Consider the following 227,336-nt stretch of genomic DNA (forward strand, 5'->3'; position numbering starts at 1 on the left):
GCGACCGGCGGCAGCGGCACCTTGGCGGCACGTTCGAACGCGAGCACGGCGGAATCGGCTTCGGCCATCCGGTCGCGCACGGCGAGCCAGCGCGGCGATTCCGGCACGAGCTTGCGCAGCACGAAGAACAAAATCAACGGCATGCCGCCGATGAAGTACATCGCCTGCCAGCCGAAGCGCGGCACGATCCAGGCACCGAGCGCGCTCGACGCGAGCAGCCCGATCGGGAACACGATTTCGTACAGCAGAACGAAGCGTCCGCGGCCGTGCGCGCGGCTGATCTCGTTGATATAGGTCGCGGCCACCGGCAACTCACCGCCGAGGCCCAGGCCCTGGACGATACGCAGCGCGACGAACACCGCGAAGGTCGGCGCAAAACCGCACGCGAGACTGGTGATGCCGATAATGCCCGAGCTCAGCGCGATCGCCTTCACGCGTCCGCCGCGTTCCGCGTACCACGGAAACAGGAACGCGCCGATCAGTTGTCCCACGGCGCCCGAGCCAAGCAGGAAGCCGACGTCCCACGGCGTCAGATTCCATTTCGCGATCAGCAAGGGCAGCGTCGCCGCGATCGCGATGACGTCGAAGCCATCGAAGAACGTCGCGAGACCGATCAGTATGCGCGCCCGCACCTGCATCCGGTTCCTCGGCAAGCGCTCCAGACGCGCGATGATCGAGCCTTGCGTCACAGCGCCTGAAACACCGGCGCTGCTGCGGTCTCCTGTTGTGTTTTCGATGGTTCTCATGCCGAGGTGCCGTCCGTAGAAATGATTAGGCAAGCGCCGTGGAGGCGTCAGTCAGGGTGACAAGGTCGATGGTCCGGCCCTGGTTCATCCACTTGCGCGAAAGCTTCAGCTCACGCGGGGTGTTGATCGCGATCACGCCACGAATCGTGTTGTCTTCCAGATAGAACAGCGTTGCGCGTTTGCCGGGCAGATCACCGCGCACCGCGAGTTCCGCGTTGGCCGGAATGTCGCCGAGAATCTGCAGGTTCACGTCGTACTGATCGGACCAGAACCACGGAATATCCGCGTACGGTTCGAACGTGCCGAGCAAGGCCTTCGCCGTGGAGATCGCCTGGTTCTGCGCGTTGGCCCACGATTCGAGCCGCACGCGGCGCTTCAGCCACGCGCTCGGATGATTCGCGACGTCGCCGCACGCGAAGATGCGCGGGTCGTCGGTGGCGCCGAAGTGATCGACGACGATGCCATCCTCGACCTTCACGCCCGCCGCTTGTGCAATCGCCGTATGCGGTGCGAGACCGATGCCGGCCACCGCGAAATCGGCGTCGAGCGTCGAGCCGTCCTTAAACGTCGCGCGCAGCCGGTTCGCGTCGTTCGGATGATCTTCGAGCTTGACCAACGCCGCGTTCAGACGCACGTCCACGCCGTTCGCGCGATGCAGCTCCAGCAGGAAATCGGATACCAGCGGCGGCAGCGAGCGCACGCACAGACGCGGCGCGCCTTCCACCACGCACGCCTCGACGCCTAGCTTGCGCGCGGTCGCCGCGACTTCGAGACCGATCCAGCCGCCGCCGATCACGAGCACGCGCTTGCTTGAGCGCAGCCGTTCGCCGAGCGCGACCGCTTCGTCGAGCGTGCGCAGATAGGCGATATGCGAGGTCTTCACGAGCGCGTCGGGCAGACGGCGAGCCGCGCCGCCGGTCGAGATCACGAGGCGGTCGTACCGCACTTCGCGGCCCGACTTCGTGCGTACGATGCGCTGCTCGCGATCGATCGACGTCGCGCGATCCGGTTGCCATGCCTCGACGTTCAAGGCGTCGAAATCGTCGGGCTTCACGAGCCGCACCGTGTCGATGTCCGCGTCGCCGGCCAGCACGGCCTTCGACAGCGGCGGACGCTCGTACGGCAGATGCACTTCGTCGGCGATCATCACGAGGCGGCCGTCGAAGCCTTCCCGGCGCAATGTCTTCACGACCCAGCCGGCCGCCTGGCCGCCGCCGATCACGACGATCGTGCGCGGCGCCTCGAGCCCCGCATGCGCGGTCTGGGCCTTTTCCGCGGCAACGTCAGTCATTCTTGCGCTCCGTCATGAACTTGCCTTCCGGCGCCTTCGCGTCTTTCTGGCGCCGCGTGTTGCCGTCGATGCCGCCGTCGATCGCCCATTCGGCGAACACGGTCGGGCCCGGCTCGAAATCGCGTGGCTGCCAATCGGGCGTCAGCTGATCTTCGTCGGCGTAGTACTCGATCAGGCCGCCGGCCGGATTCTTGAAGTACCAGAAGTACGCCGACGACACCGGATGACGTCCCGGGCCGAGTTGCGTTTCCCAACCGCAGCGGCTGATGTGCATGCCGCCGCCGAACACTTCGTGGATGTCGCGCACGGTGAACGCGACGTGGTTCAGGCCGCGTTTGCCGTTCGGCAGCGCCAGCAGGAACAGGTCGTGATGGCCGCCGTGCGGCGCGCAGCGCATGAACGCGCCGCGGCCCGGATAACGGTCCGAGGTCTCGAAGCCGAGCAGTTCGTGATAGAACTTTTCCTGTTCGGCGAGCCTGTTCGTGAAGAACACGACGTGGCCCACTTCGACCGGCTCCGCGCGCTCATAGACCGGAGACGGCTGATCGACGCGCAGCGTCTGGCCCCACACGTTCGACGGCGAACCGTGCACGTCGACCGCCCACTTTCGCGTGACTTCGACGCGCACCGCCATGCCGTTCGGGTCGATGCAGCCAACCGCGTCGTCGGTTTCGTAGTGACCCGGCTGGCCGGCTAAGCGGCCCCGCAGCGCGTCGAGCTCCGCCTTCGTCGCGACGCCCCACGTCACTTCGCGCAAGGTCGGGCCTTCTTCGAACGCGGGCGGCAGCGACGCATCGTTCGCCTCGACGACGAGCACCGTGCAGCCGTTCAGCGTTTCGAAGCGCGCGTGGGTTTCGTCGTGGGCGGTCTCTGTCATACCCCAATCCGCGAAAAACTGCCGACAGGTGGCGAGATCCGTCACGCCGTAAATAATCTGTTCAATGCCGAGAATCGTCATAACGTGCCTCTTCGTCCCGCTTCAGTTCGCCCACGCCAACGGCGCGTCGTTCAAGCCCCAGTAGAGGCTCTTCTGTTGCATGTATTCGCGAATGCCGACACGGCCTTTTTCGCGTCCCATGCCGCTCTCCTTCCAGCCGCTGAACGGCGTGGAGATCGAGAACAGCTTGTAGGTGTTGATCCAGATGGTGCCGGCTTCGAGCCCGCGCGCGATCCGGTAGGCACGCTTGTAGTCGCGCGTCCAGATGCCGGCGGCGAGGCCGAACACGCTGTCGTTCGCTTCCTTCAGCAGCGACGCTTCGTCGTCGAACGGCATCGCGACGAGCACCGGGCCGAAGATTTCTTCCTGGCAGATGCGCGCGTCGTTGGTCAGGCCTTCGAGAATGGTCGGCTGGAAGTAGGTGCCGGCTTCACGGTTATCGCCGACCGGACGTTCGCCGCCGCACAGCAGACACCCACCCTCTTCTAGACCGAGCGCGACATAGCGTTCGATCGTCTCGCGATGCGCCTGCGTGATCAGCGGACCCATCTGCGTGTTCTCGCGCGACGGATCGCCGACGCGCAGCTTGCGCGCGCCTTCGACCAGACGCTGCATGAACGTGTCGTAGATCGAGCGCTGCACGAACAGGCGCGAACCCGCGATGCACGCCTCGCCCGACGAGCTGAAAATGCCGTACAGCACGCCGTTCACCGCATGATCGAGATCGGCGTCGTCGAACACGATGGTCGGCGACTTGCCGCCGAGTTCGAGCGACACCGGCATCAGCTTGTCCGCCGCGATGCGCGCGATGCCGCGGCCCACTTCGGTGCCGCCCGTAAACGACACCTTCTTCACGAGCGGATGGCGCACCAGCACGTCGCCGATCACCGAGCCCTTGCCCGGCAGCACGCTGACCACACCCTTCGGCACGCCCGCTTCCTCGCAGATGCGCGCGAGCGCGAGCGACACCAGCGGCGTGACTTCGGCGGGCTTCAGCACCACCGCATTGCCGCCCGCGAGCGCCGGCGCGAGCTTCTGCGCGTCGGACGCGATCGGCGAATTCCACGGCGTGATCGCCGCGACCACACCGATCGGCTCGTAGATGCTCATCGTCAGATAGTCGCCGCGTGACGGCGTGACGTCTTCATCGAGCGTTTCGAGGCAGGCCGCGAAATAGCGGAACGTGTTCGCCGCGCTCGCGACCAGCACGCGCGTCTCGCCGATCGGCTTGCCGTTGTCGCGGCGCTGCAGATTCGCGAGCGCTTCGTGGCGCGCCATGATCAGATCGGCGATGCGATACAGGATCAATGCGCGTTGATGCGGCTTCAGACCCGACCAGTTGGACTTGCGCCACGCCGCGTCGGCGGCTTCGATGGCTTCGCGCGCGTCGTCGGCGCTGGCCGTCGAGATTTCCATGTTGACCGACTGATCCGCCGGATACAGGCTTTTGTACGGGTTGCCGCGCCCCTGCCGCCATTCGCCGCCGATGAAAATATCGCCGTTGGGCACGAGGCTGGTATCGAAGTGAGTCATGTCGGTCGTTCCGGTTCTTTCAAGCCAGGGGCTTAACGGGTCTTAGATCACGCAGCGCGCCGCGCGATTGCGCAGTGCGCGGATCGCGCTATAGGCGGTCAGCGCGGACGTCTTCGGGTTGTCCGGCAGCGGCTTGCCGCTCATTTCGAGCGCCATCTCGCCGAACGCGCCCCGCGCGACGATGCGATGCACGTTGCGCGTCACGTTCGGATCGGCGATCAATCGCACTGTCGTGTTGTCGAGGCCGAGGCCCGCGAGCGCGATCGTCGCGGCGACGTTCGCGTTCTTCGGATAGAGCCGCGCGGCCTCGCGCGCGCTGCCCTCGAAAATCACTTTCTCTTCGGCGAGCGTGGCCAGATCGCAAACCGCTTCGGCCGGCGTGCCGAGCCAGCCGACCGGCGGCTTGCGGCCCGTGTACAGCACTTCGTCGAGACCGCCGAAGCGCGCCGCCGAGATCGCGTCGACACCGCCGATTGCGCCCGACAGCAGCGTGACCGTCGCGTCGCCTTGATCGGCCGCGGCCGCGAGCGCATCGAGCAGCCCGACATCGGACAGCGCGCCGATCGACGCGACCGCACAATCGGTGCCCGCCTTCAGCAACGGCACGACGTGAGCGACGAGCGCGCTGTGGCCCGCGCATTCGAGCGCGAACTGCGGCTTCGTGCTCAGCGCCGCCACCGACGACACCACGTCGACGCTCGCGCCCACCACTTCACGCACCGACGCCACATGACTTTCAGGCACGATCACATGCGACACGCGCACCGCCGGATCGGCGGCGACCGAGCGGTACACCGCCTGGCCGATCGCGCCGAAGCCGATCATCGCGATGTCGATGGGCGCGTGATGTCCCGCGTAGCCGGCCTCATGCATGTTGCGGCTCCTCTTTCTTGACCGGCGGGCCCGCGAACGCGGTGGCGAACGAGCCGACCGACAGCATGTCCACTTCGACCAGCACCGGGCCCGTCTTCGCCATGCCTTCGCGGATGATCGCGGCGGCGTCGTCGAGCGACTTGATGCGGTAGTGCGGGAGCTTCAGGCTTTCGCAGAACTGCGCGAAATCCGGCTGATGCAGTTGCACGTAGCAGCGGCGGCCGCCGTACTGCGCGTCCTGAATGTTGCGGATCACGCCGTAGCATTGGTCGTTCATCAGCACGATCATCACGTTGGCGTTTTCCTGCACGGCCGTCGCGAGTTCGCCGACGTTGACCATCAGGCCACCGTCGCCGCACAGAGCCACGGTCTTCGCCGCATTGCCCGCGAGCGCCGCGCCGATACCCATTTGCATACCCTGGCCGATGCCGCCGCCGAGCGCGTGCACGCCAGCGCGCGGCGTGAAGATCTTCAGCAGGCGGTTGCCCCACGTGCTGTTCGAGATCGTGACGTCGCGCACCCAGTTGTAGTCGCGGCCCACGGCTTCCTGCAGCGCGTCGACGAGACGCTTGTAGGGCCCAAGACCCTTGCTGACGTCGGCGACCGCGCTTTCGCGCGCGGCGGCCAGGTCTTGCGCGAACGCCGGATCGATCTTCAGCTTGCCTTCGAGCAGCGTCGCGAGTTCGTCGAGCACCGCGGCGGCGTCGCCGTGGATGAACATGTCGTTGCGATAGCCGCGGTTGTCGGCGAGCGCGTCGGCGTCGATGCGATACAGCGGCTGCGGCAGCGCGAGCTTGTACTTCAGCGTTTCATTGCCACGCAGACGCGAGCCGACCACGACGAGCGCGTCGCAGGTCTTGTAGAAGCTTTCGACCGCCGGGTGCACGTTGAACGCGCCGAGCGTTGCCGGGTGATCTTCGGGCAGCACGCCGCGACCCTGCACGCTGGTCACGACGCCAAAGCCGAGCGCGACCAGACGTTCGACCGCCGCGCGCGCGTGGCGCGTGCCGCCGCCCAGCCACAACAGCGGGCGCTTCGCCTTCGTCAGGTGCTGCGCGAGTTGCGCGACGCGGTCCTTGCAATGCGTGAGCGTACTCACGTGCGGGGCGCCGAGATCGCTCGGCCATTCGACTTCGGCGGCCTGGATGTCGATCGGAATCTCGACGCTGACCGGGCCGCTCGGCGCGGCTCGCGCGACGCGCACGGCTTCGCGGATCGTCGGCAACGCGGTTTCGACCGAGCGCACGCGGAACGCGGCCTTCGAGATCGATTGCAGCATCGACAGCTGATCCGGTGCCTCGTGGATGTACGCGAGGTCCTGATCGAGATAATCGGTTTCGATCTGGCCGGTCACGTGCAGCAGTGCCGTGCCCGCCGTCAGCGCTTCGACCATCGCGCCCGCCGCGTTGCCTGCCGCGGTGCCGGTGCTCGTGAAGGCGACGCCGAGGCCGCCGGAAACGCGCGCGAGGCCGTCAGCCATGTTCACCGCGCCGGCTTCGCCACGCGCGCCGACATAACGGATCTTGCCGCGCGTGTTGATTGCGTCGAGGATCGGCATGTTGTGGATCGAGATCACGCCGAAGGCGGCTTTTACGCCGCATTGCTCGAGAAAGGCGGCGATCAGTTCGCCAACGGTGGTTTTGTTAGACATGTCGTGCAACGCCTCCAGAAACATCGATGTGACTGCCAGTCGTGTACGACGACAGCGGGGTAGCCAGATAAAAGAGCGCCTGTGCGGCTTCTTCGGGACGGCCGAAGCGGCCGAGCGGGATGTTTTTCTTGCGCGCGAGTTCGCCGGTCCAGTCTTCCCAGCTCTGTCCGGGCTCGGCCTGAGTGGCATAACGGCGGCGCCATTGACCCGATTCGACGATGCCGATCAGGATCGAATTGACGCGCACGCGCTGCGGCGCCAATTCGACCGCGAGCGACTTCGTCAGGCTCAGCAGGCCCGCGCGCGCCGACGACGTCGCCACCATATGCGGCTCCGGCTGCAGCGCGAGCAGCGAGTTCACGTTGACGATCGCCGCGTTGCAGCCGGCGCCGGCCGTGTCGCGCAGCATCGGCAGGAACGCGCGGGTCGGGCGGATCACGCCGAAGTACTTGAGGTCGAGTTCCTCGCGCCAGGCCTCGTCGGTCGTATCGGCGAAGGTCGACACGCGGCCCTGGCCCGCGTTGTTCATCAGCATGTCGGTGCGGCCGAAGCGCTGCTGCACCGCCTGCGCGAACGCGTTGACTTCGTCGGCGTCGAGCACGTCGCAGCGCTGCGCGAGCAGTTGCGCGCCGGAATACTTCTTCGTGAGCGCGGCTTGCGCCTGTGCGAGCCGCTCGCTGTCGCGGCCGCAGATCGCGACCGAAGCGCCGGCGCGCAAAAACAGTTCGGCGGTTGCGAGGCCGATGCCGGACGAACCGCCCGTCACCACCGCTACCTGTCCGGTCAAGTCGATTTGGATCATCAGAGCCCCAGTGCCTTCATGTACTTGTTGCCGCTATTCGGCCCAGACTTCGGCCTGTAATTGAGCCGCTGCGACAGCTCGTCGGCCGCGCGGCGCACCTTGTCGACGAGACCGCCGTCGAGCAGCGATGCATCGATTTCGCGGCGCGGAATCGTCGTCGTGATCACCGCGACGATGCGGCGCGAGTCGTTACGCACCGGCGCGCTGACCACCGAAATGCCACGCTCGAACGAAGACTCGCTGATCGCGAAGCCGCGCCGCGCGTCGTCGCGAATCCGTTCGTACAGTTCGTCGACCGTGGCCGGCGTCTGCCTCGTGAAGCGCTCGAGTTCCGGCTCCGGATAGAGCTTCTTCAGTTCCTCGAACGTCAGATCGCCCATCAGCACCTGGCCATGGGTCGTCGCATGCGCGGGCAGGCGCGTGCCGACGTTGACCTTCACCGAACTGAAAATCGGCGCATGGCTTTGCGCCTTCGCGACGAACACGACGTCGCGTGCATCGCGAATCACGATGTGGCTCGTGAGGCCAGTCTCGTCGCGCAGCTTTTCGATGATCGGCAGACCGAGATCGGTCAGTTCGAGCGAGCTCAGATATTCGAAGCCGAGCCGCAGCACCGCGACGCCGAGGCGATAGTTGCGGTCCTTGTCGGCGCGTTCGAGAAAGCCGAGGAATTCGAGCGTCTGCAGCAGACGGAACACCGTCGTGCGTGGAATGCTCAGGCGCCGCGACAATTCCGGTGCGCCGAGCACCGGCTCGCGCGGCGAGAACTCCATCAGGATCTTCAAGCCGCGTTCGAGACCGGGCACACGGTAGCCCGAATCGCTGCTCGTTTCGTTGCCCTCTGCGGCGAGATCGCGCTCTGGGTCAAGTGTGTCGGGCGTCATGCTTTGGCTCCGCTTTGGCTCAGTGGGCTGTCGCTTACGCGGCAGAACGTATCGACGATCGCGGTGTACGCGGCGGGTGCTTCGATATAGCCGGCGTGTCCCGCGCGCGGCACGATCTGCAGACGGTTCCGCGCGGCCAGAGCGATCTTTTCGCAGGCCTCGGGCGTCGTGATCGTGTCTTCGGCGCCGACCGCGACGTTCACGCGACCGTCGTAGCGCGCGAGGTCGGCCGCGAGATCCGCGTTGGCGAGCAGGTGCGTGGCCTGCGCGTAGCCATGCGGCATCACTCGTGACATGTTCCAGCGGACCCATGCGCGTGCGTCGTCGCTCGCGTGGGCGGACAGCATGTTTGCGCTGCGCGTGTTGGCGAGACCCTGGGGCCCCAGTTCGTTCAGCATCGCGAGCCGTTGATCGCGTTTGGCGTCGCGCACCTCGGGCGCGGCCGCACCGTAGCCGCCCGCGGGCGACAGCAGCAACAGACCCGCCAGATAGCGGGGATGCGCGGCGGCAAACGCGCCGGCGACGATCGCGCCGAGCGAGTGCCCGACCAGCACGCAGCGTTCGATGCCGAGCGCGTCGAGCCATTCCTTCAGTACGACTGCGTAATCCTGCGCAACTGGCGAAGCTGCCGCGACCGGCGAGGAAGCGCCATACCCCGGCGCGTCCCAGGCCAGCACACGACGCGTCGCGCCGAGCGCGTCGAACTGCTGCACCCAAGAAGCCGCGCCCGAACCGATGCCGTGCAGCAACACGAGCGGCAGCGCGTCGTGGCCAGCGCGATCGACTTCGCGATAGCTGAGCACGCGTTGCGCGGCGAGGCTGCCTTGCTGCGCCGGATAGCGTGCGAGACGCGCTTCGAGCGCGGCAAGCTGTTCGGCGTTGCCGGACGGGACTGCGGACATGATTTCCTTCGCGGGTGAAGTGGAACGACGTGGACGGCGTGGCAGCGCGTTAGCCGCGCTTGATCTTCGCGAGCGGCGAATCCGGCGGATACGTCGGCGTAATCGGCTTCGGCGAACCGAGCATCACGCACATCAGCGCGTCTTCCTCGCCGATGTTGACTTCCGTGCGGTACACGCCGGGTGGCACCGAGATCAGGTCACGCTCGCCGAGCACCGCTTCCCACGTCTCACCGTCACGCTCGCAGATCACTTTCATCTTGCCGCGCAGCACGAAGAAGATTTCTTCGACGTCTGTATGAATATGGCTCGGGCCGATGTTGCCGGCCGGGATCACCATCGTCGAGAACGTGAAGTTGCCTGCGGGCACCGTGTTCATGTCCTTCGCGACGCCGGTACCGCCGGTACCGACATAGCGCATCTGCGCACGTCGATACTTCGGGTCGTAGTCGGCCTGGAACTTCAGCGCGTCCCAGTCGTAGCGACGCGTCTCCAGGCGTGCGACGCGGCTGTCCAGCCATTGCTGGAAGCTTGCGTCCGCGGGTTGGTCCCAGGATTTGCGTTCGTTGTCGGCGTCCGCCATCTCTTTCTCCTTTCGATTCGACAAGATCAATTCATCACGAAGCCGCCGTTGACCGGCAGCAGCTGGCCAGTCACAAAGCGAGCGGCATCGGACAACAGAAACAGCACCGGCCCGGTCACATCGTCGGGCACTTGTGCGCGCGTGAGCGCGCGGCCTTGCAGGTAGTACTGGTGACGCTCGGCGGGCACGTACGCGGTTGCCTCGACTTCGGTCAAGCCCGGCGCGATCGCGTTGACGGTCACGCCGTACGCGCCGAATTCGCGCGCGAGCGAGCGGGTCATCGAGATCACGGCGCCCTTGCTCGCCACATACGCGAGCAGTTTCGGCGCGCCCCACATCGCCGTGTCCGACGCGATGTTGACGACGGCGCCGCGGCCCGATTCGCGCAGATACGGCAGCGCGGCGGTGCTCATCAGCCAGGTGCCGCGCACGTTGACGTTCATCACGGCGTCCCACGTTTGAACGGACAGCTCGTCGGCGAACTTGCCGCCGGAATTCGTGATCGCCGCGTTGTTGATCAGCGCGTCGAGACCGCCGAGCTGTGCCGCGCCTTGCTCCGCGAACTGCTTGACGCTGGCCGGATCGGCGAGGTCGAGCGGCAGATAGGTCGTCGCGTGGCCCTGCTCGCGCAGCGATGCCCCGAGCGCGCGGCCTTCGTCGTGCAGCACGTCTCCGAACACGACCTGTGCACCAGCTTCGACGAGCGCACGGACGAACGCCGCGCCGAGACCGCGCGCGCCGCCCGTCACGAGGACGCGCCGGCCCTTGAGCGCTGCGAGTGCGTCGTTATGCATGGCTGTGACCGGCTTCGTTGGCGGCGGCCGTCGCGTTGGCCGCGCGATGCGTTCCGAGCGCGGCGAGATCCTGCTGTGCGCGTTGACGCAGCATGCGGCGCACACGCGTCATGCCGACGTCATGCTGATAGAGGAACTCGTGATCGCGCGCGTTCGGGGCGAGGCTTTCGAGGACGTAGCGGTCCTGCTCGAGCACGTCCCAGTGCAGACCTTCGAGGCGGTTGCGATACAGGAAGCGCCATGCGTCGCGCTGCCAGCCCTGCACCTTGCGGGTGCGCCAGAAGTAAACCTGGCAGTTGTCGCCATCGACCGGAACCGCGAAGCCGATGATGCCGAAGTTGCCGCCCGGTCCGAACTTCTTCTTGTACGGAATCGCGAGACGCATCCACAGCGCGCCGGTGTCACCGAGTTCGACCCAGTCGAAGTTCACGTCGCGCTGGCCGATCTTCTCGAAGATCAGACCGGTTTCGGTCTTGCGCACGCGCATCTCGGCCTGCTTGTCGCCTTCGGCCATCGAGTGCGACGTCGCGTGCAGATAGGCGCCGTGCATCGGGTCCATCACGTTGTCGATCGCGTACTGGTAATTGCACTTCCAGTTCGACATGCACAGGAAACTTGCGTATTCCTCGCCAACGAGTTCGTCAGGCAGCACTAGCGGCGCCGGTTCTTGGTGCGCGTCGTCCCCGAACCACAGGAAGATCGCGCCGGCGTGTTCTTCGGCCGGGTACGACTTCACGCAGGTCTTGCCTTCGAGCGGACAGCTCGACACGGCGGGCACGTTGATGACGGTGCCGCTGCCGTTCACTTCGACGCCGTGATACCAGCACGCGACGCGATCGCCGAGGTTCCAGCCGAGCGACAGACGCGCGCCGCGGTGCGGGCAGCGGTCTTCGAGTGCGTGGACTTTGCCCTCGCTATCGCGCCACAGCACGATCTGGTCGCCGAGACGCGTGACGCCGATCGGCGCGTTGCCGACCTGCCAGCTCGGCGCGACGGGATACCAGTAGTTGCGCAGGCCGCGGTCCAGATACGACTTGACCGGATCAGCCGTGCCTTCAGTTGTAGTGGGGGACGTCATGAAGAGACTCCAGTACGAATGCGGTGAAACGTGTTCGGAAAGGCGCGCCTAGTCGGCGAGCTGACGGAATTCGGCGGCCAGGCGCTCGGCGATCCACTGAGTGCCTTCCGGGGTGCGGAAACCGTCGCGGTTCAAGCCCTCGACGACCTCCTGCAGTTCTGTTGCGCCGGCTTCGAAAACGCGTTCGAGCGCATCGCCAAAGTCGTTTTCGTACTGGGTCGGCTCGGCCTTGCGGTTCTGCCAGACCATGTTGCTGCTCTCGCCCGGCTTCTCGATCACGCCCTTGCCTGCGACGTTGTTCGGTTGCGGCGCGAGCCACGGCTGCAGGAAGGGATTGAAATTCACGGCTACCTCTCGCATGTCATTCCACCTTGATCTGGATTTCTTCGCCTGCGAGACGTACCGAGTACATCTTCAGGTCGCGGCCGCCCGGCTCTTTCAGGCACTTGCCGGTCGGGATATGGAACACGGCTTCGTGCAGCGGACATTCGACGGTGTCGCCGTCGACGAAGCCCTGCGTCAGCAACGCGTACGCGTGGGGGCAGACGTTTTCCATCGCGTAGATCTCGTCGCCCACCTTGTAGATGCCGATCTCCGTGCCGTCGAGCTTGAACTCGAGCGGGGAGTCTTCGGACAGGTCACCGGCATGTCCGGCACAGCGCCATGGTTCGGTCATTTCTCACGTTCTCCTTGGACCTTTATGTTCCATATAAGGAACAGCAGTTCGTGTATGGTCGATTATAGGAGTCGGTCTACGCCGAGAAAATAAAAAAATGAGCTCTTAGGGGAAAACACCGACTGTCGTTTTTTGGCACACATCGGCGCGCCGTGCCGGGCGCACAACCTTTAACCACGCGGGCCTTTGCTAAGCATGGCCTAGCCGGAATCCCCGACGTGGGACGATCGGCAACAGCGGGTTTGTACTGATCTCAAAATTTATTTTGGATGATCTCAGCTTCACTATACTTTCCATAGGCGATACATGTGTTCATAGGTGGAACGCAGAAGTAAAGCCGATGTGGTTCTGGCGCAGAAACCAGAACGGAATTAACCCCAGAGAACAGATCAGGGACGGCGCATTCGGCGAGTGTCTACGTCGTTTGATCAGGAGGACCAACGGTGAAGCAAATCATTGCGGCCGGTTTGACGGCAGCTTGCATGACCACGGGCGCGTGGGCGCAGAGCAGCGTGACGCTATATGGCAGCCTCGATGCAGGTGTCGCGTACATCAGCAACGTGGGCGGCAGTTCGAAGTGGATTCAGGAACAGGGCAACATGCAGCCTGACCGTTGGGGCCTGAAGGGCGTCGAAGATCTGGGTAATGGCCTGAAGGCGGTGTTCCAGCTCGAAAACGGCTTCTATACGAACACGGGCGCGATGGCGAAAGCGGGCGTGCTGTTCAACCGTCAGGCTTACGTCGGTCTCGCTTCCGACCGGATCGGAACGCTGAGCTTCGGTCATCAGACGCCGTTCAGCTTCGACGTGCTCGGCCCGTTCAGCACCGGCTACCAGGCGGCGAGCTGGTACGCGTTCCACCCGGGCAACATCGACGCGCTCGCCAACACCGCGGTCGTGCCGTACGACAACTCGGCGAAATTCCGTTCGGCGTCGTTCGACGACTTCACCTTCGGCGCGATGATGGGCCTCGGCAATCAGACCAACTTCGCGATCGGCCGCTCGTATGGCTTTGCGGCGACGTACGCCAACGGCGGCTTCAAGGCAGGCGCAAGCTATTCGAACGAGAACAACCGCACGCCGTCTATCGTGACGACCGGCATCACGACCTTCCAGGGTCAGCCCGCCGCGACCTACACGGCCGACAACCTGCAGAACATGGGCCTGGGCCTGTCGTACCAGTTCGGCAGTGTGCTCGTACACGGCCTGTACACCCGCGTGAAGCTCGAAAGCGCCGGTCACTCGGACACCTATCAGAGCTACGACGCTGGCGCGAACTGGCAGGTCACGCCGTTCAACACGATCGCAGGCGGCGCCGCGACGACGACGCTGGCCGGCCATCGCTGGACGCAGTTCATGATCGGCAACGTCTATGCGCTGTCGAAGTCGACGCAGGTGTATATCAACGCGCTGTATCAGCGCGCGGGTTCGAACACCGACGCGGCGTTCTTCACCGCGGGCGTATCGAGCGGCCGCAATCAGGCGATCGTCCTGAGCGGCATCCATCACTCGTTCTGATGATTTTGACGACGTGACACGGCGAGTCCGGCTGTGCAATGCAGCAGGACTCGCCGACAGATATGAAATAAGTATTGGAAGTAGTAGCGCCGTGAAGTCAGCGCGCACTCAATGCGCGGCAACCGATCTGCGGCGTGCCTGCATCGCGGTCGGATCGTCCGGCCTCGGGCGATAGCTCAGGCGCTCGGACAGCTCCAACGCCGCCTGGCATACGGCGATGATCAGCGGCTCGCGCTCGGCGGTCTCGCCGATATCCGAACGCGGGATCGTCACCGTCAACGCGGCGGCGATCTTACCGCTCTGGTCACGCACCGGCGCGCTCACCACCGAAATCCCCCGCTCGAACGACGCCTCGCTGACCGCATAGCCAAGCGCCGCGCTCTCGCGCACCCGTCCATACAGTTCTTCGACGGTCGCCGGCGTGCGCTCGGTGAAGCGTTCGAGCTGCGGTTCCGGATACAGCTGGCGCAACTCTTCGAAGCTCAGATCGCCCATCAGCACCTGGCCATGCACCGTTGCATGCGCGGGCAGGCGCGTGCCGACGTGCACCTTGACTGAACTGTACATCGGCTCGTGCGTCTGCGCCTTCGCGACAAACACGACGTCGCGCTGATCGCGGATCAGCAGATGCGTGCTGAGCCCGGTCGCGTCGCGCAGGCGTTCGAGAATCGGCGTGCCGACGTCGGTCAGCTCGAGCGAGCTCAGATACTCGAAGCCGAGCCGCAGCACCGCGACGCTGAGCCGGAAATAGCGGTCGCCGTTGACGCGTTCGAGGAACCCGAGCGCCTCGAGCGTTTGTAATAAACGAAACGTGGTGGTGCGCGGGATGCCGATCCGCTTCGATAACTCCGGCGCGCCGAGCACCGGCTCGCGCGCGCTGAATTCGGCGAGGATGCGCAGGCCGCGTTCGAGGCCGGGCACCAGATATGTGGATCCGCCGGCGCTGTCGTCGTCGTTGGCGGAAGCGGACACGTCCGCGCTTTGCGCGTGCGACTGCGCCGGTTCGTGTTGTGCCGCGGAGGCTGCCGCCGCACGGGGTTTGGCCTGCCTGCGTCCCACTCCTGTCTGCTCTTCTTTTGCCATCTTGGCTGCCGTCTCTATGCGGTTCATCGGGTTCAATTCAGGATGATAGCGCGAAGCACGCGGCGAATCGGCCATGGGCGGTGCTATGCTTTGATCCGGTCCGGCGGCGCGGTGTATTCCAGCCGCTCGCTCGCGCCGCCCAAGCGTAGGAGGCCACGTCATGTCCAGCGCGGTCCAGATTCAGGTTGCCGACTCGCATCTTTATCCGGGCTGCGCGGTGCGCATCGCGAATCTTCCCGAGCCGGCCTGCGCGTCAAACGTCGCCGAGGCGCGCGTCGAATTCGCGGACGGTTCCGGTGCGCACGCCACCTGCCATCGGCGCGCACATGACGAACTCGAATTGACCGTCGAGCGTTATGCGACGCAAAAACGTCATCCGATCGACGCACGGCACTGGCTACTATTGGCCGTCGATGCCACGCATCACAGTTGGCGCGTCAAGCGTCGGCTGCCGTAAAGCCGCGAGGCCTGCCGCCCTCGGCGGACCCGTAACCGGTGTCGCGCGCGCCGCTTCGAGCGGCGCCGATGCGACCGTCACGTCTCCTTCGGAACTCACCGATGACCGACCACGATCCTCACCTGCCGCCGAAACTGGACAACCCCGATTCAATCGATAACACCAACGACGCCCCCGACGATCCCGAACGCCGGCGCGTACTGACCGGTCTCGCGGCGGTCGGCCTCGGCCTTGCGCTGACCGGCTGCAAAACAGGCGAGGGACTCGCTGGCAACGGGCCGCCGCGCAGCGCCGCCGACTTGCGGCTCGACGCTGCGCTGCACGATCAGGTGAAGAACATCGTGGTCATCTACGCGGAGAATCGCAGCTTCGCGAACCTGTACGGCAACTACCCGGGCGTCCAGCATCCGCTCGACGCGCTCACCGCCCAGCAATACGTCCAGCTCGACCGCGACGGCAAGACGCCGCTGCCGCGGCTGCCGGCCATCTGGGGCGGGCTCGTGCCGCAGGCGCAGGAAGTGGACGGCAAGCGCTACATGATCGGCGAAAAGGATCTCGATCATCTGCGCAACCGGCCGTTCCGCATCGTCGATGCGCACGGCGCGCCGCTGCCGACCGGCGTGATCACGCGCGACCTCATCCATCGCTTCTATCAGAACCAGATGCAGATCAACGCGGGGCGCAACAACCAGTTCGCCGCGTGGGGCGATTCCGGCGGCCTTGTGATGGGGCACTACCGCAATTCCGCCGACACGCTGCGTCTGTGGAATCTCGCGCAGCAGTACACGCTGTGCGACAACTTCTTCATGGCCGCCTTCGGCGGCTCCTGGCTGAACCATATCTTCCTGATCTCGGCGCAGGCGCCCTACTATCCGGACATCCACAACAGTCCGGCGAAGAAGATGGTGTCGGTCGTGGAAGGCGACGATCCGACCGGCACCCGTTTGAAGCTCGCGCCCAATTCGCCTGCGTCGGCGCTCGACGGTCCGCCGAAGTTCGTCAATGACGGCGCTTTCACCGCCGACGGCTACGCAGTCAACACGATGGCGCCGCCGTATCAGCCGAGCAGCGTGCGTCCGGCCGAAGGCGGCGACCCGGCTTTCGCGGATCCGTCGAACCCGCGGGTGATGCCGCCGCAGAATTACGCGACGATCGGCGACCGGCTGACCGGCAAGGGCATCGACTGGGCGTGGTACAGCGGCGCGTGGCAATTCGCGCTCGATCATCGCGATACGGGGTCGATGCCCGACTTCCAGTACCACCATCAGCCGTTTAACTACTTCGCCAATTACGCGCCGGGCACCGCCGCGCGCCGCCGCTATCTGCGCGACGGCGGCATGGGTAACGACGCGTCGACCAATCGCCTGATTGCCGACATCGACGCGGGACGTTTGCCGACCGTGACGTTCTATAAACCCCAGGGCGACCTGAACATGCACGCGGGCTATGCGGACGTCGCCTCGGGCGACCGCCACATCGCGACGCTGATCGAGCACATCCAGCGCGGCCCGCAATGGCAGAACACGGTCGTGATCGTCACCGTCGACGAGAACGGCGGTTGGTGGGACCACGTCGCGCCGCCGATCGGCGATCGCTGGGGTCCGGGTTCGCGCGTTCCCGCGCTCGTGATCTCGCCGCTGGCGAAGAAGGCTTATGTCGATCACACGGTGTACGACACGAACTCGATTCTGCGTTTCATTAACCGTGTGCATGGACTCGCGCCACTCGATGGCGTGGTCGCGCGCGACAAGGCATTCGCAAGCAACGGACTCGCGCCGCTCGGCGATCTGACCGCTTCGCTCGATCTCGCTTGAGCGCCTCTCGGCTGCGTTGATTTGTCGCGGCTCGCGGTCTGCATGTGGTCGTTACTGCATGCATATCGCGTACGCCGCGGCGCAGTAAGGATTCACCGTACCTCGCCACACCTTTTGGCGACCTGATTTTCCATTCGCACATCATGCCTTTGTCTTGCATAAAGCGCCGCGCCGCCTAGACTGATAAAGCGCTTCGCAATTTATGAACGGAACTGATATGCGACTGACCATCCTGATTAACGGTTCCGATCCCACCGTAAGCCATGATTACGCTGTGCTCTGGCTCGATACCGATGAACATCGGTGGTCGAGAGAAGCGCATCAAGGGATCGACCTGCCCCCATGGGGCGAACTGCGCGACGAAAACGGCGTGACCACGCTGTGCGCACCGAGCGCCGAGGCGCCGCTTTGTACGTTGCGCGGTCTGCACGTCGATCGCAAGGAGCGAGTGAGCGCCGCGCAAGGCGCCGCTGCATGGACCGCGCTGCAAACACGCAAGGCGACTAGCGGCTTCTGGCGTTTGCAGGCGGTGGATCGTCAAAAAGTGCGCGCTGAAAACAGCGTGTTCGGTAACTAAGTTCTGGCGCGATTCGTCGCGCTTCTCTTTTCCGGTCGAAACTTCCGACTCATTGCACGAGCACTGTTCGTACGCGTAAATCTGTTCGTGCGCAATCGAACATAACGTGCCGCGATATCGCAAAGCCTTAAGACATTCTTAAGATTGCGTCCGTAGATTCGGAAGTCCACGCATTCGGGTCGCTGCAAAGCGGCCCACTTTTTTGTCCGGCGCACGCCGCCTCTGCCGTTTCCAATTCCCTTCCTTCGATTCGCATTGTGCAGTCGCTCGATGCGGGCCACGACGCTATACTTGCGTCCCCGTTCATCGAACCACCGACCCATGAAGAAGTGGCTTGCCTGTCTGTTACTCGCCGTCGCCGCTCATGCGAGCGCGGCGCCTTCCTGCACCGGATTCACGCCGAATGCGCAATGGCCCGTCCCCACCAATCAGAAGATGGCGCCGAAAACGCGCCTGCTTTGTTATAGCGATTTCGCGGTGCTCCATTCGGGTATCACGCACGGTCCGCTGTGGTCTGCCGAGCATCTGACGCGTGAGCACATCGAAGAAGCGAAGGACATGGTGCGCACCAACAAGTTCTTCGAAGACGCGCGTCTGCCCGAAGGCGAAGGCGCGACACTCGCCGACTACAAACGCAGCGGCTTCGATCGCGGTCATATGAGTCCGGCGGGTAATCGGTGGAACGACGAGGCGATGGCGCAATCGTTCTCGCTCGCGAACATCGTGCCGCAAAATCGTCAGAATAACCAACGATTGTGGGCACGCATCGAAACTGCCGTGCGCAAGATCGCACTCGCCTACGACGACACGTACGTCGTCACCGGCCCGCTGTTCACCGGCCAGCAATTGCAGACGATCGGACCGACGCGCGTGTTCGTGCCCACCCAGTTGTACAAGGTCGTCTACGTGCCGTCGCGTCAACTGGCCTTCGCAGTCGTGGTTGATAATGTAGAGACCAACCGCTACGACATCCGCACGATTCACGAACTCGAAGCGATGTCGGGCATCCGCTTTCCGGGCATTCCGGACAACCTCAAGGACCAGCGGCCAGGAGGACTGAAAGGTGTTTAAGCCCTATTCGAACGATGACGGCCTGCTCAACATTCAAGGCGATGCGCTCACGCTCAGCAATGGCACGACGCGTGTCGTGCTCAACGGCACGCTCGAATTGACGCGCGATCAACGCGGACTGAAGGCGGCGCTCGCGTTGAAGGAAGCGCTCGATGCGATCGTCGCGAGCCTGCAGGCGCAGAAGGATTTACCGGCAAAGGTGCAGGACGAGCCGGATGCTAAACCGGGTATCGTGCAGAACCCGTTTCAATAACGGATTCGGCGGCGTTGCATTTGCGCAACTTCGCAGATCGTAAGTTTTACTGATGTCGGTCACGCAAACCTTTGCGTGACCGCTAGTTTTTCTAATCTCGCGCCAATAGAGCGGATCGCCCCCCTCTGTCACATAATGTACATAGAGAAACCTTAGCGTGCGAGGTTTCTTCACACATCGACTGGCGTCGCCATGCATGCTGCGTTCTCGAGATTTCGCCGTTCTTCCGCACAGGGTAATCCGCGCACTGCCGGAGACTTGTGCCAGGAAGTTCCATCCGTAGACGTTGAAGATCCCAACTCCGTGGTCATGGAGATCTTCTCGGCGCGCCGCGACATGCAGAGTCTCGCTGTCATCGACGACCACCGTCCCATCGGCCTGATCAACCGCGATATCTTCATGTCGCAAATGAGCAAGCCGTTCCATCGAGAGCTTTACGACAAGAAGAGTTGCATAGCGTTCATGGACAAGGAACCGCTCGTCGTCGACGCCGACGTGAGCATCGAAGCGCTGACCTTCAGGACTGTCGAGGCGGGAGAAAAAGCGCTGGTCGATGGTTTCATCGTGACACGTGACGGACTCTTCTCGGGTCTCGGCAGTGGTCTGCAGCTCATCAGTGCGGTCGCGGAAATGCAGGCGGAGAAGAACCGCCAGATCATGCAGAGTATCGAGTACGCCAGCGTGATACAGCGCGCCATGTTGCGTGCTTCCAGCGAGACCCTGTCGATGAAGCTGCGCGACGCGGCGATGGTCTGGGAACCTCGCGACGTCGTCGGCGGCGACTTCTATCATTTCGCGGCCTTTCCGAACGGCTGGTTTGGCGCTGTTGCCGATTGCACCGGCCATGGCGTACCGGGCGCCTTCATGACCTTGCTTGCTTCGGCGTCACTGTCGAAGGCGCTCGAACAGATCGGTCCGCGCGACCCCGCCGCGCTACTGGCGGCCGTCAATCAAAACGTCAAGGGCTTGCTTGGGCAAGTGAACAGTGCCGACGAAGGAACCCAATCCAACGACGGTCTGGATACCGCACTCTTCTGGTTCGACGCCACGGAGAGCGTGCTGCATTTTGCCGGCGCGAGGATCGCTCTGCACATCCTGTCACCCGATGCCGCGGAGTTCGAAACGATCGGCGCCGACCGCATGGGTGTCGGTTATGTGGACAGTCGCGCCGACTATGCGTGGAGCTTGCGCTCGATTCCGGTCACGGCGGGCAGCCTGCTGTTCATCTATACCGACGGCCTCGCCGATCAGATCGGCGGCCCGCGCAACATTTCTTTCGGCCGGCGCCGTGCGCTCGACCTGATACTCGAAAACCGCGCCGAAACTCCGGCGACGATTTGCGAGCGCGTCCGGCTCGCGCTCGCGGAGTGGCAAGGCAAGCAACCACGCCGTGACGACGTCACGCTTTTCTGTGCCCGTATTTAGCGAATTCCCAGAATGTCCCAACTACTAGAACAAGACAGCGCCTTTTTCGAACTCGCGCAGCGGCGCAACGTGCTCTTCTATCACAAGGGCTACTTCTCCCATAACATCGTCGCGTCGATGGGCGAAGTCGTGAAACTGCAGCTCGAAGTTGCCGGCGTCAGCGGTCCTACTCGCCGCAAACTCTTCTCGTCCTTTATCGAGCTGGCACAGAACATCGTTCATTACTCGTCGAACGCGCTGGAGCCCGGTGGCGAACGGGCAGGCGAGATACGCGAGGGCGCGGTGTGCATCTCCAGGCACGGCGAACATCACGTAATGTTGTGCGTCAATCCCATCGCGACCGCCGAAGTCGAGGACCTGCGAAGCAGGTTGGAGCCTCTGCGCAACATGTCACTTGAAGAAATCAAGCAAGCATACAAGGTTTCATTGCGCACCGATGCTCCGAAAGACAGCAAGGGCGCCGGGCTCGGCTTCCTGACGATGGCGCGCGATGCGAGCGCGCCGCTTGAATTCGCTTTTCATCCGCGTGCCGACGAACCGGGCACCACGCTGTTTTGCCTCATGGCCATCATCTGAGCAGGAAGGCACACGAACAATGGAAAACCTACACATCCCGGCGACGACGACGTCGCCCGAAGTCGATTTTCGCTTCGACCAACACGCGTTGTCGATCAGGGGAGAGTCTTACCCCGAAAACGCAGCCGCCTTTTACGCGCCGATCATCGAGCAGATGCGCAAATACCTCGCCGCGAACGCCGGGGCCGAGATCACCATCGACGTCGCGCTGACGTACTTCAATAGCTCGAGTACCAAAATGCTGTTCAGCATCTTCGACGCGCTCGATCAGGCGGCGGAATCGGGAAGCCGCGTGTCGATGAACTGGTATCGCGACGAGGAAGACGAGACCATTGCCGAATTCGGCGAAGAACTGAAAGCCGATTTCCGCGCGATCGAGTTCACCGATCGTCCCATTGCGCAGCAGGGAAAGTAAAGTGCGTTCGACCTCTTCCCTTGACGTGTCCTCGGGCGGCGCACCCGATCTGTTCCAGAACGAAAGCACCGCGCTGGCAAAGGCTCGGGCCATGCATTCGATCATCGATGCGGACCCCGCGGACTATCGCCAGTCGTTGGGCGAACTGATCGAGCACTTCCAGCGCCTGATGCGCGAGACACGGCGCCTGATCGGCCGCAGCGACCGGGCCGAACGCGAGATGCAGGCGCTGGCCCAGCAGTTGGCGTATCGCGCATCGCACGACGCGTTGACGGGCGTACTGAACCGCAGTGCCGTGATCGAACGGACCACCAAGGTCTTGCGCATCAGCAGCGCGGTGATGATCATCCTCGACATCGACGAATTCAAGCGGATCAACGACGACTACGGCCACCCCACCGGAGACGCGGTCATTTCGGGGGTCGTCGATTGTCTGCGCAGAATCGTCGGGGAACAAGGCTTCATCGGGCGAGTGGGCGGTGAGGAGTTCACCGTGCTGCTGCCCGGTCATGAACCGGCCAGCGGTGCCATTCTTGCCGAGCGCATGCGAGAAGCCATCGGTGACTCGCTGGTCGTTCCACCCGTCGAGCGCCGCATCACGGCCAGCTTTGGCGTCAGCATCAACGAGGTCGGAACCTGTTTCGACACCGCATATGGCCTCGCCGATGCGGCTCTGTACCGCGCCAAGCGAAGCGGGCGCAACCGCGTGGAATTTGCCGATCGATAGGCGGATAAGCAGACCCATCGCGCGCCGTTACAGGCAGATCCGCAGCGCCCTAAGGCAAGTCATGCAGCCACCTAAACATTCACTATCGCGGGCGGGTCGGTGTTCGCCCGCGCCGGGTTGACGGAAAGGGAAGGGCCTTGGGACAGGAAGCAACGCGCAAAGCCGGTACTGTCATAGCCGTACTTGCCATTCTCGCTGTCATTGCGACGAGTACCTTCCTCGCAATCCGCCAGAGCAGCGAGCAGGACAGTTCGCTTCGGACGATCCAGGCTTCCGGGCGGCTGCGCCACGACCTCGACCGGGTTCAGCAAGTCATGCTCGATGAGCATGCGACGCTCTACACCTCGATCGCAACGGTGCCGCTTTACAACCGCGCCGCTTATAGCTTTCCGATGCTGGAACTGCTCGCGTTGACGCGCGACGCGCGCGAGAGCTGCAGCGAGAATCAGGAATGCATATCGAGGCTGTCGGATCTGGACGACATGATCGGCAGACTTAGCGAGCTGAGCTTTGGTCTTGCGCGCAAGATCGCGGAACATCCCGGCAGTGTGGCAGTGGGCGACCCCAGACTCGAACAAATCGACGCCTATTTCTATAGCGTTCTCGGGCGGGTCGTCGACGTACGACTCGCGGCCGACGCCAAGGTCGCTTTAGTCGTCAGCAAATCCTCGTTGGATGGGAAGTGGTTTACGCGCATGCTGTTGAGCTGCGGCGTCGCTTCGGCCTTGTTGCTGCTTTCGCTGATTCACTGGAACGGGCGCATCGGAGCGCATCTTCGTCGTTCGCTCACAAGACTCGAGCATCAAGCCAGATACGACGCCCTGACCGATCTGCCCAACCGGGTGCTGCTCGGCGAACATCTTTCAGAGTCGCTCGTACGCGCGGCAGCGACAGGTCAGAACGTTTCCGTCCTGTTCCTCGATCTCGATCGTTTCAAGGACGTCAACGATTCGCTCGGACACCGCATTGGCGATTTGCTGCTACAGGCCGTGGCGCGAAGGCTTCAGCGTCTGCTGCGCGCGACGGATTTCGTCGCGCGCTACGGGGGCGATGAATTCGTCATCGTCGCGGAACGGGCCGACGCGAAGCAACTCACCGAAATGCTGGACACGCTCATTCACGAGATGAGCGAGCCGTATCGCATCGGCGAGCACGAGCTTTATCTCGAAGCAAGCATCGGCGTCAGTACTTTTCCACAAGACGGCGCCCAGCCGGAACTGCTCACGCGAAATGCCGATGCCGCGTTGTACGTGGCGAAATCGCGCGGGAGAAACGGCTATCAATTCTACGAACCGGAGCTGAGCCGGGCGGCCGCCGAGAAGTTGCGGCTCACGACGCGACTGCGGCGCGCGGCGAAAGCCAATGAGTTGTATCTGGCGTATCAGCCGCAAATCGACATGAAAACCGGATGCATCGTCGGTGCCGAGGCACTTTTGCGGTGGCACGACGACGAACTCGGTGAAGTTTCGCCGGCCGTCTTCATCCCGCTTGCCGAAGAAACCGGTCTGATCCAGAGCATCGGCACGTGGGTATTGCGGCAGGCGTGTCTGCAGGCGAGCGCATGGGTACGCTCGGGGCTTCCGCCCGTGGCGCATATCGGTCAATGTTTCGCCACTTCAACTCGAACGGGCAGACCTTCCAGGCGTAGTGCGCTCGGCACTCGACGATGCCCATTGGCCCGCCGAACTGCTGGAGCTCGAAGTCACCGAGGGCACGTTGATGCGCAACGCTGAAGAAGCGCAACGGGCTTTTCGCGAACTGCGCGAACTCGGTGTGTCCATCGCTATCGACGACTTCGGCACCGGTTATTCGAGCCTCAGCTATCTGAAACGCTTTAGCGTCGATCGCATCAAGATCGATCGCGCCTTCGTTTGCGAAATCGGCAGAGACAAGGAACTCGAAGCTCTGTCGCTTGCCATCATCGCGATTGCTGAAACGCTGAGCTTCGATGTCGTCGCTGAAGGGGTCGAGCTCGATGTCCAGCGCGAGTTTCTGGTCCGTCACGGATGCACGGTGGCCCAGGGTTTCCTGTTTAGCCCAGCGGTCTCGCCGGAGGCTTTAGCGCAATTGCTCGGCAAGACCGCGGTCGCGTCTTCATTGAGCGTGGCGCCTTTCCGGGGATTCGCTTGGTGAGTCGCAACATGTATCCGCGCTGACGCACTACTTACGTTTTGTCACCAGCGCGGCGTCAACTCCTGTATTCCGCCCTACGTTAAACCGGCAGCGCTGAAATGATTCAGCCGCGACAAACGAATCCACCGATTCAACCTGGAGTCACATCATGAAGACGCTTTTCGCCGCTGTTGCTTCCGCACTGCTCGTGTCGACCGCCTTTGCTCAAACGGCCGCACCGTCTGCCGCACAACCCGCGCAAACCACGCAGTTGCCAGCCACCGGCCAGGCGAATCTGAAGGCAAGCACCGCGGTACAAGCCGGCGCGACCGCAACGAAAGCGCCTGCCGAAGCCGCTACGCAAAAGCACGTGAAAAAGACTTCCGCCCATACGAAGAAGGCTCACAAGTCCACGGCCAAAAATGCCGTCGAAACGAGTGCCGCGAAGACTAAAACGGAGAGTGCGAAAGAGGCCAGCACTGCCCCGGCGAAAGCCGACGGCGCACAAGCCGACACGACCAAAACGCAATAACACGTGATCGGTTTCGGCGCTGACCGGCCATGCAGGTGCTGTTCAAATAGAAGTTGATCGAAGCCGGACTGTGCCGTTCTGGGAGGGCGAGTCTTATGACTCGCCTTTTTTTATGCCGCGTGTCATTCCCCGTCGTATCTTTTTGCCGACAAACGCGCGAATTTTTGCACCGTCTTTACTCGCGGCCGACTACTCTCGAATTGTTCCAATTCACCATCGCGTCGCACCAACGCCGCATCACATGGCTCTTACCCAATCGCTCGACAAGCTCTCGCCGCAACCTGCCAGCAAGCAGGTTCAACACAGCAACGTCATTGCGTTTCCGTCGGCGCGCGCGGCTCTACTCGTGACGCTGCCGCACGCTCACTTGCGCGCACTGCTTCATTCGCCGCTCGGCGTCTATGTAATCAACACCGAAACCGTGCGCGAAGAAGACCGCGTGCAACTCGACATCGCGCGCGAAGATCTCCACTTCACGTTGCACATGCTGCTCACCATGTTGCCCGCCGCGACGATCGGTCCATTGAAACGTCGCGTCAGCCATCCGAGCGCGCGTTAAATGCGCTCGACGAGAGACTGTTCACGCAGCTTGTCGGCATCGACGATTCGATCTCCGCATAACGCAGCTTCAACGCGCCCTGCGTCTCGAAGTGCTTGAGCACCTGATTGATCGTCTGCCGCGACAACGCGAGCATCATCGCCAGGTCTTCCTGCGGGACCTTCAGCACGTTGCGCAATGCGCCGGGTTCGCCATAGCCGCCCGCCATCAGCAACAGGCGCCGCGCGACACGCGGTGCGGCCGGCAATAGCGCGGCTTCCTCGATCGCCTCGAACGCCAGACGCAACTTGTGCGCGAGCAGCACCGCGATTATGCTGGCTTTGACACAGGAGCGGCACTGATGAGAACGCTGACGCAGCAACTGACGCAATACGCGGCCTACCATCGCGACCGGCGCAATATCGCCACGCACTTCGTCGGCATTCCGATGATCGTGCTCGCGCTCGCGGTGTTGCTGAGCCGCCCGTCGTTTGGCGCCGGGATGTTCCCGGTCACGTTGTCGCCGGCGTGGCTGCTGTTCGTGGCGGCGACCGTCTACTACCTCGCGCTCGACGTGCCGCTCGGCGTGCTGATGGCCTGTGTCTCGGCGCTCTGCGTCGCGTTCGGCAAGTGGATCGCCGCGCAAACGACGCTCGTGTGGCTCGCGACCGGCATTGGGCTGTTCGTGGTCGGCTGGGTGTTCCAGTTCGTCGGCCACGTGGCCTACGAACATCGCAAGCCGGCATTCGTCGACGACGTGATCGGCCTGTTGATCGGCCCGCTATTCGTGCTCGCCGAAGCGCTGTTCGGTGTCGGCTGGCGCCCCGAACTGCGCGATGCGATCGAGGCTGAGGTAGGCCCGACGCGCATCGCTGAGCGAGCGCCGTAGTTCAGTTCGACGCGAACCGAACGAAGCGCACGCTGTGCAGCGCGGTCAGCGCGACGGCGATCCAGATCGGCACATAGGTCGCGAGTTGCGCGACGCTCAGCGTTTCGCGCAGCAGCGCGATCGACACGAACACGAGCAGCACCGGCTCGACGTAGCCGAGAATGCCGAACAACGCGACCGGCAACAGTCGGCTCGCCTTCAGATACGAAGCGAGCGCGAGCGTGCTCAACGCACCGAGCCCCGGCAATAGCAGACACCACATTTCGGCGCGGCCGGCGATCGCTTGCAGCGAGCCGCCGCTGAGAATGCACACGGCGGCCACCGGCAGCAGCAACGCCATCTCGACGGTGAACATTGCAAGCGAATCCTGATTGATCTGACGACGCACCACGAAATAAGGCGGATAACCGAGCGCGACGACGAGCGTCGGCCACGAGAACGCACCCGTCACCCACAGTTCGTGAGCGACGCCAACCGCCGCGCACGCGACCGCGAGCCACTGCAACGCGTCGAGCCGCTCGCGATAGTGGAAGCGCCCGACCAGTACCATCGCGAGCGGCAGCAGGAAATAGCCGAGCGACACTTCGAGCATGCGCCCATGCAGCGGCGCCCACAGAAACAGCCACAGCTGTACGCCGAGCAGGCCCGCAGCCACGGCCATCGCGACACCGAGCTTCGGCTGCGTCATCATTTGAACAACGAGCGCGCGCAGAATCGGCAGGCGCTTGCGCACCGCGACGAGCAGCAGCGCGCCAGGCACGGTCCACACGATGCGCCACGCGAAGATGTCGAGGCCCGACAGCGGTTTGAGCAGCGTCGCGTAAGCGGACAATAATGCGAACATCGCCGACGCGCCGACCGACAATGCGATCCCGCGCCTGAAGTCGTTGTGATTCATTGCGCGGTCGGGGCTCGGTGTGACGCGTGGGCTTGCGGCGCGCGACGCAGGCTCGCGGCGTTCGTTGTCGTCATGAATCTGATGTCTCGTGAGCAGGCGGCCACGCGGGCAAAGCGGCAGACGCTGCGTTGTCGTTCTGAAGCGGCGGTGCAAAACCGTAGGAAAACGGGCATTCTAGACGGGTTATTCGCCAACGGGCTTGCGCTTTTTCGTCAGTCGGCTGCAATTAGTCGTGCGCGTCGCGCGTCGATGCACTAGAACATAACTTCGTGCGCCGCGGCCGGCGAAGCCATTTCCGGCTCGTCCTCGCCTCGCGCGAATCTTGCTACCCAAGTTTTGCACGCTGTGGCCGCACCACTCGCAACAACGACGTCCCCAGCGGCACGCAACGAGCAGCAACCACGAGCCGGGTCGGCGAATGCAGCCTCGAGCGCAGTCTGTCAGGCCGCCACGAATCACCGCCCGCGCATCTCGCCCACGGCATGCCTCAACTGCGTTTCGTCGCGCATGCCACCACCCGCCAGCAATCCCGCTCATCGAATGTGACTACTGGAGCCAGCATGACCCAGCCAGCCCTATCGCTCAGCAACTCGCCTTCCGAACTGCGTCGCGCCTTCGCCGCCGACGTGTACGCCGGCCTCACCCATACGCCGCAAAAAGAGCTGCCGTCGAAGTATCTGTACGACGAGGTCGGTTCCGCACTTTTTGAAGTGATTACCGTATTACCCGAATATGGCGTCACGCGCGCCGAAGAACGTCTGCTCGCGAAGCACGCGGCCGACATCGTCGAGCATTTGCCGCATGACGTCACGGTCGCCGAACTCGGCAGCGGCAGCGGCCGTAAAACGCGGCGCATTCTCGAGGCGCTGTGTAAAAAACGCCCTACTTCCTACTGCCCGATTGAAATTTCGCGCAGTGCGTTGCAGTTGTGCCGGCGCGAACTCGGTGACATCGAGCGGATTTCGATCGTCGGTTATGAGCGCGACTATCTGGCCGGTCTGGCCGAAGTGAGCCGGCAGCGCGCGCCCGGCGACCGCTTGCTCGTGCTGTTCCTCGGCAGCACGATCGGCAACTTCGGCAGGCTCGCGGCGACGCGTTTTCTGCGCGAGATCCGCAACATGCTCGCGCCCGGCGACGCGCTGCTGCTCGGCACCGATCTGATCAAACCGACGCCGGTGCTGGTCGCAGCCTACGACGACGCGATCGGCGTGACCGCGTCGTTCAATCTGAACCTGCTCGCGCGCGTCAACCGCGAACTCGACGGCGACTTTCCGCTCGATGAGTTCGAGCACGTCGCGCGCTTCAATCCGGACGCGCGCAGCATCGAGATGCATCTGCGCGCGAAGCGCGATATCACCGCTCACGTGCGCGCCGCAAAGCTGACGGTGTCGCTGACGGAAGGCGAGACGATCTGGACCGAAAGCAGCCACAAGTATCGCGCGGAAGAATTGCCCGCGATCGTCGATGGCGCCGGCTTCGTGTGCAGCCATCAATGGATCGAGGATGAGTGGGGATTCGCGGAGAGTTTGTTGGTGGCCCGGTAAGCGCTGACCACGCGGCCAATAACGGCCGATAAAGGCATAAACGAAAAAGCGGCGCGCCCTCCTCTGGACGGCGCGCCGCTTTTTTAACTCGCGCAGCTTGAGCTCAATGCTGCTCGAAGCGCTCGTAACGCCTGTCCGTCACGCGCTCCTCGCCGCTCACTTCGGTCACGCGCGCCGCCGGCGGTCCGTGACGCAGCCAAGACAACATCCTGTCGATCTGATTGGCCGGTCCCTGCAACATCGCCTCGACCGAACCGTCGTCGAGATTCGCGACCCATCCCTTGATGCCGAGCGCGTGCGCCTGGCGCACCGTCGCAAGGCGAAAACCAACGCCCTGCACGGTGCCGCGCACCCGCGCGTAATACGTTTCGATCCGCTCATCCAGATCCGGGGCCATGCCGCTACCTCCTTTTAATGCCTGACAATCTTTCAAGCCGGCATTCTAGTCGCGTCGCGGCGAGCGCGCTCGGCAACGCCCATCCTTTGCGCGCGCCACGTACAATCCGTCGACCGTCACGCCGGAAATGGAAACAGAATGACCGAACAGAATCGCGATCTCGTGCTCGTGACCGGCGCGTCCGGCTTCGTCGGATCGTCGGTGGCGCGCATCGCGCAGAGCAAGGGCTTTCGCGTACGCGTGCTGGTGCGCGCGACGAGTCCGCGCAAGAACGTCGAATCGCTCGACGCGGAAATCGTCGTCGGCGACATGCGCGACGAAGCATCGATGCGCAACGCGCTGCGCGGCGTGCGCTATCTGCTGCACGTGGCCGCCGATTATCGGCTGTGGGCGCCGGACCCCGGCGAGATCGAGCGCGCCAATCTCGAAGGCACCGAGGCGACGATGCGCGCGGCGTTGAAGGAAGGCGTGGAACGCATCGTATATACGAGCAGCGTCGCCACGCTGAAGGTGACGAGCTCCGGCCAGTCCGCCGACGAAACCTCGCCGCTTCGCGCCGACCAGGCGATCGGCGTCTACAAGCGCAGCAAGGTGCTCGCCGAGCGCGCGGTCGAGCGCATGATCGCCGAGGACGGTCTGCCCGCGGTGATCGTCAATCCATCGACGCCGATCGGCCCGCGCGACGTGAAACCGACGCCCACCGGGCGCATCATTCTGGAGGCGGCGCTCGGCAAGATTCCCGCATTCGTCGATACGGGGTTGAACCTCGTGCACGTCGACGACGTCGCCGCCGGTCATTTCCTTGCGCTCGAACGCGGCAAGATCGGCGAGCGCTATATTCTGGGCGGCGAAAATCTGCCGTTGCAGCAGATGCTCGCCGATATCGCGGCATTGACCGGCCGCAAGGCACCGACACTGAGCCTGCCGCGTTGGCCGTTGTATCCGCTCGCGATGGGCGCGGAAGCGGTCGCCAAATTCACGAAGCGCGAACCTTTCGTCACCGTCGACGGACTGAAGATGTCGAAGAACAAGATGTATTTCGCGTCGGCGAAGGCGGAACGCGAGCTGGGGTATCGGGCGCGGCCTTATCGCGAGGGGCTCGCCGATGCGCTCGAATGGTTCCGGCAGGCGGGGTATCTGAAGCGGTGATCAAGGGATAAGTGAACGGTCAAGTGAAGGGCTGAACAGCGGCCGTAAGCATTTTGTTACAAGTCCCGCGCCGGCGACGGGTCCAAGCCTGCGCGCAGCGGGTAAAATCGCGGGTCCTACCTGAGAAACCTCGCATGAACCTTCACGAACAGCTCGGCGCGCTGGAAATGGGCGTCGACCAGCTCATTCAGGCTGTCGTGGCCACGCAGGCCGAGAACACTCCCGAGACAAGCGCTGACGCTGCGGCATTGCCCGCGGCGGTGGAGCATGCCGCGCACGAAGCAGCGGCGCACGAAGCGGCGGCGCAAGCAGCAGCGGAACAGCCCGCGAGCACCGAAGCAAACGCAGAAACGCACGCCGAAGCGATCGATACGCCGGCCGCCCCGCAATTACAGCCGACGCTCGAAATCAACCGCCCCGCGCGCGACGAAATCACGATGACGATCGGCGATCAGACCGTCGCGCTACGCCCGGACCAGATCAGCCGGCTGATCGAGGAACTGTCGAACGCACGGGCCTCGATGACGCCGGAGCAGCCGCAAGGCATCCCGCCGGGCTGGCAATTCGTCTCGACGAAGAATCCGATGATGGCCGTGCAAAAGCAATCGAACGGCGACCGCTTGCTGGTGATGCGCCACACCGGCCACGGCTGGGTGCCGTTCACGTTCTCGCCGGACATCGTGATCCAGATGTACATGATGCTGACGAACGCGTGATGAAACGCGCTACGTAGAAAAAGCGGCCTGGAGCCGCTTTTTTTTTACGTCTGCCTTCTGCATCCGACGAGCGCATCGGCCATCGACAGACTTCAGCGCTCCTGCACTGGTGCCTGCACGCGCGCCTTCCACTGCCCACCCTTGCCACGCCAGTAGCGCACCGCCGATGCGAACGTTGCGCCGACATAGAACAGCGCCACGAGCGGCAGAAACGGCGCCCACAGCGGTGAGCGCCGGTAGTAGACGAGCATCGGCGCATAGGCGCAGCACATTGCCGCCCACGCGATCCAGGCCGGCCAGCCGAGCGGCCCGAGGATCAACGCCGCGACCGGCGGCAACAGATAGATGATCGCCATGCCGACGAGCGTGCCCGCGAGCAGTAGCGGCGAGTAGCGCAGCTGCGTGAACGCAGTGCGCGCGATCATGTTCCAGATGTCGCGCCAGCTATCGTAGGGACGCAGCGACACGCTCTTCGCCGCCACATCGAGCCGGATCGGATGACGGCCGGTGCCACGATGCTTGATGCGCGCGGCAAGACTGCAATCGTCGATCAGCTCGGCGCGAATCGACTCGATGCCGCCCGCTTCCTCGAGCGCCGCGCGGCGCACCAGCATGCAGCCGCCCGCCGCGGCCGCGGTGCGGTTGCGTGGATTGTTGACCCACGCGAACGGATACAGCTTCGCGAAGAAGAACACGAAGGCCGGAATCAGCGCCTTTTCCCAGAACGAATAGCAGCGCAGCCGGACCATCAGCGAGACGAGGTCGCGCTTTTCGGCATCCGCGCGCGCGACGAGCTGCGTCAACGCCTCGGCGGGGTGGCCGATGTCGGCATCGGTCAGCAACAGGAATTCGGCCGGCAGATCGAGCGTGCGCACCGCCTCGATGCCCTGCGACTGCGCCCACACCTTGCCGGACCAGCCTGGCGGCAACGGCTTCGCGCTCAGCACGGTGAGGCGCTCCGGACATTGCAGCCGCAGCGCTGCGGCACGCGCGGCGTCGGCGGTGCCGTCGGTGCTGTGATCGTCGACGACGATCACGTGGAACGCGCCTGCATAGTCCTGCTCGAGCAGCGACGTGACCGCCTCGGCGATCACATCGACTTCATTGCGCGCCGGTACGACGGCCGCGACGGCCGGCCATGCGTCGCGCGCCGCGATGGCCAGCGGCGCGGCGGGACGCGCGCGCCAGAAGCCGCCACGCGCGAACAGCAGCACGCACCAGATCAGCAGGGAAACACACGAAAGAACGAACAGGACCGCCGCCATTAAGCATTACCCTCGATTGAGCGCGCCGCCATGCCGACGCGTCTGGATAGTCGCATTTTCAGGGTGCGCGCCGCCACCACGCACCAGTCGAACAGATTGAGGACCGGGCGCGCGCGGAATACATCGTAATCCGCGCGCTCGATGCGCTCGAGAAACCGAAAGCCTGCATGCACCGCGCCACACAGCTCGATGCCGAGCCGCCCCGGCATGCGCAGCGCGAGCGGTGCGCCGCGGACCAGCGTGGCGCGCACGAACGCGATTTCATACGCCATCAGCGCGCGCCACGCATCGTCGACGACACCATCGGCAATCTGCGCCTCGGTCACGCCGAAGCGGCGCAAATCGGCTTGCGGCAGGTACACGTGCTGTCGTTGCCAGTCGGCGGCGACGTCGAGCCAGAAGCTGATCAGCTGCGACGCCGTGCAGATCGCGTCGGCGTCGGCAAGATTGTGCGGCGTCGCCGCGCCGACCAGACGCAGCAGCAGATGCCCGACCGGATGCGCCGAGCGGCGGCAATAGTCGACGAGCGCGGCGCGATCCGCATAGCGATTCGTATCGATGTCCTGCGCGCAGCCCTCGAGCAGATCGTAGAACGGTTCGAGCGGCAGCTCGTATTGCGCGATCACGCCAGCGAGCTTGCCGAACAACAGCGCATGCACGGGCGCGGCGCGCCGTTGCGCGATCGCGTCAAGCCCGGCGCGGAAATCGGCCAGCCGGGCATGCCGCTCGGCGGCGCTCCACTGGCCTTCGGCGGAGATATCGGCCGCAGTGCGCACGACCTGATAGATAATACCGACAGGCGCGCGTAGGGCCTTAGGCAGCAACACGCTCGCGATCGGAAAGTTTTCGTGCTGATCGACGTCCATCCAGCGAGCCTCGAAACCATTCTGTAATACAGCGCGATGTCCGCGCGGCAAGGATCGGTAGTTTAAGGGTTCCGCCGTGACGGTGCAGTGTGCGGTCATGGTCGGGCGCGTTACGAGGCAATCCCACGCTGACTCCTTACATCGTTGTAACGCTCGCCGCCCCGGTCGTCCGCACGGCCCAGCGGGTGCGGCAAGCGGCCAACACAGGGGCCGCAGCAAAAAGCAAAGTGGCCCCGATAGCGTTAGAATGCGCGTTTGGTTTTGCTGTACCGGCCGGTCGCCGGGGCTCAAGACGTCAACTAATCAAGATGAGCGCGGCGATAAAGTCAGTTTCACGACTTCTTCGAAACCCGCGTTAGTCGGAGTTCGCCAACTTATGCGAGTCATCCTTGCTCAGCCGCGCGGCTTTTGTGCGGGCGTTGTCCGCGCAATCGAAATCGTCGATCGTGCGTTACAGCAACACGGCGCGCCCGTGTATGTCCGCCACGAGATTGTCCATAACCGTCACGTGGTCGACAATCTGCGCCAGAAGGGCGCGCGTTTCGTCGAGGAACTCGATGAAGTGCCGCAAGGTGCCGTCGCGATATTCAGCGCGCATGGTGTTGCGCAAACCGTCGAACGTGATGCCGAAGCGCGCGGCCTCGACGTGCTCGACGCAACCTGCCCGCTCGTGACCAAGGTGCACGTACAAGGTCGTCAGTACGTGGCCGCCGGCCGCACGCTGATCCTGATCGGCCACGCCGGCCATCCAGAAGTGGAAGGCACGATCGGCCAGATCCCCGGCACGGTGATGCTCGTGCAGAGCGAGGCAGAAGTCGCGAAACTCGAGTTGCCGGTCGATGCGCCGCTCGCCTACGTGACGCAAACCACGTTGTCGGTCGACGACACGCGCGGCATCATCGACGCGCTGCTGCGCCGCTTTACCGACATGGTCGGTCCCGACACGCGCGACATCTGCTATGCAACGCAGAACCGCCAGGCGGCGGTGCGCGAATTGAGCAAAGAGGTCGATGTACTGCTGGTGGTCGGCGCGACCAACAGCTCGAACTCGAACCGGCTGCGCGAAATCGGCAGCGAGAGCGGCGTGGCGAGCTACCTCGTCGCCGACGGCTCTGAAGTGAAGCCGGAATGGTTCGCCAACGTGCACACGGTCGGCATCACGGCCGGCGCGTCGGCGCCCGAAGAAATGGTCGAAAACGTAATCGATGCGCTACGCGCATTGGGGCCCGTCGATGTCACGACGATGGCGGGCCGTGAAGAAAAAGTCGAATTCAAGTTGCCATCGAAACTGATGCAACCACTCGCTGCACGCGAAGTTTAAGGAGGACGCCTTGTCTATTCCGCTGCTACAGAAAGTCCGCGTCGGCGCATACATCATGCGCCAGCATCTCTCCGGCAACAAACGCTATCCGCTCGCCCTGATGCTGGAGCCGCTGTTTCGCTGCAATCTCGCCTGCAATGGCTGCGGCAAGATCGACTATCCGGATCCGATTCTGAACCAGCGTCTGTCGCTGGAAGAATGCCTGCAGGCCGTCGACGAATGCGGTGCGCCGGTCGTGTCGATCGCGGGTGGCGAGCCGCTGCTGCACAAGGAAATGCCGCAGATCGTCAAGGGCATCATGGCGCGCAAGAAGTTCGTGTACCTGTGCACGAACGCGCTGCTGATGGAAAAGAAGATGGACGACTACGAGCCGAATCCGTACTTCGTGTGGTCGGTTCATCTTGACGGCGACAAGGAAGCGCACGATCACTCGGTGTCGCAGGAAGGCGTGTACGAGAAGGCCGTGGCCGCGATCCGCGAAGCGAAGCGCCGCGGCTTCCGCGTGAATATCAACTGCACGCTGTTCAACGACGCGCAGCCGGAACGCGTGGCGAAGTTCTTCGACACGTTGGGCCCGATGGGCGTCGACGGCATCACGGTATCGCCGGGTTATGCGTATGAGCGCGCGCCGGATCAGCAGCACTTCCTGAACCGCGACAAGACCAAGCAGCTGTTCCGCGAAATCTTCAAGCGCGGCAACAACGGCAAGAACTGGTCGTTCAGCCAGTCGGCGATGTTCCTCGACTTCCTCGCGGGCAACCAGACCTACGAATGCACGCCGTGGGGCAACCCGGCGCGTACCGTGTTCGGCTGGCAAAAACCGTGCTATCTGGTCGGCGAAGGCTACGTGAAGACCTTCAAGGAACTGATGGAAACCACGGACTGGGACAAGTACGGCACCGGCAACTACGAGAAGTGCGCGGACTGCATGGTCCACTGCGGTTTCGAAGCGACGGCCGTGATGGACACGGTTGCGCATCCGCTGAAGGCGCTGAAGGTCAGCATGCGCGGCCCGAAAACCACGGGCGCGTTCGCGCAGGACATTCCGCTCGACAAGCAGCGTCCCGCCGAGTTCGTGTTCTCGCGTCACGTCGAGATCAAGCTCGAAGAAATCACGCGCGCCGGCAAGGGCAAGAAGGTGGAGACCGCGACGGCCGCGCACTGAGGCGTTCGACAGGAGAGCGGCCGCGCGCCGCCTCTGTATTGCGCCAGATCGTTAGCGCAAGCAACTCGAAAAAAAGCGCGGTGGCCAATCAAGGCCACCGCGCTTTGCTTTTACCGATTGAAACTTCTGTCGACCGACCCGCTTACGCGCCGCGCGCATTATGCGCGGTCAGGAATTTGATCAGCCCGTCGATGCCGCCTTTGGCGATCTGGTCGGCGAACTGCGTCTGATACACCTGGATCAGCCACGCGCCCATCATGTTGATGTCATAGATCTTCCAGCCCGACGGCCCCTTGGTGAGCCGGTAGTCGATCGCGTCATCGCCGCCGTTGCTGATCACGTGCGATTGCACGACGATGTCGGTCGCGCCGCCTTGCACGCTGACCGGCGCAAACTGGAACTTCACGTCCTGGTCGCGCAGTTGCGACAGCGATGCGGCATAGGTACGCGTGAGCAGCAGCGTAAACTGCTCGTACAGTTGCTTCTGCTGCTCCGGCGTCGCGGTCGCCCACGGCTTGCCTACCGCGATACGTGTGGTGCGCTGAAAGTCGGTGGCGGGCAGGAAGTGCGTCTGGACGACCTGGGTGATCTGCGCCATGTCGCCGCCGCGCGCCTGCGGGTCAGCCTTCATTGCAGCCACCGTGCCCTGGACTGCACTTTTTACCACCGCGTCGGGTGCGCTCTGCGCAAACGCCGCCGTGGATACCACGGCCGCAGCCACAAAAGCAGTCAGATATCGTTTCATACGCTTGTCATGACTCGAAAGAAGTAGCGCCGACGGGCCGCAGCCCCGCGGCTAAAGAGGGGTACACCAGTATAGCGGGGATTACGTTCCCATCCGGACGAAGCCGTCAGGAGCCGTACTTGCTACCGAAGTCGGGCTTGCTTGCCCGGGCTCTGTATACTTATGCACCTTCGTCAAAAACAACACCCGTGATAAGGCCACGTCCGCCTACATGCTGAAGTCATCTATCGTCCGTCTCGTCGCGTATTCGGTGCGTCATCCGCTGAGGATCATCGCGCTGTCGATCGTGCTCGCTGTCCTGAGCGGCATATACGTCGCGCATAACTTCAAGATCAACACGGACATCAGCCGTCTCGTCGAGACCGACAAGCAATGGGCGGCAGTCCAGAACGCGCTCGACGCCGCCTTCCCCGACCGTGGCGACACCGTGCTGGTGGTGGTCGAGGCGCGCGCGCCCGAATTCGCCGACGCCGCCGCCGACGCGCTGACCGCCGCGCTCAGAGCCGATCCGAAGGAGTTCACGTCGGTCTCGCAGCCCGCCGGCGGCCCCTTCTTCGAACACAACGGCCTGCTGTTTCTGTCCACCGACGAGGTGATGTCCACCACCTCGCAACTCGTGCAGTCGCGCCCGCTCGTCAATCAACTTGCGCATGATCCGAGCCTGACCGGTCTCGCCGGCACGCTGACTACGACCCTGCTGCTGCCGCTGCAACTCGGCCAGGTCAAACTCCCTGACATGAGCCGGCTGCTTGCGCAAAGCGCGAACACGCTCGATCGCGTGCTGGCCGGCCAGCCCGCCGCGTTCTCGTGGCGCGCTCTCGTCGATAAAAGCGCCGCCACCAATCCGGCGCGTTCGTTTGTCGTCGTGCATCCGGTCGTCAACTACGACGCGCTGGAGCCGGGCGCGAGCGCGTCGAGGGCGATTCGCGCAACCGCGGTCTCGCTGCATCTCCAGCAGCGCTACGGTGCGACGATCCGCCTGACCGGCGAGCAGCCACTCGCCGACGAGGAGTTCGCGTCAGTGGAGGACGGTGCGGTGCTGAACGGCATCGGCACTTTCATCGTCGTCCTGATCATTCTGTGGCTCGCGCTGCGCTCGGGCCGCATGATCGCGGCCGTGTTCATCACGCTGTTCGTCGGCCTCGCGATCACGGCCGCGCTCGGCCTGTTGATGGTCGGCGCGCTCAACATGATTTCGGTCGCGTTCATGGTGCTGTTCGTCGGGCTCGGCGTCGATTTCGGCGTGCAGTTCGGCGTCAAGTATCGCGAGGAGCGCAACCGCGACGACCGGCTGTCGGCCGCGCTGATGCACACCGCGCACAGCATCGGCGTGCCGCTCACGCTCGCGGCCGTGGCAGTCGCGCTGAGCTTCTTCTCGTTCCTGCCGACCGCTTATCGCGGCGTGTCGGAGCTTGGCCAGATCGCAGGCGTCGGCATGTTCGTCGCGTACTTCACCAACATGACCCTGCTGCCAGCGCTGCTGAAGCTCTTCAATCCGCCGGGCGAAGTCGCCTCGCCCGGTTTCAAGCAGCTCGAGCCCGTCGACGACTTCCTCGACCGCCATCGCAAGCCGGTGTTGATCGGCACGCTGCTCATCGTGATCGGCGCGACACCGCTGCTCACGCACCTGCGTTTCGACTTCAATCCGCTGCATCTGAAGGACCCGCACACCGAGTCGATGGCAACGTTGCTGTCGCTGAAGGATTCGCCCGAAGCCGCGGTGAACAACGTGCAGGCGCTGGCGCCGTCGCTTGCCGACGCCGACGCGATGGCCGAGCGACTGCGCAAGCTGCCGGAAGTGGGCCGCGTCAACACGTTGAGCACCTTCGTGCCGGCCGACCAGCAGCAGAAGATGATGCTGATCGCAAGCGCCGCGCAACAGCTGCTGCCGGCGCTGCAACAGCAGCCCGCGCCGCAAGCCACCGACGAGTTGCGCGTCGCCGCATTGAAGCGCGCGGCGAATCAGTTGTCGCTCGCGGCCGAGGACCATCCGGGCCCGGGCGCGGCGGATGCGCAGCACCTGTCCGCGACCTTGCAAAAGCTCGCCGCCGCCGACGCCGCCACGCGCGACCGCGCCGAAGTCGCGATGTCCGACACGCTGCGCATCGCCTTGAAGCAGCTTGAGAACCTTCTGCAGCCGACCGAAATAACCCAGCAGACCCTGCCGCCAGGCATCACCGCGATGTGGATCGGCAAGGGCGGTCATGCGCTCGTCGATATCGCGCCGAAGGTGCCGCCCGGCGTCGATCCAAACGACGATCAGATGCTCGCGCGCTTCGCGCACGCGGTGAAGAGGGCGGAGCCGGGCGCGATCGGCGGACCGATCTCGATCCTGCATTCGGCCAACACGATCATCAAGGCGTTCCTGGAGGCGGCCGTCTATGCGCTGCTGTCGATCGCCGTGCTGCTGTGGATCGCGCTGCGCCGTGTCGGCGACGTGCTGCGCACGCTGGTGCCGCTGCTGGTGTCGGCGATCGTCACGCTCGAACTGTGCGTGGTATTCGGCATGCCGCTGAACTTCGCGAACATCATCGCGCTGCCGCTGATGCTCGGCGTGGGCGTCGCGTTCAAGATCTACTTCGTGATGGCGTGGCGCCACGGCCAGACCGGCCTGTTGCAGTCGAGCCTCACGCATGCGGTGCTGTTCAGCGCCGCCACAACGGCCACCGCGTTTGGTAGCCTGTGGCTGTCGCACCATCCGGGCACGTCCAGCATGGGGAGGCTGCTCGTGCTTTCGCTGTTCTGCACGCTGATCGGAGCGGTGGTTTTCCAGCCGGTGCTGATGGGCAAGCCGCGTCAACGTCGCGGGAAGCAAAAAGGAATATAAGCATGAAGCTGCGTAACACCGCGCTGGCGCTCACCGCCGCGGGTCTCATTTCCGGCTGCGCGACCGCTCCGGATCGCAAGCCGGGCGATCCGTTCGAGCCGGTGAACCGGGTGATCTTCAACTTCAATGACGGAGTCGATCGCTATATCGCGGTGCCGGTCGCGAAGGGCTACCAGAAAGTGACGCCGCAGCCGCTGCGCACCGCCGTCAGCAATTTCTTTTCGAACCTCGGCGACCTCACCAACGCCGCAAACGCGCTGCTGCAACTGAAGATCACCGATGCGACCGAAGACATCATGCGCTTCGCGTTCAACTCGGTGTTTGGCATTGGCGGCCTGCTCGACTGGGCGACGCCGGCCGGTCTGCCCAAGCATCATCAGGACTTCGGTCTGACGCTCGGGCATTGGGGCATTCCGTCGGGTCCGTATCTGGTGCTGCCGCTGTTCGGGCCGAGCACGGTGCGCGACAGCATGGGGCTCGTCGTCGATGTGAAGTTCAATCCGCTGAACTATATCGAACCCGCGACCCGCAATCCGCTGTACGTGCTGCAGTTCGTGAGCACACGTGCGGATCTGCTCGGCGCGACCAGCCTTCTGGAGCAGGCTGCGCTCGACAAGTACTCGTTCGTGCGTGATGCCTATGTGCAGCAGCGCCTCGCGCGGCTGCGCGGCACGAGCAATAACCCTCCGCCGCTGCCGAACTACGACGATCAGGGCGATACGGGCCCGGCTGCCGCCCCAGCGGCAGGCGCGCCGGCGGGCGGCCTGCCGAATTACTCCGATCCGGGCGATGTGGGCGAGACGCCCAATGGCGCTTCGGGAGCGGGCGGCGCGGCCAAGGGCGCGCCCGGTGCGCTGCCGAATTACAACGATCCGGGTGAGTCCTCGCCGGCGCCCAATGGGGCTTCCGGTGGAGCGACCAACGCGCCCAGCGGGGATCTGCCGAACTACACCGATCCGGGTGACAGTGGCGCGGGCGCTACGCCAGCCGTGCCTGCTGAGCCGGCGTCGGCCCCGCAATAGCGCTCCAGGGGATCTGGGAACCGGCCGCCGGGCCGGCCGCCGTGCCCTGGCGCTTCAGTCCAGCGCTACAAGGCACAGCGGGGCGCCCTAGATGGGCGCCCCACGCTGAAGTACAGCCAAACGTCACCCTTCCTCGACGGCCCTGACGGGTGCCGTTTGCGGTACCGGCTTGGAGTTCGCGCGATAGTGAGCGAACTGCTCGTCCGCGGAACGGATACTCGTGCGGCCATGCAGCGCCGACGGAAAAAAGCCCGCTCGACAGCGGGCGGGCAGGTTGGGAACGTATTCCCTAATCCATCGGGTCATACTGGTGGAATCCCTGATAGCCGGTTGTGTCCTCTACCTTGGTTATCCGCCAATGCCCGTTTTCCTTTGCGACGAACACGACGAGATTCTGTTTTTCCGTTAACCCGAACGTCACTGGAATTACCGCCGTCCCGCCGAGCGCGATTGCCGGATGCAAAGTCATCGTTGTGAGCCATATTTGCGGATCGAGGTCTTGCACCCGCGTGAAGTAGTCCGCACCGCCCGGCAAGCGTTTGTGGCGATAGTCGTCCCGCAGATTATCGACCGTCGGTTTTGCCACATAGTTGTAAATGTGGCTATCCGTCAGTTGATAAACGCTGCCCTCCCGCTGCAAATACCAAGTGTAAAACGCCTTCACTGCGGCTTCTGGTGTATCCGGAGTCGCTGCGGTGGTTACACCCGGCTCGAGTACCAACGCAAGAGCCAGTGAGGCAAAAACGCGCAAAAGAAATTTACTCATTGTCAGTCGTGCCGAAATATTTTGTATGCAGGTTTGATGGTTCGATAGGCCTGACCCGGATAAAACCCATGCAATTGTCGAAATCCGATATCCATATCTGGCCGTCAAACATTGCCATGTGGCCGTATGGATGACCCGTAATGGCCTGAATAACTACCACGTCGCCGCGCTGCGGAGTGCCATCCACCTCGTGAAACCCCGCTCCCACGAGCGACGAGCCGTAATCTTTCGCGGACGCCGTATGCGTAATCCGCAGTCCTCCCGCTTCAATCGCACGCCTGGTGTACTCCGCGCATCGGCTCTGGCTCGATAGCCTAGCGTTAGCTTGCAGGTATCGTACCGCGCCGGTTTTGTCCCATGCCATTTTTATCAGGCTCCTTAAGAAGAGGAGCCTGATAACTATCGCCACTCGATGGGCAAGTCAATTATTAATACGGAATGTGACCAGAATTTACAATTAGATTCACCATTTTTATTATGGAGAATGCTATCCCAAAATAAAAACGGGCATTCATCGGCTAGAATTTTCCCTATTTAACCGGTGAACATTGTGAGCAATAACCGGTATTCATTCGGCCGCCTGGTGCTACCCGAGGACAGGCTGCCGTGATTGACACCAATATCTGGGACCGCCGTGCAGGCGGACCTGGTGCCGCTGACCCTACGCATGCGGGCAGAAGACGTGCGACTCGGAACATGGGACACCAAAGCCATTGAATCAGCGAACGCGCCGCCTCACTACAATTGATCGCCTCGGATTGGTCGTTCCACAGACCATGCTGGCATTCATCCATCGCCATCCGGAAGTGCTGACAAATAGGCCAGCGCGCCGGCACTACGCCTGTCTGGCGCTCCATCGAGCGGAATTGGTATGAATTGGATCGTCGATAAAGTGGCGCTTCTGCTCGCCGCTATCGCCTGTGCGGCGATCGCATGGGCGCTGATTCGCTACAGCGGCCAGTGGTTTCCGCTGCTACTGTTCATACTGGCATTTGCGGGGCTTTACGCAGATAACCAGCGGCTGCACAACCGCCTAAGGGACCTGGGCGAAGACTCGAGTCGCCGCTCCAGGGGTAGGTCACGCCCACGCTAGCGACTTGCTGCCGGCCCCAGACGCAGTCGGGATGGCTAACCGCCATCCCCGTCGCTCAACTGCTGACGCCCGCGATCCGCAGCGCGCCGCCCTTCCCCAAGGCCTCCCGCGCCTCGACCAGCGTAGTCCGCGCGGCGCGCGCATCGCCGGCGAGGCGCAGCAGCGCGCCGAGTTGCGACGGCTGCCGCAGCAATTCGCGCAGAATTGGCCCGAGGGCGGTGCTGCCGTCGTCGCGCAAACCAGCGGTCGCGGCCGGCGGCAGCGTGCGCCAGGCCGGATCGACGACTGCGCGACACACGGCGAACGGCAGACCGTGCGCGGCAGCGGTCGCGCCAGCGATGTGCGATTCCATATCCACCGCGAGCGCGCCGGTCGATTCGTGCAGCGCGCGTTTGTCTTCAGCAGTGATCAGCGGCGCGGCGACCGCCGCCATCGCGCCACGGCGCAGACGTCCCGCGAGCCCTTCGGCCGTCCTGACGTTGGTCACGGCGGCGGCAATCCGCTCCGCCCATTGCCGATCCGTGTCGATCCGCCCGAACGGCCCATGCACGGCATCCGCGATGATCAGCGCGCCCGGCTGCAGATCCGGCGCGAGCCCACCCGCCGTGCCGAAACTGACGATCCCCGCCGCGCCGCGAGCGACCGCGGCGTTCAGCGCGCGCTCGAGCAGATCGGCGCGCGCCGCGTACACGACTTCGACGCGCTCGCTGCCGTCGCCGCGCGCGATGCGCGCCTCGAACGCCATGCCCGTCACGACGATCACCGGCAAGCCGCTATCGCCCGTTCCCACGGACGGCGTCATCGACACGGACATCCGTCACATCCCGACCGTGACGCGCGTGAGCCCATTGCGCTTCAGATGACGGAAGCGCGCGAGCGCCCACAGCGGGAAGAATTTGCGATAGCCGTGGTAGCGCAGATAAAACACGCGCGGAAAGCCGGTCGCGGTAAACCGGGTTTCGTCCCACAGCCCATGCTCGCGCTGCTCACGCTGCAGATAGTCGATACCGCGCGCCACCGCCTCGTGATCGACCTCCCCCGCCGCCATCAGTCCGAGCAGCGCCCAGGCTGTCTGCGACGCGGTGCTCGGCGCACGCTCGTAGCCGCGATAGTCGAGCTTGTAGCTCTCGCCGCCCTCGCCCCAACCGCCGTCGTCGTTCTGGATCGACACGAGCCATTGCACCGCGCGCCGCATGCGCGGGTCGTCGCGTGACATGCCGGCCGCGTTCAGCGAGCACAGCGCGGTCCATGTGCCGTAGATGTAGTTCAGGCCCCAGCGGCCGTACCAGCTGCCGTCCGACTCCTGCTCCTGCAGCATGTAGTCGAACGCGCGCCGCGCCGGCTCGCTGCTTTGCGGCAGCTCGCCGATCTGCGCGAACATCGACAGACAGCGGCCCGACACGTCCGCGGTCGGCGGATCGAGCAGCGCGCCGTGGTCCGAGAACGGAATGTTGTTCAGGTAGTACTGCGTGTTTTCCGGTTCGAACGCGCCCCAGCCGCCGTCGCTGCTTTGCATGCCGACCACCCATTCGCGCGCGCGGGCAATTGCTTCGCGATCGACATCGGATTGCGTGAGCGCCGCCGAGCGGTGCATCGCCATCGCGACCACCGCGGTATCGTCGACATCCGGGAAATGCGCGTTGTTGTACTGGAACGCCCAGCCGCCCGGCCGCACGTTGGGGCGGCGCGAAATCCAGTCGCCGCGCACGTCGAGAATCTGCAGCGGACGCAGCCATGCGAGCCCGCGTTCGGCCGCCTGTTCGGCGCGCGCTTCGCCGGTTTCGAGCAAAGCGTGCGCCGCGAGCGACGTATCCCACACCGGCGACAGACACGGCTGGCAATACGCTTCGTCGTCCTTGATGACGAGCAGCTTGTCGAGAGATTTGCGAGCGATCGCGCGATGCGGATGATCGGCCGGATAGCCGAGCACGTCGTACATCATCACCGAGTTGGCCATCGCCGGGAAAATCGCGCCGAGGCCGTCCTCGCCGTTCAGCCGTTCGTCGACGAACGCGACCGCCGCGCGGATCGCGCGCTCGCGGGTCCCCTTCGGCAACAGCCCATCGACCGCGCGCAGCACCGAATCGACACAACGGAACAGGCCGAACCAGCCCGCGTGCTGATGCGGTGCGCGCTCGTTCATGCCGGTGTTCACCGGCGCGCCGCGGAACAGCTCGTCGATGCGCACCTTGCGCGGATTACGCGCGAGCGGCCGCTTGGCGTTGAGCACCAGCAGCGGCACGATCACCGTGCGCGCCCAGTACGACACCTTGGACAGATGGAATGGGAACCACACCGGCAGCAGCATGATCTCGACCGGCATCATCGGCACCGCGCGCCACGACACCACGCCAAAGAGGGCGAGCAGGATTCGCGTGAACACGTTCGCGTGTTCCGCGCCGCCGTGCGCGAGGATCGCGTCGCGCGCGCGCACCATGTGCTCGGCATCGACCGGGTCGCCGATCATCTTCAGCGCGAAGTACGCCTTCACACTCGCGCTGATGTCGAGCGCGCCGTCGGTGAAGAGCGGCCAGCCGCCGCTCGGCAACTGGATGCGGCGCAGATAACGCGCGATCTTCTGTTCGAGTTCGAGGTTCGGCGTTTCGCCGAGATAGTGGACCAGCAACACGTATTCGGCCGGAATCGTCGCGTCGGCTTCGAGTTCGTAGACCCAATGGCCGTCCGGCTGCTGCGCGGCCAGGATCGCATCGGTCGCGCGCGTGATCGATGCGTCGAGCGGGCTCGCGCCCCGCACGGGCGCCGGCGTTGCGGTTGCCAATGCGTCCGCCACGGCGGGCGCGTTGGCAACCACGGCAGCTTCGGCCAGGTCCGGCGCCGCATCGGCGGCTTCGGGCAGCGCCGCGTCGAGCGGCTGGGTGTGAGATAAGTCGTTCATCTGCGTTCCATCGGTTGATTCAGCAGCGTATCCGCGGCCTTCTGGCCGGAGCGGACCGCGCCTTCGAGCATCGCGGGCAGGCCGGTGGCCGTCCAGTCGCCCGCGAGCAGCAAATTGTTCCAGCGAGTGCGCGTGCCCGCCCGCAATGTCTCCTGCGCGGGCAGCGCGGCAAACGTCGCGCGCGATTCCATCACCACCTGCCAGCGCGGCAGCGGCGCGGCCGGCAGATTGACCGCCTGCGCGACCTCGGCCCAGACGGTCGCCGCCAGCACGTCATGCGGCGTGTCGAAGAGCCGCTCGGCGCCGTTGAGCGTCACCGACAGGCGGTCGTCGAACGCAAACAGCCATTCGGCCGTTCCGTTCAGCAGCGCGGTGATCTGCGGCAAGCCGAACGGCGGCTCGACCGCGAAATGCACGTTGAGCACGGCCGCGAAACGCGTCGGCGCGCGCAGGCCCGGCACGAGAGCCACCGCGGCTTCGGGCGGCAGCGCGAGAATCACCGCCTCGTTCGCGCCGAGCGCGATGCTCTCATCGTCGAAATGCAGCGTCTGCACACGGGCCGGGTCGGCCGCGAACGTGATGTCGCGCAGACGCGAACCGAGCCGGATCGTCGCGCCGCCATGTTGCAGCAGACGCAGCGCCGGATCGACGAACGCGCTGCCAAGACCATTACGCGCGACCAGCGGCCGGCACGCGAGCCCGCCCGCGAGCAGCGTTTCGCGCACGAGCGCGCCGGTCAGTTCGGCCGACGCGTCGCGCGGCTCCAGATTCAGCAGCACATGCAGCAGCGGCCGCAGCAGCCGTTCCCACAGCGGACCGTGACAGCGCATCGTCTGCGCGACGCTGCGGCCCGGTTTCGCAAACAGCAGCGGCACGAGCGACAGGTAATCGGTCGGGCTCGTGTTCGGCACGCGCGCGTGCGCATCGAAAATCCACCACGGCAAACTCCCCGGCGACAGACGCACGCTCCAGCGCGAACGCGTGGCCAGATCGACGAACGGATACTCGGGCTGCGTGGGGCCGACCAGTTCGTCGGCGGCGCCGATCGCGCGCACGTAGTTGAGCGTCGCGGCATTGGCCGACAGCACGATGTGATTGCCGCTGTCGAGCGTCGCACCAAGCTTCGCGTCGTAGTACGAACGGCAGCGGCCGCCCGCGTGATCCTGCGCTTCGTGCAGCACGACCCGCGCTCCGCGCCGCTGCAGTTGCACGGCGGCGGCGAGCCCGGCCACGCCCGCGCCGACCACGTGGACGACCTTCGGCATCAGCTCAGAAAAGCGCGTAACGCGCGACGATCCACAGCAGGCGCAGCTTCGGCTTGCGGACCTTCGTGCGCGGAACGTCGAAGCCCGCGCTCCAGCGCGCGCTCGAGCAGCACGCGATAGACGCCCGACATGATGCGCGGCGCGCGCACCTGAGCGCGGGGCTCGCGATCCATGATTGCGTCGGACGCGGCGAAGTGCTGCTTCGCGCGCTCGGCGAGCGTCGCGCAGACGCGCGGCAGCGTCGGATCGTCAGCGATCTGCCGCGGGTCCGTGGCCGCGATGCCTTCGCGCGCGAGCAGCTCGCGCGGTAGATAGCAGCGGTTGATGACGGCGTCTTCGTCGATATCGCGCAGGATGTTGGTGAGCTGCAGCGCGCGGCCGAGATGGTGCGCGAGCAGCCGGCCCGGCTCGTCACGCATCCCGAATATCCTCACCGACAGACGGCCGGCCGCGCTCGCGACGCGGTCGCAATAGAGGTCGAGCGTGGCGTCGTCGGGCGCGCAGATGTCGGCGGCGGCATCCATCGCCATGCCGTCGATCATTGCGTGAAAATCCTCGCGTTGCAGATGAAACGTGTGAATGTGCCGCGTCAGCGCGCGCAGCGACGCGCGCGGCTGGCCGGCGTAGCAAGCGTCGATCTCGGCGCGCCATTGCTCGAGCCCGGCCGCGCGCTCGGCGCGCGGCCGGTCGCTGTCGGCGATGTCGTCGACGGCGCGGCAGAAGGCGTAGACCTGGTACATCGCATCGCGCTGCGCCGCCGGCAAGATGCGCATCGCAAGATAAAACGAGCTGCCGGACGTGGCGGCAGCGGCGTCGGTTTCAGTATCGTCCACGACAAGATTGGAAACAGCCAAGACGATCTCCGCTGGAGGCGCCCGCTGAAAGGCGTTCAAAGAGGTTTTTATGCCGACCCGCAGGGCAGTGGGCCCGCGCGCGCGGACACGCGCGAAACATCCGGCTGGGCGGCCGGAAACGGCGAAAAGTATAGCAATCTTTGCCGGTGACCGCAGTTTCGCCGGTCAATAGGGGGACGGGAAGGAAGGCCGCCGGGCGCGGCGGCCTCGACCGCGCCGCCCCCGCTGGCGAATCAGGCTCCCGCGAGCCGGAACGCGACCGCGCAGTTGCGGCCCTGACGCTTTGCGCTATAGAGCGCCGCGTCGGCCTCGTTGATCAGCACGTCGTAGGCGGGCACCCCGGCGCGCGCCGTCGCGCCGCCGAGGCTCGCCGTGACCGGCACGCTGGTGCCGATCAGCTCCACCGGCGTTTCCTCGATCACGCGACGGATCTTCTCGGCCACCAGCATCGCGTCGTCGAGCGGCGTGCACGGCAGCAGCAGCGCGAACTCTTCGCCGCCGAAGCGCCCGAACGTGTCCTGTGCGCGCACCACGCCGGCGACGCGCTGCGCCATCACACGCAGCACCGTATCGCCGACGCCATGACCGAACTGGTCGTTGATCTTCTTGAAGTGATCGAGGTCGAACAGCAACATCGAGATGTCGCCGCCGTAGCGCTGCCAGCGCGTGAACTCGTCGCGCAGCCGCGTTTCGAAAAAGCGCCGGTTCGCGATGCCGGTCAGTCCGTCGCGATTCGCGTACTCCTGCAGCTTCGCAACTGCCTCCTCGCGTTCGCGCTGCACGATGCTCACATGCGTCACGTCGGAGATCGTCACGCACACGGCCACCACTTCACGACCGCGCATCAGTGGCATGAACGTGCAGTCCTGCTGCATGAAGTCGACCCCACCGGTGATCGGCCGGTCGTGATCGAACTTGAACAGATACGGGCGCTGCTCCCACGAGCTGAACGCAAAGCTGCCGAGCTGAAACACGCTCTCGATCTTGCGCGACAGCCACACGCGCGGCAGCTCCGGAAAGTTCTGGTAGATCGAGTGGCCGACCACCTGCTCCGCCGACAGGCCGCTATGGTCCTGCATGAAGCGATTCCACATCAGCACGTTCAGTTCACGGTCGAGCACGAAGATGCCAAAACCGACCCGCTCGACCACAAGGTCGCTCAACGATTCCACGGAGACGTTCATATACTGGACAGCAGCGCATCGAGCGCTTCGTTCATGTGACGGATTGATTCTTCGGCCATCAGCATCACCAGATGCGCGCGAAAACTCTGATGTTCGAGCGCGAAATTCACTTCGACGAGCAGCGCCACCTGCCATTGCAGCACGCCGGGCTGGAACACTTCGTCGAGCGTCAGCGTGTCGCCGAGCATGCCCGGCGCGGAAAACACCGGCGTGCGGCCGAGCTGGTCGAGTATCGACGACACGCAGGCGCCGGACAGCAGGTTCGCGACGTCGAGCATCAGTTCGCGCTCGCCGACCTCCTCGTAGCTCGAACGCGCGTACGGGTCGCGGACGAGCGAACACAGCTGCGCGATGCTGTCGCTGCGACAGATCACCAGCACCTCGCCCTTGATGTCCGAGCGAAAGCCCTGACGCACCGCGCTGACCGTGTCGTCGATATGGGTCATCTCGCGCAGCGTGCGCGCCGCGTCGCTCACCGCGACCATCCGCACGCGCGGCACCGACAGTTCGATGAACGAATCGAGCAGGCCCGCGAGCCGCGTCGCGGCCCGGCCCATCGCGAGATTGGCGATTTCCTGTAGCGCGTCGCGCTGGTCTTCGGTGAAGGCGGGCTCAGACATACAAGCCGTACTCCTTGAGGATGGGCAGGACCGCCTCCGGCGTCACCGGCTTGGCGATGAACGCGATCGCGCCGAGCTCGCGCACGCGCTGCTGGGCGAGCGGCTGCACGTCGGCGGAAACGACGATCACGAAGGTGTTGAGGTCCTCTTGCTGCAACGCTTCGAGGACCTGGTAGCCGGTCATGTCCGGCATCGTCAGGTCGAGGAACATCACCGATGCCTTGCCCTCGCGATATAGCGTGAGCGCCTCGTGCCCGTTCGTCGCGTAGGACACGTCGACTGCCCAGTCGGGCGGCAGTGCCTTCGTGAGCAACTTGCGGGCGAGCAGCGAATCGTCGGCGATCACAATGGGGAGCATGGCAACGGCGGGTCGGGCGGTTTGGGCGGGTCGGATAAAGGAATCGGCTGGTTCGTCTGCGCGCTTTCCGCGCCTGGTTGTGTGCGTATTTCGTTCGTCGCGACAGCGGAGGGCGGCACACCTTCGCGTGATGCCGACCGATGCGCGACCAGGTACAGTGGCGCCTGTCGAATTGCGATTGCCTTTGGCGAGAGGGGGCGCGAATGCAGCAGGACGCGTTTGGCTAACCTTGACGATCCGGCGCACAGAGGTGGCAACGGCCCTTTTTATCGTGACGAGGATTGTCGAAGTAAAGTCGCGCAAAAGCAACTCGCCAGAATCGCTGACGGTAACGATCTGTTTCTCTGCTAGGCGAATTTCAGAAATAGATCTATCGTCGGGGCCGACATTCTTTTATCTTTATCCTTTTGTGTACGTTTGCGCTTCCCGATTCGTCGCTGTTTTAAAGCCGCTCTTAAAGAACGGCCGGCACGGCGGACGCCCATCTCCAACGCGTTGCGGCAAATTATTCCGTCCTGCGTCTATGCTTGTTCTGAGGGCGGCATGGTGCCGGCAACGGCCCGATACGGGGCTGCCACATCCGAACGACTTTTCGCGTCAACGACAATGACATCAGACCGGGTCGACTCCGCCCGCGCGGGCCGTCTTTCGCGTCGTCCTGCCCGCGAGCAGGACGACGCGTCGTTTCCCACCGTGCCGGAACAGAATTTCCAGGTGCGTCGCATCACGCTGATCGCGCTGCTGGTCGCGGCGATCGTGCTGCCGTTCGTCTACGTCGCGGCGATGGCATTCGCCGATCTGCGCTCGCGCGAGGCCGACGCGAGCGATCTGGCGCTGCGCACGGTGCGGGTCGCCGAAGAACACGCGTTGAAGGTGTTCGACATGAACGAGACGCTGAACTCGCGCATCGTCGAACTGACCGACGGCCTCGACGACGACGGCATTCGCGCGCGCGAACACACGATTCACGACAAGTTGCGCACGATGGGCGGCGGCTATCCGCAGGTAGCCTCGGTGTCGATCTTCGGCCAGCAGGGCGCGCTGCTCGTGAGCAGCCGCCTGTATCCGTCGCCGGAAAATTCGGTCGGCCAGCGCGACGATTTCGTCGGCATCCGCGACGGCAACGTGCTGGAACGCGTGTCGAAAGTGATGACGGGACATGTGAGCGGCGAGCAGGTGTTCAACATGGGCGTCGAGCGCCAGGCGCCCAATGGCTCGTTCGCGGGCGTCGTGTCGATCGCGCTGCGGCCCAGCTATTTCGACGCGTTCTATCGCGAGTTGCTCGGCAGCAGCGACGCTACGCCGATCATCATGAGCCTCGTGCGCACCGACGGCGCGGTGCTCGCGCATTACCCGCGCGGCCCACGCGAGCCGACCGCGCTCGGGTCCGATTCGCCGTTCGCCGAAGCGGTCAGGCAGGGGCAGCGCTCCGGCGTCGTGCGGATGCGCTCGAGCTTCGCCGGCGGCAACCTGATCGTCGCCTTCCGGCACGTCGGTTCGTATCCGGTCTACGTGCTGTGCGGCTATCGCACGTCGGCGATCTGGGCCGCCTGGTACAAGCACCTGAGCGTGCTGGTCCTGTCGATGTTCACGCCGTCGATCGCGCTGTGGTGCGTGATCTGGCTGTCGCTGCGCCGCCTCGGCGCCGAAGAGGAAGCGTGGCAGCGTTGGCAGGCCGAGGCATCGATGCGCCGCTCGATCGAATCCGCGTACCGCCAGTCGCGCAAGATGGAAGCGCTCGGCAGGCTGGTCGGCAGCGTCGCGCACGACTTCAACAACCTGCTGATGATCCTGTCGGCCAACGTGCAGATCGTGCGACGGCGCGGCGTCGGCGAACTGGAGCGCGAACTGTCGGCGATGGAGCGCGCGCTGAAGAGCGGCCAGTCGCTGACGCGGCAGCTGCTCGGCGTCGCGCGCAAGCAGCCGCTGCGCACCGAGACGCTGTCGCTCGAACGCTGGCTGCCGTCGTGCCGCGAACTGCTGCGCGCGTCGCTCGGCGCGAAGGTGTCGCTGGTGATCAATAGCGGCGTCGATACCTGGCCGGTGCGCGTCGACGTCGCCGAGCTCGAGCTCGCGCTGATCAACGTCGCCGTCAATGCGCGCGATGCGATGGCCAACGGCGGACGCTTCACGGTGCGCGCGAGCAATGTCGTGTTCCGTCACGAGGACGGCTTTCCGCTGACCGGCGAGTTCGTGCAACTGTCGCTCGAGGACACCGGCGGCGGCATGGCGCCCGACGTGCTCGCGCGCGCGTTCGAGCCGCTTTTCACGACCAAGCCCAAAGGCATGGGCACGGGACTCGGGTTGCCGCAGGTCTTCGCGTTCTGCGAGGGCTCGGGCGGGCTCGCGGCAATCGACAGCGCGATCGGCGCGGGCACCTCGGTGCGGCTCTATCTGCCGCGCGCGTCGACCGAGCCGCACACGGCCGGGCCTGCAGAAGCGCTAGCGACCGAAAGCGGCGTGCCACAGGGCCTGCGCGTGCTGCTCGTCGAGGACAACGAAGAAGTCGCGGCCGGCACCGAGGCGCTGCTGCAGATGATGGGTCATCAGGTCACCTGCGTGTTCAACGCCGACACGGCGCTGCATGTACTCGACGACGCCCGGGCGAAGCGCGCGAGCACCGGCGAGCCGCTGCCGTTCGATCTGGTGCTGTCGGACATCCACATGCCCGGCAAGATGAACGGCATCGATCTGGCCGAAGCGGTGCTCAGGTTCGACCCACAGCTGCCGGTCATCCTCGTCACCGGCTACGCGGAAGAGCTCGACCGCGCGCGGCACGCGAACGTGCGCGTGCTGTCCAAGCCGTTCGATATCGGACTGCTGGAGCAACTGCTCGAAACGATCCAGCACGACGCCGTGCAAACGAACAACGATGCCGCCACGCATCCGGCCGATACCTGATGTCCACGCCGTGCCGGCGTCATTTACCGGGCCTTGTAAAAAGCGCGGCGCTTACACGCCGCGCTTTTTTCATCGTGAGCCCGCGTCATGCGTAGCACGCCGGGCAGCGCGGCTGGGCATGGGACGCGGCGGCGCCGCGCGGCGGTGCGGGGCATGAAGGTTGCTTGCCTGCACACGGCAAGGGGACGACGCCGCGTGCGTCGCCCTTTCCAGCAGAACATGTCGGGAGACAACCATGCAACATACCGTGATTGGTTTATTCGACACTTACATGCAGGCCGAAACCGCCCGCGACACGCTCGTGCAAACCGGCTTTGCGCGCGAGAAGATCGAGTTGCAGGCGAACGCCGAACCTTCGGTTGGCTCGGCCACCAGCGAAGTCGCCAACGCGGGCGTGCTCGCGAATATCGAGCGCTTTCTCGCCAGCCTGTTCTCGACCGGGCCGCGCCCATCGGACACCGCGCGTTATGCCGAGGCGATGCGGCGCGGCGCGGTGCTCGTGTGCGTCCACGCGGCGAGCGAGTCGCATGCGGAGCTGGCGCGCAATACGCTCGTACGGCTCGGCGCGACGGATATCGGCGACCGCCCGCCCGAGGCGGACACGCCGGCCGCCACCGACCGCGACCACTCGATACTCGATGAGCTGGGCATCGGCGCGGTGATGCCGGGAACGCCGCGCACGTCGACCGTAACGACCGAGGCGGGTGCGACGCCCGGGATGCGCGACGCCACTGCGACACCGGGTGCAGCGGGCGTGAGTTCGAGCAGCGGCGCAGCGGGTGCGGCGGCCATGACCGAATCAACCGGAATCGCCGGCGCGACGGGCGCCACTTCGGCGACCGGTACGACCGCACCCGACACCATGCCCCCTCCCGCCGCCCCGCGCCCTGATCCGCTGGCCGCCATGCCGCCGGCGGACATCGGCGCCGCCGCCAAGCCGTTCGCGCCGCCGCCGATCAGCGAACGGCCGATGAGCGATCCGGTCAACGAACCCGTCGTCGATCCGCTCGCCGGCGATGCGGGACGCCGCGCGATCGCCGCCGGCTCGGTACCAGGTTCGGGCGCGGTGATGCAACCGTCCGACATCGTCCCAGAAGGCGGGCAGCCGGGCACCGGTGCCGGCGCGCAGATGCCGAACGAATATCTGGAGTACGAAGAAGATTTCCGCGCGCACTACGACGAGCAGTACGCCGCCGCGAACGCGCGCTACGAAGACTATGTGCCGGCCTATCGCTACGGCACGGAGATCGCTCGCGACGCGCGATTCCGCAATCGTCCGTGGGATGAGATCGAGCCCCAAGCACGCCGCCATTGGGAAACCACGTCGCCGGACAGCACGTGGGAGCGCTTCAAGCTCGCGGTGCGTCACGGCTGGGAGCGGGCGACCGGCCATCACCACGTGTAGGCGATGCGCCGAGCGACACGAGCGCGGCCGCCTTACGCGGCGCGCGCTGTGTTCGCGTTGCTTCGGCGGATGGTCAGGACGCGGTCAACGGCGCTTAGGCTTGGCTACACCGCCCCGTGCCGCTTGATCCACGTGACGTAGCGGTCCATGAACGTCTGCAGGAACTTGCGCGTGCCGTCGTTGACGATCTCGCCTTTTTCGTTGATCACCGCTGGATCGTGCTTGATGAACACCTCGGGCTGCCCCATCGCCGCGACGTCGAGATAGGCGAGCACGTTGCGCAGATGCTGCTGAGCGAGCGCGCTACCGGTCGCACCGACCGAGGTGCCGAGCACCGCGCCGGGCTTGTTGGCCCACGAGTTGGTGCCCCACGGCCGCGAGCCCCAGTCGAGCGCGTTTTTCAGCACGCCCGGTATCGAGCGGTTGTATTCGGGCGTCACGAACAGCAGACCGTCCGCGGCTTGCACGCGCGCCTTGAGCTTCTTGCCGGCTTCGGGATAGTCGGCGTCGTAGTCCTGGGAGTACAGCGGCAAGGAGCCGATATCGATGTATTCGAAGGTGAAATCGGCTGGAGCGAGGGAAATCACCGCCTGAGCCAGCTGACGATTGAACGAATCCCGCCGCAGGCTGCCGACGACCACTGCAATGTGATAGGCCATGTTCGCTTCCTCAGGTAAGGCGCTCGACGCGCAGAGAGTACGAACTGTCCATCATAGGCAAAAGCCGCGCGAAACGCCCAGGCCCTGGCGGATTTGGCCAGCTCATAGCGGATCGGGAAGGATTCTTGCGGCACCTAACGGTGGATAACCTCGCGGCTCGAAAAGTTATCCACAGATTCGCTGAATAACCTTGTGGATAAGTGGAACTTTTGCCTTGCCAATCAAGCATGCCTTCGGGCCAGGGCGATCTGAGGCAAATGGGACACCATCGACATTCTGGAGGACCGGATCATGAGTCTCGACTATGCAGGAAAATCCCACGACGAAGCGGTCGCCGCGCGCAAGAAAGCGCGGCAGCGCGCGCAGGAGCCGGCGGGCGGCGAGATGGCCGTCGACGGCGTCGAAGCCGATGCCACGCATAGCTGCGGCGAGTTGTCGGAACAAGGCAAACAGGTGTGGCGCACGGGCGCCGGACTCGATGGCGGAGGGAAGGCGCCGAGCCGCTAGGACTCGCGGCTTGTCCGTCGGCCGTGGCTAGAAGGGGCCGCTTGACGCCGCCGTCTCCCCATGCAGGCCGAATGCTGAATGCTGGAATACGAAAGGGCGCCGTTGCCGGCGCCCTTTTCTCATGCTTCCTTGCTGCGTATTTCGACGTGCCGGTCAGTTGCCAAAAAATACGTTGCAGTACGACGCCGGGCCGTTGCAGGTCGAAGCCGGAGCGTCGGCGTGAGCGACACCCGAAGCCGCTGCGAACAGCGCGGCCGAAGCGATCAGGGCGGAGAAAATGCGTTTCATGGTGTGCGTCCTCGTTTGTGTGTGGGTTGCGCGATCTGATGCGATCGATGGCGTGAAGAATAGCGAGCGAGCCCGCGTCCACAAACAGCGAAGATGAGAAGACATTATTTTATAAATTGAAATAATCGCTATTGTGCGATGCGTTGAATTGGTGGTCGACTGCGACGCGTTGATCGGCCCGTATGGCGATCCAACAGCCTCGTCGCGCGCAGACTCGAAATATCATTTCTTGCAACAATTAATTTCCGGCGTCATAAGCGGCCGCGCCGCGCGACGAAGCTCCTCAGGCATCGATTGCCAAGGGGCATATGTTCAATACCGATTCGCTAGGGCAGGAGCGTGAGGGAGAATGGCGCACGCATCCGCAAACCGTGCGAGGACGACCATCCGCTCATGAATCACGACGTTTCAGGACGACACGCGCAGCGACGGAGCATGCCGTGACGCAGCCAGGCGCTCCCTCGCTGGACGATCCCATTTATCTCGCGCAATTGCGGCGTGACCTCATGCGCTTCGCCCGTCTGCAATTGCGCGACGCCGCGGCCGCCGAGGACGCCGTGCAGGAAGCGCTGACCGCCGCGTGGACTCAGGCCACGCGTTTCGCCGCGCAGTCGGAGCACAAGACCTGGGTGTTCGGCATCCTGCGCCATAAGCTCGTCGACACGCTGCGCGCGCGCCAACGCACGGTCAATCTGTCGGCGCTCGAAGCCGAACTCGACGGCGAGGCGCTGCTTGATCGCGAGCTCTTCAAGGACAACGGCCACTGGTCGCGCGAGACCAAACCGCGTCCGTGGCCGACACCCGAAACTGCATTGCGCCAGCAGCAATTCTGGACGCTGTTCGAGATGTGCCTCGAGCATTTGCCCGAGCACATTGGACGCGTGTTCATGATGCGGGAGTTTCTCGACCTCGACATCGCGGCGATCTGCGCCGAACTGCAGATCAACGCGAATCATTGCAGCGTGCTGATCTATCGCGCGCGGCTGCGGCTACGCACGTGCCTGAGCGAAAAAGGCCTATCCAGCGAGGATGCGAATGGGGAAATGTAAGGACATCACGCGGCTGCTATCCGATGCGCTCGACCGCTCCCTGTCGACTGGCGAATGGCTCGCGATCCGCCTGCATCTGCCGACCTGCAGCGGGTGCCGGAACTATCGCAAACAGATCCGCCTGCTGCGGGTCGCCGCGCATGTGGCGAGCGGAGCGGCGAACGTGGATGGAGAGGTGAGCGGCGACGAGTGATTTGCCGCTTTGCCACACCGCAGTTCAGCGCTCGCCGATCGGCACGTCGCGATAGCGTTCGAAAAAGCGGGCATGCGATGCTTCATCGATGCCGACAGGATGCGCATCGGCACGCGCCGGATGTTTGGCGAGTTGCGCGCGGGTGCGAATCGGCCGATGCGCGAAATTGCCGCCGCAATTCGGACACACGTTGCGCAGCCTCGTCAGCGCGCAGACCTCGCAGAACGTGCATTCGTAGGTGCAGATCATTGCGTCGGGCGCGTTCGGCGGAAGTGACTTGCCGCAGCCTTCGCAGGTTGGTCGCAATTGGAGCATGACGGTGGCTCCTGTTGTTGATGACGCGAGGCGCGGCTTGCTGCCTGGCGTCGCGTGAGGTTCTGCGCGCGTGTTCCGCTGTGCGCGCGTCAATACGCTGCCCAAATGGGTGAGGCTGTCGCGCCGTGCTCACGTCAACGCGCTCCACAGCACGAGCGTCAACGCGAGACCGACGACCGATACGATCGTCTGCAAGACCGACCACACCAGCACAGTCTGTTTAAGCTGGAGTCCGAAATATTCGCGGACCATCCAGAAGCCGGCGTCGTTCACATGGCAGAAGAACACCGAGCCGGCGCCGATCGCGAGCGCCATCAGCGAATTGTGCGTCGCGCCGAGGCCCGCGACGATGCCGGCCGTCGTCGTCGTGGCGACCGTCGCCGAGCCGGTGGCCTGACGCAGCGCGACGGCGATCAACCAGGCGAGCAAGATCAGCGGCATATGCGCCCCGACCGCGATCTTGCCGATCGTCGCGCTGATGCCCGCTGCGACGAGCGCCTGCTTCAGGCCGCCGCCCGCGCCGATCGTCAGCAACAGCGCGACGATCGGCGGCAGGCTTCTGCGCAGAATGCCCCCGACGCGCTCGCGCGCCATGCCGCGCGACCAGCCGAGCGCGACCACCGCGAACAGCACGGTGAGGCCCAGCGCGATCAGCGGCTCGCCAAGAAAATTCAGCGTATCGAAGAGCAACGTTTCGGGCTCGAGCAGCAGCTTCGCGACCGTGCGGCCGAGCATCAGAACGACGGGCAGCAGGATCGTGATCAGAGAGATCGCGAAGCCCGGCGGCTCGAAGCCGTTCTGCTCGGCGGTGAACAGCTTGCCCATTTCTTCAGGCTCGACGACGTGCATGCGTTTCGACAGCCAGATGCCATACAGCGGACCGGCGAGGACCACCGCGGGGAAGGGCCACGATCAGGCCGAGGCCCAACGTCAAACCGAGATAGGCGTGCAACGCGCTCACCGCGATCAGCGGACCCGGATGCGGCGGCAGCAGCGCATGCAGCGTCGTCATACCGGCGAGCGCGGGAATCGCGATGCGCAGAATCGGCTGCTGCGCGCGACGCGCCATGACGAAGATGATCGGCACCATCATCACGAGGCCGACTTCGAAGAACAGCGGCAGGCCGATGAGCAGCGCGACGACGGCCATCATCCACGGCAGCGTGCGCGGGGTCGAGTGCGCGAGGATCGTCGACACGAGCCGGTCGGCGGCGCCCGATTCGGCCATCAACGCACCGAGCATCGCGCCCAGCGCAATGATGATGCCGACGTCGCCGAGCAACGCGCCGGCGCCTTTGCTGAACGCGCTCGCGACTGCTTCGAGCGGCAGGCCGTGAAGCCCGCCGCGAAGGTGCCGACCATTATCGACAGGAACGGCGCGAGCTTCAGCACGCTGATGAAGATGATGATCAGTGCTAGTCCAAGCGCGCACGACAGGATCAGTTGGGTGTCGTGCGCGGCCCACGGTGTCAGTGTTGTCGTTACAGGCACGGCGGCTTTTTTCCTCTCTTCGTTTGCAGTCGATCGATGCAGCCGCGAGCTGGTGGTCGCGGGCGCTTGTTTTGCCGGTGGATGGTAGCGGGAGGGGATAGGTTGGGCTTTGGGCAATGCTTCGCGACTGCCGCATGATTTGCTTATGCGAATTTATCGGTTCGTCCAGGCCCGCAGACGAATTATCGTCAGAGCCAATCGGACCATCTTTTGGCGTCCGTTAAATTCTTTTTCGACGAGTATTCTCATGTCCCGTGATCCGCTGCTGACGCGCCGTACGTTTCTGGCCGGCGTAGGCGCGACGCTGGCCGCCGCCGCGTTGCCGGTCTTCTCCACCGCCGCATTTGCCGCCGACGAACATGCAAAAGAACTTCGCATCGGATATCAGAAAGCCGCGAGCACCCTGGTATTGCTGAAGGCGCACGGCACGCTCGAAAAGCGGCTTGCGCCATTTGGCATCACGGTCAAATGGACCGAGTTTCCGGCTGGGCCGCAATTGCTGGAAGGGCTGAACGTCGGCGCGATCGATTTAGGCTATGCGGGCGAAGCGCCGCCCGTGTTCGCGCAGGCCGCGGGTGCCAATTTCGTCTACACGGCGTATGAAATTCCGACGCCGCACGCCGAAGGCATCCTCGTGCACCCGGACGCGCCAATCAAAACCTTGGCCGATTTGAAGGGAAAGAAGATTGCGCTGAACAAGGGCTCGGATGTGCACTGGTTTGTCGTCGCCGCGTTGCAGAAGAACGGCGTGAAGTTCAGCGAGATCCAACCCGTGTATCTGCCGCCCGCCGATGCACGCGCGGCCTTCGAGCGCGGTGCGGTCGATGCGTGGGCGATCTGGGATCCGTTCCTCGAAGCCGCCAGGCGGCAAACGAACGCGCGGCAGCTCGCCGATGCCGAGGGTATCGTGAGTCACCACCAGTTCTTTCTGAGCGCGCGGCCCTTCGCGCAACAGAACGGCGACGTCCTTGCGATCGTGATCGATGAAGTCGGCAAGGAAGGGGAGTGGGTGCGCGGCCATTACAGCGAGGCCGCCGCCCAACTCGCGCCGATTCAAGGGCTCGACGCGAGCGTGATCGAATCAGGCTTGCGGCATTACGCGCATATCTACAAGCCCGTCGACGCGAACGTGCTTGCGGAACAACAGCGCATCGCGGATACGTTCACCGAACTGCATCTGATCCCGACGAAGATCGTGACCAAGGATGCCGCGCTGTCCGGCAAAGCGTAGCGCAGCAGTTCGAGTCCGCATTGCCCACATCGTTTTACTTCGACGGTCGCGCGATCAGGCGAAAAGCGCGGCGACATTTTCCGGCGGGCGGCCGATGACAGCCCGTCCGTTTCTGACGACGATCGGTCGTTGCAACAGAATCGGATGCTTCGCCAATGCTTCATAGAGCTGGGCGTCCGTCAGCGACGTGTCGGCAAGATTGAGCTCTTTATATTCGGCCTCGGTGTCGCGGATCATTTCGCGGACGGGACAGCCGAGTTGAGCATTGAGCTTCTCAAGCTCTGCGACGGTGAGTGGCTTCTTCAGATATTCGACGATTTCCGTCGCTTCGTTTGCGGAGTTGTAGGTGTTCGCGACGAGTTCGCAGGTGGTGCGAGATTTGGAGCAGCGCGGGTTGTGGTAGATGGTGATCATGGCTGGATTCGGGGGCTACGCCGTTGAAGGTTGCTGCGACGGTTAGAACGATTCGGGAATTTTAGCGGGTGACTTGATGACGTGGCGCGGGATGACTGCGCGGCATCCGCGTTGTTTGAACCATCGGCGAGGTGGGTCGGTTTATGCGCATAAACCGACGCTGCCTTCGAGGCGAGTGGGAATAGTTTAATACTGGCACCCTGAGTTCTAGTCGCACCTGAGATTTGCTCGCGCGGGCGCGATTCAAACGACAACCTATATCCCCCGCTGATGAGGCGCCGGATGCACGTTTGCCGCTTGCCGCCATGTCTGGGGAGAATCGGCGTCGGACGAATTCATGACGAATGGTCCCTCCGGGCCAATTGGCACGCGAACTTTATGCGCATAAAGTCTGGCACCTCTCACCCCTTTGGTCGCTCAGATGCGTGCGCTCCTTTTCTCTACACATCAGCCCGAGAATCGCGAACAGTCACCGACGACTGTGCACGCAGTGCGCGAGCACTCGTTACTTTCCCTTTGCCGCCGCCGGACAGCGATCAGCAACGCTTAAGCCCCAGTCCACGCTTGCCCTGATATCCCGCAAGACCCCGGACACGCGTCCGATGCCTCTTTATGCGCATAAACCCTTTGCCGAATGGCCAATTTCCGAACTGCGCTTACGCAAATCATTTGAAATCGCAATTCAACCAGGTAAAATCCATTTGCGTCTAAAAAGAGGAGGTGAAATTTGGCGGCAGAAATCATCGCGGTAACACAGCAGAAAGGCGGGGTCGGGAAGAGCACCATCGCGATGCATCTCGGCGCTGCATTTCACGAGAAAGGCAAACGCGTTCTCGTCGTCGACGCGGATGGCCAAAACACTCTGATTCACTGGGCCAGTGCTGCCTCCGACGGCGACATCGGTATTCCATTCGCCGTCGTCAACCTGTCCGAAGCAGGCAGCCAGATCCATCGCGAGATCAAGAAGTTCGTGGCTGACTACGACATCATCGTCGTCGACTGCCCGCCCTCCATCACCGAAAAAGTCTCGGGCGTCGTTCTGCTCGCGGCGAGCGTCGCGGTAATCCCAACTTCCTCGTCCCCAGCCGATTACTGGTCGAGCATCGGCCTCGTCAAGCTGGTCCAGCAAGCGCAGGTCATGAACGAAGACCTGCGAGCGGTGTTCCTGCTCAACAAGACTGAAGAGAAACGGATGCTGACGCGCGAACTGAAGCGCGCGCTCGAAGAACTCGGCTTCCCTCTCCTCAAGACCCAGATTCCCACGCGCGAAGCCTACAAGCAGGCAATGGCGTTAGGGCAAACGGTGCTTCAGATGAACGACCGCGGCGCGAAGCTCGCCGCGCTCGAAGTACGGGCGTGCGCCAACGAGATCGCCGCCTTGCTCCCGTGAATTTATGCGCATAAAGGACCCTGAATGAAACCGTCCCAGTTCGCCAAAGGCTTTCAAGCACGTCCTGACACGACCAGCAGCGAAAAGCGCACCGCGCTCGACCGGCTGAATGCGATCGACGGCCTGGTCAGAAACGAGGCGAAAACTCCCACGATCGCCGGGCGTCCGATTCCGGCCGTCTTGCCGTCGCGTCTGCAGGACGCGGAGATTCCTGATCCGGACAACGAATCGGCGGCCTACCGCGCCTGGAGGCTCGAACACGGCTATCGTCCCGGCCAGATCATCGAACTGGCGCTCAAGACGATCAAGCCGAGCCCGTTCAATCCACGGTACTTCTATGTGAAGTCGTCGATTGCGGAGCTTGCCGTCAATCTGGCGAAGCAGGGGCAGCAGCAGGCGATTCACGTCATTCCCGACTATGACAACCCTGGCACCTACTTCGTCAGTGACGGCGGCAGACGGGTGCGTGCGCTGAAAGAAGCGAACAAGGAGTCGGTGAAAGCGATCGTCATCGATCTGCCGATCGGCATCCAGAGCTACAAGCTCGGTTACGACCTCAACGTGCAGCGCGACTCGCAGACGGTGTTCGACAACGCGGTCGTGTGGCGACGCTTTCTCGACGAGCGGCATTTCCAGAGCCAGAAGGAACTGGCCGAACATCTCGGCCTCGACGAATCGACGGTCGCAGTCGCGCTGTCCATCGCCAAACTCCCGGAAACCGTGATGCAGGAGATGGTCGCGCGCCCTGACCGCTTCGGCTCGAACATGGCGTATCAGGTGGGCCGCTACCATTCGGCTCGCGGCGCGGAGGCGACACTGCGACTGATCAACCGGATCCTTTCCGACGATCTGAGCACACGCCAGGTCGCCGACATCGTCAAAGGCCGAGCGACCTCGCAGGAAAGCGTCAAACCGGCGGGCCGGCAGCGCTACGCGCAACGTCTGGAAATCAAGCTTGGTGGTGTGTCGGTCGGCGATCTGAAGTCGTATGGGGACGACCGGCTCGAGTTGCGCCTGAAAGGCCTCACGCGTGAAAAGCGCGACGACATCCTGCGGCAGATCGAGAAGATGCTGAAGTAAGACGTGAGGGCGGTGCGCATGCACCGCAGCCTGGATTTCAAAGGCAGTTATCGACCCATCAGGCCGCGCGCGACTGGCTCAGCGTAAAGGCGAGCAGGTCGCCGTCGGTCGGTTCGCCCCAGGTCCTGCGCGCGAGCCAGTCGAAGAACGCCGTTTCGACGATCTTCGAGTCGAGCCCGCGACGCCGCCAGTCGTCGCGCATGTGCGTGCCGAGCCCCGGCAATTCATCTTCCTCGAACGACTGTCGCGCGATATCGCGCTCCGACTCGCCCTGTTCGTTGTACAACTCGTAGGCCTGCTTGCGACGGTAAGCCGAGTATTCACCGAGCAGACGCGCCTTCAGATCGTCGGCCGGCGACGCCGCGGCCTTGCTGGTGCCGCCACCCGCGGGCAGCGCCTCGACCGGCGGCGCATAGCCTTTCTTCAACGCATCCTTGAACAGCGCCGGCGCACTGCGCACCGGCGGCAGTGACGTGCTGCGCATACGCTGCTCGGTCATCTGCAGCGCCGCGCGGATCCGGTTCTCCTCGCTGTCCGCATAAAGCGTCTGCGCCTCCTTGAGCGGAATGCCGATCTTCACCATCCGGTCGACCAGCGTGCTGTCGAACACGTTCGGATGTTCGTCGAGCGCGAGCATCGGCTGCTTGCGCTCGGTCACGCGGAACTGGATTTCAGCGACGCGCCGACCCTCGCGATGCTCGATCAGCTCGACAAAAATGTTCGTGACCGCGTTGACCTCGGCGATGGCCGGGCGCAGGTAGTCGCGCTTGAAATACTTGTACTCGCGCTTCGCCTCGTCGCCGGCTTCAGTGTCCGGCGTGCCCGACAGAATCGGCCGCCACCATTCCCAGGTCTCGCGCATCGTCAGGTGGCTGGGGTTGGTCAGGTAGCGCACGCAGATCTCGTAGAGTGCGAGGCCCGCGCTGCTGCGCAGCTGGCTCTGGAACTGCAGACTCAGCCGCGCATACTGAACCGGATCGAGCAGTTTCTTCTTGATCTTCGGCGCAAACGAAAACTCGACCCAGACGCGACGCGTGGTCGGATCTTCGAGAATTTCCGCGTCCGCGATCAGCGTCGAAATACCCCATTTGCGGCCAGGCTTCTGACTCGACGTGCCGGTGCTCCACTCGACCTGCACCGACACCATGCGGCGCAGATGCTCCTTGACGAGCGCGGTGTCATTGGAATCGAACGCGGAATTGGCGACGATGTCGGACAGCAGCGCCCGATAGGTGTCGCCCGACTCATCCGCTTGCTGGGCCACTGCGAGTAACACGTTAAAAAGCTTGCGCGTGAGCAGCGTGATCTTGCCGCTCTTGGGCTGGATCGCGATCGCCTCGACGGCTTTGCGCAGCTCAGCCGAGCTCGGGCTGACAACATCGGTCTTTTTCGCGCGCTTCGTGGCCATGCGTCGAGGTGAGGAGGGGATTCCGCGAGAGCATACCGGCTGTGGTGATACGCGTCTATAGCGCCCATCTCACCATTGCCGGTGAAGCGACTTTACGAAGCGCAACTCACCTCGAGCAACTCCCGAAAACCCTCACCTCGTGTGCGTGCCGCCAGGATCGGGCTCTCCTTGCCGGTCGCGGCGTCTGCGAATCCGGCTTGTTTCGCCGCGTGCGGCAACGGGGAGCATGTGATCCCGAATCTTCTCACCTCAAAAATTTTCGCGGATTTTTTCGAGAACCTCGTGTAAACGGATGGCGTCCGGGGCGGCTGATGACTTCGTCGTGCGGCCTCGCGATCGTTTCGTCGACCGTCGCGTGCTGCCGGCCGATGCACAGTCCCGGATCGATAGATGGAATGCCCGCACGATATTGGGCCCGCAACGCGGCGCGGGCCAGCGACGGGCGCCCCGTCAGCCCTGTTGTCGGTGCATCAAGCTTCCTATCGCCGGGCGCGCCATTCGACTGCTTGGTACCTCCGCTGACAATTCAGCCCTCACTACCGAGAACCTGCCGGAGTTAATCACCTGTTTCGACTTCGAGCCTGGTCCGAAGCCGCCGAAAAAGGGGAGATTCAACCACAGGCAAATCCTCACCGCTCCAATGCTCCCGAAAAACCTCACCGTAGCACCGCAGAACGGCACAACACGACACGCGCTCATGGCGCGCCAGTACCGCATTTCCCCAATGCAACCTCCTGAAAAGCGTCACCTTTGACCTTTACGGAGGCCCCGGCGCCCCCTCCCAAAGAACTCCTGAAAAGTCTCACCTTTGCTGGAGGACAGGAAAAAAATCAATGATTTCCGTGACTTGCGATAATCCCATCTAGCGCTCGAACCATCGGTGTTCCCGTAAAATCTCACCTTAAGCCAGTTTTTCGCACCGCAGCACTTTTCCTTGCGTCCCCGCGGACCTCCCGAAAAGACTCACCTTTGCAATCAGCGACCAGGTATACCTTCGCTCGCAAATTGCCATCCGCCGGGCATCTCCAGCCGATAGCCCGCGTTTTAGTCCCGAATCTCCTCACCTTAACGCGTAAAAGCCTATCCAGACCTTCCCGAAAAGCCTCACCTTTGACGGAATCGCCGGCCAAATCGGCTCCCGGATCTAGCTGATCAGCCAGTTCCCCGAATCCCCTCACCTTTCCAATCGCCAGCGTTTCCCGCCGACCAGTCTTTCGGGCGATCGATGCGTCGAATTCCATCCTGGCTCCCGTAAAACCTCACCTCAGCAGTATCGATGCTCAAAAAGAAAGCAAAACTGGACCCCGCGCCCCGAAAAATCTCACCTTCGTTTTCCGTTTTCTCCCGCTCCGGCTCACCAAAGCGGTTAACCACCCCAAAAAACCGGCAAAAAACCATGCTCGCGAGCCTCCCGAAAGCCCTCACCTTGCTCAGACCAAACCGAACAGACACTTTCGAGGGGTGTCGGGCGCTTCGCGGCTGCGAAGTCCCGCAAAACCTCACCTTTGCCCAAACCCCACGTATACGGCGGTTCCTGAACCCGCTCACGTTCCGTCCCGGAGCCGCTCACCGAGCTTCCCGAACCCCATCACTCGAGTTTCCCGCAGATCCTCACCAAGTCTCCCGCAAAGCTTCACCTTGCTCGCCGGAAAGCCCCGCCAGATAAGGGTTTGCCGAGTCGTTAACGTCTTTAACAAGGGTTCAAAGGTGTTTATTTTTATTACTCTCAAGCCTTACACCCGCGAGCCCCGTGAAACACAGGCCCAACACCCCGCAGCCATTGCCGATCCATCGTGAAACAGTGCGCGACCATGCGGAAATCAAACAAAATTCTTCTAATACAATGGCTTATTAGCTATTCTTCGTTTTGTTTCACGGAGAAAAACGGCAGGCGCGTGTTTACCATCGCAATCTGCACGCAAAAGCCCGTCGGTATACGCCAATCCGTTCGCCACCGATAAATCGGTAGCAAACACTACGTAAATTGTTATGATCCATCCAATTCGAGCCACATCGAGGTAAACATGAATCTGGATCAGGAGCGGCAAGCCATTCGCGACGAGCTTGAATCGATGCGTGCGCAGGGCGTGCGCCGCCAGGATCTGTCGCTGCATGCATGTAAACGGCTTTTTTTCGATCTCGGCATCCGGCCATCGATGGCGGCCGTTCGCGATCTCACGCACACCGGCAGCGCAAGCGACATCCCGAAGGACATCGATCATTTCTGGGAGCGCATCCGCAGCGTGTCGCGCGTCAAGGTCGGAGCGGGCGCGATACCAAAAGCACTGGAAGATCGCGCCGGCGAACTGCTGGGCGCGTTATTCGAAGAAGCGGTCGTGCAGGCCAAAGCGTCGCTCGATGGCGAACGTGAAGAGATCCGCGCGCAGATCAGCGCCGCCGATCTACGCGTACGCGAGGCGGAAATTCGTCGGGATGCGGCCGACGACGCCATCAGGCGCAGCGAAGCGCGCGCCGAAACCGCGTGGGAGCGGGTTCGCGCACTTGAAACCCAGTTATCGAGCGCGACTACGCACGGCAGCGTTCACCTCGAAGGCATGCAGGCAACCACGCGCCGGCTCGACCAGGAGAACGAGGCGCTGCGGCAACGGCTCGAAAACGAACAGACTGCCAATGCTGCGTTGCGGGACCGGATCGACGCGTTGCACGTCGAATTGCGGCAAAGCACGGAGCACTATGCACAGCAGATCAAGGATGCGGTGGCCGAGGCCGAGCGGCGCGTCAAGCCGATGCTAGTCGAACTCGACTCGCTGCGTAGCATGGCCGCGACGTATCAGTCCGGCGTGCGTGATGCGAGCCGCAAGGAATTCGAGTTCATTCAGCAGATTGCCGCCGCCAAGGCGCGCGCCGATCGGCTCGACGCGCAGCTGCGCGAGCAGTCGGACGAAGTCGACGCGCTGACGAAAGAAGTCGCCACCCTGCGTGGCCAGCAGGGCATCGATCCGGCCATCGCCGTACTGTTGTGCTCGCTGGTTACTGAGGGGCGGCTCACGAGCAAAGAGTTGAGCATGATCGGCACCGCGGCTGACGGCCACGTGACGCTGCCCGCGAGATGCCCGAAATGCGAGGAAGGTGAGCCGGAGCTGTCGCAGGTCGATCACCGTTTCGAACTGTTCTGCCCGGAATGCGAGCACTCTTCGGGCCTCGGCGAATCGAGGCTCGCGGCGGTGAAGCAGTTCCTGTCGAACGATGGCGCCACCGCGCCGTCGTCCCGCTCCGTCCACGCGATGCGTTAACCAGAGGCGGCCAATCCAACGGGAAAAACGTCAAAGGTGAGGAAATTCGGGACCTCAATGGTGGGGTTCTTCAGGGTTCGCCGGCTCCCGTTTTCCTCGTCAAACGCCCGTCACGGCGGGGCTCGGCCAACGGTGCCGCAGCAGGATCCGGCTCCTCTGTCGCGGGCGAATCCTGCTGATCAATCCAGGTTTGCCACGCGCGATATAGCCGGTTCGCGGACACCGCCTGCACGAAGCCGAGCCATTGACCGACCTGTTCGGCTTCTACCCCGCTTTCGAACAGGTCCGCCGCAAACGTGTTGCGCAAGGTCTGCGGACTCGCGCGCGATTGGCGCGACGTGGCAATCCCCGCTGCATCGACGAGCGCATCCACCGCGCGCAGCATCGTGGCCTTATGCATCGGCCTGCCCGACGGCGATGCGGGAAACACAAGCTTGCCGGCCAGTTGCGTCAGCCGGCGTTCGGCTAGCCAGGCGTCGAGAATCGCCGTTGCGAACGGCGCGAGTCGCGTGCGCCGCGTCAGCACTGGATTCGCGGACTCGATCGTGACCCACGGCGAGCCCTCTCTCACGCAACTAACCGTAAGCGCTCCCGCTTCGCCCGTCTTCAGTCCTGCGCCCAGAAACACCGCGATCAATGCGCGATCGCGTCGCTCTCTCCAGCGCTGCGCGGTCGACAACGCCGGCAACGGCGCGAACAGTCGCGCGATCAACGCAGTGCGTTCCGCATGCGTGAGAAACCCGGTCGGCTCATTGTCGCGCGCATTGCGCCACGCGGCTTCCCCGTCCTGAGCGATGAAACGAGCCGGGTTGGTCGACGCCGATTCGATCTCGCGCACGTGATCGAGCACGCGCTCGATAAGCCGCAAATAGCGGATCCGCTGCGTTCTGCGAATCTCGAGGCTGGCGACGAATTCGGCGATCGCGGGCGTGTCGACCGTCGCGAGGCTTTGTTGCCGCGCGCCGAGCCAATCGAGAAACTGACCCCACTGCGCCTGATAGACCAACGCCGAAGAGCGACGGAAGTGCTGCTTCGCGAGCCACGCATCGAACGCGACCTGCGGGTCGCGACGCCAGTCTTCGCGTTGCTGATCGAACAGATCGGTAGAGGGCGCGGGACGGGGAACGGGGTCGGACAGATGAGGAGGTGACATGGGCAATCCTTCCGTTAGTTGCACCGTTTGGTCCGCGTATTGTAGGCGCTGACCGCCGCGAGGCCGACCGCGAGGAATGGATGAGGATCCGAGCCATCCCGACGTGGTGCCGCCATTAGCCGCCCCACGCCCGGGCGCGCTTTAAGGGCGCATCGGCCGGCCGTGGCAGCGCCGCCCGGCGCGCCGCTTCCTCGTACGCATTGACGGCAAACGCAAAAACGGCCGGCAATGCGTTGGAGGTGCCGAAATCCACGCCGTCATCGGTTTCTGGATAAGGCAGATCGGACGGGCGCTGGAACAGCCCGAGCATCAGCGCGTCGTGCCGGCTGGCAAAACCGAGATCGGCCAGCGCCTCGGCTTCGATGGCATGGAGCAGACGCCACGTGAGCGGCACCTGCCTGACGATGTAGCGCGCGGCGATGCTGCGCACGATATGTTCGAGATCGCGCGCGGCGGTCTGGAAGCGCAGCGCGGCGAGAGTTTGATCGGTAGGGTCGGTTTTCAGGTTGTTCATTCTCGGCTCCAATCGACACCTGATACTGTACAAACATACAGTACCGGGCGCAACCTGGCCGAACGGCCTAACCGTGAATCACGACCAGCAGCGCTTTCGCCTCGCTCTTGCCGACGTTGCGGATCGCATGCGGAACATCCGCGACGTAGCGCGCGGTGTCCGCGACCTTGAGCCGCTTCGTCGCGCCGGCCGCCTCGATGTCGATCGAGCCGTGCAGCACGGTCAGATGCTCGCGCGTGCCTGGCTCGTGCGCGTTCGACACGAGGGCCCCGCCTGGCTGCAGCGTCAACTCGTACCACTCGAACTTGCCGGCCAGCTCGATCGGTCCCCACACACGCAACTGGTATTTCGCTTCGTGACCGCTTAGCGTAGGAATATCGCGCGGTCCGGAAACGGCGATTGCCTCAGGCGACTTCGGCGGCGCAAACAGCGAATCGAGACTTATGCCGAGCGCATTGGTCAGCCGCCATGCAACCGCGATCGTCGGATTGGCCTTGTCGCGCTCGATTTCCGAGAGCATCGATTTCGACACGCCGGCCGCGCGCGACAGATCGTCGAGCGTCATGCGCCGCTCGGCGCGCAGCCGTTGAATCTGTTCGCCGACGCGCGGCGGCGCCGCACTCGGCGGTAATGCCGCGCTGGCGGAGGTGGGCGCCGCATTGGACGCGGTGCGGCGTGTACCCGAACTTGCCATTTCCTGACCCATCGTTTAGAGTTGTTCGATATACCGGATTTTAGTTCGGAAAAACGAAAATATCCGATAAAGCTGACAACCGACTATAACAGGCCGCCCTTCCCGCACGCATGCGAATGCGGGCGCCATCACTCTCAGGAGTCCCGTTCATGCGTGACCAATACCTTGCCCATTTGCGCGGCACCCTCGACCAGATCCGCGCCGACGGCTTCTACAAGAGCGAGCGCGTGATCGCGAGTCCGCAGTCGGCCGACGTGCGTCTTGCCGACGGCAGCGACGTGCTGAACTTCTGCGCAAACAACTATCTCGGTCTCGCCGACGACACGCGGCTGATCGAAGCCGCCAAGCAAGGCCTCGACAGCGACGGCTTCGGGATGGCGTCGGTGCGCTTCATCTGCGGCACGCAAACCGTGCACAAGCAACTCGAAGCGGCGCTCGCCGCATTCCTGCAAACCGACGACTGCATTCTCTACTCGAGCTGCTTCGACGCGAACGGCGGCCTGTTCGAAACGCTGCTCGACGAAAACGACGCGATCATCAGCGACGAGCTGAATCACGCGAGCATCATCGACGGTGTGCGTCTGTCCAAGGCGAAGCGCTTTCGCTACAGGAACAACGACCTCGGCGATCTCGAAGCGCGCCTGCAGGAAGCCGATGCGGCGGGCGCGCGCTTCAAACTGATCGCGACCGACGGCGTGTTCTCGATGGACGGCATCATCGCGAACCTCGCCGGCATCTGCGATCTGGCCGACAGGTACGGCGCATTGGTCATGGTCGACGACTCGCACGCGGTCGGCTTCATCGGTGAACACGGTCGCGGCACGCCCGAGCATTGCGGAGTGATGGCGCGCGTCGACATCATTACCGGCACGCTCGGCAAGGCGCTCGGCGGCGCATCGGGCGGCTACGTCGCGGCGCGCAAGGAAGTCGTCGAACTGTTGCGGCAGCGCTCCCGCCCGTATCTGTTCTCGAACACGCTCACGCCGAGCATCGCGGCGGCGTCGCTGAAGGTACTCGAATTGCTCGCCAGCGATGAAGGGGCGTTGCTGCGCGCACGCGTGCGCGAAAACGGCGCGCATTTCCGCCGCGCGATGAGCGCGCTCGGCTTTACGCTCGTGCCGGGCGAACATCCGATCATTCCGGTGATGCTCGGCGACGCGCAACTCGCGGGAAAGATGGCCGATGCGCTGCTGAAGCAAGGCGTCTACGTGATCGGTTTTTCGTTCCCGGTGGTGCCGCGTGGCCGCGCGCGCATCCGCACGCAGATGAGCGCCGCGCACACGCCGGAGCAGATCGACCGTGCCGTCGAGGCGTTCGCGCGCGTCGGCCGCGAGCTCGGCGTCATCACCACGTGATCGCCGCGTGATTCGAATGGAGAAGCAGATGAAAGCATTGGCAAAACTCGAACGCGGACCGGGCCTCACGCTGACCGACGTGAAGAAGCCCGAAGTCGGTCATAACGACGTGATGATCCGCATCACGCGCACCGCGATTTGCGGCACCGACATTCATATCTGGAAGTGGGACGACTGGGCGCAGAAGACGATTCCGGTGCCGATGCACGTCGGCCATGAATACGTCGGCGAAATCGTCGAGATGGGGCAGGAAGTGCGCGGCTTTGCGATCGGCGATCGGGTGTCGGGCGAAGGACACATCACCTGCGGCTTCTGCCGCAACTGTCGCGCGGGCCGCCGGCATCTGTGCCGCAACACGATCGGCGTCGGCGTGAATCGCGAGGGCGCGTTCGCCGAATACCTGGTGATTCCGGCCTTCAACGCGTTCAAGATCCCGCCTGAAATCTCCGACGATCTCGCCGCGATCTTCGATCCGTTCGGCAACGCGACGCATACGGCGCTGTCGTTCAACCTCGTCGGCGAAGACGTGCTGATTACCGGCGCTGGGCCGATCGGCATCATGGCGGTCGCGATCGCCAGGCACGTCGGCGCGCGCAACGTCGTGATCACCGACGTCAACGACTATCGCCTCGAACTCGCGCGCAAGATGGGCGCGACGCGCGCGGTGAACGTGTCGCGCGAATCGTTGCGCGACGTGATGCACGATCTGCACATGACCGAGGGCTTCGACGTCGGACTCGAAATGTCGGGCGTGCCGAGTGCTTTTACGGGCATGCTCGAAGCGATGAACCACGGCGGCAAGATCGCGCTGCTCGGCATTCCACCCGCGCAAACCGCGATCGACTGGACCCAGGTGATCTTCAAAGGCCTTGAAATCAAGGGCATTTATGGGCGCGAGATGTTCGAGACCTGGTACAAGATGGTGGCGATGCTGCAAAGCGGCCTCGATCTGTCGCCGATCCTCACCCACCATTTCAAGGTCGACGACTATCAGGAAGCCTTCGCGACGATGCTCTCCGGCGAAAGCGGCAAGGTGATTCTCGACTGGACCTCTGCCTGAGTCGGCACCTCACCGTCTGAACGCTGACGCCCGCAGCGCGCTTACGCGCCTGCGGGCGTTTTCACGAACTCGGCCTGGATGCGCACGTGAATATCGTCGCCGACGGCCGGATACCAGGTAGACAGACCGAACTTCGCGCGGCTGAAATGACCGTCCGCGGAAAAGCCGAGCGTGTCTTTCTTCGTTAGCGGATCGGGCGCGAAGCCGTTGAACGTGACGTCGAGCGTGACCGGCTGCGTGACGCCGCGGATCGTCAGATCGCCGCTCAGCGTGCCGCGCGCTTCGCCGGTGCGCTCGAAACGCGTGCTCGCGAAGCGGATCTGCGGATAGCGCGCGACGTCGAGCATGCTGTCGCTTTTCACCATCTTGTCGAGCAGCGGCACGTTCGTGTCGATGCTCGCGGCGTCGATCGCGACCGACGCCGTGCTGCGGTCGAGGCCGCCGTCGTTCCAGTCGAGCTCCCCCTGCTTGCGATCGAAACGCATCGTAAAGCGCGTGTATTTGAGGTGATCGATATCGAACGTGATGCTCGTATGGTCCTGATCGATGTCGTAGCGTCCGGGCGGCACGCGCGCCTCGTTCTGACTGACCGAATGCGTGAGCACCTGGATCGGCGTGCAGGCCACCGCGCCCAGCAGCGTTGCGCCGAGCAGCGCGCGCACCCACGCGGTGCGAACGGAGGATGGTTTCATCGAAGCGATTCTGGTTGAGCGGTGATCAAGCGACTCCATCACGATAGCAGCAAGCGCACCCACAGCGCCGAAGCTCGAAGAAAAACTTGACGATGGAGAATGATCGTTCTACCTTTTCGTCCATGACACACGAAACGATTCCGACCGATCCAAACGACGCGGCCCAGTCCGGCACGGCGCGCGAGCGGCTGCTCGATGCCGCCGAGGCGCTCATCTACGCCGGCGGCATCCATGCAACCGGCGTCGATGCGATCGTGCGGCAGTCCGGCACCGCGCGCAAAAGCTTTTACACGCATTTCGAGTCGAAAGATGCGCTAATCGCGGCCGCGCTCGAACGGCGCGACGAGCGCTGGATGAACTGGTTTATCGCCGGCACGCAACGGCGCGGCAAGGGCGCGCGCAGACGCCTGCTCGGCATGTTCGACGTGCTGCGCGAGTGGTTCGCATCGGCGGATTTTCATGGCTGCGCGTTTCTGAACGCGGCCGGCGAGATCGAATCCGCCGACGATCCGATCCGCGTCGTCGCGCGCAAACACAAGGCACGGCTGCTCGGTTTCGTGCGTGCCGAATGCGTCGCGTTCGTCGTGGAAGCCGAAATCGATGCGCGTCGCGCGTCGCCGCTCGCGCGGCAATGGCTCGTGCTGCTCGACGGCGCGATCGCGGTGGCGCTCGTGAGCGGCGAAGCCGATGCGGCGCTCGACGCGCAGGCGGTTGGCAAGACCTTGCTCGATGCGGCAGTGAAACCCGCCGCAACCAAACGGCCGCCATCGCGGCGCACCACCACCTGACTGAGGAACCATCATGACCGATACGATCGAAGCCCGCCCGCCGCTGCCGCCATTCACTCGCGATACCGCGATCCAGAAAGTGCGCGCCGCGGAAGACGCGTGGAACAGCCGCGAACCCGAGCGCGTATCGCTCGCGTACACGACGGATAGCGTGTGGCGCAACCGCGCCGAATTCGTGCATGGCCGCGCGGAGATCGTCGGCTTTCTGCGCCGCAAGTGGGCGAAGGAGCTCGACTATCGGCTGATCAAGGAACTGTGGGCGTTCACCGACAACCGCATCGCGGTGCGCTTCGCGTACGAATGGCACGATGATTCGAACAACTGGTTCCGCTCGTATGGCAACGAGAACTGGGAGTTCAACGAGCATGGTCTGATGGCGCATCGTCACGCAAGCATCAATGACCTGCCGATCCGCGAAGCCGACCGCTTGTATCGCTGGCCGCTCGGCCGGCGGCCCGACGATCACCCCAGCCTGTCCGATCTCGGTCTGTAGACGTTCCCACCACATTCATCGCCGGCGGCGCACCTGATGCGCGTCGCGAACTTCTTCACCGCTTGTTCATCACGGCGCCATCGGTTCTCCGTTATGGTGGCGGTTCCGGCTGCGGGGGCACGTCGCGTGCCCGGCCGGCCGAGCGAGTCCTCAACATCGACCGCACGGCTTCAGATACAGTGCGCGACGGGCGGCACGCGGATCGCCAGAACACCATGACACCGGCGCTCGACCGGTGACGGAGAAGAAATGCACGTCAGGCAGATGAACAAGAATATCCGGCGCGCCGCGGTGGCGCTTTTCGCCAGCTTCGCGGCGCTCTCCGCGGCGCACGCGGGCAACTGGTGTGACGGCGGTGTATGGGTCGACGCGATGCTCGGCTCGTATCACATCAACCCCGATCCCGATACGCACTTCGAGCAGTTCAATCCCGGGCTTGGCGTCGAATGCTGGCTGAACAACCAGTGGGCGCTGACGGCCGGCGGCTTTCGCAACTCGCTGCGTCGGCCGTCCTACTACGGCGGCGGCGTGTGGGCGCCGGAGTTCGCGCATTGGGGAATCGTGCGGATCGCGGCGATCGGCGGGATCATCTCCGGCTATAACTATGGCAACTGGGGGCTTGGCAGCAATCACACGATCGGCCCGGTGGTCGCGCCGATCGTGATGCTCGAATACAAGCGCGTCGGCGCGAACTTCATCGTCATTCCGCCGATCCCATCGGACAATCTGCCCTTTACGATTGGTTTTCAGCTGAAGGTAAAGTTCTGACGGAGCCGTAAGCAACGTGAGCGATCGCCCCCAGGTGAGGTTTTTCGGGAGCCAAAGGCTTCCGTTCTACCCGGATTGAGCAATTGCCACGAGCGCGAGGTCTCGAATGCGGGGTCGACCTCCTGGAACTCCTCACCATGGCGCACAAAGCGTCGTTCTCTCGACTCCTGGAAATCCTCACCATCCTGGAAGACCTCACCTCAACAGGCGCGCTTCAACTTTTAGCCCTGCATTCGAGCGTGTTTTTCGCGCACTGGACGCCGACGCGCTCCGCGCTCGCTGGTCCGAAACGCAATCGTTCACCGCAACGCTGAAGCCAGCGAAGCACGCGCTGCGCACTTCGACGCACCTCATCCCCATCGCCGTTCCGACGCACACCGCGTGAGCCGTCGCGCATCCCGCCCACCGCTCCCGTAAACCCTCACCGTAGCGCCACCTCCTGGAATTCCTCACCATTCGCGCGTCGCTCGATCCGGGCCTCGCCCATGCACGCCATTCATATCGACCATTTTTGGCCCGAATTTGACCGCGTTTATCGCCGCTCATATCGTGCAGCCATGTCGTCCGGATGTGATTCGCCCCGCTGCGTAGAGCCATCGTCATGCGGGAACCTCAATCTTCGTTCTCCCTGAGCCATGAACTCTGACGCCGTGAATTCCGATCTGAGCGCCCCGCTCGCATCACGCCGATCCGCCGCCGCGACGAGCGGCGTACGACGCGCGGTCACGACCGCCGTGCTGGGTCAAATCCTCGAATGGTATGACTTCTTCCTGTATGGAACGGCCGCCGCGCTGGTATTCGGCAAGCTGTTCTTCCCCGTCGGCAGCGATCCGCTCACCGGCACCATCGCCGCGTTCGGCGGCTTCACGGTCGGCTTCATCGCGCGGCCGATCGGCGGTGTGCTGTGCGGACATCTCGGTGACCGCTACGGGCGCAAGCTCGTGACGATGCTGACGCTGTTCGCGATGGGCACGGCGACTATGTTGATGGGCGTGCTGCCCACCTACCAGCAGATCGGCCTCGCCGCGCCGGCGCTGCTCGTGTGTCTGCGCATCGTGCAGGGGCTCGCCGCGGGCGGCGAATGGAGCGGCAGCATCCTGCTGATCCATGAGAACGCGCCGCAATCGAAGCGCGGCGCGCTCGCCGCATGGAGTCCGTGCGGCGCGGCGCTCGGCTTCGTGCTGTCGACCGGTGCGTTCCTGCTGGTGCGGAACCTGTCGTCTGCCGATTTCCTGAGCTGGGGCTGGCGCATTCCGTTCCTCTGCAGCGCCGCACTCGTCGCACTGGGTTTGTGGATGCGCCGCTCGGTCGGCGAAAGCGCCGCGTTCGCTCGAGCGAAGGCAACGCGTCGCGACACCCGCATGCCGGTGATCGAAGTGTTGCGGCAATGTCCTCGCGAAGTGCTGACGATCTTCGGTTTGCGCTTCGGCGAAGGCGGTGCGTCGTACATCTTCTTCGCGTTCTCGATCGCGTATGGCCAGTTCCTCGGCATCAAATCGATCGCGTATGGCCAGTTCCTCGGCATCAAATCGAGTTGGATCCTCGGCGGCCTGACTCTTTCGATGCTGCTGATGATTCCGTTCTCGCTGTTCTTCGGCTACCTGACCGACAAGGTCGGACGCAAGCCCGTGTATCTCGCCGGCGCGATTGCGTTGGTGCTTGTCGCATGGCCGTACTTTGCGCTGCTCGGCTCCGGCGAATACTGGAAAGTGATCACGGCCCTCGTGCTGGCGAACAGCCTCACGCTCGGCATCCTCGAAGGCGCGCAGCCCGCGTTCATCAGCGAACTGTTGCCGGTACATCTGCGCTTCTCGGGGCTTGGCATCGGGCGCGAAATCTCCTCGGTGCTCGGCGGCGGCCTGTCGCCGATGATCGCCACGGCGCTGCTCGCGCACTATCGCAGCGCGACGCCGGTCGCTCTGTATCTCGGCGTGCTCGGTCTGATCACCGTCATCGCGACGCTGCTCGCCCGGGAGACCTATCCGAAAGCGATGCGCATCGAAGCGCATCGGGAAACCGAATGACATCGTTCACATCACTGAATCAAGAGGTAACGCGCATGCACGCCGTTCATACCGCCAGCGCCCGCGCTTGCACCGCCGACGCACCCATCATCGACACGCAGGAGGACTACCCTGAATACACGGGCCCGCTGTCGCTCGATGACCTGATCACCGAAGTCGAGCGTCGCCGCGACGAGTTCGATGCGGTTTCACACGTCCCGCGCGACATGATCGTGAAGATGAAGCGCGCGGGCATCTTCCGCGCGAGCACGCCGAAACGCTTCGGCGGCGACGCGCTGCCGCCGCCACAGTTTCTGGCGATGCTCGAACGCATCGCGATCGCCGATGGTTCGACCGCATGGGTCGCGGCCTTTGGCTCCGCGAACACGTATCTTGCGTCGCTGCCGGTCGAGACTCAGGCCCGCATCTACGCGTCCGGTCCGGACCAGGTTTTCGCGGGCGGCCTGTATCCCCTGCAACCGGCCGAGCGTGCGCCCGGCGGCTACGTCGTGTCGGGTCAATGGCGTTTCGCGAGCGGCTGCAAGGGCGCGGACTGGCTCGGCGTCGGCATCGGTGGCGCGCCGGGCAAGGTCGGCGACGCGAACGCGGGCAAGCCGTTCACGGCCGTGTTTCCGGCGAGCGAAGTCGAGATCGTCGACAACTGGAACGTGGTCGGCATGCAAGGCACCGGGAGCCACGATCTGCGCCTGAAAAACAGGTTCGTCGACGAGCAATGGACCTTCGTGCGCGGCGGTGCGCCGCTGATCGACGAGCCGCTCTACCGCTACCCCGCCGTCGCATATCAGGCACAGGTGCATGCGGCGGTGAACCTCGGGCTCGCGCGCGCGGCGCTCGACCTGCTGGCCGGTATGTCCGGCGTAACCAGAACGACGACCGGCGCGCCGCGTCTTGCCGACCGCGCGTACTATCGCTCGGGTCTCGCGCAGGCGGAAGCGAATCTGCGCAGCGCGCGCGCGTTCTTCTTCGAGTCGGCGCAAACTTCGTGGCGCACGGTCATGGCGGGCGACCCCGTGTCGCCCAGCGAGGCCAATCTGCTGCGGCTCTCCGCGACGCATGCCGCGCATACGTGCGCCGAGGTGGTCATGCAGGCGTACAAGATGGCTGGCATCGGCGCGATCTATCGCGAGAGCCGCATGCAGCGGATGGTGCGCGATTCGATCGTCGTCACGCAGCACGCGTTTCTCGGCGAAGGCACCTACGACGCGTCGGGCGCGCTGTTCGTCGGCATACCGCCGGTCACGCCCTATCCCTGAGCGACGTAGGAGCGACTGTCATGACGCACGACGAAACGCGCACGCACTTCCGCGACGCGATGGCTTGCCTCGGCGCGGCCGTCAACATCATCACGACCGATGGTCCGCGCGGGCGCTGCGGCATCACCGCGAGCGCGGTCTGTTCGGTGACCGATACGCCACCGACCATGCTGGTATGCATCAATCAATCGAGCTATGTGCATGACGTGATGCACGAAAACGCGAACCTGTGCATCAACATCCTTGGCGCGCACTGCCAGGACCTGGCGCGCGTGTTCGCGGGCATGACGGGTTGCACGATGGACGCGCGTTTCGATCAATGCGCGTGGCAGCCGGGAGCGCTCGGCGCTCCGGTGCTTGGCGACGCGCTCGCGAGCCTCGAAGGACAGATCGTCGACAGCAAGACGGTGGGCTCGCACTCGGTGATGTTCGTGCGGATCGAGCGGATCGCCACGCGCGATGACGGCGATGGCCTCGTCTACTTCGGCAGGCAGTTCCACCGGCTTGCGCGTGCCGGTGTCGCGGCTTGCGAGGCGGCATGACGATGCAGGTCTGTCTCTTTCTGATCGGCACGAGCGACGCGCGGCAATCGCTCACGGACCCGCGCGCGCTGCTGCGGGCCGCCACGCAAGTCGCGGGGTTGCGCAAGCTGATCGTGCACGAGCCGATCGCGGGACAGGTCGATGCGCGTATCGCGCCGGCGGCCGATGCGCCGTCGTGCGTGCTGCAGTGGTACTTCGACGAACTCGAGCCGCTCGAAGCCGCGCTCGAACCTGACGGCGCGATCGCCCACGCGTTGCATTCGGCCATGCGCGCCGAATTCAGCCCGCAAAGCTTCATGCAGCAGGTGATGGCCGTGCGCATCTTCGCGCCACCGCAGGCTGCGTCGGTCGAAGACAACGCGCAACGCTGCACCTATCTGGTCGCATACGAAGGCGTCGCGCAAGACTTCAACGCGTGGCTTACGCACTATCTGGCGCATCATCCGCCGTTGATGCTGCAATTGCCGGCGCTGCGCGAAATGGAGATCTACACGCGCATCGACAGCCGCAGCGGTTTGCCGTTTGCGCGCGCGAGCGCGATGCAACGCAACAAGGTCGTGTTCGACGATGCGAGCGCGCTCACCGATGCGCTCGCGTCGCCGGTGCGCGATGCGATGCGCCGCGACTTCCACGCGCTGCCGCCATACAGCGGGGCGACGCCGCATTTTGCAATGCGCAGCATCTACGGTAACCTCGCCGCATATTGACCGGCGCGTCGCGCGGCCAGCGACATGCCTTAGTTTGCGAGAGCTGCGCATGAACAAGCTGAATCCCGGCATCGCCGATCTGAATCTTCTACGCGTGTTCCTCGCGATCTGGGACCTGCGCAGTCTGACGGCGGCCGGCGATCGGCTCGGTCTCACGCAACCGGCGGTCAGTCATGCGCTGCGCCGCCTGCGCACTTTGTTCGAAGACCCGCTGTTTTCGCGCACGCCCAATGGCATGGTCCCCACCGATGCCGCGTACCGCCTCTATCCGCCGCTCGCGCAAGCGTTCGCGATCATCAACGAAGCCGTGCAGCAGCTGGCGAAGTTCGAGCCGTCGACCGCGCGACGGGTGTTTCGCGTGTCGATGTCGGACATGTCGGAGTTCTACTTCTTGCCCCCGCTCGCCGCGCTGCTCGATCGCGAAGCGCGCGGCATCCGCATCGAGGTTGCCAATGTGCCGGTCGAGTCGGTCAGCGCGGCGATGCGCGCCGGCGAAGTCGATCTCGCGCTCGGCTATGTGCCGGGTCTCGACGCGGGCTGCGTGAGCCGGACGCTGTTCGTCGACGAGCACGTGTGCGTGGTGCGCGCCGGTCATCCGCTGCGCAAGACGAGGCCGAGCCGCGAAGATCTGACCGCGCTACGCTACGTGTACGCGAGCACCAATGCGACCGGGCATCGGATGGTCGAGCAATGGCTCGACGAGCTGAACCTGAAGCGCGAGGTCGTGCTGCGGCTGCCGCATTTCGTCGTCGCGCCCGAGATCGTGATGAATACCGATCTTGCCGTGATCTTTCCGAAAAGCATCGCGAAGCGCTTCAACCGCGGCAAGGCGTTCCGGATTCTGCCGCTGCCGTTTCCGCTGCCGCCGATCGAAATCCAGGTGCACTGCCACTCGCAGTTCGCGGCGGACCCCGGCATCGCGTGGCTGCGCGAGACCATCCATACGATGTTTCATCAGCCGGCACGCTGAGCGCCCGTGAGCTTGCCCGCGGGTGCCCGGGCACGCCGGGCATATTAGCTGCACTGATACCCGCCCTGCTTTTCGGCTAATTTGACGCCACTATCTGTCGCCTCGACACTGCGTATCGTGCGAAGCCTTTTCTGAAAGGCCGCCATCCCCCCAATTCAAATGCGAGCAGACATGTCCTCCGTTCAATCCCCGATCGCGGCCGGGCGCGCCACAGAAGAGTCGGATCGCGCACTCAGGAAAATCATCATTGCGTCGGTGGCCGGCAACGCGATGGAGTGGTACGACTTTTTCGTGTACGGCACCGCGGCTGCGCTCGTGCTCGGGCAACTTTTCTTTCCCGCGCACGCGGACCCGTTGATCGGCACGATCGGGGCGTTTGCCGCGTTTGCGATCGGCTTCGTCGCGCGTCCGCTGGGCGGCATCGTGTTCGGGCATATCGGCGACCGCTATGGACGCCGCGCGTCGCTCGTCTGGACGCTGCTGATCATGGGCTTTGCGACCTTCGGCATCGGGCTGTTGCCAACCTACGAGCACGTCGGTCTGGCCGCCCCCGCGGCGCTCGTGGGCTTGCGCTTGCTGCAAGGCATCGCATCAGGTGGCGAATGGGGCGGCGGCGTGCTGATGATCAGCGAGAACGCTCCGCCCGAAAAACGCGGCTATTTCGCGGCGTGGAGTCAGCTCGGCGTGGGCGGCGGCTTCGTGCTGTCGGCGGGCGCGTTCCTCGCGGTGCAAGCGCTGCCGCACGATCAGTTCATGTCATGGGGATGGCGTCTGCCGTTTCTCGCGAGCATCGTGATTTTCGCGCTCGGCGTGTACATCCGTCACAACCTGCCGGAGAGCCGCGACTTCGAGAACGCGGAGAAAGCCGGCAAGACCGCGCATATGCCGGTGCTCGAAGCGATCAAGCGTCACCCGAAAGAGATCCTGATGGCGATGGGTCTGCGGGTCGCGGAAAACGGCGGCGCCTATATCTTTCTCGCGTTTTCGCTCGTGTACGGCAAGTTCGTCGGCATTTCGAATTCGGTGATGCTGACCGGCGTGATGCTCGCGATGGTGGTCGAAATGGGCGCGATGCTCGCGTGGGGCAAGCTGTCGGACCGCATCGGGCGCAAGCCGGTGTATATGATCGGCGCGGTGTCGCTCGTGGTGATGGCGTTTCCGTTCTTCTGGCTGCTCAACACGCAGTCCACGCCGCTGATCTGGCTCGCGCTTCTGCTCGGCACGGCCGTCTGCCACGGCGCGATGATCGGCACGCTGCCAGCGCTCGTCGGCGAACTGTTCAGCACCGAAGTCCGTTATTCCGGCGTGGCGCTCGGTCACGAAGTCGCGTCGATCTTCGCGGGCGGCCTGTCGCCGCTGATCGCGACCGCGCTGCTCGCGCACTACCAGGCCTACTGGCCGGTTGCCGTGTTCCTGATCGTGCTCGGTCTCGTTACCGTCGTCACGCTGAAGTTCACGCACGAAACGCGTCAGCCGTAATGCTTCGCCTGCCTAACGTGCAAGCCTAACGTGCAAGCCTAACGTGCAAGCCTAACGTGCAAGCCTAACGTGCAAGCCTTCGCGCGGTGACGTGTATCGCGCGAAGGCTTCGCTTTGGCCCGCGCAGTCTGAGGTAAAGGAGTGCGGTAACATGGCACTCCCCCACGACCCGGTCCTCATGTCAGCGCATGAAAGTCGACACCACCACCGTTCGTCTCGTCGTCGCGATGGTCGAAGAGGGCAGCATCTCGCGGGCGGCCAACCGGCTGGGGCTCGCGGTGGCGGCGGCGTCGCGGCGCGTGTCGGATCTCGAGGAGCAACTCGGCACGAAGCTCTTCAGGCGCGTACCGCACGGCGTGGAAATGACCGAGTCGGGTGGCAAGCTGCTCGGCTATCTGCAGCAGGTCGACACGCTGGTGGACCGGCTCGCGAGCGAGGCGCAGGCACTCGTGAGCGGGTTCGACGGACGCATCGTGATCGGCGCGCCGAAAGCCGTGATCATCGAGTTTCTCGCCGCGGATATCGCCGCGATCCGGAATGCCTATCCGGGCATCTCGCTGAAGATCGTCGAAGAGAACAGCCGCATCGTGCAGCAGATGTTGCGCGACAAGATGATCGACATCGGCATCTACGAAAAGAAGAGCGGCTTTCTCGATCTGCCGCAAATGCGCTATCGCGAGGACCGGTTGGTGCTCGTTTATAGCCGCGCACATTTCCATCTTGATCCGCAGCCGATCACGCTCGACGCCTTGCTCGAGCTTCCGCTCGTCGGCCTCGGCAAGGGCTCGGCAATCCTTGCCGCCGTGCAGCGCGCGTTTCACAGCCGCGGCCGCCGCTTCGATTGCGACTATCTGGTCAATGGTTTCGACACGATGCTCGCCGTCGTGCGCCACGGGCTCGGCGTGGGTCTGATGCCGCCCGACGTGCTGCGCAGCTTCCATCCCGAGGACGGCCTCGGCGTCGTCGAGCTCGCGGGTGACTGGCATCAACGTAGCTACGTACTGTCTTGTGTGGAAGGACATGCGCAGGCGCAGACGCTGCGCAACGTCGAAGCCGCGCTCACGGCCGGACGGCGCGTGGCCGGCCGCTGAAGCGCAGGCGCAGCACTTCCTGCGCTCGACGCCCTCGACTGCAAAGCTCCCCCTTCGTCTTTTGCGAAACCAGGTATGACCGCCGCATTCTTGCGGCGGCACCCTCGCGTGCGCGACAGTTGACGCACGCCAACACGGTGCTGCAACGGCCGGCCGCGCGACGCGCTTCGCGCGACAGCGGCCCGGCAGGAAAAACAGGAGACGACATGACGCAAAGCCACGCACAAACACCATCCAGCGACGACGCGGATACGGACAACCGGCCGTTGCCGCTGCAGGGCATCCGTGTGCTCGACGTCAGCCAGGTGATGGCCGGCCCGTTCGCCTGCATGATGCTCGCCGATCTCGGCGCGGACGTCATCAAGGTCGAACCCCTCGAAGGCGACCAGACGCGCGGCGCCATGGGCTTCAAGATGAAAGGCCCGGACAGCATGGGCTTTCTGAACATGAACCGCAACAAGCGCTCGGTCGCGCTGGACCTGAAGACCGACGAAGGGCGCGAGTTTTTCTACAAGCTGGCCAAGACCGCCGACGTGATCGTCGAGAACTATCGGCCCGGCGTGGTTCAGCGGCTGCGGATCGATTACGAGACGATCCGTGAAATCAACCCGAAGATCGTCTACGCGAGCATCTCGGGCTTCGGTCAGAGCGGCCCGTGGTCGCAGCGCCCCGGCTTCGACCTGATGGCGCAGGCCATGTCCGGCGTCATGAGCGTGACGGGCTACAAAGGCGGCAAGCCCGTGAAGGCCGGCGTGCCGGTGGCGGACATCGGCTGTGCGCTGTTCGCCGTGTACGGCGTGCTTTCCGCTTATATCGGCGCGCAGAAGACCGGGCAGGGGCAACACGTCGACGCGTCTCTGTTCGATTCGGCGATGGCCTTCTCGATCTGGGATATGTCGGATTACTGGGGAACGGGTGTCGAGCCGACGCCGCTTGGCACCAGCAACAAGATGAGCGCGCCGTATCAGGCCGTGAAGGCGCGCGACGGTTACTTCGTGATGGGCGCAACCAACCAGAAGCTGTGGTCGCGTCTTTGCGAACTGCTGGAGCGGACCGATCTGCTGACGAATCCCGAGTTCGAGACCGTTTCCCTGCGCCTGAAGAACCGCGAAGCGCTGATCGAATCGCTCGAGAAGTCGTTCGGCCAGCGCGACTGCGAGGCATGGATCGAGACGATGCTGGCCGCGGGCATTCCCGCCGGACCGATCCTGTCGTATCCGCAAGCCTTCAGCAGCGAACATGCGCAGTATCGCCGCATGTGCATGGAGATCGACCATCCGGTTGAAGGCAAGGTCAAGAACATCGGCTTTCCGGTCAAGATGCTCGGTACGCCGCAGCGCGTAAGACGCCATCCGCCGCGGCTGGGCGAGCACAACGACGAGCTTTACGCAGAGATCAACGGGGCCGCGAAATGAGCGAAGCGACGAGTGAGAAAGTCAGGCTCGAACGTCTGACGGAGTCGGTCGCGCAGATCGTGATCGACCGCCCCGAGCGGCACAACGCGATGTCGATTCCGATGTACGAGACCTTGCTGGCATTGATCGACCAATGCCGCGCGGACGAAACCGTAGGTTGCATCGTGCTACGCGGCGCGGGCGGCAAGTCCTTTATCTCGGGCACCGACATCGACTACTTCCGCGACTTTACGGCAGGCTCGCAGGGCGTCGAATACGAAGCGCTCGTCGAACAGGTGATCGACGCGGTCGAACGCATTGCGGTGCCCACCGTCGCCGCGATCGACGGTTGGGCCGTGGGTGGCGGACTCGCCATCGCTACCGCGTGTGACTTCCGCATCTGTGCGCAGGGCTCGCGCTTCGGCGCGCCGATCGCAAAGACGTTATCGAACACGCTGTCGTCACGCAATCTCGCGAGGCTCGTGGCGGCATTCGGCGTGCCGCGCGTGAAGAAGATGCTGCTGCTCTCCGATTTCCTCAGCGCCGCCGAAGCGCACGCGTGCGGCTATGTGTATGACGTCACGGCGAAGGAACAGGTCGGCAACGCGGCGTGCGCGCTCGCCGAGCGGCTCGTTGCGCTATCGCCCGTGACGCAGCATGCGGTCAAGGAGAGCTTGCGGCGCATCGTGATCGATCAAAGCCTCGCAGACGAGGATCTCGTCGAGCAGGTGTACGGCAGCCAGCGGTTCCGCGACGCCGTCGCGGCCTTCGGCTCGGGAACGCCGAAGGGCTGAGCGTCCCGGATCGCACGCGCAATCGCGTGGCTTCACCGCAAAAAAATAAATGACATCTGGAGGACGACACATGAAACGCATGTCGCTGAAGGCCACCACCACCGTGCTGGTGATGTTGTGCCTGATGTATTTCATCACCTATGTGGATCGCGTCAACATCAGTACGGCAGCGGGGCAGTTCAAGAGCGAGTTCGGCCTCAGCAATACGCAGCTCGGCATCATTTTTTCGGCATTCGCGTATCCGTACGTGATCTTCCAGTTTGTCGGCGGATGGGTCAGCGACCGCTTCGGCGCGCGCCGCACGCTGCTTGCATGTGCGGCAATCTGGGCCGTGGCGACCGCGCTGACCGGCATGGCGGGCGGTTTCGCTTCGCTGACCGCGGCGCGCCTGCTGCTGGGTCTCGGCGAAGGCGCGACGTTTCCGGCCTCGACCAGCGCGATGGCCTCGTGTATGGCGTTGACCGCGCTGTCGCTGGTTCCCGTCGTGCTGCTGCACGATCCGATGATTTCGCTGATCTTCCTTGCCGCGGCGATGTTCTTCAACGAAATGAACGTCGGCCCGATGTGGGCGGTTCCGATGGACGTCGCCTACGACCGCTCCGGCACGGCCAGCGGCATCATGAGCGGCACCGGCTTCACTGCGGCGATCGTGAGCCCAGTCATCGCCGGGTTGGTCGCCGACCGGTTGCACAGCTGGGATCTGACGTTCGTACTGTCGATCGGCGTGATGCTCTTCGGCATCGTGCTGAGCTTCTTCACGAAGCCGAACATACCGTTCTCGAATGACGCGACGCAGCCGCGCAGCGAATCGCAACGCAAGGAGGACGCGCTGTCGGGCGCTTGACACTTCAGCATAAAATAAATTGCATTGATGCAAGCACGGTTTTTTAATCTATTTTGCTTATCCGATGCGGGGCGCTAATCTCGGCATATCGTCCCCCCAGGAATACATCGGAAGGCAATCATGCAAGCTTCAACCCTGAAAGTCCGCGTCGATGCCTTGTGCGAAGAAGCGCACGGGGTCCGCTCGTTCAGCATTTCGCGGCTCGATGGGCTGCCGTTCGAGCGCTACGAACCCGGCGCCCATATCGACGTCACGAGTCCTTCGGGCGTCACGCGGCAATACTCGTTGTGCGGCGACCCGGAGTGTATCGAGTCGCAGATTTTCGCGGTGAAGAAGGAGGAGCAATCGCGCGGCGGCTCGCGCTCGCTTCATGAAGAGGTGAGCGTCGGCACCGAACTGTCGGTCGGCGCGCCGCGCAACCTTTTTCGTCTCGAAGAAAGCGCGGACGAGCACATCCTGATCGGCGCGGGCATCGGCATTACGCCGTTGCTGTCGATGGCTTATCGGCTCGCCGCGCGGCACGCGCGCTTCACGCTGCACTATTTCGCCCGCAGCGAGGCGCACGCGGCCTTCATGACGCTGCTCACGCGCGAGCCGTTCGCACGGCACGTGAAGCTGCATTTCGGCGTGCAGCCCGAGGAGCTGAAACCCGCGCTCGATGCGTGCCTGCTCGATGCAGGCACGAACGCGCATGTCTACACGTGCGGTCCCTCGCCGTTCATGGATTTTGTCGTAGCGAGCGCTCAGCAACGCTTGCCCCCGGAAGCGATTCATCTCGAACGCTTCAAGGCGGAACCGGCTCCCGTGGCCGAAGCATCGCTCGACAGCTTCGACGTGCAATTGGCGAGCAGCGGTCAGACGGTGCGAGTCGATGCGAACACGTCGATCGTCGATGCGCTCGCGTCGATCGGTATCGAGGTGGACACATCGTGCGGCGAAGGCGTGTGCGGCACCTGCATGGTGGATGTGGTCAGCGGCGAGCCCGAGCATCGCGATCACTGCCTGAGCAAGGCCGAGCGCGCGAGCAATAGCGTGATCTGCTGCTGTGTGTCGCGCTCGCGCACTCCCGTGCTCGTGCTCGACCTCTGATTCACCTGCGCGCAATCACATCTTCTCGAAGCCCGCGAGGATCTCGGTGATGAGGCCGCGCATCCACGCGATGCCTTCGTCTTCGTGGAAGTGCTCGTGCCAGTGCATCGTCACGGCGGCCTTCGGCAGCGGCACGGGCAGTGCATAGATCCGGAACGCGTCGCCGCGATTGAGGATATGCGCGAGCCGTTCGGGCAGCGTCGCGAACAGATCCGTCGCGGCCAGCACGCCAGGCACCGCGACGAAGTGCGGCAACGCGAACGCGATATTGCGGCCGACGCGTTGCGCGCGCAGCGCGTCGTCGAGCGCATGGTGGCTATGTTCGAGCGAGCGCACCTGAATGTGCGACGCGGCCAGAAACCGTTCGAGCTTCAGCGTGTCACCGCTCGGCAGGTCGCGGCGCTTGCGCGTCATGCACACATACGATTCCTCGAACAGCAGGCTATGCCGCGTGCGCGGCAGCAGCGACGGCAGATTGCCGATCGCGAAGTCCAACCGGCTCGAGCGCAGCGCCTCCTCGATCTCCTCCACCGGCAACGGCTCGACGACCAGCTTCACGCGCGGCGCGGACTTCTGCAGCGCCGCGCACAGCGCGGGCAGATAGGCCATTTCGCCCGCATCCGATAGCGACAGACGAAACGTGCGCGTGCTCGTCGCCGGGTCGAAACGCTCCGCGTAACGCAGCGCCTGACGCACGGTGTCGAGCGCGTGGCCGACGATTTCCGCGAGCTCGAGCGCGACGGGGGTCGGCTGCATACCCGCGCGCGTGCGGATAAAGAGCGGATCGTCGAACATCGTGCGCAGACGGCCGAGCGAGTAGCTGACCGCGGGCTGCGACAGCGCGAGGCGTTCGCCCGCTTTCGTCAGGCTGCGCTCCTCGACGATCGCCTGAAACACCCTCAGCAGATTGAGATCGACGTGGTCGATGGAGGTCATGGGGTCTCTTGTGATATCAGCCGAACTTATTCGGCAACCTGTTTTTAATCGATTTGACGCATGATCGTCGCAAAGCGAGACTGATGTCAACGAGAGGATGCGCTGATGTGTTGCACGCGACTCGTCGCGTCGATGTGCGTCTTCATTCCAACCACGCAACTGTTCCCCGCATACAATGAGTACGCCGACCTATCAAACCATCGACACCAGCGCCTTAGCCAGGCGCGCCGAGGCCGATCGCATCGCGCCTTCGCTGTACTACGATCCCGAGCTGTTCGAAGTCGAACTGGAGCGCATTTTCTACAAGACGTGGCTCTGGGTCGCGCATGACAGCGAGCTGCCGAAGCCCGGCGATTTCATCACGACGACGATCGGCCGGCAGCCGGTGATCGTCGTGCGCGACAAGAGCGGCGCGGTCAACGTGCTGCAAAACCGCTGCCGGCATCGCGGCGCGACCGTGTGCGAAGAGCACAAGGGCAATGCGAAGGGCTTCACGTGCCCGTATCACAGCTGGTCTTATGCGCTCGACGGCACGCTGCGCGCTCTGCCGTACGGCGATGGTTACGAAGGCGTATGCGAAAAGGGCGATCTGCCGCTGAAAAAGCTGCGAGTGGGCGTCTATCAGGGCCTCATTTTCGCCAGCTTCAACGAAACGATCGAACCGCTCGAAGACTTCCTCGGCGGCGCGAAGCCGTGGATCGACCTGTTCATGAAGCAGGGCGCGGGCTATCCGATCAAGGCCAACGGCGAGCACAAGTTCAAGTTCAAGGGCAACTGGAAGATCCAGCTCGAAAACACGACGGATCTGTACCACTTTCCGGTCGTGCACAAGTCGTGGATGAAGTCCATCGACGACGAAACCGCCGCCGCGATCACCAGCTTCATGACGAGCGACCAGGCGTTCTGCCGCTCGCTCGGCAACGGTCACAGCCTCGCGGTGCTGATGCCCGAGATCGTCGATCTGGACCGCGACGATGGCGCGCCGCTGCCCGAGCGCTTCAGCGAACTCGCCGCGCAACTCGCGCAAAAGCACCCGCCGGAAGAAGTGCGCCGCATCGTGCGCTCGCTGATGGGCGTCGGCTTCAACCTGAACCTGTTCCCGAATCTCGCGCTGTCGATGGCGTTCTTCCGTGTGCTGCGGCCGATTTCCGCCGAGGAAACGGAGATTCGCCACGTCGCGCTCGCGATGGACGGCGGTCCTGAAGAAGCGAACCGCGTGCGCCTGCGCATTCACGAGCACTTCCAGGGCCCCTTCGGCTTCGGCAGTCCCGACGACGCCGAAGCGTGGGAGCGCGTGCAGCGCGGCTCGCATGCGGGACCGGACGTACCGATCCTCGTCAATCGCGGTCTGAATCGCGAAACGACCGCCGCGAACGGCGAGAAAACCGCCCACGCAACCGATGAAACCGGCATGCGCGAAGCCTACAAGCAATGGCGCGCAATGATGGAGCAGGCATGATGGACGACAGAAACGCACTCTTTTCCCATCAGACCTTTGCGCGCGCGATCGAGTTCATCTGGCGCGAAGCCGAATTGCTCGATCGACGCGACTATCGCGAGTGGCTCGAGTTGTGGGACCCGGCGGGCCACTACGTGGTGCCGATCGATCCGAACACGACCGATTACGCGGCAACGCTGAACTACGCGTACGACGATCAGCACATGCGCGAGCTGCGCGTGCAGCGCATGACGTCGGGCTATTCGGCATCCGCGTCGGATGCCGCGCGCACGGTGCGCACGGTGTCGCGCTTCACGCTCGCGAGCGATAGCGCGGACGTGGTCGAAGTGAAGTCGTCGCAGATCATCATCGCGTACAAGCGCGGCACGTCGACGATCTTCGCGGCCGATCTGACGCACAAGATCAGCATGGCGAGCGGCGAGCCGCGTCTCGTCGAGAAAGTGATCCGCCTGATCGATTCCACCGATGCGCTGAGCGCGATCGGCTTCCTGCTCTGACCGGTCATCATGCCGACACTCGAAGGCTATCAACCGAACCAAGGAACGTTCCTATGAGCGACAACCGAAACCTGCCTTTGCGTGTGCTGTTCTGCTGCGGCGTCTCGCAGAACTTCTTCGACTTGCCGCGCGAACAGATCGGCGAAGTGTGGCAAGCGTACGGCAAGATGCTGAACGCGATCGAAGCGATGGAAAACGTGCGCGTGCTGGGCGTGATGGACGACGATCGGCTCGTGGTCGGCAACGCCGATGGCGCGCCGTGGACGTTCTACATCATGGCCGACGTCGCCGACTTCGATACCGCGGTGGCCGTGTGCAATCTGTATCGGACGACGCCGGTCGGCGACTACAACCTGTGGCGCTACGGCAAGATCGAGGCGCGCGTGGGCCGTGCGCTGACGGTGCCGCCAGCGGTCGCCAACCATGCGTGACGCGATGACCGATCCGGCTATCGACGCGCTGCTCGCGCGCGTCAAAGCGCTAGAAGCACAGAACGCGGTGCGTAAGACGATCGCGCGCTACATGGCGCTGTGCGATGTGCCCATGCGCGCGCTCGAAGGCGAGGCGCTCGCCGCGCTGTTCGCCGAAGACGCGATCTGGGAAGGCATCGGCCCGCAGTACGCGGACAAGTTCGGGCGTCTCGAAGGGCCGGCGCAGATCGTCGCGATGCTGCAGCGTTATCTGCCGCCCACGCCGCACTTCGCGAGCAATGTCCACTTTCTGACTGCGGAGCATATCGAGGCGAACGGCGACACGGCGAAGGGTCGCTGGATCATGTTGCAGGCTTCGGGTTATGTCGATGCGAAAGCGGAACTGATCGCGGCGCGCCTCGAAGTCGACTTCGTGCCCGCCACTCACGATGCGGGCGCGACATGGCTGATCCGCCATTTCCGTACCGAGCGTCTTTTCGATGCACCGTGGCAAGTCAACCCGGCCCAGGGAGTTTCGGCATGAGCGCATTTCTGCAGACATTCGATCTGAGCGCGGCGGACAACGCCGACGCGCCGACGATCGCGATCAAGGACAGCATCGACGTCGCCGGCTACGCGACGACAGCGGCAAGCCGCGCGCTTGCCGACGCACCGCTTGCATCGGAGCACGCCGAAGTCGTGCGGCGTTTGCTCGACGCCGGCTGGCGCGTCACTGGCAAGACCAACATGCACGAACTCGCGTTCGGCATGACCGGCATCAACGACTTTTCCGGCACGCCGGTCAATCCGCAGGACGCGGCACGCATTCCGGGCGGATCGTCGAGCGGGTCCGCGTCGGCGGTCGGGCAGAAGTTCGTGGACGCCGCGCTCGGTACCGACACCGGTGGCTCGGTCCGCGGTCCCGCCGCATGCTGCGGCGTTATCGGGCTGAAGCCGACGTTCGGCCGCGTGTCGCGGCACGGCGTGGCGCCGCGCGTCACGACACTCGACTGCGTTGGACCGTTTACGCGCGAGACGGACACGCTGATTCGCGTGATGACGGCGATCGATCCTTCGTTTCGCGCTGACGATGCGCGTCGAGACGTTTCGCAGTTGCGCATTGGCATGGTCGCAGTCGACGCGGATGACGACATCGCCAAAGCAATCGCCGACGCTGTCGGAAAGTCCGAACTCGCCATGCAAGCGATCGAACTCGCGTCGCTGAAGGACGCATTCACGGCCGGCCTCGCGGTGATCAACGCGGAGACATCGCGCGCATTCGGCCATCTGGTGGCAAGCGGCAAGCTCGGCGCCGATATCGAAGCGCGCCTGCGCGCGGCCGCGGCCACGAGCGCCGCCGATCTCGACGCGGCGGAACGCGTGCGCCGCACCTTCACCGACGAAGTGGACCGCGCGCTCGACCGGGTCGACGTACTCGTGCTGCCGACGCTGCCTGCATTGCCGATCACGCTCGAAGCGGCACGCGCCGGCACGTCGGTGATCGGCATGTCGTCGTTGATCCGGCCGTTCAACCTGAGCGGGCATCCGGCGCTGAGCCTGCCCGTTCCGATCGAACGCTCGACGCTGAAGGCGGGCCTGCAAATCATCGGTCGCAAGAACGACGACGAAACGGTGTGCGCGGTCGCCGCGCACCTCGAAGCGCGCCTCGGGCAATCCGCCTGAACGCAATCAAGGAGTCAGCAACATGTCGAACAGAATCGCGCTCGTGACGGGCGCCGAGCGCGGACTTGGCGCCGTTGTCGCGCGTCGTTTTCACGAAGCAGGCTACAGGGTTGCGCTGGCCGATATCGCGATCGAACCCGCGCAAGCGCTCGCGCATGAACTCAGCAGCGACGGCTCGAGCGCCTGCGCAATCCGGCTCGACGTCACGCGCAAGGCGGACTTCGAAGCGGCGCGCGACGCGTTGCTCGAACGTTGGGGCGGCGTGGACGCGCTCGTCAACAATGCGGGCGCCTCGAAGGTCGTGCCCGTGATGGACATTACCGCCGAGCAGTTCGATCAGTTGATCAACGTGAATCTGCGCAGCGTGCTGTTCGGCTGCCAGGTATTCGGGCAGTACTTCGCGCAGCGCGGCGTGGGCCGCATCGTCAATATCGCATCGCTGGCGGGGCAGAATGGCGGCTCGGCAACGGGCGCGCACTATGCGGCCGCGAAGGGCGGCGTACTGACGCTGACCAAGGTCTTCGCGCGCGATCTCGCCGCGCGCGGTGTGACAGTCAACGCGATCTCGCCGGGGCCGCTCGATTTGCCGATCGTTCACGAGAGCGTGGCGGCGGACAAGCTGGCAAAAGTGATCGAAGCGATACCGGTCGGCAAGCTCGGGGCCGCGTCGTATGTTGCCGATGTCGCGGTGATGCTCGCTTCCGGTGACGCTTATTTCGCCAATGGCGCGTGCTGGGACGTCAACGGAGGCCTGTACATGCGCTGATGCGTCTGCAAGGGCCGAGGCGGCCGGGTCATTCCGGCCGCTCGTCCAACGGGCTCAATACTTCGAGCACGCCGCGCACGAGGGTCGGAATCGACGAAGCGCCGAGCTTTTTCTTGATGCATCGCGCGATGCACGTCCACGGTTTTCACACTGATCGACAGGTCCGCCGCAATGACCTTGCTCGGCTTCCCCTCGATCAAACCGTGCAGCACTTCCTTCTCGCGCGACGTGAGCGAGTTGATCCGCTCACGCAGTTCGAGTTGGCGCATGTGTTTCGCGTGACGCTGGGACGCGAGTTTCATTGCGCGTTGAATGCGCTCGAGCATCTGCTGCGAGTTGTACGGCTTCTCGACGAAGTCGGCTCGGACTCGGTCATGTTCGTGAAGACCACGCAGATTCGCGTGCGCGCCGACGGCGACAGCCTGATTTACTTCGACCGGAATTTTCACCGGGTGCCGCGCGCGTGGAAGGGGCAATGAGTCATTTGAAGCGCTGCCGGCCAGCTCGGGCTCCGGCAGCGCTTAAGTTGTCGCTCCGGACATGGCTCCCGTAAAACCTCACCATTGCCCGGACCTCCTGGAACTCCTCACCATTCGCACTACTTCAGCAACGCCATCTGCACGACCTTGACGATCACGAGCGCGATCGCGAGCAGCAGATAGCCGCGCAGCACGCCCATCCATACGCGTTTGGCGAGCGTCAGACGCGGCGGCGGCAGTTCGTCGAGCGGCGGCATGCGCCACGTGTTGCGCGCGTCCTTCGCATAGACCGGAGCCGGCTCGGCCGCGGACTCGCCGCGCAGCTCGCGCATCCCGAAGCTCGCCACATACCCGACGACCGCGAGCAACGTGCCGCCCGCCAGTACTTCGATGATCGTTTCCGCCGCGATGTCCGGATAGATCACCGACGCGGTCAGGATGATCGACAGCATCACGAGCACCCAGATCACCGCGCCGGTAAACAGATTGAGCTTCTTCGAATTGGCCCACGGACCGAGCACCGCGCGATCGTTGCACAGCAGCAGCAGGAACACGGTCGCGCTCGGCAGCAGTACGCCGGCGAGCGTCTGCACCGCTTCGGTCAACAGACCGAGCGGGCTGCCTGGAATCAGCACCAATGCCGCGGCGGCCGCGACGATCGCGAAGTACACGACGTAGAAGCCCTTCGCATCCGACACGCTACGGTGCAGCGAATGGCGGATCTTGAACACGTCGCCGATCGCATAGGCGGTCGATAGCGACACAGCCGCCGCGCCGATCACGCACGCGTCGAACAGCGCGATCGCGAACAGCACGGCCGAGGTACGTCCCGCGTATCTCTCGAGACCGGCGATCACACCGCCCGCGTCCGTGAAGTTGCCGAACCCGGGCCGTCCGTCGAACAGCGCCGCGCTGAACGAGATCATCGCGACCGCGCCGATCAGTACGAACACGATGCCGATCCACAGGTCGGCTTTTTCGTAGTTCATGAAGCGCGGCGTGATGCGCTTGTCGACCACATAGCTCTGCTGGAAGAACAACTGCCACGGAGCAACCGTCGTGCCGACGATGCCGATTACGAGCAGCATCACGTCGGACAGCTTCGAGTGCGCGGGCCAGTTCGGAATGAAGAAGTCGCGCGCGATCTGGCCGACCGGCGGGTGAATCGACACGAGCACCGGCACGAGCAGCAGGCTCAACACGCACAGCGCGACCGCGAAACGCTCGAAGCGGCGGAAGTCGCCGGTGCTGACGGCGGCCATCGTCAGCGCCGCGGCGATGCACACGCCCGCGATCTTCGAGACGCCGAAGAAGTCGAGCACGAACGTGATGCCGATGAATTCCGTCACGATGGTTAGCGCGTTCAGCAGGAACAGATCGACGACGCTGAACGCGCCCCAGAACTTGCCGAAGCGCTCGAAAATAAGCCGCGCGTGGCCCACGCCCGTGACCGCACCGAGCCGCAACACCATCTCCTGATTGACGAACAGCACCGGCACCAGCAACAGCATGGTCCACAGCAACGTAGTGCCGTAGTTCTGGCCGGCCTGCGTGTAGATGCCGAATGCGCCCGCGTCGTTGTCGCCGACCATCACGATCAGACCGGGGCCGAGGATCGCGAGCAGCGTGCGCAGGCGCGCCCACCAGCTCGTGCGTGGCGCGATGTCATGGTGAGCGATCGTGCCGAGCGCGCCCTTGATATCGCCGACGTGTGCCGAATCGAGCACGGCGCTGCGCGCGGAGGAAATGTTCGTCGGAGTAGACATGTCGTTCTCTCCTGGTTGTATTTGTCGAAGGTCGGATCGCGAAACGCTATGCCACGCGCGACATCACGCGACGGCAGAAGGCGATGAACGGATGCGGTGCGTGCAGCACGAGCATGCCGTCGTAATGGGCGCGCGATTCCTGCACACGCGGGAACTGCGAAAGAAGGAGGCCGAATTGCATGAGGGATCTCCGGGCGCCGGTTTCGACGCGCTGGTGGAAAGCCAGCAGACACGGAGGCCGCGTATGTCCGGGCGCGGCGGTGGAGGTCTACTCGCTTTCCTCAGTTGATAGAACGGGGAAGCGGCATAAGGGATAACTGTCACTGTCGGGCATGGCGGCTCCTTGTCGGTGTGTAGCGGGGACTGCGTTCGAGCGTCTGAAGCGTTCGCTACGCACGCTCGCTACACACGTTCGCTACGCACGTGTTTATCCACGCGTTCGGCGCGCATTGCGTTGAACTGTTTGCGTTGACTGACAACGCGCGCGCAAACGCGACCGCAAGCGCAAGGCTCGCGATGCGACGCCGTATCGGCGCGGGAACGCGCGTGAACGCGGCGTTCCTGTCATGCGGATACGACGTTACTTTAGGTGCACGGGAAGAAACTGCGGCGCGCACCGTCTGCCAACTGGCAAGACGGCGGCTGATGAAGAGAGCGCGGACGTCCTGCCGGTCAGGCAGCGAATCTGTTCGAAAGTCGGCTACTGCAGGTGTCCAAGGCACGAGCCCCATCGGTGATGATTTTTGAATTCTAGGGTTCGCCTTCCGCCGAGGTCAACCTGTTTCTTAAGCAGAGCAAAAAAAATGTGCGGCGCGCGACGGTGGGCACTTTGAATGACATGCGGGTCGAGGCCGATATAGGGGGGAGGTCGAACAGGCGGCACCGATCCGTCCGGCCGATGCCACCACGCCGTGCTCACTGATTGGCGCGCCGTCGCTCGGTCAGCCGGTTATGCACGCTTCTGACGCCGCGAACCGATCGCGCGGCGTTGCCGGCTCGCGCGATTTGCGATTGCCGCGGCACGGTGCCGGTCAGCGTAACGATGCCGTGACGCGCTTCGACACGGATGTTCGCCGAATTGAGGTTCGTGGTGCGCGTGAAAGCGCGGCGGACGTCGCGGACGATTGCGCTGTCGGACCGGTTGTTGTTCCGGTTCGAAGCCGCTGGGACCGACTGGCTTTGCATCGACGCATCGTTCGGCATCTCGCGCGTCTGTGCGTTTGCACAGGTCGCGCAAGTCGCGATGGCCACCGCGAACAGTGCACCGAGGATTCTGCTCGCGCCGTTTGTTTTCATTCTTCCTCCTTTGCCGGTTTGTCAGGAACTGCCGTTCGAGCCGCGTGCTGCCAGCGGGGAAGAGGCGGCGCAACGCACTACCGCCTCGCGACGAGTCATCGACCGTCGGCCCCGATTATATTCTGCGGCGCACGCGCCGATACTGATAGGTGAGAAGATTCGGGAGCCGCCGAGGTGAGAATATGCGCACCTGTACGCGCACTTCAAAATTGAAGGTGAGGGAATTCGGGAGTCGCCCGGACGGCGCTACAAATTGCGAATGGTTTCCTCTGAAACTCATATCGCATTCCCAACGTTGCTTCCTTCTCGTCAGGTTCGTCGACGCGATGAAGAACGTCGTCGCGGTGCGTGGGGCTGAAGAACGTGCCGATCGAATGAACGTGGCGCGTGCATCGCGTCAAAGGTGAGGACTTTCGGGAGTCGCGCGCGGGCGGTTCTTTTGCAACTAACCGGCCGGGCCAGGAACCGCACAAACCGCGCGGCAAGAGGCTCGCGGGAATGCGCGCATTCATGCCTGTCAGCCATAGGTGAGGATATTCGGGAGCCGTCGATGCTGTATCGGGCGACGGCCCGTCGTGCTGACGTACAAAACGCGCTTCATGCAGTCGCCAATCATGGCATCCGTCGCGGTGACCGTGCGCCGGCTGTGTAACGTAAGTCGTTGAATGTCCAGGCGATCTGCCGCGTGCGCGGCCGGCATCGGCGAAGCGATCCGGCTGCGTTCGATCAAAGGTGAGGGATTTCGGGAGCGGTGTGTGAGCGCCGCAATGCGCTCGCTGAAATGCCTCCTCGAGTCCTCTTTTCACCTCAAAGGTGAGGCTTTTCGGGAGAAACGACGACGGTAGCTGACGCCGATCCGCCACTGCTCCGTGCTTGAGGTGAGGATTTTCGGGAGCGCAAATACCCGGCAGCAATAGCCCGTTCAGGCCGATTTCGCGATCTCGCGAATGTCCGCGACCGGCGTCTGCCCGAACGCATCGCTGAGCGCATAGTCGATCAGCTGCGCCGCGCATTGCTCGGGCGTCGACAGTTGGCCGTTGCGCTTCAGCTCGTCGAAGCGCTGGCGCATCGGGAACTGCTCTTCGCCGCTACCGCGAATTTGCGCCTGCATGTCCGTATCGATCACACCCGGCGCGAGGCTGCAGATGCGCAGCGCGCGATTCGCGTCGAGCGCGACGGCGCGCGCGTGATGATCGAGCGCGGCCTTGGTTGCGCAGTAGATGCTCCAGCCCGGATACGCGTTGCGCGCCGCGCCGCTCGAAATGTGCACGATGCGGCGGTCGGTTGCGTCGACGGCCGCGGCGGCGAGCGCGCTCGCGAGCATCAGCGGCGTCGCGACGTTCAGGCTCACCGCGTCCGCGACGCTCGCGGCGTCCTGTCCTTCGATGGGCCCGATCGGCTGCATCATGCCCGCGTTGTTGATCAGCAGCACCGTCTGCGCGCCGCGCACGAAGTTGCTCAGTGCGTCGGTGGCGATCCATTGCGCGACGCGTGCGGGCTCGGCCAGCGGCAACTCGATCTCTTCGAGCCGCGCGGCAAAGCGCGCCTTCAGCGCGGCATGCCGCGAGCGCGACATACCCAGCACCGTGACGTTGCGCGCGAGCAGTTGTTCGGCGAGCGCCGCGCCCAGGCCGCGCGTATGGCCGGTGACGATCGCGCGAATCGGAGAAGAGGAGGTCATGTCGTTCCTGGTGATCGTTGACGTGCAAAGTCGACGATTTTCTCACGCCGTATTCACACCGGGCGAAAGCGCTCGCGATACTGCATCGGCGTCACGCCAAGCCGCTTCGTAAACACGATGCGCATGCGGTCGGCGGTGCCGAAGCCGCAATCGTAGGCGATCGTCTTCAGCGCCGCGGCGCTGCTTTCGAGCAGCTTGCGTGCGGCATCCACGCGCGCGCGTTCGACGAATTCATGCGGCGTCACGCCGGTTTCCTGCACGAACACGCGCGCGAAGTTACGCGCGCTCATGCCCGCGACGTCGGGGAGCTGCTTGACGGTGAAGCTGTCATGGATACGCGCCATCACGTGCGCCTGCACTTTCGCGGCGGGCGAGGTGTCGTCGGCGGGCGCGGTCAGATAGGGGCTGAATTGCGACTGACCGCCTTGCCGCTGCGCGAACACGACGAGCCGCTTGGCGACCGCGAGCGCGGTATGCGGACCGTGATCCTCGGCCACCAGCGCGAGCGACAGATCGATGCCGGCCGTCACGCCCGCAGAGGTGACCAGCGGCCCGTCGCGCAGATAGATGCGATCGAAGTCGACCCGCGCGCGCGGAAACTGCGCGGCGAGTTGCGCGGCGTGCTGCCAGTGCGTCGTCACGTGGCGCCCATCGAGCAGGCCCGCGTGACCGAGCGCGAAAGCGCCGGTGCAGATCGAGCCGTAGCGGGCGCAACGTGTCGCGACGTTGGCGAGCCAGTCGAGCAGGCGCGCGTCCGGCACTTCGTTGCGCGGTAGCGCGGGGCCGCCGGCGACGAGCGCGAGATCGAACGGTTCGCGCGACTGCTCGAAGGTCGCGTCCGCCACCAGCGTCATCCCGTTCGATGCGCGCAGCGGCGCCGGGTCCGCGGCCAGCAGCTTGACCTCGTAGTGCCGCGTGGGCGCGACGAAGCGGTTCGCTTCGGAGAACACGTCGACGGGACCGGCGACGTCGAGTGCCTGCACTCCTGGGAAGATCGCGATCGCGACGGTGGGCATCGGACGACTTCCTTTGACGGGGAACGTGAAGGGCACGCCGCGGCAGTCAACGCTGTGCGTTTGGCAGTGTTCAACGGCTCGCGGCAATTGTTCGTGGCGCCGCGCTGGCCAATACTGGATCGGTCGGACGCGCGGTCTCACAGGCAGGCGACAGGCATCGACATCACGGCGCGGACCAGCATACCAAAACGCGCTCTGAAGCGGCGGCGCGCGTCCCGTTGATTACTTTCACATTCACGTTCGCATACGGAGGAGTACGCCGCATGACTACGACGATCGCAGGTATCCAGATTCCCGACAGCATGATGGCGCGTGAAGCCACCGAGCTCGTGCGCGACACGGAAACGGAGTTGCTGTATCACCATTCGCGGCGCGTGTTTCTGTTCGGCGCGCTGGCCGGGCAACGCAAGCAGCTGAAGTACGACCCCGAACTGCTGTACATCGGCGCGATGTTTCACGACATGGGTCTCGTCGCGCCATACAGCAGCGAGCAGGAGCGCTTCGAAGTCGACGGCGCGAATGCCGCGCGTGAATTTCTGCGGCGGCATCGGATCGGCGAGGACGACATCGAGCAGGTGTGGACCGCGATCGCGCTGCACACGACACCAGGCATTCCGCAGCATATGAAGCCGGTGATCGCGCTCGTCACTGCGGGTGTCGAAATGGACGTGCTCGGTCTCGCCTACGACGAATTTAGCGAGCAGCGGCGCGAGGAAGTCACGCATGCGCATCCGCGCGGCGCGCACTTCAAGGAAGGTATCATCGATGCGTTCGCGCACGGCACGATCCACAAGCCGCACACGACGTTCGGCAACGTGAAGGCCGACGTGCTCGCGCTGAAAGACCCGCATTATCATCGCGAGAATTTCTGCACGATGATTCTGGGTTCGGCGTGGAAGTCGTGAAGGGCTGCTTGCGGCAGACATGAGGTAGCGCGATAATGCATCGCTAATGCGATGCATGGAGAGAACGATGAAAAGCGCTACTTTCCCGTCGGTTCGGGTCAAGCCCGAGCTGCGGGCCGCGGCCGAGGACGTGCTGCAGGACGGCGAAAGCCTCTCCAGTTTCGTCGAGCAGGCGATCCGCGACAACATCGCGCGGCGCCTGAATGTGCGTGAATTCGTCGTGCGAGGGCTCGAGTCGCGTGCTGAAGCGAAGCAAAGCGGCGACTACGTATCGGCCGACGACGTGCTCGCCGGTCTTGAAACGCGGCTCCGCGAAGCAAAAACGAAGGCCCGCGCGAAGAAGCACCGATGACGTATCAGGTTCGTTTCACACGCGCAGCGGCGGCGGACCTGCAGAGACTGTACGATTTCATCCTCGAGCGGGACGACACGGATTTCCCGCTCGCCGAACGCGCGTTGCAAGCCATCCGCGATGGTATCGCCACGCTGCGTACGTCGCCGTTCACTTGCCGAAAGGTTGAGCGCGATACGCCGTTTTTGCGCGAGCTGCTGATCCCATTCGGTCGCGCGGGCTACGTCTCGCTGTTCGAAATCGACGACAGCCAAACCGTGACCGTGTTGGCGGTGCGCCATCAGCTAGAGGATGATTATCACTGACCGAACTTTCGTCGCCGCGCCATGGTCATCAAAAATCTTCTCCGCAAGCTCGACCTCACCACGTTGCAGCTTTTTCTCGCCGTCTTCGAAGAGGGCACGCTCACGCGCGCCGCCGAGCGCGAGGCGATCGCCGTGTCCGCCGCCAGCAAGCGGCTGGTCGAACTCGAACAGGCGGTCGGCGCGTCGCTATTCCAGCGCAACGCGCGCGGCATGACGCTGACGCCGGCCGGAGAAACGCTGTCGCATCACGCGCGCCGACGAACTGAACCTCGTGATGTCCGCGAGTTAGACGCATAACCGCGCGAACATGCGCATGAGCTGCGAGTCGTCGCTCGCGGCGTTCGACGACATCGTGCGTTGCGCGATGGCCGCGGGCGTGCGGCTCAACGCGACCGTGGCGACCGCGTTCGGCTGTCCGTTCGAAGGGCGCATCGACGAAGACCGCGTGATCGGCATCCTCGACGCGTATCGCGAGATGGGCATCGAGGGCATCACCGTCGCCGATATCACCGGTATGGCGAATCCGCGCCAGGTGGCGCGACTTGTCAGGCGCACGCTCGAGCGGCTGCCGGCCGCCGCGCTCACGCTGCACTTTCATAACACGCGCGGCCTCGGTCTCGCCAACGTGCTCGCCGCGTATGAAACCGGCGTGCGCCGTTTCGACGCGGCGCTCGGCGGGCTTGGCGGCTGCCCGTTCGCGCCGGGATCGTGAGCCCGGTGATGGTCGGACGTGTGAAGGATCTGACCGGCAGCACGACGCCGGCGCTGTATGTGATCGGCGCGATGAGCGTGGTGTGCGCGCTGATCGTGCTGTATGGGTTGCCGGAGTCGTTGCGCAGTCGTGAAACGACGCAGTGAAATCGAAGTTGGAGGGCGCGGCCGTTGGCTTGCATCGCGTGAGGTGCCGCGCCGCTGCCCGCTCCCGCATCCGCGCACGATAGGCCTGCCGTATCAAACACTTGGCAGGCCTGTGCGCAGGTTGTCCACAAGCTTGTTCCCAAATTATGTGGACAACTGGACTTCGAGGTCGGCGCGAGTGAAACGGCATCCTTACGAAGCCCACTCGCCAGTATCACGGACTCCGTAGCGACGCTCACTGCCTACGCGTGCACCGCGCGCGGATAGTTCTCACGCTTCAAGCACTTAAGCTCGCTGTGCGAAGGTTGTCCACAGGCTTGCCAACAATTTAGGTGGACAAGTTTTGTTGCCGACGAAGTGGCGAGGAGCGGGATTCGGCATCAGTTGTCCGCATCACGCCTTCAACCCGGAGGCCGAAGCGACCACCTCCTCCTGCACCTGCACCTGCAAAACCGCATCCCGCTTATCGAGCAGATGCTGCCGCAAAATCGCGCTGAGCTTCTTGCCGTCGCGAGCCTCGAGCGCCTTCAGCATTTCATCGTGATCGTGAATCGCGCGGTCCCACTTCGGCGTCTGATAGTTCGAGCGAAAGCGCAGCGCCTGCAGCCGCCGGTTGACCGACACATACGTCTGCCGCAGCGCCGAATTTCTCGCCGCTTCGTTGATCTTGTCGTGGATCGCCTGGTTGCGACTGTAGTAGCCCGGCAGATCGTTCTGCGCACGGCACGCCAGCATCGCGTAATGCAGCGCCTTGATCTCTGCGAGTTCGGCCGCGGTGATGCGCTCGGCCGCGAGTTCGCCGGAAAACGCTTCGAGGCCGCTCATTAGCTCGAAGGTCTCACGCACCTCCGCTTCCGACATCTTCGATACCGACGCGCCCCGGTTCGGCGAAATCTCGATCAGACCTTCGGCAGCCAGCACCTTCAGCGCCTCGCGCAGCGGCGTGCGCGAAATGCCGAGCGTTTCGCACAACTCCCGCTCGTTCAGCTTCTTGCCGGGCTCCAGCGCTCCCTCGACGATAAAGCGGCGGATGTGCTCCACCACCGTGTCGTGCAGGCGCTGACGCTCGACCTTCGGCATCAGCGGGGCAGCGGTCAGACCCGCGTCGAAATCCGAATTTTGCATACAAAAATCCTCAGCTTCACATGAACTGGATTTTATCGGAACCATATCAATTAGTTAATCCATGCGCACACGCGGGTAAACACGGGCCTTAAAGGCCAATTTTCGTCTTGGGAGCATCACGGTTCGTCTGATATAGTTTTTTGCATGCAAAATTCAATTGGAGGGGTCCGATGCTGAAGCTAGATTTTCATCCCGCTGGCCGTCATTTCCTGCAGATTCCGGGGCCGAGTCCCGTGCCGGATCGCATCCTTCGAGCGATGAGCTATCCGACCATCGACCATCGCGGACCCGAATTCGGCGAGCTGGGTCTCAAGGTGCTCGACGGCATCAAGAAGATTTTCAAGACGCAGCAGCCGGTCGTCATCTATCCGGCGTCCGGCACGGGCGCATGGGAAGCCGCATTGTCGAATACGCTGAGCCCCGGCGATCACGTGCTGATGTTCGAGACCGGCCACTTCGCGACGTTGTGGAAAAAAATGGCCGAGCAGCTCGGCCTGAAGCCCGAATTCCTGGGGCTGCCAGGCATCGAAGGCTGGCGGCGCGGCGTGCAGCCGCAGATGATCGAAGAGCGTCTGCGCGCGGACACGCAGCATGCGATCAAGGCGGTCTGCGTGGTGCACAACGAAACCTCGACCGGCGTCACGTCCGACATCGCCGCCGTGCGTCGCGCGATCGACGCCGCGAGCCATCCGGCGCTGCTGCTCGTCGATACGATCTCCGGTCTCGCGTGCGCTGATTATCGTCATGACGAATGGGGTGTCGACGTGACCGTGTCGGGCTCGCAAAAGGGCTTGATGCTGCCGCCGGGCATCAGCTTCAATGCGATCTCGCCGAAGGCGATGGCCGCCGGCCAGCACGCGAAGCTGCCGCGCAGCTTCTGGGACTGGACGGAAATCGTCGAGATGAACAAATCCGGCTACTGGCCGTACACGCCGAACACGAACCTGCTGTACGGGCTGCATGAAGCGATCGAAATGATTCTCGGCGAAGGGCTGGACAACGTGTTCGCACGCCACGAGCGGCTTGCCGAAGCGACGCGCCGCGCGGTGCGCGCGTGGGGGCTCGAAATCCAGTGTGCCGATCCCGCCGTCTATAGCCCGGTGCTGACGGGCGTGATGATGCCCGACGGCGTCGATGCCGATGCGGTGCGCAAGCTGATCTACGAACGCTTCGACATGTCGCTTGGTACGGGCCTCGGCAAAATGAAAGGCCGCATGTTCCGCATCGGCCATCTTGGCGATTGCAACGATCTGATGCTGCTCGCGACACTGGCTGGCTGCGAAATGGGTCTGCGGCTTGCTGGCGTGCCGCTCAAGGAAAGCGGCATGCCGGCTGCGATGGAGTGGCTGAGCCAGGCACCGAAGACGTCGGGATTGAAGGCCGCGGCTTGATTGTCGGGCGCAGGGAGCGCTTCCCTCATCGAGCCGCGCGCAGAACGCGGCCAGAACAACATGCAATGCGTCCATAGCGGCTCTCGCGGCCGACGGGCGACGACGCAGCGCGCCACTTCAGGCGCGCCGTCGACACATGCCATGGAGAGAGACGATGAAGCGGTTTCGTTTGACCAGTGCGACCAGTATCGTTCTAGTGATGCTCTGCATCATGTACTTCATCACGTACCTCGATCGCGTAAACGTCAGCACCGCGGCGGCGGGTTTCGGCAAGGAATTCAATCTCACGCATACGCAGGTCGGGCTCGTGTTCTCGGCCTTCGCGTATCCGTATCTGCTGTTTCAGGTGATCGGCGGCTGGGTCAGCGATCGCTTCGGCGCGCGACGCACGCTGCTGTTCTGCGGCGCCATCTGGGGGCTCGCGACGGTGTTCACGGGCTTCGCGGGCGGGCTCGCTTCGTTGCTTGCCGCGCGGCTCGTGCTCGGTTTCGGTGAAGGCGCGACGTTCCCGGCCGCGACGTCGGCGATGTCGCGCTGGGTCGCGAAAGAAAAGCGCGGCTTCGCGCAGGGCATCACGCACGCGGCGTCGCGAGTCGGCAACGCGGTCGCGCCGGCGCTCATCGTGATCGTGATGACCAACTGGGGCTGGCGCGAATCGTTCTTTATCTGCGGCGCGCTGAGTCTGGTGTGGGTGGTCACGTGGGCGCTCACGTTCACCGAGCATCCGAAAGATCATCCGCGCATCACGCTCGAGGAACTCGCGGTGCTGCCCACGCCGAAGCCGAAGGTCTCCGGCCTGCCGTGGGGCAAGCTGTTTCGCCGCATGACGCCGGTCACGATCGTCTACTTCTGCTACGGCTGGACGCTGTGGCTGTTCCTGAGCTGGATTCCGCTGTACTTCCTGCATAACCACCATCTGCAATTGAAGAAGTCGGCGATCTTCGCGTCGGTCGTGTTCTTCGCGGGCGTGATTGGCGACACGCTCGGCGGCATCGTCACCGATGCGATCTTCAAGCGCACCGGCAGCCTCAAACGCGCGCGCAGCTGGATGGTGTCGGTGTGCATGCTGTTCTGCCTGCTGTCGCTGATTCCTCTGATGTTCACGCATGACCTGACGTTGTCGATTGCCTGTCTCGCGTCGGGCTTCTTCTTCGCCGAGATGACGATCGGCCCGATGTGGGCGATCCCGATGGATATCGCGCCGGACTTCGCCGGCACCGCGAGCGGCATGATGAACACGGGCTCGGCGCTCGCCGCGATCATCTCGCCGGTGATGGGCGGCTTTCTGATCGACCGCTTTGGCAACTGGGATCTGCCGTTCGTGGGCAGCATGTTGCTGATGGGCATCGGCGTCGTGCTCGCGTTCCGCATGCAGCCCGAGAGCCGCTTCGAAGTTGGCGCGTCGGAGAAGGCGCACGTTTCCACCCGGATGGGCGTGTAAAACATGACTTCATCATTGAGTCAGCTGCTTGCCGATGCGCGTCGCAATCGCACGGTGCTCGATACATTGCCGCCGGAGCTGCTTCCTTCCGATGCCGACGCGGCCTACGCAATCCAGCACGAAATCTTGAGCGCGTGCGGCGCGCGAATCGGCGGCTGGAAGATCGGCGCGAAATCGGCGAGTGGACCGATTCAAGGCGCGCCATTGCCCGACACCGATCTGCACGCCGACGGCGCGCGTCTGTCGCGCGAAGGCTTCGCGCCGCTCGGGCTCGAACTCGAAGTCGCGTTCCGTTTCGGCCGGCGTTTCGAGCCGTCCACGAAACCGTACTGCGAGGACGAAGTGCTCGCGGGCATCGGCTCGATCGGCGCGACCATCGAGATCGTCGCGAGCCGCCATGCCGCGTGGCCCGCCATCGACAAACTCGCGCAGCTCGCGGACCTGCAAAATCACGGTGCGCTAATCGTCGGTGAATTCACACGGTATCGCGAGGATTTTCCGTTCGTCGCGCCGTCGCTGCGCTTCGCGTTCAACGCAGGCAATGTCGTCGAAACGACGCCCGCGAATCCGGCCGGCGATCCGCGGCGGCTGTTGACGTGGCTCGTCAATCACGCGAGTTCGCGCGGCATTGCGGTGACGCCGGAGATGGTGATCACCGCCGGTTCGTACACCGGCATGTTCTTTCCGCGCGAGGCGGGCGAGGTGAGCGGGCATATCGAAGGACTCGCGCCGGTGCATCTGACGCTGTACTAGGTAATTCGAGCTGCGCGGTTCAGGCGCGCTCCTCACAGGCCGACGAAATGACGAATCCCACTGCGGGCTTGCTCGTCAAGCCGATCCATCTGGTCCCGTTTGCCGCGCGCGCAACGAGTCCGCTCGCGCAGCATCTGCGCAAAGCGCTGCGCGGCGACGTGCTGTTCGATCTCGCCAGCCGCGGCCGCTACGCGACCGATGCGTCGATCTATCAGATCACGCCGGTCGGCGTCGTGGTGCCGCGCGATCAGGACGATCTGCGCATCGCGCTCGAGATCGCGCGCAGCGAGAAAGTACCGCTGCTCGCGCGCGGCGCGGGCACGAGCCAGTGTGGGCAGACGGTCGGCGAAGCGCTGGTGGTCGATACGAGCAAGTGGCTCAACAACATCGTCGCGTTCGATGCCGACGCGCGCACCGTGACGGTCGAGCCCGGCGTCGTGCTCGATCATCTGAACGCGTGGCTGAAGCCGCATGGACTGTGGTTCCCGGTCGATGTATCGACGGCTGCCCAGTGCACGATCGGCGGCATGGCCGGCAACAACTCGTGCGGCTCGCGCTCGATCGAGTACGGCAACATGGTGCACAACGTCGAGGCGATCGACGCGATTCTCGCCGACGGCAGCGAAGCGCGCTTCGCGTCGCTGCGCGAGCCGCCGCAAGGCGAGCGCTTGCAGCAGATCGTCGCGGGCGTCACGCGGATCGCGCAGCGCGAGCGTGACGAAATCATCGCGCGCGTGCCGAAGGTGCTGCGCCGCGTCGCGGGCTACAACATCGATCTGTTCGATTGCCAGAATCCGCGCGCCTATACCGATGACGGCAGCGCGAACCTCGCGCATCTGCTGGTCGGCTCGGAAGGCACGCTCGCATTCAGCCGGCAGATCACGTTGAAGCTCGCGCCGCTGCCCGCGCACAAGGCGCTTGGCGTGGTCAACTTTCCGACCTTCCGGCAGTCGATGGCGCTCACGCAGCACATCGTCAAGCTGAAGCCGGTCGCTGTCGAACTCGTCGATCGCACGATGATCGATCTGGCGTTGAGCAATCCCGCGTTTCGTCCGGTGATCGAGAAGGCGCTGGTCGGCGAGCCGCAGGCGATTCTGCTCGTCGAATTCGCGGGCGAGGATCGCGACGCGCAGCTCGCGTCGCTGAAGCAGCTCGCGGAGTTGATGGGCGAGTTGGGCCTGCCCGATGCGGTCGTCGAGATGCCGGACGCAAATGCGCAAAAAGCGCTGTGGGAAGTGCGCAAGGCTGGTCTCAACATCATGATGAGCATGAAGGGCGACGGCAAGCCGGTGTCCTTCATCGAAGATTGCGCGGTGCCGCTCGAACATCTGGCCGACTACACGAGCCGGCTGACCGACGTGTTTCATCGCCACGGCACCGAAGGCACGTGGTACGCGCATGCGAGCGTCGGTACGCTGCACGTGCGGCCGATTCTCGACATGCGCCGCGACGGCGCGACGAAGATGCGCGCGATCGCCGAGGAAGCGGCCGCGCTCGTGCGTGAGTACAAGGGCGCGTATTCCGGCGAGCATGGCGACGGACTATGCCGTGGCGAATGGGTCGCGTGGCAATACGGGCCGCGGCTCAACCAGGCGTTCAGCGAGATCAAGGCGCTGTTCGATCCGGACAACCGCTTCAATCCCGACAAGATCGTGCGTCCGCCGAAGATGGACGACGCGCGCAATTTCCGCTTTGCGCCGGGCTATCGCGAACAGCGCATCGAAACGGCGCTCGACTGGTCGACGTGGAACGTGAAGCGCGACCCGCTGACGGGAGAAGAAAGCGCGCCCGGCAGCGGCGACGATCTGAGCGGCGGCCTCGCGAAAGCGGTCGAGATGTGCAACAACAACGGCCACTGTCGCAAGTTCGACGCGGGCACGATGTGCCCGAGCTATCGCGTGACGAAGGACGAGCAACATTTGACGCGCGGGCGGGCCAACACGTTGCGGCTCGCGATTTCGGGGCAGCTCGGCGAAAGCGGGCTCGCGAGCGATGACGTGAAGGAAACCCTCGACCTGTGCGTATCGTGCAAGGGCTGCAAGCGCGATTGCCCGACCGGCGTCGATATGGCGAAGTTCAAGATCGAGGCGCGGGCGGCGCGTGTCAAGACGCATGGGGTGCGGCTGCGCGACAGGCTCGTCGCGTTCATGCCGCGCTATGCGGGCGCGGCGAGCCGCATGCCGAGGCTGCTGGCGCTCGCGGACAACGTGCCGGTGCTGTCGACGTGGTTCAAGCGCTCGGTCGGCTTCGCGACCGAGCGGAGTTTGCCGCGGTTCAAGAAGGCGTTTCTGGCCGATGCGGTGTCCGCGAAGCCTGCACGCAACGCTGCGCAGGCGTGCGCGCTGAAAGAAGTCCTGCTGTTCGTCGATACCTTCAACAATCACCTCGAGCCCGACAACGCGCGCGCCGCGCAACAGGTGCTCGAAGCGGCGGGCTACACGGTCCACTTCAATGCACGCCCGGGAGAGCGTCCCGTGTGTTGCGGCCGCACGTTTCTCGCGGCGGGTCTCGTCGACGAAGCGAAAGAGGAAGCGCGGCGCATGCTCGAGCTGTTCAGGCCGTTCGTCGAGCGTGGCGTGCCGGTGGTGGGGTTGGAGCCATCGTGTCTGCTGTCGTTGCGCGATGAATTCCTGCAGTACGGCTTCGGCGAAGAGGCGCAGCGCCTCGCGCAGCACGCGTTTCTATTCGAGGAATTCCTCGTGCGCGAAGAAAAGGCCGGACGATTGCAGCTCGAATTGAAGCCGCTGCCGATGCAGCAGGCACTCGTGCACGGCCACTGCCATCAGAAGGCGTTCGACGCATTCACGCCGGTGCAGACCGTGCTGAAGTGGATTCCCGAATTGAAGGTATCGACGGTCGAATCGTCGTGCTGCGGCATGGCCGGCAGCTTCGGCTATGAAGCGGAGCACTACGCGAGCTCGCAGGCGATGGCCGAGCTGTCGCTGCTACCCGCGGTGCGCAAGCTGGACGCGGCCACGCTGATGGTCGCCGACGGGACTAGCTGCCGGCATCAGATTCACGACGGCGCGGGCGTCGACGCGATCCACGTCGCGCGCGTGCTGGCGATGGCGCTGCGATGACGCGGAGCTAACCGCAAAGCGAAACTCAAACGCGAATCTCAAACACCGATGGCCTGCCGGAACCCACTCGGCGTCACCCCGACAGCCTCGCGAAACCGGTGACTAAAGTGACTCGCGTTTGCATAGCCACACTGCCCGGCGATCTGCGCGAGCGGCAACGTCGTCGTGCGCAGCAGCGTGCGCGCGCGATCGAGCCGCTGCCGCGCGATCCAGGCGGCGGGCGGCAACCCGAACGACTCGCGAAACATCCGCGCAAGATGAAACTCCGACAGCGCCGCGACACCCGACAACTCCCCGAGCGTCAACGGCTGCGCAAGATGAATGTCGATATAGTCGCGCAGGCGGCGCCGCGTCGCGGCCGACAGCCCGCCTTTCAGCGCCACGTTCGCGCGCCGTACGCCTTGGCCGCGCAATAGCAGGCTCAGCACTTCGTGCGCGGTCTCGTTGGTGCGCAGCAGACCGTCGGGACTTTCCCACTCCTCGTTGACGAGCGACTGACACAGACTCGCAATGCGCGGGTCCTCGAAATAGGTGCGATCGGCGAGCGTCAGTTCGCGCGGTTCGCGGTCGAGCTCCTGCACCGCGCGTCGCGTGAAGTGCTCGGGCAGGAAGTACAGATGCATGAAGTGCATGTGGCCGCGCACCCACCAGCGCGATTCGTGATCGCCGGGCAGTGCGCACAGCCGCGACGGCGCGCCGTAGTGGCCCGGCATTTTCTGGCGCTCGGTGCGATAGCCGCCGTCCAGATAGCACGACAGCGTGTGATGGCCGGGCCGTTCGTAGACGGTCTCGTCCTCCTTCGTGTCGCGCGTCCATAGCGCGATCGCGAGTCCGTCGCCGAGCCACGCGAAGCGGTCCAGATGCGCGTTCGCACTGGCCAGCGTGTGACAGACCGACTGGAGGCCAAAAGGCATGCCGGCGGTGGATATCACGGGGACGGACGGGGTGGGGTTCACGGCGGCGCGCGGAGGTTTTCCGGTGTACGGTGGTGGTTGAGCGGCCAGTATACGGCGCGTCCCGTCAGCCTGCGCATCGGCGCGAAAAAGTGCGCAATTTTGGACAATTGCGGGCGGCGGCGCGGTTCCATAGTCGGGCTTTCTTCCATGCTGCGCGTCATCGCAGTTCGTCATTGCAGTCTGAGGCCCGACCATGAATCTCCTCCTTTACGCCATCACCGTGCTGATCTGGGGCACCACGTGGATCGCAATCAAATGGCAACTCGGCGCGGTGCCGCCACCGGTATCGATTGCGTGGCGTTTCTGGATCGCCGCGCTGCTGATGTTCGCACTGGCGCGCATCATGCGCCGCCCGATCTGGCCGCCGCGCGACGCATGGCGCTACCTCGCCGCGCAGGGTCTCGCGCTGTTCTGCCTGAATTTCCTGTGCTTCTACTACGCCGAACAGCTCGTGCCGAGCGGGCTCGTCGCGGTGGTGTTCTCGACCGCGCCGCTGCTGAACTCGATCAACGGGCGGCTGTTCATGGGCCGGCCTCTGCAGCCGAGCGCGATTGCGGGTGCGTTGCTCGGGCTCGTCGGCATCGTCTGTCTGTTCGTGCAGCAGATGGCCGGGCATCTCGGCGACCACACCGCTTGGCTCGGGCTCGGCGTCGCGTTTCTCGGCACGCTGTGCTTCTCGGCCGGCAACCTGCTGTCGAGCCGCATGCAGTCGATGGGCCTGCATCCGTTCGCGACCAACAGCTGGGCGATGCTGATCGGTGCTGCCGTCCTGACGCTCGGTAGTCTGTTCGCCGGCTATTCGTTCGCGGTGGAACCGTCGGCGCGCTATCTCGGTGCGCTCGCGTATCTCGTGGTGTTCGGCTCGGTGATCGGCTTTACGGCGTACTTGATGCTCGTCGGCCGTATGGGCCCGGAGCGGGCCGCCTATTGCACGGTGCTGTTTCCGATCGTCGCGCTCGCGGCATCGACGCTGTTCGAGGGCTATCGGTGGTCAGCGCTCGCGGTGGTCGGTCTATTGCTCGTGGTGGCCGGCAATCTGGTGGCGTTCGATCTGACGCGGCGGATTTTCGAGCGTCGCCGGGCGGCGCGGACATGATGAGCGTCTCGCTCAAGGTGAGGATTTACAGGAGCAGAAAAAGCAACTGAATCTCTGATCGGTGAGTCTTTACGGGAACCGGTTTTTACCGGTTTCGTGAAGGAAAGATTGTGTCGGAAACATGATTCGATGCAAATCGAATGAATTGGATGAATCGGCATTCAATAATCATTTTTTCATCAATAAATTTACTATTTTTATATGAGAGGATAAAACGCCAAATCTGATGTGCGCGTCTCGCGCCTAGCAAGGACCGACTGCCGTGAAGCCTTTCTCCCGCCTTGGCTTGGCCGTGGTGTTAATCCACAGCCTGATCTCGCCGAATGTTTCCGCGCAATCCCAATTGAATTACACGACCTCATGGATCGGTAATAGTTTCGGATTTGGCGACGGCAAATGGATGCAGCAGGATATTCAGGCCATTAGCGTCGGCGCCAATGGCACCGTTTATACCAATGCGCCGTGGGACGAAAGCGGCAGTGAAATCGCCGCCTATCGCGCGGGCCACAAGCTCGCGGTGGCCGGTTCGACGCATGGCTGGGGCGCGGCCGGAGGCGACGCGGTGACGGTGAATCACACGTACCTGTACGCGGCGATGTCGATCGGCAACGAGAACAATGCGCTGGTCGGCGCCGACTATCCGCCGGCCAATCAGACCTGGTACGGCGTCACGCGACGCACGCTTGCGAATCTCGCGACCGGCGCGCCGTTTTCCGGCGGCATCGGCAATAGCGCGAACGCGACGAAGAACAGTTTCGTCGCGGTCGATACGGTGAAGACTGGCACCGACGCGAGCATTCGCGGCCTCGCCGCAACCGACAGCGAGCTCTACGTGGCCGACACGTACGGCAACCGGATCGCGGTGTACGACGCGCAGTCCATGCAGCCGCTGCGTTCGTGGAGCGTCGCGTCGCCGGCCCGCATCGCGATCGACACCGACTCGACGCTGTGGATCATCAGCGGCTTCGGCACAGGCAATCTGAGCATCCTGCACTACCGCGCCGACGGCACCGCGCTCGCCGGTCCATTGACACTGCCCGCCGGCACCGTGCCGAGCGACCTCACAGTGACGCCATCCGGCCAACTGCTGGTCGCCGACAACGGCGTTTCGCAGCAGATCCTCGTGTTCAACAAGGGCGCTGGCGGCCAGATGCAGGCGGGCGCGTCGATCGGCACGCGCAACGGCATTTTCCATCCCGTGCGCGGCGTGCCCGGCGATACGCGTTTCAACGGCATCACCGGCATCGGCGTCGACGCGGCCGGCAATCTGTACGTCGCGCAAAATGGCGAGGGACCGCGCGCGCTCGGCTCGGCATCCGTAGGGCAGGGCGCAGTGCTGGAGAGCTACGTGTACGGCACGCGCGTGCTCAACTGGCGGCTCTACGGTCTGAGCTTCGTCGATAGCGGCGCGTTCGACCCGGCCACGCCCGCTTCCATCTACACGGGCTCGAAGCGCTTCACGCTCGATTACAGGCAGCCGGTCGGCCACGAATGGTCATATGCGGCGTTCACGCTCGATCGCTTCGATTACCCCGACGATCCCGCCTTTCACGAGCCGCGCGGCGTGCGTGGCGAACCGATGGTGCGCAGATTCGATGGCCAGCGCTTTCTCTATACGCTCGATCCGGGCGCGCACTATCTGAACGTCTATCGCTTCGATGCCGCGCATGGCGAGATCGCGATACCGTCGGGGATGCTCGCGCAGAATCCGCTGCCCGGCGCATGGCCTGCCGCGCAACCGACGTACGGCGAATGGCTGTGGCGCGACAGCAATGGCAATGGCGCCGTCGACGCGAGCGAGATCAGCGGCAATCCGTCGACCGGCAGCACGGTCGGCGACGGCTTCTGGTGGGTCGACGAACCCGGCAACGTGTGGCTTGCCACGCCATTGAGCGGCGTGCGCGAGATGCCGCTGCAAGGTCTCGACTCCGCCGGCAATCCGATCTACACGTACGCGAGTGCGAAGATGTTCGCGATGCCCGCGCCATTCACGCGGCTCGCGCGGCTCGTCTACGTCGCAGCGACCGACACGATGTATCTGTCCGGTTTCACGAGTGCGATTCCGTGGGACCCGACGCACTGGAAGGAAGCGGGTCCGGTGCTGGCCCGCTACGACAACTGGAGCAGCGGCAACCCGACGCTGACATACACGGTCTCGCTGCCGTGGAACACGCAAAGCGATCCGCAGACCACCACGGTCGGCGTCGCGGTGGCGGGCAACTATATCTTCGTTGCCGAGCTGTACACCGATCGCATCGACGTCTACGACGCGCGCAACGGCACGGCGGTCGGTTACATGACGCCGGGCGCGAGCGTCGGCGGCACGAGCGGCTGGGTCGACGTGTATCTCGGCATCAGCGCGGTGCAGCGCGATAACGGCGAGTACGTGGTGCTGGTCGAAGACGACGCGCGCGCGAAGCTGCTGATATATCGCTGGACGCCTTGACGTGGATCGCTGTCGCGCCGAACACGAATAGACGGCGGCGCACGATCGGTATATAACAACTTTACCGATGCACTCAATGGAGCGATGTTCGATCATGACGCAAGACGTTTCTCCCAAGCCGCCCTCCGACGATCGTCCCGAGATCGAGCAGCTCGACGCGGCGCTCAGTCACGTCGATCAACAGGTGTCGTCAGGCGGCATTGCGTCGGGCGCCGCGAAAGGCATTGTGTACAGTCTGATCGAAACGCTCGGCGCGCTGGTCGGCGATCCCGATCTGCCGGAGCACGCGCGTTCGGGTTACGAGGGACTGCTGGAGGCCGCGCGCGAGTTGCGCGCGAAGTTGGACCGCTGAACACGCGGGTCCGCTCCGGCGCAGCCATCGTGCCGTCTGCTATACAAAAGCGCACTGTGTAACTCACCGTGTGCTTTTTTTCATGCTCTCTGAGGCTCACGCCCCGAGCGCCGCCTCTTCACCGCTCGTCTGCGCCAGCAACTGGTGAATCTGCGCGACCACGGCCGCGCCTTCGCCGACCGCCGCGGCCACGCGTTTCGTCGACCCGGCACGCGCATCGCCGATCGCATAGACTCCTTCGACCGTGGTCCCGAGATCGCACGCGGTGGCCGAGCCATGCGCGCTGATGCCGGTCAGCACGAAGCCTTTCGCGTCGAGCTGCACGCCGCAGGTGCGCAGCCATTCGGTGTTCGGGTCCGCGCCGGTGAACAGAAACAGATGCCGGGTGTCGAAGTGATCGACGCCGCCGGGCAGCGGCCGCTTCAGCGCGACCGACACGAGCCCGTCCTCATCGCCTTCGAGCCGGCCGACTTCCGAATTCGGATGCACGAACACGTTCGGCAGCGAGCGGATGCGGTCGATCAGATAGCGCGACATGGTCGCCTCGAAACCGCTGCGGCGGATCAGTACGTGAACCTTGGCCGCGTGCGTCGCCAGATAGACGATCGCCTGGCCGGCCGAATTGCCGCCGCCAACCAGCACGACCTCCTGGCGCTTGCACAGCTTCGCCTCGACCGGCGACGCCCAGTAGTAGACGCCGCGTCCGTCGAAGCGCTCGAGCCCGTCGAGCGCCGGGCGCCGGTACACGGCGCCGCTCGCGATCACGATCGCCTGCGCGCTGATGTGGCCGCCGCATTTCAGCTCGAGCCGATACGGCGACTGCCCGCAATGCAGCGCTTTCACGTTGACTGGGATCGCCACGTGCGCGCCGAACTTCTGCGCCTGCACGAACGCGCGGCCGGCGAGCGCCTGGCCCGAGATGCCGGTCGGAAAGCCGAGGTAGTTTTCGATGCGCGAGCTCGCGCCCGCCTGGCCGCCCGGCGCGCGGCTGTCGAGCACGATCACCGAAAGTCCTTCGGAGGCCGCGTACACCGCGGCGGCAAGTCCCGCCGGCCCCGCGCCGACGATCGCGACGTCGTACACGTACGTGTCGTCGAGATCGGGCAGCATACCTAAGCGAGTGGCAAGCTCCGGCATGCTCGGATGACGCAGCACCGAGCCGTCCGGGCAGATCACGAGCGGCAGGTCCTCGCGCTGCGCGGCGAACTGCTCGATCAGACGCAGCGCGTCTTCGTCGCGTTCGTCGATCACGGAATGCGGATGGCCGTTGCGCGACAGGAAGCCTTGCAGCGTCACGAGCCGTGCGTCGCTGCTATTGCCGATCAGGATTGGCCCGCCCGCGCCCTTTTCGATCAGCGACACGCGCCGCAGAATCAGCGCGCGCATGATGCGCTCGCCGAGTTCCGCTTCGGCGACGATCAGCGCGCGCAGGCGCTCGGGCGGAATCAGCAGCGCTTCGACGGGGCCGATCGCGAGGCCGTTCACGAGCGCGGGCTTGCCCGACAGTTGCCCGACCTCGGCCAGAAAATGTCCGGCGCCATGCTCGCCGATCAAGACTTCGCGGCCGATGCCGTCACGCTGATAGACCTTCACGCGTCCTTCGAGCAGCACGAACATGCCGGGCCCGGTGCGCCCGGTCTCGAACAGCAGTTCGCCGGACTTCCAGTGACCGACCTCGCCGAAGCGGCGCAGCCGGTCGATCTCCGCGCAACTGAGCTCCGGAAACATCTGGTGCATACGCGTCGATAGCGACGAAAACGGCGCGTCGGCGACGACCCCCTGCTGTCCTTCCACCTCTTGAATCGAAACGTCCTGAGTCGAAAGCATTGAACCGCTCCTTCGATATTCATTGCACGATTGAACGCGAGGCAACGCGATGCGCGCTCGCACGCCGGGACGAGCCGTGCCGCGCGCGTCAGGCGGACGATGCCGCCGCTGATTACGGCTAAACGGCTTTGGGCGCGATGTCGTCGACCGCGACTTCCGGCGGCGGCATCGCGGGCAGCGAGTCGACCGGCTTGCCCGAATCGCGCCAGGCTTCCATGCCGCCGCGCAGCGGCAGCACGTCGGAGAAGCCGGCTTCGTTGAGCTGCTTGGCCATCCATGCCGCGGAAATCTCGTTCGGGCAGGAGCAGTAGATCACGAGCTTCTGATCGTGCGCGTAGGTGGCGACGATGTCGTCGAGTTGCCGTTCATCGGCGAATTGCGCGCCGGGGATCACGAACGGATCGAGCTTGCGCTTCTCCTCCGAACGGATGTCGAACACGACCGGCGCCCGGTCAGCCGCGAACAGCTTCGCGAGTTCGTCGACCTCGATGCGCGCGGACGCGAGCTTCGCGATCAACTGACGGCGCCGGATCCACCGGTACACCGCATACAGCACCAGCAACGCGACGACGACGAGCGCCGCCGTGCGCCCGAGCCGCCCGGCAATCGCGAACAGCATGTCGATCTGCCGCGCGAACAGCGCGCCGATGATCAGCCCGGTGCCGGACCACAGCGCGGCGCCGACGCCGTCATAGGTGAGGAAGGTGCGGTAGCGCGTGCCCATCGCGCCGGCCATCGGGATCGACACGATCGACAGCCCCGGCACGAACTTCGCGAGCGCGAGCACGCGCACGCCCCAGCGGCCGAAGAAGCGCTCGGTCTTTTTTACGCAGGTGTCACGCGACAGCGACAGCCGGCAGATCGTCTTCAGCGTATTGCCCCCGTAGATGCGGCCCGCGACGTACCACGCGCTGTCCCCGATCAGCGTCGCGAAGATCGACAGCACGAGGACCGGCAGCAGTTGCGTGCCGACCGAGCCGGGGTGCATCGCGGCCATCGCGCCGAACAGCACGAGCGACGGCATGGCCGGCACCGGCAGCCCGAGCGCGGCGGCCAGCACATTGAGGAAGACGAGCGCCGGTCCATATTGCGCGACGAGGTCATGTAGCATCGGTTTAACATCCGCGGCCCTTGCGGGCGCAGCGCGGTAAGGAATGCAAAGGGCAATTCAAGGATTATGGACGTATTTTCGAGACGTGCAACCGGCCCGGAAATTGGCCCGTCTTCGGCTGCGATCAGGTCGCCCTATATGGCCGCATGCCTCGATACACAAGCGTGGCAACCGCTTGTGACAAGTTGCGGAAGGCCGGGTAAGCGCGCTCGACGAGACGCGAAGGCGCTTGCAAAAACCCGTAGGAAAGCGGGGATTGGCGGCGTGAACGGAACAAACGGAAGCACGGCGACGCGCGTAGGCGCGCCCAATGCGAATAATCCCGCGCTGACGCGTCGAAGCGCGACGCAACCGGCGCGAGAGGCTGCCGAGTCACGCGACGGTCACAGCCGCCGCGCGCCTGCTTCACTGACGATGATTGTGCTGCTCGCCCGGCAACTCGGCGCCATGCGCGCGGATCGCGGCGATCAGCTCCGCGGGCGTGATTTCGTAGCGCACTTCGCGATGTATGCCCGGCTTGCGCTCATCGACCTCGATCAGCAGGATGCCTTTGCCGTCTTCGGTCGATTCGAGGCGCAGCGAGCGAAGTTCGCGCGCCGTTGCGTCGTCGTATTCGGTGAGCAGGGCCATTGACCCGGAGGACCCGGTGATGCGCATCGAAGTTGTCCTTGTTGCGTTGGTGATGGAACCATTGTACGGGGCGGACGGCGTGCCGTCTGCCGCGTCGTCGTGCCGTGTCGCGTCTGCCTCTGTCTCGCCGGGGTTTTAGTCGAGTGTGACGCTGCCGCTAGCGGATTCGCGGTTGCGGAGCGAGCAACCAGTTTAACGCGACTCCTCGTCGCGACGAATGCATTTTTCATGCCCCACAGTGGCGCGACGTGCGTTCGGATTTTGTCATGCGGGTGACGCGGGGGCGGGCTAGGAAGCGTTCGGCGCGCGCAAAAAATAGCCCGTCCGGACAGGGACGGGCCGTTAAACGCCGTTGTTACTCGGGTCAGCCTGCCCTTGCAACATTGGGCGCTGACGACTCCATCCTCGTGCTTCGTTGGCCGACTGTCGAGGTGGGGGTAATGCGGATCTATCAGATCAAAGTACTGTTTTCCGGTTCGGCGTTCACACGAGGCCGGTCGCGTAATACACCGCGATCACGAAGAACACCGCGAGCGTCTTGATCACGGTGACCGCGAAGATGTCGCGATACGACTGCCGGTGCGTGAGACCCGTCACGGCGAGCAGCGTAATCACCGCGCCGTTGTGCGGTAGCGTATCCATGCCGCCGCTCGCCATCGCGACCACGCGATGCAGTACTTCGAGCGGAATATGCGCGGCTTCCGCACCCTTGACGAACGTATCCGACATCGCGGCGAGCGCAATGCTCATACCGCCCGATGCCGAACCCGTGATGCCCGCCAGCGTGCTGACCGACACCGCGGCGTTGACGAGCGGATTCGGAATGCTTTTCAGCGCGTTGCTGACGACGAGAAAGCCCGGCAGCGCCGCGATCACACCGCCGAAGCCATATTCCGACGCGGTGTTGAGCGACGCCAGCAGCGCGCCCGCCACTGCCGCCTTGGTGCCCACCGCGAAGCGCTGGCTGACGCGACTGAACGCCGTCACGACGACCATCACGATGCCGAGCAGCAGCGCGCCCAGCACGGCCCAAATCCCCACGAGAGCCTTGACGCTCGTTTCGACCGGTGCATGCAGCCCCGGCAGGATGTCCGGGGTGACCGTGAAGGACGGACCGTACCAGGTCGGAATCCAGCGCGTCAGCAGGAAGTTCGAGACGCCGACCACGACGAGCGGCGCGACCGCCAGCAGCGGATGCGGCAACTGCTTCGACTCGACGCGCTCCGGCTCGTTGACGAGGTCGGTGCCGTAACCCTCGCCGGTCGCCATCGCGGCGCGGCGGCGCCATTCCAGATACGACAGACCGACCACGATGATGAACAGCGCGCCGAGCACGCCGAGCGTCGGCGCGGCCCACGAGGTGGTCTTGAAGAACGTCGTCGGGATGATGTTCTGGATCTGCGGCGTGCCGGGCAGCGAGTCCATCGTGAACGAGAACGCGCCGAGCGCGATCGCGCCGGGCATCAGCCGCTTCGGAATGTTGCTCTGGCGATACAGCTCGGCCGCGAACGGATAGACCGCGAACACGACGACGAACAGCGACACGCCGCCGTAGGTGAGCAGCGCGCACACCGCGACGATCACCGCGTTAGCGCGCGAGCGGCCGATATAGCGGATCGCGGCCGCGACGATGGACTCCGAGAAGCCCGACAGCTCGATCACCTTGCCGAATACGGCGCCGAGCAGAAACACCGGGAAGTAGAGCTTCACGAAGCCGACCATCTTGTCCATGAAGATGCTCGTGAAGACCGGCGCGACGGCGGCGGGCTCGGTGAGCAGGACGGCGGCGAGCGCCGCGATCGGCGCGAACAGGATCACGCTGTAGCCGCGATACGCAGCGAACATCAGAAACGCCAGCGCGGCGATAACGATGAGAAAGGTCATTGAATCTCCATAGCCCGGTTGTTCTACATGTTTGCCGTCCCGATCGAGCGACGGCGCGGCGCGGTCGGAACGCAGGTTCCATGCCATGGCTGTCGTTTTGCTGCTGGCCCGCCGTGGCGCATGGCGCGGCCGCGCAGCGGCGGGCCGAGGCATCGTGGGCGGATTGTACCCAAGCGTCTCCGAAACGGGACTTCCATCCGGTGAAGAACACCTGAAACCAGGGTAAGTCATGATGCGTAAGGCCTATCGGGTGTCTCAATTTGGAGATAAATTCATCCACCGATTGAGATTGATGCAATCAAAACGATAAGCGGAGACAGCGACAGCATGTTGACCGACTGGACGGGCCTGCCCGCCACCTATGACGACGTGCTTCGTCGGGCGATGGATTCGCTGTTTCGCACGTTCGAAAACTTCAGCGAAGGCACCTTCATCGTCGATGGGCAGGCGCGCGTCGTCTGGATCAACAAGCGGTATGCGGCGCGCTTCGGCTTTGCTGACCCGCAGCAGGCGATCGGCCGGGATTGCGAAGCGGTGATTCCAAACAGTCTGATGCGCGAGGTCGTCAACACCGGCAAGCCGATCCTGCTCGACATCATGGAGACCGATCGCGAGCCGCTCGTCGTCACGCGCCTGCCGCTCAAGGACGATGCCGGGGTGACGATCGGCGCGGTCGGCTTTGCGCTGTTCGACGAGCTGAAAGCGCTGTCGCCCCTCTTTTCGCAGTACTCGCGGTTGCAGCAGGAGCTGATCGCGACGCGTCAGTCGCTCGCGCAGGCGCGCCGCGCGCGCTATACGTTCAGCAGCTTCGTCGGCACGAGCGCGGCGTCGCTCGAAGTGAAGCGCCAGGCGCGGCGCGCGGCGCAACTCGAAGCGCCGGTGCTGCTGCTGGGTGAAACCGGCACCGGCAAGGAGCTGCTCGCGCATGCGATTCACGGCGGCTCGGCGCGCGCGCACAAGCCGCTCGTCGGCGTCAACGTCGCGGCGATTCCCGACACGCTGCTCGAAGTCGAGTTCTTCGGCGCCGCACCCGGCGCGTACACCGGCGCGGATCGCAGGGGCCGGGTCGGCAAGTTCGAGCTCGCCAACGGCGGCACGCTGTTTCTCGACGAGATCGGCGATATGCCGCTGCCGTCGCAGGGCAAGCTGCTGCGCGTGCTGCAGGACAAGGAATTCGAGCCGCTCGGCTCGAATCGGATCGTGCGCGCGGATGTGCGGATCATCGCGGCGACATCGGCCGATTTGCCGGCGCTCGTCGCGGCCGGGCGTTTTCGCGCGGACCTGTTCTACCGGCTCAACGTGCTGACGATCCATGCGCCGGCGCTGCGCGAGCGTCCGTCCGACATCGAGGCGCTTGCCTACGCGATGCTCGAGGAGCTGGCCGCGCAGGCAGGCGGCGGCAGCCACTTCGAATTGCACGACGACGCGTTGCGCCTGCTGTGCGCGTACGACTGGCCCGGCAACGTGCGCGAACTGCGCAACACATTGGAGCGCGCCGTGATGCTGTCCGACAGCGAGCGCATCGATGCGCGTGTGCTCGCGCCGTTCATCGGCTCGGGGCAGGGCGGTGCGGTGGTACCGGCGCGGACCCCGTCTGTCGCGGCCGCCGGCGTGGACGTGGCCGCCACCGCCGAACCCACCTCGTGGAGCGACGCGATGGCCGCGTTCGAAAAGCGCTTTCTCTGCGACGCGTTGCGCGCGAACGGCGGCCGCGTCATTGACACGGCGAAACAGATCGGCATGGGCCGCGCGACGCTGTACAAGAAGATCGCCGCGCACGGCATCGACGTTTGACTCGCCGCGCCCGGCCAGCCGCGCCACGCCAACTGACGCAGCACGAGAGCAGCGTGGCACAATCGAGAGATCGAAAAACAAGACGTGACCGGGGTCTCCATGAAATGCCATTCCTTCTTCGCGCGCCGCTCGCGCGACATACTGGCCGTCGCCGCGATCGTCGCGCTTGGCGGTTGCAGCAGCAGCGCGCCGCTGTTCCTGCCGGACGGCCGTGCGACCACGCTCGTGCAATGCCCGGTCGGTTCCGACTTGTGCTCGCAACAGGCGGCCGCCAGTTGCAATGGCGCGTTCGACGTCGTGCGCCAGTCTAGCGAGGGCGGTACGTTGAGCCTGATCTACGCCTGCCGCGCGACTGCGAAGTAAGCTCCTGACGCCGTGCCGATGCAATGCCGGCGCGCGCGGCTGGCCGATCCGTTGGCGGCCTTCGGTTTTTTTCGCCTGTTCGCAGTTAATCCCTGCCAATTCCCGATACGCTCGCTGACCACGCTCGTGCCATTCCGGTTACCACATGGCCGTCATAAATTCATGCGTCTAATGTGTGCCCGATAAGCGGTTTGCATGCGAATTGGGATAAGTAAGCCGCATGCGGCATTTTTACAACGTTGAGTCACCGCGCACCGATTATCCTTTGCGCCCGGACCATGGTTTATCTTTACCTTCGGGGCGTCGAACGCAGTCAGTGCGGCAGGCAACGGAACGTGAAATTTGACGGCAGTATTCTTTTTTAAACCGTTAGGATTTAACCCGGCGAGCAGAAATTGCCGGTTTTTTCCGACGCAGAAGAAGTTCAGGAAGGTTTTTCCGCTACTGGCGGGCATTACTTTGGGCCGCGCGGGCCAACGCGGCTTCATGCTTTCGATTTTTTTGCTTCAACACTAATTCAATAGAATCCGGGGAAAGCAATGAATCATCAGCAACTCGAAAAAGACATCGAGCATCTCGAGCAGATAATTTCCCATATTTCCGCAGAAGACCGTATTCCTTTGTCTTACTGGCGTAACCGCCTTCAGCACGTTTCCGGCGCGGTTCTCGTACCGGCGCAGGCAACCCGCGTCAAACGCCTCGATGCCGCGCTTTGCGCATTGGAAAAACGGCAAAAAGCCTGAATGTCGTCATTGTGTCCGCCAATCGGGATCGGCAATTAGGAAAGCTGTCGTGTGCGCTTTCGCCGGACAGGTTCTATCTTTCGGTTTGATCGCCCAAAGCGACCTGGGCGCGCGCACGTTTCCTTTTACCGACACAGGATGTACATGCAGATAGCAGGACTTGCCGCGACCCGGCTCGCTACGCTGACCAACGCGATGCAGGGCTACGTGGAGCGGGGCGAAGTGGCGGGGGTGGTGTCGCTCGTATGGCGGCGCGGCGAAATCGGCTACTTCGAACCCGCAGGCCTACGCGACGAAGCCGCGCAATTGCCGATGGAGCGCGACACGCTGTTTCGCATCGCGTCGATGACGAAGCCGGTGACGAGCGCCGCGATCATGATGCTGATCGAGGCAGACCGCCTCGCGCTCGATGCGCCCATCTCGCGGTGGCTGCCCGAGCTTGCCGCGCCGCGCGTGCTGCGTGACCCGACCGGCCCGCTCGACCGGACCGATCCGGTACGCGCGCCGATTACGGTGCTCGACCTGCTCACGCATCGCGCGGGTTTCGCGTATCACTTCACGGCGACGGGTCCGCTCGCCGAAGCCTACGCAGCCGCGTTCAACGGCTTCGAGGCGAGCGGCGGCAACAGCGCGTGGCTCGCGCGCATCGCCGCGTTGCCGCTGATGTTCCAGCCCGGCTCGCGCTGGCACTACGGCGTGGCGACCGACGTGCTCGGCGTGCTGATAGAACGCGTGAGCGGCATGACTCTTGGGGAGTTTTTCCGCACGCGCATTTTCGCGCCTCTCGGCATGCGCGACACCGCGTTCTGGGTGCCCGACGCACAGCTTGCGCGCCTCGCCACCGCGTACAACATCGATCCCGGCACGCGGCGTCGTGTGGTCGAGGATCATGCGGCGGCGAGCCGCTGGGCCAATCCGCAACGCTTTCAGAGCGGCGGCGGCGGGTTGGTCTCGACCGCCGAGGATTATCTGCGATTCGCGCAACTGCTGCTCGGGCGCGGCCGCGTCGGCGGCACGCGGCTGCTGTCGCATCGCTCGGTCGACCTGATGCGCAGCAATTTCCTGAGCCGCGACCAGCGCCGCCTGCCTGCCTTCGGTCACGTGATCTGGGCGGCGCAAGGCTTCGGCCTCGGCCTGTCAATCGTCGATGATCCGGCGCAGCAATTGCCGCTCGGCTACCGCTCGCTCGGCTCGTTCGGTTGGCCCGGCGCGTACGGCACGAGCTGGTTCGCCGATCCGGTCGAGAACATGATCGGCCTGATGCTGATCCAGCGCCGCTCGATCGACCCCTTCCCGATGGCCATCGACTTCGAACGCCGCGTCTACGATGCGATCGACGATTGAGCGGGGCCGTCGCGCATGCGCTCGGCCGCGCGATTCACTATCCTGTGATTTATTCGTCTGATAGTGTCCGCCAACCATTCATCGCGATTCATCGCAGTGCGTCCAACCGAGGGGGGAACACCGGCATGGCCTCTTACAAACAGCTGACTGCGCAACTCGAAAAACTCCACAAGGAAGTCGCAGCCGCGCGCGAAAAAGAAGTCTCGCAAGCTATCGCCGATATCAAGCAGAAGATTGCCGAATACGACCTGACCGCCGAAGAACTCGGCTTGACGAGCGCCTCGCCGAAGCCGCGCCGCAAGTCGTCGACGACGACGTCCGTCGCCAAGTACCGCAATCCGAAGACCGGCGAAACCTGGAGCGGCCGTGGGCGCTCGCCGGCCTGGCTCGTCGGCAAAAATCGCGAGCGGTTTCTGATCGAAGGTTGAGCTTCGTCGTGGGTGCCGATGCGTCCGTGTTCTCTGAAGTGATGCGTGGTTTGATCCGTTCCGCACCGTTGCAGAGGTCCCGAAAACGCTCACCTTTGCGTGACGCCTGAACTTACACGGCGATATTTACCGATGCGTTCGAGCCTCGCGGGATGCTTCGGTGAGCCAGGCTTTGTCGCGCGACGCACCTCCGCGGGTGCGAATCGCCATCGTGCTGCACCGCCCCGCGCCGCTCGCCGTAAACCCGCGACAGCCTTTTCTGGCGGGCGTTTCCAGGCGTCGAGCCGGAACCCGTTTATAGCGGCGCGAAGCTTTATCGCCGTTTTCCCGCGCATCGCGTTGGTGGCGCCCGCGACCTGGCAGGTGCGTGCATGCGCTTCGCGATCCTCACCTTTGACCGCAAATCGATATTCGCCGCCGTAAGTCCCGAAAACGCTCACCTTTGCCAGAAGCATGCGCGGCGCGCCGACGCTCGCGCCGTCGCCCCGTCCGGCGCCGGAGCCCTTTCCCCCGGCCGTCGCGCCAGACGTGTATCATTCGCACCTCGCGCCGTTTTTGCGCCAGCGATTCCCGCATTGTCGAACGCTGGGTCGTGACCCGTTCGCCACCCGTTTTCGGACGCGGCGCGAGCGCCGGCCGATCCGGGCCCGCGCCCGATTCTCGCAGCTCGACGCCGCCGCGCCACGCGCGGCATACCGGCCGCCCACGGCCGCCGGGAACCGCCTGAACCCCTTTCCGTGACCGCCAGACCCGATGTCAGTCTCCGAACTCAAACGCCGCCGCACGTTCGCGGTCATTTCCCACCCGGACGCGGGTAAAACCACGCTCACCGAAAAACTGCTGCTGTTCTCGGGCGCGATCCAGATCGCCGGTACCGTGAAGGGCCGCAAGAGCAACCGCTACGCGACGTCCGACTGGATGGAAATCGAAAAGCAACGCGGCATTTCGGTCGCGAGCTCGGTGATGCAGTTCGAGTACGGCGATTGCGTGATCAACCTGCTCGACACGCCGGGCCACGAGGATTTCTCCGAGGACACCTACCGTGTGCTGACCGCGGTCGACGCCGCCGTGATGGTGATCGACGGCGCGAACGGCGTCGAAGCGCAGACGCTGAAGCTGCTGGAAGTCTGCCGCAGCCGCAAGACGCCGATCGTCACGTTCATCAACAAGCTCGACCGCGAAGTGCGCGAGCCGCTCGAACTGCTCGACGAGATCGAGCAGCACCTTGGCGTGGCGGCGGTGCCTTTCACATGGCCGATCGGCATGGGCAAGGATTTCCAGGGCGTCTACGACGTCCAGCGCGATCAGGTGCGGGTGTTCCGCGCCGGTCAGGACACGGCCGGCGGCGCGGTCGAAACGCTGCAGGCACTGAGCAACGAGGAAGGCGAGCGCCGTTTCGGCCACGCGTGGGTGCGTGCGAAGGAAGAAATCGATCTGATCAGCGGCGCGACGCCCGAGTTCGACCGTGAGCAGTTCCTCGCCGGCCAGCAGTCGCCGGTGCTGTTCGGTTCGGCGATCAACAACTTCGGCGTGAAGGAGATTCTCGACGCGCTGGTCGACCTCGCGCCGCCGCCGTCGATGCGCATGACCGTACAGCGTCCGGTGCAGCCGGAAGAGTCGAAGTTCACCGGCGTCGTGTTCAAGGTGCAGGCGAACATGGACCTCGCGCACCGCGACCGCGTCGCGTTCATCCGCGTGTGTTCGGGACGTTTCGAGCGCGGCATGGCGGTGAAGGTCACGCGCTCGAACAAGACGTTCCGGGCAAACAACGTGGTCACGTTCCTGTCGCAGCGTCGCGAGACGGTGAGCGAGGCGTATCCGGGCGACATCATCGGTATTCCGAACCACGGCACGCTGAGTCTCGGCGATACGCTGACCGAAGGCGAGCAGCTGCAGTTCGTCGGCCTGCCGTTCTTCGCGCCGGAAATTTTCCAGACCGTCGAAGTGGTCGATCCGATGCGCGCGAAGCAGCTCGGCGAAGCGCTGAAGCAGCTCGGCGAGGAAGGCGCGATCCAGGTGTTCCGTCCCGAAGCCGGCGGTCTGATGATTCTCGGCGCGGTCGGGCAGCTGCAGTTCGAAGTGGTGTCGCACCGTCTGTCGACGGAATACAAGGTCGTCGTGCGCATGGCGCCGGCGCGTTACCGGCTGTCGCGCTGGGTGACCTGCGACGATGCGGCCGAACTGCGCCGCTTCACCGACTCGTACTCGGCGCGGATCGCGCTCGATGCGTCCGATGCGCCGACCTATCTGGCCTCGCACGTATCGGAGATCGAAGTCGCGCAGAAGGCGTGGCCGAAGATCGTGTTCAACGAGTTGCGCGAGCACTCGGGGGCGCCGTTCAGAAAGGCGATGTAAAACCGCGAGTCCGCTGGTTTCGAAGCAAAAAAGCCGCGTCGTTCGACGCGGCTTTTTACTTTTCCGCCGCAACAACGTCCCGCGCCAGCGCGCGACTTCGCCTATGCTGACGGAACCACCCGCCTCGCCGCGAAGCCGGCTCCAATTCCTGTCCAACCGCATGGAGCGCCCGTGACCGTTCGCAACCTCGACGCCTTGTTTCGCCCGAAATCCGTCGCCGTGATCGGCGCGTCCGAGCGGCCGGGCAGCACCGGCGCGATGGTCTGGGCGCGTGTGCTGGAAGGCGGCTTCGACGGCCCGCTGTGGCCGGTCAATCCGAAGCACGCCACGCTCGGCGTCCACCCGGTGATTCCCGACGTCGGCGATCTGCCGCAGGCGCCCACCGTCGCGGTGATCTGCACGCCACCCGCGACGTGGCCCTCGCTGATCCATAAGCTCGGTGGCATGGGCACGCGCGCCGTAATCATCGTCGGCGAGGTGCGCAGCGATGAAGACCGGCTCGAACTGCGGCACGCGCTGTCGGCGGCGCGGCCGCATCTGTTGCGCATCGTCGGACCCGGCAGTCTCGGCGTGGTGTCGCCGGCGCTCGGCGCGCATCTGGGCGCGCCGTCATGCACGGTCAAGGCGGGCGGCGTCGCGTGGGTGTCGCAGTCGAATGCGCTGACCAACGCAGTGCTCGGCTGGGCACGAGCGCGCGGGCTCGGTTTTTCGCACGCGGTGGCGCTCGGAGCGGAGGCCGACGTCGATGCCGGCGACGTGCTCGATTACCTCGCGAGCGACCCCGGCACCCGCGCGATCCTGCTCGAACTCGACAGCGTGCGGGCGGCGCGCAAGTTCATGTCGGCCGCGCGCGCGGCGGCGCGCAACAAGCCGGTGCTCGCGCTGCGCTCCGGCCGCGACGATCCCGCCGACGGTCTCTACACAGCGGCGTTCCGGCGCGCGGGCCTCGTGCGCGTCGACGCGCTCGACGATCTGCTCGACGAAATCGAAACGCTCGGCGTCGGCCGCGTGGCGGCGGGCGCCAGCGCCACGCTGATCACTAGCGACCGCGGTCTCGCGACGCTCGCGCGCGATGCGTTCACCGCCGCCGGCGGCCTGCTCGCGCCGTGGCCGGCCGCGGCGTCGGACGCGCTGCGCGAGGCGCTGCCGCTCGCGGTCGGCGGCAATCCGCTGCTGCTCGGCGACGGCGCGCGTCCTGAGCACTTCGGCACCGCGCTGAAGCTGCTCGGCGAGTATCGCGAGACCGGCACCGCCGTCGTGGTGCACGCATCGACGCATGGCGCGCCCGTCGACGACGTCGCGCAGGCGCTGATCGAGCATCAGCGCTTTGCGTATCGCGGGCTGCTCGCGTGCTTTTTCGGCGGTGTCGATGCGACGAGGCGCGACGCGCTGCATGCGCAGGGCATCCCGGTGCACACGACGCCGCAGCGGCTCGCGCGCGCCTTCGCCCGTCTGGTCGATTACCGGCTGGGCCGCGAACTGCTGATGCAAACGCCGGAAGGCCTGCCTGCGCAGATTCCCGAGTCGATCGACGCCGCTCTGGCGCAGGCTCGCGAAGCGTTGGCGGCGGGCGCGAGCGAGCTGGCCGGGGCGGCGGCGGCGCGGTTTCTGTCGCGGTTCGGGTTGCGGGTGGAGGGTGCGCAAGGAGGGGGCGCCCACGCGTCGGGCTCCGATGCGCCGGGCGCCGATGCCGACGGCGCCGCAAAACCCATCGTCGACGTCGCCGTCGAACTGCACGACGACGACAACTTCGGCCCCGTGTTCCGCTTCGCCGCACCGCCGATCGACGGCGTTTCCAGCGGGTTGCACGTGTACGGCCTGCCGCCGCTCAATCCGATGCTCGCGCGCGACATCGTCACGCGTTCGCACTACGCGAGGCTGGTCGCGCCGGAGCCGACGCTCGCGGCGTTGACGGCGGTGTCGCAAGCGGTTTGCGACGTGCGCGAGATCGTCGGCCTGTCGTTGAAGCTCAGGGTCTACCGGGACCGCGTGACGGTGGTCGATCCCGTGTTGCGGCTCGGCGCGCAGCGCAGCCGTCTCGCGATCGTGCCGTATCCGCGCCGCTTCGAGGAAACGATCGACTGGCAGGGGATGCGTGTAACGGTGCGGCCGATTCGCCCCGAAGACGAAAACGCGCATCGCGAGTTCGTGCAGGCGATGACGCCGGAAGATTTGCGGCTGCGTTTTTTCGCTTCAGTCGGCGCGTTCGACCACTCGCAACTCGCGCGCATGACGCAGATCGACTATGACCGGGAAATGGCGCTGATCGCGACGGTCGACAACGAAGACGGCGTCGCGCAGACGCTCGGCGTGGTGCGTGCGGTGGCCGATCCCGACAACGAGACGGCCGAATTCGCGGTGACCGTGCGCTCGGATCAGAAAGGGCGGCGTCTCGGCCAGTTGCTGATGCAGCGGATCATCGCGTACGCGCGGGCGCGCGACACGCACTGGCTGATCGGTGAAGCGTTGCGCGAGAACACCGCGATGATCGCGCTCGCGAAGGCCAGCGGCTTCACGATCACGCGGACCGATGACCCCGGTGTGGTCGGCTTGCGGATGGCGCTCGACGAAACGGCGGGGGCGGACCCGAAGTCCGCCGCGCAGAACCAGCCGGCGCGTTGAGCGGCTGACGTCGCGAGCCGCTCAACGCATGGCTTCACCGCCTCACGCCGCCAGCTTCTGTGCCGCCTCATCGACCTGCGCGCGCGTGACCGACAGCTCGTCGAGCCATGCCTGCGCATACACGGCGCCGGTTTCGCGTTCGAGCCGCGCGATCGTCGCGGCGCAGCGGTTCGCGTCCTTCAGCGTCGAAATGAACGCTTTCACCGACTCACCGCCCTTGAACGCGTCGAACAGCGGCACGTGAATTTCGTCGGGCAGCGCACGGGTGGTCCATTGGTACGGCTTGCCGTTGAACGTCAGCGACGGCGGCAGTACGCGCTCCTTGCGCGCGGCCGGAATCAGGCCGTAGGTGCGCGCCGCTTCGCCGATCTGCTCGGGCGAAAACAGCTCGTCGGGCGTGATGTGGAACTGCTGGATGAAGGTCTCGATGCTTTGCATCGCGGCGGCGCGGTCGTCGCGGCGCTTCTGCGCGTGGGCGACGATGTCGCGCAGCTCGTCGGCTTCTTCGGCGGAGATCGTGAAGCTCGACTGCTTCTGCTGGAGTTCGGAAAAACGCTGGAATTCGGAATCGGTCAGAAGTTTGGCCATTGCTCAATCGATGCGCGCGCATGAGCCCGTCATGCGGCGTTATTTTGGAAGGGCCGCCATTCTAAACCATGTGCGCGTGCACGCCGCCGCGCAACTTACCGCGCAACTTACCTGTCACGCGGCCTGCTCGCGGAACATCGACAGCGCCTGCACCGTGTCGCGCAGCAGCGTGGTGGCCGCTTCGAGCGTCGGCGCGACGTATTCGTCGATCCGCCGCAGATACGGGCAGGTCAGCACCGCGCTCGCCTGTCCCGACGGCGCGAGTATCGGGAACGTCACGTCGGTGACGCCGAAGGTCTGCTGGCTGTCCTTCTGCCAGAAGCCCGCCGCGCGGATGCGCTCGCAGGCCTCCTCCAGCGCGTCGAGATCGAGCGTCACTTCGCCCTTCACCTTCGTGTGCTCCGCCAGCATCTGCTGGCGCTGCTCGACGCTCTGGAACGCGAGCATCACGCGCCCCGAACCGGTGTCGATCAGGCCGACCCGCGAACCGAGCCGCACTGACATGCCCCATGTGCCCGGTCCGTCGACTTGCGCAATCACCAGCAGGTTGCCGCGGTCGTAGACGACGAGGTGGCAAGACTGCTCGGCCGCGTCGGCGAAACGCTGCATCAGCGGCAGCGCTTCTGCGATCAGCCGGTTCATTGGCGGATGACGGTGCGCGAGCGCGAACAGCTTCAGGCTCAGCGAGTAGCGGTCGCCGGCCGCCGAGCGCACCACGTATTGGCGCGCGACGAGGCGTTCGAGCATCCGGTACATCTCGCTCGCGTTGCGGCCCAACTGCCGCGTGATTTCGGCGCGCGTGAGTCCTTCCTTCTGCTCGGACAGTAGCTCGAGAATGTCGAGGCCTTTATCCAGCGCGGGGGCGCGATAGCGGTCGTCGTCCTTGTCTTCGGCGTCCATCGTGAGGGTCCGGGAATTCCGTGTGGAGTTCTGATTATCTGGTGTGCGCGGGCGAGTGCGTAGCATTTCGCGAACTGGATGGCCTTTGTCCAGGGAAAACCCAGGCATCCGCGCCGCGTAGTTTTCTTGACTTGGAAAAATTCGAATATGAATAATACGTTTATTGGTGAATGAATGCACTTCCCAAGCGGTGCGCGGAGTGTGACCGCCGCACCCTCGCCGCCGCATGGTAAAAAGACCACAAATCTGGAGACACGCTCATGTCGGCATCGATCGTATCGAAAATCGGGCAGCGGCGCCGTATCGGCCGCGGCTCGTTGCAGGTGAGCGGACTGGGGCTCGGCACGGCGCCGCTCGGCGGCCTGTACCGCGACCTGTCCGACGAGGAGGCCCAAGCGACGATCGCCGCCGCCTGGGACGCGGGGGTGCGCTACTTCGACACCGCGCCGCACTACGGCAACACCAAGGCCGAGCATCGGCTCGGCGCCGCGCTGCGCCACTATCCGCGCGGCGAGTATGTGCTGTCGACCAAGGTCGGCCGCCGCTTCGTGCCGCGCACGTCGCCATTCGACGACCGCGAAGGCTGGCAGAATCCGCTGCCGTTCGAAGCGATCTACGACTACACGCACGACGGCATTCTGCGTTCGTTCGAGGACAGCCAGCAGCGCCTCGGCATCATCGATATCGACGTCCTGCTCGTGCATGACATCGGTCGCGTCACGCACGGCGACCAGCATCCGCACTACTGGCGGCAACTGACCGAAGGGGGCGGCTTCCGTGCGCTCGAGCGCCTGCGCTCGACGGGCGCAATCAAGGCGCTCGGCCTCGGCGTCAACGAGGGCGCGGTGATCCTCGACGCGATGGCCGAGTGCGATATCGATTGCGCGTTGCTCGCGGGCCGTTATACGCTGCTCGAGCAGACCACCCTCGACGACCTGCTGCCCGCCTGCGAGGCGCGCGGCGTCAGCATCCTGCTCGGCGGCGCGTTCAATTCGGGCATTCTGGCGCGGGGCGTCGAAGGCGATCTGAAGTTCAATTACGGCGCCGCGCCGCCCGAGGTGATCGAGCGCGTCGCGCGTCTGGAGGCGGTATGCCGCGCGCATGACGTGCCGCTCGCCGCCGCCGCGTTGCAGTTTCCGTATGCGCACCCGGCGGTCGCCACCGTGCTGACCGGCGCGCGTAGCGCCGACGAATTACGCGAGAACGTCGCGTCGTTCGAGCTGCCGATCCCCGCGGCCTTGTGGTCCGCACTGCGCGACGCGGGCCTGCTCGACCCCCGTGCGCCCGCGCCCGAGGACTGATCCGACCATGCCGATCGACGCTCACCAGCACTACTGGGACCCCGCGCGGGGTGACTACGAGTGGCTGACGCCGGAACTGAAAATCCTCTACCGGCCGTTCGGGCCTGATGATCTGAAGCCGTTGCGCGAACAGGCCGGCATCGAGCGGACCGTGGTCGTGCAGGCCGCGCCGACGCTCGACGAAACCCGCTACCTGCTCGACATCGCGCGGCACGAGCCGTCGATCGCGGGCGTGGTCGGCTGGGTGCCGCTGTTGTTGCCGAACGCGCCTGATCTGATCGAGGTGCTCGCGCGCGAGCCGAAGTTCAAGGGCGTGCGGCCGATGCTTCAGGATCTGCCCGACGACGGCTGGATCGCCAACCCCGATCTCGCGCCGGCGATCGAGGCGCTGATCGCGCACGATCTCGCGTTCGATGCGCTGATCTACGCGCGTCACGTGCAATACGTCGAGATCTTCGCGCAGCGTTTTCCGGCGCTGCGCATGGTGGTCGATCATGGCGCGAAGCCGCCGATCCGCTACGGCCAGGCGGGCTACCCGGTATGGCGCGACGCGATCACGCGGCTCGCCGCGCTGCCGCAGGTGCACTGCAAGCTGTCGGGTCTCGCGACCGAGGCCTCGCCCGGCTGGACCGAGGACACGCTGCGGCCCTACGTCGAGCATCTGCTGAACACGTTCGGTCCCGCGCGGCTGATGTGGGGCAGCGACTGGCCGGTGCTCGAACTGAACGGAGACTATTTGCTGTGGCATTCAGTGGCGACCACGCTCGTCGCGTCGTTGAGCGACGCCGAGCGCGACGCCGTGTTCGGCGAGAACGCCGCCGCGTTTTATCGGCTTTGATTTCGTTAGCAGCCCATTCAACTGGAGTCATAGATGACACAAAGACTGGCCGGCAAAACGGCCCTGATCACCGCAGCGGGACAAGGTATCGGTCTCGCCACCGCCGAACTGTTCGCGCGCGAAGGCGCGCGTGTGATCGCCACCGATATCCGCATCGACGGACTCGCCGGCAAGCCGCTCGAGGCGCGCAAGCTCGACGTGCTCGATGGCGCGGCGATCAAGGCGCTCGCCGCGGAAGTCGGCACGATCGACGTGCTGTTCAACTGCGCGGGCTTCGTACACTCGGGCAATATCCTCGAATGCAGCGAGGAGGACTGGGATTTCGCCTTCGACCTCAACGCGAAGGCCATGTACCGTATGATTCGCGCGTTCTTGCCGGCCATGCTGGAGAAGGGCGGCGGCTCGATCATCAACATGTCGTCGGCGGCGTCGAGCGTGAAGGGCGTGCCGAATCGCTTCGCGTACGGCGCGTCGAAGGCCGCGGTGGTCGGGCTGACGAAGTCCGTCGCTGCGGATTTCGTCACGCGTGGTGTACGCTGTAACGCGATTTGCCCGGGCACGGTGTCCTCGCCATCGCTCGAACAGCGAATCGCCGCGCAGGCTCAGGCGCAGGGCGCGTCGCTCGATGCGGTGCAGGCCGCCTTCGTCGCGCGTCAGCCGATGGGCCGCATCGGCAAGCCGGAGGAGATCGCCGCGCTCGCGCTGTATCTCGCGTCCGACGAGTCGTCGTTCACGACGGGCCAACTCCATGTAATCGACGGCGGATGGTCGAACTGATTCTGATTGACTGACGAACCGGACACTACTGAACGTAAAGGGAAGTGCAACGATGAAACTGCTTCGTTATGGGCCGAAAGGCCAGGAAAAGCCGGGCCTGCTCGACGCGCAAGGCAAGATTCGCGATTTGTCGAAGGTGGTGGGCGATATCGACGGCGCTGGGCTCGGCGATGAAAGTCTCGCGAAACTGCGCGCGCTCGATCCGGGAACGCTCCCGGTCGTCGAAGGTAATCCGCGCGTTGGACCGTGCGTCGGCAAGATCGGCAAGTTCATCTGCATCGGCCTGAACTATGCGGATCACGCGGCGGAATCGAATCTGCCGGTACCGGCGGAACCGGTCATTTTCAACAAGTGGACGAGCGCGATCAGCGGCCCGAACGACGACATCGAGATCCCGCGCGGTTCGAAGAAGACCGACTGGGAAGTGGAACTCGGCGTCGTGATCGGCAAGGCGGCGAAGTATGTCGACGAAGCAAACGCGCTCGAGCATGTGGCCGGCTACTGCGTCATCAACGACGTGTCGGAGCGCGAATGGCAGATCGAGCGCGGCGGCACGTGGGACAAGGGCAAGGGCTTCGATACGTTCGGCCCGATCGGCCCCTGGGTCGTCACGCGCGACGAAGTCGCCGATCCCCAGAACCTGAGCCTGTGGCTCGAAGTGGACGGCCATCGCTACCAGAACGGCAGCACGAAGACGATGATCTTCAGTGTCGCGAAGCTGGTGTCGTATGTGTCGCAGTGCATGAGCCTGCAGCCGGGCGACGTTATCTCGACCGGCACGCCGCCGGGCGTGGGCATGGGCGTGAAGCCGAACCCGGTGTTTCTGAAGCCGGGGCAGACGGTGCGTCTGGGTATCGAAGGGCTGGGCGAGCAGACGCAGAAGACTTACGCGGCGGAGTAACGCGCTTTCTCTTTCCGTCATATCGCCGTGAATGAAAGGCCGTTCCTGTTTCGAGCAGGAGCGGCTTTTTTCATGGCGTCCCGGCTTTAACTCCCCGCCTCCTGCTCCCCGTTCTCTCCAATCCGATTCACAGTCCCCTGCGCGACCGCCACCAGCTTCTCGCGGTTCCCCTCCATCACGAACACGCTGCACTGGCAGGTCGCCTGATGCCTGCCCGCATAGACTACACTGGCGCGCGCGATCAGCGTGCCCTTCACTGCCGGGCGCAGATAATTGATCTTGTACTCACCGGTCACGACTCTCGGACCCAGCGACAGCGCGCCAGCGAACGTCAACGCATTGTCGGCGAGATAGCTGATGACGCCGCCATGTACGAAGCCATGCTGCTGCCGCAGTTCGTCGCGAATCGGCAGACATAGGGTGAGCTCGTCGCTGCCGGCGTGCATCAGCTCCGCGCCTAGCAGCATGCTGAACGGCTGGGCGTGCAGTGCGCCGCGCGCCCGGTCGAGTAGGTCGGTCATCGTGGTTCCTTCGTGCAGGGTCTGGGTAGTGCATCGGTGCAACAAAACATCCGCGCGGCGCGTGCCATGCGGTCCCTACCCACTCTAGGAAGTGCCGCTGCGCTGCGCAAGGTGATTCGTCGCGACCAGCGGCGCATTGTTGCGCAAAGCAACCGCAATCGCGACGATCGACGATGAAACCTGCACGTAGAGCGCTTTTTGCGGGAATTGGCCTCAAGCCGCCAATCGGCCTGCCGTTAACCCTGATTTGCCTCCGTTATCCTTTGTTCCCAGGTGTCCACGATGTTCAGCAAGATCAAGGTCGCATCCGGCCTGCTATGTGTTCTGGCCGCGTTCTGCGTCTTCCAGCTCGTCACGGTAGGGTTGGGCTTCTGGTCACTGACGCGCACGCACGACGACGTCGGCGATCTGTCGAACATCGCGCTGAAGCAGGTCGACGCGGTCAACCAGACGACGCAGCGCCTGATGGACGCGCGCATCAACCTGTCGCGTGCCGGCACGCGCATGGTGCGCGGGGGCACCGAGCCCACGGACATCGTGCAGCACGCTCGCGAACAGCTCGCCGCCGCCGATCAGTCTTTCGCGGCCTTCATGAGCGCGCAGAAGACCAGCGACGAAAACAGCGCGCGCGCCGCCGCGCTCGCCGAACGCTACAAGACGCTGCATGGCGCGCTCGCGGAACTCGCGCAGTATCTCGCCTCGAACAACATCCAGGCCTTCCTCGATCAGCCGACGCAGTCGTTTCAGGACGCTTATCTGGCGGAAGTGCACAACTTCGGGCAATTCGGCGACGCCGCCAGCCGCGCGTCGCTCGATTCGATCGATGCGCGCGTGGCGGCGTTTCGCATCGTCAGCGTGGTGATTTTGCTCGTGCTCGTCGCCGGCACGCTCGCCGTCTATACGGCGCTGCGCCGCGGCGTCGTGGCACCGCTCGAGGAAGCGGGCCGCCACTTCGAGCGCATCGCCCAAGGCCGTCTCGATCAACCGATCGCCGCACGCGGCAGCAACGAAATCGGCCGTCTGTTCTCGGGCCTCGCGACGATGCAGGCAAGCGTCGCACGCACCGTCAAGAGCGTGCGCGAATCGGCCGACTCGATCCATCTTGGCGCCAACGAGATCGCGACCGGCAACGCCGATCTGTCGGCGCGCACCGAAAACCAGGCGGCATCGCTCGAGGAAACGGCATCGAGCATGGAGGAACTCACAGCGACCGTGCGCCAGAACGCCGATCATGCGCGCGAAGCCAATGCGCTCGCCGAGACCGCGCTTGACGCGACGTCGCGCGGCAGCGAAGTCGTCAATCAGGTGGTCGACAAGATGCGCGGCATCGCGCAGAGCTCCGACAAGATCGCCGAGATCATCTCTGTGATCGACGGCATCGCGTTCCAAACCAACATCCTCGCGCTGAATGCCGCCGTCGAGGCGGCGCGCGCGGGCGAGCAGGGCCGCGGCTTCGCGGTCGTGGCCGGCGAAGTGCGCGGCCTCGCGCAACGCAGCGCGCAGTCGGCGAAGGAAATCAAGACGCTGATCAGCGAATCGGTCGCGGAGATTCAGGGCGGCTCGACGCTCGTCGAGCGCGCCGGCGAAGCGATGAGTCATGTGTCGGCGTCGATCTCGCGCGTCACGCAGATGATGGCCGAAATCAGCGCGTCGTCGCTCGAGCAGAGCACCGGCATCGAGCAGGTGAATCAGGCGGTCGTGCAGATGGACGAGATGACGCAGCAGAACGCGGCGCTCGTCGAGCAGGCCGCGGCGGCGGCGGCTTCACTACATCAGCAAACCGAGCAATTGAAACAGGCCGTTTCCGTGTTCGAAATTTCTGAAAGTGTGTTGCGTACGCAACAGCGCGGAGCACTGTCCGTCGCAAACGCAGAATTCGCATTAACCGGAATGCATGCGCTTTAAAGCGGCGACGCTTGAAAACGGACGCAGAAATAGAAAATGGCCCGCGTAAAGCGAGCCATTTTGCATTAGACGCAAGCGCCTGTAGAGGCGCCTATCGTGACGTCCAAGTCTGTCTCAAAGTACCCGAAGGAACTTAGACCGGCTGGATGTTTGCAGCCTGCTTGCCCTTCGGGCCTTGCTTGACTTCGAACGACACTTTCTGGTTTTCCTGCAAGGACTTGAAGCCCGAAGACTGGATTTCCGAGAAGTGTGCAAACAGGTCTTCGCCGCCGTCGTCCGGGGTGATGAAGCCAAAGCCCTTTGCATCGTTAAACCACTTAACAGTACCTGTTGCCATTTTTGATCCAAATAAATGTTGTGTATTGCATCGCGACCGCGATCGCACCAATGCGAGAGCGAGCGCGAGGGGAGAGTTGTATCACGTCTTTATGACAGACGCCAATCAACCTGCGTCCGGGTATTCCCCGGTTTTGATGTTTTTTCGCGCTTTGAGAACGTCTGACGAGAACTTTTTTGCGCCAGGGTTTACCAGCAACATCAAATTTCTCTCGCGACCCGGCGGCGGACATTCGTCCGTGCGTGCCGCACTTTGTTGAGGCGATCAAGCGTGGAACTTCATCTATCACTGGCCAAATTCGGCTAAGTTCCCGCTCGAAATCCGGCGTCCACAGGCAGCGCCGCGTAGGCGGTGGCCAGATGATAAGGCGTCGTTGACGGCATATCCGTACGTGCAATTTCGCCGCTCGATGTCTTGCATTCGAACCAGCCGTGTTCATGCAAAAAGCATCGCTGAAAACGTGCGATCTGTTGCGGCAGCGCCGCGCGCACAACCGGATCGTCGTGACTGGCGAGCGCGCGCAGATATTCCGTCTGCGCCCAGATCCGCTGGGTCGCGTCGCTGACCTTGCCAGCCTCGTCGAGCGATGCGCACACGCCGCCGTTGTCCGGGTCCACACCATGCTGCTGCGCGAAGGTGAAGGCGCGCGCCAGCGCGTCGGTTAGCCCCGTGCCGTCGAGCAGCGCGCCCGCCTGCCTGACCAACCAGTACCACTCGAACTGATGTCCCGGCTCCAGGCGGTTGCCGCTCGCGCCGATCGGCAATTCGGCGATACAGCCGCTCGGCGCATGCACGAAGTGTCGCGCGACCGCGCCAGCGAGGCGGCGCAACGCGGCGCCGAAGACGTTGTCGCGCGTCGCCTCGCAGGCGGCGAGCCACGCTTCGGTCAGGTGCATCAGCGGATTCTGCAACGGCGTGGCGGTGACCTTCGAAAAGTCGAGGTTGAGCGCGGCGTTGAACAGATCGCCGTCGGCCGCGAAGTTCGACTGGATCAGCGCGGTCGTGCTGTGCACGAGCTTCAGCGCGTCGAGGTCGTCGGAGCGCCGCGCGTATTCCGCGCACGCGAACACGACGAACGCGTGCGTATAGAGGTCCTTGGTGGTGTCGAGCGGCAGGCCGAGCGCGTCGACGCTGTAGAACCATCCGCCGTGGTCGGCGTCCCGAAAGGTGCGGGTCAGCGAATCGAACAGCACGCGCGCGTGTTCCATGTCGCCCGCTTGTGCAAACGTGAACAGCTGCCGCGCGCATGCCATCGCCCGATAGCGTTGCGCGGGCAGCGGCTCGCCTCCGGTGGCGTCGAGCGCTTCGTAGGGCAGCTGCAACGCGTGATTGAAGCCGGGTCCGCGCCACATCGGCAGCACCACGTTCGCGAAGTGCTCGCGCAGCGCGGTCGCGGCGGTGGTCGTCGAAGCAGGGGGAGGGGGCGTGCTTGGCATCGTCGGTTGGTTCGGGCGCGCAACGCGCGCAGTGTGTCGAGGCAGCGTTCAGGGCGGCGGTTCAGGATTCCGCTCGCCGAGACTGCTGCGGTGTGCGGCCTAGCATAAAGCAAACGCCTCGCGCTGACAGCTTGGGTCAAGCATCCGAAATGCTCGACGCCGACGCGGGGCGACAGACGCATCAGGCGCGACAGATGCACGAGCCGCATGGAATGCGCAACGCGAGGCGCACTGAGCTGCCTCCGCCGCTCATTTCGGATAAGGAGGAACAACGATGCCCGGTAATCTCGAACTCATTTCCCGTCTCGTGCTGGCCGCGATGCTCGGCAGCGTGATCGGCTACGAGCGGGAGCGGTTGTCGTGGGCGGCGGGCTTGCGCACGCACATGTTGGTCTGCGTGGGCTCGGCGCTCATCATGATCGTGTCCGCGTAATTCGTGATGCTGCAAAGCGACGATGTGAACGAGTGCGACGAAGTGATCATCACGCTGCATCGCGTGTCGAATGCGGAATGCGGAATGCGAGTCGATCTGCGCTCGCCTTCGGCAATGAGAGGGCGTGCGGGAATTCCAGGGCGACGACGCGAGGTCGTGAAAGGCGCGAGGCGCGCGAAAGGGCGCAAATCGTCGGGGAATGGCTTCGGCACGGGCGGAGCGCCATGCGACAATGCTGGCTCTAAATATTCCAATGGCAATGACAAGCGGCATCCGGCGCCCCGTTCCTGGCGACGACCGCTTTTTCCTCTATGGCAGATTCCGTAGCATCCCCGCAGTCCATGCCCCCGCGCGTCGCTTCGAAGAAGCAGCGCCAGGGCGCCGTCTCCACCGAAACCGAAAACAAGCTGGCGCGCGCGGCGCGCTCGGCGCAACGCCTCGCGCAACTGAGCGGCGTCGCGCGCGACGACAGCACGCTCGACCTGTTCCCCGACGATCCGACCCGCGCGACGCTCGAGGCGATGAACATCGACGTCCGCCAAGGCACGCTGCACGGCTTCGAACTGCCGGACGTGGTGCTGCAGGCGGTCGGCGTATTCGATGAACACGGGTTGCTCGACAAAACTGCGCGCCGCGCACCGCGTGCGGCGAAGCTGGATGCGCCGATGCCGGTGAACGGGCAGTTGAGCGGGTTTGACGTCGAGCCGGTGATGGCGGTTGCGGATGCGTCTGCAAACAAGCCCGCAAACGAGCCCGCGAACGGCGCCCCCGACGGCTCAGCGCCGAACGCCGCAGCAAACACCGACCACAAGCCCGCGGCAACGTCGCGTGAGCCATCCGCGCCGCCCAGTTCGGCGATGGCCGCCGCGACCGTCGCGCGCAGCGTGACCGCGTTGCGCCAGGCGGCCGAAGCGGAGTCGGCTGCGACGGCGGGCGCGGGCAAGCCACAGCAGCGTTTCGCCGCGACGTTCGCGAAAGCCGCGACGGCATCGCGCGATGCCGCAGCGGCTACCGCCCCGGCTTCCCTTGCAACGTCCGCTGCGACCGACGGCAGTAGCATGAGCCAGTCCGCCGACGAGCCCGCGACGCGTACGCAATCCGCCTCGCCAGAGGCCGTGACCACGAAACAGGACGACAAGCTCTCCGCCACCGCGCTGCTGACGACACCCCGGTCCTCGTCCGCAGACAACCACGCCGGATTCGCCACTTCCTCGCGTGACGCGCGCCGCACCGACGCGGCCGCCGCCGCGCTACGCTCGGAGCCGGAACTCGACCGCGCGCGTGCCACCGCGTTCGCCGATACGGTCGATGCGCTCTATGGCGTGATCGCCGATCAACGCCGCGCCGCGACCGATCATTCGCGGCGCGTGAAATGGATGCTGTCGATCGTGGTCGGTGCGCTGCTGGTGACAGTGGCGATCGGCATCGCGCAGACGCTGCTGCTGATGCGCCTCACGCGCGAGACGACGGCGCAGCAACACCGCATCGAACAGATGATGCAGAACCAGCAAGCGGCGATGGTGAGCCTGCTCGACGTGCATACGGCGACAGCGAACGCCGCCTCGGCGCCCGCCGCCACGACCCCCACCGCAGCGCCCCCCGCCGCGCCCCTACAGCCCAGCGCGACGCCGACGCGCGCGAGGCACGCTCCCGCTTCGCACCGGCGGCCGCCGAGTCACTAAATCGGGGACGTTGTCGCGATGCAACGCCTCCCGGCCCAATGACATCGCGGCAACCCGCCGCAGCGAAAATTTGCTGCAGTGCACTAGCTTTTCTCTAGGGAAAACCCCTATAATCACAACTAAGGGAAAACCCTAGCAACGCAGTCACTAACCGGGAGTCGCCATGAGCTACATCTTTGCACTGTTCCAACAGGTCAGCGACCTCTTTGCGTCGCCCCATCTGCCGCTGGATTCGGACTACTCGTACGCAGCGCGCGCCCGTGAAGCAGAGCGTCTGCGCCGCGCGCAGGCCACGCTGTTCGGCATCAAGCTGACGGACTAAAAACCAGCCGCACCTCCCGAGCGCGCGACAACGCGCCGGGGCGCGCACCTCGAGTGCGCTTCTCATTGAGCCACTATTCGCGAAATGCGGATCGTGGCTTTTTGTTTTTCGGGGCTCTCTTGTCGCAATGCACCATTGCGCGACGAGACAGACGTACCAGCGCCAGGCCTCCAGTGTCTGTCCGACTCCTTGCGAATTATTTCGGGGCCGAAATGAATGTAACCGGCTTTCACGCTGATTCAGCGAGTCGAATGAAGGCATTGCCCGTAAACCTTTGTTGAATGAAGCGCGAAAGCGACACCGCGCTTCCATCAACAGGCCCCATCTATGAAATGCTCGCTTACAAGTGCTAACGTCTTCGCGCGATTCGGGCCGCTAAAGTGAGTCTCAAGCGTACGGCGTCTGGTTCGGCTCACAAGCGAAGCGAATCGCACGATCCGAGCAAACACGGACGCTGGCCTGGAATAAAACTTTGACGGGAGGTCATTATGAAAAACTTTGGCAAGGCATCGCGCTCGCTGATCGCAACGCTGCTCGCGGGCGGCGCACTCGTCGCGGCTGGTAGCGCATTCGCGCAAGACCGCGTGATCGTCGAACACGGTCCGGCACCAGTCGTGTACGGCCAACCGCATATGATGCCGGTGGGCGTGTCGATCAACATCGGCTGGCACGGCGATCGTTACTGGGACGGCCACCGCTACTGGGAGCACGACGAGTGGATGCGCCATCATCCGCACGACTACGATCCGCACCACCGCGGCGACGATCACCGCACCCCGCCCCCGCGCTACTAAAGCGCGCCTGATGGCGTCGCAACAGGCGGCGTAAGTCCACGAAGCCGGTCTTCCCTCGAGGGGAAGGCCGGCTTCGTCGCATTTGGGCGTGCGAGTCCGACCGTGGTATTGCGCGTGCTGCGCTATGCTTCGGGGCTTTCGGACCATTCGAGGGCGCGGACATGGGCGGACTCGACACGTTCGTCGACATCGCGTCGCATCTGATGCCGAAACTCGCGAAAGACGAGGACGTGATCGATCTGCTGCGCGCGCAGGTCGACGCGGGGCGTGTCGGCGTGCGCAGCGGCGCGGGGTTTCATGACTGGGATGAAGCGCGCATCGCGCGGGTAAAGGACGGGCGCAAGTGCGTGATCGGGCGCGGCTAGTGCGGTATAAATAGCCGTTCCGTGCCTGGTACTCCGCCGCTTTTCGCGCTAACTGCCACACGCGTCGCAAGCGAACCTAAATCAACTCCAAGCCAGCCCCAAGCCACTTCATGCCTCACTACTTCTACGACCCCGCCGCCGGTCACGGCCTCCCGCACGATCCTTTCAAGGCGATCGTCGCGCCGCGGCTGATCGGCTGGATTTCGTCGCGCGATGCCGAAGGCACGCTCAATCTCGCGCCATACAGCTTTTTCGGCGCGTTCGCGACCTTTCCGCCGATCATCGGTTTTAGCAGCGAGGGCCGCAAGGACAGCCTCGCCAACATCGAGGCGACCGGCGAATTCGTTTGGAATCTCGCCACCCGGCCGCTCGCGGAGCAGATGAACCGCTCGTCGGCGCCGGTCGCGCCGCACGTCGACGAGTTCGCATTGGCCGGGCTCACGCCGGCGCCGGGCCGCAACGTGGCGGTGCCGCACGTGGCCGAATCGCCGGCGGCGCTCGAATGCAAGCTGCTGCAGATCGTGCGTCTGCATGATGTCGACGGCAAGCCGATGGACAACTATCTGTCGCTCGGCCAGGTGGTCGGCGTGCATATCGACGGCGCGTATCTGAAGGACGGCCTGTTCGATACGCACGCCGCGCAGCCGATCATGCGCGCGGGTTATCGCGCCGACTATGCGCAGATCGGCGAGATGTTCCAGATGATCCGGCCAACGGCCTGAACTGGCCCTCAGCGGCTTCCGCTGAGTAGCGGATCGCTCAGGGTGTCACCGGCGGCGGCTTGCGTGGGGACTGCGCGGACGTTATTGCCGCGGAGTCACTGTTGCCGCTCCCGCCCACGGGCGCATCCACTTCAACCTCGACGACCGCAGCCGCGACCGGCGCGGCCGCCGTGACTTCCGCCGCAATCGCCGCGGGCACCGGCTGGATCGGGCGCGCACGCGAGCTGACGAGCACCGCGCGCGGTTCATTGTCGTAAATCACGGCCCGCACGCGCGGATAAATCTCCCGCTCCCAGCGACGTCCGCTGAACACGCCGTAGTGGCCGACGCCCGTTTGCACGTGATGCGTCTTCAGATACGGCCGCAGACGATCGCACATGTCCTGCGCGGCGAGCGTCTGACCGACCGCGCAGATATCGTCCTTTTCACCTTCCACGGTCAGCAATGCGGTGCGGCGAATCTTCGACGGCTCCACCAGACGCCCCTCGACTTCGAGCGCGCGTAACGGCAGCGCATGCTGCTGGAACACGGTGTCGACGGTCTCCAGATAGAAGTCGGCGGTCAGATCCATCGTCGCGAAGTACTCTTCGTAGAACGTGCGAATCGTGTCGGCTTTCTGCGGATCGCCCTTGCCGCGCTCGTAGTACATCGTTTCGAACGAGTCGGCGTGGCGGCTCGGATTCATCGCCATGAACGCGGCCAGCTGCACGAAACCCGGATACACGCGACGCTGCGCGCCGGCAAACCCGAACGGCACCGCGCTGATCAGATTGCGCTCGAACCACTCGATCGGCCGGCTCCTGGCCAGTTCGTTGACGCGCGTTGGATTGATGCGCGTGTCGATCGGGCCGGCCATCAGCGTCATGCTGGCCGGCTGCGCGGGATGGTCGTCGGCGGCCATCAGCGCGACGGCGGCGAGCGCCGCGACGGTCGGTTGACAGACCGCGAGCAGATGCGTGCCGGACCCGATCGCCGCGGTGAAGTCGATCACGTGGCGCACGAATTCGTCGAAGCCGAAGCGGCCTTCGCCGAGCGGCACATCGCGCGGGTTGTGCCAGTCGGTGATATAGACGTCGTGCTCGGTCAGCATCGTGCGCACGGTTGCGCGCAGCAGCGTCGCGAAGTGGCCCGACATTGGCGCGATCATCAGCACGCGCGGCTGCGGCGTTGAAAGCACGGCGTCCTTGCGAAAATGCAGCAGCGAGCAGAACGGCGTGCGCGCGACGACTTCCTCGACCACCGCGACCGGCTCGCCTTCGGTGACGACGCTATCGATGCCGAACGGCGGCCGCTTCGGCGTGAGTCCGCCGAGCATCAGAAGTTCGCACGTCGCGCGCAGCGAGCGTCCGTGCGGCGTAGCGGCGAATGCGGACCACGCATCGAGCGAACGGTTCGCCAGCGCCGCGCCGTGCCGCAACGGTAGCAGCAGGTCGGCGCAGGCCTGATAGGCAGGATAGGCGAACAGATTCATACTTTCACTCGAATGCGCCAGAAAGACAGGAACTCGAATAAAAGCAAGTGGTGCGCCAGGCGCTGGCGCGCGTTGCCCTGTATCGCGTCATATCTGCGTGGGTCGGCATATCACTTGCATGCGTAGGCGAAATGGGCCGGCCTTGCCGCGTTTTGGTGCGCGCGCGCACCGCGGCGTGCATGGGTGCAGGCACGCGCGGCGCGATGCCCGATCTGGAGGACACACGTATGGGAAATACTACGCTCACGATCAGCAGCAGGAATTATTCGTCGTGGTCGCTGCGCGGCTGGCTGCTGACGAAGTTCAGCGGCTTGCCGTTCGAAGAAATCGTGGTGCCGATCGACGACCCCGCGACGCGCGCCGAACTACTGCTGCTGTCGCCGTCGATTCTGGTGCCATGCCTCGTGCACGACGGCGTCAAGGTTTGGGACACGCTGTCGATCGCCGAATATCTGCACGAGCTGAAGCCGCAAGCCGCGCTGTTGCCGCACGAGATCCGCGCCCGCGCGCATTGCCGCTCTATCTGCGGCGAGATGCATTCGGGGTTTGCGTCGTTGCGTTCGGCGCTGCCGATGAATCTGAAGGCGCATTTCCCGGGCTTCAAGGTATGGGCGCGCGCGCAATCGGATATCGAGCGGATCGTGACGATCTGGCGTGAATGTCTGAAGGAGTACGGCGGCCCGTTCCTGTTCGGCGAGCGGACCGCCGCGGACGCGATGTACGCACCGGTGGTTACGCGTTTCGTGACCTATGACGTGCAACTCGATCCGGATATGGTCGAATACGGGCAGCGCATCATGGCGCTGCCCGAAATGCGCGAGTGGATCGCGCTCGCGCGTCAGGAGGTCGAGGAGATCGATGAACTGGACGTCGAGTTCTGAGCGCGGCGGCCGCCGTCCGCCGCCGTCCACATTAAGCAGATCCGTCAGCCGCGCTCGCCTTCGAGCTTGAACACGCTGACCAGCTGCGCGAGCCGCGCAGCTTGCTCGCGCAACTCGGCCGCCGCGGCTTGCGCATCGACGACGATCGTCGCATTCTGCTGCGTCGCCTCGCCGATCTGCGTGACCGCCAGGTTGACCTGCTCGATGCCGCCCGACTGCTCGCGCGACGCGACATTGATCTCGCTCATGATCGCGCGGACCTGACCGACCTGAGTGACGATTCCCTGCATCGTCGCGCTCGCTTCTTCGGCAATGCGAAAACCGCTGTCGACGTTCGCGCTCGACGCCGCGATCACCCCCTCGATCTCCTTCACCGCCGCCGCGCTGCGCTGCGCGAGCGCGCGCACTTCCGACGCGACGACCGCGAAGCCCTTGCCGTGCTCGCCCGCGCGCGCCGCTTCGACGGCCGCGTTCAACGCGAGGATGTTGGTCTGGAAGGCGATGCCCTCGATCACCGTCGTGATCTCGGCGATCTTCTGCGACGAGCGGCCGATCTCGCCCATCGTCGACACCACGCGCTCGACCGCGCGGCCGCCTTCGAGCGCGGCGTCGGCGGCGTGGGTGACGAGGGTGTTCGCTTCGGTCGCGTGATCGGCATTCTGCTGCACGGTCGACGTGATCTGCTCCATGCTCGCCGCGGTTTCTTCGAGGCTGCTCGCCTGGGTCGCGATGCGCATCGCGATGTCGCCGCTGCCGGTGGCGATCTTCTCGGTGCCCGCCGACATGTCGGCCGACGCGTTGCGCACCTGCGCGACGATGCGCGCGAGGCCTTCGCCGATGCCGTCGATCGCCAGCATCAGGCGGCCGATCTCGTCGGCGCGCGCGCGGCCGTGCTGCGCGACGCGCACGCTCAGATCGCCCGCGGCGAGACGCTCCGACGCACGCGCGGCTTCGTCGAGCGGACGGCTGACGAGCCGCCGCACCGCGACGAGGAACACGATCGCGAACAGGCCGACCAGCGAGAGGCCGAGCAGCAGGAAGGCGTTGCGGGCGCGCACGACCTCGGCCATCACTTCGTCGCGCGGCGCGACGCCGCCGACGAGCCACTGCCACTCCGGCACCGTGACGAACGACACGAACTTGTCGCGCGCGTCGCTCTCGCCGAGCGTCGAGTCGGCCGAGCGGTAGTCGAGCTCGCCCTGCTTCATGTCGAGCATGCGCTGATACGGCGCGTTGGCGTCGTCGGCTTTCTGGCCCGCGGCGGCCGGATGCACGAGCAGCTTGCCGCGCTCCGCGCCGCTCGACGCGTCGAGCACGAAGTAATAGCCGCTCGTGCCGATCTTCAGCGCGTGGATGCCGTCCTGGACCGACTGGATCTCCTTGTCCACGTCGACGCCGACGAACAGCGCGCCGATCACGCGGCCGCTCGCGTCGGCGATCGGCCGGTACTGCGTGATCATGCGCTTGCCGAACAGCATGGCGAGGCCGGTGTACGAGCGGTTCGCGAGCAGCGGCGCATACGCCGGCCCCTTGCGGTCGAGCAGCGTGCCGACCGCTCGGGTGCCGTCCTGCTTCTTCAGCGAGGTGGTCACGCGCACGAAGTCGTCGCCGCTGCGCGCAAACACGGTCGCGACCGCGCCGCTGCGTTCGAGGAACTGGTCGGGAATCGTGAAGTCGAGATTCAGCATCTTGCCGCCGGCCTTGAAAGTCGGCGTCGCGGTGCTCCCGATGTCGACTTTCTGCGTGTCGTCGAGCGAGAAGTCGGTGGGCAGGAAGCTCGCGAACAGCGCCATCGACCGATCGACTTCGGCCGACAGCGCCTTGTCGAACAGCTCGATCATCGCGGCGATCGAGCGGTCTTTTTCGGCGATGCGGGCGAGCACCTGGTCGCGCACCTGGTCGCCGGCGGCGCGCGCGAGCGCCCACGCGAACGTGCTGAAAATCAACGCGACCAGCACGCACGAGAGCACGGCAAGCCGCGCGCCGACGCTGGCGCGGCGCAAGAAGAGAGAGTTCATGGGCAGGCGCGAAAAGGGGACAGGCGACGCGCGGGGCGGGCATGGCCGCGAACGGCATCGATTTACTGGTTTACGGCTCGGGAGACGGCGGCTTTAGGGCGACTGAAAGCCGCCCGTAATGGGATGAAAGGGGCCACAACGGGCCCCCGAAAGAAGGACGAGGCGGAATGCGAAAGGTGTTGCTGCGTTGCTCAGCGCACCGGATCGACGGTTCGGCCGGGCGCGCTTCGCCACGTCCGCAGTAACAACGCATTGGTGACGACGCTGACGCTCGAAATCGCCATCGCCGCGCCCGCGAGCATCGGATTCAGCAAGCCGAACGCGGCCAGCGGAATGCCGATCAGGTTGTAGACGAATGCCCAGAACAGGTTCTGCTGGATCTTGCGCCACGTTCTGCGGGAGATGTCGATCGCGTCGGCGACGAGCGCCGGGTCGCCGCGCATCAGCGTGATGCCGGCGGCGTGCATGGCGACGTCGGTGCCGCTCGCCATCGCGATGCCGATGTCGGCCGCGGCGAGCGCGGGCGCGTCGTTGATGCCGTCGCCCGCCATTGCGACGATGCCGGCGTGGCGCATCTTCAGGTCGCGGATCACGCGGGCTTTGTCGTCGGGCAGCACCTCGGCGTGGAATTCGTCGATGCCGAGCGCCCGTGCGACGCTCGCCGCACTGCCGCGGTTGTCGCCAGTCACGAGCACGCTGCGGATGCCCATCTGCGCGAGCCGCGCGACGGCCGCGCGCGCGGTCGGCTTCACCGTGTCGCCGAACGCGATCAGCGCGAGCGCTTCGGGGGCGTGAGGCGCGCGCGTCATCAGCCACGACACCGTGTTGCCGGCCGCTTCGAGTTCCTGCGCGCGCGCGGCAAGCGCGCTCGGCAGCGCGATGTCGAGCTCGCGCAGCCAGCGCGTGCTGCCGAGGGCGAGCGTGCGGCCGTCGACGTCGGCTTCGACGCCCCGGCCAGCGACGGCGCGAGCGGCGGTGGCGCTTGGCCCGCCCTTGTGTTCGCCGGCCATTTGCCCGAGCTGAGCCTCGTGCGCGCGCATCACCGCTCGCGCGAGCGGATGATCGCTATGCCGCTGCACCGCCGCCGCGAGCGCGAGCGCTTGGTCGCGGCTCAAGCCGCCGATCGGCTCGAACGCCGTTACCGATGGTTGGCCGAGCGTCAGCGTGCCGGTTTTGTCGAACGCGACAATCGACACGCGATGCGCGATTTCCAGCGCTTCCGCGTCCTTGATCAGCACGCCGTGGCGCGCGGCGACGCCGGTGCCGGCCATGATCGCGGCGGGCGTCGCGAGGCCGAGCGCGCACGGGCAGGCGATCACCAACACCGCGACCGCGTTCAGGATCGCGGTTTGCGCGCCCGCGGCGGCGAGCAGCCAGCCGATCAGCGTCAGCGCGGCGAGCGCGAGAATCGTCGGCACGAAGACTTCGCTGACGCGGTCGACGAGCCGCTGGATCGGCGCCTTCTCGGCCTGCGCGCTTTCGACGAGCCGGATGATGCGCGCCAGTGTGGTCTCCGCGCCGATCGCGGTGGTCGTCACCACGAGCGCGCCTTCGCCGTTGATCGAGCCGGCCGTGACGGCGTCGCCGGTCTGTTTCGGCACCGGTAGGCTTTCGCCGGTGATCAGCGCTTCGTCGATATGCGTGCGGCCTTCGAGCACCGCGCCGTCGACCGGTACGCGCTCGCCCGGCCGCACGATCACGACGGTGCCGACCCGCACCTGCGCGAGCGGCACCTCGCGTTCGCCGGCGCCGTCGCGGATGCGCGCGCGTTCGGGGCGCAGCGCGTTGAGCGCGCGGATCGCGTCGGTGGTCTGGCGCTTGGCGCGCGCCTCGAGCCACTTGCCGAAGCGCACCAGCGTGATCACGACCGCCGATGCCTCGAAGTACAGATGCATCGTGTCGGCCGGATGCATCGCGAGTTCGTAGACGCTGATGCCGTACGCCGCCGATGTGCCGAGCGCGACCAGCAGGTCCATGTTGCCCGCGCCGGCGCGCACCGCGCGCCAGGCTGCGCGATAGAAGCGCGCGCCGAATATGAACTGCACGATCGACGCGAGCACGAATTGCAGCCAGGCTGGCAGCATCGCGTGGAGGCCGAACCATTCGCCGAACATCGGTGCGACGAGCGGCAGCGTCAGCAGCGCGGACGCAACGACGCTCGCGAGGTCGCGGCGGGTTTGAATCCGTTTGCGGTCGACGACGGGGGCGTGGGTCGTGTCGAGGATGTCGCTTTCGTCGCCGGTCGCGGCGATAGCTGCCGTTGTCTCGGCTGGAGCGGCTGCAGCGGGCGGCGCGCTCAACGTCGCTTCGTAGCCGGCTTTCCTGACGGCAGCGATCAGCGCGCCGCTATCGGCGGATGCGGTGCCTTGCGGATGAGCGGTGGCGGTTTCGGTCGCCAGATTGACCGACGCGCGCGCGACCCCAGGCACCTTCGCGAGCGCTTTTTCGACGCGCAACGCGCAGGCTGCGCAGCTCATGCCGCCAATCTCCAGTTCAATGGTTCCCGGCGTCGCGGCGGGTGTCGCGGTTTGCGTCGCGCTTGGCGCGGCAAGCTCGGCGTTCGCGACCGGCGTCGCTTCGTATCCGGCCTTGCGCACGGCATCGGCCAGTTGCTGAGGCCCGAGCGTCGCGTCGCTTTCCACGCGGGCGCGCTCGGTCGCGAGATTCACCGACGCGCGCGCCACTCCCGGCAGCCTGGTCAGTGCTTTTTCGACGCGGCTCGCGCACGACGCGCAAGTCATCCCGCCGATATCGAGTTCGACGACGCGCGTGGGCGAAGAAGAAGCGGCAGCGTCGGCGGCGCGCTGCGGGTTGGCAAGTGCGGTCATGGCAGGCGAGGCTCGTGGCGGCATTGGGCCGCATCGTGAATCCAGTATCGACCTTCCCATGACGGGAAGGTCAAGGCTGATTATGCGGCCGCCGTCAGAACGCCGGCGGCGCATCGAGCATCGCCTGTCCCACCGCCTTCTGTTGATCGCCGTCGCGCGCGAGCAGCGTTTGCGCGGCGCCGCGCCGGTCTTCGGCCGCCTTGTTCTGCCCGAGCTTCCATTTGCCGACGAGCCGCGTTACCTCGATCTCCATACCGACGATCGCGCCGAGCATCTGCGCGATGTAGTCGGCGGGCGCGTCGCCCATCTTCCATGGCACCGGCTCGCCGGCTTCCATCTCGCGCGTGAGTCGCGCGACGAGACCGCGCACGAACGATTCATCGTCATGCACCACGATCCTGCCATGTGCATGCACGACCATATAGTTGTAGGTCGGCACCTGCTTGTGCGTTTCGTGTTTGCTCGGATACCAGCTCGGGGAAATATAGGCGGCCGGCCCCTGGAAGATCACGAGCGCTTCGGGATGGGTCGCGGCTTCCTGCCAGACGGGGTTCGCCCGCGCGACGTGCGCGCGCAGCACCAGACGTGACGAATCCGCCGCATCCGCCTGCGCCTCGAACGGCAGATGATTCGCATCGAGCCCGTTGGGGCCGTGCGTAATCAGCGCGCCGAACGGGTGCTCGGCGATCAGGCGATGAAGAACCCCTGGACGGTTCTCTTCGAAATGGGCGGGCATGTACATTGAAGTATTCCGAATGCAGGAGGACGAAAGAGTGGAGGCGAACGGCCAGGCTGGCGGATCGACGAATGCGCGAATCAAAAAAGCATGGCGCGCTCGCGCGAGCCGTTGGCGCGGGAACATAATGTGACAGCGACGCCGATTGTCACATCGGTGACGCGCCTGCGCGCTGTCAGCCACAATTCCCTGCTTTGTGCTTGCCTGACTAGCAAGGATACGATACAACGCGATGTTGTCGGAATCGCAATCCGCGGACTCGCTGCGCAGTGTTTCGGGAGAACCGCGCATGCACCAGGCGCTGCACACCGGCATCCCCCATAGGACTGCACGTTCCGCACTCTGAACGAATGATAAAAAATCTCCGAGAACTGTTTTGGCTTCAACGAACCTGCGCGTCGCTCGCGGGTCTGGCACTGCTGGCCAGCTGTGCGTCGACCCCCATCGCGACGCAACAACGCACCGGCTGGATCAAGGACGAAGTCGCCGACTCCTACGTATTCGGCTATCCGCTCGTGCTGATGAGCGCCGCGCGCGATGCGGCGGTCGGCACCGAGCCGGGTCAGGCGCCGTTCAACACGCTGCGTCACGCGCAGGCGCTGCCGCCGATCGGCGCGACCAATCCGCCGCAGCCGAGCCTCGACACGCTCGACTCGACCGGCTGGCTCGACCTTGCCGCCGAGCCGGTGATCCTGGCGCTACCTGATTCGCATGGCCGTTATGTCGATGCGCGCGTGCTCGACATGTGGACCAACGTCGCGTGGTCGACCGGGCCGCAGTTCGCCGCGGGCACGGGCACCGTGAAGGGCTTGCGCGCGCAGACGATCGCGTTCGTCGCACCGGGCTGGAAGGGCGAGCTGCCGAAGGGCGCAAAGCGCGTCGAAGTGCCGACGCGCAACGCATGGATCAGCGTGCGCATCCAGTCGAACGGCGCGCACGATCTGAACGCGGTGCGCAAGCTGCAGCACGCGATCCGTCTGGAGCCGCTGAGCGTGTTCGTCGGCGACGCGGAGCCGGCGGTGCCGCCGCGCGGGTACGCAAGCGGCGTCGCGGGCCCGAGCGGCACGCCGGCGCAGCAGGTCGCCGCGCTCGACGCTAGCGGCTTCTTCGGCCGTCTCGCCGACGCGTTGCCTGACAATCCGCCGACACCGGCCGATCCGCATGCGCTCAAATTTCTCGCCGATCTCGGCGTGACGCCGGGCGATCCTGTGAAGCTGCCGAAGTCATCCGATGCGCTCGCGGCCGGTCTCGCCGACGGTCGCGATCGCGTCGCGACGCCGCCGTCGAATCTGCTGAGTGCGAACGGCTGGAGCTGGTTCGGCGATGCCGTCGGCAACTACGGTCCCGACTATGGATTGCGCGCGTATGCGGCGAGCACACAGTTGGGCCTCGGTACGAAGGACGACGAAGTACGCGCGTTCGTCACGCAGGACAGCGACGGCAACACGCTGAACGGCGCGAATCGCTATGTGATCCACTTCGCGGCGAACCAGCTGCCGCCGGTGCGCGGTTTCTGGACGATCACCGCGTATACGAAGGATGGCGCGCTGAGCGAGAACGCGCCGGCGCGGCTCGCGGTTGGCGATCGCAATGGCGCGCGCCGCAATCGCGATGGTTCGCTCGACGTGGTCGTGTCGTCGACGCGCAGCCGGACCGGTAACTGGCTGCCCGCACCGCGCGCGGACATGCAGCTGGTGCTACGCCTGTATGCGCCGAAGCCGCAAGCCACCGACGGCAGCTGGCAGCCGCCGCCGGTCGTGCGGCAATGATGTGAACGGCGCGCGGGCAAACCGCGCGCCGGCCGGTTTCGTTATCTGACGCTCGCGAAAATCTCGTTCGCGGGAAAGCCAGTCAGTCAGCAGCACGAATCGTCAAGGCGGGCCTGACATTCCTGTCTAACCATTGATTCACGCCTTATACTGCCGCTTGCGGGATCTCTGTTTTTCGCGGCGGGCTTGCCGCCGCATTCCTCCACATCGAGCATGGCAAGCCTCAATAAAGCATCGTTAGCCTTCTCCATACAGACCGTGCGCGCAGTCGCGCAGTCGCGCCGTACGCGACGGATTCTCGTCGGTCTGCTGATCTTCGTCGTCCTGTTCGGCCTGCTCGGTTTTTTCGCGGCGCCGCCGCTGATTCGCCACATCGCCAGCCAGCAACTGAGCAAGCAGCTCGACCGGCCGGCGTCGATCGGCCGCATCGCGCTCAATCCGTACACACTGCGTTTCGAGGCCGACAACGTGCATATCGGCGAGCGCGGCGGCGCGGGCGACTTCGTCGATATTTCGCGGCTCATCGTGAAGCCGTCGTGGAGTTCGCTGTTTCGCGGCGCGCCCATCGTCGACGAAGTGCAGGTCGATTCGCCGCGCTTTCATATCGTTCGCCTCGATGCGCAGCACTTCAATTTCAGCGACCTGATCGAGAAATTCGCGAATCAGCCGGCAAAACCGAATAGCAAGCCGACGCAGTTCTCCGTCTCCAACATTCGTGTCGAAAACGGCCAGATCAGGTTCGACGACCGGCTGCTCGGCACGAGCCACGTGATCGATCAATGGAAGCTGGGCATTCCGTTCATCGCGACGCTGCCGTCGAAGACCGATATCTTCGTCGAGCCGTTGCTGCGCGCGCGCATCGACGGCGACAGTCAGCTCGCGATCGACGGCAGGACCAAGCCGTTCGCGGCATCGCGCGAGTCGGAAGTGTCGCTGCGCTTCAGCGAGCTCGACGTGCCGAAGCTGGTGTCTTACGCGCCGTCGAAGCTGCCGGTGATCGTGCAGTCGGGCAAGCTGTCCACCGACCTGAAGCTGAACTTCGAGATGTCGAACGACACGCCGTCGCTGCGCGTCGCCGGCACCGTCGATCTGAACGACGTCAACGTGCAGGATCAGGGCAAGGCGCCGTTTTTCGCGGCGCGCGCCGTGCATGTGGCGGCGGCATCGCTCGAACCGTTGAAGAGCATCTATCACTTCGACGATATCCGCATCGACGCGCCGAGCGCGAGCCTCGCGCGCGACAAGGACGGCGTATTGAGCGTCGAGCATATGTTCGTGCCCGCGCCGGAAAAAACCACGGCAAAGGAAACCGCGGACGCGAATGCCAACGCCAAAACCACCGCCGCCGAAAAGGCGGCCCCGCCGTTCGACGTCGCGATCAAACGTTTCACACTCAACGACGGCACCGTGAACGTACACGACGAAGCCGTGTCGCATCCGGTAGAAGCCGGGCTGCAAAACCTCGCGGTTACGCTGACCGATTTCTCGACGCTCGCGTCGGCGCCAGCGCACTACACGCTGAACACGAACCTGAAGAACAACGGCGGTTCGCTCGCCGCCGATGGCACGGTCGGCCTCGCGGCGAAGACGGCGAGCGCGAAGCTCGATCTGAAGTCGCTGAAGCTGCCGCCGTTGCAGCCGTATCTGGATACCGCGACGTCCGCGCAGGTGCTCGACGGTGCGTTGTCCGCGACGACGAATATCGACGCGAACTGGGCGAAGTCGCCGATGGCGCTGACGGTCGCGGACACGCAGCTGGACATGCAGGCGGTGAAGCTCGCGGCGCGCGGCGGCAAGACGCCGGTGATCTCGCTCGCGCAGGGCAACGTGGTAGTCAAACAGGTCGACGTCGCGGCGCGCACGGCCGACGTGACGAGCGTAGACGTAACCGGTCTCGCGGTCGACGCGCAGCGCCTGAAGGACGGCACCATCAATCTGGATGCGCTCGCGAGGGCGCATCAACAGGCGACGGAGCGCACGGCGATCCACGCGGCGAAACAAGCGCAGGCCGAAGGCCCCGCATGGCGCTACAAGATCGCCGAATTGACGCTCAAAGACGCGACCGCCGATTTCACCGACAACACGACGCCGCAGCCGGTCAAGCTGAGCTTTACGCCGGTGCAGCTGAAGGTGCGGCAGATCAGCGACGACTTGGGCCGTCCGCTGCCGGTCGACCTGCAGGCGACGTTGAACAAGAAGGGCACGCTCGCCGTGAAGGGCGACGTGACCGCGACGCCGCTAAAGCTGGCCGTCAAGATCAACGCGAACCAGCTCGACGCGGCCGCGTTCGAGCCGTACTTCGGCAGCAAGCTGAACGCGACGCTCGCAAGCGCGCTGCTGAACGCGAACGGCGATCTCGCGGTCACCCAGGCTAAGTCGCTGAAAGCGAACTTTCGCGGCGACATGGCGCTCGTCGCCGTGCGCATGCTCGACAAGGTGACGTCGGACCCGTTCGCGGGCTGGGGCTCGCTCGCGCTGTCGAACCTGAAGGCCGATTACGACGAGCACGGCACCGTCGTCGACGCGGGCCGCGTGACGTTCTCGAAGTTCTATGGCCGTGTACTGCTCGACGCGCAAGGCAAGCTGAATCTGAAGGATGTGGTCGCGCACGAGGGCGGTACGACGCAGTCGCTGACGCGCGCGACAAGAGCGGCTCGCACCCGATTCCGCTGACACCCGAGGCGGTGTCTGAGGCAGTCGCGGCGTCGGCGCCGGTCGCGGCATCTGCTGCAACGCCCGGCAAGCCTGCCGCCACGGCCGTCGCCAGCGCCACGGCCGCGACGCCGCCAGCAAACCCGGTCAAGATGCACGTCGGGCAACTGGTGTTGCAGCAGGGCCGCGTGACCTATACCGACAACTTCGTCAAGCCGAACTACACGGCGAACCTTGTCGCCATTCAGGGCACGATCGGCGCGTTCGGTACGGAATCGACGACGCCCGCGCCGGTCGACGTGGCCGCGAAGCTCGCGGCCAACGGTCCGCTGACGATCCGCGGCACCATCAATCCGCTGATCGCGAAACCGGCGCTCGATCTGACCGCGAGCGCGCACGACATCGAGCTGACCAACCTGACGCCGTATTCGGCGAAATACGCGGGCTATCCGATCACGAAGGGCAAGCTCAACGTCGATTTGCATTACAAGCTCGAGAACGACCAGCTGAACGCGAACAACCACCTGTTCATCGATCAACTGACGTTCGGCGATCACATCGACAACGACACCGCGACCAAACTGCCGGTGCGTTTCGCGATCTCGCTGCTGAAGAACTCGCGCGGCGAGATCGACGTGAACCTGCCAGTGTCGGGCTCGTTGTCGAACCCCGAGTTCAGCATCGGCGGGCTGATCTGGCATGCGGTGCTCAATCTGCTCGAAAAGGCGGTGACCGCGCCGTTCTCGCTGATCGCGCACGCGTTCGGCGGCAATGGTGAGGACCTCGGTTACGTCGAATTCGAGGCCGGCTCGGCGACGCTCACCGATGCCGACAAGCAGAAACTCGACACGATCGTGAAGGCACTCACCGACAAGCCGTCGATCCGCATGGACCTGATCGGACGCGTCGATCCGAAGGTCGACGAGCCGGCGCTGCGCACGCAGTACGTCGATCAGATGGTCAAGCGGCAGAAGATCAAGGACGCGGTGGGTAATGGTGAGAGCGTCGATCCGTCGACGGTCACGGTCGATCAGAAAGAGTACGACAAATATCTGACCAAGGCCTACAAGTCCTCCGACTTCAAGAAGCCGCACAACTTCATCGGCATGACGAAGACGCTGCCCGACGACGACATGAAGAGCGCGCTCGCGGCCAACGCGCCGATCGACGACGCGAGCTTGCGGCAACTCGCGCAGCGGCGCGCGCAGAGTGTGCAGCAGTACCTGCAAGGCAAGGTCGACAGCAGCCGCGTGTTTATCGTCGCGCCGAAGATGAATGCCGACGACATCAAGGACAAGGGTGCGACGACGCGGGTCGATTTCGGCTTGAAGTGATGGAGGAGTCGCGGCGCGGCGCGGCGCGCGAGCCGTGGCGTTCGGCGAGCCGATAAAAAAAAGCCCGACCTGAGGTCGGGCTTCAAAGTCGGCTGCGCCCTCCACAGGACGCAGCCCCTGCAAAACAGCGAGGCTGTATGCGTTGCCGCGAGGCTTAAGCAGCCAGCAGCGAGCGCAGCACGAACGGCAGAATCCCGCCGTGCTTGTAGTAGTCGACTTCAATCGGCGTGTCGATACGCAGCAGCACCGGAACGCGCTTGTCGCCGTCCTTGCCGTGGATCACGAGCGTGACTTCCTGTTGCGGCTTGAAGTCGTCGCCGAGGCCTTCGATGTCGTACGTTTCTTCGCCGGTGATGCCGAGCGACTGCACGCTATCCGAGCCCTTGAACTGCAGCGGCAGAACGCCCATGCCGACCAGGTTCGAACGATGGATCCGCTCGAAGCTGCGTGCGACCACAGCCTTCACGCCCAGCAGTTGCGTGCCCTTGGCCGCCCAGTCGCGCGACGAGCCCGTGCCGTACTCTTCGCCCGCGAACACGACGGTCGGCGTATCGGCGGCGATGTACTTCATCGCTGCGTCATAGATGGACAGCTGTTCGCCGCTCGGCTGGTGAATCGTCAGGCCGCCTTCGATGCGCGAGCCATCCGCCTTCGCCGGGATCATCAGGTTCTTGATACGGACGTTTGCGAACGTGCCGCGCATCATCACGTCGTGGTTACCGCGCCGCGAGCCGTAGCTGTTGAAGTCGGCCTTTTGCACGCCGTTTTCCTTCAACCAGCGGCCTGCCGGCGAGTCTTCCTTGATCGAGCCTGCCGGGCTGATGTGGTCGGTCGTGACCGAGTCACCGAAGATGCCCAACGCGCGTGCGCCCTTGACCGGCGCGATGCTGGAAGCCGGCGTCATCGAGAAGTCCTTGCCGAAGAACGGCGGCTCGGCGATGTAGGTCGACTTCGGCCAGTCGTAGACCTGACCTTCTTCGCCCTCGATCTTGCTCCACAGATCGCCCTTCTTCGTGAGCTGCGAGTAGTTCTTGCGGAACGCGTCGGCATCCATCGCGTACTTCAGCAGCGCGTTGACTTCTTCGCTGGTCGGCCAGATGTCGCCGAGGTAGACGTCCTTGCCGCCCTTGCCCTTGCCGACCGGCTCGGTCATCAGGTCGCGCGTGATGTTGCCGGCGATCGCGTATGCCACGACGAGCGGCGGCGACGCGAGGAAGTTCGCGCGGATGTTCGGGTGGATACGCGCTTCGAAGTTACGGTTGCCCGACAGCACCGCTGCCGCGACGATGTCGTTCTTCGTGATCGCGTCGTTCAGTTCCGGCGTCAGGTCGCCCGCGTTACCGATACAGGTCGTGCAGCCGTAAGCGGCCAGCGTGAAGCCGAGCTTGTCGAGGTACTTCAGCAGGTCGGTCTTCGTCAGGTACTCGGTGACGATACGCGATCCCGGCGCCAGCGAGGTCTTGATGTGCGGCGCGACCGTCAGGCCAGCTTCGACAGCCTTCTTCGCAAGCAGACCGGCGGCCAGCAGCACGCTCGGGTTCGACGTGTTCGTGCACGACGTGATCGCGGCGATCAGCACGTCGCCGTTCTTGACGTCGACGCCGTTGCTCGTCGTGTATTGCGCGTCGAGATCGGCGGCCTTCTTCGCAAAGCCGTTTTCGGCGACCGGCTTCGAGAACAGGTCGGTGAAGGTCGACTTCACGTGGCCGATCTCGATGCGGTCCTGCGGACGCTTCGGGCCTGCCAGCGACGGCGCGACCGTCGCGAGATCCAGCGTGACGACCTTCGTGTAGTCGATGTCGCCTTCGCCCGGAATGCCGAACAGCTCCTGCGCCTTGAAGTAGTTTTCGAAAGCCGCGATTTCCGCGTCCGTGCGGCCCGTGCCGTGGAAGAAGTCGATGGTCTTTTCGTCGACCGGGAAGAAGCCCATCGTTGCGCCGTATTCCGGCGCCATGTTGCCGATCGTCGCACGGTCCGGCACCGACAGCGAGCGCGTGCCTTCGCCGAAGAACTCGACGAACTTGCCGACGACCTTCTCCTTACGCAGCAGTTCGGTGATCGTCAGCACGAGGTCGGTCGCAGTCACGCCTTCGATCAGCTTGCCCTTCAGGTGCACACCGACGACGTCCGGCGTCAGGAAATACACCGGCTGGCCGAGCATGCCTGCTTCGGCTTCGATACCGCCCACGCCCCAGCCGACCACGCCGATGCCGTTGATCATCGTCGTATGGCTGTCCGTGCCGACCAGCGAATCCGGGTAGTACACGGTGTCCGCGCCGTCGGCCTTCTTGTGCACGCCGCGCGCGAGGTACTCGAGGTTCACCTGGTGAACGATGCCGACGCCCGGCGGCACGACCTTGAACGTGTCGAACGCCTGCATGCCCCACTTCATGAACTGATAGCGCTCGTTGTTGCGCTGGAATTCCAGCTTCATGTTCAGGTCGAGCGCGTTCTTCTCGCGGAAGTGGTCGATCTGCACCGAGTGGTCGACGACCAGATCGACCGGCACCAGCGGCTCGATCGATTTCGGGTTCTTGCCGATGGCCTTCGCGACGCCGCGCATCGCGGCGATGTCGGCGAGCAGCGGCACACCGGTGAAGTCCTGCAGCACGACGCGTGACACGACGAACGGAATTTCGTCGACGCGCGCCGCGGTCGGCTTCCAGTTCGCGAGTTGCGTGACATGTTCTTCGGCGACTTTCTTGCCGTCGTAGTTGCGCAGCACCGATTCCAGCACGATACGGATCGAGACCGGCAGGCGGTCGATCTTGAGGTTCAGAGCCTTGCCGAGTTGCGGCAGGGAGTAGAACTTGCCTTTGCCGGAACCGCTGTCGAATTCCTTGAGCGTTTTGTGGAGGTTGTGGGCCATGGTGTTTTCCTTGGTTTGGATCGCGGAACTACAGTACTCAACCTAGATGACGTACAGATCGACGTATTCATTGACCGGCGTCGCTTCGAGCTTGGCCTGGTCGAGCGATACGTCGAGAATCGCCAGTTGTTGCTTGACCGGAAAGCGCCGCGCGAGGTTGGTCTTGAACTTCTCGACCAGCAACGGAATACCGTCTTCACGACGGCGCTTATGACCGATCGGGTATTCGACTACGACTTCACCGAACTTCGACCCGTCGTTGAATTCGATCGTCAGTGCGTTGGCGATCGACCGCTTCTCCGGGTCGTGATAGTCCTTCGTGAACTGTGGGTCTTCGACGCATTCCATCTTCGCGCGCAATGCATCGATACGCGAGTCCTGCGCGACTGAATCTTCGTAATCGGCAGCCGTCAGACGGCCGAAAATCAGCGGCACCGCGATCATGTACTGGATGCAATGATCACGGTCAGCCGGATTGTTTAGCGGACCCTTTTTATCGATGATGCGAATCGCCGCTTCGTGGGTGCGGATCGTGATGCGGCGAATGTCTTCGACGCGCCGGCCCTGCGCGGCGAGCTGCACATGCAGCGCGAGCGCGGCTTCCACGGCGGTTTGCGCGTGGAACTCGGCCGGAAACGAGATTTTGAACAGCACGTTTTCCATCACGTACGAGCCGTACGGACGCTGGAACTGGAACGCGTTGCCGTTGAACAGCACGTCGTAGAAGCCCCACGTTTTCGCGCTGAGCACCGACGGATAGCCCATCTCGCCGGTCTTCGAGATCAGCGCGAGGCGCACGGCGCGCGAGGTCGCGTCGCCGGCGGCCCACGATTTGCGCGAACCGGTGTTCGGCGCATGACGGTAGGTGCGCAGCGCCTGCCCATCGACGAGCGCCTGCGATACCGCGTTGATCAGCTCGTCGCGCGTAAGGCCGATCAGCTGGCCGACCACCGCGGTCGACGCTAGCTTGACGAGCAGCACATGATCGAGCCCGACCTTGTTGAACGAGTTCTCGAGCGCGATGCAGCCTTGAATTTCGTGCGCCTTGATCATGGCGATCAGGACGTCTTTCATCGTCAGCGGCGCTTTGCCGGCTGCGATGGCGGTGCGCGAGAGCCAGTCGGCCGTCGCGAGAATGCCACCGAGGTTATCGGACGGATGGCCCCATTCGGCGGCGAGCCAGGTGTCGTTGAAATCGAGCCAGCGGATCATCGCGCCGATGTTGAAGGCCGCCTGAACCGGGTCCAGCTGGAACGACGTGCCCGGCACCTTCGCGCCGTTGGGGACGATCGTGCCTGCCACGATCGGTCCCATCAGCTTGGTGCAGGCTGGGTAGGTAAGCGCCTCAAGTCCGCAACCGAGCGTGTCGATCAGGCAATGACGCGCGGTTTCCAGCGCGAGCGCGCTGTCGATCCGGTAATCCAGCACGTAGTCGACGATATCGGCCAGGACGGCGTCCGGGGCGGGTCGTACGTTGGAGATCGGGGCGGACATCGGGGGCTTCCCTGGCGGCGAAAATCAGTTGCCGGTCTTGTTGATCGCGTTCGATTGCGTTGCAGCCGGCGCGCCCTCTTCCATGGCGACCGTCTTGCACTCGTCGGCGAGACGCGAGCTGTCCTTGTCCTGGAACAGCATGGCCTTCGTCGGGATCACGACGAGGTCCATGCCGGATGCTGCGTCGTGGAAGCGGTCGGCGCCCGTCGTGGTCGCTTCGCGCGGCAGGTTGTAGTTCTTGTTCGCCCAGTGAACCGTGACGATCTGGTCACGCTTCATGTCGCCTTTCATTTCGAAAGCAAGGCCGTCCTTGCACGCCCACTTTTCAGCGCCTTCCGGGATCGGATCGACCTTCGCTTCCTTCGCCGGATTCGGCTTGCGCTTGATCAGGCGGCGCGGCTCCGGGCGCTTCGCGACGGCCTTGGTGGCCGGCTTCTTCGTGGTGGTGGCCGTGTCCGCAGCGGTGGCGTCAGTCGCGACGGTCAGCATCGTCGTGGACAGGGCGCCAATCATGGCGGCGATCATCAGCTTTTTCATGGAGAAAACCTTTCTATCAAAATCAGTTAAACAGTGCGCGGACGACCGGTCCGGCGGCCGCGCGGGTTGAACTGCACGCGCTGTGGAGCGCGCAGCGATCGCTATTTTCTCCTATTTAGCGGCACGTACTTTAAATTCTCGGGTCCGGTGTAATTCGCGCTCGGGCGGATGATCTTGTTGTCGACGCGCTGCTCGATGATGTGCGCGCTCCATCCTGCCGTACGCGAGATCACGAACAGCGGCGTGAACATCGCGGTCGGCACGCCCATCATGTGATACGACACCGCGCTGAACCAGTCGAGGTTCGGGAACATCTTCTTCGCGTCCCACATCACCGATTCGAGCCGTTCGGCGATCGAGAACAGTTTCGTGTTGCCCGCTTCCTTCGACAGCTTCTTCGCGACTTCCTTGATGATCTTGTTGCGCGGGTCCGAGATCGTGTAGACCGGATGGCCAAAGCCGATCACGACTTCCTTGTTCTCGACGCGGCGGCGGATGTCGGCTTCGGCTTCGTCAGGCGTCTGGTAGCGCGACTGGATTTCGAACGCGGCTTCATTGGCGCCGCCGTGTTTCGGGCCGCGCAGCGCGCCGATCGCGCCGGTGACCGCCGAGTACATGTCCGAGCCCGTGCCCGCGATCACGCGGCCGGTGAACGTCGACGCGTTGAACTCGTGCTCCGCGTACAGGTTCAGCGACACGTGCATCGCATCGACCCACGCCTTCGACGGCTCGACGCCATGCAGCAGATGCAGGAAATGCCCGCCGATCGAATCGTCGTCGGTTTCGACCTCGATGCGCTTGCCGTTGTGCGAGTAGTGATACCAGTACAGCAGCATCGAGCCGAGCGAGGCCATCAGTTTGTCGGCGATATCGCGCGCGCCGGGGAGATTGTGGTCATCCTTCTCGGGCAGCACGGTGCCGAGCACCGACACGCCGGTGCGCATCACGTCCATCGGATGCGCGGCGGCCGGAATCCATTCGAGCGCGGCCTTCACGTTGGCGGGCAGGCCTCGCATCGACTTCAGCTTCGTCTTGTACGCGGTCAGTTCGGCCTGGGTCGGCAGCTTGCCGTGGACCAGCAGATAAGCGATCTCCTCGAATTCGCACGCCTCGGCGATGTCGAGAATGTCATAGCCGCGATAGTGCAAATCGTTGCCGGTCTTGCCGACCGTGCACAGCGCGGTGTTGCCCGCAGTCACGCCCGACAGCGCGACGGATTTTTTCGGTTTGAAGCCGCTTTGCGTTTCGTTGCCGCCTGTTGCGCCAGCGGCTTGCGTCGTCTCGCTCATGTTCCGCCTTCTCCTGTGTGCCGGCTCATCGCTGCCGTTTGAAAAACGCGTCGCTTATGCCACCGACTGTCCGTTGGCGCCCACTTGCGCAAAAAGCGACGCCGCTTCTTGTGGAACAGCGCGGCCGGTGGTTTGCGCGCGGCGCAGCACCGACCAGTAATAGCGGTAGCTCGCACGGTCGTGCAGCGTATCGCCGTGACGCGTCGGGCCCCAATGCGCGGACTGCGCGGCGAGCAGGATTTCGGCGGCCGTCGCGATTTCTTCGTCGCGCGGCGCGAACGCGGCGACGATCGCCTCGATCTGCGCGGGGTGGATGCTCCACATGCGCGTGTAGCCGAACTCGTTGCGGGCGCGCTGTGCGTCGTTCGCGACAACGCTCATGTCGCGCACTTCGGTGCTGACGTTGTGCGACGGCACCTTGCCGAACGCATGGCAGGCCGCCGAAATCTCGAGCTTCGCGCGCCGCACGAGCGGATGATCGAATTGGCCCGGCGAGCGCATCGCGGTATCGGGGATCGCGCCGTCGTGCGCGGAGACGAAGTCCATCAGGCCGAAGCTCAGCGCCTCGACGCCCGGCAGCGCGGCGAGTTCGAACACACGCGTAAGCGCGCCGTGGGTTTCGACCAGCAACTGCACCGGCACCGGCTGCGCGAGGCCGAGCTCGCGCCGCGTCGCCTCGATGAACGCGATCATTTCGGCGGCATCGTGAACATTGCGGATTTTCGGCAGCGTGATGTAAGCGGGTGCTCGCTTTGCGGCGCGCAGAATGAGGCGTACGTCGTCGCGCCAGTGCGCGTGAGCGAAGTCGTGGATGCGCACGCCGACGCGGCCGAAGCGGTCACGCTCGCTGCCCAGTAGCGATGCGACCAGTTCCGCGTGCTCGGCCTCGCGGCCGACCTGCGCGCCGTCTTCGCAATCGAGCGTGATATCGAACACCGGGCCGAGTTGCTGCTGTAACGCGAGCGACTTCAGCATCAGCTTTTCGCTGCCCGCGTAGTGATCGCAGGCAGGCAGCACAGCGGGCGGCGCTTCGCCCTCAAACAGCACTTCGGCGGGTGTGAGAACGCGCATCTTCGGCGTGTGGGGCGTGGTGAAAATTAAGGATGTCGGATTCGGGCGTGCTCTGCGCGAGTGCCGTCGGGCAACGGCAAAGCACGTTCGAATCAGAGGCGAATGGCGATGATCGCACGGCCATTCACACGAAAAAAACCGGAACCCGCCGCGCTGAGGCTTCGGAGTTCCGGTTCATCGGCATCAGATAGCTTAGCCGAGCAGGTGCTGAACGCCGTCGCGCTCTTCCAGCAGCTCCTGCAGCGTGCCGTCCATCTTTTCGCGCGAGAACGCGTCGATTGCCAGACCTTCGACGCGCTTGTACTCGCCGTTTTCGCAGGTCACGGGCACGCCGTAGATGATGTCTTCAGGAATGCCGTACGAGCCGTCCGACGGGATGCCCATCGTGACCCACTTGCCGTTCGTGCCGAGCACCCAGTCACGCACGTGGTCGATCGCAGCGTTAGCCGCCGATGCCGCCGACGACAGGCCGCGCGCTTCGATGATCGCCGCGCCGCGCTTGCCGACGGTCGGGATGAACGTGTTGCGGTTCCATTCTTCGTCGTTGATCAGCTTGGTCAGGTCCTGACCTTCAGCCGTTGCAACGCGGAAGTCGGGGTACATGGTCGGCGAGTGGTTGCCCCACACTGCGAGCTTTTCGATCGACGCGACCGGCTTGCCCGACTTGGCGGCCAGTTGCGACAGCGCGCGGTTGTGGTCCAGACGGAGCATCGCGGTGAAGTTCTTCTTCGGCAGATCCGGCGCCGACTTCATGGCGATGTATGCGTTCGTGTTGGCCGGGTTGCCGACCACCAGAACCTTCACGTCGCGGCTGGCGACGTCGTTCAGCGCCTTGCCCTGAACCGTGAAGATTTCGGCGTTGGCCGACAGCAGATCCTTGCGCTCCATACCCTTCGAACGCGGACGCGCGCCGACCAGCAGTGCAATGTCGGCGTCCTTGAACGCGACCTTCGGGTCGTCCGTGATCACGACGCCCGACAGCAGCGGGAATGCGCAATCATCCAGTTCCATCACGACGCCTTTGACGGCGGCTTGCGCTTGCGGCAGATCGAGCAGTTGCAGGATCACCGGCTGGTCCTTGCCGAGCAGGTCGCCATTGGCGATGCGGAATAGCAGGGAGTAAGCGATTTGACCTGCGGCGCCGGTGACGGCAACGCGCTTTGCGGGCTTAGCCATTGAGAAATCTCCAGGACGATGCGTTAGACGCTAGGGAAAACGCCATTCTATATGCGCGTTCAGCGAAGCGTGATGAAACACGGCGGAATTCACTGTTCGCGTGCGGGCTCGGAATTGGCGAGACCGGGCGGCGCGTTACGGCAAGACCGCCGTGCCGGAAAGCTGTACTGCGGAGCGGGACGGGATGGCCCAGGGCTTACGCCGGGCCGGGGCCGCAACTGCACGGTGCGGGCTCCTGCAAACAGCGCGTTTCGGCAAGCGTCGGGCCAGCGGGTGCAACACGGAGACAGCGCGCGAATGCAACGGATGGCGGCGAATCGAAACCTGGACTGCGTAGGGGACGGCATGGTGCAGAGTGGCTGCCGGAGCGTCGCGGCGCTGCATCAAACAGCCGCCGCAAAATCCCGCAAACCCTTGCTCGACAAGGAGTGTAGGAGTCGAAACAGACAAAGTCAACAGTATCTTATGTCTTATATAAGACACATCTATCGCGGGGAAAACCCTAGACGTGTCCCAGCCCTTTATGATGAAATGCGCGCATGAATTCGAACCCGGCGAATCCTGTGAACCCGAATGGCCAAGGGGCCGCCGGCGAAGGCGTATCCGCTGTTTCCGCTGCCGCGTCGCCTACCTTCAGCCCCTTATATCAGCAGATCAAGGGCTTGATTACGCAGAGCCTCGAAAGCGGCGAATGGAAGCCGGGCGAGATCATTCCTAGTGAAGTCGAACTGGCCGCGCGTTTCAAGGTGAGTCAGGGTACGGTGCGCAAGGCGATCGACGAACTCGCCGCCGACAACCTGCTGGTGCGCCGCCAGGGCAAGGGCACCTTCGTTGCAACGCACAACGAAGAGCGCGCGCAGTTCCGTTTCCTGAGATTGCTCGCCGACGACGGCGCCGAGCATCCGCACGTGAGCCGTCTGCTCGAATGCCGGCGGCTGCGCGCATCGGCGGAAATCGCGCGGCAGCTCGATCTGAAGCCGGCCGATCCGGTCGTGCTGATCAAGCGTTTGCTGCAGTTCGACGGCGAAGTCACCGTGCTCGACGAAATCTGGCTGCCCGGCGTCGTGTTCCGCGGGCTCACGCTCGAGCGGCTGTCGGAGTACAAGGGTCCCCTCTACGCGATGTTCGAGACGGAATTCGGTACCCGCATGATTCGCGCGACGGAAAAAATCCGCGCGGTCGCGGCGGAGCCTTCCGTGGCGGACCTGCTGCATGTGCCGGCGGGTTTTCCGTTGCTGTCGGTCGAGCGCGTGTCCTATACCTATGGGGACCGGCCGGTCGAAGTCCGGCGAGGTTGGTATGTCACAACCGGGTATTACTATCAGAACGATCTGAGCTGAATCGGGCTGAAACGAGGCGCGGCGTCCCACACGCGTGCCAATCGGAAGGCGCTTTTAATGCGCGCGCCGCAAAGGACCCAGCGTGGTTTTCGCTGCAGCGCGATATAAAAAGGCGCTAAAATTGCGGATTAGTGTGACTACATAGTAGGGGTCTAGCATGGCAGAAGCCGTAAAAAAACCGAGGCCGGAATTCCGGAACATCGGTATTGGGCAAATACTGACGGCATACCGTCTCCCGCTGGCGGGGCGCGTGTCGATTCTGCATCGCGTGAGCGGTGCCTTGTTGTTTCTCTTCCTTCCGTTCCTGCTGTTCCTCTTCGATCAGAGCCTGACTTCCGAACTGAGCTTCGAAGTATTCAAAGGCTTCCTCTCCAACATCATCGTCAAGCTGATCACGCTGGTTCTCGCGTGGGCCTTCCTGTTCCACTTCTGCGCCGGCATCCGTCACCTCGTGATGGATACGAATCATGATGCCGTGTCGAAAGAGAAGGGCAAATCGACCTCCATCGTGGTGATCGTCGTGTCGTCGCTGCTTACCATCGCATTCGCGGCAAAACTGTTCGGAGCATTCTAAAAAATGTCAGCCAATAACCGAATCGGTTCGAAGCGTCTCGTCGTCGGCGCGCATTACGGTCTGCGCGACTGGCTCGCGCAACGCGTCACCGCGTGCGTGATGGCGGTGTACACGGTGATTCTGCTCGCGTGGTTCTTCCTCGCGCGCGACTTTTCGTACGACGGCTGGGCGTCGATCTTCGCGACGCAGTGGATGAAGCTCGCCACGTTCGTCACGCTTCTCTCGCTGTTCTACCACGCGTGGGTTGGTATCCGTGACATCTGGATGGATTACGTGAAGCCCGTTGGCACGCGTCTCGTCCTCCAGGTGCTGACGATCCTCTGGCTGCTCGCATGTGCGGGCTACGCTGCGCAGATTCTCTGGAGAGTATAAAAGCATGGTTGCAATCAAGAATTCTCTGCCGCGTCGCCGCTTCGACGTCGTCATCGTCGGCGCGGGCGGCTCGGGGATGCGCGCGTCGCTGCAACTCGCGCGTGCCGGTCTGTCGGTCTGCGTGCTGTCCAAGGTGTTTCCGACGCGTTCGCACACGGTCGCGGCCCAAGGCGGCATCGGCGCTTCGCTCGGCAACATGAGCGAAGACAACTGGCACTACCACTTCTACGACACGATCAAGGGCTCCGACTGGCTCGGCGACCAGGACGCGATCGAGTTCATGTGCCGTGAAGCACCGAACGCCGTCTACGAACTCGAACACTTCGGCATGCCGTTCGACCGTAACGCAGACGGCACGATCTATCAGCGCCCGTTCGGCGGGCACACCGCGAACTACGGCGAAAAGCCGGTGCAACGCGCCTGCGCGGCGGCTGACCGTACCGGTCACGCGCTGCTGCACACGCTGTACCAGCAGAACGTTGCTGCCAAGACGCAATTCTTCGTCGAATGGATGGCGCTGGACCTGATCCGCGACGCCGACGGCGACGTGCTCGGCGTGACCGCACTGGAAATGGAAACCGGCGACGTCTACATCCTCGAAGGCAAGACCACGCTGTTCGCCACGGGCGGCGCGGGCCGGATCTTCGCGGCATCGACCAACGCGTTCATCAACACCGGTGACGGCCTCGGCATGGCGGCCCGTTCGGGCATCGCGCTGCAGGACATGGAATTCTGGCAATTCCACCCGACCGGCGTGGCCGGCGCGGGCGTGCTGATCACCGAAGGCGTGCGCGGCGAAGGCGGTATTCTGCGTAACTCGAACGGCGAGCGTTTCATGGAACGCTACGCGCCGACGCTGAAGGATCTGGCGCCGCGCGACTTCGTTTCGCGTTCGATGGACCAGGAAATCAAGGAAGGCCGCGGCGTGGGTCCGAACAAGGATCACGTGCTGCTCGACCTGTCGCACATCGGTGCCGAGACGATCATGAAGCGTCTGCCGTCGATCCGCGAAATCGCGCTGAAGTTCGCGAACGTCGACTGTATCAAGGAGCCGATCCCGGTCGTGCCGACCATCCACTACCAGATGGGCGGTATTCCGACGAACATCAACGGCCAGGTCGTCGGGACGCCGCGCGGCCCCGAAGAAGTCGTCAACGGTTTCTACGCAGTGGGCGAATGCTCGTGCGTGTCGGTGCATGGCGCAAACCGCCTTGGCACGAACTCGCTGCTCGACCTCGTGGTGTTCGGCCGCGCTGCCGGCAACCACATCGTCAAGCACGTGAAGGAACTGAAGGAACACAAGCCGCTGCCGGCCGATGCAGCCGACTTCGCGCTGTCGCGTCTGGCGAAGCTGGACAACTCGTCGTCGGGCGAGTACGCACAGTCGGTCGCGAACGACATCCGCGGCACGATGCAGAAGCACGCTGGTGTGTTCCGTACCTCGGCTCTGCTGTCCGAAGGCGTCGAGGCCATCCGTGAAGTGGCGGCACGCGTCGACAACATCCATCTGAAGGACAAGTCGAAGGTGTTCAACACGGCTCGCATCGAAGCGCTCGAAGTGGCGAACCTGATCGAAGTGGCACGCGCCACGATGGTCTCCGCCGAAGCGCGCAAGGAAAGCCGCGGCGCGCACGCGCAGAACGACTTCGAACATCGCGACGACGAAAACTGGCTGCGCCATACGTTGTGGTTCAGCGAAGGCGATCGCCTCGACTACAAGCCGGTTCACATGAAGCCGCTGACCGTCGAATCGGTTCCGCCGAAAGCGCGTACCTTCTAAGGCACAAGTCAAAGGAATTCAGAGAAATGGCCAAGCGTACATTTGAAATTTACCGCTACGATCCGGACAAGGACGCCGCTCCGCGCATGCAGACGTACGAGATCGAAATCGACTCGCACGAACGCATGCTGCTCGACGCGCTCATCAAGCTGAAGGCGCTCGACGAAACCCTGTCGTTCCGTCGCTCGTGCCGCGAAGGCGTGTGCGGTTCGGACGCAATGAACATCAACGGCAAGAACGGCCTCGCGTGCCTGACGAACCTGAACGACCTGCCGCAGAAGATCGTGCTGCGTCCGCTGCCGGGCCTGCCCGTCGTGCGCGACCTGATCTGCGACTTCACGCAGTTCTTCAACCAGTATCACTCGATCAAGCCGTACCTGATCAACGATACGCCGCCGCCGGAAAAGGAACGTCTGCAGTCGCCGGAAGAACGCGACGAGCTCGACGGCCTGTACGAATGTATTCTGTGCGCGAGCTGCTCGACGTCGTGCCCGAGCTTCTGGTGGAATCCGGACAAGTTCGTCGGCCCGGCTGGTCTGCTGCAAGCCTACCGCTTCATCGCGGATAGCCGCGACGAGGCAACCGGCGAGCGTCTCGACAACCTGGAAGATCCGTACCGTCTGTTCCGTTGCCACACCATCATGAACTGCGTCGACGTTTGTCCGAAGGGCCTTAACCCTACCAAGGCAATCGGCAAGATCAAGGAATTGATGGTTCGCCGCGCTGTCTAGTATCAATGAGCTCCGCGCTCCCTGGCGCGCGCTGTCCCCGAGAGGGCGGTCAGTGCGCCCGGGCGCGGCGCGGGGTGTACCGACATGACCGAAACATCGCATCAGTCCGACCCCCTCCGCCGCGCGCGTCTTCGCTGGCGCGCACGGCGGGGCCTGCTGGAAAACGACCTGATTTTCGAGCGTTTTTTCAGCCGATATGAGCATGACCTCAGCGATGCCGACGTGGGCGCACTCACGCGCCTGCTCGAGCTGAGCGATAACGACCTGATGGACTTGCTGCTCGCGCGCAAGGAACCTGAAGGCGATCTGGCCGACCCGGACGTGGTCCGGGTTCTGGAGTTGCTGCGCAACGCTTGAGCGCCGCCAGTCCGTTGTTCCAGGCGTGCAATTATCGAAACCCTGTATCCATACTTCGATTGAGGATGTGCTATGACCCCGTCAGATGTTAAAGCCACGCTATCGTTCAGCGACAATTCGCCGAGCGTCGAAATGCCGATTTACAAGGGCACGATTGGCCCGGATGTGATCGACATTCGCAAACTGTACGGCCAGACCGGCAAATTCACGTACGACCCGGGCTTCATGTCGACGGCGGCGTGCAATTCGGCGATTACCTACATCGACGGCGACAAGGGCGAACTGCTCTACCGCGGCTACCCGATCGACAACCTCGCGCAAAACGCCGATTTCCTCGAAACCTGCTACCTGCTGCTGAACGGCGAGCTGCCGAACCAGAAGCAGAAGGTCGAATTCGTCGGCACCGTCACGAAGCACACGATGGTGCACGAGCAGATGCAGTTCTTCTTCCGCGGCTTCCGCCGCGACGCGCACCCGATGGCAATTCTGGTCGCCGCGGTCGGCGCGCTGTCCGCGTTCTATCACGACTCGCTCGACATCAATAACCCGCATCACCGCGAAGTGTCGGCGATCCGTATGATCGCGAAGCTGCCCACGCTGGTCGCGATGGCGTACAAGTACAGCATCGGCCAGCCGTTCGTGTATCCGAAGAACGACCTGTCGTACAGCGCGAACTTCATGCGCATGATGTTCTCGAACCCGTGCGAAGAGTACGAGGTCAACGACGTGCTGGTGCGCGCGCTCGACCGTATCCTGATCCTGCACGCTGACCACGAGCAGAACGCGTCGACGTCGACCGTGCGGCTCGCCGGTTCGTCGGGCGCGAATCCGTTCGCGTGTATCGCGGCGGGTATCGCGTGTCTGTGGGGCCCGGCGCACGGCGGCGCGAACGAAGCCGCGCTGACCATGCTGGAAGAAATCGGCTCGGTCGACAACATTTCTGAGTTCATCAAGCAGGTGAAGGACAAGAACTCGGGCGTGAAGCTGATGGGCTTCGGCCACCGCGTGTACAAGAACTACGACCCGCGCGCGAAGCTGATGCGCGAGACCTGCTACGAAGTGCTCGAAGAGCTGGGCCTGCACGACGATCCGCTGTTCAAGCTCGCGATGGAACTCGAAAAGATCGCGCTCGAAGACGAATACTTCGTGTCGCGCAAGCTGTACCCGAACGTCGACTTCTACTCGGGCATCGTGCAGCGCGCGCTGGGCATTCCGACGTCGATGTTCACGTGTATCTTCGCGATGGCACGCACGGTCGGCTGGATCGCGCAGTGGAACGAAATGATCGCCGATCCCGAGCAGAAGATTGGCCGTCCGCGTCAGCTGTTCATCGGCGAGACGCTGCGTGAAGCGAAGCCGATCGCACAGCGCTGATCGCTGATCGACCTCAATACGCGCGCTTCGCAGCGGCATTCGTGCCGTGCAAAAGCGCGAAATTGGAGTGAATAAAACGCCTCGACGGGTTTACCGTTGGGGCGTTTTCCGTTTCGGCGGCAGCTACGCGTCGCGCATGCGGCGCATTGGCGTCGCTGGGGCCAACGCTTGCCGGGTAACGACGATACAGGTATTGCCACTACCAGCCAACTCCATGTTTTTTATCGGTTTTTTCGTCGGCTGAGCAGCCCATCGCGGTGTGCAGCGTGGCATAATCAATCGACACAGTCAGCCCGCAGTCACTACTACTCCGCATACCATGGCACAGACTCTCTACGACAAATTGTGGAACACGCACGTGGTCCACACGGAAGACGACGGCACCACGATTCTCTACATCGACCGTCACCTGCTGCATGAAGTGACCAGCCCGCAGGCGTTCGAAGGCCTGAAGATGGCCGAGCGTCCGGTGTGGCGCATCAGCGCGAACCTGGCCGTGTCCGACCACAACGTGCCGACCACGGACCGCAGCCACGGCATCGCCGATCCGGTGTCGAAGCTGCAGGTCGACACGCTCGACGCCAACTGCGACGCCTTCGGCATCACACAGTTCAAGATGAACGACCTGCGTCAGGGCATCGTTCACATCATCGGGCCGGAACAGGGCGCCACGCTGCCGGGTATGACGATCGTCTGCGGCGACTCGCACACGTCCACGCACGGCGCGTTCGGCGCGCTCGCGCACGGCATCGGTACGTCGGAAGTCGAGCACGTGCTGGCCACGCAAACGCTGCTGCAGAAGAAGAGCAAGAACATGCTCGTGAAGGTCGAGGGCCAATTGCCGCGCGGCTGTACCGCGAAGGACATCGTGCTCGCGATCATCGGCAAGATCGGCACCGCGGGCGGCACCGGCTACGCGATCGAATTCGGCGGCTCGACGATCCGTTCGCTGACAATGGAAGGCCGCATGACGGTCTGCAACATGGCGATCGAAGCGGGCGCGCGCGCCGGCATGGTCGCCGTCGACGACACCACGGTCGAATACCTGAAAGGCCGTCCGTTCTCGCCGCAGGGCGTCGAGTGGGATCACGCGGTCGAGTACTGGAAGCAGTTCAAGTCGGACGACGGAGCGCATTTCGATCGCGTGGTCGAGTTGAACGCCGCCGAAATCGTGCCGCAGGTCACCTGGGGCACGTCGCCGGAAATGGTCACGCCGATCGACGGCCGCGTGCCGGATCCGGAGCGCGAAAAGGACCCGGTCAAGCGCGACGCGATGGAGCGCGCGCTCAAGTACATGGCGCTCGAGCCGAACGCGCCGATCGAGTCGATCAAGCCGGATAAAATCTTCATCGGGTCGTGCACCAACGCGCGCATCGAAGACATTCGCGCCGCGGCTTATGTCGTGAAGAAGCTCGGCCGTCGGGTCGCGCCGAACATCCGTCTGGCGATGGTCGTGCCGGGTTCGGGTCTCGTGAAGGCGCAGGCGGAGCGTGAAGGCCTCGACAAGGTCTTTACCGAGGCCGGTTTCGAATGGCGCGAGCCGGGCTGCTCGATGTGTCTGGCAATGAACGCCGACCGGCTCGAGCCGGGCGAGCGTTGCGCGTCCACGTCGAACCGCAATTTCGAAGGTCGTCAGGGCGCTGGTGGCCGCACGCACCTGGTGAGCCCCGCGATGGCCGCGGCTGCGGCCATCGAAGGGCATTTCGTCGACATTCGCAAGCTCGGATAAATCGCATGATGAAGAACATGAATCGCATCACTCTGTTGCGCCGCTTCGCACTCGGCACGTTCGCCGGGCTCCTGCTCGGTCTTGCCGGCTGCAACACGGTGCACGGATTCGGCCAGGACATGTCGCACCTCGGCAATTCGATCAGCAATCACGCTGAGAAATAAGCGGTTTTTGATTTTTGCCGGCGATACGGCGCGGGGGTTCCAGCCGCCAGTCGCATCGCCCGGTCCTGAACAGGCGCAAGCGTCATGGATAAATTCATCGTACACACCGGCGTCGTGGCGCCGCTCGATCGCGAGAACGTCGACACGGACGCGATCATTCCGAAGCAGTTCCTGAAGTCGATCAAGCGCACCGGTTTCGGTCCGAATGCGTTCGACGAATGGCGCTACCTCGACCACGGCGAACCGGGTCAAGACAACTCGAAGCGTCCGCTGAACCCGGATTTCGTGCTGAACCAGCCGCGCTACCAGGGCGCCTCGGTGCTGCTCGCGCGCAAGAATTTTGGCTGCGGCAGCTCGCGCGAACACGCGCCCTGGGCGTTGCAGCAATACGGCTTTCGCGCGCTGATCGCGCCGAGCTTCGCGGACATCTTCTACAACAACTGCTTCAAGAACGGCGTGCTGCCGATCGTGCTGACCGAACAGCAGGTCGATCATCTGTTCAACGAGACGTATGCGTTCAACGGCTTCGAGCTGACGATCGACCTCGAAGCGCAAGTCGTGCGCACGGCCGACGGCGGCACCGAATATCCGTTCGAAGTCGCTGCGTTCCGCAAGTATTGTCTGCTGAACGGTTTCGACGACATCGGCCTCACGCTGCGTCACGCGGACAAGATCCGCCAATTCGAAGCGGAGCGTCTCGCGAAGCAACCGTGGCTGAACCATCGCCTCGTCCGCTAAGCAAAACCGTGAGGGCGTTAGGGGCGTGAAGTCCGCGCGCCAATGTCGGTTTGCGCCAGAAAGATCCGAAAAAATCATCAAGGAATTCGCATGAAGATCGCAGTGTTGCCGGGCGACGGCATCGGTCCCGAAATCGTCAAGGAGGCCGTCAAGGTCCTGAACGTGCTCGGCGAGAAGTTCGAACTCGAAGAAGCGCCGGTCGGCGGCGCAGGCTACGAAGCGAAGGGCCACCCGCTGCCGGACTCGACGCTCGCGCTCGCGAAGGAAGCCGACGCGATCCTGTTCGGCGCGGTCGGCGACTGGAAGTACGACAAGCTCGAACGCGCGCTGCGCCCTGAGCAGGCGATTCTCGGTCTGCGCAAGCACCTGGAACTTTTCGCGAACTTCCGTCCGGCGATCTGCTACCCGCAACTGACGGGCGCGTCGTCGCTGAAGGAAGAGATCGTTTCGGGTCTCGACATCCTGATCGTGCGCGAACTGAACGGCGACATTTACTTCGGCGCGCCGCGCGGCGTGCGTACGTCGCCGGACGGCCTGTTCGCCGGCGCAAAGGAAGGCTTCGACACGATGCGCTATTCGGAACCCGAAGTGCGCCGCATCGCGCACGTCGCATTCCAGGCGGCGCAAAAGCGCGGCAAGAAGCTCACCTCGGTCGATAAAGCCAACGTGCTCGAAACGTCGCAGTTCTGGAAGGACGTGATGATCGACGTGTCGAAGGAATACGCGGACGTCGAACTGTCGCACATGTACGTCGACAACGCCGCGATGCAGCTCGTGAAGGCGCCGAAGTCGTTCGACGTGATCGTGACCGGCAACATGTTCGGCGACATCCTGTCCGACGAGGCGGCCATGCTGACCGGCTCGATCGGCATGCTGCCGTCGGCATCGCTCGACAAGAACAACAAGGGCTTGTACGAGCCGTCGCATGGCTCCGCGCCGGATATCGCCGGCAAGGGCGTGGCCAATCCGCTCGCCACGATCCTGTCGGCCGCGATGATGCTGCGCTATTCGCTGAACAAGGCGGAGCAGGCCGATCGCATCGAAACCGCGGTGAAGAAGGTGCTCGAACAGGGCTATCGCACCGGCGACATTCTCACGCCGGGTTGCAAGCAGATCGGCACCGCCGCGATGGGCGATGCCGTCGTGGCCGCGCTGTAAAACGCGTGTACCGCATGCGCTCGCAGAGCGAGGGCATGCGGTGGTCAGGTCAACGATACTGGCCTTTTAAAAACGCGAATCGGGCCTTGAAACAGGCCGATTTGCGCGTCATACGGCGAAGAACGCCCGCCGGTTTTCCGTTTTCGTGTATATTGTTTTGATGGCTCAGATCTCCCAAATCTCCTCGATTTCCAAAATGCACGGCACAACGGCCCGTGCGATCGAGTTCGCCATTACCGTCAAAACCATTACCCCGAAAACGATCACGAAGCGCTGATCGTCCGTCGTGCCCGCCCATCTTCCCCGCGCGGTCACTGCGGGCAAAGACGCGGGGAAGTTTCCATTCGAAGGGTATGAAGTCATGAACGTAGGTCTCGTAGGTTGGCGCGGCATGGTCGGCAGCGTCCTGATGCAACGTATGCAGCAGGAAGGCGATTTCGACTTGATCGAACCGGTGTTTTTCAGCACCAGCAACGCGGGCGGCAACGCGCCTTCGTTCGCCAAAAACGAGACCAGGCTCAAAGATGCGACAAGCATCGACGACCTGAAGAAGTGCGACGCGATCATTTCCTGCCAGGGCGGTGACTACACGAACGAAGTGTTCCCGAAGCTGCGCGCGGCGGGCTGGAACGGCTACTGGATCGACGCGGCATCGTCGCTGCGCATGAAGGACGACGCGGTCATCATTCTCGACCCGGTCAACCTCGACGTGATCAAGAACGCGCTCGTCAAAGGCCAGAAGAATTTCATCGGCGGTAACTGCACGGTCAGCCTGATGCTGATGGCATTGGGCGGCCTGTTCCGCGAAAACCTCGTCGACTGGATGACGGCCATGACTTATCAGGCCGCATCCGGCGCGGGCGCGCAGAACATGCGCGAATTGCTGTCGCAAATGGGCACGCTGCACGGCGCGGTGAAGAACGAACTGGCAGACCCGGCTTCGGCGATTCTCGACATCGACCGCCGCGTGCTCGAAGCGATGAACAGCGACAGCATGCCGACCGGCCACTTCGGCGTGCCGCTCGCGGGCTCGCTGATTCCGTGGATCGACAAGGATCTCGGCAACGGCATGTCGAAGGAAGAGTGGAAGGGCGGCGCGGAAACCAACAAGATCCTCGGCAAGCCGGCCATGGGCACGCCGGGTTCGATTCCCGTCGATGGTCTGTGCGTGCGGATCGGCGCAATGCGCTGCCATTCGCAAGCGCTCACGATCAAGCTGAACAAGGACGTGCCGCTCGACGAAGTGAACAGCATCCTCGCGTCGGGCAACGACTGGGTCAAGGTTGTGCCGAACGAACGCGAAGCGTCGATGCGCGATCTGTCCCCGGCGGTTGTCACCGGTACGCTGACGGTGCCGGTCGGCCGCGTGCGCAAGCTCGCGATGGGCGGCGAGTATCTGTCGGCCTTCACTGTCGGCGATCAGCTACTGTGGGGCGCGGCTGAACCGCTGCGTCGTATGCTTCGCATTGTGCTCGACAAGTAAAGTAAACTACGCGCTCACGACGCGTAGACAACTCAAGAAGCGTCGCGCTTGCGCGGCGCTTTTTCATTGTGTGCTCCGATCATCTTGTCTCTTTCCACTCGCAAAAAAGGCTGCGCGCTGACGCGCCCAGGAGTCCCGATGAACTTTCGACGCTCCGCTCTTCGGGCTATGTCCATTCGTCACGAGAAGGTGCGATTCAGCAGCCGTCCGGCGGCGATGGCCGCTTGTGCCACTTTCGCCCTTGCGCTGCTCGGCGGTGGCGCGGGCAATGCGCTTGCCGCGCCGGCCAGTGCCACGAGCGCGCCGGATGCCGCTTTCGCTGTCAGTTCCACTACCGCTGTCGTTGCTGTCGCTGCGGGCTCTCAGTACACCGTACACGCAGGGCAGTCGCTGAACGATGTCGCGATCGCTATTACGCAGTCGCATGACCGGGCGGTACTCGCGCGCGCTACGCACGCATTGTTCGACACGAATCCGGCCGCGTTCATGAATCACGATCCGAGCCGGATGCGTGTAGGAGCGGTGTTGATCGTGCCGGCGCTCGATGCGTCGGGGGCCTTGGCGGTTTCGTCGACTGGGGCCGCGGCAGGGGCGTCGGAGTCCACGGCGGCTGCGCCCGCTGCCGCGCCGACTGCCGCGCCGGCCGCGGCGGCTGCCGCCAGCACGGCGAGTGCAGTCGCGCAGGTCAACGCCGCCGCCGCGAGTGCGGCCAGCGCGGCGGCTCAAGCGACGACGCCAGCCGCATCCACGGTTTCCGGCGCGGCCAGCGCGGCGGCGGGCGGTGCGGTTTCGTCCGCGCCAGTGGCCGGTTCGGCGCCGGTGGCGACGAGTGGCACGCGGGAATGGGCCGGATCGATTCAACCGGCGGCGAGCGCGCCCGCCGGACAAGCGCCGTCGGCAGCGACCGCGGCCGCGCAGGCGGCTTCGCAGCCGCATCCGCAGGTGTCGAGTCTGCAGCAATTGCTGGCGCTGAAAAACCGCGTGCTGATGGAGTTGCAGAAGCACGGTATCGGCGGGGCGCCCGTCGCTTCAGGCCCAACGCCGACGAGCGCTGCGCAGCCGGCACCGGCAGGTTCCGCGGCGACCGTGGCCGCGGCGCCGGAGCATGCGAATGTGACGACGTCGCCGTCGAATGAAGGCGGCATCTCTCAGCGCGATTTGAGCATCGCGGCGGCCGTGGGCGCGGCACTGATCGTTCTGCTCGCTGCTCTGCGCATGGGTCGCCGCAAGCGCGATAAAGAGGCCGCGGCACGGGCTGCCCAGGCAACTGATGCGGAAATGGCGAGATCCGCGCGTGAGGCCGATTCGCGCAATGGCAGCGCGGCGGCGGGGCAGGCCGCGGTCACGGAAGGATCGGACGCGCAAGATCAAGAGGTTGCACGGCAGGCCGCAGCAGCAGAGCATGCGGCTGCGGAACGTGCGGCAGCCGAGCAAGCCGCAGCAGAAAGCGCGGCAGCCGAACGTGCAGCAGTCGAGCAAGCCGCAGCGGAAAGTGCAGCAGCCGAACAGACGGCAGCGGAGCGAGCCGCAGCAGAGCGAGCAGCGGCCGGAGAACACGCCGCGGCGGAACGCGCAGCAGCCGAACAAGCAGCAGCACGCGTCGCCGCCGAACTTGCGGAAGCGGAACGCATAGCAGCAGAACGCAGCGCATCCGAGCGCGCCGCAGAAGAACAGGCGGCACAGCAAGCAGGCACGCCCGAACCTACTGCACCGACGGCGCCACTCGCCAGCATCCCGCTACCCAGCCAAAGCGAACTGTCCAGCGATCCACCGGCGGTCGCACCCGCCCATGACGAGACGCTGCGCTCCGCCGCGACGGCCGCCAATCTCGCCGCCGCGGCAGAACTCGGCGCCGACGCGTTGCCGTTGGGACCGCTCGAACCGGTTGGCGCCGCGACGCAGGACGAGAACGCGCATCGCCTGCAATGGGACGAGGAACCCACAGAAAGTCCGACCGCAGAGAAAACAACAGGCACGACGACAACCCCGAGCCCAAGCGCCGCGGAACCGCCCTCGACAGCGTCGCACACCGCGACGGCCGAACCGCAGTCCCCCTTGAACGTTCCACCCCCAGTGATCGATTTCACGCAACATCAGATCGAACCGCGCGCCACTACGTCGTTCGGTCAGCCGTTCAGCGACATCCCCGTGCCGACGGAACGCGCGCCGTCCGCGCCGACCGAGTTCCCGCGCGAGGCCGTCGACGCGTTCGGCAGCCTCAACATGCCGCTGCCACCGCGCATCGACGTGCCCACCCTCGGCGAAGCGGAGCTTTCCACGTCGCTTTCGACGCAACCGGTCGCATCGCCCGACACGACCGCGCAGCAGGCCTTCGGCGTCCATGGCGCGGACGACGACGCCCCGCACATCGCCGACCAGATCGCCGCCGGCACAGCCGGCCACGGCGCCGTCGCGGGCCTCGGCGCGGCCGGCTTCGGCGCGCTGAAGCTCGACTTCGACCTCGAGTTGCCGCCGAGCCCGGCTCAGCCATTGCCGGCCTTCACACCGGCCGATCTCGGCCGCATCGCGCGCAACAAGCTGGAGTTGGCCTCCGAGTACATCGAGCTCGGCGATCTGGCGGGCGCCCGCGCGCTCATCAACGAAGTGATCGAAGCAAACGATCCAGCCACGCGCACCGAAGCCCGCGCGTTGCTTTCGACTCTCGCACCGCTGTCGTGAAGCGCATCGCATTAGGCGTGCAATACGACGGCGCCGCGTTCACTGGATGGCAGTCGCAGCCGCACGGCAACACGGTACAGGACGAGCTCGAACGGGCGCTGCGCGAATTCATGCGCAGGCCCGTGCAGACGGTGGTCGCCGGCCGCACCGACCGCGGTGTGCATGGCTTGGGTCAGGTCGTGCATTTCGACACCGACCTCGATCGTCTCGAGATCTCCTGGGTGCGCGGCCCGAACGCGTTTCTGCCGAAGACGATCGGCGTGCAATGGGCCAAGCCGATGCCCGACGATTTTCACGCGCGGTTTTCGGCATTCGAGCGGACCTATTACTACGTGCTGTACGTAAGTCCGGTTCGCTCGCCGATGCTCACGACGCGCGCCGGCTGGGTGCACACGCCACTCGACGTCGACGCGATGCGCTCGGCCGCCGAGCACCTGATCGGCGAGCATGACTTTTCGGCGTTTCGTTCGTCGCAATGCCAGTCGAAGACGCCGTTCAAGCACCTGTACCAGATCGACGTCAAACGACAGGGTAACTTCGTGCATTTCCGCTTCCGCGCGAACGCGTTCCTGCATCACATGGTGCGCAACGTCATGGGCTGTCTGATCGAAATCGGCAGCGGCCGCCGCCCGGCCGCGTGGATGGCCGACGTGCTCGCGAGCCGTAGCCGCGATTGCGCGGCGCCGACCTTCATGCCCGACGGCTTGTACCTCGCGCAAGTGGGCTATCCTGAGCAATTCGGCGTGCCCGACCCGGCGACGGGCAGCGTGCCGTGGAGCAGCGTATGGACCGAACAACCGGAAACATGAAAGCAGCAGAGAACCCCGCCATTCAGACCGACGCCACCGCCTTGCAAGGCGTGCCACATCGCACGCGCATCAAGCTGTGCGGACTGTCGAAACCCGTCGACATTGCACACGCGATCGACCTCGGCGCCGACGCGATCGGCCTCGTGTTCTATCCGCCGAGCCCGCGCTCGGTGAGCGTCGCGCAAGCGGTCGAACTCGTGCACGAGGTGCCGCCGTTCGTGTCGGTCGTCGGTCTGTTCGTCAACGCGACGGCGGAATGGATTCACGAAGTCGCGAGCAACGTGAACCTGACGCTGTTGCAGTTCCACGGCGACGAGACGCCTGAGCAGTGCGAGGCGCTCGCCGGCGTTGCGGGTTTGCCTTGGTTGCGCGCGTTGCGAGTTGCGGCGGATACTCGAGCGGCCGATTTGGTAAAATCGGCATTCAACTATTCAGCAGCTAGTGGTCTTCTATTCGACACCCATGTCGAAGGCTACGGCGGCGGTGGGAAGGTTTTCGATTGGTCACTTATTCCAGCAGAGCTCGCGCGTCGGGCCGTTTTGAGTGGTGGGTTGAACGCGCAAAACGTCAGTGATGCGATCCATCGCGTGCGCCCGTACGCGGTCGATGTCTCGAGCGGCATCGAAGTAGCGGGCGCCCGGGGCGTGAAGGATCACGCCCGGATGGCGGCGTTTGTACGCACGGTGCGCGCTGCGGACGCTGAATGATTCAGGCTCGCGGGCGCTTTCCGATGAAAGCCGCGAGCCATCCTGAGAAAAGTGATCACCATGTACAACTTGCCTGACGAAAGAGGCCACTTCGGCCAATTTGGTGGTGTGTTCGTCGCCGAAACGCTGTTTTCCGCACTCAACGAGTTGCGTGAAGCGTACGAGAAATATCAGAAAGACCCCGAGTTCGTCGCCGAATACGAGCGCGAATTGAAGTATTTCGTGGGTCGCCCGTCCCCGATTTATCACGCCCAGCGCTGGAGCGAATTGCTCGGCGGCGCGCAGCTTTATCTGAAGCGTGAAGACCTGAATCACACCGGCGCGCACAAGATCAACAACGTGATCGGCCAGGCGCTGCTCGCCAAGCGCATGGGCAAGCCGCGCGTGATCGCGGAAACCGGCGCCGGTCAGCACGGCGTGGCCACGGCGACAATCTGCGCGCGCTTCGGTATGGAGTGCGTGGTCTACATGGGCGCCGAGGACGTGCGCCGCCAGGCCGCGAACGTTTATCGCATGAAACTGCTCGGTGCGACGGTCGTGCCGGTCGAATCGGGGTCGCGCACGCTGAAGGACGCGCTGAACGAAGCGATGCGCGACTGGGTCACCAACGTCGAAAACACGTTCTACATCATCGGCACGGTTGCGGGTCCGCATCCGTACCCGATGATGGTGCGCGACTTCCAGCGAGTGATCGGCGACGAATGCCGCGTGCAGATGCCAGAACTCGCTGGCCGCCAGCCGGACGCCGTCATCGCGTGTGTTGGCGGCGGTTCGAATGCGATGGGGATCTTTTACCCGTATATCGACGATAGTTCCGTGCAGTTGATCGGCGTCGAAGCGGCCGGCGACGGCCTCGAAACGGGTCGTCACGCGGCATCGCTAATCGGCGGTAGTCCCGGCGTGTTGCACGGTAACCGCACGTATCTGCTGCAAGACGAAGACGGCCAGATCATCGAGACGCATTCGGTGTCGGCAGGCCTCGACTACCCGGGTGTCGGCCCCGAGCACGCGTGGCTAAAAGAGAGCAATCGCGCTCAATACGTAGGCATCACCGACGAAGAAGCCCTGAAGGCGTTCCACGATTGCTGCCGCATCGAGGGCATTATTCCTGCGCTGGAGTCGAGCCACGCGCTCGCTTACGCTACGAAACTCGCGCCGACCTTGTCGAAAGACAAGATTCTGCTGGTCAACCTGTCGGGCCGCGGCGACAAGGACATGCACACGGTCGCTGAGCGATCGGGTATCCAGTTCTGAGCCGCGACGATGCGCGACGAGTTCGACGAGCCGCAGCCGGCGATTGAATCCACGAATCCGGCCGCCGAAGTCCCGGCGGCCGCGGCATCCGCACCGCTGCTGGCGCAGGTGCCTGCGGGCATTCAGCTATTGAACCGCGATTTTCTAACCGATGTAGCGAACATTCCCGATGAGTCGATCGACCTGATCGTCTGTGATCCGCCTTATGGGTTGGGGAAGGACTATGGCAACGACTCGGACATGCGCACGGGCGAGGAATTTCTCGTCTGGACGCGCGGCTGGCTCGAGCTCGCTGTACCGAAGCTCAAGCCAACAGGGTCGCTCTATATCTTCTGCACCTGGCAATACGCGCCGGAAATCTTCAGTTTCCTGAAGACGAAACTCACGATGGTCAACGAAATCATCTGGGACCGGCGCGTGCCGAGTATGGGCGGCACCACGCGCCGCTTCACGTCAGTGCATGACAACATCGGTTTTTTCGCCGTGTCGAAGGACTACTTCTTCGATCTCGATCCCGTCCGCATCCCGTACGATGCAGTCACGAAGAAGGCGCGTTCGCGAAAGTTGTTCGAAGGAAGCAAGTGGTTGGAGCTTGGCTATAATCCGAAGGATGTCTGGTCGGTATCGCGTCTGCATCGGCAGCATGCCGAGCGCGTTGCGCACCCAACCCAGAAACCTCTGGAAATCGTCGAGCGGATGGTACTGTCCTGCTGCCCGAAGGGCGGCCGCGTGCTCGACCCATTCATGGGCAGCGGCACCACCGCAGTCGCTTGCGTCCGTCATCAGCGCGAATTCGTCGGCTATGAGATCAACGAGAGCTATTGTGCGATAGCGCGCGAGCGCGTCAGCGCCGCCGCTACGCCTGCTGCGCCCCGTCGGACCCGAGCCAGGCCAAAAGTGCAGCCGCCGACCGAAGTGCAGTGAAAAGCGCGAGATGCGCCGCTAAGTTCGCTGAAAAGCGCGCGGCAATGGGCGCGCAATAGCCCTAATTCGAGAGTACTTCCATGTCCCGTATCAAGAACACGTTTGCCGCGCTGTCCGCCCAAGGTAAGAAAGGCTTGATCCCGTTCATGACCGCTGGCGACCCGGACCCGGCTCGCACGGTCGAGTTCATGCACGCCCTCGCCGCCGGCGGCGCCGATGTGATCGAACTAGGCGTGCCGTTTTCCGACCCAATGGCAGACGGTCCTGTCATTCAGCAGTCGTCTGAACGCGCGCTCGCGAAGGGCGTGTCGCTACGCCATGTGCTGGCCGACGTCAAACGCTTCCGCGAAGCCGACGACAAAACCCCGGTCGTGCTGATGGGCTATGCGAATCCGATCGAGCGAATGGGCGCCGAGGCCTTCGCGAAAGCCGCGAAGGAAGCCGGTGTCGATGGCGTGCTGGTGGTCGACTATCCGCCTGAAGAGTGCGCAAACTTCGCGGAACAGATGCAATCTGCCGGGATCGATCCGATCTTTTTGCTCGCGCCGACTTCAACCGACGAACGTATCGCCGAAGTCGGCCGCATCGCTAGCGGCTACGTCTACTATGTGTCGCTGAAAGGGGTCACCGGCGCCGCAAATCTGGACGTTTCCAGCATCGCGAGTAAAATCCCGGCCATCAAGTCGCGCGTCCCCCTGCCGGTGGGCGTCGGTTTCGGCATTCGCGACGCGCAAACGGCGCGTGCGGTGGGCGAGGTGGCCGATGCCGTCGTGATCGGCAGCCGTATCGTTCAATTGCTCGAACAGGCAGCGCCCGACGCCGCTGCCGAGACGCTCACGCGTTTCGTTGCCGAGGTGCGCGAGGCGCTCGATAGCGTTGCGACTGCCCGATAACAGTTATTTTTTGTCGCGGTAACGTGAGCGGCGGGCTCGTCCCGCCGTTCGCGCGACTGCTGACCCAGAAGGATTCCCTATGAGCTGGCTCGATAAGCTGCTGCCGCCGAAAATCAAACAAACCGATCCGAAAAACCGCAAGGGAATTCCGGAAGGCCTGTGGATCAAGTGCCCGTCGTGCGAAGCCGTGCTGTATCGCAACGACGTCGAGGCCAATCTGCATGTTTGCCCCAAGTGCGACCATCACATGCGCATCGGCGCACGTGAGCGGCTCGACAGCCTGCTCGATCCGGAAGGCCGCTACGAAATCGGCCAGGAAATCGTTCCGGTCGACGCGCTGAAGTTCAAAGATAGCCGCAAGTACCCTGAGCGCATTAAAGAGGCGATGGACGAAACCGACGAGACCGACGCAATGGTCGTGATGGGCGGCGCGATTCACACGCTGCCGGTCGTCGTGGCGAACTTCGAGTTCTCGTTTATGGGCGGCTCGATGGGTTCGGTGGTCGGCGAGCGTTTCGCGCGCGGCGCGCAGAACGCGCTCGAACAGAAAGTGCCGTTCATCTGCTTCACCGCTTCGGGCGGCGCGCGGATGCAGGAAAGCTTGCTGTCGTTGATGCAGATGGCAAAGACCACCGCGATGCTCACGAAGCTGGCGGAAGCCCGGCTGCCATTCATCTCGGTGCTGACCGACCCGACGATGGGCGGCGTGTCCGCGAGTTTCGCATTCCTCGGCGACGTCGTGATCGCCGAACCGAAGGCGCTGATCGGCTTTGCTGGTCCGCGCGTGATCGAACAGACCGTGCGCGAGAAACTGCCGGAAGGCTTCCAACGCGCCGAGTTTCTGCTGCAAAAGGGCGCGATCGACATGATTGTCGATCGTCGCAAGCTGCGCGAAGAGATCGCGCAATTGCTGGCGCTGTTGAGCCATCAGCCGGCGGACGCGGTCGCGTAAAAGCCGGGCAGCACCGCATTTGCCGCTCTTTCGCCGCGCTGTCGAAGACGCGGTGGAGCCAGAGAAGCAATCAAAAAATAGCGCGCCGCGTGAGCAATCAAGCGGCGCGCTGTCATTTCCAGGATAATTACCGTCGCCTGCGATGCGGCAGCGGTCGAAGCCGAAGCTGGCGCGGCTCAAGGCGCGGGTTTGTGCGCATAAACCGCGCAACGGCCTACGCCCATGACCGGCGACCCGCGACCCTCGACCGCAACCGCCTGACCAGCACCCTTCGCAGCACTGCAGAACCGAACTACCGCGACTCACTCAAGATTCACCCGATGACGACATTCCCCACTCTCGACGCGTGGCTCACGCACCTTGAATCCGCGCATCCGGTCGGCATCGACATGGGTTTGGGCCGCATCTCCCAGGTACGCGATGCGATGCAGCTATCGTTTGCGTGCCCGATCATCACGGTGGGCGGCACGAACGGCAAAGGCTCGACCTGCGCGATTCTCGAAGCGATCCTGCTGCGCGCGGGCTATACGGTCGGCTGCCACACGTCGCCGCATCTGCTGTCGTTCAACGAGCGCGCGCGTATCAATGGGGCAATGGCAAGCGACGCAGATCTGCTGCCGCACTTCGAAGCCGTCGAGGCCGCGCGCCAGAGCCTCGCCAAACCGGTCACGCTGACCTACTTCGAATTCACGACGCTAGCGATCATGAGCCTGTTCGGGTCGCGCGGCCTCGACGCGGTGATTTTCGAAGTTGGCCTCGGTGGCCGTCTCGACGCGGTCAATATCCTCGATACCGACTGCGCGATCATCACGAGCATCGATATTGACCACACCGACTATCTCGGCGACACGCGCGAAAAAATCGCGTTCGAAAAAGCCGGTATCTTCCGTCCCGGCAAGCCCGCGATTTGCGCGGACCCGGTGCCGCCGCAATCGTTGATCGATCACGCGGAAAAGATCGGGGCGCAATTGTGGTTGTTCGGCCGCGATTTCCGTTACGAAGGCCAGGCCGGCAGCGAGCGACAGCAGTGGAGCTATGTCGGCCCGACGCTGCGGCGCTCGGCGCTCGCGTATCCATCGCTTCGCGGCGCGAATCAGCTGATCAACACGTCGGCGGCGCTGGCCGGGCTCGAAGCTTTGCGCGACCGTCTGCCGGTGTCCGCGCAGGACATCCGGCTCGGCATCGCCAACGTGGATCTTCCGGGCCGTTTCCAGGTACTGCCGGGCAAGCCGTCCATCGTGCTCGACGTCGGCCACAATCCGCATGCCGCCGCGGTGCTCGGGCAGAACCTCGGCAACATGGGCTTTTTCCCGTACACGTACGCGGTGTTCGGCGCGATGCGCGACAAGGACATCGCCGGCGTGCTAAGTCATCTGAAAGGCGAGATCGATCACTGGTGCGTGACCGATCTGCCGACCCCACGCGCCGCGTCCGCGCAAGAGCTGGAAACCGTGTTGCGCGAGCTGGGCGTGGAAGACGGCGCCGACAGCAGCGTCATGCATTACGCGACGCCGGCGCAGGCTTTCCAGGACGCGCTAAAACGTGCGTCAGAGAATGATAGAATCGTGGTTTTCGGCAGTTTCTATACGGTAGCGGGTGTGATGGCCTACCGGAAATCGCAGCAACACTGAGCGGGCACCAGGCTCGAACCAAGCGATTCATGGGAATTTTCTCGTTCGGCAAGAAAGACGACGCGCCCAGCCGGCGCGGCGCAAACACCAGTTCCAATCGGGCCACCCGGGGTGAACGCGTCGAGCGGCGCACCCGCCGCACCGAGCGCACCGTCGATGCAGATGCAATGCTGCTCGACCCCACGCTGCCGGAAAAGCAGCGCGCGCGCCGCCGGCTCGTCGGCGCAATCGCACTGGTTGTCGCGGCGGTGATCATCCTGCCGATGGTGTTGGACTCGCACCCCAAGCCCGTCACCGACGACATCTCGATCGACATTCCGAACCGGCCCGCGCCGAAGCTCTCCAGATCCACCGCCAACGAAGACGTGCAGGCCGGCGTCGCGCTGGACAATCCGCCGGCCGCCGACACGGGCGTGGCTGCGTCCGGCCTCGCGCCGGCAACGAGCGCGGCGACCACGGCGGCAGCCTCGGTCTTCGCCGCCAAATCGACGCAATCGACCGCAGCGAAACAAGGCGCGACCCCCTCCGCCGCAACTGGCGCTGTTACCGCCGCGACGCCGAAGCCCACCGCGAAGCCGCAAACGCAATCGCTCGCAGCCAACACCGCGCCTGCTGTCCCCGCCAAACAGACGAAGGCACCCGCCACCACACCGTCGGCGTCGACCGACGACGAAGCGAACACGGCCACCGCCAGCGCCGACGCGAACTCCGGCACGCCGGCTTCGCCGCCGGGCAACCGTTTCGCGGTGCAGCTCGGCGCCTTCTCGAACGAAGCGAACGCGCGCAATTGGGCCGCGAAGTTGAAAGCGGCAGGCGTGCCCACATATACGGAACATAGGAAGCAAGCCGACGGCTCGACGCTGACATTGCTGCGTGCAGGCCCGTTCGCCGACCGCGCCGCGGCCACCGCCGCTGTCGCGAAGGTCCGCGAGGCGGGCCTCGTGTCGGGCTCGAACGGCGGCAGAGCACAGTAAGCGAGCGATGTTCACTGAGCGAGCGATGTTCACTGCCTTCGACTACGCTGTAATGGCGGTGATCGGTTTGTCGGCGCTGCGAGGCGCCTGGCGCGGTTTGCTGTCGGAAGTGTTTGGTTTGATCGGCTGGGTCGCGGCGTTTTTCATCGCTTGCGAGTTCGTGGGCTACGTGGTCCCGTATATCCCGTCTACCTGGCCGGGCGGCGCGTTGACGCAGTGGCTGCTGGCTTTTGCGCTCGTGGTGATCGGCGTAGTGCTGGTCACGAGCGTAGTGAGCGCGCTGCTCAGCCGCCTCGTGCAGGTCACGGGACTGGGTGGTGCGGACCGCTCGCTCGGTTTGATGTTCGGCCTCGTGCGTGGGGTCGTTCTGGTGCTGATTCTGGTCGCCCTCGCAGGCTTGACCGAACTGCCCAAAGAGGAATTCTGGCGCAACGCGCTGCTTCGTCCGTATGCGGTTGCGGGCGTACGCGCAATGAAACCGCTGCTCCCCGAGGCGCTCGCCGCTTACGTCCATGTGGACGATTCGGGCGCCCCGAGCAATGCGCAACAGGACTCCGGCGCATACCGGCTGCCTTGACGTCGTAGCGCGTGCCGTCGCATGAAAGCGCGGGCGCGGTCGCAGGCACCGGTCGCCATCACGAATTTCCTACCTTTGAAGGACATGCCATGTGCGGCATCGTAGGCGTAGTTTCCCATTCCCCGGTCAACCAGCTGATCTATGACAGCCTGCTGCTTCTGCAGCATCGCGGTCAGGACGCCGCCGGCATCGCGACGGCGAACGGCAGCAATTTCCACATGCACAAGGCCAACGGCATGGTGCGCGACGTGTTCCGCACGCGCAACATGCGCAGCCTGCCGGGCACGACGGGCATCGGCCAGGTCCGTTACCCGACCGCCGGTTCGGCGTCGAGCGAAGAAGAAGCGCAGCCGTTCTACGTGAACGCGCCGTTCGGCATCATCCTCGCGCATAACGGCAACCTCACCAACTGGCAGCAGCTGAAAGATGAGATGTTCCGCATCGACCGCCGCCACGTGAACACCAATTCCGATACCGAAGTGCTGCTCAACGTGCTCGCGCACGAGCTGCAACTGTCGAGCTCGGGTCTGCAGCTCGATCCGGCCGCGCTGTTCAAGGCGGTGTCGGGTGTGCATCGGCGGGTGCGCGGCTCGTATGCGATCGTCGCGTTGATCGCTGGCTACGGCCTGCTTGGTCTCCGCGACCCGTTCGGCATCCGTCCGCTGTGCCTCGGCAAACGGGAAACGGCTGACGGCGTCGAGTGGATGCTGGCGTCGGAATCGGTGGCGATTGAAGGTGTCGGTTTCGAATTCGTGCGCGACGTGCAGCCGGGCGAGGCGATTTTCATCGACGCCGAAGGCCAGCTGCATTCGCAGCAATGCGCGACGACCACCAGCCTGAACCCCTGCATCTTCGAACTCGTGTATCTGGCGCGTCCGGATTCGGTGCTCGACGGCGTGCCGGTCTACAACGTGCGTCTGCGCATGGGCGACTACCTCGCCGAGAAGATCAGGCGCGAGCTGCCCGACGTCGCAATCGACGTGGTGATGCCGATTCCCGATTCGTCGCGCCCGGCCGCGATGCAGGTCGCGAAGAAGCTCGGCGTCGAGTATCGCGAGGGCTTCTTCAAGAACCGCTATGTAGGCCGTACCTTCATCATGCCGGGGCAGGCGGTGCGCAAGAAGTCGGTGCGCCAGAAGCTGAACGCGATGAACATCGAGTTCAAGGGCAAGAACGTGCTGATCGTCGACGACTCGATCGTGCGCGGCACGACGTCGCATGAAATCGTACAGATGGCGCGCGATGCGGGCGCGAACAAGGTGATTTTCGCGTCGGCGGCGCCGCCGGTGAAATTCCCGAACGTCTACGGCATCGATATGCCGACGCGTGGCGAACTGGTCGCGCACGGCCGCTCGGACGAGGAAGTTGCGCGCATGATCGGCGCGGATCACCTCGTGTATCAGGACGTCGATGCGCTGAAGCAGGCGGTGCGCGATATCAATCCGGCGCTGAAGGAGTTCGAGGCTTCGTGCTTCGACGGCAACTACGTGACCGGCGACATCACGACCGAATACCTCGACCGCATCGAAAGCGCGCGTCTCGCGCCGTCGTCGCAATCGGATCGCGATGCCGCGAGCGAAGCGATCGACGGTGGCGGCCCGGCGCGTTCGCAGCTGCATCTGCAACTGTCGGTGGGTTGAGCGTACACACCGCGCCCCGAGCGCATTAACATGTTGGCTTGCGTCGATTTGATCTCAGCTTGCGGACGCGGGGCAACCCGAAACAGCTAAAGCGAAGGGCGGAACGCGACAGTCGTCCGCCCTGGCTCCAGCCTCTCCCCGTACATGAAGCCCGCTTATGCCGACGCAAAAGCGGGCTTTTTTGTTGCTGCCTCATTTAGCCACGGAAGCAGCCACGGAAACCTGGAGACCAGAACCCACATGGACGACTTCCACGACTTTGACTTCGACACGCTGGCCGTTCGCTCGGGCACCGTGCGCAGCGATTTCAACGAGCACTCGGAAGCGATCTTCCTGACCTCGAGCTTCGTGTTCGCGAGCGCCGCGGACGCCGCCGAGCGCTTCAGGAATTCCGAGGACTATTTCACGTACTCGCGCTTCTCGAACCCGACCGTGTCGATGTTCCAGGACCGTCTGGCCGCGCTCGAAGGCGGCGAGGCCTGCATCGCGACGGCTTCGGGCATGGCCGCGATCATGTCGGTCGTGATGTCGACGTTGCAGACGGGCGATCACCTCGTCAGCTCGCGGGCGCTGTTCGGCTCGACGCTCGGCATGTTCTCGCAGATCTTCAGCAAGTTCGGCATTACGCGAATGCGCTGTTCGTCGTCGATACCTGCTTCTGCAGCCCGGCGTCGCAGCAGCCGCTGAAGCTCGGCGCGGACGTCGTCATGCATTCTGCGACCAGGTTCCTCGACGGCTAGGGCCGTGTGCTCGGCGGCGCGCTGGTCGGTTCGAAGAAAATCATCATGGAAAAGGTGTTTCCGTTCGTACGCAGCGCTGGCTCAACTCGCATCCGGCCGTCAATCGCGTGTTCTATCCGGGGCTCGAATTTGCGGTGGGGCTTGAAAACGCGGGCGATATCCGTGCGGATCTGCAATGTGGGCTCGAAAGCTGACAGGCAGGGCAAAACCTGTTCGCGGCATACAGGCTTCAAATGGCCTCAAAGGCCTCAAAGGCCTCAAAGGCCTCAAAGGCCTCAAAGCGCCTCCGCGCCACCTCCGCCGCGCTCAGTGCCGCAACGCGCGCCACTGCCCGGGCGCCAGCCCGAAACGCCGCGTGAACGCGTGCGTGTAAGCGCTCTGATCGCCGAAACCGATCTCGAGCGCGATATCGGTCAACGAAAGACGCGCTTCCGCAAGCAGCGTGATCGACGTGTCGAGCCGCAGCCGCTGCAAATAGCGATGCGGCGTCTCGCCGAACACATCGATAAACAGTTGATGAAAACGCCGCATGCCGAAGCCGCAGTGCGCGGCGAGGTCCGCGATCTTCAGCGGCTCGGACAGATGCGCGCGCAGCCAGCGGTCGATGCGCGCGAAATCGAGACGAACGCCTTCGCTCTGCACACCGGCAAGCGCCCCGGAATCGGCGACAAGCGCGGCGCCCAGGCGTGCCGCAGCATCCCAATGAAAGCGACGGTGACCGAAGGCATTACCTTGCGCTTCGCCCACGCTGCCCGCAGCATGCGCGGCAATCGCGTGCACGAGCTGTGCGAGCGATGGATCGACGGCCACGGCGCGCGCGCGCTCGAACAACCGCTCGGGCACCGCCAGCGACGCCGCAGGCAAATCGAGCACGAGCTGCCGGTTGGTGCCGACACCCGCATAATCGTGCCGCGCGCCGGCCGGGATCAGCCATGCGGAGCCGGCGTCGATCTGCTCGGCGACGCCGTCAACCGCCATCACCATTGCGCCGTCGAGCCCCAGCACGACCTGGTGGAAGTCGTGCACGTCCGACGCTTCGATCGCGCCATAGCAGCGCAGCGAAACGTTGGGGGCGGTGACGGCGGCGTGGCTCACGACAATACTCAGGCGTGGCTCAGACTTCGAGCAGTTCGACTTCGAACACGAGCGTCGCGTTCGGCGGAATCACCCCGCCCGCGCCGCGCACGCCGTAGCCGAGTTGCGGCGGAATGGTCAGCTTGCGCTTGCCGCCGACCTTCATGCCTTGCACGCCTTCGTCCCAACCCTTGATGACCATGCCGCCGTCCAGCACGAACGCGAACGGGTCATTGCGGTCCTTGCTCGAATCGAACTTCTGGCCGTCGGTCAGCCAGCCCGTGTAATGCACGGTCACGGTCTTGCCGGCCACGGCTTCGGCGCCGGTGCCTTCCACGAGATCTTCGTACTTCAGGCCGGATTCGGTCGTCACAGTCGACATGCGTTGCTCCTCAGATCAAAACGTAAAACCGACATTGTAGGCGCGTTGACGTCGATCGCCGAGTCTGGTCCGGTTCCGCGCATGGCATGCGGATTGCGTCCCGCGTCGCGATTCGGCCTCGACTGGCCGGTCCGAACGGGATGCCTATAATGAGGCTTCCCCCCATCATCCAGCGTTGCCTGAGAGGACTCGATCGTGACTACGTCACCCAACGGGACTGCTGGCGCCCAGCCGGCGTCGGCCGGCTTCGTCATCACCGAACGCAGCGCGCTGCTGCGCGCGGAAACCGCGTTGTTCATGCGCGATCACGTGCTGTCGCAGGTGTCGCACGACCTGCGCGGTCCGTTGAATGCGATTCATAGCTGGGCGTACGTGCTCGAGCGCAAGCTCGACGCGAACGATCCCAATTCGCAGCGCGCGATCACCGGCATTCGCAGCGGCGTCGATCAGCAGGTGAAGCTGCTCGAGACGATCGTCGATGCGACGCGCGCCGAAACGAAATCGCTCGCGCTCACGTATGAACCCTTTCCGCTGCATCCGCTGCTCGACGAAACCGTCGAGGAAGTCCGCGCCGGCCTCGCCCGCGCGCGCGGCGTCGAAGTGCGGCTCGACTCGCAGATCGCCACCGAGCAACTGAACGGAGACCGCGCTCGGCTCGCCGCCGCGGTGTGGCTGATGCTGACGTTCGCCGTCGAAGCGAGCGCGCGGGGCACCGAGGTCGCACTGGCCGCGCGCGCGGACAACGGCACATGGCATGCGAGCGTCACGTACGAGCCGAACGAGGCCGCGTTGAACGACGCCGCGCTGCCGCATGTGCTCGAAGCGTTCGCGCGCAAGCAGGCGGGCGAACCGCACGAGGCGAAGCGCATCGCGTGGGTGTTCGCGTTGTGCAAACGCGTCGCGGAGGCGCACGGCGGAAGCTTCGAGCAAAGCGATACGACGGAAGCGGACGGCGTCACCGCGACCCCCGCCACGCTCGTGCTGCGCGTGCCATTCAGCGCGGCGGGGCCGAAATGAGCGTCGCGCGCGAATGCGTTGGCGCACAATCAAGAATTCATCGAGCTTTCAGCCCCTATACTGACAACTTTTGTTGCCGGAGCCCGTCGCTTTGATCCAGGTTGTCGCTCTTATCGGTGCAATGTTTCTGGTTGCACTCAACGGCTTTTTCGTCGCCGCCGAATTCGGTCTGGTCAAACTGCGGCAGACCCGTGTGCAAAGCCTTGCCACCCAGCATGGCATGCGCGGGCGTCTGCTCGCGAAGGTGCACGGACAGCTCGACGCGTATCTGTCGGCGTGTCAGCTCGGCATCACGCTCGCGTCGCTCGGCCTCGGCTGGATCGGCGAACCGGCGTTCGCGCAACTGCTGATGCCGCTTTTCACCGTGATCGGCGTCGAGTCCGAGAAGCTGATGCATGGCATTTCACTGTTCTTCGCGTTTTCGTGTATTTCGTTCCTGCATATCGTGGTCGGCGAACTCGCGCCGAAGTCGCTCGCGATTCGCGAGGCGGAGAAAATTTCGCTGTGGACCGCGACGCCGCTGTACGGTTTCTACTGGGCCATGTACCCGGCCATCTGGCTGCTCAACACGAGCGCGAACGCGGTGCTGAAGGCCGCGGGGCTCGATACCGACCAGGGTCACGACTCGCGTTACTCGACCGAGGAACTCAAGCTGATCCTGCGCGGCCGCCGCGCGAACGTCGCGAGCGAACTCGGTGCGTCGACCGGCGCGTACAGCCAGGACGAATGGAACACGATCGCGCACTCGCTCGACTTCTCGCGAATGACCGTATCGGACCTGATGCGGCCGTCGCATGAAATGGTGTGCCTGCGACGCGATCTGCCGTTGCGCGACAACATGCAGGTGGTCGCGCGGCACCGCTTCAGCCGCTATCCGCTGTTCGAGGATGCATCCGGCGAACGCGTGGCCGGCATGATCCATCTGAAGGACCTGCTGCTCGCGCGCCAGGCGGGCAGCACGCTCGACGACCTGTCGCGCTACGTCCGCCCCGTGCAGTACGTGAAGCCGGACATGCCGGCGCTCGAACTGTTCCGGCGCTTTCGCAAGGGCGCGCCGCACTTCGCGCTGGTCGGCCACAAGAACGCGAAACCGATCGGCTTCCTGACGCTCGACAACCTGCTCGGCGCGCTGGTCGGGCAGATCCACGATGAATTCCGCCAGGGCGACGCCGACTGGACCCGCATGGACGACGGCACGCTGATGGGCAAGGGCAGCTTGCCGGTGGTGTCGCTCGAACGTGCTCTGGGTATCGACATCGATGAAGGCAAGGCCGAATCGGTGGGCGGGCTCGTGATCCAGGCGCTCAACGATCTGCCGAGCGAAGGGCAGCGCGTCGAGTTCGAAGACTTCGACGTCGTGGTCAAGAAGATGAAGGGACCGCGCATCGTGCTCGTGCGCGTGTATCCTAAGCTGTTCGACGACGAGGGCGGTTGAGGGTCGAGCCAAGCCGCAGCCTCAACCCTTTTTAGCCGCCTCAGCTTCGAGGCACCCCATCCTCAACCAACACCGCGACCGGCATCGCGGCGAGCGCGTCGCGCAGATATAGCAGCCCGTGATCGTCGACTTTCGGCGCGGCGGGGCTCAGCCAATCGAACAGCGCACGCGCCGACAGATCGGGCGGCATTTCGATGGCCGTATCCGCCCATTGCGCCGGCTCGACGAGCGGCAGACCAGCATCATCGCCAAGCAGTCGCGCGGCCAAACGACTGGCAATCACCACGGCCCACGCATTGCCATGCCGCCGCGCGAACGCGATCACACTCGACGCATGCGCGCCGCGCACCGTGAGCGGCAGATACGCGCCCTGACTCAGTAGCTCCGGCAGATGCGCGCGCAACGCCAGCACGCGCTGGATCACCGCGAGCTTTACGCGCCCGTCGCGCCAGTCCGCCAGAAATTCCGACGGCGGCGTTTGCGTCTGCGGCAGCCACGCCTCGCGTTTCGCGAAATCGACGGGCCGCCGATTGTCCGGATCGACGAGGCTGAAGTCCCACAGCTCGGTGCCTTGATAAAGATCAGGGATCCCAGGCGACGCGACGCGCAACACCGTCTGCTGCAGGCTGTTGAGCGCGCCCGCGCGACCAATGCGCTCGACGAACGCCGACAGCTCCTTCAGAAAGGCGTCGCGCCGCTGCGGCGCAAGGATGCCGAACAGGAATTCGCGGCAGCCGGCTTCGTAGGCTTCGTCGGGCGCAATCCAGCTGGTTTGCAGCTTCGCCTCGCGCAGAGCCTTCAACTGCCATTGCGCGACGCGCTCGGCCAGCTCCTTGACGCCGGCTTCGTCGTCGGCGCGCAGCGGCGGCGGCCAGCAGCCCACCAGCGTTTGATACAGCATCGCCTCGGCGGCGGGGCCGGGAGCCCATGCGTCGCTCTTGTCCTGGCTCACGCTGTTGATCGGCGTGCCGTCGAGCGCTCGACGCTGCGGCGCGTTCAACGTCGACCATGCACGCAACGTCGCGCCCCATTCGTCGGCGATCTCGCTGAGCACCGCGAGCCGCGCGCGCACATCTTCACCGCGCTTGTGATCGTGCGTGGCGGTCGCAAGCATCGCATGAGGAAAACGTTGCGCGCGCTCGAGATTGCCCGCATGAAACTGCTCCACCGACAGCGCGAACTCGCCCGGGTCCGAGCCGACTTCGTTGCGCGACAGCAGACGGCCGTAGCGATAGCACGCGGTGTCCTCGATCGCCTTGGCGGCCAGCGGCGCGGTCAGCTGCGAAAACAGCGTTTGCGCGCTGCGCCGGGACGAGCCCGCATGCGGCGGCGCTCCGCCGCCTTGCGCCTGCTGCTGCGACTGCGCGCCGGGCCGCGCGGGCGGGGCCTCTTCGGCGCTGCCGCCGAGCCACGCATTCACGCGCTCGAGCGCCGCATGGTCCGAGCGCGGCAGCGAAGCGCGCGCGCCCGCGAGCGCCTCCTCGAAATAGACGTTGTCGGCGGCGCTGCGCAGTCCGCCCAGCGGATACATGCGGTACACGGGGAAATGCACGACCAGTTCGGTCAGCACGCGGCGCAGCGCCGGGTACGTGAAGTCGCGCGTGCTCAGCGAATCGCGTGCGATCCGATGCAGCGCGCGCGCCGCGCGGTCCAGTTCCGCCGAGAAGTTTTCCGCGAGAATCTTGCGCCGCGCCGCGTGCGCTTCATCGGCGAAGCGCGCGCTGCGGCCGGTGAGCTCGGCCCACGTACCGGCGAGCGGGTCCGCGCCGGCCGGATCGTGCAGCAGCGCGCCGACGTCGTTCATGAAGTCGTAGCCCGTCGTGCCGTCGACGGGCCAGTCGTCGCGCAACCGCTCGCCACGGCCGAGAATCTTCTCCACCACCACATACGGCGCGGTGTCGCGCAACTCGCTGAGCCGTTGGCGCAAACGCTGGCAGTATTCGCGCGGCTCGGCGAGCCCGTCGATGTGATCGATCCGCAAGCCGTCGACGAGCCCTTCGCGATAGAGGCGAAAGATCAGCGCGTGCACCGCCTCGAACACCTCGGGCCGCTCGACGCGCACGCCGGCGAGCGTCGAGATGTCGAAGAAGCGCCGCCAGTTCACTTCGTCGGAGGCGGTGCGCCACCACGCGAGCCGGAAATGCTGCCGCTCGATCAGCCGATGCAGCCGGTCGCGCGTGACCGGATCTTCAGGCGCGTAAGTCTCCAGCACGAACTCGATCGCCGACTCGCCTTCGCGCGCGACGAACTCGCGCAGCGCGTCGCGCGCCTCGGCGGCGCGCGGCTGATCGGCGGGCTGCGTGGTGAGCCCCTGAAAGCGATTCGCGAGCGCGCTCAGATCGGCGCGGTCGGCGCCTTGCAGGATCGCCGCGTAATCGACCGGGCAGATCGGGAACACGTGCGGACCGTAGCCGATATGAAAGCGTCCGCTGTCGGCCGCGAAATGCAGCCCGATGCGGCCCGCCGCCAGTTCTTCGCCGTACGACGCGCCGAGCGTCGGCAGCAGCACCTTGCCGCGCAGCGCGGGATCGGGCGAATGCCAGTCGACGTCGAAATGACGCGCATACGCGCTGTGGCGGCCCCATTCGAGGATGTCGAGCCACCACGCGTTGCTCGACCCGCCGACGCCCATATGATTCGGCACCATGTCGACGATGAGCCCCATGTCGTGCGCGCGCAGCTTGTCGACGAGGTGCTTCAGGCCCGCCTCGCCGCCGTATTCGGCACTGACCTGGGTGTAGTCGACGGTGTCGTAGCCGTGCATCGAGCCGGGCTCGGCCGTCGTGATCGGCGACGCGTACAGGTGGCTGATGCCGAGCGCGGCGAAGTAGTCGATGTGCCGCGCGGCGTCGTCGAACGTGAAGCCTCGATGGAACTGGAGGCGCAGTGTGGAGCGTGGAACGGTCATGGCGTGTCAGGCTCCGCGGAGGTGTTGGATGAACGCGCGGCGGCGCGGCGCGCGCCGTCGACGGCCAGCAGGCGGTCGGTGAACACGGGGTCGTCGAACATCGCGTCGACGGGCAGCGTCATGCGGCGGCGCCAGTTCGGATGTTCGTCGATCGAGCCCGGCAGGTTCGGCTGCTCGTCGAGCGCGAGCAGGTCTTCGAGCGGAAACGTGACGAGCGGCCCGGGTGTCGCGGCGACGAATGCGAGCGCTTCGTCGACCGGCGCGTTGTCGGCGTCCGGCGGCGCGACCTCGGGCGCGGCCACGCCCGCTTGCTGGAACGCGCGCCACAAGTCGGCGCGCTGCTGCGCGCGCTCTTCGAGCGCCGCTTCCTCGGGATCGCGCCCGTCGGCGCGCGCCATCGTCTGGCCGATGCGGTTGCGCCACATGATGTCGCTGCCGCGCCACCAGCCGGCGACGGTCGGCAGATCGTGCGTGGTCGTCGTGCCGACCGCGTAGCGGTCCCAATCGGCCGGCGCCTTGAAGCCGTTGCCGTCGGCGGCGCTTTCGAACCACAGCACGCGAATCCCCTCGATGCCGTGCTCGTCGAGCCGCTCCCGAAACCCGGATGGCACGGTGCCGAGGTCCTCGCCGATCACGATCGAGCGATGCCGCCACGATTCGAGCGCGATCAGCCGCAGCAGGTCTTCGAACGGATAGCGCAGATACGCGCCATTGCGCGCGCTTTCGCCTTCGGGCACGAGCCACAGACGCCGCAAGCCGAGGATGTGATCGATGCGGATGCCGCCGGCATGCGCGAACGCCGCGCGCAGCATGTCGATGAACGCGGCGAAGCCTTGTGTGCGCATCGCGCGCGGCGAAAAGGTCGTGAGTCCCCACGACTGGCCGGCCTGGTTGAAGAGATCGGGCGGCGCGCCGACCGACACGCCCTGCAGCATGTCGTCGGGATAGGACCATGCATGACTGCCGGCGCTGTCGCAACCCACCGCGAGATCGGCGATCAGGCCGACCGCCATGCCGGCTTCGCGCGCGGTGTGCTGAGCGTGCAACAGCCCGCGCGATGCCAGCCACTGCAGGAACAGATGAAAGTCGACCTCGTCGCGATGCGCGGCGGCGAACGCCTCGACTTCGGGGCTGCGTGGGTCGCGCAACGCATCGGGCCAGTTGCGCCAATGGCCGTCGCCGCCTTGCGCGAGCTGCGCGGCCTGCAGCGCTTCGAAGCGCGCATGATCTTCGAGCGCGCGCCCCGCGCGTTCGCAGAAGCCGTGAAATTCGAGCGCCCGCGGCGAGTGCTGCGGGCGCTCGTTGGCGCTGAACTGCTTGTACAGCGCGCGCAAAACCGTGAGCTTCAGCGGGGTCGCGTGCGGCCAATCGATCAGAGGCAGCTCTTCATATTTGGACCACGCGTTGCCGGCCTGCGCCGATGCGCACGCGGACGCATCCGCGCCGAACACCGCGGCCGGATCGATATGCGTAACGTTGAGCCATAAACGCGACGACGGCGCGTACGGGCTGAAGCGCTCGGGCTGCGCGCTGAACATCGCGTGGGTCGGACTGACGGCGAGCGCGTGCGCGCCGCGCTGCGCGCCGTGCCGCGCAAGCTGCGCGAGCGCCGTGTAGTCGCCGATGCCGCCGTCGCCGGTGCGGCGCAAGCCATACAGTTGCGCGGCGATGCCCCACAGTGGCGGCGCGGGCGGCGCGGCTTCGCGTTCGCCTTCTCCGCCGCCGCCGTGCAGCGTGCGCCATGCGTCGGCGACGGTGTAGCAGCGCGGCGGCGCGACCGCGAGCGTCATGCGCTGGTCGTTGATCACGAGCGTGTGATAGCCGGTTTCGTCGATCGGCGCGAGCAGCGCTTCCTCGCCTTTCGGCGCGGTGAAGCGGCCGTCGATGATCGAGCCGCTCTCCAGCTCGATCCGGTAATGGCTGCCCGACCTGACCGCGGCCGCGGGCAGCGCGATGCCACGCCCGATCACCGCGGTCATCAGCGGCGGCAGCCTACGGCCCGATAGTTCGGCCTCCAGAGCAGCGGCGCTGTGGCGGATATCCGTGACGTTGCCGCACGGCAGACCCATGCGTTCGAGCAGCGTGCCAAGAGTCTTCTCCGGCACGTGCTGCGTATGATGGTGCGCGTCCTGCCACTCCACCTCGAAGCCTGCGCGGGTGGCGAGCGCGGCGAGCCTGTCGTTGGGGCGTCGGGTCGTCACGCGCGCTGCTCCTCGTGCGATGCGATGCGCGCATCGTGGCGGCTCGCGAATTCGTTGATGTCGCCGGTCAGCCAAGCGATGCACGCATGCGCGGGCAACACCCGCGCGTCGGCCTGTTCGCGCGCGCGCGGCGGTGTTTCGAAAATGATCTTGCCGTCGGGGATGGCGTCGAACGCGACGTTCTGCTGCGACAGATTCAGCGCGATCGACAGCGTCTCACCATCGCCGAGATTCCAGCGCGCGATCAGCGCGTTCGCGTCGCCGCCACCGGCATCGCGCAGCACGGTCGCGCCGCACGCCTTCGTATGTTTCAGGCGCGGCGTGATCAGCTTCGCGCGCACCGCGAGCGCGGACTTGTAGTAATGCATCCAGTCGAGCCGATCCGGCGTCGGCTGTACATCGGGCGCGGGTGGCGACGAGGCGGCGAAGGTCTGGGCATCGTTCGGATCGGGAATCTGCGCGCGGCGTTTCTCATCGCTGAACGCGGCAAAGCGCGCGAATTCACGGCGGCGCCCTTCGCGCACGGCGTCGGCGAGATCGCCGGTGTAATCGGTGAAAAACAGGAACGGTTGCGTCGAACCGTGCTCCTCGTCCATGAACAGCAGCGGAATTTGCGGCGACAGCAACAGCAACGCGGTCGCGGCGCGCAGCGCGTCATCCGAGGTCAGCTTGCGCAGACGTTCGCCGAACGCACGGTTGCCGATCTGATCGTGGTTCTGCAAAAACATCACGAACGACGTCGGCGGCAGATGCGCGCTCGCTTCGCCACGCGGCGCACCATCGTGCAGCGGCGACGGCTCGCCCTGATACGCGAAGCCTTCGGCCAGCACTCGCGCGAGCCGGCGAATCGGTTCGTTGGCATACGCGTGGTAATAGCCTTCGGTTTCGCCGGTCAGCAGCACGTGCAGCGTGTTGTGCGCGTCGTCGTTCCATTGCGCGTCGAAATGCGCGTCGAGCAGGCTCGCGCTGTTGTGCTCGTTTTCGACCACCAGATGCACCTGACGGCCCTGCTGCACGCGCGCGCGGATATGGTCCGACAACTCGCGCAGCCACCCGGGATTGTCGATCGCATGCGCCGCATCGAAGCGCAGTCCGTCGAAACGGTACTCGTTGATCCAGTAGACGGCGTTGTCGGTGAAGAAGTCGCTGACTTCGCTGCGCTCGAAGTCGATCGCGGGGCCCCACGGCGTGTTCACGCCTGCGCGGAAAAACGGCTCCGCGTAAGTATGCAGATAGTTGCCGTCCGGTCCGAAGTGGTTGTAGACGACGTCGAGAAACACCATCAGGCCCACACCATGCGCGGCGTCGATCAGCGCCTTCAGTTCGTCGGGGCGGCCGTATGCGGAGTCGGGCGCGTACGGCAACACGCCGTCGTAACCCCAGTTGCGACGACCGGGAAAGTCGTTCAACGGCATCAGTTCGATGGCGGTGACGCCGAGCGCGGCGAGCTCGGGCAGGCGCTTTTGCACGCCCGCATACCCGCCCACCGCACCGACGTGCAATTCGTACAGCACCGTTTCTTCCCAGGGCCGGCCGTGCCATTCGGTGTGTTCCCAATGGTAGGCGCGCGGATCGATGACCTCGCTCGGGCCGTGCACGTCCCGCGGCTGGAACCGCGAGGCCGGATCGGGCACCGCCTGCCCGTCGTCGAGCTGGAACCGATACAGCGTGCCCGCGCCGCTCTCCACGGTGGTCTCGAACCAGCCGTTGCCGGTCGGAGCCATGTCGTGCGTGCCTTGCGCGGGGCCGTTTTCGACGACCACCTGCACGCTGTTGCACGACGGTGCCCAAAAACGGAACCGCGTGCGCGGTCGCGGGCCGCTCGCGCCGATCAACTGCGCGCTGAACGGCAGGCAGTGCGCGTGATGATGCGTGTGAGGATCAATCGGACTTTCAGACATGTCTTCACCATTCGAATCTGCTAACGAGCCTGGACGGCAATGCGACGCAACGCAAGCAGGCATTGCGTCGCAACATTCTTGCCACCCCGGCTGCGGCGCGATTTGTCCACGCTCGAACGAGGTCGCCGCAGTGCATCGTTCATTGCGAACCAACATCGTTTGCGGTCTGCGCGCCCGGATCGGGCGGCAGCGCGGTCAACAGCCGCGGCCCGTGCTGCGCGCCAGCCACCCAGCCGGCTTGCCAATCCGCTTCACCGGTCGGTTGCGCGGCGAGTATCACGAGGCCGTGCGCGGCGACCTCGAGTTCGGCCGTCGCGAGCCGCTGCGGCGCGCGTTCCGGATCGGCCGTGTCTAACAGCACATGCCATTCCAGGTGCGGCGCGGGAGGCGCGAACTGCAGCGGTTCCTCGTGAGCGTTGAGCATCATTAACAATACTTCGGTTTCGCCATTCAGGCCCGGACCCGCGCGACGCAACGTGAACGCGCGTCCCTCCGGGTCCTGCCACGCTTCGATCGTCAGCGGATCGCCGTGTTCGTCGAACCAGCCGACGTCGAACAGGCCGGGCAGCACTTCGCGGTCGCCGAACAGAAAGCGCGTTTCACGTAGCAGCGGATGACGCTTGCGCAACCCGATCACGCGCGCGACGAACTCGGTCATGCGCTGACCTTCCGGCGAATCCGCGAGGTCCCAGTCGATCCAGGATAGGTCGTTATCCTGACAGTACGCATTGTTGTTGCCGCGCTGCGTGCGCAGCGCTTCGTCGCCGGCCAGCAGCATCGGCGTGCCGAGCGCGATCATCAGTGTCGCGATCAGCGAGCGCGACACCCGACGGCGGGTCGCGAGGATCGCGGGGTCGTCGGTCGCGCCTTCGAGACCCCAATTGCGGCTGCAATTCTCGTTGTGGCCGTCGTTGTTGTCTTCCAGGTTGGCTTCGTTGTGCTTCTGCTCGTACGCGGTGACATCGGCCAAGGTGAAGCCGTCATGCGACGTGACGAAGTTGATCGACGCCCACGGCTTGCGATGCCGCCGGTTGAACAGATCGGCCGACCCGGTCAGGCGCGCGGCGAGGTCGGGCCGCAGGCCGGCATCGCCACGCCAGAAACGTCGCACCGTGTCACGGAAACGGTCGTTCCATTCGCTGAATCCCGGCGGATGATTGCCGAGCTGATAGCCGCCAGGGCCGAGATCCCATGGCTCGGAAATCAGCTTGCGTTGCGATAGCACCGGGTCCTGGCGCAACGCGTCGAACAGGCCCGAGCCAGGATCGAAGCCGTGGCTTTCGCGCCCGAGCGTCACGCCGAGATCGAAACGGAAGCCGTCGATATTGAACGCGGTCGACCAGTAGCGCAGTGAATCCATCACCATCTGCAGCACGCGCGGATGCGGCAGATTGACCGTGTTGCCGCAGCCCGTGTCGTTGATATGGTGACGCTCGTCGCCGGGAATCAGCCGGTAATAGCTGGCATTGTCGAGGCCGCGCCATGAAATGGTCGGGCCCATCTCATTGCTTTCGCAAGTGTGGTTGTAGACCACGTCGAGAATCACCTCGATGCCGGCCGCGTGCAGCTGGCGTACGGCGATGCGCATTTCGTCGAGCCGGTGCGTGCTCAGATAGGTCGGCTCCGGCGCGAAGAACGCCGCCGTGTTGTAGCCCCAGTAATTGCGCAGGCCGCGCTCCACGAGGAAGCGGTCGTTCAGAAACGCGTGCACGGGCAGCAGCTCGACCGCGGTCACGCCGAGCTTCAGCAAATGCTCGATGAACTCCGGCGACGCGAGCGCCGCGAACGTGCCGCGTTCATGCTGGCGCAGGTCGGAGCGCAGCATCGACGCGCCGCGCAAGTGCGTTTCGTAGATCACGGTCTCGCCCCACGGCACGTCGGGCCGCCTGTCGTGCGACGAGTCGAACGCCTCGTCGATCACGACGCACTTGGGCATCGCGGGCGCGGAATCGCGCCGGTCGATCGAAAGGTCCGCGCGATTCGAATGCACGCGATAGCCGAACAGCGCGTCGGACCAGCGAAACTGCCCGACGAGCTTGCGCGCATACGGGTCGAGCAGCAGCTTGTGCGGATTGAAACGATGCCCGAAATGCGGCTGATACGGCCCATGCGCGCGAAAGCCGTACGCGGTGCCCGGATGCGCGTTCGGCAGATAGCCGTGCCAGATCTCGTCGGTGCATTCGGGCATGGTGAAGCGGCGAATCTCCTTGCGGCCGGTTGAATCGAACAGGCATAGCTCGATTTTCTGCGCATTGGCCGAGAACACCGCGAAGTTGACACCCAGCCCATCCCAGTTCGCGCCGAGCGGATACGGCGAGCCGGGCAGCAACCGCTCGGGCAACGCATGCGACATGATTTCCCTTTCCTGTTCTGATTGTCGAGCTGGAGCTCGGGTCTGACTGGGTCTTCATGCAACGGGCGCGCGGCGGCTGCCTGTGCGCCGCGCGCCCGGGTTACGGCACGTTTTCTCAGTCCGCGCGCAATACGATCGTCGCGAGCGGGGGCAAGATCAGCGCGGCGGAATGTGGCCTGCCGTGGCTCGATACATGGTCGGAATGAATCAGCCCGCCGTTGCCCGTGTTCGAGCCGCCGTACACGCCTGCATCGGTATTCAGCACTTCCACCCAGCGTCCGCCGCGCGGCATGCCGAGCCGATAGCCGAGCCGCGGCACCGGCGTCATGTTGCACACCACGACGAACTCCTGGCCCGCGCCGTCGGTGCGCCGATAGGCGAACACGCTGTTGCCGCTGTCGTCGCCGATCAACCATTCGAAGCCGCCCGGTTCGCTGTCGAGCAGATGCAGCGCGGGCTCGTTGCGATACAGATGGTTCAGGTCGCGCACCAGTAATTGCACGCCGTGGTGGTTCGAATCGTCGAGAAGATGCCAATGCGGCGAGCCGTCATGGTCGAACTCCGCCATCTGGCCGAATTCGCCGCCCATGAACAGCAGCTTCTTGCCCGGGTGCGTCCACATGAAACCGAAGTACGCGCGCAGATTAGCGAAACGCTGCCAGCGGTCGCCGGGCATCTTGCCGAGCAGCGAGCCCTTGCCGTGCACCACCTCGTCGTGCGAAAGCGGCAGCACGAAGCGTTCGGAATATGCGTACACCATGCCGAACGTCATGTTGTGGTGGTGATACTGGCGATACACCGGGTCTTCGTGCATGTAGTGCAGCGTGTCGTGCATCCAGCCCATGTTCCACTTGAAGTCGAAGCCGAGGCCGCCGTCCGCGAGGCGCGCGGTCACGCCTGGCCATGCGGTCGATTCCTCGGCGACCGTGATCGCGCCGGGCGCGCCCGGCACATAGCGGACTTCGTGATTCAACCGCTTCAGGAACGCGATCGATTCGAGATTCTCGCGGCCGCCATAGATGTTCGGCACCCACTCGCCGGCCGCTCGGGAGTAGTCGCGATACAGCATCGACGCGACCGCATCGACGCGCAGGCCGTCGACGTGATAGCGCTTCAACCACGCGAGCCCCGACGCGATCAGGAACGCGCTGACCTCGTTGCGGCCGAGGTTGTAGATCATCGTGTTCCAGTCCTGGTGATAGCCTTCGCGCGGATCGGCATGCTCGTAGAGCGGCGTGCCGTCGAAATCGATCAGGCCATGCGCGTCGTTCGGGAAATGCGCGGGCACCCAGTCGAGAATCACGCCGAGCCCTGCTTCGTGCGCGCGATCGACGAAACGCGCGAACTGCTCGGGCTTGCCGAAGCGCGCGGACGGCGCGAACTGCCCGAGCGGCTGATAGCCCCACGAACCGCCGAACGGATGCTCGGCGATCGGCAGAAATTCGAGGTGCGTGAAGCCCATGCTCTTCGCGTAGGGAATCAGCCGCTCGGCGAGCTCTTCCCAGACGAGACCACGCTGGCCTTCCTCGGCGACGCGCAGCCACGACTCCGCGTGCACTTCGTAGATCGTGATCGGCGTGCGCGCGGTCTGCTTGTCGGCGCGCGACTGGATCCACTCGTGATCGCTCCACGGAAACTGCTCGATCTCGTCGACGTGTGCGACGATCGATGCGGTGCCCGGCGGCTTTTCCGTCTGCATCGCGCACGGGTCGGCCTTCAGCGGCAGCGGATGGCCGTCGCGCGACAGCAGCTCGTACTTGTAGCGCGTGCCGGCGCCGACACGCGGCACGAACAGCTCCCACACGCCCGCCTGGTGACGCAGCCGCATCGGATGGCGGCGGCCGTCCCATGCATTGAAGTCGCCGACCACCGACACGCGCCGCGCATTCGGCGCCCACACCGCAAAGCGCACGCCCGGCACACCGTCGACGTCGACCGGCCGCGCGCCCAGACATTCGAGCACCGCGTACGGATCGCCGCGCGCGAGACGTTCGAGCGGCTCGTCGCCGAGCACCGGAGCAAACGAATAGGTATCCTCCACTTCCTGCACCACACCATGCCAGTCGATGCGCAAGCGATACGGCATCGCCGACGTGATGCGGCCCGCGAACAGGCCAGGGCGCAGTTGTTCGAGTTCGCCGAGCGTCGCGCCATCAGCGCGCGAAATCACGGTGACGTGCGCGGCGTTCGGCAGCAGCGCGCGCACGATCGGCCCCGCGTCCGTCTGATGCAGCCCGAGCTGCGAAAACGGATCGGGGTGACGCGCTTCGACGAGCGCGTCGATATCGACGGGTTGAAGGCCTGCGGCCGGATCATGCTCACTCATAGTCGCCCTCGGCCGGGTTAGGCGGCGTGGCCGCGCCAGGCGCCTGGGTTGACGGATCGTGGTGCGGCGGCCTGCCGGTGTCGCCGAGCAGCCGGCTCACGAGCGCCGCGAGGCCGCGCACCGGCAAGCCGAGCCACGCGGGTCGGTTGGCCGCTTCGTAGCGGATTTCGTAGGCGGCCTTCTCGATCAGGAACAGATCGAGCAGCGCCTCCTCGGATTCGGGCGCGACGAGCGGCGTCGGCGACTGCGCGGCGGCCGCGCGGTATTCGGCGAGGAACGCGCCAGTCGCGTGCGCGCGGAAGCGTTCGAACAGCGCGCGCTTGCGATCGGCGGTCTGTTGCGGCGCGCCTTCGGTGGTCGATTGCGCGGCTGCGCTCGCATACGAGAGCGAGCGCATCAGACCGGCCACGTCGCGCAACGGGCTCGATTTCTGGCGACGCTCGTCGAGCGAACGCGCGGGCTCGCCCTCGAAGTCGATCAGGTACGCGTCGCCGTGCGCGACCAGTACCTGGCCGAGATGGAAGTCGCCATGGATGCGGATGCGCAACGCGCCCGCGTCGCCCGGCACCAACTTGTCGACGGCCTCGACGAGCGCGGCGCGGCGATCGATCAGACTTTGCGCAAGCCCCTTCGTGTCCGCGTCGCTCATGCCCGCGATGCGCGGCGCGAGCAGATCCAGCGCGGCCGCGAGCATCGTCTGCGCCGCCTCGACCCATGCCTTCACCTGTTTGGCGTTGGCCGGTTCCGGCGCGAACGCGGGGTCGTCGCTCGGCGTGGCGAGCGCGACGTGCAACTCGCCGAGCCGGCGGCCGATGATGCCCGCGAGTTCGCCGTAACCGTCCAGCAGAATCGACTCGTTCGTGCGATCGGGTACGCTCTGCGTCTCGGTGTCGATCGCGATCGCGAGTTCGTCGACCGAGCGGCGCAGATAGTCGAGCGACCAGTTCCACGCATCGCCCTGATTGTCGATAAAGCCCTGCAGGATCGCCAGCGTATGCGGCACGCCCTCGGGATCGACGCGCACCACTTCGCCATACAGCGGTGCGGTGTTCGCATAGCCGAGCTGCGTCAGATAGCGGCTGATTTCCGCTTCCGGATGGATGCCGCTGACGAGCCGTCGCACCAGCTTCAGCACCGCGGCATCGGCGACGATCAGCGAGCTGTTGCTCTGTTCGGCCGCGAGCCAGCGAATCTCGGGCCGCTCGCCGAGAGCGTCGAGTTCGGCGAAGCGCTCAGTCGGCAGGAACTTGATCTCGCTTTTCTGCACGGTCGGCACGACCGCGCGCTCGCGCATCTTGCGCAGCACGTTGTGCGCGAAGATCGGCAGCGAGAACGCGTCGGTAAGATGGCCGACGTTGCGGCCCCGCCGCACGCGTGCAAGCGCCAGTTGCAGAAACAGCGGCGTGGTGGTTTCGCCGCCCCATGTGATCGCGATCGGCACAACGTAGCGCTCGGTGTGGTTGCCGACGTCTGCTTCGATTTCAGTGAACGCGAAGCCGCCGTTCGGGATCGTGGTCAGCGCGGCGAGCCGCACCGCGTGCATCTTCTGATCTTTCGACGCGAACCAGCGGCGCCGGCTCAGCCACGACGGCAGCACCTCGGATTCCAGCAGCCGCACGTTTTCGGGTGTCGGCCCGGACTGTCCTTCGCGGATCACGATCGTGACGAACTCGGGCAGCGGCTCGGAATGCGCCTGCGCCCATGTCGGACGCCCGCCGCCTTCGCACAGCATGAACCACAGGAAGCCGTAGGGCGGGAACGTCAGCAGATAGGTCAACTGGCCGATCGCGGGGAACACCGAATCGGCGGTCATCTCGATCGGCACGAAGCCTTTGAATTCTGACAGTTCGAGCTCGACCGCCTGCGGCGCGCGCGACAGATTCGCGACGCACAGGATCGGCGCCGCGCCGGGCATCTCGCGCAGATACGCGAGAATCTTGCGGTTTTCAGGCTTCAAAAAGCGGATCGTGCCGCGTCCGAAGGTCTGCTTCGCGCGCCGCGTCGCAAGCATGCGGCGGGTCCAGTTCAGCAGCGAATGCGGGTCGCGGCTCTGCGCTTCGACGTTGACCGCGTCGAAGCCGTACAGCGTACCCATCACGGGCGGCAGCACCAGTTGCTCAGGGTCGGCGCGTGAGAAGCCGCCGTTGCGATCCGACGACCACTGCATCGGCGTGCGCACGCCGTCGCGGTCGCCGAGGTGGATGTTGTCGCCCATGCCGAGTTCGTCGCCGTAGTAGATGACCGGCGTGCCGGGCATCGACAGCAGCAGCGAGTTGATCAGCTCGATGCGGCGGCGGTCGCGCTCCATCAGCGGCGCGAGACGGCGGCGAATGCCGAGATTCAAACGTGCGCGGCGATCGCTCGCATAGGTGTTCCACAAATAGTCACGCTCGGAATCGGTGACCATTTCGAGCGTCAGCTCGTCGTGATTGCGCAGGAAGATCGCCCACTGGTTCGATTCGGGGAGTTCCGGTGTCTGCTTCATGATGTCGGTGATCGGGAAGCGGTCTTCGCTCGCGATCGACATGTAGATGCGCGGCATCAGCGGGAAGTGGAACGCCATATGGCATTCGTCTTCGTTGCCGAAATACTCCTTCACGTCCTCGGGCCACTGGTTCGCCTCGGCGAGCAGCATCCGGTTCGGGTACTCGGCGTCGATGGTCGCGCGAATCCGCTTCAGGATCTCGTGCGTCTCAGGCAGGTTCTCGTTGTTGGTGCCTTCACGTTCGACGAGGTATGGCACCGCATCGAGCCGCAGCCCGTCGATGCCCATGTCGAGCCAGAAACGCATCACGTGCAGCACCTCTTTCAACACCGCCGGATTGTCGAAGTTCAGATCGGGCTGGTGCGAGTAGAAGCGGTGCCAGTAGTACGCGCCCGCAACCGGATCGTGCGTCCAGTTCGACGGCTCCGAGTCGATGAAGATGATGCGAGTCTCCGGGTACTTCTGATCGGTATCGGACCACACGTAGTAGTTGCGATAGTTCGAGCCGGGCTTCGCGCGCCGCGCGCGCTGGAACCACGGGTGCTGATCCGACGTGTGGTTGATGACGAGCTCGGTGATCACGCGGATGCCGCGCGCGTGCGCTTCCTGAATGAAGCGCCGCACGTCCGCGAGCTGACCGTAGTCGGGATGCACGTTGCGGTAGTCGGCGATGTCGTAGCCGTCGTCGCGGCGTGGCGACGGATAGAACGGCAGCAGCCAGATCGCGTTGACGCCGAGCTCGGCGATGTAGTCGAGCTTGGCCATCAGACCGGGGAAATCGCCGACGCCGTCGTTGTTCCCATCGAAGAACGACTTGATGTGCACCTGATAGATGATCGCGTCCTTGTACCACAGCGGATCGTCGCTGAGGGCCGCGGGTTTGCCGCGGCGGCGCGTGCGTACCTTCGCCGCGGTGCCGACGGCCACCGCCGTTTGCGCCTCGTGCGCGGTTTGGGCTGGATCGTCGCGCTTCATGTTCCACCTTCCATCCAGGTTGGGTTGACAGCGTCTGCGTGAGGAGCGCTGTCGGGATCGTGGTCGCTGTCCTCGGGGCGATCGGCGGGCAGGCCGCCTAGCGGCGCGATTCGCCAGATCGAGAAGGGTTGGCCCGAGCCGAGCCGCACGTGTTGCCAGCGTCCGTGCCATTCGAAGCGTGCGCCGGTCATCTGGTCGATCACTTCGAGCGTGGCGTGATCGTGTAGATGCCAGCGCTGGAACGTGTCCCACGACAACTCGATGTCCGCGCCCTGTTCGTTGAACGGATCGAGATTGATCGCGACGACGATCACGTTGTCGCGCGATTCGGTCGCTTTCTCGAAGCACAGGATGTGGTCGTTGTGCGCGGCGAGGAACGTGAGACCGAGATGTGTTTGCAGCGCCGGATTCGCGCGACGGATGCGGTTCAGTGCGGTGATCTCGCCGACGATATTGCCGGGCCGGTGCCAGTCCCACGCCCGCAACTGATACTTTTCGGAGTCCAGATACTCTTCGCTGTTCGGCAGCGCGGTGGCCTCGCACAGTTCGAAGCCGCTATACGCGCCCCACAGGCCGGCCAGGGTCGCGGCCAGCGCCGCGCGGATCAGAAAGCCCGTGCGTCCCTGCGATTGCAGATGGCGCGGGTTGATGTCCGGCGTATTGACGAAGAAGTTCGGCCGATAGAAATCGCGCGCGCCGGTCTGCGTGAGTTCGCCCATGTACTCGGTGAAATCGCGCTTCGACTCGCGCCACGTGAAGTACGTGTACGACTGCGAGAAGCCGATTTTGCCGAGCCGGTTCATCATGCGCGGCCGCGTGAAGGCTTCGGCGAGAAAGATCGTGTCGGGGTGGCGCGCACGCACGTCGGCGATCATCCATTCCCAGAACGGCAGCGGCTTGGTGTGCGGATTGTCGACGCGGAAGATGCGCACGCCCGCGTCGACCCAGAACAGGATCACGTCGCGCAATGCGAGCCACAGGCCGGGCTTGGCGTCGTGCGCGTAGAAGTCCGGGTTGACGATGTCCTGATACTTCTTCGGCGGATTCTCGGCGTAGCGCAGCGTGCCGTCAGGGCGCCACGCGAACCACGTCGGATGCTCCTTCAGCCACGGGTGATCGGGCGAGCACTGGATCGCGAAGTCGAGCGCGATCTCGAGGCCATGCGCATGCGCGGCGGCGAGCATCGCCTTGAAATCGTCGAGCGTGCCGAGTTGCGGATGCACGGCGGTGTGACCGCCCTCGGCGGCGCCGATCGCATAGGGACTGCCCACATCGCCCGGCTGCGTGGTCAGCGTGTTGTTGCGGCCTTTGCGGTTCGCGAGGCCGATCGGGTGGATCGGCGGGAAGTACAGCACGTCGAAGCCCATGTCGCGGATGCGCGGCAGCTTCGCGCTCACGTCCGCGAACGTGCCGTGGCGCGACTCGTCGTCGCTCATCGAGCGCGGGAAGATCTCGTACCAGCTCGCGAAATAGGCGGCCGTGCGTTCCGCGTCGATCTTGTAGATCACGGGGTCGCGGCTCAGAAACGGGCGATGGCGCGCGGCGGTCATTGCCTTCGCTGTGGCGGGCGCGAGAATCACTGCGAGCTTCTGTTCGGCGTCGGCCTTCTGGAAGTCGCGCACGATGTGTTCGAGCGGCTCCTTGTCGGCGCCTTCGGTCGTCTCGACTTCGGCGAGCACGAGCGCGAACAGATGCGCGGCTTCGTCGAGTTCTATCTCGACGGTCTGGTTCGCCTTCAGCTTCTTCTGGATGTGCTCGACGAGCGACGCGAACTCGTCGCGCCACGCGATCACGGTGAACTCGTAGCGGCCGATCCGCTCGAGCGGAATGCGCGCGCTCCACAAGTCGAGCCCGGCCGGCGGCGCGGGCGACATCAGTTCTTCGTGCCACGCGGTTTCGTCGGCCGCGCGCCACAGCACGGCAGCCGCGATCTTGTCGTGACCTTCGGCGAAGATCGCCGCGCGAATTTCCGCGCGCTCGCCGACGCTGCGCTTGGCCGCGAAGCGACCGTTCTCCACCGACGGCGACACGCTCTCGATCGCGACGCGCGGCGCTTCGATCGCGTCGAGCACTGTCTTGCGGCCGCTGCGCTTGCTGTTCGCCTTGTCGATCGGCGGCGCGAGGCAGATCGGCTGTTCCGCGAACGCGCGCAGCAGCCGCACCGCACCGGGCGCGAGCGCGAACGGCGCGAGTGCCGCGGGTTCGGTTCGGCCGCGCGCGTCGAGCGGCGCGAAGCGCGTAAAGCTGCCCGGCACGCCCGCGAGGAAGCGCGCGGGATCGACACGCACTGGCGCGCCGAGTTCGGGATTCACGACGATCAGGACTGCTTCGCTGGCGTCGCGCAGATCGGCTGCGTCGCCGCGCAGCAGAACCGCGGCCGAAGCGCCGGGGCCGCTCAGTGGGCGCAATTCACCGTTCGCGTGCAGTGTCGGCGTGTTGCGCGCGAAGTCGTTGGCCTGGGTGACGGCGGCGCTCAGATCGAAGCGGCGCGACTGCGCGGCGCGGGCGAACTGCGCGGCGTCGCCGCGCGTTTGCGACATCGGTTCGGCGATGCCGTATTCGAAGCCCATCGGCATCATCCAGCCGCTGCCCAATGCAACCGACGTGAACAGCGCGCGTCGATACGCCCGCTCGACGATCGCCGCATCATGCACGTCGCTCAGCTCGGCGGCGAGGCGCGTACCGTACGGCGCTTCGGGAAAGGCGATCGGCGCACCAACGCGCGCGAGCGCCGCATGCTCCTCGGCCATCCAGCTCGAACGGAAATCCCACCAGCGCACCGACGAAAACGCGCTGTCGAAGCCGGCTGCTTCGAGACCGGGCAGATCGCCGCGCGACAGGCCCGGCGTTGCCGCGAGAAAGCGCACGCGCGGATGCTTCGCGCGCACTTCATCGCCGAGGTACCGCCATACGGCAGCCGGCACGCGATGCGGCGAATCGAAACGGAAGCCGCCGACACCGGCCTCGGCGAGCGCGAGCAGTTGCTGGGTCCACCAGACGCTCAGCGAGGCACTCGTCGCGGGGTCGTCGAAATTCGCGTAGGCAACGTTGTCTTCGCGATGCACGTGGCGCGGATCGAGCCGTGCGAGCTCGGACTCACGCGCGTGAAACCAGTCCGAATGCTCGCTGTACAGCACGCCGTCGGCGGCCATGCGGTCGATCACGAGATCGACCAGCAGCGTCAGGTTGTTGCGGCGCGCGGCATCGGCGAGCATGCGTACGGCGTCGTGCACCGAATGCTGCGCCTCGAACACCGGATGCAGCCGAGCGTGATTGCCGACCACCTGGCCATGGCCGGCGTGGCCGGGCTCGAACAGCCCGCCGATCAACGCATGATCGAAGCCGAGCCCGGCCGCATGAGCGAACTGCGCGGGCCAGGCATCGAGGGGCCCGACGAGAAGAGAATGAAAAAAGTAAATCCGCGGCGCGTACCCGTTTGGAGATTCCATCGGTCGTTTCCAGAGTTGTCCTGCTGCGGTGTGGATGCACTTGGCATGCGATCACAGCGCTCATTGGGCTTCCCGAGCCGGATACCGCGCGATGCGTCAGCGGGGGCACGTACTGGTCAATGTAGTGCAAAGATCGTCGCGCCGCTGGCCAGTCGCGGGTGCTTTGACGCCAGACGCCGGTCTCGCGGGACTGGTCGTCACTCGTCGCGGAAAGGAGCAAACCGTGTGCCAACGCGGGCAGCCGGGCACCGCGCTAGCGCGGAAACGGGAGGTTACGGTGAGATGGCGGGTGCCGAAGGTGCGCGCGCGCACGGAGCGCGCGCAAAAATGCGGGCATTGTCACGCACGCCGCGGCTGGCCGGCATGTAAAACGGGGTGGTGTGGGGCGGGTTTTACACGGGCGGCCCCGCGTTGCCCGGAATGCGGTTCAAGCGGACGCGTGAAGCCTGGGTGCCGCTCGCGTGGCAGCCATGTGGCACGCGCGTGGCATTCGCATGAAATTCATCCGAACGCCGCGCAGCGGCCTTGTCACGAACCCAGCAGCCCCGCCGCGATGTTCACGCACAGGCCGAGCACCGCGACGTTGAAGTAGAACGACAGGACCGATTGGGCGAGCGTCGCGCGGCGAATTTCGCGTGAGCGCAACACGACATCGGAAGTCTGCGACGCGACCGCGATCGTGAACGAGTAGTACAGGAAGTCCCAGTAGTTCGGCAGCAAATGGTGATCGGGAAACTTCAACGCGGTCTCTTGCGAGTCCGTGTCGAAGTAGAGGCGCGCGTAGTGCAGCGTGAAGATCGTCGGAATCAGAAACCATGCGCCGATCAGCGTCAGACCGGTCAGCAGGTAGTGCCAGACGGTCGTTGCGCCGCCCGCGCCCTTGGCCGACGCGAGTTCGAGCACGATCGCGGCGACGCTCGCGATCGTCGCGACGCAGATGACGACCAGCACGACGCCCGCGTTTTCGTCGTCGCGCATCGCGTATGCGCGCACGCGGTGCTCGTCGGCAAAAGCCATATGCACCCAGATCATCAGCAGGTAGCTCCAGATGGCCGCGTCCCAGCCGATCAGTGTGCGGGCGATCGGACTCGTGTGACCGGGCACGAGGAACGCGACGACAATCCCGATCACGAGGCCGATCACCGTGCGGGGCCGATTGCGAAGAAGCTGCGGATAGTAGTTGATGGACATGGACTCGATGAACGACGAAGTGTAGGGCAGTCGGTGTCGCGGATTCTACGCGTGCAACGCGGACCGATTGTCGAATGGTGGGTCACAGGCTATAGTCTTTCGCGGCGGCCTTGCGCGCCGCTTTCAGTTGAAAGGCGATTGGTAGATAACGGCAGCAATCGTTGCGGTCATGCATGCAACACCGCACATGCGGCGCGCGTGAATCACGCGCACGGATACGAGACCGCTGAAGCGGCGTAAGACCAGGTTTGGGGAGGAGCAAACGAAGCGGCAGGCGAACGGCATCATGCCCTCGCCGCGCTGCTCGTCGAGAACGACTCATCATCTGGAGCCCCCATGACAGATGTTCCTGAGGATAACGATGCGCATCCCCACGTGACGCATTGGCAAGGAGCGAAGTCTTATCGCAATGCCACACGTTTCACCGGCTTGCCGCCGTCGTTTTCCGCTTCGCGCAGGGCCTGGGTGCTCGGCTCGTGCGCGACGGCCGCGGCGCTCGCGTTCGCCGGCGCGAGCCGTTCGCTGTCGTGGATCGCGCCCGCCTTCGCCGATACGCGGCCAGCCGGGGGCGGACTCGATGCCTTCCTCGCGGTTTCGCAACACCTCACCGGTCGTAGCAGTTTCGATACCGTGCTTGGCCAACGTGTCTACGATGCGCTGGCGCGTGCCGATAACCAGTTCGCGCAGAACGTCGCGGCGCTGAACACATGGCTGCAAGGCCACGGCGGCGTGCCGTCCGATACGGTCACGCAGGCGCTGCAGACCGACCAGCCCGCGCTCGCGAAAACGGTCGGCGCGATCATGCGCGCGTGGTACCTGGGCCTCGTCGGCGACATGCCGCACGTCCAGGTGATCGCGTATGAAAAGGCGCTGATGTTCGAGCCCGTGCAAGACGTGCTCACGATTCCCTCCTATTGCCGCGACGTGCCGTTCTACTGGACGCAGAAGCCGACGCCCGCGTGAGCCGCGTGAGCCGCGCGAGCCCGCGAGCGGGCCACGCCAGCAGCGCAACCAGCACGCCGGACCCGCAAGCGTCGCACGAACAAAGCCCGCAACAGGCAGGGCATCGAAGAGAGAAACGATGGCAAACACACAATCCGCCGATATCGTCGTGGTCGGCTCCGGCGTCGCCGGCAGTCTGGTTGCGCATCAGCTGGCGCTGGCGGGCGCGTCGGTGATCCTGCTCGAAGCGGGGCCGCGCATTCCGCGCTGGCAGATCGTCGAGAACTTCCGCAACTCGCCGGCCAAGTCCGACTTCGCGACGCCGTATCCGTCGACGCCTTACGCGCCGCATCCCGAGTACGCGCCCGCGAACAACTACCTGATCCAGAAGGGCGATTATCCGTACAACTCACAATACGTGCGGCTGGTTGGCGGCACGACCTGGCACTGGGCGGCCGCCGCGTGGCGGCTGCTGCCGTCGGACTTCCAGTTGCGCAAGCTGTATGGCGTCGGGCGCGACTGGCCGTATCCGTACGAAACGCTCGAGCCGTGGTACGTGGCCGCCGAAGTGCAGCTCGGCGTGTCCGGTCCCGATAGTTCGATCGATCTCGGTTCGCCGCGCTCGAAGCCCTATCCGATGCAGCAGCTGCCACTGTCGTACATGGATCAGCGGTTCAGCGACGTGCTCAACGCGCAGGGCTTCAAGGTCGTGCCCGAACCGGTCGCGCGCAACAGCCGTCCGTACGATGCGCGGCCCACCTGCTGCGGCAACAACAACTGCATGCCGATCTGCCCGATCGCGGCGATGTACAACGGCGTGATTCACGCGGAGAAGGCCGAGCAGGCCGGCGCGAAACTGATTCCCGAAGCGGTCGTGTATCGCATCGAAGCGGACGACAAAGGGCTCATCACCGCGGTCCACTACAAGGACCCGAACGGCAATGGCACACGCGTCACCGGCAAGCTGTTCGTGCTCGCGGCGAACGGCATCGAAACGCCGAAGCTGATGTTGATGTCGACCTCCGACAAATTCCCGCGCGGCGTCGGCAACAGCTCCGATCAGGTGGGCCGCAACCTGATGGACCATCCCGGCACCGGCGTCACGTTTCTCGCCAACGAACCGCTGTGGCCCGGCCGTGGCCCGATGGAGATGACCTCGATCGTCAACTTCCGCGACGGCGCGTTCCGCTCCGATCACGCGGCGAAGAAGCTGCATTTGTCGAACGGCGTGCCGACGATGGGGGTCACCGCCGACCTGCTGAAAAAAGGCCTGACCGGCGCCGAACTCGACCGGCAGATTCGCGACCGCGCGGCGCGCACGCTGAACATCAACAGCTTTCACGAACATCTGCCGGAGCCGCAGAACCGCATCGTGCCGTCGGCAGATCACAAGGACGCGCTCGGGATTCCTCAGCCCGAGATCTACTACTCGATCAACGACTACGTGAAGAAGAGCGCCGCCAATACGCACGAACTGTATGCGCAGATCGCGACGCTATTCGGCGGCACCGAGGTCTCGTTCGACGACAGCTTCGCGCCCAACAATCACATCATGGGCACGACGATCATGGGCAGCGATGCGGCGAGTTCGGTCGTCGACGCGGACTGCCGCACGCACGATCATTCGAACCTGTTCATCGCCAGTAGCGGCGTGATGCCCACCGCCGCGTCGGTGAACTGCACGCTGACGATCGCTGCACTGTCGCTGAAACTGGGCGACAAGCTGAAGCGCGAAATCTGAGCGCCGACCGGAGAGCCACAATGACGAAGAAGACCTGTCGCGCGCAGCCGGACCCTGTGCCGATGCACATCAACCAGCGCCGCCGCTTCGGCGGCGCGGCGCTCGCGGCCGCGTTTTCGCTGCTTGCGCTGTCGATAGCGTGGCACGAGTCGCACGGCCCGGACGCAGACTCGACCGACGAAATGCCGATCACCCAGGCGCGCGCCGACGACGCGGCGCAGGCTTCGGTCGGCGGCCCGGCCATGCTCGCCGGCAAGGCCGCGAATGGCGAACTCGTGAAGCGCGGCCAATACCTGACCCGTGCTGCCGATTGCGCGGCCTGCCATACGGCGGACAAGTCGCGCCCATTCGCGGGCGGCCTGCCGATCAGCACACCGTTCGGCACGATCGTGACGCCGAACATCACGCCCGATCCCGACACCGGCATCGGCCAATGGAGCGACGCCGATTTCATGCGCGCGATGCACGAAGGCATCGGCAAAGGCGGCGAGCGGCTCTATCCGGCGTTCCCATACACCGCCTACACACGCGTGACCGAACAGGACGTGCTCGCGATTCGCGCGTATCTGAACACGCTCGCGCCGATTCACTACACGCCGCCCTCGAACAGCCTCAAGTTCCCGTTCAATCAGCGCTGGCTAATGGTGTTCTGGAACCTGTTCAACTTCACCGAGGGGCGCTTCGTGCCGGACCCGAAACAGAGCCCCGAATGGAACCGAGGCGCGTATCTGGTCGAAGGGCTCGCGCATTGCGAGGAATGCCATACACCGCGCAATTTCATGCAGGGGCTGAAGTCGAGCGCGCGTTTCTCCGGTGCGGTGCAGGCCGGCTGGCATGCGTTCAATATCACGCCGGACAAGCTGAGCGGCGTCGGCGACTGGCGCGACGACGAACTCACGGCGTATCTGTCGACCGGCGCGGCGCCGAGCCGCGCAAACGCGGCCGGCCCGATGGGCGAAGTGGTCGCGAACAGCACGCAGTATCTGACGCCGGTGGATCTGCGCTCGATCGTCGTGTTCTTGCGCTCGGTGCCGGCCGTGAGCGGCGGCGACGCGCGTCCCCGTCATCAATGGGGCAAGCCGGCCAGCGACGTCACCGCCATGCGCGGCACCGCGATCACCGGCGTGAACGGCGCGCAGCTGTTCGTCGCCAATTGCGCGACCTGTCATGGCTGGACTGGGCAGGGCGTGGGCGCGAGCGCGCCGGGCGCGTATCCGTCGCTGATCCACAACTCGACGGTCGGCGCGAACGACGCGAACAATCTCGCGTTGGTCATTCTGCACGGCGTGAATCGCACGACCGCGCACGCGGACGTGCTGATGCCCGGGTTCGGCGGCCATCTCGACGACGAGCAGATCGCGGCGATCACCAACTACGTGACGAAACAGTTCGGCAATCCGCAGGCGACGATCGCGGCCGACCAGGTGGCGAAGCTGCGCACGCTGCAATAACGCGCGGGACGACTCGGGCGCGCGCCAGGAGTGACTCGCGCAAAGGTGCATTTCCGGTAACGCATACCGCAAATGTGGCGTTTCAGCGTCATTTTTGCGTCGTTCGATGTCTTTCTTGCTCGATGAAGCGTCCGGATACGATAGGCACCCCGCATACGCGTGCGCGTCGGCCGCATTATCATGGTGGAATGAATTCCACCCCCGCCAACTTCGTTCAGCATCACGACGCCAACGAGGCCGGCCGCGATTTCGTGGTCGGCGATCTGCACGGCTGCGTCGACGCTTTGCGCTACCTGCTGCGTCAGATCGCGTTCGATCCGACGTGCGACCGGCTGTTTTCGGTTGGCGATCTGGTCGATCGGGGCGAGCACTCGGAGCAGGCGCTCGCGCTGCTCGAGAAGCCGTGGTTCCATGCGGTGCTCGGCAATCACGAGGACGCGCTGTGCGCGGTCGCCGACGGCCGCTTGCGGCGGCAGTGGTGGTACGGCATCGGCGGCGCGTGGGCGGCCGACGTGCCCGACGAGCGTCTGCGCTATTACGCCGAGCATCTGCGCACGCTGCCGCTCGTGCGCGTGATCGGCAGCGGCAAGGCGCGCTTCAATGTTCTGCACGCCGAATTTTTCGGCTCCGACGCCGAGCTCGACGCGGGCAATTATTCGGCCGAAACGCGCCAGCAATTGCTGTGGGGTCGCGAGCTCGCGCTGGGCAACGGCGATCCGCTGCGGCAGCGCGGGCTGTCGCTGACCTATTGCGGCCATACGCCGGTGCGCGACATCACGCAGATCGGCTCGCAAGTGTTCATCGATACGGGCGCGTTCGGGCCGGACGGCACGTTGACGATCGTGCAGCCGCAGGCGTTGCGTCGTTGGTCGATCTCGGTCGAGGCCGCGCGCGCGGAAGGGGCGGCGGAATTGGCCTTGCCTTGAACGGCTGAAGTCCCCGCGCTGCTTCGCCGCTCTTCTGTCACCCGACCTGATTCAACTCGAACACCATATCGACGCTCCTGCCGTTCCAGTTGTATTCGAGGTATGCCGCGTGATGGCAGTCGCGCAGCAGCATCGTGCGGAACGCCGCGAGGCATTCGCCAGCGCTGTCGCGCACCGACGGATACACGATGCCCGGCGCGCCCGCCGCGTGTACCGCGCGCCCGAGCGCCTGTCCGGGAAGGTAGTCGTCGGGCGACAGCACGGCGGGATCGAACTCGGGGTCGCGACGCAAGTCGACCACGCTGCCTTGTGCGACTACCGTGTAGAGACGCATCTGTTGACGCATCGGCGGCTCGGCGGTCGCCTGGAGAAACTGACCCGTGTGATAACGTGTTTCCGCGATCGCCGTCGCGCGTGAACGCGCGCAATAGAACACGCCGTAGGTGCCGTCGGAAAAGCGGCTGCCGAGCGGATTCAGATGCGTGAGCGCGGCCATGATCGGCCCGTAGCCGGGCCCGAAACGGCGCTCCTCGCGCGGCACCAGATCGAGTTCGCCGATTTCGGTGCGCAGACGGTCGTTGGTCATCGCTTCGAGCGCGTACAGCGCGTCGAAATCCTCCGGCGATGCGACCCGATCGAACAGGTTGATGGCCGGAAAGCGCGTCGGAATCACGCGATACGCGGGCGACCAATCGAGCGCTGCGCTGGTCCAGCGGTCCTGCCATTGCGGTTGCGTCACGCCCAGCCGCCTCGCATTGCGTCGAGATACTGGCGCACGGCCACGAGATCGCTGATGTTGCCCGCCAGCATGCGGTCCAGCGCGCGTTTGCCGCCGAACGGCGGCGCGCTGTTGGGACGTTTGACCCAGGTGTCGGCGGCGCTCGGCTGCGGCAGCAGAATCTGCAGCGCCTTGTAGATGCCGAGCAGCAGCGACAATCGCTCCAGCGTGTCGTGGCTGAGGCGCGCGGTCTCGGGCGTCGCCCTCCACTTGAAGAACGTCGAGCGGCCCGGCTTGCCGAGCAGCACGATCTGCTCGTCGGCGCTCAGGTCCCAGTCGCGCGCGATGTTGAAGAACGCACGCAGACCGGCCGCGGACATCTGCGTCAGCGTGGGTTCCGAAAGCGATTGTCGCGGCGATGCCTCGGGCGAGGAAATTCGGGCAGCGTGAGTCATTGCGGGTAGGTCCCTATGTGTACTTTTTAATGATATTAGTCCAAAAGTGGATTTTAGCAAGAGAATATAATCCCGGCTCGTTTTGGCAGTCGTCGATCAGGAGAAGCAGCAGATGCGGGTTCGAGCAGTAGCAGCGGCGCTGGCCGTGTGGTGTGTGTCGGAGGTGGCGTTGGCTGCCGGTTATGGGGAAGTGTGGAATCCGCCGGAGGCGAGCGGGCATATCGCGAGCGGACACGTTACCCGGCAGGCGCATGCGCGGAAAAAACCCGAGGCGGTGAAAGTGAAGGCGGGCGCCAAGGGCGGAATCAAGACCAAAGCTGGTGCGCATGCGCGGCAGACGGCGAGCGCCCGGCACGCGGCAACCCATGTCGCGTCGGCCGGCGCGGCCCACGGCGGCAAACTCGCGGCGCATGGGAACGGCGAGAAACATCTCGTGGCGGGCGGGAACGTGAAAGGCGGTACGAAAGTCGCGGCGTCGGGCCCGAACCGGTCGCACGCCACCGTGACCGCGCAGACCGCGAAGCACGCGCAGCCACATGTGCAACTGGCGCACGCGAAGCCGGCTCAGGGCAAGGTCGTGCACGCCGATTTCGCGGCGGTTCACACCGCGCGTCCCCATGTGGACAAGGTCGCGGCGAAGCCCGCGATTTCCGGTGCGAATCTGATCAAACCGCCCGTGCGGACTTCGTCGGACGCATCCGCAAACGTTAGCGACATCGCGCCGATGGGCTCCGTGCCCAATCCGGCGACCGCCAGCAGCGGTTCGCTGCCGCCGATCATCCACTAAGGCTGCTTCGAGCGGCGCGGCGCGGTGTGGCATCGGTCGTGGCGTCACGCCGTGGCGAGGCCGTTTGCAAGCAGCCGCAGCGTTTCCGCCGAGCGGGCCTCGCGCACGCGCGAATGCAGCGTCACACGCGATTCCGGCAGCGCCGGCAGGCTGAGCCGCGCGCCGACGTCGATCAGACCGCGCGGCGCAACCCGACGCGCGAGCGGCGACACGGCGAGCCCAGCAGCCACAGCCGCGCCCACTGCCGCGACGCCACCACCCACAAACACCTCCTGCCAGGCGATCCCCGCCGCCGTCAGCGTGTGCAACGCGACCTCACGCACGTTGCACGGCGGGCTCAATAGCGCGAGCGCTAGCGGCTCACCGACTCGCGGCAGCCATGTCGGCGTCGCGAGCCAACCGAGCGGTTCGCTGAACAGCGTCTGCGCGTCATCGCGCGGCGGTTCGTCGGCGCCGTAGCGGACGATCGCCGCATCGAGCCGGCGTTCGTCGAACTGCGCGAGCAACGCCGCCGATGTGCCCATATGCAACTCGACCACGAGGCCCGGATCGTGTGCGTTGAGCCGGCCGAGCAGGTGCGGCAGATCGGAGCCCGCAACGTGCTCGCTGAGCCCGAGCACGAGCCGTCGCCGCTCCACCGATAGCGCGCCGAGCGCGCGCTCGTGCGCGTTCAGCAACTCGCGCGCGGCGCCGAGAAACGCGTGGCCGTCGGCGGACAGACGCACGATGCGCGGCGTGCGCTCCAGCAACTGCTTGCCCAGGTGCGCCTCCAGTCGCTTCAGCTTCAGGCTGACGGCCGATTGCGTGGTGTCGAGCGCGTCCGCGGCGCGCGTGAAGCTGCGCAGATCGGCGACCAGCACGAAGGCGCGCACCGCATCGAGATCGAGGACTTTCATTTCGGATGGAAATAGATGAAATAGACGGAGATATCTGTTTATTATGACGGGGCGCGCCTAAGCTGTGTTCAAGCCAACACCGCAAACAAGGAGCCCCATCATGCCGCTCACCCGGATCTCACTGCGCGCCGGCAAGCCGGCCGATTACCGCCAGGCGCTGAGCGCCGGCATCCAGCGCTCGCTGGTGGACACGTTCAACGTGCCGAAGGACGACATGTTCATGCTGATCACCGAGCACACGCCCGACAACATGATCTATGACCGGCAGTACCAGAATATCGAGCGCGGCGACGATCTCGTCGTGATCCAGCTGACCGTTAGCAACACGCGCTCGGTCGAGCAGAAGAAGGCGCTCTACCGGCGCATCGTCGATGAACTCGGGAAGTCGCCGGGCGTGCGGCCCGAGGATGTGTTCATCAATCTCGTCGAGGTCGAGAAGGAGAACTGGTCGTTTGGGAATGGGATTGCACAGTACGCAAGCCGTCCCGACTAGCGAAATGCGTCATCAAAGAGCGAACCACCGACCAAATTGCGACATTTCAACAAATATTGAAATATAACGGTGAAGTGGATATAGTGTCTATATAGTGTCTTTATGGACACGATCAATGCCGTACGCGCGCTCGGCGCGCTCGCTCACGAATCCCGTCTCGCGATCTTTCGCCAGCTCGTCGTTGCCGGCCCCGAAGGCATGGCGGCTGGCGAAATAGCGCAGCAGTTAGGCATTTCGCCTTCCGGCCTTTCATTCCACCTGAAAGACCTGACACACGCCGGACTGGTGAGTCCGCGACAGGAAGGGCGCTTCGTCATCTACACCGCAAACTTCGACGCGATGACGTCGCTGATCGGCTTCCTCACAGAGAACTGCTGCTCCGGTGCATCGTGCGCCGCGAGCGACCTTTCCAACTGCTGCCGAGACGAAACATGAAACGCATGCACATTCACGTGGCTGTGGACAATCTTGCCGACAGCATCCGCTTCTACAGCGCGATGTTTGGCAGCGTCGAGCCGACGGTCATCAAGAGCGATTACTGCAAGTGGGAGTTGAGCGACCCCGTCGTGAACTTCGCGATCTCGCAACGCGGGGCGAAACCTGGCGTCGATCACATTGGCATCCAGGTCGAAACCGATGAAGAACTGGCAGAGATGAACGCGCGCTTCGCCGCCGCTGAAGTTCCCGTGCAGCACCAGAGCGGCACGACATGCTGTTACGCGAAGTCGGACAAGGCGTGGACCGTCGATCCGCAAGGCGTGGCCTGGGAAACCTTCCTGACCCTCGAATCGGCTCCCATCTATGGGCAATCTCATACCCAGGCATTGGCAGCAAACGAATCCGCGGCAGCCTGCTGCGCTCCGTCCCAGACAAGCATTTCATTTCGGAGCCGCACGTGAGCGGCAAACCGTATTCCGTACTGATTCTCTGCACCGGCAACAGCGCACGCAGCATCATGGCCGAGGCGCTGTTCAACGTGCTCGGCAAAGCACAGTTTCGCGCGTACAGCGCGGGCAGCCATCCATCCGGCGCAGTCAATCCGTTCGCGATCGAGAAATGCGCGGCACTGGGCTACGACACCGCCAGGATGCGCAGTAAGAGCTGGGACGAGTTCGCAACGCCCGACGCGCCGCAGATGGACTTCGTCATTACCGTATGCGATCAGGCCGCGGGCGAGGTCTGCCCGATCTGGCCCGGCAAGCCGATCAGCGCACACTGGGGCTTTGAAGATCCCGCAGCCTGGCAGGGAACCGACGACGAGAAGCGCGAAGTTTTCGACAAGATCTATCGACAGATCATGAATCGCGTGAGCCAGTTCGTGAACCTGCCGCTGCACGCGCTCAACCACGACGCAATCCGGCGCGAAATGCGTGCCATTGGCGAGCGTCCGGCAGAGGAAACCAATGAGTCGCGCTGAGGCTCGTGCAGTAGCGCGCCCGGCTATCGGCTTCTTCGAGCGCTATCTGACGGTGTGGGTCGCGCTGTGCATCGTGGCAGGCGTGATACTCGGCCAGTTGTTGCCGGGCGCATTTCAGGCGCTCGGGCGCATGGAAGTCGCGCACGTCAACCTGCCCGTCGGCGTGCTGATCTGGGTGATGATCATCCCGATGCTCATCAAGATCGACTTCTCGGCGATGAAGCAGGTCGGCAGCCAATGGCGCGGCATCGGCGTGACGCTCGCGGTCAACTGGCTCGTCAAACCGTTCTCGATGGCCGTGTTGGGCTGGGTGTTCATTCGTCACGTGTTCAGGCCGTGGCTGCCCGTCGAGCAACTCGACAGCTACCTCGCAGGTCTCATCCTGCTCGCCGCCTCGCCGTGCACGGCAATGGTCTTCGTGTGGTCGCAGCTGTGCAAGGGCGACCCGTATTTCACTCTGTCGCAGGTCGCGCTGAACGACTCGATCATGGTCGTGGCGTTCGCGCCACTCGTCGCGTTGCTGCTCGGGCTGTCCGCGATTACAGTGCCTTGGGACACACTGATCGCTTCGGTTGGCCTTTACATAGTGATCCCGGTCATCCTCGCGCAACTGCTGCGCCAACGCTTTCTTCGAAAGGGGGAAGAGCATTTCCGTAGCGTCGTTGCCCGTCTCGGTCCCTGGTCCATCTGCGCCTTGCTCGTGACGCTGGTCCTGCTGTTTGCGTTTCAGGGTCAGCAGATCGTTGAGCAGCCGCTGGTGATCGCGATGCTCGCCGTGCCAATCCTCATTCAGGTGTTTCTGAACTCGGGACTGGCCTACCTGCTCAACCGCCAGTTGGGCGTCGCACATTGCGTCGCTGGCCCGTCGAGTCTGATTGGCGCAAGCAACTTCTTCGAACTCGCCGTGGCCACGGCAATCAGCCTGTTCGGTTTTCATTCGGGTGCCGCACTGGCGACGGTGGTTGGGGTTCTGATCGAGGTCCCCGTGATGCTGCTCGTCGTGGGGGTCGTGAACCGTTCGCAAGCATGGTACGAATCAGGGCAGCGGAACGCCGCGCCCAACTTGGGGAGAAACGGATCGTGACGAGTGATCTGCCGAACGTCAGCCCTATTCACCTCGATATACCGGACGTGGACAAGCTGGCACCCGTGACCATTTCAACGCATCCGCCACGCATCCTGCTGCTTTACGGGTCGCTGCGAGCAACGTCTTATAGCCGGCTGCTGACGCTCGAAGCCGAGTGCATCCTCCGTCATTTCGGAGCGCAAACGCGGGTATTCGACCCGCACGGCCTGCCGCTCGCCGATAGCGTCCCGGCAGATCATCCGAAGGTCGTCGAACTGCGCAAGCTGTCCGAGTGGTCGGAGGGGCAGGTTTGGTGCAGCCCGGAACGCCACGGCAATCTCACGGCCGTATTCAAGAATCAGATCGACCGGCTGCCGCTCGAAAGCGCGGGAATACGGCCGACCCAAGGGCGCACGCTGGCTGTGATGCAGGTGTGCGCCCGGCCTTGACCGATGGACACCTCCTGTTCCAAAGGATAGGTGTCCACGAAAGCGGGTCAACTCCAGAAACCGGAAAACGACCACCCCGAGCAACACGAAATACGCGAGCAGCGTCAGCCATCCTTGCCAGCGCAGGGGAAGGCCCCAACCCCAGCCATAGCGTTTGGCTGGGAACCAGTATTCACGAGAGGGTGACATCGCGCGGTCTCCTGGTTCGGGCGCTTGCTCATTGTCGACGATTCACGGTCGGTAAGTGCAAGCATTGCATCTTCCGCGCTGTATCACCCGGGACTATATTTCCTGGACCGGCTTTAACCCGAGTCCATCGACAGGAAACGTTCCATGCAACCCGCAAACCAGCAAAAAACCGTGCTTCTGATCGGCGCCTCGCGCGGCCTCGGCTTCGCGATGGTCGAGGAGTATCTGAAGCGCGGCTGGCGAGTCATCGCGACCGGCAGGCAAAATTCCACGACCAGGCTCCTTCAGCTTGCGACGGCGTCACATGACGCACTCGAAGTCGAAACGGTCGACATCGCGATGCCCGAACAGGTCGCCGCGTTGCGGGGCCGCCTCGAAGGACGTCCGATCGACCTGCTGTTCGTCAACGCCGGCGTCAAGAACGACGATAGTGAAACGATCGCGGATGTATCGACCGACGAATTCGTGCGCGTGATGGTGACGAACGCGTTGAGTCCGATGCGGGTCGTCGAGGCGCTGCAGGATCTCGTTCGGCCGACTGGCACGATCGGCGTGATGTCGTCGGGGCAGGGCAGCGTCGCCAACAACGAGAATGGCAACTACGAGGTCTATCGCGGCAGCAAGGCCGCGCTCAACATGTTCATGCGCAGCTTTGCCGCGCGTCATCGAAGCGATACCAGAACCCTGCTGCTGATGGCGCCCGGCTGGGTGCGAACCGACATGGGCGGGCCGGACGCGCGTCTGAGCATCGACGAAAGCATCCCGAACCTGGTCAGCACGATCGACGCTTACGAGGGCCGTGCCGGTTTGCATTACCTCGATTACCTCGGCAGAGTCGTGCCGTGGTGAACGGCAAGCGTAGGGGCCAGCGGCGGAAGAGCGCGTCGCTATAATGATTCGCCGCCCTGCCACGTACCCTCAATCACTCTCTGCCATGACCATCGAGCGCCCCGATCCTCCCCGCGATGCCCTCGAACTCGGCGGCTCCGTCTGGTTTCAGGCGGGCACGCAGACGCTCGGCGGCGCGGCCCGCATCGCGCTGCTTGCGGCGATTGGCGAGACCGGCTCGATCACGAGCGCGGCGAAGGCGGTCGGCATCAGCTACAAAGGCGCGTGGGATGCCATCGACACGATGAACAACCTCGCCGGCGAGCCGCTCGTCGTGCGTCTGACCGGCGGCAAGGGCGGCGGCGGCACGACGCTGACGCCGCGCGCGGTGAAGCTGATCGAGACGTTTCGCGCGGTCGAGCGCGAGCATCGGCGCTTTCTCGAACGCGCGGGCGCGGCGATTGGCGAAGGCTTCGCGACGGACTGGGACCTGATCGGCCGCATCGGCGTGAAGACGAGCGCGCGCAATCAGTTCTACGGCACGGTGTCGGCGATCGAGCGCGGCACCGTCAACGACGAAGTGTCGCTCGCGCTGCCCGGCGGCCACACGATCGTCGCCGTGCTCACGCAC

198 protein-coding genes and 14 pseudogenes (2 of these 212 cut by a window edge) are annotated in these 227,336 nt (G+C 64.5%); 129 read left to right on the top strand and 83 right to left on the bottom strand.

The genetic code is table 11. The features are described 5' to 3' along the window. The 14 genes in view from OKW39_RS35445 to OKW39_RS35510 are tightly spaced (at most 49 nt apart) and all read right to left on the bottom strand, a layout consistent with a single transcriptional unit that may run on beyond the window. Positions 1-746: the 5' portion of an MFS transporter gene (locus OKW39_RS35445; protein WP_429564762.1), read on the bottom strand. The gene continues 658 nt to the left of window position 1, outside the view; 746 of the gene's 1,404 nt are visible here — the first part of the coding sequence; its start codon is at positions 744-746; its stop codon lies beyond the left edge, outside the window. Between the two features lie 25 nt (positions 747-771). After that, on the bottom strand, positions 772-2,037 hold the full coding sequence (locus OKW39_RS35450; protein ID WP_184057786.1) for an NAD(P)/FAD-dependent oxidoreductase: 1,266 nt from the start codon (positions 2,035-2,037) through the stop codon (positions 772-774). After that, positions 2,030-2,995 carry a VOC family protein gene (locus OKW39_RS35455; protein ID WP_429564763.1) on the bottom strand — a complete coding sequence of 322 codons (966 nt, stop codon included), beginning with the start codon at positions 2,993-2,995 and terminating at the stop codon, positions 2,030-2,032. Before OKW39_RS35455 ends, OKW39_RS35450 begins: the two co-directional genes overlap by 8 nt. A gap of 21 nt (positions 2,996-3,016) precedes the next feature. Beyond that, complete coding sequence (locus tag OKW39_RS35460) at positions 3,017-4,507, bottom strand: aldehyde dehydrogenase (protein WP_184057782.1); 1,491 nt, start codon at positions 4,505-4,507, stop codon at positions 3,017-3,019. A gap of 42 nt (positions 4,508-4,549) precedes the next feature. After that, positions 4,550-5,380, bottom strand: coding sequence for an aspartate dehydrogenase (locus tag OKW39_RS35465; protein WP_090808039.1), 831 nt, complete (start codon positions 5,378-5,380; stop codon positions 4,550-4,552). Then, entirely contained in the window at positions 5,373-7,031 is a 1,659-nt protein-coding gene (locus OKW39_RS35470) for a thiamine pyrophosphate-binding protein (protein ID WP_429564764.1), read from the bottom strand. Before OKW39_RS35470 ends, OKW39_RS35465 begins: the two co-directional genes overlap by 8 nt. Further along, positions 7,024-7,833, bottom strand: a complete 810-nt coding sequence (locus OKW39_RS35475) for an SDR family oxidoreductase (RefSeq protein WP_090808043.1) — start codon at positions 7,831-7,833, stop codon at positions 7,024-7,026. Before OKW39_RS35475 ends, OKW39_RS35470 begins: the two co-directional genes overlap by 8 nt. Further along, a complete protein-coding gene (locus tag OKW39_RS35480) occupies positions 7,833-8,717 on the bottom strand; it encodes an IclR family transcriptional regulator (protein WP_429564765.1) in 885 nt (294 codons plus the stop codon). The genes OKW39_RS35475 and OKW39_RS35480 overlap by 1 nt, the downstream gene beginning before the upstream one ends. After that, complete coding sequence (locus tag OKW39_RS35485) at positions 8,714-9,619, bottom strand: alpha/beta fold hydrolase (protein ID WP_429564766.1); 906 nt, start codon at positions 9,617-9,619, stop codon at positions 8,714-8,716. The genes OKW39_RS35480 and OKW39_RS35485 overlap by 4 nt, the downstream gene beginning before the upstream one ends. Before the next feature lie 49 nt (positions 9,620-9,668). After that, positions 9,669-10,199, bottom strand: coding sequence for a cupin domain-containing protein (locus tag OKW39_RS35490; protein ID WP_090808049.1), 531 nt, complete (start codon positions 10,197-10,199; stop codon positions 9,669-9,671). Between the two features lie 26 nt (positions 10,200-10,225). Then, positions 10,226-10,993: an SDR family oxidoreductase gene (locus OKW39_RS35495; protein ID WP_429564767.1), complete on the bottom strand. Its 768-nt coding sequence runs from the start codon at positions 10,991-10,993 to the stop codon at positions 10,226-10,228. Next, positions 10,986-12,071, bottom strand: coding sequence for a Rieske 2Fe-2S domain-containing protein (locus OKW39_RS35500; RefSeq protein ID WP_429564768.1), 1,086 nt, complete (start codon positions 12,069-12,071; stop codon positions 10,986-10,988). The genes OKW39_RS35495 and OKW39_RS35500 overlap by 8 nt, the downstream gene beginning before the upstream one ends. Positions 12,072-12,119: 48 nt before the next feature. After that, positions 12,120-12,431: a recombinase-like helix-turn-helix domain-containing protein gene (locus OKW39_RS35505; RefSeq protein WP_429564769.1), complete on the bottom strand. Its 312-nt coding sequence runs from the start codon at positions 12,429-12,431 to the stop codon at positions 12,120-12,122. A 1-nt stretch (position 12,432) separates the two neighbouring features. Next, positions 12,433-12,747 (bottom strand): non-heme iron oxygenase ferredoxin subunit, encoded by a 315-nt coding sequence (locus tag OKW39_RS35510; RefSeq protein WP_090808057.1) that lies wholly within the window; start codon positions 12,745-12,747, stop codon positions 12,433-12,435. 443 nt (positions 12,748-13,190) lie between these two features. Here OKW39_RS35510 and OKW39_RS35515 point away from each other — a divergent pair, with 443 nt between their 5' ends. After that, positions 13,191-14,264 (top strand): porin, encoded by a 1,074-nt coding sequence (locus tag OKW39_RS35515; RefSeq protein ID WP_429564770.1) that lies wholly within the window; start codon positions 13,191-13,193, stop codon positions 14,262-14,264. Between the two features lie 108 nt (positions 14,265-14,372). Here the strand turns inward: OKW39_RS35515 and OKW39_RS35520 are convergent, their stop codons facing one another. After that, the gene (locus OKW39_RS35520; protein WP_429333189.1) at positions 14,373-15,347 is read right to left on the bottom strand and encodes an IclR family transcriptional regulator; all 975 of its coding nucleotides are present in this window, start codon (positions 15,345-15,347) and stop codon (positions 14,373-14,375) included. A 160-nt stretch (positions 15,348-15,507) separates the two neighbouring features. Here OKW39_RS35520 and OKW39_RS35525 point away from each other — a divergent pair, with 160 nt between their 5' ends. The 9 genes from OKW39_RS35525 (at position 15,508) to OKW39_RS35565 (ending at position 22,662) form a co-directional block, all read left to right on the top strand. Beyond that, positions 15,508-15,804 (top strand): hypothetical protein, encoded by a 297-nt coding sequence (locus OKW39_RS35525; RefSeq protein ID WP_090808061.1) that lies wholly within the window; start codon positions 15,508-15,510, stop codon positions 15,802-15,804. Positions 15,805-15,905: 101 nt separating this feature from the next. Continuing rightward, entirely contained in the window at positions 15,906-17,618 is a 1,713-nt protein-coding gene (locus OKW39_RS35530; protein ID WP_429564771.1) for an acid phosphatase, read from the top strand. A 217-nt stretch (positions 17,619-17,835) separates the two neighbouring features. Next, positions 17,836-18,195 carry a DUF3564 domain-containing protein gene (locus OKW39_RS35535; RefSeq protein ID WP_090808065.1) on the top strand — a complete coding sequence of 120 codons (360 nt, stop codon included), beginning with the start codon at positions 17,836-17,838 and terminating at the stop codon, positions 18,193-18,195. Between the two features lie 321 nt (positions 18,196-18,516). Continuing rightward, on the top strand, positions 18,517-19,266 hold the full coding sequence (locus tag OKW39_RS35540) for a DNA/RNA non-specific endonuclease (RefSeq protein WP_429564772.1): 750 nt from the start codon (positions 18,517-18,519) through the stop codon (positions 19,264-19,266). Then, positions 19,259-19,519 (top strand): hypothetical protein, encoded by a 261-nt coding sequence (locus OKW39_RS35545; protein WP_429564773.1) that lies wholly within the window; start codon positions 19,259-19,261, stop codon positions 19,517-19,519. The genes OKW39_RS35540 and OKW39_RS35545 overlap by 8 nt, the downstream gene beginning before the upstream one ends. A 192-nt stretch (positions 19,520-19,711) precedes the next feature. Then, a complete protein-coding gene (locus OKW39_RS35550) occupies positions 19,712-20,944 on the top strand; it encodes a SpoIIE family protein phosphatase (RefSeq protein WP_429564774.1) in 1,233 nt (410 codons plus the stop codon). Positions 20,945-20,956: 12 nt separating this feature from the next. Beyond that, positions 20,957-21,520, top strand: coding sequence for a SiaB family protein kinase (locus OKW39_RS35555; RefSeq protein WP_090808073.1), 564 nt, complete (start codon positions 20,957-20,959; stop codon positions 21,518-21,520). Positions 21,521-21,539: 19 nt separating this feature from the next. After that, positions 21,540-21,935 carry a DUF1987 domain-containing protein gene (locus OKW39_RS35560; RefSeq protein WP_090808074.1) on the top strand — a complete coding sequence of 132 codons (396 nt, stop codon included), beginning with the start codon at positions 21,540-21,542 and terminating at the stop codon, positions 21,933-21,935. A 1-nt stretch (position 21,936) separates the two neighbouring features. Then, the gene (locus tag OKW39_RS35565) at positions 21,937-22,662 is read left to right on the top strand and encodes a GGDEF domain-containing protein (protein WP_429565482.1); all 726 of its coding nucleotides are present in this window, start codon (positions 21,937-21,939) and stop codon (positions 22,660-22,662) included. 71 nt (positions 22,663-22,733) lie between these two features. On the opposite strand, the gene OKW39_RS35570 is transcribed toward OKW39_RS35565, so the two are convergent. Further along, the gene (locus OKW39_RS35570) at positions 22,734-22,991 is read right to left on the bottom strand and encodes a hypothetical protein (RefSeq protein ID WP_429564775.1); all 258 of its coding nucleotides are present in this window, start codon (positions 22,989-22,991) and stop codon (positions 22,734-22,736) included. A 366-nt stretch (positions 22,992-23,357) separates the two neighbouring features. Here OKW39_RS35570 and OKW39_RS35575 point away from each other — a divergent pair. From OKW39_RS35575 to OKW39_RS35590, 4 genes and pseudogenes are all read left to right on the top strand, one after another. Further along, a pseudogene (locus tag OKW39_RS35575) lies at positions 23,358-24,170 on the top strand (putative bifunctional diguanylate cyclase/phosphodiesterase); the annotation flags it as partial. 85 nt (positions 24,171-24,255) lie between these two features. Beyond that, entirely contained in the window at positions 24,256-24,795 is a 540-nt protein-coding gene (locus OKW39_RS35580) for an EAL domain-containing protein (protein ID WP_429565483.1), read from the top strand. A gap of 148 nt (positions 24,796-24,943) precedes the next feature. After that, positions 24,944-25,306 carry a hypothetical protein gene (locus OKW39_RS35585; protein ID WP_090808080.1) on the top strand — a complete coding sequence of 121 codons (363 nt, stop codon included), beginning with the start codon at positions 24,944-24,946 and terminating at the stop codon, positions 25,304-25,306. A 241-nt stretch (positions 25,307-25,547) separates the two neighbouring features. Continuing rightward, positions 25,548-25,865 carry a hypothetical protein gene (locus OKW39_RS35590; protein ID WP_429564776.1) on the top strand — a complete coding sequence of 106 codons (318 nt, stop codon included), beginning with the start codon at positions 25,548-25,550 and terminating at the stop codon, positions 25,863-25,865. Here OKW39_RS35590 and OKW39_RS35595 read toward each other — a convergent pair. Further along, positions 25,862-26,169 (bottom strand): annotated as a pseudogene (locus tag OKW39_RS35595) (Crp/Fnr family transcriptional regulator); the annotation flags it as partial. The gene OKW39_RS35590 and the pseudogene OKW39_RS35595 overlap by 4 nt on opposite strands. Before the next feature lie 36 nt (positions 26,170-26,205). On the opposite strand from OKW39_RS35595, the gene OKW39_RS35600 reads away from it, so the two are divergent. Next, positions 26,206-26,733: a DUF962 domain-containing protein gene (locus OKW39_RS35600; RefSeq protein WP_187612503.1), complete on the top strand. Its 528-nt coding sequence runs from the start codon at positions 26,206-26,208 to the stop codon at positions 26,731-26,733. A 1-nt stretch (position 26,734) separates the two neighbouring features. Here the strand turns inward: OKW39_RS35600 and rarD are convergent, their stop codons facing one another. Then, the gene (gene rarD / locus OKW39_RS35605; RefSeq protein WP_429333184.1) at positions 26,735-27,631 is read right to left on the bottom strand and encodes an EamA family transporter RarD; all 897 of its coding nucleotides are present in this window, start codon (positions 27,629-27,631) and stop codon (positions 26,735-26,737) included. A 560-nt stretch (positions 27,632-28,191) separates the two neighbouring features. Between rarD and egtD the strand changes: the two genes are divergently transcribed. Continuing rightward, positions 28,192-29,175 carry an L-histidine N(alpha)-methyltransferase gene (gene egtD, locus OKW39_RS35610; RefSeq protein ID WP_187630215.1) on the top strand — a complete coding sequence of 328 codons (984 nt, stop codon included), beginning with the start codon at positions 28,192-28,194 and terminating at the stop codon, positions 29,173-29,175. Positions 29,176-29,278: 103 nt separating this feature from the next. Here the strand turns inward: egtD and OKW39_RS35615 are convergent, their stop codons facing one another. After that, on the bottom strand, positions 29,279-29,572 hold the full coding sequence (locus OKW39_RS35615; RefSeq protein WP_090808088.1) for an acylphosphatase: 294 nt from the start codon (positions 29,570-29,572) through the stop codon (positions 29,279-29,281). A 138-nt stretch (positions 29,573-29,710) separates the two neighbouring features. On the opposite strand from OKW39_RS35615, the gene hpnA reads away from it, so the two are divergent. Beyond that, a complete protein-coding gene (gene hpnA, locus OKW39_RS35620) occupies positions 29,711-30,721 on the top strand; it encodes a hopanoid-associated sugar epimerase (RefSeq protein WP_429564777.1) in 1,011 nt (336 codons plus the stop codon). A gap of 134 nt (positions 30,722-30,855) precedes the next feature. Beyond that, positions 30,856-31,437 (top strand): hypothetical protein, encoded by a 582-nt coding sequence (locus OKW39_RS35625; protein WP_429333183.1) that lies wholly within the window; start codon positions 30,856-30,858, stop codon positions 31,435-31,437. A 92-nt stretch (positions 31,438-31,529) separates the two neighbouring features. Here the strand turns inward: OKW39_RS35625 and OKW39_RS35630 are convergent, their stop codons facing one another. Together OKW39_RS35630 and hpnC are read right to left on the bottom strand one after the other, a co-directional pair. Continuing rightward, on the bottom strand, positions 31,530-32,702 hold the full coding sequence (locus OKW39_RS35630) for a glycosyltransferase (protein ID WP_429564778.1): 1,173 nt from the start codon (positions 32,700-32,702) through the stop codon (positions 31,530-31,532). Beyond that, positions 32,702-33,568: a squalene synthase HpnC gene (gene hpnC, locus OKW39_RS35635; protein ID WP_429333182.1), complete on the bottom strand. Its 867-nt coding sequence runs from the start codon at positions 33,566-33,568 to the stop codon at positions 32,702-32,704. Before hpnC ends, OKW39_RS35630 begins: the two co-directional genes overlap by 1 nt. A gap of 376 nt (positions 33,569-33,944) precedes the next feature. On the opposite strand from hpnC, the gene ispH reads away from it, so the two are divergent. Beyond that, entirely contained in the window at positions 33,945-34,889 is a 945-nt protein-coding gene (gene ispH, locus OKW39_RS35640; protein WP_429333181.1) for a 4-hydroxy-3-methylbut-2-enyl diphosphate reductase, read from the top strand. 10 nt (positions 34,890-34,899) lie between these two features. After that, positions 34,900-36,054 (top strand): adenosyl-hopene transferase HpnH, encoded by a 1,155-nt coding sequence (gene hpnH / locus OKW39_RS35645; RefSeq protein WP_090808099.1) that lies wholly within the window; start codon positions 34,900-34,902, stop codon positions 36,052-36,054. A gap of 142 nt (positions 36,055-36,196) precedes the next feature. Here the strand turns inward: hpnH and OKW39_RS35650 are convergent, their stop codons facing one another. Then, entirely contained in the window at positions 36,197-36,799 is a 603-nt protein-coding gene (locus OKW39_RS35650; protein ID WP_184057725.1) for an MlaC/ttg2D family ABC transporter substrate-binding protein, read from the bottom strand. Between the two features lie 211 nt (positions 36,800-37,010). Between OKW39_RS35650 and OKW39_RS35655 the strand changes: the two genes are divergently transcribed. Together OKW39_RS35655 and OKW39_RS35660 are read left to right on the top strand one after the other, a co-directional pair. Then, a complete protein-coding gene (locus tag OKW39_RS35655) occupies positions 37,011-39,626 on the top strand; it encodes an MMPL family transporter (protein ID WP_429564779.1) in 2,616 nt (871 codons plus the stop codon). Between the two features lie 2 nt (positions 39,627-39,628). Beyond that, entirely contained in the window at positions 39,629-40,648 is a 1,020-nt protein-coding gene (locus OKW39_RS35660; RefSeq protein ID WP_187612498.1) for an MlaA family lipoprotein, read from the top strand. Between the two features lie 289 nt (positions 40,649-40,937). Here OKW39_RS35660 and OKW39_RS35665 read toward each other — a convergent pair whose 3' ends face one another. The 5 genes from OKW39_RS35665 to hpnE form a co-directional block, all read right to left on the bottom strand. Then, the gene (locus OKW39_RS35665; RefSeq protein WP_184052756.1) at positions 40,938-41,414 is read right to left on the bottom strand and encodes a DUF3828 domain-containing protein; all 477 of its coding nucleotides are present in this window, start codon (positions 41,412-41,414) and stop codon (positions 40,938-40,940) included. After that, positions 41,407-41,778: a CHAP domain-containing protein gene (locus OKW39_RS35670; RefSeq protein WP_429564780.1), complete on the bottom strand. Its 372-nt coding sequence runs from the start codon at positions 41,776-41,778 to the stop codon at positions 41,407-41,409. Before OKW39_RS35670 ends, OKW39_RS35665 begins: the two co-directional genes overlap by 8 nt. 784 nt (positions 41,779-42,562) lie before the next feature. Then, a complete protein-coding gene (locus OKW39_RS35675) occupies positions 42,563-43,321 on the bottom strand; it encodes a phosphorylase (protein ID WP_429564781.1) in 759 nt (252 codons plus the stop codon). Positions 43,322-43,324: 3 nt separating this feature from the next. Then, positions 43,325-45,403, bottom strand: a complete 2,079-nt coding sequence (gene shc / locus OKW39_RS35680) for a squalene--hopene cyclase (protein ID WP_429564782.1) — start codon at positions 45,401-45,403, stop codon at positions 43,325-43,327. Then, complete coding sequence (gene hpnE, locus OKW39_RS35685) at positions 45,400-46,668, bottom strand: hydroxysqualene dehydroxylase HpnE (RefSeq protein ID WP_429564783.1); 1,269 nt, start codon at positions 46,666-46,668, stop codon at positions 45,400-45,402. The genes shc and hpnE overlap by 4 nt, the downstream gene beginning before the upstream one ends. Between hpnE and OKW39_RS35690 the strand changes: the two genes are divergently transcribed. Then, positions 46,667-46,801, top strand: coding sequence for a hypothetical protein (locus tag OKW39_RS35690; RefSeq protein WP_429565484.1), 135 nt, complete (start codon positions 46,667-46,669; stop codon positions 46,799-46,801). The two genes, hpnE and OKW39_RS35690, sit on opposite strands and share 2 nt — an antisense overlap. Position 46,802: 1 nt before the next feature. On the opposite strand, the pseudogene hpnD reads toward OKW39_RS35690, so the two are convergent. The 4 genes and pseudogenes from hpnD to OKW39_RS35710 all read right to left on the bottom strand — a co-directional run. Then, positions 46,803-47,441: pseudogene (gene hpnD, locus OKW39_RS35695) on the bottom strand (presqualene diphosphate synthase HpnD); the annotation flags it as partial. Positions 47,442-47,755: 314 nt separating this feature from the next. Beyond that, positions 47,756-48,706, bottom strand: a complete 951-nt coding sequence (locus OKW39_RS35700) for a sensor domain-containing diguanylate cyclase (protein WP_090808118.1) — start codon at positions 48,704-48,706, stop codon at positions 47,756-47,758. After that, positions 48,703-49,326, bottom strand: a complete 624-nt coding sequence (locus OKW39_RS35705) for a chemotaxis protein CheC (protein WP_184031036.1) — start codon at positions 49,324-49,326, stop codon at positions 48,703-48,705. The genes OKW39_RS35700 and OKW39_RS35705 overlap by 4 nt, the downstream gene beginning before the upstream one ends. Beyond that, complete coding sequence (locus tag OKW39_RS35710; protein WP_429333150.1) at positions 49,319-49,684, bottom strand: response regulator; 366 nt, start codon at positions 49,682-49,684, stop codon at positions 49,319-49,321. The genes OKW39_RS35705 and OKW39_RS35710 overlap by 8 nt, the downstream gene beginning before the upstream one ends. Positions 49,685-50,290: 606 nt before the next feature. On the opposite strand from OKW39_RS35710, the gene OKW39_RS35715 reads away from it, so the two are divergent. Both OKW39_RS35715 and OKW39_RS35720 read left to right on the top strand, forming a co-directional pair. Beyond that, positions 50,291-52,585, top strand: a complete 2,295-nt coding sequence (locus OKW39_RS35715; RefSeq protein ID WP_429564784.1) for a response regulator — start codon at positions 50,291-50,293, stop codon at positions 52,583-52,585. A 235-nt stretch (positions 52,586-52,820) separates the two neighbouring features. Further along, on the top strand, positions 52,821-53,990 hold the full coding sequence (locus tag OKW39_RS35720; protein ID WP_429564785.1) for a hypothetical protein: 1,170 nt from the start codon (positions 52,821-52,823) through the stop codon (positions 53,988-53,990). 104 nt (positions 53,991-54,094) lie between these two features. Here OKW39_RS35720 and OKW39_RS35725 read toward each other — a convergent pair whose 3' ends face one another. Continuing rightward, entirely contained in the window at positions 54,095-54,649 is a 555-nt protein-coding gene (locus tag OKW39_RS35725) for an NADPH-dependent FMN reductase (protein WP_187612490.1), read from the bottom strand. A gap of 291 nt (positions 54,650-54,940) precedes the next feature. On the opposite strand from OKW39_RS35725, the gene OKW39_RS35730 reads away from it, so the two are divergent. After that, entirely contained in the window at positions 54,941-55,156 is a 216-nt protein-coding gene (locus tag OKW39_RS35730; RefSeq protein ID WP_013092833.1) for a hypothetical protein, read from the top strand. A gap of 153 nt (positions 55,157-55,309) precedes the next feature. On the opposite strand, the gene OKW39_RS35735 is transcribed toward OKW39_RS35730, so the two are convergent. Continuing rightward, positions 55,310-55,444, bottom strand: coding sequence for a hypothetical protein (locus tag OKW39_RS35735; RefSeq protein WP_018424013.1), 135 nt, complete (start codon positions 55,442-55,444; stop codon positions 55,310-55,312). Positions 55,445-55,884: 440 nt separating this feature from the next. Between OKW39_RS35735 and OKW39_RS35740 the strand changes: the two genes are divergently transcribed. After that, on the top strand, positions 55,885-56,493 hold the full coding sequence (locus OKW39_RS35740) for an RNA polymerase factor sigma-70 (protein WP_429564786.1): 609 nt from the start codon (positions 55,885-55,887) through the stop codon (positions 56,491-56,493). Further along, on the top strand, positions 56,474-56,686 hold the full coding sequence (locus OKW39_RS35745) for a zf-HC2 domain-containing protein (RefSeq protein WP_176078834.1): 213 nt from the start codon (positions 56,474-56,476) through the stop codon (positions 56,684-56,686). The genes OKW39_RS35740 and OKW39_RS35745 overlap by 20 nt, the downstream gene beginning before the upstream one ends. Before the next feature lie 24 nt (positions 56,687-56,710). Here the strand turns inward: OKW39_RS35745 and OKW39_RS35750 are convergent, their stop codons facing one another. Continuing rightward, entirely contained in the window at positions 56,711-57,001 is a 291-nt protein-coding gene (locus OKW39_RS35750; protein WP_429333145.1) for a DUF1272 domain-containing protein, read from the bottom strand. 129 nt (positions 57,002-57,130) lie between these two features. Further along, positions 57,131-58,492 (bottom strand): annotated as a pseudogene (locus OKW39_RS35755) (gluconate:H+ symporter). Positions 58,493-58,739: 247 nt separating this feature from the next. Between OKW39_RS35755 and OKW39_RS35760 the strand changes: the two are divergent. Further along, the gene (locus OKW39_RS35760; protein ID WP_429564787.1) at positions 58,740-59,723 is read left to right on the top strand and encodes a sulfonate ABC transporter substrate-binding protein; all 984 of its coding nucleotides are present in this window, start codon (positions 58,740-58,742) and stop codon (positions 59,721-59,723) included. Between the two features lie 54 nt (positions 59,724-59,777). On the opposite strand, the gene arsC is transcribed toward OKW39_RS35760, so the two are convergent. Continuing rightward, complete coding sequence (gene arsC, locus OKW39_RS35765; RefSeq protein ID WP_429349160.1) at positions 59,778-60,137, bottom strand: arsenate reductase (glutaredoxin); 360 nt, start codon at positions 60,135-60,137, stop codon at positions 59,778-59,780. A gap of 727 nt (positions 60,138-60,864) precedes the next feature. On the opposite strand from arsC, the gene parA reads away from it, so the two are divergent. Together parA and OKW39_RS35775 are read left to right on the top strand one after the other, a co-directional pair. Beyond that, positions 60,865-61,527 carry a ParA family partition ATPase gene (parA, locus tag OKW39_RS35770; RefSeq protein WP_013092840.1) on the top strand — a complete coding sequence of 221 codons (663 nt, stop codon included), beginning with the start codon at positions 60,865-60,867 and terminating at the stop codon, positions 61,525-61,527. 24 nt (positions 61,528-61,551) lie between these two features. After that, complete coding sequence (locus OKW39_RS35775; protein ID WP_187612486.1) at positions 61,552-62,607, top strand: ParB/RepB/Spo0J family partition protein; 1,056 nt, start codon at positions 61,552-61,554, stop codon at positions 62,605-62,607. 58 nt (positions 62,608-62,665) lie between these two features. On the opposite strand, the gene OKW39_RS35780 is transcribed toward OKW39_RS35775, so the two are convergent. After that, positions 62,666-64,015 (bottom strand): replication initiation protein, encoded by a 1,350-nt coding sequence (locus OKW39_RS35780; RefSeq protein WP_184057688.1) that lies wholly within the window; start codon positions 64,013-64,015, stop codon positions 62,666-62,668. A gap of 2,024 nt (positions 64,016-66,039) precedes the next feature. Between OKW39_RS35780 and OKW39_RS35785 the strand changes: the two genes are divergently transcribed. Then, positions 66,040-67,269 carry a DNA-binding protein gene (locus OKW39_RS35785; protein WP_429564788.1) on the top strand — a complete coding sequence of 410 codons (1,230 nt, stop codon included), beginning with the start codon at positions 66,040-66,042 and terminating at the stop codon, positions 67,267-67,269. A 70-nt stretch (positions 67,270-67,339) separates the two neighbouring features. Here the strand turns inward: OKW39_RS35785 and OKW39_RS35790 are convergent, their stop codons facing one another. From OKW39_RS35790 to OKW39_RS35800, 3 genes are all read right to left on the bottom strand, one after another. After that, positions 67,340-68,422, bottom strand: coding sequence for a tyrosine-type recombinase/integrase (locus OKW39_RS35790; protein ID WP_184031072.1), 1,083 nt, complete (start codon positions 68,420-68,422; stop codon positions 67,340-67,342). A gap of 115 nt (positions 68,423-68,537) precedes the next feature. Beyond that, positions 68,538-68,936 carry a DUF2471 family protein gene (locus OKW39_RS35795; protein WP_184073414.1) on the bottom strand — a complete coding sequence of 133 codons (399 nt, stop codon included), beginning with the start codon at positions 68,934-68,936 and terminating at the stop codon, positions 68,538-68,540. Positions 68,937-69,003: 67 nt separating this feature from the next. Beyond that, entirely contained in the window at positions 69,004-69,642 is a 639-nt protein-coding gene (locus tag OKW39_RS35800; RefSeq protein WP_429564789.1) for a helix-turn-helix domain-containing protein, read from the bottom strand. A 137-nt stretch (positions 69,643-69,779) separates the two neighbouring features. Here OKW39_RS35800 and OKW39_RS35805 point away from each other — a divergent pair, with 137 nt between their 5' ends. Continuing rightward, positions 69,780-70,985 (top strand): glycine C-acetyltransferase, encoded by a 1,206-nt coding sequence (locus tag OKW39_RS35805; protein ID WP_429564790.1) that lies wholly within the window; start codon positions 69,780-69,782, stop codon positions 70,983-70,985. Between the two features lie 28 nt (positions 70,986-71,013). After that, positions 71,014-72,045 (top strand): L-threonine 3-dehydrogenase, encoded by a 1,032-nt coding sequence (gene tdh / locus OKW39_RS35810; RefSeq protein ID WP_090810329.1) that lies wholly within the window; start codon positions 71,014-71,016, stop codon positions 72,043-72,045. A 41-nt stretch (positions 72,046-72,086) separates the two neighbouring features. Here tdh and OKW39_RS35815 read toward each other — a convergent pair whose 3' ends face one another. Next, positions 72,087-72,737 (bottom strand): YceI family protein, encoded by a 651-nt coding sequence (locus OKW39_RS35815; RefSeq protein ID WP_429333134.1) that lies wholly within the window; start codon positions 72,735-72,737, stop codon positions 72,087-72,089. Positions 72,738-72,859: 122 nt separating this feature from the next. Between OKW39_RS35815 and OKW39_RS35820 the strand changes: the two genes are divergently transcribed. From OKW39_RS35820 to OKW39_RS35890, 15 genes are all read left to right on the top strand, one after another. Continuing rightward, the gene (locus OKW39_RS35820; RefSeq protein WP_429564791.1) at positions 72,860-73,525 is read left to right on the top strand and encodes a TetR/AcrR family transcriptional regulator; all 666 of its coding nucleotides are present in this window, start codon (positions 72,860-72,862) and stop codon (positions 73,523-73,525) included. 13 nt (positions 73,526-73,538) lie between these two features. After that, positions 73,539-74,018 carry a DUF1348 family protein gene (locus tag OKW39_RS35825; protein WP_429564792.1) on the top strand — a complete coding sequence of 160 codons (480 nt, stop codon included), beginning with the start codon at positions 73,539-73,541 and terminating at the stop codon, positions 74,016-74,018. Between the two features lie 249 nt (positions 74,019-74,267). Next, positions 74,268-74,786 carry a hypothetical protein gene (locus OKW39_RS35830; protein WP_184031106.1) on the top strand — a complete coding sequence of 173 codons (519 nt, stop codon included), beginning with the start codon at positions 74,268-74,270 and terminating at the stop codon, positions 74,784-74,786. Between the two features lie 137 nt (positions 74,787-74,923). After that, a complete protein-coding gene (locus OKW39_RS35835) occupies positions 74,924-75,100 on the top strand; it encodes a hypothetical protein (protein ID WP_429564793.1) in 177 nt (58 codons plus the stop codon). Positions 75,101-75,421: 321 nt separating this feature from the next. Then, positions 75,422-76,810, top strand: coding sequence for an MFS transporter (locus OKW39_RS35840; protein ID WP_429564794.1), 1,389 nt, complete (start codon positions 75,422-75,424; stop codon positions 76,808-76,810). A gap of 35 nt (positions 76,811-76,845) precedes the next feature. Then, positions 76,846-78,063, top strand: a complete 1,218-nt coding sequence (locus tag OKW39_RS35845) for an acyl-CoA dehydrogenase family protein (protein ID WP_090810333.1) — start codon at positions 76,846-76,848, stop codon at positions 78,061-78,063. Positions 78,064-78,083: 20 nt separating this feature from the next. After that, on the top strand, positions 78,084-78,605 hold the full coding sequence (gene hpaC / locus OKW39_RS35850; protein WP_429564795.1) for a 4-hydroxyphenylacetate 3-monooxygenase, reductase component: 522 nt from the start codon (positions 78,084-78,086) through the stop codon (positions 78,603-78,605). 2 nt (positions 78,606-78,607) lie between these two features. Continuing rightward, entirely contained in the window at positions 78,608-79,312 is a 705-nt protein-coding gene (locus OKW39_RS35855) for an EthD family reductase (RefSeq protein WP_429565485.1), read from the top strand. Between the two features lie 49 nt (positions 79,313-79,361). Then, entirely contained in the window at positions 79,362-80,282 is a 921-nt protein-coding gene (locus tag OKW39_RS35860; RefSeq protein WP_429564796.1) for a LysR family transcriptional regulator, read from the top strand. Positions 80,283-80,453: 171 nt separating this feature from the next. Further along, positions 80,454-81,761: an MFS transporter gene (locus tag OKW39_RS35865; RefSeq protein ID WP_429564797.1), complete on the top strand. Its 1,308-nt coding sequence runs from the start codon at positions 80,454-80,456 to the stop codon at positions 81,759-81,761. Between the two features lie 188 nt (positions 81,762-81,949). Continuing rightward, positions 81,950-82,852: a LysR family transcriptional regulator gene (locus OKW39_RS35870; protein ID WP_429564798.1), complete on the top strand. Its 903-nt coding sequence runs from the start codon at positions 81,950-81,952 to the stop codon at positions 82,850-82,852. A 206-nt stretch (positions 82,853-83,058) separates the two neighbouring features. Continuing rightward, complete coding sequence (locus OKW39_RS35875; RefSeq protein ID WP_090810335.1) at positions 83,059-84,267, top strand: CaiB/BaiF CoA transferase family protein; 1,209 nt, start codon at positions 83,059-83,061, stop codon at positions 84,265-84,267. Next, complete coding sequence (locus OKW39_RS35880; RefSeq protein WP_187618495.1) at positions 84,264-85,040, top strand: enoyl-CoA hydratase; 777 nt, start codon at positions 84,264-84,266, stop codon at positions 85,038-85,040. The genes OKW39_RS35875 and OKW39_RS35880 overlap by 4 nt, the downstream gene beginning before the upstream one ends. A 70-nt stretch (positions 85,041-85,110) precedes the next feature. Next, positions 85,111-85,884 (top strand): MFS transporter, encoded by a 774-nt coding sequence (locus OKW39_RS35885; RefSeq protein WP_429564799.1) that lies wholly within the window; start codon positions 85,111-85,113, stop codon positions 85,882-85,884. A 120-nt stretch (positions 85,885-86,004) separates the two neighbouring features. Beyond that, a complete protein-coding gene (locus tag OKW39_RS35890; protein WP_429564800.1) occupies positions 86,005-86,973 on the top strand; it encodes a PDR/VanB family oxidoreductase in 969 nt (322 codons plus the stop codon). 15 nt (positions 86,974-86,988) lie between these two features. Here the strand turns inward: OKW39_RS35890 and OKW39_RS35895 are convergent, their stop codons facing one another. Next, positions 86,989-87,909, bottom strand: coding sequence for a LysR family transcriptional regulator (locus OKW39_RS35895; RefSeq protein WP_090808172.1), 921 nt, complete (start codon positions 87,907-87,909; stop codon positions 86,989-86,991). 175 nt (positions 87,910-88,084) lie between these two features. Here OKW39_RS35895 and OKW39_RS35900 point away from each other — a divergent pair, with 175 nt between their 5' ends. From OKW39_RS35900 to OKW39_RS35925, 6 genes are read left to right on the top strand one after another with little or no spacing between them, the layout of a single operon-like run. After that, positions 88,085-89,368: an aromatic ring-hydroxylating oxygenase subunit alpha gene (locus tag OKW39_RS35900; protein WP_429564801.1), complete on the top strand. Its 1,284-nt coding sequence runs from the start codon at positions 88,085-88,087 to the stop codon at positions 89,366-89,368. Next, positions 89,365-89,865: an aromatic-ring-hydroxylating dioxygenase subunit beta gene (locus OKW39_RS35905; RefSeq protein ID WP_026226450.1), complete on the top strand. Its 501-nt coding sequence runs from the start codon at positions 89,365-89,367 to the stop codon at positions 89,863-89,865. Before OKW39_RS35900 ends, OKW39_RS35905 begins: the two co-directional genes overlap by 4 nt. A gap of 53 nt (positions 89,866-89,918) precedes the next feature. Continuing rightward, positions 89,919-90,296, top strand: a complete 378-nt coding sequence (locus OKW39_RS35910) for a hypothetical protein (protein ID WP_184073051.1) — start codon at positions 89,919-89,921, stop codon at positions 90,294-90,296. Continuing rightward, positions 90,289-90,819: a nuclear transport factor 2 family protein gene (locus OKW39_RS35915; RefSeq protein ID WP_429564802.1), complete on the top strand. Its 531-nt coding sequence runs from the start codon at positions 90,289-90,291 to the stop codon at positions 90,817-90,819. Before OKW39_RS35910 ends, OKW39_RS35915 begins: the two co-directional genes overlap by 8 nt. After that, positions 90,816-91,958, top strand: a complete 1,143-nt coding sequence (locus tag OKW39_RS35920) for an amidase (protein ID WP_429564803.1) — start codon at positions 90,816-90,818, stop codon at positions 91,956-91,958. The genes OKW39_RS35915 and OKW39_RS35920 overlap by 4 nt, the downstream gene beginning before the upstream one ends. A gap of 22 nt (positions 91,959-91,980) precedes the next feature. Next, positions 91,981-92,724, top strand: coding sequence for an SDR family NAD(P)-dependent oxidoreductase (locus OKW39_RS35925; protein ID WP_429564804.1), 744 nt, complete (start codon positions 91,981-91,983; stop codon positions 92,722-92,724). 28 nt (positions 92,725-92,752) lie between these two features. On the opposite strand, the pseudogene OKW39_RS35930 reads toward OKW39_RS35925, so the two are convergent. Continuing rightward, positions 92,753-93,083: pseudogene (locus OKW39_RS35930) on the bottom strand (response regulator transcription factor); the annotation flags it as partial. Between OKW39_RS35930 and OKW39_RS35935 the strand changes: the two are divergent. After that, positions 93,075-93,203 (top strand): annotated as a pseudogene (locus OKW39_RS35935) (4-hydroxyphenylacetate 3-monooxygenase reductase subunit); the annotation flags it as partial. The pseudogenes OKW39_RS35930 and OKW39_RS35935 sit on opposite strands and share 9 nt — an antisense overlap. Positions 93,204-93,322: 119 nt before the next feature. Here the strand turns inward: OKW39_RS35935 and OKW39_RS35940 are convergent. From OKW39_RS35940 to OKW39_RS35960, 5 genes are all read right to left on the bottom strand, one after another. Continuing rightward, the gene (locus tag OKW39_RS35940; protein WP_429564805.1) at positions 93,323-94,969 is read right to left on the bottom strand and encodes an NRAMP family divalent metal transporter; all 1,647 of its coding nucleotides are present in this window, start codon (positions 94,967-94,969) and stop codon (positions 93,323-93,325) included. 46 nt (positions 94,970-95,015) lie between these two features. Beyond that, positions 95,016-95,150: a hypothetical protein gene (locus OKW39_RS35945; protein ID WP_018424053.1), complete on the bottom strand. Its 135-nt coding sequence runs from the start codon at positions 95,148-95,150 to the stop codon at positions 95,016-95,018. Between the two features lie 734 nt (positions 95,151-95,884). Then, complete coding sequence (locus OKW39_RS35950; protein WP_429333120.1) at positions 95,885-96,265, bottom strand: BON domain-containing protein; 381 nt, start codon at positions 96,263-96,265, stop codon at positions 95,885-95,887. A 922-nt stretch (positions 96,266-97,187) separates the two neighbouring features. Beyond that, positions 97,188-97,946 carry an SDR family oxidoreductase gene (locus tag OKW39_RS35955; RefSeq protein WP_090808185.1) on the bottom strand — a complete coding sequence of 253 codons (759 nt, stop codon included), beginning with the start codon at positions 97,944-97,946 and terminating at the stop codon, positions 97,188-97,190. Positions 97,947-97,999: 53 nt separating this feature from the next. Then, positions 98,000-98,962 carry a GlxA family transcriptional regulator gene (locus tag OKW39_RS35960; RefSeq protein WP_429564806.1) on the bottom strand — a complete coding sequence of 321 codons (963 nt, stop codon included), beginning with the start codon at positions 98,960-98,962 and terminating at the stop codon, positions 98,000-98,002. Positions 98,963-99,225: 263 nt separating this feature from the next. Here OKW39_RS35960 and OKW39_RS35965 point away from each other — a divergent pair, with 263 nt between their 5' ends. The 6 genes and pseudogenes from OKW39_RS35965 to OKW39_RS35990 form a co-directional block, all read left to right on the top strand. Continuing rightward, positions 99,226-99,867: an HD domain-containing protein gene (locus OKW39_RS35965; protein ID WP_429364807.1), complete on the top strand. Its 642-nt coding sequence runs from the start codon at positions 99,226-99,228 to the stop codon at positions 99,865-99,867. A 67-nt stretch (positions 99,868-99,934) separates the two neighbouring features. Beyond that, positions 99,935-100,219, top strand: a complete 285-nt coding sequence (locus OKW39_RS35970) for a YlcI/YnfO family protein (protein WP_090808191.1) — start codon at positions 99,935-99,937, stop codon at positions 100,217-100,219. After that, the gene (locus OKW39_RS35975) at positions 100,216-100,524 is read left to right on the top strand and encodes a type II toxin-antitoxin system RelE/ParE family toxin (protein WP_429564807.1); all 309 of its coding nucleotides are present in this window, start codon (positions 100,216-100,218) and stop codon (positions 100,522-100,524) included. Before OKW39_RS35970 ends, OKW39_RS35975 begins: the two co-directional genes overlap by 4 nt. A gap of 21 nt (positions 100,525-100,545) precedes the next feature. After that, positions 100,546-100,782 (top strand): annotated as a pseudogene (locus OKW39_RS35980) (LysR family transcriptional regulator); the annotation flags it as partial. After that, positions 100,775-101,233, top strand: a pseudogene (locus OKW39_RS35985) (hydroxymethylglutaryl-CoA lyase); the annotation flags it as partial. The pseudogenes OKW39_RS35980 and OKW39_RS35985, both read left to right, overlap by 8 nt. After that, positions 101,227-101,382 (top strand): annotated as a pseudogene (locus OKW39_RS35990) (MFS transporter); the annotation flags it as partial. The pseudogenes OKW39_RS35985 and OKW39_RS35990, both read left to right, overlap by 7 nt. A gap of 393 nt (positions 101,383-101,775) precedes the next feature. On the opposite strand, the gene OKW39_RS35995 reads toward OKW39_RS35990, so the two are convergent. After that, positions 101,776-102,507, bottom strand: a complete 732-nt coding sequence (locus OKW39_RS35995; protein ID WP_187612458.1) for a GntR family transcriptional regulator — start codon at positions 102,505-102,507, stop codon at positions 101,776-101,778. A 170-nt stretch (positions 102,508-102,677) separates the two neighbouring features. Here OKW39_RS35995 and OKW39_RS36000 point away from each other — a divergent pair, with 170 nt between their 5' ends. The 4 genes from OKW39_RS36000 to OKW39_RS36015 all read left to right on the top strand — a co-directional run bounded on the left by OKW39_RS36000 (position 102,678) and on the right by OKW39_RS36015 (position 109,172). Then, positions 102,678-103,898 carry a pyridoxal-phosphate-dependent aminotransferase family protein gene (locus tag OKW39_RS36000; protein ID WP_429364811.1) on the top strand — a complete coding sequence of 407 codons (1,221 nt, stop codon included), beginning with the start codon at positions 102,678-102,680 and terminating at the stop codon, positions 103,896-103,898. A gap of 154 nt (positions 103,899-104,052) precedes the next feature. Next, complete coding sequence (locus tag OKW39_RS36005) at positions 104,053-105,339, top strand: MFS transporter (protein ID WP_429564808.1); 1,287 nt, start codon at positions 104,053-104,055, stop codon at positions 105,337-105,339. Positions 105,340-105,342: 3 nt separating this feature from the next. Next, entirely contained in the window at positions 105,343-106,092 is a 750-nt protein-coding gene (locus OKW39_RS36010; RefSeq protein ID WP_429564809.1) for a 2-keto-4-pentenoate hydratase, read from the top strand. 47 nt (positions 106,093-106,139) lie between these two features. Continuing rightward, complete coding sequence (locus tag OKW39_RS36015) at positions 106,140-109,172, top strand: FAD-binding and (Fe-S)-binding domain-containing protein (RefSeq protein ID WP_429564810.1); 3,033 nt, start codon at positions 106,140-106,142, stop codon at positions 109,170-109,172. A gap of 38 nt (positions 109,173-109,210) precedes the next feature. Here the strand turns inward: OKW39_RS36015 and OKW39_RS36020 are convergent, their stop codons facing one another. After that, entirely contained in the window at positions 109,211-110,086 is an 876-nt protein-coding gene (locus OKW39_RS36020) for a helix-turn-helix domain-containing protein (protein WP_090808206.1), read from the bottom strand. Between the two features lie 235 nt (positions 110,087-110,321). Here OKW39_RS36020 and OKW39_RS36025 point away from each other — a divergent pair, with 235 nt between their 5' ends. From OKW39_RS36025 to OKW39_RS36035, 3 genes are all read left to right on the top strand, one after another. Continuing rightward, complete coding sequence (locus OKW39_RS36025) at positions 110,322-111,224, top strand: DMT family transporter (RefSeq protein WP_090808208.1); 903 nt, start codon at positions 110,322-110,324, stop codon at positions 111,222-111,224. A gap of 262 nt (positions 111,225-111,486) precedes the next feature. Continuing rightward, entirely contained in the window at positions 111,487-113,670 is a 2,184-nt protein-coding gene (locus OKW39_RS36030) for a hypothetical protein (RefSeq protein WP_429564811.1), read from the top strand. 94 nt (positions 113,671-113,764) lie between these two features. Continuing rightward, positions 113,765-114,022 carry a hypothetical protein gene (locus OKW39_RS36035; RefSeq protein ID WP_018424067.1) on the top strand — a complete coding sequence of 86 codons (258 nt, stop codon included), beginning with the start codon at positions 113,765-113,767 and terminating at the stop codon, positions 114,020-114,022. A gap of 96 nt (positions 114,023-114,118) precedes the next feature. On the opposite strand, the gene OKW39_RS36040 is transcribed toward OKW39_RS36035, so the two are convergent. The 4 genes from OKW39_RS36040 to OKW39_RS36055 all read right to left on the bottom strand — a co-directional run bounded on the left by OKW39_RS36040 (position 114,119) and on the right by OKW39_RS36055 (position 119,474). Then, on the bottom strand, positions 114,119-115,849 hold the full coding sequence (locus tag OKW39_RS36040; protein ID WP_429564812.1) for an FAD-dependent oxidoreductase: 1,731 nt from the start codon (positions 115,847-115,849) through the stop codon (positions 114,119-114,121). 118 nt (positions 115,850-115,967) lie between these two features. Next, positions 115,968-116,960, bottom strand: coding sequence for a DedA family protein/thiosulfate sulfurtransferase GlpE (locus tag OKW39_RS36045; RefSeq protein ID WP_090808214.1), 993 nt, complete (start codon positions 116,958-116,960; stop codon positions 115,968-115,970). Between the two features lie 405 nt (positions 116,961-117,365). Next, positions 117,366-117,617: a hypothetical protein gene (locus tag OKW39_RS36050; protein ID WP_008921056.1), complete on the bottom strand. Its 252-nt coding sequence runs from the start codon at positions 117,615-117,617 to the stop codon at positions 117,366-117,368. Between the two features lie 456 nt (positions 117,618-118,073). Next, positions 118,074-119,474, bottom strand: a complete 1,401-nt coding sequence (locus OKW39_RS36055; protein WP_090810341.1) for a GntP family permease — start codon at positions 119,472-119,474, stop codon at positions 118,074-118,076. A 327-nt stretch (positions 119,475-119,801) separates the two neighbouring features. Here OKW39_RS36055 and OKW39_RS36060 point away from each other — a divergent pair, with 327 nt between their 5' ends. From OKW39_RS36060 to OKW39_RS36090, 7 genes are all read left to right on the top strand, one after another. After that, on the top strand, positions 119,802-121,268 hold the full coding sequence (locus OKW39_RS36060) for a sigma-54 interaction domain-containing protein (RefSeq protein ID WP_429564813.1): 1,467 nt from the start codon (positions 119,802-119,804) through the stop codon (positions 121,266-121,268). A 99-nt stretch (positions 121,269-121,367) separates the two neighbouring features. After that, on the top strand, positions 121,368-121,631 hold the full coding sequence (locus OKW39_RS36065) for a hypothetical protein (RefSeq protein ID WP_090808219.1): 264 nt from the start codon (positions 121,368-121,370) through the stop codon (positions 121,629-121,631). 539 nt (positions 121,632-122,170) lie between these two features. Next, entirely contained in the window at positions 122,171-122,374 is a 204-nt protein-coding gene (locus OKW39_RS36070; RefSeq protein ID WP_090808221.1) for a hypothetical protein, read from the top strand. A 144-nt stretch (positions 122,375-122,518) separates the two neighbouring features. Next, complete coding sequence (locus OKW39_RS36075; protein WP_429564814.1) at positions 122,519-123,718, top strand: serine hydrolase domain-containing protein; 1,200 nt, start codon at positions 122,519-122,521, stop codon at positions 123,716-123,718. Between the two features lie 125 nt (positions 123,719-123,843). After that, the gene (locus OKW39_RS36080; RefSeq protein WP_184057608.1) at positions 123,844-124,146 is read left to right on the top strand and encodes an H-NS family nucleoid-associated regulatory protein; all 303 of its coding nucleotides are present in this window, start codon (positions 123,844-123,846) and stop codon (positions 124,144-124,146) included. 753 nt (positions 124,147-124,899) lie between these two features. Continuing rightward, a complete protein-coding gene (locus tag OKW39_RS36085) occupies positions 124,900-126,501 on the top strand; it encodes a peptide chain release factor 3 (RefSeq protein WP_090808225.1) in 1,602 nt (533 codons plus the stop codon). Between the two features lie 171 nt (positions 126,502-126,672). Beyond that, positions 126,673-129,123: a GNAT family N-acetyltransferase gene (locus OKW39_RS36090; protein ID WP_429564815.1), complete on the top strand. Its 2,451-nt coding sequence runs from the start codon at positions 126,673-126,675 to the stop codon at positions 129,121-129,123. 42 nt (positions 129,124-129,165) lie between these two features. On the opposite strand, the gene OKW39_RS36095 is transcribed toward OKW39_RS36090, so the two are convergent. Both OKW39_RS36095 and OKW39_RS36100 read right to left on the bottom strand, forming a co-directional pair. Further along, positions 129,166-129,711 carry a hypothetical protein gene (locus OKW39_RS36095; protein ID WP_429564816.1) on the bottom strand — a complete coding sequence of 182 codons (546 nt, stop codon included), beginning with the start codon at positions 129,709-129,711 and terminating at the stop codon, positions 129,166-129,168. A gap of 114 nt (positions 129,712-129,825) precedes the next feature. Further along, positions 129,826-130,611 (bottom strand): IclR family transcriptional regulator, encoded by a 786-nt coding sequence (locus OKW39_RS36100; RefSeq protein WP_090808230.1) that lies wholly within the window; start codon positions 130,609-130,611, stop codon positions 129,826-129,828. Between the two features lie 260 nt (positions 130,612-130,871). Here OKW39_RS36100 and OKW39_RS36105 point away from each other — a divergent pair, with 260 nt between their 5' ends. From OKW39_RS36105 to OKW39_RS36120, 4 genes are read left to right on the top strand one after another with little or no spacing between them, the layout of a single operon-like run. Further along, positions 130,872-131,912, top strand: coding sequence for an aldo/keto reductase (locus OKW39_RS36105; protein WP_429333105.1), 1,041 nt, complete (start codon positions 130,872-130,874; stop codon positions 131,910-131,912). A gap of 7 nt (positions 131,913-131,919) precedes the next feature. After that, positions 131,920-132,750 (top strand): amidohydrolase family protein, encoded by an 831-nt coding sequence (locus OKW39_RS36110; protein WP_184073095.1) that lies wholly within the window; start codon positions 131,920-131,922, stop codon positions 132,748-132,750. Between the two features lie 33 nt (positions 132,751-132,783). Then, complete coding sequence (locus OKW39_RS36115) at positions 132,784-133,527, top strand: SDR family oxidoreductase (protein ID WP_429364830.1); 744 nt, start codon at positions 132,784-132,786, stop codon at positions 133,525-133,527. A 52-nt stretch (positions 133,528-133,579) separates the two neighbouring features. Beyond that, complete coding sequence (locus tag OKW39_RS36120; RefSeq protein ID WP_429564817.1) at positions 133,580-134,428, top strand: ureidoglycolate lyase; 849 nt, start codon at positions 133,580-133,582, stop codon at positions 134,426-134,428. 86 nt (positions 134,429-134,514) lie between these two features. Here OKW39_RS36120 and OKW39_RS36125 read toward each other — a convergent pair whose 3' ends face one another. Then, positions 134,515-134,949: a PaaI family thioesterase gene (locus tag OKW39_RS36125; RefSeq protein ID WP_429564818.1), complete on the bottom strand. Its 435-nt coding sequence runs from the start codon at positions 134,947-134,949 to the stop codon at positions 134,515-134,517. Between the two features lie 282 nt (positions 134,950-135,231). Here OKW39_RS36125 and OKW39_RS36130 point away from each other — a divergent pair, with 282 nt between their 5' ends. Next, on the top strand, positions 135,232-136,854 hold the full coding sequence (locus tag OKW39_RS36130) for a methyl-accepting chemotaxis protein (RefSeq protein ID WP_429564819.1): 1,623 nt from the start codon (positions 135,232-135,234) through the stop codon (positions 136,852-136,854). A 133-nt stretch (positions 136,855-136,987) separates the two neighbouring features. Here the strand turns inward: OKW39_RS36130 and OKW39_RS36135 are convergent, their stop codons facing one another. Further along, entirely contained in the window at positions 136,988-137,191 is a 204-nt protein-coding gene (locus OKW39_RS36135) for a cold-shock protein (protein ID WP_018424088.1), read from the bottom strand. 302 nt (positions 137,192-137,493) lie between these two features. Continuing rightward, positions 137,494-138,627: an AGE family epimerase/isomerase gene (locus OKW39_RS36140; protein WP_429364838.1), complete on the bottom strand. Its 1,134-nt coding sequence runs from the start codon at positions 138,625-138,627 to the stop codon at positions 137,494-137,496. 274 nt (positions 138,628-138,901) lie between these two features. Between OKW39_RS36140 and OKW39_RS36145 the strand changes: the two are divergent. The 6 genes and pseudogenes from OKW39_RS36145 to OKW39_RS36170 form a co-directional block, all read left to right on the top strand. Further along, positions 138,902-139,057: pseudogene (locus OKW39_RS36145) on the top strand (MgtC/SapB family protein); the annotation flags it as partial. 314 nt (positions 139,058-139,371) lie between these two features. Continuing rightward, on the top strand, positions 139,372-140,742 hold the full coding sequence (locus OKW39_RS36150) for a hypothetical protein (protein WP_429333100.1): 1,371 nt from the start codon (positions 139,372-139,374) through the stop codon (positions 140,740-140,742). A 163-nt stretch (positions 140,743-140,905) separates the two neighbouring features. Beyond that, entirely contained in the window at positions 140,906-141,064 is a 159-nt protein-coding gene (locus OKW39_RS36155) for a hypothetical protein (RefSeq protein ID WP_167368734.1), read from the top strand. A gap of 488 nt (positions 141,065-141,552) precedes the next feature. Next, positions 141,553-141,858, top strand: coding sequence for a hypothetical protein (locus OKW39_RS36160; RefSeq protein ID WP_090808246.1), 306 nt, complete (start codon positions 141,553-141,555; stop codon positions 141,856-141,858). 128 nt (positions 141,859-141,986) lie between these two features. Continuing rightward, positions 141,987-142,223, top strand: a pseudogene (locus OKW39_RS36165) (3-hydroxyacyl-CoA dehydrogenase family protein); the annotation flags it as partial. A 110-nt stretch (positions 142,224-142,333) separates the two neighbouring features. Then, on the top strand, positions 142,334-142,945 hold the full coding sequence (locus OKW39_RS36170) for a flavin reductase family protein (RefSeq protein ID WP_429364844.1): 612 nt from the start codon (positions 142,334-142,336) through the stop codon (positions 142,943-142,945). A 37-nt stretch (positions 142,946-142,982) separates the two neighbouring features. Here OKW39_RS36170 and OKW39_RS36175 read toward each other — a convergent pair whose 3' ends face one another. After that, positions 142,983-144,416: a polyhydroxyalkanoate depolymerase gene (locus OKW39_RS36175; RefSeq protein ID WP_429364846.1), complete on the bottom strand. Its 1,434-nt coding sequence runs from the start codon at positions 144,414-144,416 to the stop codon at positions 142,983-142,985. A 227-nt stretch (positions 144,417-144,643) separates the two neighbouring features. Here OKW39_RS36175 and OKW39_RS36180 point away from each other — a divergent pair, with 227 nt between their 5' ends. Continuing rightward, complete coding sequence (locus OKW39_RS36180) at positions 144,644-145,297, top strand: glutathione S-transferase family protein (protein ID WP_090810346.1); 654 nt, start codon at positions 144,644-144,646, stop codon at positions 145,295-145,297. A gap of 44 nt (positions 145,298-145,341) precedes the next feature. Here OKW39_RS36180 and OKW39_RS36185 read toward each other — a convergent pair whose 3' ends face one another. From OKW39_RS36185 to OKW39_RS36195, 3 genes are all read right to left on the bottom strand, one after another. Beyond that, positions 145,342-147,315: a methyl-accepting chemotaxis protein gene (locus OKW39_RS36185; protein WP_429564820.1), complete on the bottom strand. Its 1,974-nt coding sequence runs from the start codon at positions 147,313-147,315 to the stop codon at positions 145,342-145,344. Between the two features lie 191 nt (positions 147,316-147,506). Then, positions 147,507-150,143, bottom strand: coding sequence for a heavy metal translocating P-type ATPase (locus tag OKW39_RS36190; protein WP_429564821.1), 2,637 nt, complete (start codon positions 150,141-150,143; stop codon positions 147,507-147,509). Positions 150,144-150,237: 94 nt separating this feature from the next. Beyond that, positions 150,238-150,885, bottom strand: coding sequence for an FMN-binding negative transcriptional regulator (locus OKW39_RS36195; protein ID WP_429333096.1), 648 nt, complete (start codon positions 150,883-150,885; stop codon positions 150,238-150,240). Positions 150,886-151,229: 344 nt separating this feature from the next. Here OKW39_RS36195 and OKW39_RS36200 point away from each other — a divergent pair, with 344 nt between their 5' ends. Further along, positions 151,230-152,648 carry a DUF1254 domain-containing protein gene (locus tag OKW39_RS36200; RefSeq protein WP_429564822.1) on the top strand — a complete coding sequence of 473 codons (1,419 nt, stop codon included), beginning with the start codon at positions 151,230-151,232 and terminating at the stop codon, positions 152,646-152,648. Between the two features lie 213 nt (positions 152,649-152,861). Beyond that, positions 152,862-156,634 (top strand): annotated as a pseudogene (locus tag OKW39_RS36205) (DUF748 domain-containing protein). A gap of 154 nt (positions 156,635-156,788) precedes the next feature. Here OKW39_RS36205 and acnA read toward each other — a convergent pair. From acnA to OKW39_RS36235, 6 genes are all read right to left on the bottom strand, one after another. Beyond that, positions 156,789-159,503, bottom strand: a complete 2,715-nt coding sequence (gene acnA / locus OKW39_RS36210; RefSeq protein ID WP_429333093.1) for an aconitate hydratase AcnA — start codon at positions 159,501-159,503, stop codon at positions 156,789-156,791. Positions 159,504-159,545: 42 nt separating this feature from the next. After that, positions 159,546-160,997, bottom strand: a complete 1,452-nt coding sequence (locus OKW39_RS36215) for a bifunctional 2-methylcitrate dehydratase/aconitate hydratase (protein ID WP_429564823.1) — start codon at positions 160,995-160,997, stop codon at positions 159,546-159,548. 24 nt (positions 160,998-161,021) lie between these two features. After that, positions 161,022-161,534, bottom strand: coding sequence for a hypothetical protein (locus OKW39_RS36220; RefSeq protein ID WP_429333091.1), 513 nt, complete (start codon positions 161,532-161,534; stop codon positions 161,022-161,024). 101 nt (positions 161,535-161,635) lie between these two features. After that, complete coding sequence (gene prpC / locus OKW39_RS36225; protein WP_090808268.1) at positions 161,636-162,823, bottom strand: bifunctional 2-methylcitrate synthase/citrate synthase; 1,188 nt, start codon at positions 162,821-162,823, stop codon at positions 161,636-161,638. Between the two features lie 54 nt (positions 162,824-162,877). After that, positions 162,878-163,894 (bottom strand): HpcH/HpaI aldolase/citrate lyase family protein, encoded by a 1,017-nt coding sequence (locus OKW39_RS36230; protein WP_429564824.1) that lies wholly within the window; start codon positions 163,892-163,894, stop codon positions 162,878-162,880. Positions 163,895-164,086: 192 nt separating this feature from the next. Continuing rightward, complete coding sequence (locus tag OKW39_RS36235) at positions 164,087-165,070, bottom strand: malate dehydrogenase (protein WP_090808272.1); 984 nt, start codon at positions 165,068-165,070, stop codon at positions 164,087-164,089. Between the two features lie 539 nt (positions 165,071-165,609). Here OKW39_RS36235 and OKW39_RS36240 point away from each other — a divergent pair. The 11 genes from OKW39_RS36240 to leuB all read left to right on the top strand — a co-directional run bounded on the left by OKW39_RS36240 (position 165,610) and on the right by leuB (position 175,387). Further along, the gene (locus OKW39_RS36240) at positions 165,610-166,410 is read left to right on the top strand and encodes a GntR family transcriptional regulator (RefSeq protein ID WP_184038002.1); all 801 of its coding nucleotides are present in this window, start codon (positions 165,610-165,612) and stop codon (positions 166,408-166,410) included. A gap of 157 nt (positions 166,411-166,567) precedes the next feature. Beyond that, the gene (sdhC, locus tag OKW39_RS36245) at positions 166,568-166,984 is read left to right on the top strand and encodes a succinate dehydrogenase, cytochrome b556 subunit (RefSeq protein ID WP_090808277.1); all 417 of its coding nucleotides are present in this window, start codon (positions 166,568-166,570) and stop codon (positions 166,982-166,984) included. A gap of 3 nt (positions 166,985-166,987) precedes the next feature. Further along, on the top strand, positions 166,988-167,356 hold the full coding sequence (gene sdhD, locus OKW39_RS36250) for a succinate dehydrogenase, hydrophobic membrane anchor protein (RefSeq protein ID WP_184038008.1): 369 nt from the start codon (positions 166,988-166,990) through the stop codon (positions 167,354-167,356). A 4-nt stretch (positions 167,357-167,360) separates the two neighbouring features. Beyond that, entirely contained in the window at positions 167,361-169,136 is a 1,776-nt protein-coding gene (gene sdhA / locus OKW39_RS36255; RefSeq protein ID WP_184057561.1) for a succinate dehydrogenase flavoprotein subunit, read from the top strand. Between the two features lie 26 nt (positions 169,137-169,162). Then, on the top strand, positions 169,163-169,867 hold the full coding sequence (locus tag OKW39_RS36260) for a succinate dehydrogenase iron-sulfur subunit (protein WP_090808286.1): 705 nt from the start codon (positions 169,163-169,165) through the stop codon (positions 169,865-169,867). A gap of 84 nt (positions 169,868-169,951) precedes the next feature. Continuing rightward, complete coding sequence (locus tag OKW39_RS36265) at positions 169,952-170,224, top strand: succinate dehydrogenase assembly factor 2 (protein WP_018424116.1); 273 nt, start codon at positions 169,952-169,954, stop codon at positions 170,222-170,224. A gap of 72 nt (positions 170,225-170,296) precedes the next feature. Further along, complete coding sequence (gltA, locus tag OKW39_RS36270) at positions 170,297-171,598, top strand: citrate synthase (protein WP_090808288.1); 1,302 nt, start codon at positions 170,297-170,299, stop codon at positions 171,596-171,598. Positions 171,599-171,917: 319 nt separating this feature from the next. Next, positions 171,918-173,327: a 3-isopropylmalate dehydratase large subunit gene (leuC, locus tag OKW39_RS36275; RefSeq protein ID WP_184036019.1), complete on the top strand. Its 1,410-nt coding sequence runs from the start codon at positions 171,918-171,920 to the stop codon at positions 173,325-173,327. Positions 173,328-173,332: 5 nt separating this feature from the next. Further along, positions 173,333-173,491 (top strand): entericidin A/B family lipoprotein, encoded by a 159-nt coding sequence (locus OKW39_RS36280; protein ID WP_018424119.1) that lies wholly within the window; start codon positions 173,333-173,335, stop codon positions 173,489-173,491. 84 nt (positions 173,492-173,575) lie between these two features. Continuing rightward, a complete protein-coding gene (gene leuD / locus OKW39_RS36285) occupies positions 173,576-174,229 on the top strand; it encodes a 3-isopropylmalate dehydratase small subunit (protein ID WP_090808294.1) in 654 nt (217 codons plus the stop codon). 90 nt (positions 174,230-174,319) lie between these two features. After that, positions 174,320-175,387, top strand: a complete 1,068-nt coding sequence (gene leuB / locus OKW39_RS36290) for a 3-isopropylmalate dehydrogenase (protein WP_090808296.1) — start codon at positions 174,320-174,322, stop codon at positions 175,385-175,387. A gap of 165 nt (positions 175,388-175,552) precedes the next feature. On the opposite strand, the gene OKW39_RS36295 is transcribed toward leuB, so the two are convergent. Next, positions 175,553-175,750, bottom strand: a complete 198-nt coding sequence (locus OKW39_RS36295; protein WP_429564825.1) for a hypothetical protein — start codon at positions 175,748-175,750, stop codon at positions 175,553-175,555. Between OKW39_RS36295 and asd the strand changes: the two genes are divergently transcribed. From asd to OKW39_RS36360, 13 genes and pseudogenes are all read left to right on the top strand, one after another. After that, complete coding sequence (gene asd / locus OKW39_RS36300; protein WP_090808298.1) at positions 175,749-176,870, top strand: aspartate-semialdehyde dehydrogenase; 1,122 nt, start codon at positions 175,749-175,751, stop codon at positions 176,868-176,870. The two genes, OKW39_RS36295 and asd, sit on opposite strands and share 2 nt — an antisense overlap. 138 nt (positions 176,871-177,008) lie before the next feature. Continuing rightward, positions 177,009-179,549 (top strand): FimV/HubP family polar landmark protein, encoded by a 2,541-nt coding sequence (locus tag OKW39_RS36305; RefSeq protein ID WP_429564826.1) that lies wholly within the window; start codon positions 177,009-177,011, stop codon positions 179,547-179,549. Next, a complete protein-coding gene (gene truA / locus OKW39_RS36310) occupies positions 179,546-180,358 on the top strand; it encodes a tRNA pseudouridine(38-40) synthase TruA (RefSeq protein ID WP_429333083.1) in 813 nt (270 codons plus the stop codon). The genes OKW39_RS36305 and truA overlap by 4 nt, the downstream gene beginning before the upstream one ends. Continuing rightward, complete coding sequence (locus tag OKW39_RS36315) at positions 180,355-181,065, top strand: phosphoribosylanthranilate isomerase (RefSeq protein ID WP_429565486.1); 711 nt, start codon at positions 180,355-180,357, stop codon at positions 181,063-181,065. Before truA ends, OKW39_RS36315 begins: the two co-directional genes overlap by 4 nt. Before the next feature lie 60 nt (positions 181,066-181,125). Then, a complete protein-coding gene (gene trpB / locus OKW39_RS36320; RefSeq protein ID WP_090808306.1) occupies positions 181,126-182,319 on the top strand; it encodes a tryptophan synthase subunit beta in 1,194 nt (397 codons plus the stop codon). 9 nt (positions 182,320-182,328) lie between these two features. After that, on the top strand, positions 182,329-183,243 hold the full coding sequence (locus tag OKW39_RS36325; protein ID WP_429333082.1) for a DNA-methyltransferase: 915 nt from the start codon (positions 182,329-182,331) through the stop codon (positions 183,241-183,243). Positions 183,244-183,323: 80 nt separating this feature from the next. Further along, positions 183,324-184,136, top strand: coding sequence for a tryptophan synthase subunit alpha (gene trpA, locus OKW39_RS36330; RefSeq protein WP_184036040.1), 813 nt, complete (start codon positions 183,324-183,326; stop codon positions 184,134-184,136). Positions 184,137-184,215: 79 nt separating this feature from the next. After that, on the top strand, positions 184,216-185,088 hold the full coding sequence (gene accD / locus OKW39_RS36335; RefSeq protein ID WP_090808311.1) for an acetyl-CoA carboxylase, carboxyltransferase subunit beta: 873 nt from the start codon (positions 184,216-184,218) through the stop codon (positions 185,086-185,088). A 320-nt stretch (positions 185,089-185,408) separates the two neighbouring features. Beyond that, complete coding sequence (gene folC, locus OKW39_RS36340; RefSeq protein ID WP_429564827.1) at positions 185,409-186,719, top strand: bifunctional tetrahydrofolate synthase/dihydrofolate synthase; 1,311 nt, start codon at positions 185,409-185,411, stop codon at positions 186,717-186,719. Between the two features lie 29 nt (positions 186,720-186,748). Continuing rightward, positions 186,749-187,693: an SPOR domain-containing protein gene (locus OKW39_RS36345; protein WP_429564828.1), complete on the top strand. Its 945-nt coding sequence runs from the start codon at positions 186,749-186,751 to the stop codon at positions 187,691-187,693. A 25-nt stretch (positions 187,694-187,718) separates the two neighbouring features. Continuing rightward, positions 187,719-188,270 carry a CvpA family protein gene (locus OKW39_RS36350; protein WP_429333079.1) on the top strand — a complete coding sequence of 184 codons (552 nt, stop codon included), beginning with the start codon at positions 187,719-187,721 and terminating at the stop codon, positions 188,268-188,270. 89 nt (positions 188,271-188,359) lie between these two features. Continuing rightward, positions 188,360-189,910, top strand: a complete 1,551-nt coding sequence (gene purF, locus OKW39_RS36355; protein WP_090810350.1) for an amidophosphoribosyltransferase — start codon at positions 188,360-188,362, stop codon at positions 189,908-189,910. 240 nt (positions 189,911-190,150) lie between these two features. Continuing rightward, positions 190,151-190,650, top strand: a pseudogene (locus OKW39_RS36360) (PLP-dependent transferase). A gap of 306 nt (positions 190,651-190,956) precedes the next feature. Here the strand turns inward: OKW39_RS36360 and OKW39_RS36365 are convergent. Further along, positions 190,957-191,745: a helix-turn-helix domain-containing protein gene (locus tag OKW39_RS36365; protein WP_429564829.1), complete on the bottom strand. Its 789-nt coding sequence runs from the start codon at positions 191,743-191,745 to the stop codon at positions 190,957-190,959. A 19-nt stretch (positions 191,746-191,764) separates the two neighbouring features. Then, a complete protein-coding gene (locus OKW39_RS36370; RefSeq protein WP_090808322.1) occupies positions 191,765-192,106 on the bottom strand; it encodes an FKBP-type peptidyl-prolyl cis-trans isomerase in 342 nt (113 codons plus the stop codon). Positions 192,107-192,301: 195 nt separating this feature from the next. On the opposite strand from OKW39_RS36370, the gene OKW39_RS36375 reads away from it, so the two are divergent. Both OKW39_RS36375 and OKW39_RS36380 read left to right on the top strand, forming a co-directional pair. Continuing rightward, positions 192,302-193,123: a sensor histidine kinase gene (locus OKW39_RS36375; RefSeq protein WP_090808324.1), complete on the top strand. Its 822-nt coding sequence runs from the start codon at positions 192,302-192,304 to the stop codon at positions 193,121-193,123. A gap of 91 nt (positions 193,124-193,214) precedes the next feature. Further along, positions 193,215-194,558 carry a hemolysin family protein gene (locus OKW39_RS36380; protein WP_090810353.1) on the top strand — a complete coding sequence of 448 codons (1,344 nt, stop codon included), beginning with the start codon at positions 193,215-193,217 and terminating at the stop codon, positions 194,556-194,558. Positions 194,559-194,598: 40 nt separating this feature from the next. On the opposite strand, the gene treY is transcribed toward OKW39_RS36380, so the two are convergent. The 8 genes from treY to OKW39_RS36420 form a co-directional block, all read right to left on the bottom strand. Beyond that, the gene (gene treY / locus OKW39_RS36385) at positions 194,599-197,466 is read right to left on the bottom strand and encodes a malto-oligosyltrehalose synthase (RefSeq protein ID WP_429564830.1); all 2,868 of its coding nucleotides are present in this window, start codon (positions 197,464-197,466) and stop codon (positions 194,599-194,601) included. Next, complete coding sequence (gene malQ, locus OKW39_RS36390; RefSeq protein WP_429564831.1) at positions 197,463-199,667, bottom strand: 4-alpha-glucanotransferase; 2,205 nt, start codon at positions 199,665-199,667, stop codon at positions 197,463-197,465. The genes treY and malQ overlap by 4 nt, the downstream gene beginning before the upstream one ends. Continuing rightward, positions 199,664-201,568: a malto-oligosyltrehalose trehalohydrolase gene (gene treZ, locus OKW39_RS36395; protein ID WP_429564832.1), complete on the bottom strand. Its 1,905-nt coding sequence runs from the start codon at positions 201,566-201,568 to the stop codon at positions 199,664-199,666. Before treZ ends, malQ begins: the two co-directional genes overlap by 4 nt. 139 nt (positions 201,569-201,707) lie before the next feature. Continuing rightward, complete coding sequence (glgX, locus tag OKW39_RS36400) at positions 201,708-203,921, bottom strand: glycogen debranching protein GlgX (RefSeq protein WP_429564833.1); 2,214 nt, start codon at positions 203,919-203,921, stop codon at positions 201,708-201,710. A gap of 115 nt (positions 203,922-204,036) precedes the next feature. Next, the gene (gene glgB / locus OKW39_RS36405) at positions 204,037-206,247 is read right to left on the bottom strand and encodes a 1,4-alpha-glucan branching protein GlgB (RefSeq protein ID WP_429564834.1); all 2,211 of its coding nucleotides are present in this window, start codon (positions 206,245-206,247) and stop codon (positions 204,037-204,039) included. Beyond that, positions 206,240-209,707: a maltose alpha-D-glucosyltransferase gene (treS, locus tag OKW39_RS36410; protein ID WP_429564835.1), complete on the bottom strand. Its 3,468-nt coding sequence runs from the start codon at positions 209,705-209,707 to the stop codon at positions 206,240-206,242. Before treS ends, glgB begins: the two co-directional genes overlap by 8 nt. Next, on the bottom strand, positions 209,704-213,156 hold the full coding sequence (locus OKW39_RS36415; protein WP_429564836.1) for a maltotransferase domain-containing protein: 3,453 nt from the start codon (positions 213,154-213,156) through the stop codon (positions 209,704-209,706). The genes treS and OKW39_RS36415 overlap by 4 nt, the downstream gene beginning before the upstream one ends. A 528-nt stretch (positions 213,157-213,684) precedes the next feature. Continuing rightward, positions 213,685-214,347, bottom strand: a complete 663-nt coding sequence (locus OKW39_RS36420) for a DUF1345 domain-containing protein (protein WP_429364884.1) — start codon at positions 214,345-214,347, stop codon at positions 213,685-213,687. A 336-nt stretch (positions 214,348-214,683) separates the two neighbouring features. On the opposite strand from OKW39_RS36420, the gene OKW39_RS36425 reads away from it, so the two are divergent. From OKW39_RS36425 to OKW39_RS36440, 4 genes are all read left to right on the top strand, one after another. Next, positions 214,684-215,310, top strand: coding sequence for a sugar dehydrogenase complex small subunit (locus OKW39_RS36425; RefSeq protein ID WP_429564837.1), 627 nt, complete (start codon positions 214,684-214,686; stop codon positions 215,308-215,310). A 118-nt stretch (positions 215,311-215,428) separates the two neighbouring features. Beyond that, complete coding sequence (locus tag OKW39_RS36430) at positions 215,429-217,030, top strand: GMC family oxidoreductase (protein WP_429564838.1); 1,602 nt, start codon at positions 215,429-215,431, stop codon at positions 217,028-217,030. Positions 217,031-217,050: 20 nt separating this feature from the next. Next, positions 217,051-218,481 carry a cytochrome c gene (locus OKW39_RS36435; protein WP_429564839.1) on the top strand — a complete coding sequence of 477 codons (1,431 nt, stop codon included), beginning with the start codon at positions 217,051-217,053 and terminating at the stop codon, positions 218,479-218,481. A 188-nt stretch (positions 218,482-218,669) separates the two neighbouring features. After that, positions 218,670-219,407: a metallophosphoesterase gene (locus OKW39_RS36440; protein ID WP_409259238.1), complete on the top strand. Its 738-nt coding sequence runs from the start codon at positions 218,670-218,672 to the stop codon at positions 219,405-219,407. A gap of 37 nt (positions 219,408-219,444) precedes the next feature. Here the strand turns inward: OKW39_RS36440 and OKW39_RS36445 are convergent, their stop codons facing one another. Both OKW39_RS36445 and OKW39_RS36450 read right to left on the bottom strand, forming a co-directional pair. Further along, positions 219,445-220,146, bottom strand: a complete 702-nt coding sequence (locus tag OKW39_RS36445) for an RES family NAD+ phosphorylase (protein ID WP_429564840.1) — start codon at positions 220,144-220,146, stop codon at positions 219,445-219,447. Continuing rightward, the gene (locus OKW39_RS36450) at positions 220,143-220,505 is read right to left on the bottom strand and encodes an MbcA/ParS/Xre antitoxin family protein (RefSeq protein WP_018424156.1); all 363 of its coding nucleotides are present in this window, start codon (positions 220,503-220,505) and stop codon (positions 220,143-220,145) included. Before OKW39_RS36450 ends, OKW39_RS36445 begins: the two co-directional genes overlap by 4 nt. A gap of 187 nt (positions 220,506-220,692) precedes the next feature. Between OKW39_RS36450 and OKW39_RS36455 the strand changes: the two genes are divergently transcribed. Then, entirely contained in the window at positions 220,693-221,367 is a 675-nt protein-coding gene (locus tag OKW39_RS36455; protein ID WP_187612182.1) for a hypothetical protein, read from the top strand. A 44-nt stretch (positions 221,368-221,411) separates the two neighbouring features. On the opposite strand, the gene OKW39_RS36460 is transcribed toward OKW39_RS36455, so the two are convergent. Then, positions 221,412-222,263 carry a LysR family transcriptional regulator gene (locus OKW39_RS36460; protein WP_187612181.1) on the bottom strand — a complete coding sequence of 284 codons (852 nt, stop codon included), beginning with the start codon at positions 222,261-222,263 and terminating at the stop codon, positions 221,412-221,414. Between the two features lie 100 nt (positions 222,264-222,363). Here OKW39_RS36460 and OKW39_RS36465 point away from each other — a divergent pair, with 100 nt between their 5' ends. From OKW39_RS36465 to OKW39_RS36500, 8 genes and pseudogenes are all read left to right on the top strand, one after another. Next, positions 222,364-222,756, top strand: coding sequence for a tautomerase family protein (locus tag OKW39_RS36465; RefSeq protein ID WP_184057500.1), 393 nt, complete (start codon positions 222,364-222,366; stop codon positions 222,754-222,756). Between the two features lie 102 nt (positions 222,757-222,858). Beyond that, entirely contained in the window at positions 222,859-223,191 is a 333-nt protein-coding gene (locus OKW39_RS36470; RefSeq protein ID WP_018424160.1) for an ArsR/SmtB family transcription factor, read from the top strand. After that, complete coding sequence (locus tag OKW39_RS36475) at positions 223,188-223,655, top strand: ArsI/CadI family heavy metal resistance metalloenzyme (protein ID WP_429564841.1); 468 nt, start codon at positions 223,188-223,190, stop codon at positions 223,653-223,655. The genes OKW39_RS36470 and OKW39_RS36475 overlap by 4 nt, the downstream gene beginning before the upstream one ends. After that, positions 223,652-224,173 carry an arsenate reductase ArsC gene (locus OKW39_RS36480; protein WP_090808361.1) on the top strand — a complete coding sequence of 174 codons (522 nt, stop codon included), beginning with the start codon at positions 223,652-223,654 and terminating at the stop codon, positions 224,171-224,173. The genes OKW39_RS36475 and OKW39_RS36480 overlap by 4 nt, the downstream gene beginning before the upstream one ends. Beyond that, on the top strand, positions 224,160-225,257 hold the full coding sequence (arsB, locus tag OKW39_RS36485) for an ACR3 family arsenite efflux transporter (RefSeq protein ID WP_429564842.1): 1,098 nt from the start codon (positions 224,160-224,162) through the stop codon (positions 225,255-225,257). The genes OKW39_RS36480 and arsB overlap by 14 nt, the downstream gene beginning before the upstream one ends. Further along, positions 225,254-225,676 (top strand): annotated as a pseudogene (locus OKW39_RS36490) (NAD(P)H-dependent oxidoreductase); the annotation flags it as partial. The gene arsB and the pseudogene OKW39_RS36490, both read left to right, overlap by 4 nt. 345 nt (positions 225,677-226,021) lie before the next feature. Then, on the top strand, positions 226,022-226,726 hold the full coding sequence (locus tag OKW39_RS36495) for an SDR family NAD(P)-dependent oxidoreductase (RefSeq protein ID WP_429364900.1): 705 nt from the start codon (positions 226,022-226,024) through the stop codon (positions 226,724-226,726). Between the two features lie 85 nt (positions 226,727-226,811). Next, positions 226,812-227,336, top strand: the 5' portion of a protein-coding gene (locus OKW39_RS36500; protein ID WP_429364901.1) for a TOBE domain-containing protein. 321 nt of this gene lie beyond the right edge of the window; 525 of the gene's 846 nt are visible here — the first part of the coding sequence; its start codon is at positions 226,812-226,814; its stop codon lies beyond the right edge, outside the window.

It is taken from the genome of Paraburkholderia sp. MM6662-R1, from assembly GCF_050436245.1.
In the GTDB taxonomy this organism is placed as follows: domain Bacteria; phylum Pseudomonadota; class Gammaproteobacteria; order Burkholderiales; family Burkholderiaceae; genus Paraburkholderia; species Paraburkholderia tuberum.

Excerpts from the sequence above, each read along its gene's own strand:
- OKW39_RS36415 (WP_429564836.1), bottom strand. The coding sequence starts at position 213,156 with ATGGAATCTCCAAACGGGTACGCGCCGCGGATTTACTTTTTTCATTCT.
- OKW39_RS35950 (WP_429333120.1), bottom strand. The coding sequence starts at position 96,265 with ATGAAAACAAACGGCGCGAGCAGAATCCTCGGTGCACTGTTCGCGGTG.
- OKW39_RS36160 (WP_090808246.1), top strand. The coding sequence starts at position 141,553 with ATGAAAAACTTTGGCAAGGCATCGCGCTCGCTGATCGCAACGCTGCTC.
- OKW39_RS35485 (WP_429564766.1), bottom strand. The coding sequence starts at position 9,619 with ATGTCCGCAGTCCCGTCCGGCAACGCCGAACAGCTTGCCGCGCTCGAA.
- OKW39_RS35650 (WP_184057725.1), bottom strand. The coding sequence starts at position 36,799 with ATGAAACGATATCTGACTGCTTTTGTGGCTGCGGCCGTGGTATCCACG.
- OKW39_RS36170 (WP_429364844.1), top strand. The coding sequence starts at position 142,334 with ATGCCTCACTACTTCTACGACCCCGCCGCCGGTCACGGCCTCCCGCAC.
- OKW39_RS35460 (WP_184057782.1), bottom strand. The coding sequence starts at position 4,507 with ATGACTCACTTCGATACCAGCCTCGTGCCCAACGGCGATATTTTCATC.
- OKW39_RS35590 (WP_429564776.1), top strand. The coding sequence starts at position 25,548 with ATGGCTCTTACCCAATCGCTCGACAAGCTCTCGCCGCAACCTGCCAGC.
- OKW39_RS36305 (WP_429564826.1), top strand. The coding sequence starts at position 177,009 with ATGAACTTTCGACGCTCCGCTCTTCGGGCTATGTCCATTCGTCACGAG.
- tdh (WP_090810329.1), top strand. The coding sequence starts at position 71,014 with ATGAAAGCATTGGCAAAACTCGAACGCGGACCGGGCCTCACGCTGACC.
- OKW39_RS35660 (WP_187612498.1), top strand. The coding sequence starts at position 39,629 with ATGAAGCTGCGTAACACCGCGCTGGCGCTCACCGCCGCGGGTCTCATT.
- OKW39_RS35805 (WP_429564790.1), top strand. The coding sequence starts at position 69,780 with ATGCGTGACCAATACCTTGCCCATTTGCGCGGCACCCTCGACCAGATC.
- OKW39_RS35865 (WP_429564797.1), top strand. The coding sequence starts at position 80,454 with ATGTCCTCCGTTCAATCCCCGATCGCGGCCGGGCGCGCCACAGAAGAG.
- OKW39_RS35835 (WP_429564793.1), top strand. The coding sequence starts at position 74,924 with ATGGCGCACAAAGCGTCGTTCTCTCGACTCCTGGAAATCCTCACCATC.
- OKW39_RS36125 (WP_429564818.1), bottom strand. The coding sequence starts at position 134,949 with ATGACCGACCTACTCGACCGGGCGCGCGGCGCACTGCACGCCCAGCCG.
- leuD (WP_090808294.1), top strand. The coding sequence starts at position 173,576 with ATGGATAAATTCATCGTACACACCGGCGTCGTGGCGCCGCTCGATCGC.
- OKW39_RS35470 (WP_429564764.1), bottom strand. The coding sequence starts at position 7,031 with ATGTCTAACAAAACCACCGTTGGCGAACTGATCGCCGCCTTTCTCGAG.
- OKW39_RS36190 (WP_429564821.1), bottom strand. The coding sequence starts at position 150,143 with ATGACCGCACTTGCCAACCCGCAGCGCGCCGCCGACGCTGCCGCTTCT.
- OKW39_RS36010 (WP_429564809.1), top strand. The coding sequence starts at position 105,343 with ATGACTTCATCATTGAGTCAGCTGCTTGCCGATGCGCGTCGCAATCGC.
- OKW39_RS35785 (WP_429564788.1), top strand. The coding sequence starts at position 66,040 with ATGAATCTGGATCAGGAGCGGCAAGCCATTCGCGACGAGCTTGAATCG.
- hpnA (WP_429564777.1), top strand. The coding sequence starts at position 29,711 with ATGACCGAACAGAATCGCGATCTCGTGCTCGTGACCGGCGCGTCCGGC.
- leuC (WP_184036019.1), top strand. The coding sequence starts at position 171,918 with ATGGCACAGACTCTCTACGACAAATTGTGGAACACGCACGTGGTCCAC.
- OKW39_RS36130 (WP_429564819.1), top strand. The coding sequence starts at position 135,232 with ATGTTCAGCAAGATCAAGGTCGCATCCGGCCTGCTATGTGTTCTGGCC.
- OKW39_RS36265 (WP_018424116.1), top strand. The coding sequence starts at position 169,952 with ATGACCGAAACATCGCATCAGTCCGACCCCCTCCGCCGCGCGCGTCTT.
- OKW39_RS35945 (WP_018424053.1), bottom strand. The coding sequence starts at position 95,150 with ATGCAATTCGGCCTCCTTCTTTCGCAGTTCCCGCGTGTGCAGGAATCG.
- OKW39_RS35625 (WP_429333183.1), top strand. The coding sequence starts at position 30,856 with ATGAACCTTCACGAACAGCTCGGCGCGCTGGAAATGGGCGTCGACCAG.
- purF (WP_090810350.1), top strand. The coding sequence starts at position 188,360 with ATGTGCGGCATCGTAGGCGTAGTTTCCCATTCCCCGGTCAACCAGCTG.
- OKW39_RS35855 (WP_429565485.1), top strand. The coding sequence starts at position 78,608 with ATGCAGGTCTGTCTCTTTCTGATCGGCACGAGCGACGCGCGGCAATCG.
- OKW39_RS36065 (WP_090808219.1), top strand. The coding sequence starts at position 121,368 with ATGAAATGCCATTCCTTCTTCGCGCGCCGCTCGCGCGACATACTGGCC.
- folC (WP_429564827.1), top strand. The coding sequence starts at position 185,409 with ATGACGACATTCCCCACTCTCGACGCGTGGCTCACGCACCTTGAATCC.
- treZ (WP_429564832.1), bottom strand. The coding sequence starts at position 201,568 with ATGTCTGAAAGTCCGATTGATCCTCACACGCATCATCACGCGCACTGC.
- OKW39_RS36230 (WP_429564824.1), bottom strand. The coding sequence starts at position 163,894 with ATGCGCGTTCTCACACCCGCCGAAGTGCTGTTTGAGGGCGAAGCGCCG.
- OKW39_RS36240 (WP_184038002.1), top strand. The coding sequence starts at position 165,610 with ATGAATTCGAACCCGGCGAATCCTGTGAACCCGAATGGCCAAGGGGCC.
- OKW39_RS35675 (WP_429564781.1), bottom strand. The coding sequence starts at position 43,321 with ATGTCCGTGTCGATGACGCCGTCCGTGGGAACGGGCGATAGCGGCTTG.
- OKW39_RS35780 (WP_184057688.1), bottom strand. The coding sequence starts at position 64,015 with ATGGCCACGAAGCGCGCGAAAAAGACCGATGTTGTCAGCCCGAGCTCG.
- trpB (WP_090808306.1), top strand. The coding sequence starts at position 181,126 with ATGTACAACTTGCCTGACGAAAGAGGCCACTTCGGCCAATTTGGTGGT.
- OKW39_RS36195 (WP_429333096.1), bottom strand. The coding sequence starts at position 150,885 with ATGTACATGCCCGCCCATTTCGAAGAGAACCGTCCAGGGGTTCTTCAT.
- OKW39_RS36005 (WP_429564808.1), top strand. The coding sequence starts at position 104,053 with ATGAAGCGGTTTCGTTTGACCAGTGCGACCAGTATCGTTCTAGTGATG.
- hpnE (WP_429564783.1), bottom strand. The coding sequence starts at position 46,668 with ATGCCGAAGGTCGTCCACGTGGTCGGCGCGGGCGTGGCCGGGCTCGCC.
- gltA (WP_090808288.1), top strand. The coding sequence starts at position 170,297 with ATGACCCCGTCAGATGTTAAAGCCACGCTATCGTTCAGCGACAATTCG.
- OKW39_RS35665 (WP_184052756.1), bottom strand. The coding sequence starts at position 41,414 with ATGAGTAAATTTCTTTTGCGCGTTTTTGCCTCACTGGCTCTTGCGTTG.
- trpA (WP_184036040.1), top strand. The coding sequence starts at position 183,324 with ATGTCCCGTATCAAGAACACGTTTGCCGCGCTGTCCGCCCAAGGTAAG.
- OKW39_RS35795 (WP_184073414.1), bottom strand. The coding sequence starts at position 68,936 with ATGAACAACCTGAAAACCGACCCTACCGATCAAACTCTCGCCGCGCTG.
- OKW39_RS36000 (WP_429364811.1), top strand. The coding sequence starts at position 102,678 with ATGCTGAAGCTAGATTTTCATCCCGCTGGCCGTCATTTCCTGCAGATT.
- OKW39_RS36060 (WP_429564813.1), top strand. The coding sequence starts at position 119,802 with ATGTTGACCGACTGGACGGGCCTGCCCGCCACCTATGACGACGTGCTT.
- OKW39_RS35960 (WP_429564806.1), bottom strand. The coding sequence starts at position 98,962 with ATGCCCACCGTCGCGATCGCGATCTTCCCAGGAGTGCAGGCACTCGAC.
- OKW39_RS35735 (WP_018424013.1), bottom strand. The coding sequence starts at position 55,444 with ATGAAACGCATTTTCTCCGCCCTGATCGCTTCGGCCGCGCTGTTCGCA.
- rarD (WP_429333184.1), bottom strand. The coding sequence starts at position 27,631 with ATGAATCACAACGACTTCAGGCGCGGGATCGCATTGTCGGTCGGCGCG.
- OKW39_RS35955 (WP_090808185.1), bottom strand. The coding sequence starts at position 97,946 with ATGACCTCCTCTTCTCCGATTCGCGCGATCGTCACCGGCCATACGCGC.
- OKW39_RS36495 (WP_429364900.1), top strand. The coding sequence starts at position 226,022 with ATGCAACCCGCAAACCAGCAAAAAACCGTGCTTCTGATCGGCGCCTCG.
- OKW39_RS36070 (WP_090808221.1), top strand. The coding sequence starts at position 122,171 with ATGAATCATCAGCAACTCGAAAAAGACATCGAGCATCTCGAGCAGATA.
- OKW39_RS35530 (WP_429564771.1), top strand. The coding sequence starts at position 15,906 with ATGACCGACCACGATCCTCACCTGCCGCCGAAACTGGACAACCCCGAT.
- OKW39_RS35885 (WP_429564799.1), top strand. The coding sequence starts at position 85,111 with ATGAAACGCATGTCGCTGAAGGCCACCACCACCGTGCTGGTGATGTTG.
- OKW39_RS35480 (WP_429564765.1), bottom strand. The coding sequence starts at position 8,717 with ATGACGCCCGACACACTTGACCCAGAGCGCGATCTCGCCGCAGAGGGC.
- OKW39_RS35775 (WP_187612486.1), top strand. The coding sequence starts at position 61,552 with ATGAAACCGTCCCAGTTCGCCAAAGGCTTTCAAGCACGTCCTGACACG.
- glgX (WP_429564833.1), bottom strand. The coding sequence starts at position 203,921 with ATGTCGCATGCGTTGCCCGAGCGGTTGCTGCCCGGCTCGCCGTATCCG.
- OKW39_RS36095 (WP_429564816.1), bottom strand. The coding sequence starts at position 129,711 with ATGGCCAAACTTCTGACCGATTCCGAATTCCAGCGTTTTTCCGAACTC.
- OKW39_RS36235 (WP_090808272.1), bottom strand. The coding sequence starts at position 165,070 with ATGGCTAAGCCCGCAAAGCGCGTTGCCGTCACCGGCGCCGCAGGTCAA.
- OKW39_RS36475 (WP_429564841.1), top strand. The coding sequence starts at position 223,188 with ATGAAACGCATGCACATTCACGTGGCTGTGGACAATCTTGCCGACAGC.
- OKW39_RS35540 (WP_429564772.1), top strand. The coding sequence starts at position 18,517 with ATGAAGAAGTGGCTTGCCTGTCTGTTACTCGCCGTCGCCGCTCATGCG.
- OKW39_RS35760 (WP_429564787.1), top strand. The coding sequence starts at position 58,740 with ATGTCCCGTGATCCGCTGCTGACGCGCCGTACGTTTCTGGCCGGCGTA.
- OKW39_RS35790 (WP_184031072.1), bottom strand. The coding sequence starts at position 68,422 with ATGTCACCTCCTCATCTGTCCGACCCCGTTCCCCGTCCCGCGCCCTCT.
- OKW39_RS36435 (WP_429564839.1), top strand. The coding sequence starts at position 217,051 with ATGACGAAGAAGACCTGTCGCGCGCAGCCGGACCCTGTGCCGATGCAC.
- OKW39_RS36440 (WP_409259238.1), top strand. The coding sequence starts at position 218,670 with ATGAATTCCACCCCCGCCAACTTCGTTCAGCATCACGACGCCAACGAG.
- OKW39_RS36080 (WP_184057608.1), top strand. The coding sequence starts at position 123,844 with ATGGCCTCTTACAAACAGCTGACTGCGCAACTCGAAAAACTCCACAAG.
- OKW39_RS35465 (WP_090808039.1), bottom strand. The coding sequence starts at position 5,380 with ATGCATGAGGCCGGCTACGCGGGACATCACGCGCCCATCGACATCGCG.
- OKW39_RS35970 (WP_090808191.1), top strand. The coding sequence starts at position 99,935 with ATGAAAAGCGCTACTTTCCCGTCGGTTCGGGTCAAGCCCGAGCTGCGG.
- OKW39_RS35750 (WP_429333145.1), bottom strand. The coding sequence starts at position 57,001 with ATGCTCCAATTGCGACCAACCTGCGAAGGCTGCGGCAAGTCACTTCCG.
- hpnC (WP_429333182.1), bottom strand. The coding sequence starts at position 33,568 with ATGGACGTCGATCAGCACGAAAACTTTCCGATCGCGAGCGTGTTGCTG.
- OKW39_RS35890 (WP_429564800.1), top strand. The coding sequence starts at position 86,005 with ATGCAAGCTTCAACCCTGAAAGTCCGCGTCGATGCCTTGTGCGAAGAA.
- OKW39_RS35535 (WP_090808065.1), top strand. The coding sequence starts at position 17,836 with ATGCGACTGACCATCCTGATTAACGGTTCCGATCCCACCGTAAGCCAT.
- OKW39_RS35525 (WP_090808061.1), top strand. The coding sequence starts at position 15,508 with ATGTCCAGCGCGGTCCAGATTCAGGTTGCCGACTCGCATCTTTATCCG.
- OKW39_RS35615 (WP_090808088.1), bottom strand. The coding sequence starts at position 29,572 with ATGGCCCCGGATCTGGATGAGCGGATCGAAACGTATTACGCGCGGGTG.
- treS (WP_429564835.1), bottom strand. The coding sequence starts at position 209,707 with ATGAAGCGCGACGATCCAGCCCAAACCGCGCACGAGGCGCAAACGGCG.
- OKW39_RS36350 (WP_429333079.1), top strand. The coding sequence starts at position 187,719 with ATGTTCACTGCCTTCGACTACGCTGTAATGGCGGTGATCGGTTTGTCG.
- OKW39_RS35455 (WP_429564763.1), bottom strand. The coding sequence starts at position 2,995 with ATGACGATTCTCGGCATTGAACAGATTATTTACGGCGTGACGGATCTC.
- OKW39_RS36430 (WP_429564838.1), top strand. The coding sequence starts at position 215,429 with ATGGCAAACACACAATCCGCCGATATCGTCGTGGTCGGCTCCGGCGTC.
- accD (WP_090808311.1), top strand. The coding sequence starts at position 184,216 with ATGAGCTGGCTCGATAAGCTGCTGCCGCCGAAAATCAAACAAACCGAT.
- OKW39_RS35710 (WP_429333150.1), bottom strand. The coding sequence starts at position 49,684 with ATGCTCCCCATTGTGATCGCCGACGATTCGCTGCTCGCCCGCAAGTTG.
- OKW39_RS35925 (WP_429564804.1), top strand. The coding sequence starts at position 91,981 with ATGTCGAACAGAATCGCGCTCGTGACGGGCGCCGAGCGCGGACTTGGC.
- OKW39_RS35570 (WP_429564775.1), bottom strand. The coding sequence starts at position 22,991 with ATGCTCATCGAGCATGACTTGCTGAACCCGGTCGAGGTCGTGGCGCAG.
- OKW39_RS36120 (WP_429564817.1), top strand. The coding sequence starts at position 133,580 with ATGAAACTGCTTCGTTATGGGCCGAAAGGCCAGGAAAAGCCGGGCCTG.
- egtD (WP_187630215.1), top strand. The coding sequence starts at position 28,192 with ATGACCCAGCCAGCCCTATCGCTCAGCAACTCGCCTTCCGAACTGCGT.
- OKW39_RS35600 (WP_187612503.1), top strand. The coding sequence starts at position 26,206 with ATGAGAACGCTGACGCAGCAACTGACGCAATACGCGGCCTACCATCGC.
- OKW39_RS35825 (WP_429564792.1), top strand. The coding sequence starts at position 73,539 with ATGACCGATACGATCGAAGCCCGCCCGCCGCTGCCGCCATTCACTCGC.
- OKW39_RS35705 (WP_184031036.1), bottom strand. The coding sequence starts at position 49,326 with ATGTCTGAGCCCGCCTTCACCGAAGACCAGCGCGACGCGCTACAGGAA.
- OKW39_RS36180 (WP_090810346.1), top strand. The coding sequence starts at position 144,644 with ATGGGAAATACTACGCTCACGATCAGCAGCAGGAATTATTCGTCGTGG.
- OKW39_RS35700 (WP_090808118.1), bottom strand. The coding sequence starts at position 48,706 with ATGAACGTCTCCGTGGAATCGTTGAGCGACCTTGTGGTCGAGCGGGTC.
- shc (WP_429564782.1), bottom strand. The coding sequence starts at position 45,403 with ATGAACGACTTATCTCACACCCAGCCGCTCGACGCGGCGCTGCCCGAA.
- OKW39_RS35495 (WP_429564767.1), bottom strand. The coding sequence starts at position 10,993 with ATGCATAACGACGCACTCGCAGCGCTCAAGGGCCGGCGCGTCCTCGTG.
- treY (WP_429564830.1), bottom strand. The coding sequence starts at position 197,466 with ATGACCGTTCCACGCTCCACACTGCGCCTCCAGTTCCATCGAGGCTTC.
- OKW39_RS36100 (WP_090808230.1), bottom strand. The coding sequence starts at position 130,611 with ATGGACGCCGAAGACAAGGACGACGACCGCTATCGCGCCCCCGCGCTG.
- OKW39_RS35860 (WP_429564796.1), top strand. The coding sequence starts at position 79,362 with ATGAACAAGCTGAATCCCGGCATCGCCGATCTGAATCTTCTACGCGTG.
- OKW39_RS35655 (WP_429564779.1), top strand. The coding sequence starts at position 37,011 with ATGCTGAAGTCATCTATCGTCCGTCTCGTCGCGTATTCGGTGCGTCAT.
- OKW39_RS35915 (WP_429564802.1), top strand. The coding sequence starts at position 90,289 with ATGCGTGACGCGATGACCGATCCGGCTATCGACGCGCTGCTCGCGCGC.
- OKW39_RS35490 (WP_090808049.1), bottom strand. The coding sequence starts at position 10,199 with ATGGCGGACGCCGACAACGAACGCAAATCCTGGGACCAACCCGCGGAC.
- OKW39_RS35720 (WP_429564785.1), top strand. The coding sequence starts at position 52,821 with ATGCAACATACCGTGATTGGTTTATTCGACACTTACATGCAGGCCGAA.
- asd (WP_090808298.1), top strand. The coding sequence starts at position 175,749 with ATGAACGTAGGTCTCGTAGGTTGGCGCGGCATGGTCGGCAGCGTCCTG.
- OKW39_RS35520 (WP_429333189.1), bottom strand. The coding sequence starts at position 15,347 with ATGGCAAAAGAAGAGCAGACAGGAGTGGGACGCAGGCAGGCCAAACCC.
- OKW39_RS36045 (WP_090808214.1), bottom strand. The coding sequence starts at position 116,960 with ATGCTACATGACCTCGTCGCGCAATATGGACCGGCGCTCGTCTTCCTC.
- OKW39_RS35585 (WP_090808080.1), top strand. The coding sequence starts at position 24,944 with ATGAAGACGCTTTTCGCCGCTGTTGCTTCCGCACTGCTCGTGTCGACC.
- OKW39_RS36110 (WP_184073095.1), top strand. The coding sequence starts at position 131,920 with ATGCCGATCGACGCTCACCAGCACTACTGGGACCCCGCGCGGGGTGAC.
- OKW39_RS35840 (WP_429564794.1), top strand. The coding sequence starts at position 75,422 with ATGAACTCTGACGCCGTGAATTCCGATCTGAGCGCCCCGCTCGCATCA.
- OKW39_RS36370 (WP_090808322.1), bottom strand. The coding sequence starts at position 192,106 with ATGTCGACTGTGACGACCGAATCCGGCCTGAAGTACGAAGATCTCGTG.
- OKW39_RS36315 (WP_429565486.1), top strand. The coding sequence starts at position 180,355 with ATGAAAGCAGCAGAGAACCCCGCCATTCAGACCGACGCCACCGCCTTG.
- arsB (WP_429564842.1), top strand. The coding sequence starts at position 224,160 with ATGAGTCGCGCTGAGGCTCGTGCAGTAGCGCGCCCGGCTATCGGCTTC.
- sdhD (WP_184038008.1), top strand. The coding sequence starts at position 166,988 with ATGTCAGCCAATAACCGAATCGGTTCGAAGCGTCTCGTCGTCGGCGCG.
- OKW39_RS36035 (WP_018424067.1), top strand. The coding sequence starts at position 113,765 with ATGACGCAAGACGTTTCTCCCAAGCCGCCCTCCGACGATCGTCCCGAG.
- OKW39_RS36420 (WP_429364884.1), bottom strand. The coding sequence starts at position 214,347 with ATGTCCATCAACTACTATCCGCAGCTTCTTCGCAATCGGCCCCGCACG.
- OKW39_RS36040 (WP_429564812.1), bottom strand. The coding sequence starts at position 115,849 with ATGCTTTCGACTCAGGACGTTTCGATTCAAGAGGTGGAAGGACAGCAG.
- OKW39_RS35550 (WP_429564774.1), top strand. The coding sequence starts at position 19,712 with ATGCATGCTGCGTTCTCGAGATTTCGCCGTTCTTCCGCACAGGGTAAT.
- OKW39_RS36150 (WP_429333100.1), top strand. The coding sequence starts at position 139,372 with ATGGCAGATTCCGTAGCATCCCCGCAGTCCATGCCCCCGCGCGTCGCT.
- OKW39_RS36155 (WP_167368734.1), top strand. The coding sequence starts at position 140,906 with ATGAGCTACATCTTTGCACTGTTCCAACAGGTCAGCGACCTCTTTGCG.
- sdhA (WP_184057561.1), top strand. The coding sequence starts at position 167,361 with ATGGTTGCAATCAAGAATTCTCTGCCGCGTCGCCGCTTCGACGTCGTC.
- OKW39_RS35870 (WP_429564798.1), top strand. The coding sequence starts at position 81,950 with ATGAAAGTCGACACCACCACCGTTCGTCTCGTCGTCGCGATGGTCGAA.
- OKW39_RS35920 (WP_429564803.1), top strand. The coding sequence starts at position 90,816 with ATGAGCGCATTTCTGCAGACATTCGATCTGAGCGCGGCGGACAACGCC.
- OKW39_RS35555 (WP_090808073.1), top strand. The coding sequence starts at position 20,957 with ATGTCCCAACTACTAGAACAAGACAGCGCCTTTTTCGAACTCGCGCAG.
- glgB (WP_429564834.1), bottom strand. The coding sequence starts at position 206,247 with ATGAGTGAGCATGATCCGGCCGCAGGCCTTCAACCCGTCGATATCGAC.
- OKW39_RS36295 (WP_429564825.1), bottom strand. The coding sequence starts at position 175,750 with ATGACTTCATACCCTTCGAATGGAAACTTCCCCGCGTCTTTGCCCGCA.
- OKW39_RS35560 (WP_090808074.1), top strand. The coding sequence starts at position 21,540 with ATGGAAAACCTACACATCCCGGCGACGACGACGTCGCCCGAAGTCGAT.
- OKW39_RS36345 (WP_429564828.1), top strand. The coding sequence starts at position 186,749 with ATGGGAATTTTCTCGTTCGGCAAGAAAGACGACGCGCCCAGCCGGCGC.
- prpC (WP_090808268.1), bottom strand. The coding sequence starts at position 162,823 with ATGAGCGAGACGACGCAAGCCGCTGGCGCAACAGGCGGCAACGAAACG.
- hpaC (WP_429564795.1), top strand. The coding sequence starts at position 78,084 with ATGACGCACGACGAAACGCGCACGCACTTCCGCGACGCGATGGCTTGC.
- arsC (WP_429349160.1), bottom strand. The coding sequence starts at position 60,137 with ATGATCACCATCTACCACAACCCGCGCTGCTCCAAATCTCGCACCACC.
- OKW39_RS35670 (WP_429564780.1), bottom strand. The coding sequence starts at position 41,778 with ATGGCATGGGACAAAACCGGCGCGGTACGATACCTGCAAGCTAACGCT.
- OKW39_RS35745 (WP_176078834.1), top strand. The coding sequence starts at position 56,474 with ATGCGAATGGGGAAATGTAAGGACATCACGCGGCTGCTATCCGATGCG.
- OKW39_RS36325 (WP_429333082.1), top strand. The coding sequence starts at position 182,329 with ATGCGCGACGAGTTCGACGAGCCGCAGCCGGCGATTGAATCCACGAAT.
- OKW39_RS35880 (WP_187618495.1), top strand. The coding sequence starts at position 84,264 with ATGAGCGAAGCGACGAGTGAGAAAGTCAGGCTCGAACGTCTGACGGAG.
- OKW39_RS35715 (WP_429564784.1), top strand. The coding sequence starts at position 50,291 with ATGACATCAGACCGGGTCGACTCCGCCCGCGCGGGCCGTCTTTCGCGT.
- OKW39_RS36460 (WP_187612181.1), bottom strand. The coding sequence starts at position 222,263 with ATGAAAGTCCTCGATCTCGATGCGGTGCGCGCCTTCGTGCTGGTCGCC.
- OKW39_RS36175 (WP_429364846.1), bottom strand. The coding sequence starts at position 144,416 with ATGAATCTGTTCGCCTATCCTGCCTATCAGGCCTGCGCCGACCTGCTG.
- OKW39_RS36025 (WP_090808208.1), top strand. The coding sequence starts at position 110,322 with ATGAATCTCCTCCTTTACGCCATCACCGTGCTGATCTGGGGCACCACG.
- OKW39_RS35895 (WP_090808172.1), bottom strand. The coding sequence starts at position 87,909 with ATGACCTCCATCGACCACGTCGATCTCAATCTGCTGAGGGTGTTTCAG.
- OKW39_RS36450 (WP_018424156.1), bottom strand. The coding sequence starts at position 220,505 with ATGTCCGCGGCCGGTCTGCGTGCGTTCTTCAACATCGCGCGCGACTGG.
- OKW39_RS35900 (WP_429564801.1), top strand. The coding sequence starts at position 88,085 with ATGAGTACGCCGACCTATCAAACCATCGACACCAGCGCCTTAGCCAGG.
- OKW39_RS35510 (WP_090808057.1), bottom strand. The coding sequence starts at position 12,747 with ATGACCGAACCATGGCGCTGTGCCGGACATGCCGGTGACCTGTCCGAA.
- OKW39_RS35800 (WP_429564789.1), bottom strand. The coding sequence starts at position 69,642 with ATGGGTCAGGAAATGGCAAGTTCGGGTACACGCCGCACCGCGTCCAAT.
- OKW39_RS36465 (WP_184057500.1), top strand. The coding sequence starts at position 222,364 with ATGCCGCTCACCCGGATCTCACTGCGCGCCGGCAAGCCGGCCGATTAC.
- OKW39_RS36200 (WP_429564822.1), top strand. The coding sequence starts at position 151,230 with ATGATAAAAAATCTCCGAGAACTGTTTTGGCTTCAACGAACCTGCGCG.
- OKW39_RS35910 (WP_184073051.1), top strand. The coding sequence starts at position 89,919 with ATGAGCGACAACCGAAACCTGCCTTTGCGTGTGCTGTTCTGCTGCGGC.
- OKW39_RS35940 (WP_429564805.1), bottom strand. The coding sequence starts at position 94,969 with ATGTCTACTCCGACGAACATTTCCTCCGCGCGCAGCGCCGTGCTCGAT.
- OKW39_RS36140 (WP_429364838.1), bottom strand. The coding sequence starts at position 138,627 with ATGCCAAGCACGCCCCCTCCCCCTGCTTCGACGACCACCGCCGCGACC.
- OKW39_RS36260 (WP_090808286.1), top strand. The coding sequence starts at position 169,163 with ATGGCCAAGCGTACATTTGAAATTTACCGCTACGATCCGGACAAGGAC.
- OKW39_RS35450 (WP_184057786.1), bottom strand. The coding sequence starts at position 2,037 with ATGACTGACGTTGCCGCGGAAAAGGCCCAGACCGCGCATGCGGGGCTC.
- OKW39_RS36455 (WP_187612182.1), top strand. The coding sequence starts at position 220,693 with ATGCGGGTTCGAGCAGTAGCAGCGGCGCTGGCCGTGTGGTGTGTGTCG.
- OKW39_RS36085 (WP_090808225.1), top strand. The coding sequence starts at position 124,900 with ATGTCAGTCTCCGAACTCAAACGCCGCCGCACGTTCGCGGTCATTTCC.
- OKW39_RS36020 (WP_090808206.1), bottom strand. The coding sequence starts at position 110,086 with ATGCCTTTTGGCCTCCAGTCGGTCTGTCACACGCTGGCCAGTGCGAAC.
- OKW39_RS36135 (WP_018424088.1), bottom strand. The coding sequence starts at position 137,191 with ATGGCAACAGGTACTGTTAAGTGGTTTAACGATGCAAAGGGCTTTGGC.
- OKW39_RS35815 (WP_429333134.1), bottom strand. The coding sequence starts at position 72,737 with ATGAAACCATCCTCCGTTCGCACCGCGTGGGTGCGCGCGCTGCTCGGC.
- OKW39_RS35995 (WP_187612458.1), bottom strand. The coding sequence starts at position 102,507 with ATGCAAAATTCGGATTTCGACGCGGGTCTGACCGCTGCCCCGCTGATG.
- OKW39_RS36015 (WP_429564810.1), top strand. The coding sequence starts at position 106,140 with ATGACGAATCCCACTGCGGGCTTGCTCGTCAAGCCGATCCATCTGGTC.
- OKW39_RS35965 (WP_429364807.1), top strand. The coding sequence starts at position 99,226 with ATGACTACGACGATCGCAGGTATCCAGATTCCCGACAGCATGATGGCG.
- OKW39_RS36470 (WP_018424160.1), top strand. The coding sequence starts at position 222,859 with ATGGACACGATCAATGCCGTACGCGCGCTCGGCGCGCTCGCTCACGAA.
- OKW39_RS35975 (WP_429564807.1), top strand. The coding sequence starts at position 100,216 with ATGACGTATCAGGTTCGTTTCACACGCGCAGCGGCGGCGGACCTGCAG.
- OKW39_RS35905 (WP_026226450.1), top strand. The coding sequence starts at position 89,365 with ATGATGGACGACAGAAACGCACTCTTTTCCCATCAGACCTTTGCGCGC.
- OKW39_RS35820 (WP_429564791.1), top strand. The coding sequence starts at position 72,860 with ATGACACACGAAACGATTCCGACCGATCCAAACGACGCGGCCCAGTCC.
- OKW39_RS36115 (WP_429364830.1), top strand. The coding sequence starts at position 132,784 with ATGACACAAAGACTGGCCGGCAAAACGGCCCTGATCACCGCAGCGGGA.
- OKW39_RS36280 (WP_018424119.1), top strand. The coding sequence starts at position 173,333 with ATGATGAAGAACATGAATCGCATCACTCTGTTGCGCCGCTTCGCACTC.
- acnA (WP_429333093.1), bottom strand. The coding sequence starts at position 159,503 with ATGGCCCACAACCTCCACAAAACGCTCAAGGAATTCGACAGCGGTTCC.
- sdhC (WP_090808277.1), top strand. The coding sequence starts at position 166,568 with ATGGCAGAAGCCGTAAAAAAACCGAGGCCGGAATTCCGGAACATCGGT.
- OKW39_RS36075 (WP_429564814.1), top strand. The coding sequence starts at position 122,519 with ATGCAGATAGCAGGACTTGCCGCGACCCGGCTCGCTACGCTGACCAAC.
- OKW39_RS36425 (WP_429564837.1), top strand. The coding sequence starts at position 214,684 with ATGACAGATGTTCCTGAGGATAACGATGCGCATCCCCACGTGACGCAT.
- OKW39_RS35845 (WP_090810333.1), top strand. The coding sequence starts at position 76,846 with ATGCACGCCGTTCATACCGCCAGCGCCCGCGCTTGCACCGCCGACGCA.
- OKW39_RS36185 (WP_429564820.1), bottom strand. The coding sequence starts at position 147,315 with ATGAACTCTCTCTTCTTGCGCCGCGCCAGCGTCGGCGCGCGGCTTGCC.
- ispH (WP_429333181.1), top strand. The coding sequence starts at position 33,945 with ATGCGAGTCATCCTTGCTCAGCCGCGCGGCTTTTGTGCGGGCGTTGTC.
- OKW39_RS36215 (WP_429564823.1), bottom strand. The coding sequence starts at position 160,997 with ATGTCCGCCCCGATCTCCAACGTACGACCCGCCCCGGACGCCGTCCTG.
- OKW39_RS35505 (WP_429564769.1), bottom strand. The coding sequence starts at position 12,431 with ATGCGAGAGGTAGCCGTGAATTTCAATCCCTTCCTGCAGCCGTGGCTC.
- OKW39_RS36050 (WP_008921056.1), bottom strand. The coding sequence starts at position 117,617 with ATGCGCATCACCGGGTCCTCCGGGTCAATGGCCCTGCTCACCGAATAC.
- OKW39_RS35730 (WP_013092833.1), top strand. The coding sequence starts at position 54,941 with ATGAGTCTCGACTATGCAGGAAAATCCCACGACGAAGCGGTCGCCGCG.
- OKW39_RS36055 (WP_090810341.1), bottom strand. The coding sequence starts at position 119,474 with ATGACCTTTCTCATCGTTATCGCCGCGCTGGCGTTTCTGATGTTCGCT.
- OKW39_RS35725 (WP_187612490.1), bottom strand. The coding sequence starts at position 54,649 with ATGGCCTATCACATTGCAGTGGTCGTCGGCAGCCTGCGGCGGGATTCG.
- OKW39_RS35475 (WP_090808043.1), bottom strand. The coding sequence starts at position 7,833 with ATGATCCAAATCGACTTGACCGGACAGGTAGCGGTGGTGACGGGCGGT.
- OKW39_RS35630 (WP_429564778.1), bottom strand. The coding sequence starts at position 32,702 with ATGGCGGCGGTCCTGTTCGTTCTTTCGTGTGTTTCCCTGCTGATCTGG.
- OKW39_RS35875 (WP_090810335.1), top strand. The coding sequence starts at position 83,059 with ATGACGCAAAGCCACGCACAAACACCATCCAGCGACGACGCGGATACG.
- OKW39_RS35830 (WP_184031106.1), top strand. The coding sequence starts at position 74,268 with ATGCACGTCAGGCAGATGAACAAGAATATCCGGCGCGCCGCGGTGGCG.
- leuB (WP_090808296.1), top strand. The coding sequence starts at position 174,320 with ATGAAGATCGCAGTGTTGCCGGGCGACGGCATCGGTCCCGAAATCGTC.
- OKW39_RS36220 (WP_429333091.1), bottom strand. The coding sequence starts at position 161,534 with ATGAAAAAGCTGATGATCGCCGCCATGATTGGCGCCCTGTCCACGACG.
- OKW39_RS35500 (WP_429564768.1), bottom strand. The coding sequence starts at position 12,071 with ATGACGTCCCCCACTACAACTGAAGGCACGGCTGATCCGGTCAAGTCG.
- OKW39_RS36105 (WP_429333105.1), top strand. The coding sequence starts at position 130,872 with ATGTCGGCATCGATCGTATCGAAAATCGGGCAGCGGCGCCGTATCGGC.